The following is a 230686-nucleotide window of genomic DNA, read 5'->3' as shown; positions in this document are numbered from 1 at the left end:
ATTTATGCACTTAAGACTGCGATTCATACAGAAGATGCAATAAATGTAGATCCGCTTCCAAGTGCTGAAAATCCAGATTTGGAAGATAAAAAATAGCCCGGCGCTTTGCGCGCGGGCTATTTTTTTATTATTTTAAAAGATTTAGCGATTCACGTGTAAATGCAGGCAGATCATCAGGTGTGCGGCTTGTTACAAGCTGATTGCCGCATACAACAACCTCTTTATCATGGAAGTTTGCACCGGCGTTCTTTAAATCAACGGCAATGGATTTAAATCCTGTAACATCTCTGCCCTTAAGGGTCTCCGCTGTAATGAGCAGCTGCGGCCCGTGACAAATCGCGAATACAGGTTTGTTATCATCCATAAATTTCTTTGTGAATGTGACAAACTTATCATCACCGCGCAGGATATCCGGAGAAAACCCTCCCGGAATAAACAGCGCATCAAAGTCATCTGCATTTACTTCATCAATCGATGCATCTACCTTGATGGACTCTTGTCCTTGTTTGCCTTTTACGGTCTTTCCTTTTTCATTTTCAATAACAGTCAATTGGTGACCTGCTTCTTTATACGCTTTTGCAGGCTCCGTATATTCAGAGTCCTCAAAATGATCCGTTACAACGACAGCAATTTTTTTACTCATATCCTAGAACCTCCTCAAATTGTTAACACTATTTAAATTACCCTTTGGAACACATATAAAACATGTATTAGCATATTATGGCGCAAATTGCTGAAACACGGTTCTTCCCTGATCTTTAAAATGCTCTCTGTTTAAAATGGAATTAATAATCTGCTGATTTCGGTAGACAGATAATCCAAGGTTTGTTGCTCCTGTTCCATGAGAATGCTCAAGGTTTGTCAGGACAAAAATGTTCTGCTCTCTTTGATCCTTAAAAACAAGGCTGAAATCAGCTTCAACCTTATACCTTTTTTCATCCTCCCAGACAATGTCATCCCTCATTTCCTCAATCCAGTCAGGAAGATTCGGCTTATATCCAGTTGCAAAAATAACGGCTTCTGTCTGATGCAGAAAGGATTCTTCTTTTTGCCACTGATGGCATTTCAGCGTAAATCCTCTTTCAACCTCTTTCAAGTCCTTCACCTCGGTGAGAGGCATAATTTTCACACGCGCATCCTTGCCGTGAATGGAACGGTGATAAAGCAGATCATAAATAGATACAAGCGTTTTTTTGTCAATGCCGTTCCTCAGGTGCTCTAACTCAGGAAGCGCCTTCTTTCTTTGTTCAAAGCTTAGCTCCTGAAAATAGTTAACAAAATCCGGGGAAAAAACCTCCTGCCCAAGCTTCGCAGACTCAAGCTGCATAAAACCTGCCGAACGGGTGAACCAGCTCAGTTCGTAGTTAAAATGATCCTCCGACTGCAGCAGATCAAGGAAGATTTCAGCTGCACTTTGTCCAGATCCTACAACTGTTATGGCGTTTTTCTTCTTTATGTTTTCCTGTTTATATAAGTAGTCGCTTGAATGGATCACACAGTCTCCTGTATCTGTTTCAATCGGAATGAGCGGGATGCTCCCTGTCCCCAGTGATACATGTTTTGTTCTATAGACAGCAGCTTCCCCGTCATGTTCAACATGTACTTCATAATGATCTTTTTTATATTCTACATGAGTGACGCATGAACTGAATGTGCAGCTATCAAGCTCTGAAGCGGCCCATGCTGCATATTCGCTGTACTCTCTCCGGGGAATATCAAATCGATTAAAAAAGAAGAATGGATATAATCTGTTATGAGTATGTAAATAGTTTAGAAATGTATATTTGCTTCTCGGGTTGCAGAATGTAACCAAGTCTGCCAGGAAGGGAACTTGAAGGTCAGAGCCTTCAATAAGCATACCCGGATGCCATACAAATTCCTCACTTTTGTCAAAAAAAACAGCGTTTATCTCAGGAATGTCCTCAATTAATGCTGCCAGTCCAAGATTAAACGGTCCAATGCCAATTCCTATTACGTCATACATCCTGTCACCTGCTTGTCTTTTCATTTGGCTGTTTTCGCAAAGATTGTTGTTTTTCATTACAATTGATGCCCGTTCCTTTCCGCTCCACTGTAGTCTAAAAACAACAAAGTTTACGAAACAAAAGAGCCTTTCTTAATAGAATATCTTTACCCTTACCGGATATAGGATAACCAAAAGAGAGCACATCTGCAGGATCTCACATTTCTGCTGCACTCTCTTTATAGCTTTCGATCAATGAAATAAATTCCAGTACCTTTCTTTCATAGCCTTTCGGGTCAGTTAAGAAGGCCTGCGCGTGACCTGCTTTTGGGACTAAATAAAGCTGTTTTATCCCTTTTTTCAAATGATACATATCCAGCGTCATTTTCATTGGGATAAAATGATCTTCTTTTCCATGAATAAAAAGAATCGGCGTTTTCGTATGCTCAAGGTCCCTGACAGGCTTGATTTCTTCAAACCCCCACCCATAACGGAGTTTCGTCACAATACTGGTCCAGGAGATCAGCGGGTAAAACTTAATTTTGAAATCAATTCTTAGTCTCGTTTTCAGCAATTCTGTCAAATCGCTGAATGCACAATCGGCAATGCAAAACGCAACCCTTGGATCTTTTTTTACATATTGAAGAGCAGAAGCTGCTCCAAGTGATTCACCGAGAATTCCTACAAAAGCATCTTCACCCAGTTTTTCATGAAGAAAGTCCACCCATGCATTTAAGTCATCGCTCTCGTAAAAGCCGAAAGAGGTGTGGTCACCGCCGCTCAGACCATGAAAACGATGATCACATAAAAGCACGTTAAATCCCTTTTTTTGAAACATACCCACATATTTGAAACTCCCGAACAGTGACCAGGTAATGCCATGTGCGATGATAATTGCTTTTTTGCTTTCTGAAACAGGAAACCACATTCCGTGAATTTGATAGCCGTGAAAAGAGTCGATAAACCATTCTTCTTTTTGAGCGCTTTCAAATATATCCGTATTGATCTCTCCACTCTCTACTCCAAGCAAATACGTTTTTTCATATGCCACTTTTCTTGGTACGGTAATCAGGCTGCTGAAAAAATAGGACACAGCGAGGATCGTTAAAAAAACGGCAAGGATAGAACAAATAACAATCCACATGAAATCACCTTCACTTCCCTTTTTTCCATCATATTATTTCCTTCCATCATAGGTGAAAAATGTAAAGCTGTTGTTTTAAGTTCTGTAAAAGTTTTTTTAATTATGCAGAGCATATTGAAACTTGGGTGTCTGTGAATGCTAACAGTACAATGACAGAAATCAGGTTGAATGAGGTGTGGATAATGACGCATAAGGTTGTCGTGATTGGAGGCGGAATCGGAGGGCTGACAGCTGCTGCATTGCTTGCTGATAATCAGATCGATGTGACAGTGCTTGAAGCTTCTAATGAATGGGGCGGATGTGCAGGAAAGTTTCAGCGCGGTCAGTACTTATTTCCTGTCGGAGCAACACTTGGTATGGGTTTTGAAACAGGCGGCGTTCACCAAAAAATCTTTGAAGAGCTTCATCTTCCTTTTAAAGAACATTCCCTGCTTAATACCATCATGGACATCCATTTGCCGGGAAGAACGGTGAGCTACTGCCGTGACCGCATTGCTTACATCACTGAACTGAAAAGCCACTTTCCGCATTTAAGCAATAAAATCGATTCATTTTACACGGAAATATGGCACATGGGAGCAGAGGTAAAAAAACTGATTGATCCGCTTCCTGTTCTTCCTCCAAAAACAGCTTCGGAATGGGGTAAATTGCTGCAGTCATTACAGCCGTCTACCTTAACGCTCCTTCCCTATTTCAAAAAAACATTGAGCGCACTCCTGGAAAAGCACAGATTAAACGATGAGCGTGAATTTGTTCATATCATCGATGCACAGCTGATTGATTCCATGCAGACAGCAAGCAGCGATTGCTCGGCCATACTCGGTGCATACGCACTGACTGTCTACCACGAGGGTGCTTTTTACTTAAATGGAGGCCTATATCAAATTGCGGAGCGTCTGGCAGAATCAGTTGAAACTGGTGGAGGGACATTGCGCAAGCGCTCCTGGGTTCAGCAAATCCACAGGGAAAAGAACGGCTATATGGTGACAGATCAAAGAGAACGGACCTATTACGCTGATTACGTCATATGCAATCTTCCCTTGCCAAGCTTCACAAAGATCTTGTCACCAGAGCTGCGAGCATTCTCTAAGCAAATCCTATGCCAAGAAAGAGACTCAATCCCAATGGGGAACGATGACTCTTTACATGACGGTGAAAGAAGAACTGATACCGGAAAACTTCCCGCTTTTTCATCAAGTCATAGATAATCATTCAGGCAAATTGGCAGAAGGTCACCATATCTTCCTTTCCATCTCGAAGAAAGATGACATACTGCGTGCACCAGCCGGTTTCCGCACTATGACATCAAGCACCCACACAGAGCTTGGAAATTGGGACACGAAAGAAAAATACGATCATTACAAAGAGGTTCTCGCTGAAAAGATGCTGAAATCCATTGAAATGGCTCTGCCCAGTCTTCGGGAAAACTTAATAGACATGATGACAGGGGCCCCAAAAGCATGGGAACGGTTCACAAAGCGGCCATCGGGTATGGTTGGCGGCTATCCTCAGACACTTGATCACGCCTTATTCAAAAGTCTTTCACATCGGACTGGAATTAAGGGGATTTACTTATGCGGGGACAGCGTCTTTCCTGGAGCGGGCACAATTGGCGTATCGGTAAGCGGATATCATGCTTATCAGTCGGTTTTGGCTGATATTCGGAAAGCGGAGCGGGAATGATTGGGACAGGAAAGTGCGGGTTTTTCAAACTATCAGTATCTAATTCTCAATAAAAAAGCTGCCGGGACAAAACTTGTTTTTTCAATTTCCAACGTTTCTCAGGACACTATTTAATCCTGAAAATACAGGTAAGGATTCGAAGAATTGGCAGCACTTTGTGAGGTAGCTCCATATTGAAAAAGTGGCACCACTCTGGGGGAATGCCGCCACAACTGAGGAGCGTTCACATGAAAAGTGGCACCTCTCTGGGGAATGCCGCCTCAACTGAGGAGCGTTCACCTGAAAAGTGGCAGCACCTGGGGAGTGGCGCCTCAACTGAGGAGCGTTCACATGAAAAGTGGCACCTCTCTGGGGAATGCCGCCACAACTGAGAAGCAATCACCTGAAAAGTGGCACCACTCTGGGGAATGCCGCCACAACTGAGGAGCGTTCACATGAAAAGTGGCAGCACTCTGGGGAGTGGCGCCTCAACTGAGGAGCGTTCACATGAAAAGTGGCAGCACTCTGGGGAATGCCGCCACAACTGAGAAGCGTTCACCTGAAAAGTGGCACCACTCTGGGGAATACCGCCACAACTGAGTATGGGACATAAAATGTCCAACAAAAAAACTTTGGCTTTAGAAGCCTTTTATACAGAAAAAATCCGAACTATTAACTCCCAGTTCGGATTTTTCTTTGGCTATCTGACTTTTGTCCAAGCCTCTTTATTAATGTCCTCTTCTCGCAAAATCAACAAATCTGAATTTATCAAGTCTGTGGCGTGATTCTGTGTACTGAAACAGGCTTGTGTCTTCAAGATATACGTGATTTTTTACAACGACGATATGCTGGAAGTTTTTTAAATCCAAGTAGTTGAAATCTTCCTCTGTGCACTCTTCTACAACAATTTCTTTTTTCGCAAAGCTGATTTTTAATTTTAATTCTTCTTCAATGTAGCGGTAGATCGAGTCCTCGCAGATTTCCTTTGTTAAAAAAGGAATGTGCTTTCGATTGAGATAATCCTTATCAAGGATGATGTTCTCGCCGTCAATTTTTCTTGACCTGACAACCTCCCAGACCTCGTCATGCGCACCCAGGTTCAGCTGCTGCATAATAAAATCGTCTGGTTTGATGAGGCCGAATTTCTCCACTGCTGTTTGAGAAGTTCTTCCTAAGTTCTGCGAAAGCTCTTTGAAACTGACGAGACCCGAAACGGGAAAGCTCATTTTGGTGACATCGAGAACAATTGACCCTTTCCCTTTAACCTTTTGAATGTACCCATTTTGGGCAAGAAGGTTAAGGGCCTTGCGGATTGTTTCCCTTGAAGTTTCATATTGCACGGCGAGCTCGTTTTCAGAGGGCAGAGTTTCATTCACTTTGACAACTCCCTGTTTAATCCCTTCTGATAACTCCTGATAAATCGCCAAATATTTATTGTTTGTTTTCATCTTTAACCACCACCATTAGTTTACCATTACTTCTTAAGATGATAAACGATGGACTCAAACGGGCGCAATGTTGCGTCTTTAAATGATTGTGCAGAATCAGGGTAGTTGGAGATAAGAATTTCGCTGTTATATCCGTCTGCATCAACATGATCCGGCAATGTAAAGACGGTTTCCTGTTCATAGAAGTTATTGATGACCAGCAGCTTCTCTCCATCTCCATTTCGCACGTATGCAAACAGCTGATCGTGATCTTCAAGAATCAGTTCATAATCCCCGTAAGTGATTAAATCAATGTCTTTTCTAAGCTGAATCAAGTTTTGATAGTGATAAAAAACAGAGTTTTCATCTTGAAGGGCATTCTCTGCATTGATTTCGGGATAATTGCTTGCTGGCTTGATCCAAGGTGTTCCTGCTGTAAAGCCGGCATGCTTGGAATCATTCCATTGAACAGGTGTGCGTGAGTTATCTCTTGATTTACTTTTTAAAATCTCGATAATCTCTTCTTCTGACTTCCCCGCATTTTTCAAAATTTCGAATGTATTCAGGGTTTCAACATCACGATAATCGTTGATGCTTTCGAATTTAGGATTCGTCATTCCAAACTCTTCTCCCTGGTAAATGTAAGGAGTTCCCTGCATCATGTGAATCGTTGTCGCAAGCATTTTAGCTGATTCGATGCGGTATTCCCCGTCATTTCCATATCTTGAAACAATCCGCGGCTGGTCATGGTTGCACCAGAACAAGGCGTTCCAGCCTCCGCCTTTATGCATCTCAACCTGCCATGTTGAAAGAATTTGCTTTAATGCACCAAAATCAAAATCAGCCAATGCCCATTTTTCCCCATTCGGGTAATCCACTTTCAAATGGTGGAAATTGAATGTCATGCTTAGTTCTTTTGATTCCGGATTTGAATACTCAATGCAATTTTCAATCGTCGTTGAAGACATTTCTCCAACCGTCATGCTGTCATATTTCGAAAAAACTTCCTTGTTCATTTCTTTCATATATTCATGCACGAGCGGACCGTCTGTGTAAAACTTGCGGCCGTCGCCAGGAGCTGTGCTTCCATCATCATCCGGGAAATCCTGATTTTTTGAAATCAGGTTAATGACATCAAGTCTAAAGCCGTCTACTCCTTTTTCAAACCAAAACTGCATCATTTCATAGACTTTTCTGCGGACTTCTTCATTCTCCCAATTCAAGTCAGCTTGTGTCACGTCAAACAGATGCAGATAATATTCGCCTGTTTTTTCATCTAGCTTCCATGCCGAGCCGCCGAATTTTGAAATCCAGTTCGTCGGTTCAGAGCCGTCTTCTTTTCCTTCTTTCCAAATATAGAAATCACGGTAAGGATTCTCTTTTGATGATTGTGCTTCCTTAAACCATGCGTGCTCAGTAGAAGTATGGTTGACCACAATATCCATGATGATTTTAATCCCGCGATCGTGAGCCTCTTGTAAAAGAGATTCAAAATCCTCCATTGTTCCATATTCTTCATGAATGGAATAATAGTCGCTGATGTCATATCCATTGTCTTTTTGAGGAGATTCATAAATCGGCGTCAGCCATACAACATCAATGCCGAGCTCTTTTAAATAATCCAGTTTTTCTATGATGCCCTGAATATCGCCTACTCCGTTTCCATTCGTATCGTTAAAGCTTTTCGGATAAATTTGATAAACCGCTGATTTTTTCCACCAAGGCTGTTTCATTTAACATGCACCACCATCTTTTAGATTTAAACGGCAAAAAGGACAATGGCTTGTCCTTTTTGTTTTTATTTTTTCTTCCAATTAAAATTGGCAAATACGTAAGTCAGTACGAATGGCACAACAATTGCGATGGCCATTCCGATAAAGAATGCCGTCCAGTATTCGGATTGAATGGACAAGAATCCAGGAATTCCTCCAACACCGATGGAGAAAGCTTTAACATGATTAATTGTTATAAAGATACCTGCGATTGCTGAACCGATCATCGCCGCGATGAATGGATAGCGGTATCTAAGATTCACACCAAACATAGCAGGCTCTGTAATACCAAGGTAAGCTGAAATTCCTGAAGTCAGCGCTAAACCTTTTTGTTTTTCATCTTTCACCATGCGCATCATGGCAAAAGCTGCTGAACCCTGTGCAATGTTTGATAAAGCAAGCATCGGCCATAAGAATGTGCCGCCAGCACTTGCTACAAGCTGCAGGTCAACTGCAAGGAACGTATGATGCATGCCCGTTACAACAAGCAGTGAATATAATCCTCCGTAGAGCAAGCCGCCAAGAGCTGCAAAGTTATCAAAAATGGCAATGACACCGTCTGTAATAAAGTTTCCAGCTGCAAATGTAATTGGTCCAATGACGATAAAAGCTGCAAACCCAGTAACCAATAATGTAATTGGGGCAACTACTAATAGCTTGATTGAATCAGGTACTCTTTTATTTAAAAACACTTCAATTTTAGCGAGTAAATAAGAAGCAAACAAAACCGGAAGAACTTGTCCCTGATAGCCGATCTTTTCAACCTCAAGCCCGAATAAGTTCCACACAGGAACCTCGCCTTTGGCCTGAGCCTCACCGTATGACCATGCATTCAGAAGATCCGGATGCACGAGGATTAACCCAAGAACAATCCCAAGCAGCGGACTTCCTCCAAAGCGTTTCACTGCTGACCAGCCGATTAAGGCAGGGAGGAAAGTAAACGCCGTATTCGCAATCAAGTTAATAATGCCTGATAAATCAGCCCATTGCGGGTAAACGTCAATAAGAGATTTATCATCAAAGAAAATTCCGGCACCGCTCAGGATGTTGTTAATTCCCATCAGTAAACCAGCTGTTACGATCGCCGGCAAAATAGGAATGAAAATATCAGCCAGCATTTTCACCGCTTTTTGGATAGGATTCAATTTGCTTGAAGCTGCATCTTTTACGTCTTCTTTTGAAGATTCACCCATTCCTGTTTGTTCTGCCATTTCCTTGTAAACTTTATCAACAAGACCTTGTCCAATCACAACCTGGAACTGTCCATTTGTCGAAAATGAACCTTTCACCATATCAATCTGATCGAGTTTTTCTTTATCCACTTTGCTTTCGTCTTTCAAAGCGAAGCGCAAACGAGTGACACAGTGTGTAGCTGCCGCAATATTATCCTTGCCGCCGACAGCATCAACGATATCGCGGACTTCCTGTTTGTTCACACTCATCTATTTCAACCTCCCGTAATCGTTTTCATTAATAGCCTAGTATTGCCTAAAAAAGGCTTCCATTTATCTCATTTCACATTCCTGTATATACAAGTTACAAACATATTGTATTCCTGTATATACATGTTGTCAACAAAAAAGAGTAATCGTTTTCACGGTTTAAGCTAATTCCCCTATTAATCAGGCTATTGCCAAATCCATCCAGCTTTTTGGCACTCTGAATCTTATGACTACTCTTCATAAAAAAAGAGCGCTTTTGAAAAATTCCGTCCGAAGACCGAATTATTATGTACATATGCTGCAGCCCATCCTTCACCCACCTTTCTATCATTATTCCGAATCATTTATCCATACCCTCTATCTTCTGCAAAATAGCACTCTTTGCACTTTTTTGTCTAAGGCTGCAGAAGATTAAAAACCATTTAATAGCCGCTTGCCCGTTTTTTCAATCGCCTGCAGCAGGTTTGTGCCCGCTCACGCTGTTTTCCGGCCATTCATCCAGATACATCCAATTCCGAGAACAAAAAGAGGCCACGCTCTTTTAAGCGTGGCCGAATAATCAGCAGCAAAAATCAAACGGGTGAAATGGAGGGGATGCAGGCACATTCAACTTGGGAGTATGAACAGGATCTCCCCAGTGCCATGCGGCAAGGACAGCTGCACATGCGTCCAGCCCATGATTTGTATCAGCTGCATCAGCAGTTATTCCCTCCAGCCCCCATTCCTTAAAATAAGGAATGAGATGAAGCCTTGATTCTTCATTCTTTTTATAAGTAAGAGCAAGGTGGCGGTCTTCTTCCTTCAGCCTGAGCCCCAAAGCAGCTCCAGGATGAACTTCAACAATGGATGCCGTCAGGTTCTGCAGAGATCTGCTTAGTCCGATTCCTCTCATAGTCAGATACACCATTCGATGAAAGGTTGGCGCCATGATGGAGCCATGATACAATCCAGCCGCTTTAATTGCATTTCTTATCTCTTTATCTGAGGGACGATCTCCGCCTCCGTCCTGATAGGATAATGGAGCATCGATTCCTACTATGACCTCTTCTCCGCAAGAAGAAAGAGCTGCAATTGTTTCAATGATCTTTCTGTCACTATTATTAAAGGCAAGATTCTGAAGGCTAAGGACATTCCCTTCCCTCTTAAAAATCGCCATTGCTGTATCCCGATGATTTGCGGGTCCGGCTAAATCTATTCCTACTACGTGCAAAAGAAATCTCCTTTCACAAATCAAATTTCAATTGTTCATGGTCCGATGCCTTTACAGAACGTGCGGCCATGCCAGACTTGGATTTTCTTGCTGCCTGATTCGCTTTCTTCACATCCACGGCCGGTGCCTGATAGTCTAAGTGGAAAAAACCCGGATAATGCCAAGGCTCATGGATATGTTTAGCAGGTACATTTGAAAGACTCGGCAAGTATCTCTTGATAAAAATACCGTCTGTATCTTCTTTTTTCCCTATTTTCACGGGATCCTGAACTTTCTGCGACATCTTTTGAATTTGATGAACATGAATGATAGGCTCATAGTCCAGAAAAAGGGAAGCTAGTGCATCCGCGCACATTTGCACGTTCAGTGAAAGCGTATTAACGGCAAATGAAACAAGCATGCCTCGATATTTCGATGGAATCCAGCCCGTTTTATGAAGACAATTCATTGCTGCATCTATCATGGGAATCCCGGTTTCTCCATTAAACCATCTCAAAAACAAATCATCTTTTTCAAATGGAATATGCTCAGATTCAAGAACATTTCCCTGCTCAATCAGCTTCCACCGTTCCTTAAGACGCTCCTGAAAAGATGTTAATTGTTTCACAAGAAACAAATTATCACAATTTTCTATCTTTATCGACGTTTTTTGGACGACTGTCCGAAACGAAATGTTTCCCCATGCCAAATATGGCGAAAGTCTGCTTGAAGATACCGTTGACTGAAGAAGGTTGGACCCATTCTCTTCATAGGATTGACACCGCTCCTGCAAAAAGGTTTCAAGCGTTTCAACTGCCTGCTGTTCGCCGCCCTGCTGACCAAATCTGATTGGATCGCCTGAAACAGAAAATGATCCCAGTTTATTAGCACCCATGTTAAAGCTTGCCGGAAAATCTTCTGGTGCCCGAATTTGTTCAGGACTTCTGACAGGTTCACTCTGGCGAAGTTCATTCCATCTTTCCTGAAATTTTCTCCCGCTGTTTTTTTCATTAACGGGATACTCCAAAAACCTGAGGCCTCTCTCATTCATCCATTCTCTCACTCTGGCATTCCTCTCAAGTGCTGCACTCCCCGCCTTTTCTTCATGAGCATACAAAGTGAATTTGCCGTATGTTTTAAAGATTGCAGAAAGTGCCTCTTCCATTTCTCCAATATAAGTGAATAAGCTGCCTCCTCTATCTTCCAACGCATTCTGCAGGTCGTCCAAGCTTTCGCGCACGAACTGAAAGTGCCTTGCAGAATAGTCTTCTCCTGACCATATAGACGGTTCGGCTGCATACATCGGGAGCACTTCCCCATATAAAGCGGCATCAGCAAACGGCTTATGATCAGCTATTCTTAAATCACGTTTAAACCAGACGACGTTCATGAAATCACTCCATCATCGATGTCTATTAGGACCATTTCGAGTAAATTTTATCCTTATAAAAAGCAGAGGCTCTTGAACTGAAAGTATTTCGCTTCTTCAATATTTTATCAAGCTGAAAGGCTTTCTCGTTCAGCTGCACCTGCAGCTTCTCTTTCTCCATTTCATCCGGACATTGGGCAAGAAGCTGTTCTAGTGTATGAATCGCTTTTTTCAGCTCGATGTCTTCGTCCATCATATTCGCGTTTTTCATCATTTTATAGGACATCCGGAGCTCAGGCGGGATATGGGACAAATCTTCAAGCTCGGCAGCGGCTTTCCCATGCCGGGAAGCTGTTTAAATTCGCCATCTTTTATCGCTTGTTTTATTTTATCTTCCGACAGAATCGTGAAAAGATCCATTCTTAACCCTCCCTAACATCTTTTGCTGTGTTCGCAAAGATTGTTTGCAATTACAAATGTTGTCCGTTCCTTTCCGCTCCAGGAACTTGCTTTCCGCGGGGAGGGTGGGAGCCTCCTCGGCATGCCTGCGGGGTCTCCCATTTCCCTCTATTTCCCGCAGGAGTCAAGTTCCTTCCGCTGCAATCCACTAAAGGTTTTAAACATCTATTCTAAAAGCAACAAAGGTTACGAAAAGAGCCAAATCCTTCTTTAAATTAGGTTACACAATCAGCTTCATTATTCCTTCTTAAAATATAGATGTTTCATGACAAAGAATCAAACAAACGTTCTACAGCCAGGCTGTGCAGGCATACAATTTAGAATCACAAGTAAAATGGAGGCATCCAAATGAGCGATTCAAAAACATTTCAGATTCCTGAAGAAATGGTTGCACGTTATGCTTCGTTAAATGAGAAGGCGAAGAAAATAGATGAGGAACTTGCAGAGATGAAAAAAATCTTCAATTCCTTTTTCGATCATACGCACGGAAAGCTCTGCAAAGGCGAAGAGAGAATCGGTGATTACAAGATTCAAAGGCAAATCCGGCACTCAGAGCAATATCACCCCGAGAAAACAGTCAAGGTATTAGAAGATTTAAACTTAACGGACTGTATTATTTCAGTAAAACAACCTGATAAGCAAAAAATTGATGCTGCTCTTACACTTGGCATGCTTTCTCCTGATGAATTAAAAGACTGTCTGATCAGAAAAAGCTCTCAGGCAATTGTGGTTAAGCCAATTAAATAAGCTCTAAGTAAAAAGTCTGATTTAATAAAATAGTCAGACTTTTTATTCGTCCGTTTTTCCCATCTTCTATTATTTTAGGTTTATGTTTTAAAAAATAAGGTTATTTAATGGTTAGTCATTTATTCTAGAAAACTATTATTTTATATTTTAGGAGGAAAACATATATGGGAGGAATTTGGTTTACGCTCTTATCCTGTGCATTTTTCATGGGTCTTGTTGCTTGGATTTCCTATTTGAAAACGAAAGGCGGAAACGAAGATTCACAAGGCTATTTTCTTGCAGGAAGAGGATTAACCGGAGGCTTTATTGCCGGGTCGCTGCTGCTGACAAATTTATCTGCTGAACAGCTTGTCGGTTTAAATGGACAAGCCTACCGGACGAACCTGTCGAATATGGCATGGGAAGTTACGTCTGCTTTTGCCATTGTTGTCATGGCTCTCTATCTGCTTCCAAAGTACCTTGGAGGAAGCTTTACAACGCTTCCGGAATTTTTAAGCAAGCGGTTTGACGAAGGCGTGAGAAGATATACCGTTATTTTATTTATGCTTGGCTACATACTGGTAACGATTCCATCTATGCTCTACTCAGGGGCGTTAGCGGTTCTGCAAATGTTTGATGTGCCTGATCTTTTTGGCATCTCCTATATTCAGTCGATCTGGCTTGTCATTTGGATCATCGGCATAATCGGTGCTGTTTATGCTATTTTCGGCGGATTAAAAGCTGTTGCTGTATCCGACACATTAAATGGGATCGGGCTGCTTATCATCGGTATTTTAGTTCCTGTTTTAGGATTTATAACTCTTGGAAATGGGAATATGCTTGATGGCATGAAAGAAATCACGACATCCAATCCCGAGAAGCTCAACGCCATCGGCTCTAAAGAAGACTCTGTCCCCTTCGGAACGATCTTCACAGGCATGATTTTCGCAAACTTGTTTTACTGGGCTTCCAATCAATACGTCATTCAGCGCACCCTTGGCGCCAAAAATCTTGCTGAAGGACAAAAAGGGGTTATCTTATCAGGATTTTATAAACTTTTAATTCCTGTTTTTATGATGCTTCCAGGAGTTATTGTCTTTCATCAGTACGGTGACAGCCTGAAATCCGTTGATCTTGCATATCCTACATTGATTGCAGATGTATTGCCGGCTTACTTATCAGGCTTTTTCCTCGCAGTATTGCTCGGTGCGGTTTTCAGTTCATTTAATTCGTTATTGAATAGTGCTGCCACGATGTTTGCCCTTGATATTTATAAAGTGCAATTCAATCCGAAGGCTGATGATAAAAAACTCATCAGTGTCAGCAAATTGTTCGGTACACTGCTTGCAGTTGTTGCGTTATTTGTTTCTCCTCTTCTCATGTACGCACCGGATGGATTATGGGATTTAATCCGAAAGTTCACTGGCTTTTTCAATATCCCGATTATTACAATTGTCCTTGTCGGCCTTTTATCCAAATTTGTTCCTGCTGCTGCAGCTAAAGCCGTGATTATTTTTCACGTCATCACTTACTACATGCTTGTGTGGGGCACGAACCACCTCTTTGGATTTACGGTAGATATTCACTTCATTCACATCTATGCGATACTTTTCTTTATCGAAGTGTTTATGATGCTTATTATCGGAATGATTAAACCAAGAGAAGAAGCTTATATTTATAAAACCGAAGCTTCAGTTAATATGATGCCATGGAAATATACGATTCCAACATCTATTATTCTATTATCTCTAGTTTGCGCAACTTACATTGTCTTTTCGCCTATAGGCCTCGCTTATGCGGAGGGAATTGTATCACCCGCATTCTTGCCTGCTGTAGTTGGACTTTTCATTGTAACAGCTATTCTTGTGGCTGCTTCACTCAAACACTGGAACCGGAAATATGAAGAGTACCTGACTAAAGAACATAAAAGAAAAACATTTAAATTAAGGCGTCCAAATCGTCTATCTAATAAGCTGAATCCTGTCTATATTAAATACAAACTTAAGACTTTATCTCCAAAACTGAACAAAGATCAACAATTGTACGAATAAACAAAAGATCCGCCTCCTAATTAGGAAGCGGATCTTTTATTTATACATGGCGCCGAAAATCTGATAGTAGGATTTAAAAACCGGCGGATTAAACTCTACCAGGTATGGTCCTTCGCCTTTTTTCTCCAGCATTTGCTTTACGATGCCTGCTCCGGATGCTTCTGTAAAGATGAGCTGAAAGGATTCAAGCTTGATGGCATAGCTTCTCGATCTCCACTCATCATTTACCGTTTCCTCTCCCCTTGGAAGATCAAAATATTTTCTCCATTTAGTAACGGCGGAATTTAAATCTTTTACGATATAGTGCACTTTTGAAATGGACACGTCCAGGTTCAGGTCCGACAATGCCCCGTTCTTATGTAAATCCTGTTTCCGTTCATCATCTGTCTGATTCCATTGAATAAAAAAAGGCAGCGGACAGTCTTCATCGCTTTGCTGAATAAAAAGCATTTTCCATTCTAATAGGCTGCCGTCTTCTCTTTTTCTGCTGGCTTCAATGACTTCACCTGTTTCAAGCCCTTTTTCATTAAGTTCTTCTCTTACTGCCTCAATTCGGTCTGTCCGAATCGCTATCTGGCCTAATCCCTCAGCAGGCTGCTTTAACAGGCGGTGAATCAGCGGATTCTTTGTGCCGTTAGCTTTTTTACGGTCTTCGACAGCAAGAAACTCCAAATAAGCCAGATCACTGAAATAACATAAGCTGTTGTGAGATCCCCAGTTTTCATGACGCCCCCCCATAACAGCCTGTAAGTCTTGTTTGATAAACATGTTTGCTGCTTCTAGAGGATGTCTGTCTATAAAATGTACGATATGATCAAGTTTGAATTCCATAGATTCACTCCTTTTCTTCACGATATCACTATGATTCTATAAAATGTGCAAAACGGTCTTTCATTAAAAACTATCATCTCTCCCATGTATTCACAAGCATGAATACGTTGCTCTTCTATTCAGCTGAGAGGTATCATAGAGAAGGTGTGATTTTGAAAAAGCGAGGATAACAGCATGAGACTCAGGGATTGGGACCGAAATTTAAAAATACGCTTATTTGGCGAAGCGCTGATGAATATTACATATTGGATGTTTTTCCCGTTTTTGACGATTTATTTTGCGGAGGAATTCGGGAAAGAACAGGCAGGATTCTTGCTTGTATTTTCACAGATTTTTTCAGTTATGGCTAATTTAATGGGAGGCTACTGCGCGGATCGTTTCGGAAGAAAAAAAATGATGGTGCTGTCTGCTGTTGGACAGGGTCTGTCGTTTCTTACGTTTGCTCTATCCGTTTCGCCTTGGTTTGAAGCTCCATTGCTTGGTTTTATCTGCTTTGCGTTTGCAGGAGTTTTCGGGTCCTTTTACTGGCCGGCCAGCCAGGCCATGATTGCAGATGTCGTAGAAGAAAAAGACCGCAGCAATGTGTTTGCCGTTTTCTACACATCCATTAATCTCGCAGTTGTTATTGGCCCGATTTTAGGTGCCATTTTCTATGTGAATTATTTCTTTGAATTATTAGTGTTCGCAGGATTCGTTTGTTTCTTGCTTGCAGGGCTGTTATTTCTGTGGACTCGGGAAACCGCGCCTACAACTGGCAGCAAGCTTGCCATCGGTTCTAAGTGGTATGAATTTCTGCTTCATCAAATACGGGAGTACAAGATTATTTTCAGGGATAAAGCTTTTCTGCTTTATATCGGTGCAGGCGTGCTTGCAGCTCAAACCTTTATGCAGCTTGATATGCTGATTCCTGTGTATACAAAAGAAACCGTGCAAAACGCGCAGTTGTTCTCTCTTGGAGATTGGTCCGTCTCTCTTGGCGGTGAGCAGGCTTTCGGGTTTCTGCTGTCAGAAAACGGCTTGCTTGTAGCCATTCTGACAATATCCGTGACAAAGTGGATGACAGCTTATAACGAAAGGAACGTTTTCATCCTGTCCTCTGTCTTATATGGAGTCTCGATTTTCCTTTTTGGCCAGTTCGGCTTTATCTGGGGTCTTATTTTCGCTATGGCGCTCTTTACATTTGCGGAATTGATGACAGCAGGATTGCAGCAAAGCTTCGTCTCAAAGCTTGCACCTGAACACATGCGCGGACAATACTTTGCGGCAGCCAGTCTCAGGTATACCATAGGGCGGACGATTGCCCCGCTTTCCATCCCGATGACGGTCTGGTTTGGTTTTCAATGGACCTTTGCCATACTGGGGATTCTAGCATTGGCAAGTGCGCTTCTCTATTGGATGATGTTTTCAGTTTATGAGAAAAAAAGTACGGCTGGCACACGGTCTTAAGTCCGTGTGCTTTTTCCTGTTCTCTACAGCCTTTTTTCAAACGAAGATCTCCAGCTGTCTGACAATGCTTTTACTTCTAGGATTCTCTTTATTGCCTCTGTATTTTGTTTATCGTGGTATTTTATTTGATTGGCAGCCGTAATGGAAACACCGTTTGCTTGTGATTCTATCAGCTCTAACCCATCTTCTTTGCTGACTCTGCCTTCTTTCAAAACACGGAAATAAAAACCGGTGAACTTCGTATTCTGAATTTGGACAGGCAGATCTTTCACCTGATGCTTCATCGCAAGCTTAAAACACGGCTGGCGCGGCTGGCTTACTTCTACTATTGCTTCTCCAAATTGAAAGACATCGCCAAGAAAGACATTTTCTTCGGTCAGTCCCCTGATTGTGAGATTTTCTCCGAAAGCTCCCGGCTCTAATTGTACACCCAGGGCATCTTCCCAATAAGAATAATGATCAAATGAATACACGCAAACGGCTTTGTCCTCTCCTCCATGATGCACGAGATCTGCCTGGCCGTCTCCTTCTAAATTCGTTTTTGACAGAAAAAGCGGATGCTCCACAGGCTCCTTATAGATTCCTGTTTGAATTTCCCTTCCGTTATATAAAACCTTTTTTGGCTGGCCAACGTTCAGTGATTCCAATAAATATTTTTTATTTTTCATATTGTCCCTCCTGTCTTTCATTATTTTCCCATAAAAAACGTTTGAACACATTTAAAAGTTTTAGATCCTTTACCCAACGGGAATATTACGTGAGTACACAGATAGGAGGAACAAAAATGAACAACTATACAAAACAATTTATCAACGGTGAGTGGATCAATGGATCCAGCGATAAAACAATTAAAAATATAAATCCGTATAATGGTGATTTGATCAATGAATTTAATTCTGCAGATGAAGGAGACCTTGACCGCGCTTATCTGGCAGCAGAGCAGTCTCAAAAAGAGTGGGATGCCACGCTGCCGCAGGAAAAACAGGTGATTCTGGACAAGGTTGCTCAGGCTTTAACAGAACGAAAAGAAGAAATAATCGATCTGCTCGTTCATGAGTCCGGCAGCACTAAAGTGAAGGCTGAAGTTGAATGGGCTGCAACACTTCGCATCGTTAAAGAAGCAAGCACTTTCCCTTACCGCATGGAAGGAAAAATTTTGCCTTCTAATATCCCAGGAAAAGAAAATAGAGTCTACCGGACAGCCAAAGGAGTCATCGGAGTCATCGGACCATGGAACTTCCCTCTGCACCTGGCAATGCGCTCAGTTGCACCCGCTCTTGCTGCCGGGAATACGGTTGTGATTAAGCCTGCTTCCGAAGCACCGATCACATCCGGATTTTTAATCGGCGAGCTTTTTGAAAAGGCCGGTGCGCCTAAAGGTACGGTAAATGTAGTGGCAGGCAGAGGCTCTGAGATTGGCGATGCTTTCATTGAGCATCGTGTTCCTAAACTAATCTCATTTACCGGCTCAACAGAGGTAGGCCGCCATATCGGCGAGCTTGCAGGAAAGCATTTGAAGGATACAGCTTTAGAGCTTGGGGGAAACAATGTCATGGTTGTCCTCACAGATGCCGACCTTGAGAAAGCGGCGGAATCTGCAGCTTTCGGCAAGTTCCTCCATCAGGGTCAAATATGTATGGCGCTTAACCGCATCATTGTGGAAGAAAGTGTTCATGATGAATTCGTCGAACTTTTCAAAGAAAAAGTCAGCATGCTGCAAGCAGGAGATCCAGCCGATTCAAAAACTGTCGTCGGACCGCTGATTAATCATGATCAAATTGAGAGAATCCAAAAAGATCTTGAAGAGAGTCTTGAAGCTGGTGCTGAAAAGATTTTCGGAGGAGAAATTGACGGCAATGTAATGCATCCGGTCATCCTGACAAACGTGAAAAACGACATGCCTATTGCCAAAAATGAAATCTTTGGTCCTGTCGCTCCTATTCTTAAAGCAAAAAATGAAGCAGAAGCAATTGAGCTTGCGAATGCGTCTCCATATGGTCTGAGCGGCTCCGTTTTCACAAAGGATCTTCACCATGGTGTCTCTGTCGCAAAACAAATTGAAACAGGGATGATTCACATCAATGATCAATCAGTGAACGATGAAGCACACGTTGCCTTCGGCGGAGAAAAAGACTCAGGCCTCGGCCGTTTCGGCGGCGAATGGGCGCTTGATAAATTTACAACGGTCAAATGGATCGGTGTACAGGAAAAAGACAGAAGCTACCCTTTCTTTAATTAAAAAACACCTTCATCCTAATTTATGGTACATTCAAAGTATCAATGAATGCAGGTGATGAAATGAACAACTCTTCAAAAATTGGATTATTCTTTATTGCTGTGGCAGCTTTTCTTTATGCAGCGAAGCATCTCACAGCAGCTGTTATGATTTCAAACATTAACTCGGTGAACACCAATTACTTTGGCGGCGGATATGATTCGATTGAAACAGGAATCACTATTTGGACAGCAGCTGCGCTGATTGTCGGAGTTATTTGTTTGGCACTGGGTCAATGGGATTCAGTTAGTAGGAAGATTTTATATAAGAAGAGAGATCAGGAGATTTAAAAGGATACACAGGAAAACGGATACTAAAAACTCACAGCGGTTTAGTATCCGTTATTTATTGGTAATTGTATTTCTTATGAGTTGGCGGCTTTTTGGCAATTTGTTAGTACCTAAAATCCGGGTATCATAGACACTATAAGATTACCTAAAAACCATGAAAAGTGGCTGTCCGATAAGTCCCTAAAATAAAGCATGCAGGAAAAACAATGTTATTTCCTGCATGCTTTTTCTGTAGGCTCTTTTCGTAAACTTTGTTGTTTTTAGACTCCATGTTAAAAACATTAAGTGGATTGCAGCGGAAAGGAACGGACAAAATTTATAATGGAAAACAGACTTTCTGGACAGCCCTTAGGCTACTTATCATTTCACCCCCGCAGGCACAACCTTTTGACTAATGGTATAAATCAATTCAGGCGGCATCGGGAAAGATACAGCTGCCGGATCAAGCGCAACAGCCGGAATGACTTTCTCTAAATCCTCTTCTGAAATGCTGTAGTCTGAAAAGTCAGCAGGAAGTCCCGCTTTATGCTGAAGCAGCTTGATTTTATCAATGACTTTATTTAATACTACCGGTGCGTCTTCGTTCTTCGCTTCTACATTCAGTGCTTCAGCCAGCTGATGTATTTTTGGCAGGTACAACGATGGGATTCCCTCCATAACAGCAGGCAAAAAGACGGCATTTGCAAGGCCATGCGGGATGCGGAACATCGCGCCATAGGCATGTGCGAAATTATGAACGGGTATTGCATTCAGGGCAAAGCTGAACGCTGTAATTCCCATTAAACTTGCATGAAGCATGTCCATTCTCGCTCGAAGGTTCTCGCCGTCTGCAACAACAGTCAGCAGATTCTTTTCAATTAGCCGAACGGCGTGCAGGGCATAAGCATCTGTCAGCGCAGTTGCATTTGGCGATGCGAATGCCTCAATTGCATGTGTGAGAGCATCAAAACCTGTAAACGCTGTAATAGTTGAAGGCAATCCAACTGTCAGGTCAGGATCAAGGACTGCGATATCCGCACTGATAAATGGATTGATGATGTTTGTCTTCAGTTTCAATTCTTCGTTGTAGATTACCGCAATCGGAGAGACTTCAGATCCCGTGCCTGCTGTCGTCGGTATAGCAATATGCGGAATCGGAATGTGGGCTGCTTCAGGAAAAGATTCCATTAAAAAGCCGCCGGGGATGGCGTCATTAATATTCGTCAGCCCTTTATGCAGACAGTACTTTACGCCTTTAACTGTATCCAGGACACTTCCGCCGCCAACTGCAAGCAATGCATCTGCACCAACCTCCCTTGCATAGCGGACAGCATCGTTTACACAGCTGCTTTCTGCATCCTGCTTAATATCGAGATAGATACCTGCAAGTTCAGGCCCATTACCATGTGTGGTTAATTCAAAGATTTGTGCCGTCTTTTCGACAACTCCCGCTTTTTCAAGACCGCGATCACTGAAAAGAACCACTCTTTTTGCACCAAGACCTCTGAACAGATCAGGCACCATTGCCCTTGTATTCGATCCGCTGTAGATGCCGGAGCGCAGCATGAACTGTGAAAAAGTTGTTGTCAGCATCAGTCTTCACCTCTATCCGTTTGATTTTTTTCAGAAAACAAAATACCGTACCAGTTTCGCTTATGAAGATCAGATACCATTGATGTGTGAACATGTTTTACTTGTGTATAAGCATCAAGGGAATGCTTGCCCATTTCACGGCCGATTCCGCTTTGCTTGTAGCCTCCAAAAGGCGCATCATTGCGGAGCATGTGCCAGTCATTGATCCAGACAACTCCTGCCTGAAGCTTTCTTGCAGCAGCATACGCTTTGTTGACATCCCTTGTCCAGACACCTGCTGCCAATCCATAGATTGTGTCATTTGCGAGTCTGATTGCTTCTTCTTCATCCGAATATTTGATAATAGATAAAACAGGTCCAAAGATTTCTTCTTGAGCAATTTTCATTTCATTGGTCACGTTTGTGAAAATGGTCGGTTCAATGAATGATCCTCCCTCACATCCAGGGACAGTTACTTCTTTTCCTCCGCATACGAGTGTGGCTCCTTCTTCTAAACCAGACTGAATGTAGGCAAGAATCGAATCTTTTTGCTTTTTAGAAATAATAGGACCCACATCTGTTGATGCTTCAAGCGGGTTTCCAAGCTGCAATTTCTTTGTCAGTGCAAGCAGCCCTTCCACAATTTCATCATGCATGCTCTCAGGCACAAACAAGCGGGTTCCTGATTCGCACAGCTGCCCGGAGTGCAGGAAAACTCCGAATAAACTTCCTGGTAAAGCAAGTGAAAGATCGGCATCTTCAAAAATAATATTCGGCGATTTCCCTCCAAGCTCAAGTGTTGTGTTTTTAACCGTTTCAGCGGCAAGCTTCATGATACTGCGGCCAACTTCAGTTGATCCGGTAAACGCCACTTTATCGACTTTGGGATGACAGACAAGTGCTTCACCAGTCTCTGCTCCAGGCCCAGATACGACATTGATGACTCCAGGCGGAACAACTTTCGAAATAATTTCTGCAAGTTTTAATGTAGATAAAGGCGTATAGCTTGCTGGCTTAATGACCAAGGTATTTCCCATTGCAAGTGCAGGGGCTATTTTCCATGCGGCAATCAGCATCGGCATATTCCATGGTGTAATCGCCGCACAAACTCCGATTGGCTCTCTCCAGATGAAATTGTGAGCAGGGCCCGGAAACGGCGGATTTGGCAGCGTTTCAGAGTATGGATAATCCAGCACAAATTTGCCGAACGTCTGAAATAGGTCGGCCATTTGCAGAATATCATTTGACGTAATGCGCCTGATTGTTCCTCCAGAACTAATGCACTCTAAAAACGCGAGCTCTTCCGCATGCTGAATGATCTGATATGCTATCGCATTCAGCACCTTTAAACGTTCTTTCGGCTTCATGCTTTTCCATTCAGTATGATCAAATGCGTGCCTTGCTGCAAGCACCGCTTTGTCCACATCCTCTTTCGTTCCCTTTGCTGCCTTTGCAGCGAGTTCTCCTGTTGCAGGATTGAAAATATCAAACGTTTCTCCAGAAACCGACTCTTCCCACTTCCCATTAATAAACAGCGGCAGGGTTAGGACATCTACATTTACACTCATGATTCTTCCTCCTCTAAAAGTCGATTAAACAACGCCAACCTCGTATTCTGTCATTCGGTAAATCTCTTCCATCCTCTTTCCTCGCGCCCTTGCAAGAATATCCATGCGGACAGAGAGCTGTCTCATTGTGAAGGCCATCGTTTCATCAATGGTATGGCCGAAGGCATTTTGCTCACCTTCTATGCCTTCCTTATTCAGTTTGATTGCATATGGAGTCAGCTGCTTCATTTTTTCTGAAACGAGATCAAAAATATGCTCATGCTCGCTGATCAGGCGCTGCAGCAGGAAGGTGCCGTAGCCGATATGCCTTGATTCATCCTTTTTCAAAAGCCCTACTCCTTGTAACAATCCCGGCATAATGCCTGCTTCCTCAAGCGACCTGTAAAAAGAGAAATAACCTGTTTCAGCGAGAACACCTTCCACAAACATGTTGTAGACAGTGGATGCTTCAGCTATCGCTTCAGGGGATTGATCATGGATGAGACGATCCATCGTCTGCGGCAGCAGCTCATAAAAAATCGTTTTATAAGTGTCTGTGTGGTAGATTGAGAGATCACCTGTTTCGCCAATGGCATTGAGAGCCAAACGGAAAAACTCGGTATGCTTTGCTTCTTCAAACAGAAACGTTGTCAAATACATTTCTTCTTCAAGACGCCCTTCTTTTGCAATGGCCATCATAAGCGGCAGCAAATCAAGCGTTACTGCTTCCTCTCCTGCCTGAAATTGCGAGATGAGCCGAAGAACTTCGTTTCTCTGCGCGTCGCTTAGACTCTTCCAATCTTTTGTATCTTGTGTAAAATCAATATCTGACGGATTCCAAATCCCAAATCGCTTCGCCTTCTGAAAGAGCCGGTACGGCAGTAACTCTTCATTAATACCTCTGCTGCTTGTCGTAATGATTTCGCGTTTGTTCATCGTTCCCTCCTGATTTGAATTATTTTTAAATGCGATGCCCTTATATTTGTAAGTGCTTACATATTTATTTTACAATGAGAGATGAAGGTGAAATAGTACTGAAAAGGTAGGGGAGGAAATTGTCGAATGCTAGATGCTAGAGTAAGAGAATATATTCGTGAAGCTTCCCAAATTCACGATTTTACGAAAAGGACCGAGAGGATGGTCCTCGGCTGTGTTCAGTTTTTCCCTTTCAAGCGCGCTGCAATTTTTACATACTCATCCTTCAGTTATGTAGGAGAAGGCTTAATTCAGGCAGACAAAGAAAAAATCACATCCATGCACTGGATAAAAGAAGACGTCCGCTACATCCCGCCAGTATACAATGCCCTTAAGAATAATCAGCTTCAGCTCATTGACCTCACACAAAGCAACGTTCCTTTTCCAGAAAAGTACATCAATCAATTTAAGCTGTCCACCCTTGCCATCATTCCGATCAGCAGCTCGAATAACGTGATAGGCTGCGTTCTTGCCGACCAGTATACAGGCAGGAGGCAATCTATTAGAAGTCATGTAGAGCAGCTGTCTTACTACTTCCAGGAATTTATCTCGCACAATTCTAATCGTATTCTAAGCAAACGGGAAACCGAAGTCCTTCAGCATCTGGCAAATGGCTATTGCATGAAAGAAATGGCTGAACACATGAAAATCAGCGAATTTACTGTGCGTGATTATTTAAGTGCGGTGATCCGGAAATTAGGGGTGAAGCACCGCGCCGAGGCTGTTGCGGTAGGACTCAGGAAAGGCATTATCCACTAAAAAGCCCGCTGCCTTTTATTTGCGCGGGCGCATGTACTAGAGTTTGTCCTTCGATGACAAGCGCAGTTGCCTAACTCCAACAGACAATTCCGCTTTTCTTAGATTAGCGGTCTTCTCATGCATTCTTCTGTTTCAAAGCCAAACTGTCTGTAAAGATCATGAGCATCCTTGGTGGCAAGGCCCATTTTCGTCTTTTTAATCGCGGGATGGCTGATGATGCATTCCACTAGGAACTTCCCAAGCCCCCGTCCTCTGTATTCCTGGTCAATGATGACATCCATGATCCATGAAAAGACTGCCTGATCTGTTATGACTCTGGCAAAACCGATTTGTCTGCCATCCTGACCGTACAATCCGAAGCACAGAGAGTGCTGAATGCTCTCTTCTATTACTTTTCTAGAGCGGCCCTTTGCCCAGTATGACTCACTGATCCAACCCTCTATCTTTTCAATTTGCAGCAAGGTTTGATCGTTTGACACAAGATATTCGTTTTTCTGCCATTCCATCTGCAGCAGCTCCTCTCTCTTTTTATTTGATTATAATAGGTAAACAACGGGAAATGAGACGTTAGGAGGCGATTTTTATGATAAAAACCTTAAATATGATTGCAGCTGGCCGGGTACAGGGAGTCGGCTTCCGTTTTCACACCCAGAAACTTGCCGCTTCACATGAACTGACAGGCTGGGTTAAAAATAGAGACGACGGAACGGTTGAAATTATGGTTCAGGGAGAGGACAAGCAATTAGAAGATTTCCTGAAGGATTTGAAGGAAGGCAACCGTTATGCTGAGGTAGACGACATTTCAGTAAAAGGGAAACTTCAGTCAGAGACGTTTTCTGAGTTTAAGATTGTGCATTGAATTTGAATTTTCAGCTTGAACAAATTAAGCGGACTCTAATTAAAAACGACCATGAGAATGGTCGTTTTCTATGTGCACTTGGCAAATACAGCAGGAATTCTTCAACCTGTTTTCAGATAAAAGAGAGTTTACTTTCCAAAACGGCTCAAATACTTTCTTAAATGCCCATTTTACATGCAGAAATCAATTAAATACTTTCCAAAACGCCTCAAAAACTTTATTTTTTCCAACAATCTCCTAATTTCTATAAAAAAAACAAACCCCCGCAAGAGCTTGTCCTAATAAGCACGATCCTGATAAAAATAGTTCGGCTTAATGATTTTATTTTCATACTGCTTATGAAAAATATGAGTTGTCGCCGGGGACACTGGAGGAATCAGCCAAGTCCAGTCTCCAGTCACGTCCCGTCCTTCTGACATTTCATTATGTTCAAACCGCTTAAATTGCTGGGCAGCTGTATGATGATCGACGATGCTGGCACCGGCTTCTTTAAAAGAATGCAAAACGGCAACGTTCAGTTCAACAAGCGTTTTGTCTTTCCAAAGTGTCGCATTGGAGGAGATATCCAGCCCCAATAGCGAAGCTACTTTTGGAAGCATGTTATACCTGCCCTCATCCGCCAGATTCCTTGCGCCAATTTCTGTTCCCATATACCAGCCATTGAACGGAGCTGCAGGAAATGTCATCCCGCCTATTTCAAGGCTCATGTCAGAAATAATCGGAACGGCATACCATTTAGCATTCAGCTCACTGAACTCCGGGTATTGAGGATGCGAGATTGGAACCTCCAGCACAATTTCAGAGGGGATCTCAAACCAAACCGGCTCCCGATTTTCTGCCTGAATGACAAGAGGAAGCAAATCATAGTCCGTCCCTTCACCCTTCCATCCAAGTTCTTCGCATTTCTTTGTAAATACGATGGATCCCGGATCGCCGACAATTCCAGAATCTGTTTCGTAGCCTGCATATCTAAGCAGCTGATGATTCCAGATCCGCACTGGCGCAGTTCCATTCTCCCCTGGCTTAAAAATCGTAATCAGCGGACGAATTCGGCCGTTATTTGTTGCATATTCTATATGTGAAAACAGCGCGTCCCTGATTTCTTCTTCCGCAGCAAGCTCTCTTGCATCCACTACTCTAAGCGTGTTCCAAAATAAACGGCCAATGCACTTATTGCTGTTTCTCCAAGCCATCTTAGCCCCATGCTCAAGTTCTTCAAACGTTAAATGATACTGACCCTCTTGACCGAGCAGAGATTTAATTTGCAATAGACGGGAAACGGTTTCTTCTTCCGTTTTGCCGAGCTCATGATAACATTGCCTGATGAATTGCTCTGCTTCAATCATATATTCAAGTTGAGTAGCCACGATAACCTCCTAAATAACCAAGCTTATAAGAAAAGCGGAATCGCCCGGTTAGCTCCGACAGACAGATAAGGATCCGACAGAAAAGGCGCTTTTTGCCTTTACTGGCGGAGCCGTTCTGGCCGAGGAGTTGGGCGATGGAGCTAGACATCAAAGCGCAAAATAAATACTTTCTTATCTCTTAAAGTAAGAACTACGTAAATTTTTCGAAAAAAGATCATATCCGATATCATTAAAGTATAGCATCTCTATTGAAGCATACTTTTACTACAAGCAAAACTTTCATGAACTTTTCTATACGAAAAAAATATATATGAAAGGATTCATGACTAATTCATATGTATCAAGAGATTCTAACACTGCAAAAAAGATATTCTATAAAAATATGAAAAACTTATCATTTTTTTGTTGCAATATGAAAGCCCTTTATTTAAAATAGGTTTATGCAAGCGATTGCACATAGTTGCACTCATAGTTGCACGAATCTATTTATTAAAAATTAGTAAGCAATTCTGCCTAGTAATGAATTCGTTTACAAAAATTATATTTATTAAGGGAAAGAAGGGCAAAAGATGAAGAACTTATTATCGTTTGATTTCTGGCAAAAATTCGGTAAAGCCTTAATGGTTGTTGTAGCAGTTATGCCAGCAGCCGGTATTATGATCTCACTCGGCAAGTTAATCGCCATGTCAGGCGGAGACATCACATTGGTGCAAACGATTGCACGAGTAATGGAAGACATCGGTTGGGGCATCATTACCAATCTTCACATCCTGTTTGCAGTAGCCATCGGGGGTTCCTGGGCTAAGGAACGCGCTGGCGGAGCATTCGCTGCATTAATCGCATTCGTACTAATTAACCGTATTACAGGAGCAATCTTCGGCGTTAACTCTGCTATGCTTGCAGATCCGGAAGCTACTGTAAACTCTTTATTCGGACAAGAATTAATTGTTAAAGATTACTTCACATCTGTTTTAGGTGCTCCTGCATTAAACATGGGAGTATTTGTAGGTATTATTGCAGGTTTCCTTGGTGCAAACCTGTTCAACAAATATTACAACTACAACAAACTGCCGGAATCACTTTCGTTCTTTAACGGCAAACGCTTTGTGCCTTTCGCAGTTATCGGCGGATCTGTTGTAACCGCTGTCGTTTTATCTCTAGTTTGGCCATTTATTCAAGGTCTATTAAATGACTTCGGTCAATGGATTGCAACTTCACGCAACACAGCTCCAGTTGTTGCACCATTTATCTTCGGTGCGCTTGAGCGTCTGCTTCTTCCGTTCGGTCTGCATCACATGCTGACAGTGCCGATGAACTATACGTCTCTTGGCGGAACTTACGAAATCTTAACTGGCGGAAGCGCCGGTTCAACAGTTGCAGGTCAGGATCCTTTATGGCTTGCATGGATTGCCGACTTAAATAACTTCCTAGCTGCAGGAGATACTGCAAGCTATAACCAATTGTTAAACGATGTTACTCCAGCACGCTTTAAAGTTGGACAAATGATTCTTTCTACAGCTTCACTTATCGGTATTGCTTATGCTATGTACCGCAATGTTGACAAAGACAAACGCACGAAATATAAATCAATGTTCTTATCTGCAGGTCTTGCAGTATTTTTAACAGGTGTAACTGAGCCTATCGAATTCATGTTCATGTTTGCTGCTCCACTTCTATATATTGTGTACGCTATTACAACAGGTCTTGCTTTTGCGATTGTCGATATTATCGACATCCGTGTACACTCATTTGGTTTCATTGAGCTCTTAACCCGTACTCCAATGATCATCAAAGCTGGTTTATGGATGGATATTGTGAACTTTGTTCTCGCATGTTTAGTATTCTTCGGTCTAAACTTTGGAATCGCTAACTTCATGATCAAACGATTCAACTTCCCTACTCCGGGACGCAACGGAAACTACATCGATTCTGAAGAGCCTGCTGCTAAAGGCACTGCTGCAGTAAACAGCGATTCACAAGCATCTGCTATCATTACTTTGCTTGGCGGATCTGCTAATATTGAAGATGTAGATGCATGTATGACACGCCTTCGTGTTACAGTAAAAGATTCAGGCAAAGTTGCAGGCGAAGCGAAATGGAAAGAAAATGGCGCTCTTGGCTTGATCATTAAAGACAAAGGTGTACAAGCAATCTACGGACCGAAAGCAGATGTTTTAAAATCTGATATTCAAGATACGTTAGGAGCTTAACCATGAACTTATTAACGCTTAATTGTCACTCTTGGCAAGAAGAAAACCAGATGGAGAAAATCAAAACGCTGGCTAAAACGATCCAGGAAAAATCATTTGATGTGATTGCCCTTCAGGAGGTCAGTCAGCTTGAAAATGAAGCCATCGTCTATGATCAGGTTAAAAAGAACAATTACGCGTTAGTTCTTCTCGATGAATTAAAACAGCTTGGGGTAACCGATTATGAGCTCGTTTGGGGTTTTGCCCATATCGGATACCCTGGGTATGAAGAGGGTCTTGCGATCCTGACTAAACATCCTATCGTGGATTCAGAGGTCTTCTGCGTGACAAAAGGACAAGATACCTCATACTGGAAAACACGCTCGATCGTTCGTGCGACCATCAAATACAATGATAAACTGGTCTCCTTCTACTCATGTCATCTTGGCTGGTGGCATGACGAAGAAGAACCGTGCAAATTCCAGCTTGATTCTCTTCTTCAAAAGCTCGACCGATCTCATCCGTTCTTCTTAATGGGTGACTTCAATAACAGCGCTGAAATAAGAGATGAAGGATATGATTATCTTCTATCAAACGGTTTATATGATACGTATACACTCGCTGAAGATAAGGATTCAGGCATAACCGTTAAAGGCAAAATTGCCGGATGGGATGAAAATAAACAAGATTTGCGCATTGATTTGATTCTATCAAGTGATGAGGTTAAAGTGCTGTCATCAAAGGTTATTTTCAACGGTGACCATAAACCTGTCGTTTCAGATCATTATGGCGTGGAGACAGAGATTAGCATGTAAATGAGGGCTGCTTCTTTTAAAGAGGTAGCTTTTTTTTGCATTTTGTCATCTTTTCTTTTTCTTTTTACGTTTATCCAATATATCTCACGGGGAAATTAAAAAGGTTATAGGGAGGTCGACTATGAAAGATTTGCTAAGAAGAATTCACCAGCACGAATTAAACGACTTATCAGCAGTTATTGCCTATTATTTTTTACTGTCCCTTTTTCCGCTGCTAATTTTTTTAATCGCCATGTTCCCTTATTTTTCGCTCGATGTCACACCACTATTAACGTGGATTAATCACTACGTGCCTTCTGAAACGGCTGAGCTGCTTACAGAACAGATTAGAAGTCTGTTTGGGGAAACAAACAGCTACATACTTGCATTCGGTGTAATAGCGGCGCTCTGGTCTGCAAGCAATGCAACGCATATTTTAATTCGGGCTTTCAACCGGGCGCTTGAGATTAAAGAAACCCGTGCTTACATCAAAGTCCGCATAGATGCTCTGCTTTTGGCAGCAGGACTTATTATTACGATTACAATCGCCCTGCTCCTTCCAGTATTCGGAAAAGTCATCATTGACACCCTGACCCGCTACGCACCTTTTCTTGAAAATATAAATCCGCTGTTGAATCAGGCAAGGTGGATCATTTCATTTTTTATGATTAATTTGGTTTTGCTCGCTCTTTATTATTTTGCGCCAAATGAAAAGCTCGGGTTTTTTGATATCTATTTCGGATCACTTTTAGCAACATCACTCTGGAGCATCAGTTCTTATGGATTTTCTTTTTACGTTGATAATTTCAAAGCCTTTAACGCTGCTTATGGAAGTTTGGGAGGCATTATTATTTTGCTTATATGGCTTTATTTCACTGCCTTCTCCATTCTGCTTGGAGGTGAAATAAATGCCATGCGCGTCTGCCGCAGAAAGAAAAAGTTCTGTCCGGATTGATTTTCTCCTTAATGTACCAGTTTGATATTTATGGAAGCGGGTATTTTCAGAGTAAGAAGACGAAAGAGAGGAGAAAAGAGATCTCATGTTGGATTTCATCATAAATCTGCTGCGGGAGTTTGGAATATGGGGTCTTATGGCGGGTCTTGCAATTGAAGCCTCATCCCTGCCTTTTCCAGGTTCACTTATAACCCTTGCGTATGGCTATTTACTGGATTTATCGATTCTCCAATTAATCTGGATTGCCTTTTTAGGCAGTGCGGTTTACACGGTATTCAGTTTTATTCCTTATTGGATTGGATATAAATTAGAGCATAAAATGAAAAAGAAGCTGACCAAAAAGAAAAAAACCTTCGAGAAAACACAACGCTGGTTCAAAAAATGCGGTCTTTGGAGCATTGCAATTGCACGTCCTTTAGGAATCGGCAACTATATTTCTTACGTTTCGGGGCTGTCAAAAGTGAAGGCTTTGCCATTTGCCGGACTTACATTTTTAGGGGTATTCCCACTGAATATTACGATGCTCTGGCTTGGACAGATCGGCAATCTAAAATCGATTTCTGCTTTCATGTCAGATATGCAGACTTATATTATGATTGCTGTCGGATTAGCGATTATCCTATTCCTTCTATACCGTTTTGTTTACAAGAAGAAGGATTGTCCTGATCCAGCCAGTTCCTCCAGTCAAAAAGTATAATAAAAATAATCCAGGGGCCCCCTGGATTATTTTTTTGCACCAAACAGATAAATCAGTGTCAAAATGATACATATAGACAGAGTGATTATCGTACCGATTGGCGGAGAAGTTATTAATATCCCCACCAGAATGGCAAGTAACGCGATTAATGAAAACCATGATGTATATGGATAGCTTTTCACGAAAAATCCTTTTAGAGCTACACCTGGTTTTCTGCTTTTCAAATGAGCAATTGTAAGTAAAATCCAAATGGTTAAAATCGCGTATCCGGGTACGACCATTAGATAGCCAAATGTTTCACCTTCAGCAAATACAGCAACAATCACTCCTATATATAAGAATGAAGTACTCGCAAGCAGCGCTCTGACAGGCACACGTTTAGAAGATAACTTCGAGAAAAACTTCGGTGCGTTTCCGTCCAAAGCCTGTGTGTACAGAAGACGTGATGCAGCATACATCCCGGTGTTTGCCGCGGATATCACGGCAGTCAGCAGGACGAAATTCATAAATCCTCCGATATATGGAATACCCAGCGTATCAAATACCGTGACAAACGGGCTTTGTTTACCAACCTCATTCCATGGCATCAGACTGACAATGACAAGAATCGGAAGGACGTAAAAGACTAAAATACGTATAATAACGCTGCGTGCTGCTTTTGGAATAACCTTTTCCGGGTTTTCTGTTTCACCAAGCGTCATCCCGATCATTTCGGTGCCGCCGAATGAAAACATGACAACAAGCATGGAAGCAGCAATACCTGATATCCCAAATGGAAGAAATCCGCCGTGCTCAGTAAGGTTTCCAAATCCTGCAGCACTTTCTCCATTAAAACCTGCAAAAATCAAAACTCCTCCAAGTAATATAAACAGGGTTAACACGGATACCTTTAAAGCAGAAAGCCAGTACTCTGTCTCTCCAAATATATTAACTGCAAACAAATTAATAACAGTAATTAAGATAGAAACAATCAATGACAGCAGCCATAGCGGCGTATCTGTAAACCAATATTTCAAAAAACCAGCCGCAGCTGCCATTTCTGCCGCCATAACCAGCATCCAGCTGATGAAATAAATCCATCCTGCAAAAAATCCTGCATATGGACCTAGAACCGTTTGAATCAAATCTCTCAATGTTTTCGCTTTAGGCTGCTGAACAGCCATTTCAGCCATTGCCTGCATGACAAAATATAAAATAATACCCGCTATTAAATAAGATAAAATGACACCGGGTCCCGCAAGCTCAATGGATGAACTGCTTCCCTGAAAGATGCCGGCCCCAATCGCACCACCAAGGGCGATCATGGTGACATGCCTTGATTTCAGTCCTCTTGCTAATTCGTCTTTATTCGAACTCATGCTCGTCTCTCCTTACTAATCTTCTATGCTCTTTTGCAGTACATGTTATCTTAACAAAAAAGCAGAAACGTGAAAACTGCCTGAAATTTAGGTATTTTTCGTCAGCTCCCAAATCTCTTTTAAAACCGGCATCTCTCCTTTTTCCTCTTCCGTCACCTTATCCCAGTGAATCCCGTCCGGTTTGCTGTATGGTGTGTTCGTTTCCATCACACCGAGCTCTGTAACGATATAATCAACAGGTAAATCATATGTATCCACTTCAAACTCTTCCTCTGTCACTTGAATACTGTGAATCGTTGATATAACCGGAACATGAGGATTTCCAAGCTCCCTCATGATGGCATACTCGCGATCTGAATACCCTTCACCTTTGCCGATTCTTCTTCCGTCTTTATGAACAGCGACAGATCCGGCCACAATTAAGTCAACCCTCGGCAGCTCTGATAACGGAACTTCTTTCCCATATTGTTTAATATTCTTTAAGCTGACAGCTCTGCGCTCTTCCCCATCAGGGACCCATTCTCTTTTCAGCATAATAAAGCCTGCTTTTAACCTCGGAGTCGGCACGAGGAGTGTTTTTCCGTCTTTTATGACACGGGCACGAAGAGGAAGCTGCGGCGCATCAGGATTTATTTTTATGACTTCCGCTTTCTTATATACTTCAAGCTGCGCGGCATATTCTGCCGCAGCGCTGCCCCTTTAAAATTCGGAATTCTATTTTTCAAAGGAAACGGAAATCCCCCAAGTTTCTCTTTTTCAAGCCTGTCCCATTTATCCAGGCGAATTTCGTCCTTCGTTTTCATGAAATGTCCTCCTTTCGCATCAAATCTAAATAATGTGTTGAGTTTTCAAATCGATCATCTTCTATAAATCCCGCCTGCTTGTAAAACAGGGACGCTTCCTGAGTATCGGTTCTTAGTACAGCAACATCGAAAAATTCTTCAGCTCCCTTTAAAAGAGCTCTTAATATAAGTTCGCCGGCACCTTGTCTTCTATGTTCTTTTGAAACATAAAATCTTCTTATGCGCCCAGCCTTTTCATTTTGTGAATATGGATCCTGATTTATGCCTCCGATGCCAATCAGTGTTTCATTAATAAAAGCACCCAGCAGCATCTCACCTGGCTTTTGAAACGTATTATCACCTGATTGATAATCAGCAGCGAGTCTTTCCAGAAAACGAAATCCCTCCCGTTTACTTTCCTCTAAAAGTTTTGATATTTCTTCAGTCTTTATAGAATCCAATCGTTTTATTGTAATCATGTTATTCCCTCTTTCTTCTTCATAAGAACATTTTAAAAGGCTCTTTCTTTGCCTTGTACGCTGCAAGGTGATACGTTAATAAAAACGATATCAGGAGGATGAAAAAATGACGTATTCACAAAAACAAATACTGCTTGCAGATCGTCCATCAGGAAAACCAACAGCTGAGACGTTTCAATATGCAGAAGTGCCTGTGCCTACACCCGAGGAAGGACAAGTCCTCATCCGCACTCTGTATTTATCAGTTGATCCATATATGAGAGGCCGGATGAATGAAGGCAAATCCTATGTGGCGCCTTTTCAGCTGAATGAACCGATTTCAGGCGGAGTTGTTGGCGAGGTTGTCGATTCAAAAGGCAGCAAATTAAAACAGGGGGATATCGTCATCGGCAATCTTCCTTGGCAGGAATACTCTGTGGCAGGGGAAAAAGAGGTCCGTCAAATTGACCCTTCCATCGCACCCATTTCAGCCTATCTTGGCATCCTAGGCATGCCTGGATTAACAGCGTATTTCGGTCTGCTTGATATTGGCAAACCTAAAGAAGGCGAAACAGTCGTTGTTTCAGGTGCGGCAGGAGCAGTTGGTTCTGCAGTTGGCCAAATTGCAAAAATTAAAGGTGCACGAGTTGTGGGCATTGCGGGTTCAGATGAAAAAATCAAGTATTTAATTGATGAACTTGGATTTGATGCTGCTATTAATTATAAAACAGAAGATGTAGGAAAAGCACTTAGAGAAGCATGCCCAAATGGCGTGGATGTCTATTATGACAACGTAGGCGGAGAAATTTCCGAAGCTGTTCATAAACTGCTGAATAAATTTGCGCGAATTCCAGTGTGCGGTGCGATTTCAACTTATAATTCAGACGGCGCTGACTTAGGTCCCCGCATTGAAACAACCCTGATCAAATCAAGTGTCCTCATGCAGGGATTCGTAGTCGGCGATTTCTCTTCCCGCTTCAGCGAAGGCGCAAGAGAACTTGCAGGCTGGCTGCAGGAAGGCAAGCTGAAATATGAAGAGACCATCGTGTACGGCTTTGAGAAGATCCCGCAGGCATTCCTTGGCTTGTTTGAAGGAACGAATTTAGGTAAGCAGCTTGTTAAAATTGCTGAGCAGTCAAAATAATAATAATAAAAAAGTCGACCAAATCCGGTCGACTTTTTTTAACATTGAATCCAATCGCAAGGAACATCCCATTCATTCGGCTGATTATCATTTGAGATAATTTTGTCCACTTTTTCAAGAGGAACCATTTTATAGTTGGCGCGTTCATCAATTTTAGAGTTGTCAGCTAAAACGTAAACTTCCTTTGCATTTTGAATGAGTATTTTTGACAAAACCGATTTCTCGAGATCAAAGCAGGTAATTCCATCCTCAGCTGAGATGCCGTCTATTGAAATGAACGCTTTATTTACGTAAAATTCTTTCGCCATTTGCTCCGCCAACGCTCCAGAGGAACGGTAATGCTTGCTTCTCACACTTCCGCCGATAAAAATGACCTCTCCATCAAACAGTTTCTTATTGGCGTATGATATCAAGAGCGACGCAACTGGAAAGGAGTTTGTAATGACAGTTACATTTGAACAGTCACATAAAGGCCTGACCATCTGCAAGGTTGTACTTCCCTCGTCGATAAAAATTACGTCATTTTTATTAATGAAAGATACTGCTTTGTTTGCAATGCACTGCTTTTCTTCAATTCTTATGATTTCCCGTTCAAAAAGTGCTGGTTCTTCCTTTGCTTCAGAAATTTTTACGGCGCCTCCATACACTTTCTTCAGTTTTTTTTCAGTTTCAAGCTCTTCTAAGTAACGCCTGATGGTTTCAGTTGATACGTCAAAATCCTTTGCAAGATCATTGACTTTCACTTTTCCTTGTTTTTCTATTAGCTCCGCAATGACTCGTTTTCTTTCCTCTGCTAATAAAGACATTCCTCAGACTCCTATATTAACGATTATTTTCTTCCAATTTAATGATCTCTTCATGGATAAATATACCACGCTTTTCTAATTGATTAAATATTTTCACTGGATCAGCAAATGCATCCTCTGGAATCACAATTCCTTTTTTCTTAACCTCACCTTTTGCTATCAATTCGGCGGCAATGGCAAATGGAATGGCTACGTTGCGGGTATAGGCTCTTAAACCTTCCCAGCCTTGGACAGTGCCATCTGAAGAAGGATGCGTATGAGTTAAGATGTGCTCCACTCTTTCGCCATCTTTCGTGCCAATGACCTGGATATGAAGAGCATAGCCATAGAGTTCGGTTTCTGAGCCTTCTTTTGATTGATATAAGTATTCAGAGATACAATCCATAATTCCTGCTTCTGTACCGTTCATGATGAATTCATCATTCCGCAAAATACCATAATCATATAATGCCCGCACTAGCTGCATATTTTGCTGCGGCCACGTTCCTCGAACTTCGATTAACTGAACGTCTTTATGCTTTAAAGCTTGAGCAAGTGTTTTCGTTTCTGAGTGAGGAATAATATACTGCACACCTTTTCCATATGGCTGCGGAAGCTCAATCTCCATTGGTCTCGCAAACGGAGGCACTTGGATGAACTCACCATTCTCAAAAACGACTCGTGATGGAAGATTAGGATCATATTCATAGGACGTTGTTTCTGCAATTGAGCGAGAAAACGCAATCGGGCGGAAAGAACCGTGGCTGACTCTTACAGACTCTATTGCATCAAGCTGATTTGCAGCATGCATGGCCATCATTTGAGTCAGGCCGGGTGTCATTCCAAAACCGGGAAGACACGTTTTTTCATTGCTCTGAAATAATTCGTGCATTGAATCCTCTTCGCCAAAACCGTTTAAATTTATGCCATGGCAGCCAGCTTCTGCGATACAAGCTGTTGATTTTCCGTTCAGCGTTATCGTGGTGCCGTCCATTACAATATCATATCCCCGCATTTTGGAGACTGTATCATCATGATCAAACACGTTCACTTTTACAAAATCGACTCGCGGATCATTCAGCCACTCAACAACCTTCATGCCTTCTTCTTCATTGAAATCTGCTACTGTAATTTTTTCAAATTCGGAATGCTCCACTAAATCTAAAATCGCTTCTCTGCAAATTTTTCCAGCTCCGCCTAAACAAAATACTTTCACAGTTTCACAGCCCCTTCTGATGATGTCTCTTTAATTGCCGTTAATAATCGATCTATATCTTCGGGGAAGACCTCGCCGATGTTTCCGATTCTGAAGGTGTCCAGTTTAGAAATTTTCCCAGGATAAATGACAAATCCTTTTTGCTTTAATGCTTCATAGAATCCTTCAAATGTAAACGAAGCGCCTTTAGGATACAAAAATGCCGTAATGATCGGGGACTGGTTTTCTTGATTCAGCAATGGAGCAAAGCCCATACTCTGCATTCCCTCAACAAGTCGGTGCTGATTTTCCTTATAGCGCTCATATCTTGCCAAAACACCGCCCTCTTCTTCAAGCTCAACTAGTGCCTGAAAAAAAGCTCTCACAACATGTGTCGGTGACGTAAATCGCCATTTTCCATTATGTTTTTCCATCGTTTCAAATTGATCATATAAATCAAGAGAGAGAGATCTGGCATTTCCCCTGCATTTGGCAAGCTCTTCTTTTTTCGCAATAATAAATCCAAAACCAGGAACACCTTGAATGCATTTATTAGCGCTGCTGATCAAATAATCGATTTTTAAGGCGGAGACATCAATCGGAATTCCGCCAAAGCTGCTCATTGCATCAACTATCGTGATTAGTCCATGCTCCTTTGCGAGACGGCATATATCTTCAATCGGATTCAGCATTCCTGTTGTCGTTTCACAGTGTACAACAGCAAGATGTGTAAGATCTTTATTCGTTTCAAGCAATTCTTGTATGGATTCGATATCGAGAACGGTTTCCTCATCTGATCTATAAATGATCGTAGGGATCCCCAGGATATCCGCCATTTCAGCGATTCGTTCGCCATATGCTCCGTTGCATGCAACGAGGAGCTTCCCATTTTCTTTCGGGATTACGCTTGAAATGACAGATTCAACGGAAAACGTTCCGCTTCCCTGCATAAGAACAGCCCTGTATTCTTCTGAACCGGGTGCTGCAAGAGCTGTTAATCTCATTCTAATATCCTGAACGATTGCGTTATAATCTTTATCCCACGTGCACCAATCCTTTAGCATAGACTCACGGACGGTTTTTGAAGTGGATAAAGGTCCTGGTGTTAACAGCAAGTATGGATTATTCATGTTCTGTCTGCCCCTTTTCTATTTTTTCCAGTAAAGGAATCAGTTCTGCAAATTCATTCAGCACATAATGAGCACCAGCTCGATAGAAACGGTCCCTGACTTCATCCATCTTTTCCTTTAACTCGTCCTGGTCAAGCCTTCTCACTTCATCTTCCGTCAGTCCAAGCTCATTGCTTCCAAGAATCACTCCTACTGCCCACATGCCAGCGTTGATGCCTTCTTTAATGTCTGAAACGGTATCACCGACTTTTACGAGCTTGTTCATTGGATAAATGCCCATCTCGATTGCATTCATGTAGGTCATCCATGGATATGGGCGGCCCGCTTTTACATCATCAGGAGTAAAAAGATAATCGGGAAAATATCCTTTTTCCTTTGCGTAAGGCGCCACAATTTTCATCATTTCTTTTGTGTAGCCAGTGGTAGAGCCAATTTTTAAACCTTGTTCACGCAGCTTTTGTATCGTTTGAACCACACCTGGAAGAGGGGTTGTAAATTGAGGAAGAATATCAAATAAAATCTTTTCAAACTCTTCGTACATAGACTCAACATCCTGTTCAGCCGGTTCCTGACCATGAACAGTTACCCACTCTTCTTTAATGCGCGGCAATTCGCATAGTGCCCGTATATGATCAATTTTTAATAATCCCATCGGTTTGCGCGCTTCCTCTGCTGTAATGCTCACTTCCCGATTCAGAAAAACTTCTATAAACACCTGAAGCGGAGCAAAGCATCCATAATCAACCGTTGTTCCTGCCCAATCCAAAATGACTCCTTCTATTTTCCCCATTTAAATTTCCTCCTTCAGTGATTTACGATTTTTCATCCATTTTACAATCAGTTCATAGGTAACCCTGACAAGAATATTAGTTGCAACAATTAATATACTCATAGCAGCGGCTGAGGCTAGATTTCCGGCATCATCCATATTGACAATCGATACTGCTGCAAGCTTAAAATCTGCTGTATATAGAAATATGACCGCTGAAACTGTCACCATTGCGTTCACAAAATAATACATTGCTACTTCAAGAATGGCCGGCAGACACATAGGAACCGTCACCTTCATGAAGGTTTTATAAAACGGAACGCCCATAGACTCTGATACGAGCTCAAATTCTTTGTCCAGTTTTTTCAATGCTGTTGTTGCGGTAATAAACGAAACAGAATAAAAGTGAACAATATTTGCTATGACAATAATGGCAATGGTTCCGTACAGAAAATGAAATGGATTTGCTATCGTATATCCAAAGATTGATAGATTTTGCTTGCTGAAAAAAAAGATGTACCCAAGTCCAATAACAAGACCAGGAACTGCAAGAGGAATAAGAGATAAAAAAGTGCTCAATTTCCGGAGTCCAATCATTCCTCTGAATTTTTCAATCATATAAGCAAAAATGAACGTAAAGATCGTTCCAAAGATCGCTGTCAGGACAGCTGCAAGCAAACTATTTTTATAAGCTGTTAAGCCATCGCCCGTAAAGCTGTCAAAGGCAAAATGTTCTAACGTAAATGTCATGTTATATGGCCATATTTTCACGCTGGCAGCAATGAAAACAGCTAAAAACAGGACGCAAACGGCTAATGAAATGCCAGAGCAATAGAGAAATGCTAAACGGTCTCTTAGAGGATTTCGTTTTATTTGATAAGGAACTGCTTTTGAACTCCCAGCAACTTGTTGTTTCCGCTGCGTGAGCTGGTCAACGGCAAAAGCGAGTAACGCCGGAAGCATGAGAATCATGCCTACTGTGGCACCCATCCCCATGTTTTGCTGGCCGATGACCTGCTTATAGACATCTGTGGCAAGAACGTTATATTGCCCGCCTACTATTTTAGGAGCCCCGTAATCTGTAAAACAGAGCGTAAACACGACAAAAATAGAACTAATTAATCCGTACTTCGCTGATGGAAGTGTAATGGTAAAAAACTTTTTCAGCCCGCTTGCGCCCATTGAGTCAGCCGCTTCATATAGCCGCTGATCGGCACCTGATAATGCAACCATTAAAATCAGAAATGCTTGTGGAAAGGTATAAATGGTTTCAGCCATAATGATCCCGATTGGACCATATAAATCGATCTTAAAACCAGGAATCGTATCGAAAAAACCATTTGTAATCAATCCTTGATTGCCAAATAGATACATCAAGGCAATTCCGTGCATCATCGTTGGTGCAAATAACGGAAGCAAAGCAGAATAACGAAAGATTGCTTTTCCATATACATTTGTCCGGGTGATTGCAAATGCATAGACAAATGCCAGACTTACTGCAAGAATTGTCGTGATGCTTGAAACAAAGACTGTATTTTTCAGAGATTGAACTAATATTTCCGATTGAAAGTAGCTGACAAAATTCTGCAGTCCAGTAAAGATTCCATCACTGTCAATAAATGCTTGTACAAACAACATCAGTAATGGGAGCACCAATACAGCAGCAATAGCTAAAAGCGAGAAGATCAACAGCAAACGCTGCAGCCATTCATTTAATCCTGCTTTTTGCCGTTTACGTTTATTCGTTGAAAGCTTTGAATGAGCATTGGCCATTCGCATCTCCATTTAGACAACCACCTGTTCTTTGTAGGCTAACAATCGATGATCTGGCAGCGAAATCTTCAAAGATTTCCCCTTCGAAAGATCCATGCGATGCGCCATATGAGCCGATAAATCAACAAGCAGATTCTGATTGAACAGCTTCGAGTCTTTTTCAGTAATTTTCACTTTCACCCGATAGACTGGACCTTTGAATTCAACTGACTCAATTACTGCAATTGCTCCGTCATCATTTGTAACCTGGACATGCTCTGGGCGAATCGCCATCATTTGGTTTGTGTCTGAATTCAAGAAATTCATAGAGCCGATAAAGTTCGCTACAAATGGCTGATTCGGCTGATGGTACACTTCTTGTGGAGTACCCGCCTGCATGATTTGAGCATGATTCATGACGACAATCCGATCTGCCATTGTTAATGCTTCCTCCTGATCATGCGTAACCATAATCGTTGTGATCCCAATCTTTTCTTGAATGGCGCGAATTTCATAGCGCAGTTTTTCACGCACTTTTGCATCAAGCGCTGATAAAGGTTCATCCAGCAGCAGAAAGTCCGGCTCAAGCGCAATCGCTCTGGCAAGCGAAACCCGCTGTTGCATACCGCCTGAGAGCTGAGCAGGAAATTTGTCTTTAACATGCAGAAGATCTACTAGATTCAAAGCCTCCAGTGCTTTCTCTTTCACCGCTTTTTTCGGATACTTGCGCGTTTTTAGTCCAAATTCAATATTTTGAAGAGCAGTTAGATTTGGAAATAACGCATAGGATTGAAACACGATTCCGAAGTTTCGCTTAGCTGGCGGCAATTCTGTCACATCTTTTCCATTCACATAAACACGACCTGCATTTGGTTCTTCAAGCCCTGCAATGATGCGCAGCAGGGTTGTTTTTCCACATCCGCTCGGACCGAGCAGACAAACAAATTCGTTTTTCCTTATGTCAAAAGATACATTGTTAAGAGCTGTAAACTGATTGAAGTTTTTACTTATTCCTTCAACCTTCAGATAGGAATTCGGCATCTTTACCCCAGCCTTTCTAATGGATTTGGCGAAAACTAAGTTCCCGCCCTATCCTCATTTTTTACTCTTTTGGTTCTGCTTTTTCACCAAATTCTGCTTCCCACTTTTTAAGGATAATATCGCGGTTTTCCGCAGCCCAATTCAGGTCATTGTCCTTGTACATTTTGTCTTCTACACCCTCAGGGAATGCTTCAGTCTTTTCAAACTTGTTTTCCATTGTTGAAAATCCATTTGCATCGTAATATTTCTTCATGACATCTTCTGTAATGGCCCAATCTAAGAAAGCTTTTGCAGCTTCTTCATTTTTCATCTCATTTTTAGCAATAAGACCATTTGCTTCAACATCCCATCCCAAACCTTCTTTAGGGAGGATCACATCTACGGGAGCACCATCTTGTTTTTGAGTAACGCCGCTGTAAACTAATGAAATTCCAATTGGATACTCGCCTGCTGCAGATAACTTAGCAGGCTTTGACCCTGAATGGGTGTAAGTACCGATGTTTTCATGCAGCTTTTCCATATATTCATAGCCTTTTTCCTCGCCCATCATCTGCAGCCATGCATTGACTGTTAAGTATCCTGTTCCTGATGATGCAGGGTGTGGCATAACGATTAACCCTTTGTACTCAGGCTTTATTAAATCTTCATACGTTTTTGGGATGGGCAGGTTTTTCTTTTCAAGCTCCACTTCGTTTACGACGATCCCGGTCATAAATGCTGTGTTTCCAACCCATTTTTCAGGCTGATTTGAATCTTTATATTCCGGAAGAATTTTATCTGAGCCCTTTGGAGTATAGCCTTCAAGCATTTCCTTTCCATCCAGCGCAAGCAGACTCGAGGCAGCAAGGCCCCAAACAACATCAGCTTCAGTATCTTTTCCTTCTGCTAAAAGCTTAGCGGTAATAACTCCGGTTGAATCCCGAACAATATTTAAATCAATATTCGGGTATTTCTCTTCAAAGGATTTTAAGTATTCTGGAATCAGTTCTTCTTCAATAGCTGTGTATACCGTAAGTTTACCTTCTGCCTCTACCTTTCCATTTCCGTTAGAAGCATTCGATCCGCAAGCAGTTAACAAAGTGATTGACATAAGTAAAACGAAAAGCTTAAGAATATGGTTTTTCATTGTTTTTTCTCCCCGTTTCGTGATTTACCTTACAAATACAATATAAAACCACAATGTTAAGCGCATATTAACGTGGAGTTAAGAATTTGTTTTGTGTGATTTGTTGTTGTTTTTATTTGTTTTCAACTAATAAAGAGTATGCTGACTTATTGAACAGCCCTTCTTTTGGGACATTGCTCAATCAAAAGTGGCAGCTCTACCGGAACTGACGCCACTACTTATTTTCATAGAAAAGAGACTGGCACGTAACGATAATCTCCTGAATGAAAGCCGAACATTGAATAGTGCGAAAACCATTAAAAGAATGGGCTATTTTCGCATAAATTGTTGTTTTTCATGATAAATAATGTCCGTTCCTTTCCGCTCCAGGAACTTCCTTTCCGCGGGGAGCATGGGAGCCTCCTCGGCGTTGCCTGTGGGGTCTCCCACTTTGCTCTATTTCCCGCAGGAGTCAAGTTCCTTCCGCTGCAATCCACTTAAGGTTTCTATCATTTAGTCCTGTAGCAACAAGATTTATGAAAAGAGCCAAAGAAAAAAATCCGAACTAAAACGAAATTCAAGTTGGAATTTCACATATTAGTTCGGATTTTTCTTTAGCTGAAAACCTTTTGTCCCAGCCTCTTTATTTTAGGGACTTATCGAACAGCCACTTTTCGTTTTTAAACAAACAAAAAGACCTGCATATAAAAATGCAGGCTTCCAAAATTACATCTTACTTTCCGCTTTTTGAAGAAGAACATTTGCCAGGTTCGACAGGCTCTCTGTTGTTTTATTGATTTCCTGAATGGAATCAACAATAGCGTCCAGATCGACTGTGTTTCTGCTGAACATCTCCATGTAATTCTCCATCTCCATCTTTACTGTGACAAGACCGCTCCGTACTTGCTGGATTTGGGATTGAGACGTTTGAGTGGACTCATTCATTGAGCTCATGATGGTGACGATTGTATCCATATGCTTATTGCTGTTAGAGATTAAAGAGTTGATTTCATTGCTTGTTCTTTTGGAATCCTCTGCAAGCTTTCTGACTTCGCTTGCTACAACGGCGAATCCTTTTCCGTGATCGCCTGCGCGTGCCGCTTCGATGGAAGCATTTAATGCCAGCAGGTTTGTCTGGTCAGCAATTCCTTCAATTTCTTTTGTCATTCTTGTTATTTTGTCCGAAATGCCTTTGAGGTCTCCAATTCCCTCAAGTGAGCTTTCCACTTTTGCAATAACCTCTCCAAACGCCGAAACCATTTCGTCCATTTGCTCTTCGTTTTTGTTCGTCAAATTCAGAAGGTTTTTGCTGCTTTTTTGAGTGGATTGAATTTCTTCCCTGATTTGTTCAGCCTTTGAGCTTGTCTCGTTCATAGTAGAATCCGTAAGCTGAACAGATGCTGCCATCTCCTGGCTGATAGAAGAAAGCTCCCTTTGCAGGTCTACATTTTCTTCATTCAGCTCATTCAGCTCATTCATTCTTTTTTGCATATATTGATCCACAACAAGCTGTGAATCGAGATTTATAGCATGAGTGATTGCAAGCAGTGCCACAGAGAGTTTTTGCGGCTCAGTTTGAAGCACTTGAACGACCTTTGGAATCAGCAGAGTACTGATTGCTGAATAGGTTGCCAAAAACCATGTAACAGGTAAATGCGCTCTATTATGCGTGCCTCCGATGCGGTTTCTCATCTCAAAGAACCGTTCATCCATTTCACCGCTCAGCAGGCTTTTAAAATAATCAACAAACACAGCTTTTAAACGCGCTCTTGTGGAGTGATCCCCCGCAATCCTGCTTAGCACAGGCTGCCTGTATAGGTGATTCAGCACTGTTTCAAGGAGTTCATCGAGGAGAGGCATGACAACAGGCTTCAGTTCCTTTAATGTTTCGAGCTGTTCATTGGTATAACCCATGTAAGCAAGCCTTGAAGTCAATTCTTTATCTTCAACAACTACCATATGTTTATCTTCAGGAAATCCCATGACAGGATTGAATGTTTCTGCCGGTTGTTTTTTTGAGAAAAGTGTCAGCATCTGAGTACCCCTTATTTTCAATTAGTGAAATAACGTTCCATTTATAAAAACGGCATTCTATTCCTACTATCGGCAGAAAAAAATAAAACTAAAGTCCCGAAAACAATAAAAAAAGCGCAAATCTTCTGCGATCTGCACTTTGTTCTCATCTTATGTACCCCTGCAACCTTTATTGAACAAGGGAATGTTTAAATGCATAAATGACTGCTTGTGTGCGGTCCTGCACGTCAAGCTTGCTTAAGATATTGCTGACATGTGTTTTCACTGTTTTTAATGCGATAAATAATTCATCGGCAATTTCCTGATTTGTTTTTCCTTCTGCAACGAGGAGCAAAATTTCCATTTCCCGTGCCGTCAGTTCGTCATGAGGGTGGTGAACAGGTTTTTGACGCATTTTCATCATCATTTTCCCGGTGACCTCCGGTTCAAGAACAGATTGCCCGTGGAATGTATTCCGGACTGCATTTGCGATCTCGCTTGCTTTGGATGTTTTCAGCATATAGCTTGTTGCACCTGCTTCAAGTGCAGGATACACTTTTTCATCATCCAGAAAGCTTGTGACAATAATGATTTTCGCTTCAGGCCATTTCTCAATGATTTGTCTCGTTGCTTCAATCCCGTCCATTCCTTCCATGACAAGATCCATTAAGATAATATCAGGACGAAGCCGGAGAGCAAGTTCGATTGCTTTAAAACCGTTATCGGCTTCACCCACTACTTCAATGTCACTTTGAGCGGCTAAATAGGAGGAAACACCGATCCGCACCATTTCATGATCATCTACAAATAAAACTTTAATCATTATTCTCACCCCTTACAACTGGTATTTTCACTTCAAGCTTCGTTCCTTTTCCGGGGAAACTCACAATTTTCATCGTGCCTCCAAGGAGGGCTGCTCTCTCGTGCATATTCTGCAGGCCATAGCTTCCTGTTTTGGCAGCATCTACTTTAAATCCTGCGCCGTCATCCATCACTCTAAGCAAAATCAAATCATCCCGTTCAATAAAAAGCACTTCAAGTGTGTCTGCTTTTGAGTGGCGAAGTGTATTTGAAACACATTCCTGCAGGATGCGGAAAAGGTGATCTTCTATTCCTTTATCAAGCTTCATTTCTTCCATTTTCCATGAAATCTCCATAGGAACCTTCTGCTGCAGCTCTTCTAAGAGTTCCCGCATTCCTTCATTGAGCGTTTTCCCCTTGAGGGCTGCCGGTCTGAGATGCAGGAGCAGAGCCCTCATTTCAAGCTGAGATTGATGAATCATCTGCTCAACCATACTTAATTGTTTATTCTCAGCCTCGCTGCGATGATCTGCTGTTTCATTAACGGCTGACATCATCATAGAGGCGGCAAAAAGCTGCTGACTGACTGAATCATGAAGCTCCCTTGCAAGCCGGTTGCGCTCTTCGGAAACAATTTTCTGTATGCGCTTCTCCTGTTCTTCTGCTTTTTCATTTGCGAGCTGTTGAGAAAGCTTTGTTTGCTCTGTCATATGCTTTTGAAGATTGCGCAGATGCTGCCAGAGCTTTTCAAATTCTCCTGACTTTCGGTTAAAAGCGGCATCTGTGAACTTTCCCTGCTCCAGCTGTGAAAGTCCATCTGACAGCTGAACAATATCGCTTCGCAAAAATATACCTGAGAGCAGTCCAAGAAACATGCCTATCAGCAGACTGACTGCAGGAACGAAATAGATAAAAGGAAGATCAAACATTTCGCTTTGCCATAAGATGCTCCAGTCATTCAGCGGAAACAAGGCAAAAAAACTGACAGATAAGAAGACGAGAACAGAAAAAGAAATGGCTGCACCTAAAGCCATTTGGCGAAAAATGCTGCTCATATCCTTTTCACCTCTAAATCACCGACAATCGAAGATGTCACCACTTTTACCTTTTGCACGGCATCCTCGTAGCCTTTTGTCTGATACGAAACCACTTGATTAAAGACCTTTGGCTCTCGGTATCCGAAGATGGATACAGCTCCGGCCCATGAAGAATGCTGAACCGCTGCATCAAGCTCATATGGAAGAAGGATTTTCACATTTCCGATAACATTCCGGATCACAATGATGCATTCTTCCTTCGGCAAAACGGTATTGCTGAGATCAATAATGGTGTCTCCGATTCCGCTTTGGATATTAATATCGTTCCATTCATAGATTTCTTCAGCAGAAGTCTGCTGACCAAAAACATTGTTGCTGAATAATGGCTTCTTATAAAGGACATCTTCCTTTTTCAGTAAAATCGACTCTTTTATTTCAGGTGTAATAACCGCAGGTGTTTTCTTAGATTGACGGTATTGAAACAATAAATAAATGGCGATTGCGAAAATCAGAAATTTGACTGCCCATAAATTCATGACTGTGATAACCAAACTGATTAAGCCAAACCAAAAGAGAAGTTTTCCCGTTTTTCTGGCAAGGCGTTTTTTCCCAAGATAGATGCAGATCGATGAGAAAATCAGAAAAAAGATAAGCCCACCATGATCAAACAGGACTTCAAGCATTAACAGAACGATTCCAATGAGCAATATATACGTCATCATATCAGCGTTCGCTTTTTTGAGCATATGGGCTTACCTCCTTGCGTTCTGAATTTGTTTTAAAAAGGCGCAGAAATCTACGCCTTCTTTAGAATACCATGTTTTTATTGTGCAATAGAATCTTCTTTTTTAAGTTCTTTTTCAAGCTGTGCAATTCTTCCATCAATTGTATTGCGGTGATAGCCTGTGTTGACCTGGTGCTCTAAGCGGTCAAGATAGTTTTCCATCTCGTCAAAGCGTCCATAGGAACCGGCTGAATAGCTGCTGCTGTCTAATACTTTGTTCATGCGGTGAGAGGCCCGGGCTGTATTTTCACGGCCCATCAGTTCCATGCGCTTGATATACATGTCCTTTAGTTTATGCTTCATTTCTTCATACTTGCGTTCAAGATCTTCTAATTGACGGGTTACTTCTTTGAGGGACTCGTTCAGTCTTACTGTCCGCTCCTGATATTGGTCATGTTCTCTCACTGCAAATTCGTGCAGTTCTGTTTCGCCGGCCTGTGCTGCAATTTCTGCCTGGCGCTTGCGTTTTTCAGTAAGGTGCTCTGCCTCCTTATATTCGCGGGTGAATTCTTCTTTTAATAAATACTGTCTTTCCACTAGCTTGCGGACCTTATCTGTTTCCTGCTCACATTCTCTTAAGTACTGATTCAGCATAGCGATTGGATTCTTCTGTTCTTTTTGATCCAGTATTTCGTGAAAATCTGCAGTGATTGTTTCCTTGATTCTTGTAAATAGATTACTCATTTATTTCCTCTCCTCTTTCTGTTATTGGTTTTTTTTCATTTCTGCCCATTGTCTTTCAAAATTAGTGAATGGGTCGTTTGATTCTTTAAACGATGACTTTTCTTTGTTGTTCCACTTTTTATAGACAACATATAGGATGTAAGCTGCGACTGCGCCAAGTACGGCTGGAAGATTCGATGCCGATGCACATAAGGCAATGATGCCGGCGATTGCCCAGAAAACTTTCATTCCAGTTGAATCCGTCTTCATGAATCCTTTATACGAGTAATAGAGGATAACAAGACTGATGGCCAGCGCAAGCATTGGGGCCAAATTTGCAAGCAGGACTATGGCTGCAATACCCCCTGCGATCAATAAACCGAATTTTTTCATTTTCTGTTCCTCCTTTCTATATCTCTATCCTACCTTCCCTGCCATTTTCCCATAACGAGCCTGAGCTTTATTTTGAACTAAGACCTGAGGCGTAGCAGGCCATGAGACCACAATTATCCTTACTATCTCGTCTAATATATTAAATTTTTACATAATTTTAAAAATTCCCTCTTGTCCAATACTTATTTCCTTGTTATCATAATGAACATTCAACTATGAAATTACAGGAGGCATTTTTGTGAAAAAACAATATTTGATTGGAATCCTTATTTTTATCCCATTTTTACAGATTATCTTGCTTCCTTTTGTAAACAGGATTGATCCGATCATACTCGGGCTGCCGTTCCTGCACTTCTGGCTTTTCCTGTGGATCGCCCTGACTCCTTTATGCACGTGGGGAATCTTTAGAATTCAAAAGAAACAGGGAGGTCTTGAATAATGCAGCAAGGAAATGTTACAGCACTCAGTATTACAATTTTCATCATTTTAACGGTAGTTTTAATCGGTTTTTTAGCCGGACGTGATAAAGCTTCAAGAAGCTCTGTTGAAGAGTGGTCGGTTGGCGGCAGAAAATTTGGAGGACTGCTCGTCTGGTTTTTAGTAGGTGCCGATCTATACACCGCTTATACATTTCTAGGTTTAACCAGTACAGCATTTCAGGCCGGAAGCATTGCCTTTTTCGCTATTCCTTATTCTGTTCTGGCATACTTTATCGCTTATTTTTTTCTTCCAAAGCTTTGGAAGGTGGCAAAAGAATTTCAGCTGACAACACTTGCCGATTATGCACGCGAGCGCTTTGACAGCAAGCTTCTTTCATCGTTAATTGCCATCGTCGGCGTACTTATGCTGATTCCTTATATTGATTTACAGCTAAGCGGCATTATGGATACTTTACGTGTTGCAGGAACTGGTTATATCAATGTAACAGTGGTTGTGATTACCTCTTTTTTCTTAGTTGCACTGTACACATTTTTCAGCGGGATCAAAGGTCCAACATACACAGCCATTATTAAAGATGTTCTTGTATGGGCGATCATGCTTTTCATGGTTGCATCTCTTCCTATCATTCACTTCGGGGGATGGACACCGATGATTGATAAAGTCGTGACAGAGGCGCCTCAGCTTTTAACGATTCCTGAATCAGGACCAAAAGGATTAATGTGGTTCTCAAGTGCGGCGATTGTTTCTTCTCTTGCCCTGTTCATGTGGGCTCATGCTGCTACAGGTGTATTTACAGCAAAAAGTGCAGATGCCATTCGCAAGAATTCAATCTTTTTGCCTTTATATAATGTTGTTTTAATCCTTGTCATCTTCTTGGGATTCATTGCATTCCTTGTTCTTCCCGGAGATACGGATCCGCGTTTTGCACTGCTGACGCTGATTCAGACATCCTATGGCGGGATTGCGCAGGGCCTTGCCTATTCAACCATTGCCCTTGCTTCTCTCATTCCGTGTTCCATTATGGCTATTGGCGCATCGAATTTATTCGCTAATAATATCTATAGAGATTTAATCAATCCTAATGTAAAGCCTGCAAAACTTACACTAATTACAAGAAGTATGGTATTTTTGGTCATCGGTTTAGCCTTAATCTTCGGATTATTATTTCCGACAGCTCTTGTATCACTGCAGCTGCTTGGTGTTTCCGGGATGGTTCAGATCTTCCCTGCAATCGTACTCAGCCTCTTCTGGCAAAAGCAGACGAAGGAAGCAACCATTATCGGTCTGCTTGTTGGATTAGCAGTAACATTCACAGTATATGGTACAGGCCTATCGTTTGGAGTTTATGAAGGCTTCTGGGGATTATCAGCCAACTTCCTGACACTATTCATCTTAAATCCAATTTTTTCAGCAAAAACAAACCATGTTTTCAACTACCTTTTTCTTAAGAAAAATGATCATGAAGCTATAAGAAAAGGCGCTTAACAGAAAGGGATTGTCCAATAAGTCACTAAAATGAAGCAGGCAGGAAATAGAAATGTTATTTCCTTCCTGTTTTTTCTGTATGCTCTTTTTATAAACTTTTTTGTTATTAGACTCCATGTTACAAACTTTAAGTGGATTGCAGCGGAAGGAACTTGACTCCTGCGGGAATTAGAGGGAAATGGGAGACCCCGCAGGCAGGCCGAGGAGGCTCCCACCCTCCCCGCGGAAAGCAAGTTCCTGGAGCGGAAAGGAACGGGCAACTTTTATAATCGAAAACAATATTTATGCGAAAATAGACTTTCTGGAGAGCCCCTTTCTTTAAAGCTTATTTCTTCTTTTAAAGTAGTGGTTTCCTTCTTTTCCAATAAGGGGATAATAAGATAAAAGTGCACTATTTTCTTACTACCACTAAAATTAGGAGGCTGTCCCCACTATGAATCTATCTGGAAAAGTTGCAATAGTTACCGGCGCAAGCTCCGGCATTGGAGAAGCTGCCGCAATAAAACTTGCTGAACAGGGAGCAAAAATCGCTCTTTTAGACATAAAAGAAGAGAATGCCAAAAAAGTGAAATCGGCAATCGAAGCCAAAAACGGCGAAGCCATCATAATTGAATGCGATGTCTCCGACGCAGAACGAATGGAAAGCAGCTATAAAAAAGTCTTCAGCACTTGGGGACAAATCGATATTGTGTTTGCTAACGCGGGGATCAACGGCAGATGGACCCCTATTGAGGACCTTTCTCCCGAGGACTGGGATCAAACAATCAACACGAATTTAAGAAGCACCTTTTTGAGTGTCAAATATGCGATTCCCTATATGAAGGAAAAGGGCGGAAGCATCATCATCACAAGTTCTATTAATGGCAACCGCTTATACCGCGGATTTGGCCGCTCAGCCTACAGCACGTCAAAAGTAGGGCAGGTCGGATTCGGAAAAATGGCAGCCCTTGAGCTTGCAGGATATAAAATCCGGGTCAATATGATCTGTCCTGGAGCCATTGAAACGAACATCGACAGCAATACCTTTGCTGAAGAAGAAAACATCGAAAAGGTTGAGATTCCGGTCGAGTTTCCAGAGGGTGAACAGCCTTTAGAAAAGAAAGCCGGCTCTCCTGAGCAAGTAGCCGATCTCGTTTATTTCCTTGCCTCCGATTTATCAAGTCATATCACTGGAACAGAAGTCTATATTGATGGAGCAGAATCATTGCTTTAACCTGCAGCACCTTCTATTAAGAAGGTGTTTTTTTTCGGATAAAATAGCCTCATTTGGCGGAAAATAAACCTCTAATCTGTACAAAAGGAGGGTTTGTCTTGACTAACAAAAACGATAATCGCGAATCCAAAAACAAATACCCAAACAACAAGAAGCAGGATGCTGAATTCTCTAAAGAGATCAACATCCGAAGTGAAGAAACGAAAAAAGATATGAAATAAGAAAAGCGGAACCGACTGCTTAGCTCCGACAGACAGATAAGGCTCCGACAGAAAAGGCGCTTTTTGCCTTTGCTGGCGGAGCCGTTCTGGCCGAGGAGTTAGGAGGTGGAGCTAGACACCATGAAAAGCGGAACCGACTGCTTAGCGCAGGCAGACAGATAAGGCTCCGACAGACAGATAAGGATCAGCCAGTGAAGGCGCTTTTTGCCAATGCTTGCTGATCCGTTCCGGCCGAGGAGTTGGTCGGTGGAGCTAGACACCACGAAAAGCGGAACCGACTGGTCAGAACCAATGAGCAAAACTTTACACTTTCAGATCTCTCAAGAAAGCAAACAGCCCGGAAAGAAATTCTTTCCGGGCTGTTTAAATCCACTTATTGCTGCTTAGCATTTTCTATTTCTTCAACCATGAGCGAAAGTTCTTCCCAGCGCTCCATTGTTGCTTCAAGCTCAGCATCTATTGCCTGCTGCTGCTCCATGAGCTGCTGAATTTTGCCGTAATCACTGCCGCTTGAAGCGATTTGACCTTCAAGCTCTTCTCTTTTTTCTTCCAGTTCTGCAATCTTATCTTCAATAACATCCCATTCCTGCTGCTCTTTAAAGGAGAGTTTTTTTCTCTGTTTTGGAGCTGAAGCTACCTCATGAAGTTTAGGAGCAGGGGCCGCACTTTCAGCCTCTTTCATTATTTTCTTTGCATCCATAAAGTCAGAGTAGCTGCCTTGAAAACGGCTGACTGCTCCGCTGCCTTCAAACACAAGAAGATGATCCACTACACGGTCAAGAAAATAGCGGTCATGGGATACGGTGACGACAACACCCGGAAATTGATCAAGATAATCTTCAAGGACGCTTAGGGTTTGTGTGTCTAAGTCATTTGTAGGCTCATCCAGGAACAGAACGTTTGGCTCTTGCATTAGTACCTTAAGCAAATACAATCGGCGGCGTTCACCGCCTGATAGCTTGCGGATATATGTCCACTGCATCGATCTCGGGAACATGAAGCGTTCAAGCATTTGCTCGGCTGTGATCGTTTGATGATCGACTGTCTGCACAACCTCCGCGACTTCTTTGATATATTCGACAACACGCAAATCTTCATCCATCGCTTCATGATCCTGAGTATAATAGCCGATTTTAACGGTTTCTCCAATTTCAACGTTTCCGCTGTCAGGCTGAATGCGTCCCGCTATAATATTCAATAACGTCGACTTCCCGCTTCCATTAGGTCCGATAATTCCAAGTCTCTCTCCCGGAACAACGAGATAATTTACATTTGTCATTAAAGTGCGGTCCTGAAAAGCTTTTGAAACATTTTCAAGTTCAATGACTTTTTTCCCTAGTCTTGTTGACCCGATGGCAAAATCCACGCTCTGTTTTGCTGCCGGTCCTTCCTGATCCTGAAGGTCTTCCACACGTCCGATGCGTGCTTTTTGTTTCGTTGTACGGGCCTTAGCACCCCTTCTAAGCCAGGCAAGCTCTCTTCGCAGCAGATTTTGGCGTTTGCTTTCAGACTGCTCGGCATTAAACTCGCGCTCTGCCTTTTTCTCCAAAAATACTTCGTAGTTCCCCTCATACACATACAGCTTGCCATACTCTAATTCGAAAATTTGGTTTGTTACCCGGTTAAGAAAATAACGGTCATGTGTCACCAGCAATATGGAGCCTTTATATTGCGCTAAAAAAGATTCCAGCCATTCGATTGTTTCATTATCCAGATGGTTTGTAGGCTCATCCAGAATCAGCAGATCTGCCGGCTGAATCAAAGCTTTTGCAATGGCCACCCGTTTCTTTTGGCCCCCGGATAAAAGCCTGACTGGTTTTGAAAAATCGGAAATACCGAGACGGGTCAGAACCGTTTTCGCAACCGTACTTGCTTCCCACGCATCATTTTCGTCCATTTTTTGCTGCATAGAAAGAAGCTTGGACTGTTTTTTTTCATTAGCCGGATCTGCTTCCAACTCAGAAAGGGCAAGCTCATAATCCCGCATTGCCCTCATGATGAGCGAGTCTCCGTAATAGATTTGCTCAAGGACAGTCAATTCTTCCTCAAGCTCTGGCTGCTGAGGAAGGTATTCAATATGAAACGAATTCGCATGAATCATTTTACCTTCTTCAACTGTCTCAAGCCCTGAAAGATATTTCAAAAGGGTTGATTTCCCTGTTCCGTTTGTCCCGATTAAGCCAATTCTCTGCCTTTCAGCAATTGAAAAGGAAATATGGTCAAACAGTGTTTTTTCACCGTATGTTTTATATAAATTCTCTACAGAAAGAATGCTCATTTACTTATCCGCCCTTATACAATATTTCATTATATTGTACAGCAGTTAGATGCAGAAAAACTAGCATAACATCTTTTTCCTTAATTTATGATAACTGGGAGCCAGAAATAAACGCCTAACACAATAATAAGGATGCAGACAATGTTCATCCAGAAACCGGCACGCACCATGTCAGAGATCTTCAGGACATCTGCACCAAATACCGCTGCATTGGGCGGTGTTGAGATAGGCAGCATAAATGCACATGAAGACGCCAGTGCAGCTACAGCCATTAAACCGTAAGGCTGAACACCGATTGCAAGGCCAAGACCGACTGTGATCGGAATAATCATGTTGGAAACCGCTGTATTAGACATGATTTCCGTCATAAATAAGATTGCTGCTGTTAAGATAATGATAATCAGCAAATATGGAAAAGCTTCAAGAAGATTTAATTTGCTTCCAATCCATTCTGTCAGCTTGGATGCAGAAAAACCTTCCGCAAGCGACAGCCCTCCGCCAAATAATAAGAGCAATCCCCAAGGCAGCTGCTTCATGTCATTCCACTCAAGGAGCCTTTCTCCTTTTTTGCTAGGAATCAAGAAAAGAAGCAGTGCTCCAAAAATGGCAATTGCAGTATCCGAGACAGCGAACGGCAAAATAAACTTAAACATCCATAAGAAAGCGGTTACTAAAAATACCATTCCTACCCACTTCTCCTCTGTACTCATGGAGCCAAGCGCCTTTAAGTCCTTTTTAATAAAATCTGTTTCCTTGCCGTTTTCAAATTCCACTTTAAATTGCATCTTAGTCAGATAGAAATAAAGAATCACAAGCAAAATGACCGTGATTGGAAATCCAAATAAGAACCACTCAAAAAACATAATTTCCCGGTCGAGCATTTCCCGCGACATGGCAGCAAAGACTGCATTGGGAACAGATCCCACAAGTGTCGCAAGCCCTCCTATAGAAGCGGCATACGCAACAGATAATAGAATGGATTTACTGAATTGGTGAAAGGATTCTCCTTTTAATATTTCCTTTGCTTTTACTTCTTTTATCAAGGCAAGCGCAACAGGAAGCATCATTAAGGCAGTTGCTGCGTTTGAGATCCACATGGAAAGAAAGGATGTTGCTAAAATCATCCCAAGAACGATTCTATGACTCTCTGTCCCAATGATTTTTAAGATATAAAGAGCAATCCGCTTATGTAAGTTCCATTTTTCAATTGCTATGGCGATAATAAATCCGCCCATGTACATAAAGACAGTTGGATTCCCGTAGGCTTTTGCAGCCGAATCAATATCAAGCCCGCCCATGATAGGCAAAAGAATCAGCGGCATTAACGATGCAGCCGGAATCGGGATTGCTTCGGTAATCCACCAGATGGCAATCCATGCAGTAACAGCGAGAACAGCTCGCGGAGCATGTGAAAGCTCTGCTTCAGGTATTAGGAAAAATAAGAGTAAAAAACTGATCGGCCCAAGAAACAAACCTATTAACTTGGGTGTTGTATACACTTTTGCTTTCATCATTTCTTCTCCACCTCCACCATCCAATTTCTACAGGAACCTACAAATACCTTTATTTATTTCCAAGGAAATGTCGAATTGAGGGGAGACTAACGCACAAGCTGGACCAATCTCCTAAATAAAAAAAGAGAGGACATAAACTCCCTCTCTCAGTCTTACTTTTGTTCTACATTCAGCTCAATTAAATTTCCGTCCGGGTCATTGAAGTATATTTGATCAAAACCGCTCACTCCGTTTACATCTTCACGATATTCTATATGATGCTCAATAAGCCACTCTAAAGCTTCTTTATAATTACCGATCCTGAGGGCAAGATGACCTTCTCTGGAATTCAAGGTATGCTGCTTTCTCAGCGTTTGCGAATCTTCATCCACAATAAGATGAATCTGCTGTGAGCCGATTTCGTACCAGGCACCGTCAGAATCAAAAGGAGGTCTTTCCATTTCTTTTAAACATAATATATTTTCATAAAAATGCTTTGCCATCTCAAGATTGGTTACAGAAAGACTTACATGCTGAATAGATTGATTAAGAATCATCACACACACTCCAATAGTTTATAGTGTATTTCCTGCAGCAGGAATTGGATGCTCGGCAAGCAGCCTCGCCAAATGGACTAAATTTAAGCTCATCGTTCTCGTATTCTTGATCGTAAACGCGTTTTCTTTTCCCGCTTCCATGTAGGAAGGACCTGGACCTGCTTCTCCAACCCAATAGACATCTGCATTAGGCGGGATAAGAAATCCGATGTGCTGCATTCCGTATAAAATCGAACGGGCTGCTTCCTTCGCGCCATCTTCGTTGCCTGTTACAGCCACGCCTCCTACCTTATTATAATAAATAGACTGTCCTTTTGCATTCGTTTCACTGCTTGATGCATAAAGCCTTTCCATAACAAGAGAAGCAATGCTGCTCTTTTCTCCAAGCCAAAGCGGAGTGCCAATCACAACGATATCAGCTTCGGCTATTTTCTTCATAATCAGCGGCCAGTCATCCCCTCGTCCCATATCTTCTGCCATTCCAAATGCAATATTGTAGTCCGATATGCGCAATTCTTCCGTTTGGACATGTTCATTTACCATGTGTTTTTGAGATTGTCTCATTAAGGATTCTGTGTTGGAAGGTTCGTTTCCCTTTTTTAATGAACAATTTAAGTAGAGAGCTTTCAGCATGATCCAGTCTCCTTTTCGATTCATTTATAGTAATCTATTTGCCTTTTTCTTATTCCATCAAACATTAAAAGCCTCCCGCTGCTGCTTGGGAGGCTTGAAGGTATTTCTCAGTTCCAGATGGCATCCGCCCATTCAGGATGATCAATGAATGGATTCCGGTTATATTGATAGTCTTTGTAGATGATGTCGTTTCTTCTTCTTTCCCGTACATCAACCGGATCTTGTCTGTGCCATTCTAGCAAAACAGACATTTTCCCATGCAGCGGGGCTGTTCCGTTATTCACATTATTGTTCAGTTCTAGATCCACCTCGCCGCTGTCTCCTTCATAACGGACAGCCATGTAAAATAACATCCTGGCCACATCGCCTTTAACCGCATCTCTCGGCTCCCAGGAATCAGAGTCATAGTGGTTTCCTAAAGCTTCGGAGTGCTGTGATCCTCCGTTATCAAAATCAAGATTGCCTCTTGAACTGTTTACTGAAACATCCGTCGGTCTTAAATGATGAATATCGGTTCCCGGACCGGCACTTGTTCCAAAGTCGCCATGTGATTTTGCCCAAACGTGCTCTCTATTCCAATCATTCACATTTCCTCCGTTTGTAAGCTCGCTTTGTGATCTTCCAGTATATAGCAGGATGACGTTATTCGGATTGTTTGGGTCTTCATCTGTATTTCTGAGTGCTTCCCAGACATTGTCATAAGAAAGCTCTCTATGATCGTCTATAATATTATGAAGTTCTGTCTTTAAAGCTTCCCCTGTTTTTCCAATCGCAGACTGATAGTAGGTGTCATCATAAGGAGATGGCTCTGGATCTGTTGGATCTGTAGGTTCCGTAGGATCAGTGGTTCCAGTTTGTTTTTCCATAGCTGCCGTACCCGTTATTCCTGTGTGAGAAAAATAGGCTGCAAGTTTTCCAGTTACTTTTATTTCCGTGCCTTTTAGAGAAGGGTTCGTTTTTAATCCAAATTGTGTTCTGAAAGAGGATGGAATTTGAACATAAATCATTTTAGATGTACTTGTTTCTGATGGTGAATCCGCGAGAGCAAGTGCATAATCATTTGGATAATTGGCTGTCACAACCGTGTTCGTGGCAGTCGGCTGTCCAACAACGTACCCTTTAACCGTTTTAACAGAACCATTTTGATCAGCATTCGCCTGAGCGACTGAATACGGAGCTGTCCAGGTCCCGTCCCCGGTAGAAGCTTGGGACGGGGAGACTTGAAACATTGGAATAAAAAAACTAAGCATAAGTGCCAGTTTTACGAATAGTGCAGCATGTTTGTTTTTAAGCAAAACGGTATTCCTCCTCATTTTTCTGATTGATTACGAAAATAGAATACTATGGAAACATTAACTATTTATGATGATTTTGTAAATTTACGTCAATTTCCTGCTTTTTTGCGAAAGATGAGAGAATGAGACTAGTGCGCCCTGTATCAATAAGCACAAAAAAATACACCTCTGTCTGAAGTGCATCTTTTCCGCCTATTAGTGATTTTGATCTTTCATATGCCCAGCCTTGCGTTTGTTCTTCCGTCTTACGCCAATGACGACAAAAACCAAAACGATAAACAGCAAGGTTATTCCTACATTTAAAAATCCGCCAATAAAAAGAAAGAAGTCTTTAAAAAACTCACTCATTTATAATCACCTCTTCTCCCTTTTTACCCTCTCTGCAAATTGATAACCCCTGTACAGAGAGTTCGAAGGAACTTAATCCAAGATGACAAAGTTCTTCCATTCATACGGCAGAAGCGACTGGTACTTATCAGCTAAGAAACGGTCATCAACAAGCACAATGGTTCCGGTATCTTTTTCAGAACGGATCAGTCTGCCGCCCGCCTGAAGAACTTTGTTCATCCCCGGAAAAACATAGGCATAGTCAAATCCATTTTTACCTGACTGCTGAAAATAGGCTTTCATAATGTTTCTTTCAAACCCTATCTGAGGAAGGCCTACTCCAACAACGATGACCCCGTTTAACCGGTTGCCTATCAGGTCAACACCTTCAGAAAAGATTCCGCCCATTACGGCAAATGCTATCATTGCCGTGCTGCTGTTTTCTTGAAATGCATCTAAAAAAGCTTCTCTCTCTGCTTCCGTCATCTGAGGCTGCTGAATCATCATTTCAAAAGGCGGATTCATCTCTGTCAAAGACTCATATACTTCCTTCATATAAACGTAAGAAGGAAAAAAGATAAGGTAGTTTCCGCTTCGTTCTTCAAGCAGCTGTATAACCACTTGAGAGATTGGCTCCCTGCTTTTCTCCCTGTCATGATACCTGGTGGAAATCGGTTTAATAAAGACACCCAGGTTTTCTCTGGCAAATGGAGAGGGAATTTTCACTTGATAATCATCAGAAGTTCCTCCAAGCATGTCCATGTAAAAATGGATGGGAGAAAGTGTAGCTGAAAAATGGATACTTGAGCGAAATGGTTTTTTTATCTGTCCAAGAAGAAATGACGGATCCAGACATAGCAGTTTCATCACCGTCTCTTTTCTATCTGCTTCTGCTGTCGTCACATATCTCTCATCATAGAGCTTCGACATTTTCATGAATGTCTGAGCCTGAAAGTAGCAATCCAGAAGAAGCTGCGACGGATTCCCCATTAAAAGCTCTTTCTCCGCTTCTTTTACAAAAGGATCCAGAAGTTCCAAAAGCTCATGAGGCAAATCCTTCATCAGCATCGGCTGATTTTCAACTTGTTTCTTAAGGGCAATAAAATAATCATTTATGTTCTTCCCATGTTTAAAAATACCGCCTCGTTTAAATTCTCTTTTCAGCTGAAGAAAATCCGATTTCCTCAAGTCTGCAGAAAACATCGTTCTTCCGCGGTCAACCAGATTATGCGCTTCGTCAATCAGTAAGACCGATTTTTTCTTTTGTTCATCAAAAAAGCGTTTTAAGGAGACTCGCGGATCAAACACATAATTGTAATCACAAATCATTCCGTCTGAAGCAGATGTGAGATCTAAGGAAAATTCGAAGGGGCAAACGGTATGCTTTAAAGAATATTCCTTAATAACATCAGATGTTAAAAGGGTTTCATTTGAGAGGATATCAAGCACCGCTCCGTTAATCCTGTCATAGTAACCATTAGCAAATTCGCAGTAATCCTTTTGGCAGCGGGTCTCATCCTTTAAACAAACTTTGTCTTTTGCTGTAATTGTAACCGTATTAAAGCACAATCCCTTTGTTTCCATGTAAGAAAAGGTATCCTCTGCTGCTTTTCTTGTGATCGTCTTGGCCGTTAAGTAAAAGAGTCTGTCTAATTTGCCTTCTCCCATAGCTTTCAAAGCCGGAAAGACGGTCGAAATGGTTTTGCCGATTCCGGTTGAAGCTTGAGCAAACAAGTCCGTTTTATCGCTGATTGCTTTGTAGACAGTTCCTGCAAGCTTCCTTTGGCCCTCTCTATATCTTTCAAAAGGAAAAGACAACTCTTCAATACTTTTATCCCGTTTCTTTTGATGCCCGGCTCTTAATTCAGCATAAGGAGAATAGATTTTTACCAATTCCTTCATGAAAGAATCAAGATCTGCAGACGAAAACGTGTTCCTGAACCTGACTTGTTCACCAGACTGTACACTCACATAAGTCAGCTGCACCCCGATTTGATCAAGTTCTCTTTCTTTTAAAACAACATATGCGTAGCATTTCGCCTGAGCCCAGTGAACGGGATGTGAATCCTCTTTTAATAAAGAAAGATCACCGGCAGTTGATTTTATTTCATCAATATATGGCATATCTTCAGATAACAGCAGACCGTCACATCTCCCATCAATTAGAAAAGAAAGATGATTATGCAAGATGACAGTCTGTAAAAAGACTTCTTTTTGATCCGCTTCCCCGTAGGTTTTCTGAATCGCCTGATGTGCTTTTGTTCCTTCTTGCATCGTTGCTGAAGTCCTGAATCTTGAATCTATGCTTCCAGCTCTGAAAACATATTCTACTAGTGCTCTGACTGATATATGCACTTCGTTCATTCCGCATCACCTATTATTAGTTTATCAGTAAGCCTATGAGATAAAAAGAAATCGCCCACCAAAAGATGAGCGATTTCTAATAATTAACAGCAGCGCGAAACCTTGCCGCCTTTTGCGTTGTAGCGTGCTTCCTGTGCCTCGCAGAAAAATTCCTTTCTGCTTTGGACCGGCTGATCTGGGTGATGGATCATCATATGCTCCACATATTTTTCATAGCTTGGAACACCCGCAAGCAAACTGATAAACTGTTTTCTGAACTTAAGGATGGATGACAGTTTCTTATACATGGTGGCTTATGCCTCCTTCAGATCTCGCAATATACGGCGCCTCGTGCAAAGTAGTCTCCTTGTTCGTCAATACCTTTATCCATATGCGAATGGCCGAAATCAAGACAGCTATTACTACAATCATAAAGATGGCGCAAAGGGCCGCATCCACGTAGTCATTTATCAATACCTGCTTCATCTGGTCGGCATTCGCAGCAGGTGCAAGCACCTCTCCTTTATCAAGCGCCCCTTTAAACAGATTTGCATGTGACAGGAATCCGATCTTCGGATTTTCATGGAAAAGCTTTTGCCATCCGGCTGTCATAGTCACGATTAAAATCCAAGTCGTCGGAACGAGAGTGATCCAAACGTAAGCTTTTTTGCCCATTTTGAAAAGAATGGTCGTACCAAGCAGCAAGGCAATTCCTGCCAGCATCTGATTGGCGATGCCGAACAGCGGCCAGAGTGTGTTTATTCCTCCTAAAGGATCGATTACTCCCTGATAGAGGAAATATCCCCAGCCGAGAACACATAGGGCAGTTGCAAGAATATTGGCCGGAAGATATTCTGTTCTGGCCAAAGGTTTATATATATGACCCAATAAATCCTGAATCATAAAGCGCCCAACCCTTGTTCCCGCATCAATGGTTGTCAGAATAAATAAGGCTTCAAACAGGATGGCGAAATGGTACCAGAAAGCCATAAGAGCTTTACCACCGATGACTTCAGAAAAGATATAAGCCATTCCGATGGCAAGAGTCGGAGCCCCTCCAGTTCTTGAGAGAACCGTCTCTTCTCCAACATCATCTGCAAGCGCTGTCAAATCATCCGGTGTTATTGTAAAACCCCAGCTCGAAACGGTTGCTGCGGCTTGGACAGCTTCCGTGCCAATAAGGGCAGGCGGACTATTAATAGCAAAATAGATGCCTGGCGTAAGCACACATGCAGCAATCATCGCCATGACAGCAACAAAGGATTCTGTCAGCATGGCGCCGTATCCGATCGGCCGCGCATGTGATTCTCTTTCGATCATTTTCGGCGTCGTACCGGAAGATACTAGAGCATGGAAGCCGGAAACAGCACCGCATGCGATTGTGATAAATAAAAACGGGAACATATTTCCTGCAAACACAGGGCCTGTTCCATCTATGAATGGTGTGACGGACGGCATCTGCAAGTCTGGAGCTACGACGATAATTCCAAGTGCAAGACCGACTATCGTTCCGACTTTCAGGAATGTACTCAGATAGTCCCTTGGCGCAAGCAGCAGCCAAACCGGCAGAACAGAAGCAATAAAACCGTATACAATCATTAAAATAGCAATCGTTTCACCTTTATATGTAAACAGCTTGGCAAGTTCCGGAGTTTCGGCAACATGCTGTCCGAGGAAGATCGATAAAAGAAGAAGAACGACCCCTATTATAGAACCCTCTCCAACTCTTCCTGGCCGAATATATCTCATATATATGCCCATGAATACAGCAATCGGAATCGTAGCTGCAATCGTAAACATCCCCCACGGACTTCCTACAAGCGCTTTCACAACAACGAGAGCGAGTACAGCTAATAAAATAATCATAATTCCAAGTATACCGACCATGGCAATGATTCCCGTTATCGGACCAATTTCCTCTTTAATCATTTCCCCTAATGATTTGCCTTTTCGGCGCATAGAACCAAATAAAATAATGAAATCCTGTACCGCACCTGCAAGGATAACCCCGACAATAATCCAGATCGTACCCGGCAAATAGCCCATTTGTGCAGCGAGTATAGGTCCTACCAGCGGTCCAGCTCCGGCGATGGCTGCAAAGTGATGACCAAACAATACCCATTTGTTTGTCGGCACATAATCCTTGCCGTCATTGTGTGTTTCTGCAGGCGTTTCCCGCTTGTCATCAAGCTCAAATACTTTATTAGCAATAAAACGGCTGTAAAAACGGTAAGCAACCGCATACGAACAAACAGCTGCTGTCAGCAGCCAAATGGCGTTAATGCTCTCCCCCTGATTGAGAGCGATGACTGCAAATCCTGCTGCTCCCAGTGCGGAGACTAACCCCCAAATAATAATCGATCTTAAAGCCTTCATCTGCCATCATCCCTTCTGTAACATACAAACTTATTATACGTTTGATGTCTGAATTTTTAAATAATTATTTAGTAGGTTAATAGTAGGATTTTAGATGGGGTTTAAGACAATAAAAAACCACAGTATGATTCTACTGTGGAGCACCTCGCTTATTTTTGTTTTTAATCGGAAGAATCATGGTTACCTCAGTGCCGGAACCAAGCTCGCTCTTATAAGCTACTCTTCCTTTCATCGTTTCAATAATGCGCAGAGACACGGTTGTTCCAAGACCGGTACCTTTATCCTTGGTAGAATAAAAAACAGTTCCGATTTTGGTAAGCTGATCCGCTGTCATGCCTTTGCCTGTATCTGAAATGACGGTATGCGCATGTCCATTTTTAAAAAAGAGCTGCACCCTAACTATTCCCCCTTCTGGAGTCGCTTCAATGGCATTTTTAATCAGATTGACAAGCGCCTGTTTAAGCTGGCTTCGATCGGTTTCAATATAAAGGCCCGGCTGCAGCTGGCAGGATAACTTAACTCCCTGCTTTACTGCAAGCGCATTCAATAAATAGACAACACTATGTATTACTTCTGAAAGCTGAAATTCTTCTATTTTTTTCAGCTTCGGCTTAGCAAAATTCAAATAATCATTCAAAATGGACTCTGCTCGGCCAATCTCACTCAAAATTAAACGCATATATTGCTCATCATTCTTCTTTTCTTTTTCCATCAGCTGCAAAAAACCTTTTACAACGGTCAGCGGATTGCGGACCTCGTGCGCTATGGATGCGGCCAGCTCTCCGATCGTATTAAGCTTTTCCGTACGGATAATCTCCTGTTTCATCATCTTCCGCTCAATGCCTGCTTCAAGCAGTTTAGCAGCGATCCCAATGGAAATAACTTGTAAAATCCCGAAGATGAACACATAAAATAATAGTTTCTTAATGCTGGTGAAAGTGTAATTGGATGTGATTAAAAAAGAAAGCAGAATGCAAAGCTGGACCACAGCAGGCCAAAATCCAATAATAATTGAAAGCTGAATCCTTTTTTTAGGTTTGTACTTTCTGAAGCGCTTTGAAAACAGGAAAGGTCCAATCAGTGCGAGAAAAGCGCTTATATATCCAAACAAGATTGCTTCCCCGCCTACGTATGTTCTTGCGAGCAGAATGAAAATGAAGACAATCAAGCCGGCAGCAGGACCTCCATACAGCAATGCAAGGACCATTGGGACATACCTTAAATCCCAATAAAGGCCGTAATCATAAAACGAGAAGATCATGCACAAAAAAGAAGCGATTCCGTATATAATTCCGGAGAAGTAAGGTGATGCCGTAATGCGCTTGTTTTCAAGAATAACCGTATAAATCAAGACAGGAACCAAAACGATCAAAACGTGTAATGTTAACTTCTCTGCAAGCATCGTAATTTCCCCAATTATATTTGTGTTTTGAGTTCTTATTCGACAAAAACCGCATAATTCCTCTTTGTTTTTCGAATTAACACACTTTTTAAACAAACGTTTAATTGATGTTTCAAACCTCAGTAAATCAGGTATCTGTACAAACATGGAGGTGTTTTTGACATGACCGATAAAAAGAATAAGCAAAAACAGGATAACCCTGAGCAAATTCCAGGCCGTGACGGAAAAACATTGATCGAACGGGAAAATGAAATGACCGTTGATGCGATTCCAACCGAAGAAGTGAAAATTGGACTTCAAGATGAGAAAAAGAAACATAAAACAAAAAATCAATCTTCAAGTGAATAATCTTTCAGCCCAGATAGGAAAAATCTTTCATACCTGCCTTATATAAAAATCCTCCCGCTTCTAAGCGCAGGAGGATTTTTTACGACTCATTTCATTCCAGTATTAGCCTTCACAAGAATCTCATCAAATTTCTTCGCATCTTCTTTTTTGCTTGAAACGATCGTTCCGATGTAAGCGCCAAGGAATCCAAGCGGAATCGAAACTATCCCCGGATTAGACAGGCTAAACAAAGGATCTCCGACGAAAATCGCTGCTCCGGCCTCTGGTGACCATACATTAGGACTAAGGGCTACAAGAATAAGAGAACTGAACAAGCCCGTGAGCATTCCTGTAACTGCTCCTGCTGTATTAAACCGTTTCCAGAAAATCGTCAGCAAGAGAATCGGAAGGTTTGCGCTTGCTGCAACAGCAAAGGCCAGTGCAACTAAAAATGCTACGTTCATGTTCTGTGCAAACAATGCGAGAAGAATTGAAAGAACAGCCACACCGATGGATGCCCATCTGGCTGCCACAACCTGCTCCTTCTCCGTTGCTTCTCCCCGGCGAAGAATATGACTGTAAAAGTCATGGGCAAATGCAGAAGCAGCTGACAGCACGAGTCCCGCTACAACAGCGAGTATAGTTGCGAATGCTACTGCTGAAACAAAGGCAAATAAGAAATCTCCGCCAATTGCTTCTGCAAGCAATGGCGCTGCCATGTTCCCGGCTGAATTGGCCGCTACGATATTGTCATAGCCGACAAACGTCTGCAGCTCCAAAACCTAAAAAGACCGTCATGACATAAAATGCACCGATAATCCATGTTGCATAAACAACCGATTTCCGAGCTGTAATAGCATCCTTAACCGTAAAAAAACGGATCAGGATATGAGGAAGACCGGCTGTTCCTAGCACAAGCGCCAGATTAAGCGAAATGGTATCCAGCGGATTTTTAAACTTGTTCCCCGGATTCAAAAAGCTCTCACCAAGCGGTGTCGCCGTCTGCATCTCAGAGAACATTTTCATAATGCTGAAATCGAATTTAGCAAACACAATCACCGAAATAATAAATGTACCAATCATAAGAAGTACAGCTTTTACAATCTGCACCCAGCTCGTTGCAGTCATTCCTCCGAATACAACATAGATGGTCATCAGCGTTCCGACAATTAAAACAGAATACACATAATCAATACCAAGCAGCAGATGAATAAGCCCTCCTGCACCTACCAGCTGTGCGATCATATAAAAGATCGAAATAGAGATCGTATTCAGCGCCGCAACGCCGCGCACCTTACTATTATTAAACCTTGCCGCTATCATGTCAGCCATTGTGTATTTCCCCAAATTTCTAAGAGGTTCAGCCACTATGTATAACACCACAAGATACGCAACTAAAAATCCTATGCTGTAAAAGAATCCGTCAAATCCAGAAAGCGCTATCATTCCTGCGATCCCTAGAAAAGAGGCAGCTGACATGTAGTCACCAGCAATGGCAAGGCCATTTTGAAAGCCGGTTAAACTGCTGTCTGCGGTGTAAAAATCACTGGTAGTCTTTGTCCGCTTTGAGGCAAAATAAGTGATAAATAATGTCATGATTACGATTCCTAAAAAGAGAGAAAATGCCAGCATGTTCATTTGTAAGTGTCCTCCTTTACCTTTTTGCCTCGGCTTTAATTTCTTCTACAATCTGATCAAACTTCTTTGCCCGGCTGGAATAAAGCATACAGAACGTCCAAGTCATAATAAATTGGGCAAAAGCGAAGACCCATGCCCAGCTGATCGGGCCGACTGCATACTCATTCAGTACTGTTGAATAAGCCGTTAACACCGGCAATGTAAAATAAAAGGCTAAGAAAAATAAAGACATTGGCAAGATAAAACTTCTTTTTGCCTGAAGCAGTTTTTGAAAGGATTCTGACTGAACAATTTTGGTGTAATCGACTGAGGACTGCGCGGACTTTAATTGCTGCTTTTCATTACTCACTACCTGTTCCCCCTTTAGTTAAAAGTTTTATAAACCCGATCCTCCTTAATTCCATATTTTCACACTCTCATTATATATTTATCTGAAAAATATGTAAATTTAGATAACTTATTTTTAAAAATAACCTCCTTTAGACTCATCCAAAGATAGATATAATTCAGAAGGTAGACTAAAATAAGAAAGATTACTGCATTCTATTATCGGTGAAAGCTGTTAAGGAGGATACGATGGAGAAAAAGAATACACTTCCAACCCGCAAGCTGCTTGGGATTGCAGGACTTGGCTGGCTGTTTGATGCCATGGATGTTGGAATGCTCTCATTTATTATAGCCGCGCTTCAATCGGAATGGAGTTTAAGCGTGAAACAAATGGCCTGGATCGGCAGCATGAATTCAATCGGGATGGCTGTTGGCGCCCTCGTCTTCGGATTATTATCTGACCGGATCGGACGAAAACATGTTTTTATTATTACCTTGCTTCTTTTTTCAATCGGAAGCGGACTGTCTGCTTTTACAACGACATTAACCGCCTTCCTCATATTAAGGTTTTTTGTTGGAATGGGCCTTGGAGGAGAACTTCCTGTTGCATCAACACTAGTATCTGAAAGTGTAGCACCTGAAAAGCGGGGACGAATTGTTGTCCTGCTTGAAAGCTTCTGGGCCGCAGGCTGGCTTATTGCCGCACTTATCTCATATTTCGTTATTCCAAGCTATGGATGGCAAACAGCTCTGCTTCTAAGTGCTCTGCCTGCATTTTATGCACTGTACTTACGGATCAAGCTTCCAGACTCACCGCAGTTTCTAGCGATCAAGAAAGAACAGAAGCCTTCCATAATGGACAACATCAAAACGGTTTGGTCCAAGGATTACATCCGTCAGACGACCATGCTTTGGATACTTTGGTTCTGTGTCGTCTTTTCTTACTACGGCATGTTTTTATGGCTGCCAAGTGTCATGGTTCTGAAAGGCTTCAGTTTAATTAAGAGCTTCCAGTATGTACTTATTATGACTCTTGCTCAATTACCGGGCTATTTTACAGCAGCATGGTTCATTGAGAAATTCGGAAGGAAATTTGTTTTAACGACTTATTTAGTCGGTACAGCAATCAGTGCTTATTTCTTTGGAACGGCAGAATCTCTCACCCTGCTGCTTGCATCAGGAATATTCCTTTCATTCTTTAACTTAGGAGCTTGGGGCGCGCTTTACGCCTATACCCCAGAGCAATATCCGACAGCCGTCAGGGGAACCGGCGCCGGCATGGCAGCCTCTTTCGGCCGCATCGGCGGAATTTTAGGACCGCTGCTTGTTGGATACCTTGTTGCGGCAGAATCATCCATTACATCGATTTTCTCGATTTTCTGCGTATCCATACTAGTCGGGGTGCTTGCTGTCCTGATTCTTGGAAAAGAAACGAAGGCAAAAGTGCTGGATTAAAAGAAAAGGTTGAACATAGACGCTCTGAGACTACATCAATTTTCATACTATGAATAAAACCTTCCGGAGCATCCGGAAGGTTTTTGGCTTCTTATTCTTTTTCAGCAAGTACATCCGCAAATGCTTTCACATAAGGAGGCAAATCTGGCGGTCTTCTGCTTGATACGATGTGTCCATCTACAATAACAGCTTCGTCATGCCACGCTGCACCTGCATTCTCCATATCGTCTTTGATGCCTGGTGTACTTGTTACATTTCTGCCTTCAAGGATTTTGGCTGAGATCAAGACCCAGCCTGCATGACAGATCTGTCCAATCGGCTTTTCTTTTTCGTGCATGTCCTTCACCATTTGAAGAACCTCTGGATATCTTCTTAATTTATCAGGCGCCCATCCTCCGGGAACCAAAATGGCGTCATAGTCTTCGGAACGGATATCGCCGAATGCATAATCCGATGTTGCCGGAACGCCATACTTTCCAATATAGGTTTCACCTGCTTTTTCACCTACTAAGTGGACTTCAGCCCCTTCTTCCTGTAAACGAAGCACAGGGTACCATAATTCAAGATCTTCAAAATCGGCGCTGACCAGCGCAATGACTTTTTTATTTGATAAACGCATTGTCCCACCTCCAGTTTCAGTATAGCATGACCGATTCTCTAATTAAAAACTGAGGTTTTATATAACCTCGTCTTTCAGCTGACTTTGATAGAGTCCGTAATAAAATCCTTTTTCTTGAAGAAGAGACTCATGGCTTCCTCTTTCAATCAGTGTTCCATTCTCAAGCACAAGAATCTGGTCCGCTTTTTGAATGGTATTCAGCCTGTGCGCGATCACAAAACTTGTTCTGCCTTTCATCAATCTCTGAAGGGCTTCCTGGATTTTGAGCTCTGTAATCGTATCAATGCTGCTTGTCGCTTCATCTAATACAAGGATAACAGGACTTGAAAGAATCGCTCTTGCGATGGACAGCAGCTGTTTTTGCCCCTGGCTGATCCCGCTTCCATCCTGTGTGAGAACCGTTTTATATTGATTTCTTGTTTTCATTATAAAAGAATGGGCATTTGCTTCTTTTGCAGCACGGATCACTTCTTCATCCGTGGCATCCAAACGGCCGTACCGAATGTTTTCCATAATGGTTCCTTTAAACAAGAAGGGATCCTGGAGAACAAACGCCATGTGCTCTCTCAGACTGCTCCGCCTGATTTTCGTGCTTTCCGTTCCATCAATCAGAATCTTTCCATCATCAGGATCGTAAAAACGGGATAACAGGTTGATCATCGTTGTTTTTCCTGCACCGGTAGGTCCGACGATGGCCACCGTTTCACCGGGAGATGCTCTAAAGCTCAAGTTTTGAACCGTCTGCTGTTCTTCTTCATAAGAGAAAGAGACCCGGTCAAAGATCACTTCTCCTTTCACATCCTGAAGGCTTGAAGCATCTTTCTCATCCTTCATTTCTGCTTCTTCATCCAGAATTTCAAATACTCTCTCAGCACCTGCTACGGCAGACAGAATCGTATTGAACTGATTCGCAAGCTCATTCAAAGGTCTTGTGAACTGTCTGGAGTATTCAGTAAAAATCACGATGACCCCGATTGTGACTAGACCATTCAGAGCGAGAATGCCCCCCACTCCTGCTATCACCGCAAAACTTAAATTGTTCAGGACGTTCATCAGCTTCGGAATAAAGCCAGATATCGTCTGAGCCCAGAACCCTGCTCCTTTAAGCCGCTGACTCTTTTCCAGGAACTCCGAAATCACTTTTTGCTCCTGTGAAAACGTCTTGACGATGCGCTGGCCTGAAATGGTTTCTTCAATATAGCCATTAAGATTTCCCAAGTTCCGCTGCTGTGCTTTGAATAATTTTCCTGTTCTATTTGTAATCCACCTCATCCCTAAGAACATGATTGGGATAATGCTAAGAGTAATCAGCGTAAGCAGCGGACTCAGCCAGAGCATGACTGCTATTGTTCCTGCAAGAGTCAGGATACTTGAGAAAATTTGAATAACAGAACTGTTCAAGGTCGAACTGACATTTTCAATATCATTTGTTATCCTGCTCATCAGTTCCCCGTGCTGCCGTTTATCAAAGTACGAAATCGGCAGACTATGCAGATGACGGAAAAGCTGTGTTCTCATCGTAAAAACCGTATTTTGCGCGATGCCGATCATCCAGATGTTCTGCAGCAGCAGAGAGATGGACTGAACGATATAAATACCAACTAGGGCAATCAGCAATTTCACAAATCCGCTGCTTTCTTTTGTCACGATAAAATCATCAATGACTGTCCCTATTAAATAAGGACCAAGCAGCGCCAAAGCGGAACTGAGCACCACCATCAGGAGAACCAGGCTTAGCAGGCCTTTATTCAAAGATAGATACGACCAGACTCTTGTAATCGTCGCAAACCAGTTTTTGGGTTTCACCGTTTTTTTCTGGACAGGTTCGTCCTGTTTTACTTTTGGATACTTGAATGGCTTACTTAGCTCTTTGAACATCCTGGAGGGCCTCCTCTCCAAACTGGGATTCATAGATGCGCTGATACAGCGGTGACTCTTCCATTAATTCATGATGAGAGCCCTGGGCGAGAATTTCCCCGTCATCCAGCAGGAGGATCTGGCTCGCTTCCATAGCCGTGCTGATTTTTTGTGTAATGATAAAAATCGTGCATTCATATGCTTTTATCGCCTTTAAAAGCTTTTCCTCTGTTGCTAAATCAAGAGCGCTTGTGCTGTCATCAAGCAGAAGAATTTTAGGCTTGCGGACAAGTGCTCTTGCTATCGAAAGTCTTTGTTTTTGACCTCCGGAAAGATTGACTCCTTTTTGACCGACTCTTGTATCGTAGCCGTCAGGGAGTCTTTCAATGGTCTCATGAATCTGTGCATTGATGGCCGCTTCCTTTATTTCTTCAAGTAATGCTCCTTCTTTTCCCCATGCAATATTCTCTCTGATCGATCCTGTGAATAAAAGAGACTCCTGCGGAACAAAACCAATTTGCCCCCTCAGACTTTCAAGCTTCATATCCAGGAGGTTCTTACCATCAATGGAAATCTCCCCGCCAGACACATCATAAAGCCTTGGAATCAGATTAAAAATGGACGATTTCCCTGATCCCGTTGCACCAAGCAGGGCAATCGTCTCACCTGCATTCACAGTAAAGGAAAGGTTATTCAGAACAGCTGTGTCCGTTCCCGGATAAGTAAAAGAAACGGATTTAAATTCAATTTCTCCTTTTTCAACCACACTTGTTTCTTCTGCGTCAAGCGAATCAGTCAAATCAGCTTCTGTATCTAAAACCTCATTAATGCGTCCTGCTGATGCTTTTGCACGTGAAAATGCCATGATGATAAACGAAAAAATAGATAATACCGAAGAAATCCGCAGCGCATAGTTTACAATTGCCACGACCTCCCCAACCTTTGCATCCCCTGTGCTGACATTGATGCTGCCAAACCAGAGAATGGCGAGGATGCTGATATTCATGACTAATAATAAGACAGGCATGGCAATTTCCATCAGCCTGAGTGCTGAAACGGTCCCGCTTTTCAACTCTTCATTTGCTTGCGTAAATCTTGAGACTTCATAGTTTCTTCTCAAAAAAGCCTTAATAATCCGCATTCCAGTCAGGTTCTCCTGCATGACACCGTTAACTGAATCAAGCCGGTCCTGAACGGCTTTGAACAGGCCGCTTCCTTTCTTCATCATCCATACTAGAAATCCTATTAAAAGGGGAATCGAAATTAAGAGAATAAGGGCAAGCTTAAAATTGACGATTAAAGCCATGATCGTCCCCCCTACTATTAAAAGGGGCGCACGGAGCATGATCCGCAGGCTCATAAAGATTGTATTCTGAAGCTGAGTCACGTCATTTGTCATCCTCGTAATCAGAGATGAAGAAGGAAACAGGCTGAAATTTGCAAAAGAAAAGGACTGAACCTTCTCAAATAAATCTTTTCGTACATCATATCCGAAGCTCTGACTGACATGAGCCGCATAAAAGGAATTTGTCACACCAGCAGCAAATGCCGCAATAGAAATCAAGGCCATGACGCTTCCCCAATAGATGACAACAGATAAGTCATTTTTCAAGATGCCATCATCAATTATTTTCGCCATTAACAGCGGATGCAGCAGCTCTACCCCAAGCTCAATCAGCATCAGGGTCAGGGCCACACCCATCGCAAGACGGTAAGGCTTTAGCAAAGAAAACACTTTCGACATACGGCTGCCTCCAAACATTGCATCATTCTATGTACATATTTAGCCAGACTAATATCTTGAATTTCATTTATTCTATCATACTCTTTATTGGTTAAAATTTGAATATTTAGATTTCCATTCATGTTTTTAACCTCATCTAAAAAAGATACGCTGAGATGAGCGTATCCATTAGTAGGCAAGACCTGCTGATGTATGAATAAAACCTTTTTGAATCCATGCCTTCACTAAGAAATGAGCAACATCGGCTCTGGCTATTTTCCTTCCCCCTTCAGGAATCCCCTCCTGCGCGACCCGATAGTTTTTTGTCAGGGGTCCATCAATAAGCTGCATTGGCCTTGCAACCGTCCAGTCAAACTCGCTTTCCCGAATTTTACTTACAGCGTCTGCATGATCTCTTAACACATTTTTCAAAATGACTTTCTGTGTCAGAAAGCCTGTAATGCCCGGAATCTCTTGATGGATGCCTGCAGAAGCAACATATAATATCCGGTTAACAGAATGTTTTTTCATCCCGGATAAAATGTTTTCTGTCATCTCTGTCAATACGGACGACTTTCCAAGACCTTCTCCGCCAAGACAAGAGGCAACGGCATCATGCCCGTTAATTGCAACTTCTGTTTCTTCCTTATTCAGCGCGTTTCCTTTCACAACAGCAAGACGCTCATGTTCCAGACTGTATGCTTCAGGAGATCGTACAAAAGCAGTGACTTCATGTCCCGCAGCAAGTGTCTGGGCAACCATGTGTCTTCCGGTCTTTCCGCTTGCACCAAATATGATCAGTTTCATCATGATCCCACCTGTCTCAGATTCTTACTATCTATTAATCATTTTTATGACCAGACTGTCAATATTAAGTACTTCACATCACAGGCCCGCAATCTCTTAATCAACATGAAAAGACCTCTTGCCCTAAACAAGAGGTCCATCCATTTAAGAATTCAAAGTCCGGTCTTTTTTATCAAGCACAGAGCCTGTGTCCGGGTCTTCATACTTGTATTCATGCTCCCAGAAATCTGCATTTTTAATGCCAAGCTTTACTGGATCAAACACTGGATCAAGACCTTGCTTCTTTTGAGCTTCATAGTCTTTTAGAGCAATAAGCGCCGGTTTGGCCAGGATCAGGATAGCAATCAGATTCAGCCAAACCATGATTCCAAGACCAACGTCCCCGAGAGCCCATGCTAATGATGCTGTTTTAACAGATCCATAGAATGTCGCTCCAAGGAGTACGACTTTTACGAGGAACATCGGGATTTTATTGCTTTTCCCCCTCGTTAAGTAAGCAATGTTTGTCTCAGCGATATAGTAATACGCCATGATTGTTGTAAAAGCGAAGAAAAGCAGGGAAATCGCAACAAATCCTGAACCAAATCCCGGAATTGGAATAACCGATTCTACTGCAGCCTGTGTAAAGACTGGCCCAGGCTCAACTTCAGCTCCAAGTCCGTCTGCAATGAACGTTCCATCAGGAGCCTGTGTATTGTACATGCCGGTGAATAAAATCATAAATGCTGTAGCTGAACATACGAAAAGAGTATCAATATAAACAGAGAAAGCTTGAACTAAGCCTTGCTTTGCAGGATGCGAAACTTCAGCTGCAGCAGCTGGGTGAGGTCCTGTACCCTGACCCGCTTCATTTGAATAGATGCCGCGCTTAACTCCCCAAGCAATCGCCATCCCAACGATTCCGCCAAATGCAGAATCCAGTGCAAATGCACTTTTAAAAATAAGGGCAATTACTGCAGGAAGCTCCGTAATATTAAAAGCAATAATAACAAGAGCAACCAGGATGTAACCAAGCGCCATAAATGGCACAACTACCTGAGCTACACTCGCAATTCTCTTAACTCCGCCAAAGATAATAAGTGCTAATAGAATAATAAGTCCTAAACCAGTAATAATCGGGCTTACGCCAAATGCATTATCAAGGCCAAGCGCAATGGAGTTCGCCTGAACACCAGGCATCAGCAAGCTCATCGCAAGCAAAGCAGCGAATGCAAAAATAATGCCGTACCATTTCCAGCCTGTTCCTTTTTCAATATAGTAAGCCGGACCCCCGCGGTATTGTCCGTCCTGTTTTACCTTATAAATCTGAGCCAATGTTGATTCAATATAAGCACTTGATGCTCCAATAAAGGCAATGGCCCACATCCAAAATACTGCTCCTGGTCCGCCGAAGCCGATCGCAGTGGCAACACCAGCGATATTTCCTGTACCTACACGTCCTGATAACGCAATGGATAATGCCTGAAAAGAAGAAACTCCTGCTTCAGAGCTTTTCCCCTGAAACATCAGCAGCACCATATCTTTGATATGACGCACTTGCATAAATCGGGTCAAGATGGAGAAAAGCAAACCTACAGCCAAACAAATGTAAATAACGGGCGTGCTCCAGAGAACACTGTTTAAGCTATTAACAAACGCCTCCAATAAAAATCCCCCTCATAATACTGAATTTTCTTTCTTTTTAGATTATAAGGGATAAGTCATAACTGCACAATCACTATTTTGATAGAATATGTGCCATTGGTCGTGTTAAAAAAGGTTGAAAACGCAAACAACCCATATATACAGCGGTTCTTTTTTCTTACATTTCGTGTTAAAAAAAGTGACATAAAGAAAGAATGCACCTAAAAAGGCACACTCTTATTCTCTAAAAATAACCCAGGGTAGTCAGTAATAATTGCGGAAACACCCGAGCTTGTCAAAGTCTCCAGTTTTTCAGGCTGATTTACGGTAAAAACTCTGAGCGGATACCCTGCCTCAATTGTTCTCTTTCCAGCAGCTGAGACGGCAAATGATGCTTCAGAGTGAAGAGCATTAACCCGCACCTTCCTGGCTTCCCCAAGAATATTAGATGGGATTCCTTCGAATAAAAGGGCCGTTTGAATGCTGCTGTCCAGTTCTCGTATTTTCCCCATGCTTTTAAATTGAAAGGATGAAAGAATGACTGATTCCGCCATTCCAGATTGGTGAACACAGTGCAGCACTTTTTCCTCGAGCGCCTCATACGGAAAAACGTCATTTTTCAGTTCGATATTTACTTTCATTTGCGGACGTTTCTTTTTGACAAAGTCCAGAACATCCTGTAAAGACGGAATAGTTTCCCGTGAATACCGGGAATGAAACCAGCTGCCCGCATCAAACAGCTTTAATTGTTTGTACTTGAAGTCTTTAACAAATCCAATTCCATTCGTTGTCCGGTCAATCCGTTCATCATGAATGACAACAACTTCTCCGTCCTTTGTCATCTGCACATCAAGCTCAATACCATCCGCTCCTATTTCACACGCTGCTTCAAATGCCGCCATTGTGTTCTCCGGATACTCTCCGCTGCATCCCCTGTGTGCATATATTTCAACTCGCTTACTCAAGGCTTTATACTCCTTTCTATGATGTCATTCTAAGATTCTTTCAATATAGAAACTGACGAATCTCAAAAAGACTGATTCGTCAGCTCCCTGTATTATTTCCCTTGTTTCTTTCCTGCTGTTTCAAGAGCGCGATCTGTTTCTTCCGCTGCCTGATCTAATGCTTTTTGAGGATCCATTCCCTGATAAAGACTTTCCATTCCTGATACAATTTTTTGTCTCGATTCAGGGAATACAGAGATTAATGCTCCCTGCGTAGCCGCACTTGCTTTCGTGTCATGAAGCTGATCAACCGTCACTTTTAATTGAGGGTATTTCTCCCATTGTTCTTTTACAATGTCCTGCTCATATGCTTCCGGATTAATGGCAAAGTAACCTGTTTCAACGTGCCATTTAGCCTGTACTTCAGGAGTTGATAAATACTTCATGAATTCCCATGCACCTTTTTGCTTTTCTTCGCTGATATCTTTTGACATCCATAGAGATGCGCCTCCGATGATGACTCCTTCACGTTCCGCTTCATCAGGAACTGGAAGGTAAGCTACGCCCACTTCAAACGGAGCATTGTCTACAAGCGCTTTAATTCCTGCAGATGAATCTAAGAACATAGCCATTTTTCCTGATTGGAAGGCAGCTCTCATATCATCCCAGTTCTGTCCTGCATTATAGAACGTGCCGTCTTTGTACATATCATTGATAAGGTTAAATACATTTAAACCTTTTTCATCATTGAAGACTGCTTTTGCTGCATCTCCTTTTCTGCCGTTTTCATTATCCACGTATTCTCCGCCCTGTGCTGCAAGCAATTCTTCAAAGAACCATCCGTAGTTTAAGATTGAGAAACCATATTGAGAAGTGTTCGAACCTTCTTTTACTGTCAGTTTTTCAGCTGCTTCTTTTAACTCGCTGTATGTCATTGGCGCTTTTTCAGGATCAAGACCTGCTTTTTTGAATGCATCCTTGTTGTAAACAAGCACAGGTGTTGATGAGTTAAATGGCATGGAATATTGCTTTCCGTCAACCGTGTAGTAGTTGGAGATGTTTTTTTCCCATTGTGCTGTATCGAAGTTTTCTTCATCGATAAATTTTTGGACAGGCTGGATTTTCCCGCTGTCGATCATGTATTTCGTGCCTACTTCAAATGTCTGCATAATAGAAGGAGCATCTGCTGTTCCTGCAACTGTATTGAATTTCGTTAATGCTTCTTCATAAGTGCCTTGAAAAACAGGTTTTACTTCGACTTCATCCTGTGATTCGTTAAAGTCCTTTGCAAGGTCATTTAACACTGTTTCAAGCTCCCCGCTCATCGCATGCCAAAAGATGACTTCCGTTTTCCCTGATGAACCTTCGGCAGAAGCTTCTCCGCCCTCATCAGTGCCTGCTGAATTTGAGCATGCACCTAAGATAATTAAAAGTAAAGACGATAAAACAAGCAGTAGTTTCTTCATTTGATTCGCTCCTTTTATTTGATCGCACCTTGAGTTAACCCTTTTTGGAAATGCTTTTGCCCTATGAATAAAATCAATAATGTCGGAAGTACTACAACAACTGCTGCTGCCATCACCACCCCCCATTGTGAAGAAATTTCCTGAGACTGCATTTGCTTCAGTCCAATCTGAACCGTCCGCACCTTCTCATTGTTCGTAACAAGCAGGGGCCACAAATACATATTCCAAGTTGTTAAAAAGCTATAAATGCCCAGTGTAATTAAACTTGTTTTTGACACCGGCAGAACAACCTTCCAAAAGAAACGGAACCGGCTGATTCCAGCGACCTGCGAAGCCTCATAAAGCTCCAGAGGAATCGTTTTGAACTGCTGCCTCAGCAAAAAAGTGCCAAAAGCAAGCGCGAAAAACGGAATCGTTAAACTCGTATACTCATTAATCCAGCCAAGCTTTTGTACAGTCAGGAAGTTTGGCACCATGGTCGCTTCCCACGGAATCATCATGGTGGAAATAAAAAGCATAAAGATGGCATTTCTCCCCTTGAAGGAAATAAACACAAAAGCAAAGGCGGCTAAGCTTGATACAATGAGCTGCCCAAGCATAACGGCTATTGAGACAAAAAAGCTGTTCCATAAAAAGTGGATCAGAGGGACTTTTTCGAAGGCCGCTTTATAATTATCAAAAGTGAATGTTTCAGGGATGAGATTCCCCTGCAGCACTTCTCCGCCTTTCATGAAGCTGATTGAAAAAGCATAAATAATCGGAAACATCATCAGGAGGGCAGAGATGATGAGCAATGCATAAACGACGATTTTCTTCGCTGTACTCACCTGTAATGCACCTTCCTTTCGCCTATCTTGAATTGAAGGACCGTCATAACCAAAATGCCTAAAAAGAGAATGACAGCCTGCGCACTGGCTGAACCGATGTTGTAATTAATAAAGGCATCTTTATAGATGGAATACACAATGACATTTGTCGATTCCATCGGTCCGCCCTTTGTTAAAATGTCAATTTGGCCAAACGTCTGAAAGGCATTAATAAACGAAACGGTGATGACGAAAAACAGCGTTGGGGAGAGCATGGGAATCGTAATTTTTCTAAGCTGATAAAAATAGCCCGCACCTGATATTCTTGCACTCTCATACAGCTGTTCATCAATATTCTGAAGGCCTCCGAGCAAAATGAGAAAAGAGAAGCCGGCATTCATCCAAATCGTAGAAACAGAAACTGCCAAAAGAGCATATTTGGGATCCAGAAGCCACTGAATTTCAGTCAGCCCCAGGCCTCCGACAACCTTGTTGATGACGCCGATTGCCGGGTTGTACATAAACATCCAAATGACAGACGAAGCGGCGACACTCATTCCCATCGTCGATGAAAAAACGGTTCTGAAAAAACCGATTCCCCGCAGTTTTTCATTGGCGATTAATGCTAAAAATAATGCAAGAATAACTCCTGCGGGAACTGTATATACCACAAAAAGCAGGGTGGCCTTCATACTATTTTGAAAAGAAGGAGACTGAAACAAATATGTAAAATTCTCAAGACCCGTAAAACTCAAAGGAACACCTTGTCCGTCTGTTAAAAAAAAGCTCAGATAGATTGTGCGAATCATAGGATAGAAAAGAAAAACAGAGAATAGAAGAATAGATGGCAGTAAATAGAGCATACCGGCTCCAAAAGAACGCAGCTCTCTTTTACTTTCATGGTTCACTTTTTGCTCTGCAAACGCTGCAGGAGCCTCATTTACACCGTTCATACTGATGCCTCCTGCTGATTCAGGACGCGTCCTGACTGCTTAGGCTGTGAATAAATGCAATCTCCTGATTGAGGGTCGAAAAGAAAAAGATCACGTTCATCAATATAAAACTCTGCTTGATCTCCAATCTTCACATCCCATTGTCCGTTCCATTTCGCAAGCCATTGCTCGTTTTCATCGATATAGAATGAAATGAGTGTTTCTGTGCCAAGGATCTCGACATTTGCGACCTCCGCTGTCATCGTCGCTTTACCATATGCGGCGGGCTGGATGCTTTCAGGTCTGATGCCGATGACCGCTTCCATTCGATCAGGAAATCCATTCCCTTTAAAAGAAATCGTTTTCTGTCCATCTATCTGAATAGAGCTGCCGCTTATTATTGCCGTTTTTAGATTCATTGGGGGCGCTCCAATGAAAGAAGCTACAAACGTATTCTCCGGCTGATTATAAATTTCCAGGGGTTTTCCGATCTGCTGAATATCCCCATTGTTTAAAATCATCATCCGATCAGCCATGGTCATGGCTTCTGTCTGATCATGCGTCACATAGATCATTGTGATGCCAAGATCCCGCTGAATCTGGCGGATTTCAGAACGCATTTTTGCTCTGAGCTTTGCATCTAAATTGGAAAGCGGCTCATCCATCAAACAGATGGGAGCATGCGTTACAATTGCCCGTGCAAGCGCAACCCTCTGCCTTTGTCCTCCTGAGAGCTGCCTAGGCTTGCGCTTCAGTAAATCAGATAACCCGAGCATTTCAGCCGCTTCTGAACATCTTTGCTTTTGTTCTGCTTTTTTAATTTTTTTCGTGTGAAGACCAAAGGTTATGTTCTCCTCTACTGTTAAATGAGGGTAAAGAGCATAATTTTGAAAGACCATTGAAAGATCACGCTTGCTTGGAGGAAGAAAATTCGCTTTTTTGCCTCCGATGACCAAATCTCCGCCAGAAAGCTCCTCAAGGCCTGCAATCATTCGCAGCATCGTGCTTTTGCCGCATCCCGACGGACCGACTAATACGAAAAACTCTCCAGGCTCTATCACAACGTTTATATCTTTTATGACGTTATTTTTGGCGTCATATGATTTAGAAACATTCTTCAATTCTACTTTTTTCATGATCTTCAATCCTCCCGGTTAATTCCTCGCTCCCGTATTTCTTCCAAAGCCAGGATCTCCCTGTTGATGCCGCAACAGCACCGCTTAATAAAGCCTCTTCGATATGCCTCGCATTTTGAATCAAGCCGCCTGTAATAATAGGAAGATCTGTTTCTTTCTTTATTTTTTTAATCATTTCAGGAATAAGTCCAGGCATCACTTCCAGTGCGTGCGGCTGGATTTCATTTACGGTTTTCAATCCATTTGCAACAGCATCCGTATCGATGAGAAAGAGCCGCTGGATGGCAAGCAGGCCTTCATTTTTGGCAAATTGAATCAGAGAGCTCTTTGTTGTGACGATTCCAGTCGGCTTAATAAATTTTGCGATGAACTTCAAGCCTTCACGGTCATAGCTGATGCCCGGAATTTTCTCCAAGTGCAAGAAAACTTGTCGGTCATGTTTTTTCAGAAGATCAACGTACCGTTTAATCACACTAATATTGCCCATAAGCAAAAAAGCGGACTGAATATCCGTTTCCATAAACCGGTCAAAGCTTTTCGGATCCTTAATCGCTGCAATCAGTCTGTCTTCATGCAACCGCTTAATGAATTCCTGATGCGTATCCATCGCTCTTTCAGCCCCTTCTATAAAAATAAAAACCATAAAAAAACTTGGGCTTTATCTATCACCTATGTTTTTTTATGGTTTCTCAATATCTCAACCTGGTTATATTCACTTGTCCTTCACGAGTTTCATCATACCTCTCCAAGGTAAACCCAGTATGAAGATAATGTAGATTAATATGAAGGAAATGTTAGGGATTTGTAAAAAATAGAAATCGTTTAGCAGAAACTACCTTTGGGAAGTGGTGGATTATTTTGGGTCAATGCGGGTGCAGGATTCTCTTGCAAGACAGCTATATTGTTTAAGGCACTTATAGGTTGCCTGTGATTCCCCCTTCAGCACATCCTAATGATCATTAGGCAGCATTGTTCACGGTTAAGTACCAAACAGCAAGTCTCCAAGTTTTTTCTATGAACCGCAAAAAATGATCCCTTTTTTCAAAAACACAAAAAAGGATACTAATTGCTCGCAATTAGTATCCTTCCTTCTGCTGAACTATTTCAACGCACACTCTTTAGATACGCTGTCAATCTCATCTAAGTGCTTCTGACTGAGCTTAAAAGCGAGCGCGATTATCCTTTCTTCGGGATGGTGATTTTTTTGAAGCTCATGTCAATCCCCCCGTTTACTTAACCTTTGTTCGAAGCTGTGATCTTCTAATGACTTGATTAATCACTTCAGAAAAAACAAGTCCGATCGCGATGGAACCTGAAATCATAAATGCTTTTGCAGCTAATGTAATCGCGGTATTATAGTCATTCTCAACGAAATTCCTCATTGCGTTATACGCCATTCCCCCAGGAACCAATGGAATAATGCCGGCTACGCTGAAAATAATAATCGGAGTTTTATAGATTTTTGCAAAAACCTGACTTGTAACGGCTACAAATACAGCAGCAACTACAGTAGCTGGAACGGCGTCTAGTCCATAGCCAACCAATGATATGTAAATCAGCCACCCGCACATCCCCACCAGTCCGCATTTTATAAGGGAAGGCTTTGGGGCCTGAAAGATAATACCGAATGCAGCTGTAGATATAAAGCTTGTCACCAGCTGTCCAAGTATCCACATGACTCAATCTCTCCTGTCTTAAAATAGTAAAAAAACAACGGCGATCCCAGAGCCGATGGCAAATGCAGTTAAGAATGCTTCCGCTCCTTTTGAAAGTCCCGATATTAAATGACCCGCCATTAAATCCCTGACTGCATTTGTAAGAAGAAGACCCGGTACTAAAGGCATGACAGACCCAATAATGACTTTATCCATCTCTGTCCCTATGCCGGTCCTTACAAATAAGTAAGCAAGAAGACCAATAACAAAGGATGCCAGAAATTCCGAGAAAAATTTGATCGGCACCAGGCGATGAAAATAGATAACAGCCATAAAACCGAACCCGCCTGCAAAAACAGCGGGGAAAAAATCAGACCACTGTCCCTGAAACATAATCAGAAAGCAGCCGCTTGCAATTGCTGCTGCTATCACCTGTAAAGCAAGAGAGTATGTAGACTTTGCATCCTCAATCTCTTTTAACAGATCATAAGCTTCATCAACATTTAATTCGCCATTGCTTATTTTTCTTGAAATGGCATTTACATTCGTCACCTTATCTAAATCCGTTGTCCGTTCCATAATCCGAATTAACTTCGTCTTTGTAGGCTGATCAGACTCTATCGAAAAAATAATGCCTGTCGGCGTTACGTAACTATGCGAATCTTTCACACCGTAAGATGCAGCAATCCGCATCATCGTATCTTCGACCCGGTACGTTTCAGCTCCGCTGATCAGCATGATTTTTCCGGCAAGCAGACAAACCTCCATGATCTCATATGAATAATTTTGCTGAATCTTCATCTGTCTGTTCTCTCCAATAGCTTGATATTCCCCTTCAAGTTTGTGGTTTGTTTCAGTTTATCTGAGTTTTGGGGGATTATCAATTTTTGCACAAAACGAAGGGCCCTCTCATTTAAAGGGCCCTTTTTGTTTATTGATTTTTAATATACGTATTTTCCTCATTCGCCTTCACCATAAATTCATATTGAAGGAGTCTTACTTCGAAAAGGCGCAATGGATCGTAATAGATTTCAGGACTTGCTTTCATTTTTTCAAGGGTTGCTTTTGAACTTGCAATTTCATTTTCTGATTCTTTAATGGTCTGTTCCACATACAGAATCGGATTTTGGAAGAACATGATAATGTCCGCTTTTAAAGCTTTTTCAAATAAGTCGAATTCGAGGAAGAATTTTTTTGAAATTTCTTCTGCTGTGTCCTCGTAGTTTTTGCTTTCAACATATTTTTTATATTGGTTGTACAGCATTGATTTATTTTGAGGCATCGCAGCGAACAGTTTCCCTGCGCTTTTCAGCAGGAATTCAGTCGGCTTGAATCTGAGAAGGATATTCTGCTCGTCAACATCCGCTCTGCTTGTCATACGGTTTAAATCCCGGCGCCAGTCTTCAATGACTTTAAAATCGCAGAGAAGCTTCATTTTTTCTTCGCCGTATAAACCGTTGAAAGATAGACTCATTTCATCAAGATATGCCTGACTTTCATTTAGCTCTTCATTTGATTGGGTAAGCCATTCACGGAGAGCTGTCTGGAACTTTGGAATCAGGTTCTGATGAACATACGCGTCAATTTCTTCATTCATTTTTTTGTTTAATGTGATATGAATCTGGCTGAAATCACTGTTTTCGCTGATATGAGCTGAACAGCTCCGCAATATTTTCGGCAGCTGCACAGCCATGTCTCTTTTCATCTCGGCAGTAACTTCACGATAGGAAGCTGAGATGGATTTTGCTTTTTCCTGCTCCACGTCTCTTAAATGATTCATGAAACCGTTCAGCCTTACTAAGATATCCTCGTTCCATTTAACCGACTCTACTAATCGATTCTCCATCTGAACCCGTTTGTTCAAAAGATCCGTGAGAGTCTTGCGAATGAAATAAAGCAGTTTTGCTGTGCGTTTCTCCTCAAGCTTTGCATCCGATCTGCTGAAAACAGTATTTAAAAATTCTCTCAATCCAGCAAGATGATCAGGTGAAAAAGCAAAAACCTGTGACTGCGGGAAGAACTGGTTGATGGTTCCCTGCAGCTCTTCTGCCAATTTCCACTGTTCAGATGAGTGATTCAGGATAAAGTGAAACGGTGTATCAAGAGCATATTCCTGAAGCTTCATCAGCAGTTCAAGCTCGTGCTCGTTAAAAGGCGTATTTTTATCTAGGATGAACAGCATTCCGTCTGATACCGGAAGAAATTCAGCTGTTTGTTCTACATCTCCAAGACGCTCAAGTTCAGGCGTATGCAAGAACACCGTCTTGTTTTCTTCTAATAGAGCAGATGGCCACTTCACTTCAATCCACGTATTTTCTGATTCCTGATACTCGGGATTATCAGATATCCTTTTGATGCCGGCATCAGTAATTTCATTCATCTCCGCCAAATCACCTTCTGATCGTACAAATACAGGTGAACCTGTGCGGCTGACCAGATTTTCGTGAAGGATATGATTAATAAAATCAGATTTGCCGCTTTCAGCAGTGCCGCTGATTAAAAGATGGGATGTCTTTAAATCAGCAAGCCCGGAAACAAGCCATTTCTTTTTATAGCCCACTTCGATATGGTTATTTTCAGCCCAAGCTACAAGAGACTTAAATAAATCCAGGCTGTATTCAAGACTGATGCTGTCATGTTCAGAATCAAAGATCAGCTTTTCCGCTGTCTTAAGACTCTCCGCATCCATGGATGACGGGAAAATTTCATTCCAGGCAAGCACAGCAGTTGCCGCAAATAACGCTTTTGACTGATTTGCAAGCTTTTGCCAGTTCGATAATAGGACAGGAACGATATCCTCTAAATCCTTTACCAAATAAGTTCCATTAATCACACTTAAGTAAGTGTCCTGATGAATATCAGACATCTTCGTCCAGGATTCAAACGGCTGCACCTCAACATTAAGGAATATGGTATTAACGGTTTTCAGCCATGATAAGTAAGAGTCTTCATGGCGGTAGCTTTCCCACAAGGAAGCCGTAACCTTCTGAAATAATTTTTGATTGATTCGGAACAGCGAAATAAGCGGCTGATAAAAATATTCCGGATCAAACGATTTCGTATATCCTGCTTGAATATACTCATCCAACAGCTCAAACCATTGCAGCGATTCCGTCCGCATGCCCTCATTTACAGCAAGCTCAACCGCATTCTTCCAGTCCTGCTGATCCTCATAGAAAGATCGGGCAAGATCAGTTACATTCGGATAGTCAGAATTTATATCCAGTGCCTTTTTAATGACTTTATATGCAAGTTCAATCTTGTCTCTTACTAGATAGAGTGAAAATAATTCAAGTGACACTTCCATCTTCAAAGTCTTCGAATCACTTTGAATAGATGTATAAATATCCTCTGCAGCTGAAAGAAGACCAAGCGCATAATAAGAATCCGCAATATTTTTCTTAGCCCATGGCTCTAATTCATTGCTGATATTTTCCCACTTGAAAATAGCTGTCTCATAATCTTTGTTGTGAAAATAGACCTCGCCCTGCGCGAAACGAATAAAGGAAAGATCATATACTTCCTTTGCCTGCTCCTCGAAATAAAGTTCGCCAAGCACCTGTACCGGCTGAGCGGAAGCACTGTCTTCCATAAACCTTTCAAAATATGCTTTATGAATCAACTGTTTATCGTTTGTCATTTTATCCTCCACCTAACGTACACTAGAAACTTATCTATAATAGTCTATTCTATCAAAAGATGCGTTTAGAATGCTTTATTTGTGTATACCCGATTTGCCGGTTTTTACACTACAAAGGATCTAGTCGGAATAGACATTGCCATCACACTGGGCTTTAAGTTGGAATTTGGATGTATGATTATCCGAATTTCATTGAAATAATGGAAAACACCGGTAATTAAAAGGAGAATAATTCCTTATATAGTGGTCGAGTGATTCTAAAGACTTATTTTACAGGTAAAATAAGCTAATTTGTTAAAAATCTGAAACTTTCTGTTGAAATTTGTAAAGGTTGTTTTCGCATAGATTGTTGTTTTTCATGATAAATGATGTCCGTTCCTTTCCGCTCCAGGAACTTGCTTTCCGCGGGGAGCATGGGAGCCTCCTCGGCGTTGCCTGTGGGGTCTCCCACTTTGCTCTATATCCCGCAGGAGTCAAGTTCCTTCCGCTGCAATCCACTATAGTTTTTTATGTTTAGTGATCGACAGACTCCAGAGACTGGTTAGATATAGTGAATGATTTCGTCATCAGTTCAAAACGTATTACAGGTGTTTATATTAGTAATTTCACTTGATTGTTCCTTGCTTGAATAATACAGTATTCTTTTCCTCAATACACCGCATACTTCCCTTTTTTAATCATGTAGCATCCGCCCCTATTTAAAAGAACAAAAAAGAGAGGATTAACCTCCTCCCTAATTCCCAAATATCATTACCATGCCAACTCTTCTCTAAAACTCAGCCTTTAAAAAAGTTCTGTTTCTTCCTCATCATATCCAGCTCTTGCGGAATAAGCAGCTTTGATAACGGGGTGTCCGGATTTAATATGATCCCTGTTTGTCCATCTATCTGGTTAAGCACTTCTTGAAAGGATACAGCAATGGCTGTACTGTTTTTGAACATTTTCTCAATTGGAAATTTTGAAGAAAAGACGGGCAATAGCTTCCGGTTTTTCTTCTCCATTATCTGAACCTGCTTCAGCGAAAATTCATCTTGTCCATCGGCATTTAGTTCACTTGTTTGCTTTTTAATCAGCCAAATCGTACTTTTCCCCAGTATTTCGTAAAAATCAGCTATTTTATCGCTGTGACTCATGGCATCAATCAAAGCTTTTTCTAAGGTGTTGAATGGATTGCTCATTTTTCTCCGAATCCTAAAATCGGGCTCTTTTTCTCTGAGATGTTTACTTCTGCAAAATCAACGGTTTTTATATACTCATATTTTCCGAGTGATGAAAATCCAAGTTCATCCACTGTATTCGGATCAATGGATTTCAAGATGACTGTTTGAGCTGCCTCATTGACGCCTTCTACAATAAATTCCCGGCCTTTATAAATGGCATAAGGTTTATACTCATAGGCATTCTCTAATTCAGATTGAGCAATTTCTTTAATGAAAATGTTCTTCTTCAATCCTGCTGCCTGAAATCCCGCTCCTTGAGCTGCTTTGTCACGCGTTCGCAAAGTGACCTTTCCGCTTCCTTCAGGGATGATTGAATACTCTTTCCCTCTATAGATGCCGTATTCTCCTTTTTTAATCATGACTGTTTAACTCCTCTATACTGTAAAATCTTTGATCATATTTATCATAGATTCCAACCAGTTCTTCTGCGCCGTCTTTGACAACGTAGATTTCACCGGCGCTTGGTCTCGCGTTATTTCCATAAACCGTTTCAAACTCAGGGACAATCTTACCATTTTCAGCCGCTGTAAATCCATGCCCTGTTTGAGGATAGCTGATATATTCATTAGGCTTTGCTGCATGAGGGCTGTTAAGCTCTTCTGCATATGGAATCTTTAGACGTTCGCTTTGTTCTGTTGTAAATCGGATCACAGCGTATTCTTTGTCAGGTGAAAACGGTGTGTTCGGATAGTCCATCCGCAAAGAATTGTACATATCTGCAGACGATGTAATGTCGCTGACATCATCCATCTTCGCTATGCATCCGCCGACGTCTGTAAGTTGACCAGATAAATACAGCTCCAGCTTATCCTGGTCAATGACCTTCTGCAAAACGGTTGAACCATTGACAGCCGGTACAGCTTCCCGGACTTGATGCATTTGGTCTAACTCCTCAGGCGTTAAATCCTTGTAATATTGGGCTTGAAGGGTTAAGAATTCGTCCTTTGAAAGCCCTGCTTCATCAAGCACCGAATCAATCTCCGCTGCAAACCCTTTCCCCTGTGAAAGCTTTGCATAATCAAAACTCGTATCCATCCCGTGAGTCACGGTCGCAACTTTCGGCTTAGAGGATGTTCCATCTGGAACTTTTGTCAGCTTCGCAGCTTTTCCAAGCTTATCAATTCCCTTGCCTCCGAGAAGACCAAGTCCAATAGAGACGACACCATATGTAAAGAATTCCGTCCGGCTGTATACATCACCATTTATTACTTTTGTTTCCCAGGCTTCTGAGAGCGTGTTCCACATGGACTCAAGGGTTTCAAGGGGGTGAATGATGGCATCCCACATAGCTTCATAAGTTTCCCATTCTGTAAGGGATACGAGCCCGTCCCAGGCATCTGTAAGCCCATTTTTAGCACCATCCCACAGACCGGAGAAAAAACCGCCCCAGCCCGAAGAAGCAGACGATTTGGCGGCCTCATCTGCTTCTCTCATGCCATTTGCGGTGTTTTCAATTAATGTTTTTGCATCTTGCGTCAGTGTATGAAACCGATTAACCAGATGACGGATTTCTTCCTGAAGATCAAGAGCCCTGTCTACACGTGCAACAGAGGTAAAGCGCAGTCTGGCAGATTCCCAGTTTAACAGATCAAGTGCATCTCCCGTATAAGAACGGGATTGCTCAATGCGCTGTGCGAAATCTTCAAGTTCTTCCGGTCTAATTTTAATTTCCATTTGCGGTCTACCTCTCCTTTTTCCCTTTAAACCATTTGCAGCGCTGTATCAGGCGAGGCCAGCAGCCAGCTCTCTAAGCCTTCCGATTTCATTTCTGAGTTCCTGAAAAAGCTCATCCTTCATTTCGTATATATGATGATAAGTGACACGAATGTCATTTCTAATACTTTCATAGGCTAATTTTGTCTGGCCGGTCCATTCATCTGCATACTGCTGATGAAGATGATGAAAATGATAAACGCCGTCATCAAACGTACCCATTGCATTCTTAATAGCAGCAAGGTACGCTTCGAGTTCATCTGCATCCCGGTTGTATTCGGCCTGCTTTCTCTTTCTCTCCAAGTCTTCAAAGAAGTCTTCGATCGTATCCAACAAGTTCTTTCCACGTCCTTCTTCCTGATTTAGAAGCATCTTATAGTTATGTTAAAATATGGGGATGAATCCGGCAACTATCTATTAAACTATTTTTACACATAGGCGAATATGACTAGAAAAGAAATTATCCTTTCCTACTATTAGAATATATTGAAAACTTCACGTCTAAAATGACCTTATTTTAGGACATAAACGCGTTCAGGTCTTCCAATTGTTCCATAGGATAAATCAGCAGCAATCTTCTCCTCGGAGATGAGATGTTCAAGGTATCTCCTTGCAGTTGTCCGGCTCACGCCGATTTGCTTTGCCACGGTTTCAGCTGTTAATCCCTTTCCTGCATCCAGCACTTCCATGACTTTAATCAGCGTCAGTTTATCGATTCCCTTTGGAAGCATGGGTTTTTCATAAATGTCCTGCTGCTTATACAGAAGCTTGTCCACTTCTTCCTGACCCATCATTTTGTTTTCCGATCTGATTGCTTCAAGCTTGCGGTAGTGGTCTTCGTATCTTTTTAAGGACTGCTTGAACCGTTCAAAAACAACAGGCTTGATAATAAAATCAAACACTCCGATTGTAATGGCTTCCTGAACGGTTTCAATTTCCCGGGCAGCTGTTATCATAATGACATCTGTTTGCTTATCAAGCTGCTTGATTTCTTTCAATAAATCGCATCCGTTCATATCCGGAAAATACACATCAAGCAGGATTAAATCAGGTTTTAAAATATCAATCAAGCTTTTTGCTTCAGCATAATCAGCAGCAATTCCGATGGTCTGAAATCCCTTAATCTGCTCAAGAAATCTTCTTTGAATCTCAGCAATCCTTAAATCATCTTCAATGATCAGCACCTCAATGGCTTGATTCATGATCATACCCCCTGCTTTTTGGAATGGCTACAGTAAATGCTGTTCCTTCTTCTTTCTTCGATGAAAACGTGATCGTTCCTCCCGTTTTTTTTAAAGCCTGCTGCACAAGACTCAGTCCGATGCCTGCATTTTTGTCCCTGCTCTTTGTAGAGAAACCTTGCCGGAATATGCGCTCGAAATGTTTCTCCTCAATACCTGGTCCATTGTCTTCAACTTCAATAATCAATTCTTTGCCCAGATCTGTTAAAAAGAGCGATACCTTTTTATCACCATCTTCTTTTTCTCTGACAGCGTCAAACGCATTATTCAGCAGATTGCCCAAAATGGTGATTAACGCATCACGATTCAGCGAGTCGGGAACATCCTGAAAGCTGCTTCCTTCATCTATGGAAAACTGTATTTTTAATTCTCTTGCCAGACTGATTTTCCCTAAAATAAATCCCGCGAGAATAGGATCGGGAATTTCCCTCATGATAAAGCCAATAAATCCCTGTGTGACATTTACTTCTTTTGAAATAAACTCAATCGCCTCTTTGTAAGAACCCAATTGGATAAGTCCAAGTAGGGTATACAGCTTGTTTGAATATTCATGCGTCTGCGCTCTTAAACCCTCCGCATATGCTTTTACGTGGGACAGTTCCTTCAGCACCTGTGACAGCTCGGATTTATTCCGGAAGCTAGCTACAGCGCCTATAACTTCCCCTCTTTTATCAAAAATAGGAATGCGGTTTACAACGAAAACGTCCTCAAGAATGATAAATTCCTGATCGTACTCAGCTTGACCGGAATCAACCACCTGCAGCAGATGAGTATCTTTAATAATCTCTTCAATCCGCTTTCCTCTTAACAGAATCTCATTTGGAATCTGCAGGATTTTGTGGGCATTTTCATTTACAACCGTGATTTTCCCATCGGTATCAATTGCAATGATTCCTTCATGAATGGACTCTAAAATAGCATGCTTTTCCTGATACATCCATGCAATCTCACGCGGCTCAAGACCGAATATGGCTTTTTTTATATTTAAAGAGATTAATAATGCCGAAATAATTCCGCCTATTAAAATGATGATCGTAAAAAATAAGATTTTGTTTTCAAGATTTGTCAGCTCTTTTTCAATATCTTCCTGAAGAAACCCAACAGAAACGACTCCAATCACTTGATTGTTCAGATCGAATATGGGTGCTTTTCCTCTAAGCGATGGCCCAAGGGTTCCGATGGATTCAGAGATGACGTTTCTTCCTTTAAATACATCTTCGTTATCTCCGCCAACCATTTTTTCGCCCAATCGATCCTCATCAGGATGTGAATACCTGATTTCATCAAGGTTTCCTACGACGATAAATTCCGCCCCCACCTCTTTGCGGATTTTCTCTGCGACCGGCTGAATGATTTCAGACGGATTTTCCGCAGAGAAGGCTTCCCCGATCTCAGGCATATAAGCGATCGTCTCGGCAACAGACAGCGCCTGCATTCCTTTATCCTTTTTCAAATTGGTCTCCATGATGGATTTAAACGTTAATTCAAATATCCCTGCCATCAGGACCACTACCAGGCAAATCCCTATCATCAGCTTAGTATGTAATCGCATTCATTCACCTCTGCTTAATCATAGTAAAAAAACTCCTTATTAAAAAGGAGTTTTTTAGCCCTCTGCGTTTATGATGACTTCCTTTCCCCGTTTTTTCATCAAAACAGGAATCAGCAGCCAAAGCGCCGTAAGAATCAAAAAGGATATGGAAAGAGGGCGCGAGAAGAAAATGCTGTAGTCTCCATTTGAAATAGTAAGCGCCCTTCTCATATTGTTTTCAATCATTGGACCTAAAACCAAGCCTAACACCAGAGGAGCAATCGGATAATCATTCTTTGTCAAAAAGTAGCCGAGAACACCGCATGCAAGGAGAAGGAGTAAGTCATAGACTGAGACCTGCACCGCGTATACACCAAAAATGGAAATGGCGACAATAATGGGAATCAAGTACTTTTTCGGTGTTTGAATGATTTTCGCAAACACCTTAACAAGCGGCATATTTAATGCGAGAAGCATAACGTTTCCAATAAACATGCTTGCTATTAAGCCCCATGCAACTTGAGGATGGTCTTCAAAAAGAAGCGGTCCCGGCTGAATGTTGTACATCATCAGGGCACCCATCAAAATCGCAGTTGTCCCAGATCCTGGAATACCAAGCGTTAATAAGGGAATCATCGCGCCGCCAGATGCAGCGTTATTCGCAGATTCAGGTGCAGCCACACCAGCAATCGCACCCTTGCCGAACTTCGATGGATTCTTGCTGATTTTCTTTTCCATGATATACGAAAAAAATGAAGCCAATGTAGCACCGGCGCCCGGCAGTATCCCGATGAAAAACCCTAAAAATGAACCTCTTGCAATCGGACCTGCTGATTCCTTCAATTCATCTTTAGAAGGAAAAATGTTATTGATTTTGGCAATTTCGGCATCTTCCTCTTCTTTTTCAAGGATCGTCTTGAAAACCTCGCCTAATGCAAATAAGCCAACAGCTATCGTTAAAAATTCAATGCCCTGATAAAGCCATGGGAAATCGAATGTAAATCTGGCAACTCCTGATACATTATCCACTCCAATCGTTGCGAGCAATAAACCTGTGATCGTCATGATGAGAGCCTTTGTCACCGATTTTCCTGCCAGACCGCTGACTGCTGCGATGCCAAGCAGCATCAGCGAAAAATATTCTGCCGGCCCAAACTTAATGGCTACGCTTGATAAAGGCTTTGCCAATAAGATAAGGGCAATAAGCGTGACAATTCCGGCAAAAAAGGATCCGATTGCAGCGATGGAAAGAGCACTTCCCGCCCTGCCGTTCTTTGCCATTTGATAGCCATCAAGTGTGGTGACAACAGAGGATGATTCCCCAGGTGTATTTAAAAGAATAGACGTTGTGGAGCCTCCGTACATGGCTCCGTAATAAACCCCTGCAAGCAGAATGATGGCGCTTGTTGCCGCTTGTTCCGGCGGCAGCCCCCCAGTCATAGAAGCTGTGACCGGTATTAAAAGGGCTACGCCGCTCATCGGCCCGATTCCAGGCAGAACGCCCACCGCTGTCCCTATCAGGACCCCTGCAAAAGCAAAAAGGATGTTATACCAAATGAAGGCTGACTGAAAGCCCTGCATCAGATAATCAAGAGTTCCCATCGTGCATTTCCTCCTTTCATTTCCTTAAAACCATACCGGAAAGCTCGGCAGGGTTCCTTTAAGAACAACTACAAATAAATAATAGATTCCCGCAGAAAAACAAGCAGATATCACGATTGATTTCACCCATTGCCCCCGTTCCATTGCTTGAAAACATATGAACAGGAAGACAAATGTCGTGATGACGTAACCGATTGTTTCCAGCAGCGCAATATAAAGCAAGGCTGCAGCGAAAATAATCATGAATGCTTTGATCTGCAAAGGTTCCTTTTTTCCGTATTTCTTTTGATAATGAAGGGTTTCATAAAATAAACGCAGACTTAGCAGAAAAAGGATCGCACCGAGAAAGAACGGAAAAATATTAGGCCCGACAACACTTCCATATGAAGATTCTGCGATCTGCATACTGCCGTACATAAAGAGCGCACCGACCGTTAAAAACAAAACGGCTGCTGCTCTGTCAAACTTAATTGACATTTGAATCATCCTTTCTAATAAAAAAGCGGAAGCGCCTTATTCAGACCGAGGATCTAGGCGCTGCAGCTAGACATAAAAACGCGGAATTTTATTCTTTCTTAAAACTTGAAGCAAGAAGAAGCTTGTATCATTTCGCCATTCCAACAGCCTCGAGCAGGGTCTGCACTTGTTTTTCCTGCTCTCCTAAAAACGTTTTAAAGTCCCCGCCATTCTTATATTCCATTTCCCATCCCTGTGTTTCGACTTCCTTTTTCCATTCCTCTGACTGGACTAATTTTTTCATTGTTTTCTCCCAGTATTTATAGGCTTCATCAGACATTTTCTCTGGACCAAATACACCGCGCCAAATGGTGAATTCTGCGTCAATACCCTGCTCCGCGGCAGTTGGAAGATCTTTAAGCTCGCCTTGAAGCCGTTCGGGTGCTGTTGTTGCCAGAACTCTTACCTTGCCTGCCTTTAAGAATTCTTTTACGCTTGATACATCTGTTCCGATTACATCAGCATTGTTCCCGAGAAGAGCTGTAATGGCCTCGCCTCCCCCATCATAAGAAACATATTTTAACTTTGTCGGATCCACTCCATCTGCATAAGCAGGAAGAATCGAAATCAGGTGGTCCATCGAACCTGGTGCAGATCCTCCTGCAAAAGTAAGCTTGCCCGGATCTTTTTTCACGTCATCCAATAAGGATTTAAGATCTTTGTATTTTGAATCTTCTTTAACTACAATTGCCCCGTAATCCTTCGTCAATTGAGCAAGCGGTGTTGTATTTTTGTACCCGTAAGGACTGTTCCCTTCTTTTTTCAGGTTATTGATAATAACAGGAGGCGAATTGACAAATAGCCGGTCATTATTTTGAACATCTTGTGTGGCATATTCGGCCATGAATACTGCTCCGCCTCCTCCTGGTTTGTTTTCAACTGTGAGCGGCTGATCTACAAGCTTGGTTTCACTCAAGACCTTCACGAATGACCTCGCCGTTAAATCCCAGCCCCCTCCGGCACCTGATGGCGCGACAACCGTTAAAGCCTTTGTTGGATAGCCTGTACTGCCAGAAGCAGCTTTCTCACCGCTGCTGCAAGCACCTAAGCTTAATGCAAGAGCACCTGCACAAATGATCATAGATACTTTTTTTAATCCAAACATATAAATCCTCCTTTTGTAAGCGTTTTCTTAATTTTACAGAGGATTCTGAAAAAATATAGTTTATACAAGTAAAGAGCATAAAAACCTTTAGTTCCTTTTTGTCCTTTTTGTTCACGGGTGAAATAACAGCTGAATTCATTTGAATAAATGGCTCGGGAAACATATAATTGTAAAATGAACTGATGATTTATGGATATAATGAAGTTTACATAGAAGAAAGGACGATAAATATTGGAAAATAACTCGTCAAACTTTATCAAAAGCATCATTAAAGAGGACTTGGACAGCGGAAAGCATTCAACGGTCATCACCCGCTTCCCGCCTGAGCCGAATGGATACCTTCATATCGGCCATGCAAAATCAATCTTAATCAACTTCGAACTTGCCGATGACTTTGGCGGCAGAACCAATTTGCGTTTTGATGACACGAACCCTTTAAAAGAGGATCAGGAGTATGTAGACTCCATTAAAGAAGATGTGAAATGGCTCGGATACGTTTGGGATGAGCTTCATTTTGCATCAAACTACTTTGAGGAAATGTACAGCCGCGCTGTACTTTTAATCAAAAAAGGCAAAGCATACGTAGATGATCTGACTGCTGATGAAATCCGCGAATACCGCGGCACATTGACTCAGCCCGGAAAAGAAAGCCCGTACCGCAATCGTTCCGCTGAAGAAAACCTTGAGCTGTTCGATAAAATGCGCAAAGGCGAATTTGAAACAGGAAGCAAGGTGCTGCGGGCTAAAATCGACATGACGTCACCAAACCTGAATCTTCGCGATCCTGTTATTTACCGCGTATCACACGCGACTCATCATAATACTGGAGATACTTGGTGCATTTACCCGATGTATGATTTCGCCCATCCGATAGAAGATGCGATTGAAGGCGTGACTCATTCCATCTGTACAACAGAATTTGAGGATCATCGTCCTTTATACAACTGGGTTGTCGAAGAATGTGAAATGGAAAGCAAGCCTCAGCAAATTGAATTTGGCCGCTTAAATATCACGAACACCGTTATGAGCAAGCGCAAGCTGAAGCAGCTCGTTGACGAAGGCTTTGTAGACGGCTGGGATGACCCGCGCATGCCAACGGTATCAGGTCTTAGAAGAAAAGGATACACATCAGATGCCATCCGGAATTTTGTAAGAGAAACTGGTGTGTCTAAAGGATACGGAGCTGTTGACGAAGCCATGCTCGAGCACTTCGCAAGAGAAGATCTTAAGCTGAAAGCTCCTCGTACAATGGGTGTCCTTAAGCCGCTTAAAGTTGTGATTACGAACTATCCTGAAGGCGAATCAGAAATGCTTGATGCAGAGATCAATCCTGAAGTGCCTGAAATGGGCTCACGCCAAATCCCGTTCGGAAGAGAAATCTACATCGAACAGGACGATTTCATGGAAGATCCTCCGAAAAAATATTTCCGTCTCTTCCCTGGCAACGAGGTGCGCCTGAAGCATGCTTATTTCATTAAATGTGAAGAAGTCATCAAAGATGAAAACGGAAATGTCGTTGAATTGCACTGCACATACGACCCTGAAACGAAAAGCGGGTCAGGCTTTACAGGCCGCAAAGTAAAAGGCACCATTCACTGGGTTGATGCTGCAAATGCCGTTCCTGCAGAATTCCGTCTCTATCAGCCGCTTATTCTTGACGCAGACCTGGAAGCGGAGAAAAGCGAAGAGGAAGCAGAAGAAAAAACATTCCTTGATTACGTAAATGAACAATCCTTAGAAGTCGTTCAAGGTTTTGTAGAACCAAACATGAAGGACGTAAAAGGCCAGGACAAATTCCAATTCTTCAGACACGGGTATTTCAACGTGAATACGAAGAATTCAACACCTGAAAAAGCTGTTTACAACCGGATTGTTTCTCTAAAAAGCTCGTTCAAATTATAACAAACATAAAAAAGGCCTAAATTTCTTCGAAATTTAGGTCTTTTTTTAATGAAATATTCTCCAGCATTCGATTGACAATGATAAAAAGCTTGTCCAATACAGATGAATGACGTCGTCTGAACCGCTCTTTTTACAAATCCAGTCAAAGTCCAACCCGAACATTGCAGAGATTTGGATGGTTTTAATCTTATTTTTCCGCGGTATAAACGTACTAACAAAGAAAAATTAAGGATAAACAAAATAAATACTAAGCTGAAAGGAGGACGAAGAATCATGAAAATCAAGGCAGGCAGCTGGAGAATGCTGAGTGTACAGGAAAAACTATTTATTTTGCAGGCAGTGAGCTACAAAATGAAAAAATAAAAAAGTGTGGAGTCCCGGAACCCTTTATCAGCCAAATTCCGCAAACTTGCAGCCGATCATTCGAATTTTACAGCCGAAATCGAAAAACATTTCAAGAGGAATCAAACGGACGCTTTGATTCTACCAATTTGGTTTTGGCAGAGGAAAGTGGAATCTAACGCACCCTTTGTTTCCACCAATTTGAGTTTGGCAGAGGAAAGTGGAATCTAACGCACCCTTTGTTTCCACCAATTTGGGTTTGGCAGAGAAAAGTGGAATCTAACTCACCCTTTGTTTCCACCAATTTGGTTTTGGCGGAGGAAAGTGGAATCTAACTCACCCTTTGTTTCCACCAATTTGGGTTTGGCGGAGGAAAGTGGAATCTAACTCACGCTTTGTTTCCACCAATTTGGGTTTGGCAGAGGAAAGTGGAATCTAACGCACCCTTTGTTTCCACCAATTTGGGTTCGGCGGAGGAAAGTGGAATCTAACGCACGCTATGCTTCCACAATCCTCAATCATAGACAAATGTAAAAAGCAGCCGCAAAAATGACGGCTGCTTTCCTTATTTATTTCCACCATCCATCAAACTTGCTCGCAGGCAATTGGCGTTTATGCTCAGTCATTAAGTAGCGCTTTTCCACTTTAGAAGCGACTTCTTCTGACACTGATTTTCCTTCTAAGTAATCATCAAGCTCATCATAAGTAATACCCAGCTCGGTCTCATCAGCCTGCTGTGGTTTATCGTCAAGCAAGTCAGCAGTCGGAACCTTCAAGTATAATCTTTCTTCTGCTCCAAGCTCTTTCAGCACGCTTCTGCCCTGGCGCTTAGTCAGGCCAGCTAAAGGAAGCAGATCTGCTCCTCCGTCCCCATACTTCGTAAAGAACCCTGTGACAGCTTCTGCAGCATGATCTGTGCCGATGACAAGCAGTCCAGCCTGTCCTGCAATCGCATATTGTGTAATCATGCGTGTTCTTGCTTTCACATTCCCTTTGTTAAAATCGCTCAGCTCATCCTGAACGGCATCTGCATACTGCTTTTCAAAGGAATCAACCGTCGTTTTAATATCAAACGTGATCGATCGATCCGGCTTGATGAATTTCAGCGCCAGCTGCGCATCATCTTCATCATGCTGAACACCGTGAGGGAGGCGGACCGCAATGAACTTCGCATCGCTTTTGCCTTCACTGCGCAACTCTTCAACAGCAAGCTGTGCAAGACGGCCTGCCAATGTAGAATCCTGGCCGCCGCTGATGCCAAGAACAAATCCTTTTGCACCTGTTTTTTTCACATAGTCTTTTAAGAACTCAATGCGTTCTCTTATCTCAGCCTTCGGATCAATTTCAGGTTTAACATTTAAATCACTCATAATCTTCTCTTGCAAGCTCATCAAAAATTCCTCCTATTGATATAAAGAATGTTTTTTAATGTATTCATAACAAGCATCAGGCAGAAGGTAGCGCGGCTCCCCACCTTTTGAAAACTCGTCGCGGATGTATGTAGAGCTGATTTCCATCGCAAGCCCTTTATCAATCAAGTGAAAAGTTGAGCCGTCATCATGATTCCGTAAAATTGGGGACCGGGAAATCGTCCGAAGCATATCGATGCCTTCTCTGGCCATCACAATAAACTTATTGCTTGAAATCAGTTCCTGATCATATTTCCACTTGCCCTCTGCGATATCAACAAGCAGATCAGCACCCATAATAAAATAAATTTCATCATTCGGGTATTTCTTTTTAAAATGCTCCAGCGTGTAATACGTATAAACATTCCAGGCTTCCTGCTTAATTTCATGATCATCTGCCAGAAACTTATCATTCCCCTTAAGAGCAAGCTCAAGCATATTCCAGCGGTGCAGATCAGATGTCTTCATCAGTTTATCTTTCCGTTTGTTTGAACAAGGCAGAAAGATAATTTTATCCAGCCTGCAGCGATGTGCAACGGTGCTTGCCGTCCATAAATGAACATTTGTTATCGGATCAAACGACGAACCATAAATCCCTATCTTCCCCACTTGAACTTCTCTCCCATCGTCCCTCTTTTAGTTGTTTCCCTGTTCGATCATGTCTTTAACCTTTGATTTCACATCTTCGATATTTCGCATCTTGTTCTCCCAGCAGCGCTCGCTTAAATCGACCGGGTACTCTTCAGGGTGCATCGTCCGCTTATATTCATCCCATAGGACATTCATATTTTGAGCCGCATAGTCCTGGATCTCCTGGAGCTCAGGAAGGTTATAAACTAATTTTCCATCCACAAAAATATCACGGTGCAGTTCCTTCGCTTCAAAATTCGTTACAAACTTGCTGACGAACGTATGAACCGGATGGAACATTTTTAAACGCTCCTCTGCCTGCGGATTTTCATCCTCAAGCGCAATATAATCGCCCTCTGATTTTTTATTGACGGAATTAATGATGCGGTATACCTTTTTAATCCCCGGCGTCGTCACTTTTTCAGGATTTCCGCTGATTTTAATCGTATCCTTCATTTCCCCGTTTTCATTTTCAATGGATACTAATTTATAGACAGCACCAAGAGCAGCCTGATCATATGCAGTAATCAGCTTCGTACCGATTCCCCATGAATCAATTTGCGCACCCTGTGATTTTAAGTTGATAATCGTATTTTCGTCCAAATCGTTCGAAGCAATAATCTGCGTCTCAGTAAATCCGGCTTCATCCAGCATCTTTCTTGCTTTCTTTGACAGATAAGCAAGATCCCCGCTATCAAGGCGAATTCCTTTGAAGTTAATCTTGTCGCCAAGTTCTTTTGCCACTTTAATCGCTATCGGCACCCCTGATTTTAACGTATCATACGTATCGACAAGGAAAACACAATCTTTATGGCGTCGCGCGTACTTATGAAACGCAGTATATTCATCACGATAAGCCTGAACCAATGCATGAGCATGTGTGCCTGCAACAGGAATGCCGAACATTTTGCCTGCGCGGACGTTTGATGTAGCATCAAACCCGCCGATGTAAGCAGCTCTGGTTCCCCAAATTGCCGCATCCATTTCATGTGCTCTGCGTGTTCCGAACTCCATCGCACTCTGATTGCCTACTACATGCTTGATGCGTGACGCTTTCGTCGCAATCAATGTTTGATAGTTCACAATGTTAAGCAAAGCAGTTTCTATCAGCTGAGCTTCTGCCAGAGGCGCCTCGATGCGCAGGATCGGTTCATTTGCAAAAACAAGTTCTCCTTCAACCATTGAACGCACGTTTCCAGTAAAGCGAACCTCTTTTAAATACTCCAAATAATCTTCTCTATATCCTAATTCATCTCTTAAATACTCAATATCACTTTCTGTAAAGGAAAAACTCTGCAAGTACTCGACAATGCGTTCAAGACCGGCGAAAACCCCATAGCCATTGCTGAACGGCAGTTTTCTGAAAAAGACTTCAAACACTGCTTTCCGGTTGTGCATGTTATCTTCCCAGTACGTTTCTGCCATATTAATTTGGTAAAGATCCGTATGAAGCATTAAACTGTCGTCTGTGTATTTCATCAAAGGAACCTCCATCTGTCTATTCAACCCGTGCATTCAAGCTATTTTTAAAATGAGAAAGCGCCCATGCGTGGCCTTCAGGATTAAAACTTGCCACTGCTTTTTCATGAACAACCATTTTAAAGCCTTTATTAAAACCGTCAACTGCCGTATGCAGCACACAAATATCCGTACAAACCCCAACAAGATGGATTTCTGTAATGCCCCGTGCGCGGAGCTTCATTTCAAGATCTGTACCCGCAAACGCACTGTATCTTGTTTTATCCATCCATTGTACATGATTTTTCTCTTTATTCTGCTCATAAACATCTTCAAGCTTCCCAAAAAGTCTGCGGCCGGCTGTTCCTTCAATATTATGAGGCGGGAACAAAGCACTTTCAGGATGAAACTTATCGTTCTCGTAATGCATATCGATCGCAAAAACCACATAATCTCCTGCATCAATAAAAGCCTCCGTCAGCTGTACAATCTCATCCTCAATCGATTGCCCCGGCTTTCCGCAAGTAAGGGCTCCATCATCCGCTACAAAATCCACCGTATAGTCAATGTTAATTAACGCTCTTTTCATCAATGTCCACTCCCCTATAGTATTTAACACTTAATGAATTGTTAATTATCAAATCTAATAACGTGCCGTATAAATCGGTTTGACTACATCCATCTCGACAAACGTATAAAGCTGCGTCGGTTTTTTTGACGTCCTTGATGTCTTTCCCTCTGCCTCCTTGATAAATGGCAGCGTCTTAATTTTCCTTGAAAAAGACTGATCACTAGCAATGGCAGGATCATCTGTTACCGTCTTCAGCACCGCCTGCAGCTCCGAATAAGTAAAGAATTCAGGAAGAAAATTCTTTGCCACAGTCGTCTGCAAAAGGTCATTCGTAATCATTTTAATAGCATCTACAATGATGTCCCTGTGATCAAACGCAAGATCAAGCTTCAAAACATCGTTGATCGAGAAAAGCTCTACCTCTGCAGCATCATCCTGAGCTTTTCTAAGGGACAGCGAATGCTCAGGAACAATCGCATAGTGCGCATTCGAGATAATCCAGCCCCGCGGATCGCGTCCCGGCTTATCATACACGCCAAAGTGCTTCACATGAACACCGGAAACACTCGTCTCCTCTTCCAATTCCCGCTTAGCCGCCTCAAAAGCCGACTCATCATCCTGAACAAATCCGCCCGGAACCGCCCACTTGCTTGCCTCAATATTTGGATTCCCTTCAGCATCAAGCGCAGCACGCTGAATCAGCATCAGCTTCAAATCCATCAGCGGCGGCTTATACTCGCCATCGCTTTCAGACACAATCGTAAACACACAAATATCTGACGTGTACCCATCAGGAGTCCTGTATTTCTTAATATCGTATTTCTTAAGAGCTTCATCGTTTGACATGAATAACTGGCTCCTCAATTCGTTTTTAATTAACAAGTTGTTAATTGTTAATTTATTTATACCTTATTTTTTGAAGGGTGTCAATGAATTATGTGGGGAATTTTTGAAATGGTCTTTATTATATTTACGAAAAAAACCTTGAAAGGCATATGGCATTTCAAGGTTTTCAATCTAAAATTTTGTATTATGATCTAGAAACCGTATTCAATGAATTGAATCAAGAGTTCTCAGATACATATTTGTCTATTATCTTTTTAGGCCTATTTCCTTCTGTTATTAAACCCATGTTTTTATATTCCCAAATTATTTGCTGTTCATAAGAATCCGCTTCTGATAAATCATCATAGTTGTAATCAATATCGAATTCACCCGTATGCTCAAGTTTAAATGTCAGATTGGTCCATTTTTCTTGGTTTTGTTCTCCGAATTCTTCCCATAAATATGTGAAACAATCATATAATTCATCTTCTAAATCCTCATACTTCTGTTCTTCTACGTCAAATTTTTTCACGATATCTAGATTATAAACAGGCACATCTTCCTCGATAGGGAAGTAATAATAATAAACTTGTCTTGAATCTTCACTTACTTCTGCATATAAATATATTTTCTTCCAAGGTTCTGGAATCATTTCATTTAGTATATTTGCAGCTTTCAGGTATATTTCTTCCATACCTTTAGTTTCCATTTTATTTACCTCCTCATGGGTTGCTTAATCGTATCCTTATTTCTTTACCATCTACTGTATATTTTACTACGAATTCTCTTGGCCTTAAAGAATCTCCTCTATATTTTGGAGTAATATCAACGTAAACTTCCTGACCTTCCCTTAAAGCATTTCTCCACTCTATTTCTAGTTTTTTATAGGAACCTTGATTTACTAATTTCCCGTTCATAGGAACGATGTTATCAACTAATCCTGATCCACCAAAAATATGAGCAATCAAATGACCGCCATGATCATTTTGTTTACGGTCTTTACCTCCGCTTTTTACCTGGTGAGTACTATTTCTTTTTCCTTCACCTAATTGTAATTTTCCTTTTGCATTATTAATTCTTCCTACACTATCTGTTGAATAATCATACCCATTAGATATATATTTTATATTAGGCTTTAACTTGTATTCACTTTTAATAATATGGTCCTGTTCTAACGTTTTTTGACTTATATCCTTACCTTCCAATCTACCAGAACTACTCATCTGCATAACATCCCGAACTGACTTCGTCTCCACATGAACCTGCTTCACACCAAACCCTGTGTTCGTTCTCATTTCTTGAACAGTGACCTTGACAGGTACTGGTAAATCACCAATTCTACTTCCAATAGTTTTTAGCGTGTGCTGCGCAACTGCAAGTTTTTCCTGTACATACTTATTGCTGTATGGAGGCTTAGTAGTTGGAACTTTTCTCGCAGCCAACCGATCAATTCCATAGCCTGCTCCCGCAACTCCCAAGATAGCAAAAGCATTAAACAGACTCTGGTTGCGCTGTTCTTCTGTCAGCTGATTCCCAAACATATCTTTACCGGTCACAGCCTCACCCAGCCCATTAGCCGACACCAGCCCATAAATCCCCATCTCCGTCTTCTGCAGCGTGCTAAATGATTTAGAGGTTTTATATGCATCAAGCGCATGGTCTGCCGCATTATAGGCTTTAATCGTTTTATAGATCGCGCTTCCGCCTTTGGCAGCCCGGCCTGCCCAGCCGACGACCGGGATGAAGCCGGCTGCTGCCATGGCTCCGGCTGCGATGCGCTGGGCATCCGTGAGCTTTTCTCCTGTGACGGGGTCGACGCCTTCTGTGGCTCGTTTGTAGTCATAGTAGCCGGATACTTCGCCGGTGAAGGTTTTGGTGGTGTCCCATAGTTTTTCGTACCATGGGCGGTTTTCGAGTTCCTCGGCAATTTTTGCTTGTTTTCTTGCTTCTGTTTGATCGTTCTTGAAGGATAGATATTCTTTGGAGCTGTTTTCGATGTCCTTTTTCATTTTGTAGATTTCGCTGTTTTGATAGGCTTTTGCATCGAAGTTGATGGGTATGATGGTGCTGCCCTGTCTTGAGGACTCGAGCAGCTGACCGAACAGGCCGACCAGGTAGCTTTGATCGTTTTCTGAGATGGCGTATTCTTCTGTCAGCGCCTGATCTAGCTGATTAACGGCGTCTATCGTTTGGGTGCGTTCTTTTTCAGCTTTTGCCATGTGGTCTTCGAATGTGTCGGTTGAAAAAACATGCAGCGGGACAAGATCATCTATACTGCGAAAGATGGACTGCAGAGCATCCTGCTGGCTGTGGACCATTTCCTTCGCACGATTTTGAGCACGCGGCACATTTTCTTCTATAAAGGACATTTGGACAAAGGTATCGCCTGAGAGCTTCGCATCTTCCGCATCACCGGGAATTCCTTTGAAAAAAGCGATGTTTTTATCAATGAGTCTCATCCAGGCTTCCACGACATCAACTTGTGCAGAATAAAAGCCTTTTATTGCTTCTGCCCCTTTTCCCTGGAATTCATCACCAGAGTTGACGATATCTAAAAACTGTTTTTTCAGCTGATTCAGCTGTTCCTTCAGCTCTTCGTATTGCTTAGCTCTCTTTTCCATTGCCGACACTAGCGTTTTTGCTTCGTAAACTTTAATCGCTGCCACCTCCCTTTTGTCCTATCTGTGGACAATCGCTTCATCTTGTTCTTTCAATGAATCCACATTTGCACGCGTATCTTCTACATTTTTCTGAACAATCGTTACGTACTGCGAGACAAATTGATGAATCATTTCCTCCCGCTCCTGCCATTTCTCTGTGAAGTCAAGCTTGTTTTGGCCGGCATCTTCTGGTCCGTCTAAAACTAAGGCATCCAATGCCCGTTTAATTTCATCCAGCTGCTTCATCATCTCGGCATGATTCAGTTTAATTTGGGTCATTTAAAACAACCGCCTTTTTAAATCGTCTATTCTGTTTCCAAGCTCTTCAAATGCATCCTCACCAACGGCCAGCAGTTTGTCTGCTTCATGTGCAAGCCCGCTTACTGCATTTAAAAACGTTCTGTCGATTTCAAGAGAGTTAATTTTCCACTGAATTCTCTGCTTATAAGCATCATAATCTTCATCTGCAATAATACGCATCACTTTATAAGCTTCATTGCGATCATCATGAAAGTTATCCGCTCTTGACCCTTTCCATAAATGATCAAGCTCGGGATCAAGAATCTTGCGCATCTCATTCATGCATTCCGTCTGTTCATGTTCAATCTGCTGTTTAGCACGCTGAAGTCTATTAATCTGGTCGTTCAATTCAGAAGATTGATAGGATATCGCACCATGAATCTGATTCAGCATTTCCGAAAAACCCATTTTGATCACCTCTGACCTAATTTAATTTCCATATTTTATAGTATAAGGTAGATAGTAGCACGATTGAATAGGACCATTGGCTTCAATTTGACAGCAGTCCCCTTTTTTCTTACAAAAAAGAAGTGCAGAGTGTGCACTTCTTTAATCTTCATCTTTGATGTCAATGTCTTCCGGGATCGGTTTGCTCAGCCACTCTTCCAGCTGTTCTTTGTATTTTTCCATCTGTTCCAAATGTGTCGTAAACTGCTCTTTGTTGATCAAATACTGCTCTCCGTCATGAACTGCTCTGATTTGCTTCTGCAAAATCAGATTTTCAATATACGCTTCCGGCATGGACAAATGCTCGGCTGTTTCTTTAACTGTAAGATACATGTTCGATTCTCGCTTTCCCTGCATAATTGGTATCCATTATTATAGTTGTATTATGCAATAAAGGAAAGCCGCATTCATTTAGCACGGCAAATTCGGTTTAATGCTCCGCTCTCGTGATCGACAGAAAAATAAAAATCCGGCCAGGACTCTGATTGATGATTTTCCATCCCGCAAACAACTGCTACATCAGCGTTGAGATGCGATGACAAGTAGAGGAAGGAATAGCCATTTGGACATCTTACATGAAATAACTGATTGCCTTCCACGTCATAGCCAATCAGAAACTGCGGGTTATTCTCGTGATCACCCGCTAAAGCCAGAACCCTGCTGACACTTGGATAAAAACGCTCTTGGAGTATCTTCATTGTTTTGAAAATCACCTCATTATCTATTAGTTCGGTCCGAAACTAGGAAATTTTCCCTCCTAACTCTTTACCCAATTTTCAAGCGGAAAAACTATATTTTTTTAAAAATCAGACAGAAAGAAATGTATATAGTCCCCTTAAAAACTTCCCATGCATAGCCAAACCGAATTTTCTGATAATATTAACTTCATACGAACATTACTGGGAGGATTAATCATGACTAAAAGAAAACTTGTCATCACACAGGACCTTACTCAAAAACACATCAATGAAATGACATCTATTATCCCTGACTGGGAGGTAGTAGCAGGAAGAGACAAATCCGTCTGGCAGGATCACCTTAAGGATGCCGAAGTGATTGCCGGGTGGAAAAAAGGGATGGAAGAAGATTGCCTTGCAGCGGACTCAAAGATTAAATGGGTCCAGTCCTGGAGTGCTGGAGTCAATAATATGCCACTCCAAGCTCTTAAAGAGAAAGAGATTCTCTTAACCAGCGCAAACGGTGTGCACGCTTTCCCAATCTCAGAAACGATTTTCGCCCTCATGCTCGGGCTGACTCGAAAAATACATACGTATGTTAAAAACCAGGCCGAACGGAAGTGGCATCATGCTGATATGAAGCTCGAGATTCATGAAAAAACGATTGGCATTATTGGAGTAGGAGCGATTGGTCAGGAAACAGCTAAGATCGCTAAAGCGTTTGGCATGAACGTGATTGGTGTGCGCCATTCGGGCAAGCCTGCAGAGTTTGTGGATAAAATGTATACAAGTGACAAGCTGGATCATGTCCTTCCTCAGTGTGATTATGTCGTCGTAACATTGCCGCTTACAAAAGATACTCATCATCTTTTCAAATACGAGCAGTTTAAAAAAATGAAGTCCTCTGCCTTCTTTATTAATATTGGCAGAGGCGAGACTGTGGCTGAGGAAGATCTCATACTAGCGCTTCAGGAAAAAGAAATTGCAGGAGCAGGCCTTGATGTGTTTGAACAGGAGCCTCTTGGGGAAAAGAGTCTCTTGTGGGAGTTTGAAAATGTAATTATTACCCCGCATACATCCGGTTCAACAGAATACTATAACGAGCGCCTTGCAGAAACCATTCTGATTCCTAATCTGAAGCAGTATCTAACGGGAGACACCCCTTCCATCAACTTAGTCGATTATAAAAAAGGATACTGATTGTTATAAAATTTTAGTATAGGAAGAGCGCTTGTATTGGAAAATATAAAGACTAATACAAATCCAGAATTATAAATGAGGAACACGAATGATTATACAATTTGATCAACTAGAAAATCTTACTCTTCAGCATATTTTCGGACAAGCCTCTCAAAACATAACAAGCCTTGCTTTTCATTCAAAACAGGTCAAGCCCGGCGCCCTTTTTTTCAGCATGAAAGGCGAGGAGCATGACGGTCATCAGTATATTGATGAAGCACTGGCGAACGGAGCTGCTGCCGTTATTGGAACGAGCTTTGAAAAGCTCGGGCAGCTGAGCCGCGACTATCCTGATCATACTTTCATTCTTGCAGAAGACGTTAGAGAAACAATGGCTCTTTTTGCAAAGAGGTTTCATAATCATTCTGATGAAAAACTTAAAACCATAGGGGTCACAGGGACCAATGGAAAAACGACTGTTGCGGCGTATGTGCGCTCTCTTTTGACGCTGTTAGATCTTCCAGCCGGTTCAATCGGAACAACTGGAATTTGGGCGTCTACACATAAGCTTTCATATAAAAAGAGTACACCGACAACTCCTGAATCCACCGATCTTCATCAAATCTTTCATGATTTGGCGGAGCTTGGCGATCAAGCAGCTGTGATGGAGGTTTCCTCCATCGCAACAGACCAAAAACGAGTGCACGGCATCGAATTTGATGCAGCCATTCTTACTAACTTTTCTGAAGAACACCTTGAATATCATAAAACGATTGATCATTATAAAAAATGCAAACTTGCTCTCTTTGACCAGGCAAAATCTGCTGTTATTAATCTTGATGACATGGATATGGGGCTAGAGCTTGCACAAACATACAGCGGCAAAAAAATTACCTATAGCTTGTCTCCGGTAAGCGGGGCTGATATCAGTGCTGATAACATTCAATTTTCTGATATAGGAACTACTTTTGATCTTTCTTATAATGGGAAGATTCATAAGGCAACAGCACCTATTTTTGGAACCTATAATATTGCCAACACGCTTGCTGCAATTGGAACTGCCCTTTTATTCAATTACAGAATGGAAGATATTCTGCGCGTCCTGCCGATGCTTGAGAGCCCAGAAGGACGATTCCAGGTTATTACCGGGCCGGACAACAAGAAAATCATTCTGGATTATGCCCACACACCTGTTGCTCTTACCCGTCTGGTGGAAGAAGTCAAAAAAATGGAATACAACCGTCTGATTGTCATGATTGCAGGAATCGGCATCCGCGACTTTAATAAAATGCCAAAGATGGCCGCAGCCATTGAAGGACATGCAGACGAAGTCATTGTAACGGTAGACCATCCGGGACATCATGATCCTCAAATCATCATTGATCAAGTGATGAAAGGATTTTCGCAGCCGAAAGCGCCAAACATCAAAGCAGCCCTCACTCGTAAAGAAGGAGTCATCGCTTCTCTGGCAGCAGGTGAACCAGATGACATCATCCTCCTTACTAGCGGCTGCATAAATGGAGCGCAAATTGTAAAAGGCAAAGAAATTCCTCATTCAGACGAGGAAATTATCGAATCTCATTACCAATCCTATTATCATGACTGCCATGAGCTTGAAGCATAAAGCTCATGGCTTTTTGCTGCTTCCAGAAATATTTTTAGGCTGTCTATAGGCATCTGCCCTGCCACTCCTCATCTTGTTACATAGGCTATTTAAGTAACATGACACAAAGGAGTGAAGCCCACATGAACCCATATCAGTTTTATCAAGGTTATGTCCCTCAGCAAACAGACTATTATATGAATTATCAATACAACCCTTATCAGCCGCAGCAAGTGCAGGACCAATTCGATCCAGATCGTCAGCCGCAACAATTTCAGTCGCTTGAAAGAAGAATCAATGCTTTAGAAAGACAAAACGAGCAGCAATCACGTGAGATTAATCGACAAAACCAGGAAATCAGAAATCTTAGAAGAGAGCTTAACCAGACAAATCAAGAAGTGACTCGTCTTAATCAGGTCGTCGAGCGTCACACAAGACGTCTGAACCGCTTAAACCAGCGCCTTCGTGCAGTCGAAAACAGACTAAACATTCCGTTTACAGCTGAAGACGGGTTTTAACATCCAAAGCAGCCTTTTCGCTGCTTTTTTGTGTGCCAAAAACCCTCTGCTTTGTAAAAAGCCGGCATTCCATTAGAATAAGAACATATTCTTTTATCCAAAAAGGAGCAGATGTATGTTTGAACTGCTGATTACAATGCTCGAACGGCTCAGTATTATTGTAACGATCGCATTTATTCTGACGAGATTCCGCTTTTTCAGAAGCATGATCTATCAGGACCAGTTAAACCGCAGCCAGCAGTATACAGCCATTCTTTTCTTTGGCTTTTTCGGAATCATCGGCACATATTCTGGCTTATCACTGAGCACAGAAACACTCGAGTTTAACCGGTGGGCTTCAGGGCTTGCCTCTGATGAAGCCATTGCTAATTCGAGAGTCATCGGTGTCGTGCTTGCCGGGCTTTTAGGCGGCTATAAGGTCGGCATAGGAGCAGGGCTGATTGCAGGGATCCATCGCTTTACCCTTGGAGGATTTACCGCGCTTTCTTGTGGACTTGCTTCTATTATTGCTGGAGTTTTGGCAGGGGCTTTCTTTAAAAAGAATGCTCAGGTTAAGCTTTCTTCCGCTTTTCTTATAGGGGCTTTAGCTGAAACTATTCAAATGGCGGTCATTCTGCTCGTATCACGGCCGTTTGAAAAAGCACTCGTGCTTGTCGAAATGATAGGCCTGCCAATGATTCTTGCAAACGGCCTCGGTTCTGCTCTATTTCTGCTCATCATAAAAAATGTAGTGAATGAAGAAGAAAAAGCCGGTGCCCTGCAGGCTCAAAAAACACTGCGAATCGCCGATCAAACACTCGCCTATCTTCGGGGCGGCATGAATACGCAATCGGCTCAGGCAGTTTGCCAAATTCTGCATAAGGAAATTAAGACAAGCGCTGTTGCGATGACAAGTAAAACCGAAATTCTGGCTCATGTCGGGCTCGGAAATGATCATCACCGTGTGAACAGCCCAATTCAAACTCAAATTACAAAAGATGTGATTCGCAACGGTGATCTGATTATTGCCAGTGACAGAACCATTCATTGCAGAGAAGCATCGTGTCCCCTAGGTGCTGCAGTAATCGCACCGCTTAAGCAGCGAGGGAAAACGATTGGCACGATGAAATTTTATTTTGAATCAAAAAAAGAAATTACGGATATTGTCATGGAGCTGATTACCGGCCTCAGCAGCCTGCTCAGCAATCAGCTTGAAATCGCTGAAGCGGATAAAGCCTATCAGCTTGCTAAAGAAGCTGAAATCAAGGCACTTCAAGCCCAAATCAGTCCTCACTTTCTTTTTAATTCATTAAACACGATTGTCTCTTTGATCCGGATAGATCCTGCAAAAGCAAGAAAGCTTCTTGTCTCTCTGTCACATTTTTTAAGATCCAACCTTAACGCTACCACCAGTGACATGACCACACTTGAGCAGGAGCTAAAGCATATAAAAGCTTACCTTGCGATTGAGGAAACGCGTTTTGTTGACAAGCTGTCGGTTCATTATGAAATCGATGATGATGCACTCTTTGTAAGAATCCCGCCTTTGAGCCTGCAGCCCATTGTGGAAAATGCGGTCAAGCATGGCATTAAGGATAAGGAAGAAAACTGTGTGATTACCATTTCCGTTCATAGAAAAGATGGAAAAACCTGCGTAAACGTAAAAGATAATGGACATGGAATGAATACAGAACGGGCCAGACAGATTGGGAAAGAAACCGTGCAATCTGCAAATGGATCAGGTCTTGGACTGTATAACGTCAACCGCAGATTAACCATGATGTTCGGCAGCAATTCTTCCGTTCAAGTGAAAAGTGTGTCAGGTCATGGGACTGAAATTTTTTTTACAATTCCGAATACGGAGGAAAAAACGAATGGAGACAATTAAAATCGTCATTGCGGATGATGAACGGTACAGCCGCGATGAATTAAAACATTTATTAAGTGAATTTTCATCGATCCAAATCATTGGAGAAGCAGATACAGGTGAAGCTGCCGTCATGAAAACACTTCAGCTTCAGCCTGACGTCGTTTTTTTAGACGTTGAAATGCCCAAAATGAACGGCATGGAAGCGGCGAAATCACTGATGGAATTAAAGAAAGTCCCACTGATCGTGTTTGCAACAGCCTATCCTCAATTTGCGGCAGAAGCCTTCAGATACGAAGCAATCGATTATCTGCTGAAACCCTATGATGAAGAGCAGCTAAAGCAAACTGTGCAGAGAATGGAAAAATTGCTGATTCAGGCCAAGAGTTCAGAGAAAAGTATAATACCCGGGAAGCTTGCCGTAGAGGTTGAAGGAGAAATCATCTACCTGGAACCAAAGGATATTTTATATATGTACCGTGATGATAAAGTTACTAAAATCATCACAAGGACAAAAAGCTTCGATACAAAAACACCATTAAAAGACTTAGAATCCCGTTTAGGCCCATACTGTTTCTTTCGAATCCACAAAAGCTACCTTGTCAATTTGGATTATGTGGCAAAGCTCACTCCGTGGTTCAATGGGGCCTATCAGCTTGAACTGGAAGGAACCGAGGAGATGCTTTCTGTCAGCAGGAATTATGTGAAGTCGCTGCGGGAGCGGCTGGAGATATAATGGTTTTTGAGAAAGCATGGAAAACGCCTGCTTTCTTTTTTTGCATTTAAATCCTTCTTTTCGGCATCTTACCCCTCTATTTCTACATCTTGTACACAAAACGTCCATAACTTCCTGTAGTCCTTTATACTTATGTAAACGCATACATTATTAATTATTCAAGGAGGGTTCCTATGTATACATTTCTGGCCGGTGTTGTCCTTTTAATTGTTGGTTATTTTACGTACGGTAAATTTGTTGAAAAAGTGTTCGGTGTAAACGAGGGCAGAACGACTCCTGCTTTTACTCATCAGGACGGTGTTGATTACCTGCCGATGAACACGAAAAAAAATTCATTGATTCAGCTGCTGAATATTGCTGGTGTCGGTCCGATCTTTGGCCCAATTATGGGAGCGCTTTATGGACCGGTTGCCTTCCTTTGGATTGTGCTCGGCTGTATTTTTGCAGGAGCCGTGCATGACTATTTAACAGGTATGATTTCCATCCGTAACCGCGGCGCTCATTTACCTGAGCTTGCGGGAAAATTTTTAGGAAAAGTGATGAAGCATGTTGTAAACGCATTCGCGATTCTTTTGCTTTTATTAGTAGGAACCGTATTTGTTACAGCACCAGCCGGGCTGCTTTACAGCTTAATGAACGGCTGGGCAACAATGGGACTTATCCTTGCAGCTATCTTTATTTACTATATCTTGGCAACATTGCTTCCTATCGATAAAATCATCGGAAGATTCTATCCGATCTTCGGCGCATTGCTTTTAATCAGCGCGATTGGTGTTGGCGGAGGTTTGGTCATTACAGGTGCTCCAATTCCAGAGCTTACGCTTGCTAATCTTCACCCTGATAATGTTCCAATCTTTCCATTGCTGTTCTTGACGATTTCCTGCGGGGCGCTGTCTGGATTCCATGCTACGCAAACGCCGATTATCTCAAGAACTACTCAAAATGAAAAACAGGGACGCAAGATTTTCTACGGCATGATGATTGCTGAAGGTGTCATTGCGATGATTTGGGCTGCTGCAGCAATGAGCTTATTTGACGGCGGCACAGGCTTAAACGCGCTGCTTGCAGAAGGCGGACCTGGCGCAGTAGTAAGTGAAGCTTCTACTCTTATGCTTGGAGCAATCGGAGGAACCCTTGCCGTTCTAGGCGTTATTATCCTGCCGATTACATCAGGAGACACGGCTTTCCGAAGTGCACGTATGATTATTGCTGATTACTTCAATATTTCTCAAAAGAAAATGTCAAGCCGTTTATGGATTGCACTTCCATTGTTCGTCATCTCTTTTGCTCTGACAAAAATTGATTTCACGATTCTATGGAGATACTTCTCATGGGCAAACCAATCGACAGCCGTTATTGCACTTTGGGTTGGCACCATGTACCTTTTCATCGCCAAGAAGAACTACTGGATTGCCATGATTCCGGGAATCTTCATGACGATGGTAACGGTGACTTACATCTTGAATGCACCAATCGGATTCGGATTATCAATGACAACTTCCTACATTGGAGCAGCTATTGCTACGATTGCGGTAATCGTTACTTTCTATATCGCAGCTAAGAAAGCAAGAGCCAATAACCTTCCACTTGAAGATGACGTTTCAGGCTGGAAGCAGGTATCATAATGGGCTGCTGCAGTCCGAATTACCGGCAAACAGTTAATGAGGAAGAAGAAAAGGTGAATCGTAAGGGAACAGATCGTGCTCCTTTGCTCTTAAAAATTGCAGGAAGTTTAGTAATCGCAGGGGGCATCATTACTGTGATTCTGACGTAAAAAAGCAGGGACCGATGACGGTTCCTGCTTTTTTCAAGAGATAAGAAAGGATAAAATTTTGCGCTTCGATGGCGAGCGGAATCGCTCAGGCTCCTCGGCCAGAACGAATCCTAAAGTATTGGCAAAAAGCGTCTTTTCTGGCGGATCCTTATCTGTCATGCCTGCGCTAAACGGGCGCTTGCGCTTTTCTTATGCCTGAAGCTTCTGCTTTAGTTCGCTTTCTCTGGCCATGATCTCGGCCTCTGTTTCCTCGCGTTTGCTTTTTCCGTCCACATGGATTCTCATCGTTTCCTGTATGGAAGCCTGAAGGTTTTCTTGTATTTCTTTTAGCGTATCTAAATCAAACATGCCGCGCTTCACTCCGCCAATAACCGCGGCCTGCTTTTGATAGAGTTCATTTGATGGCTCAGAAATCTTCCTTCCAGCATCTGCAGCGCTCTTTTGTCTGATCAAAGTCAGTGCAATGGACACCTGATTCTTCCAAAGCGGAATGGCTGTTACGAGGGAGGCTTGAATTTTTTCAGCCAGCTTTTGATTTGTTTTTTGAATCATGCGAATTTGAGGTGCACTTTGAATCGTTATTTCCCTGCTGATTTTTAAGTCATACAGCCTCTGATCCAATTGATCTGCAAATTGAAGAAGATCCTCCATTTCCTGCTGCTTCATGGGATCACTCGAACCTGCATTTTCTCTTTTAAGCTCAGGAATGGTTTTGTTGTGCAGTTCCTCGAGCTTCATTTCTCCTGCTGCAATGTACACATTCAATGAGTGAAAATAGTCTTTGTTATTGTCATAAAGTCTATTTAGCATCACAATATCAGATAAAAGCATATTTTTGCTGCGCTCTAGTCTTACGCTGATTCTGTCAATCTGTGCCCCTGTTTTATGAAATCTGGAGAGGACTTCCTGAATGGATTTCTTTCGTTTCCCAAACAGACGCGCTAAAAATGAGGTTTCTTCCTGCTGTAAATCGTCAGGACGGACCTCATTCAGGTTTTTCATGAATTCGTCGAGGATTTCGCCAACCTGCCCGATATCCTTTCGCTGCACCTGCTCAAGCATGACATTTGAGAATGCCAGCAGCTTGGATTGCGCAGGCAGCCCGAATGATACCAATAGTGCATGGTTTTTGGGGTTAATCTGTTTGGCCAGCTCGTATGCCCTGATTTTTTCATCTTCAGAAAGTACATCAATTAGCCGGGCTGTGTTTATTTGCTGAAATAAATCAATCTCATTCATTTAAATTTCTGGCTTTCATCAAGATGTTTCGTGTCTTGATTCGTTTTAATGGAATGTTTGGCTACATCGATTTCAAGATTAAGCTCATCGACATCATCCTGTACCATTGAGTACAAATCCTGTTCAATCAAACGTGTCAAATCGTTTAATGTTTTTCTCGTTTCATTTAATGATTTCTCAAGCTCCCAGTTCCTCTTAGGCTGGGAGGACAGGAAAACGTATTTCTCAGCGAGCAGCACAGCCGAATCCAAATGAGAAAAGAAAAATTTCTCGGCTTTGTAAAAACGTCTCGGCTCTCTTATTGTTAAGCTGAAAATTCTTCTGGCAACACGAACAAGCTCGATTCGCTCTTTTAAAGAAGGAAGATGGCGAATGGTTAAAAGCGTCTTTTGCAGGCGGGCCATCTTAGGCTTCGCTTCCTCAAGCTGTTTTTTAATGTATTTATAATCTTTGCGGGTAAGAGAATTTTTCTTTAAAAACCTGGAGTTCATACTCACTGAAGCAATTGAATATGCAGAGGCTCCTCCTGCGAGCGAATAAGCAGCTGCCGCTAATAAAGGCTGATCAAAACCGATTAAACTCACAGTCCCGACTGTCCCTGCAGCCGGAATGGCCGCAAGCATCCGGACACTGAATGCCATAAAGGGATTCATCATCAATCGACTCCTAACATAAAGTCTCTATTTTAATACGTATGTATATAGTAAGGGGTTTCAGTCCTCGCAGCATAAAAATGGAAAATAATCCTTTATCTTTAATATACAGCATTACCGCCGATTTTTCTATTGGTCGGCAATAGTAGGAGATGTAGGGCTTGAGGCGTAGAGAAGCGGGAGAATAATTCAATGTACGCTCTGACATCTACCTCCTAATCTCACGAGGTGATCACTTCAAACCATAGTTTTTCTCCATAAAAAAACAGCCGGGCAAATGACTCCCGGCTGTTTGTATTTATTCTGATTTCTTGCTTGCTGGTCTCGCATCTGAAATTTTCCCGAGGAAAAATCCATTGATTTCGCTTAATTTACCTCTCCAGAGGATTTGTCCTTTGGAAGGGGTGGATTTACTGTCGCCGATATACACTTTCGTGTTTTTCAAATGAATGAAATGGGCTTCAGCATCTCCGTTTGATTCAACAGATTCGCTTGCAAGGGATAATTGTTCGCTTAATTTCTGTGCGACTTCACTGCCGTCTTCAAACGTTTCGCTCAGTACATCAAAGTATTCCTTAGCGGAAACCATTGTGCCTGAAATAACGGCACCGTTCACGTTTAACGTGATGTCCAGCGCAAAGCCGTGTTTATTTGAAGCCTGAACAAAGAATTCAAGTACACTATCTTTTGATGAGGCTGTTGCTGTACCCATCTCCATGTCTCCTCCTTTCACTCTCAGTTAAGATGATGTGTCATCGTCGCTGCTTAGAGAAGTATCTTCTGTTTCTTCTTCATTTTTTTCATCTTTTTCATTTTTTTCATCTTTTGCTTTTGCAGATTTTGAAGCCTTAGGCTTTCTTCCGCGTGCTGATTTTTTTTGTGGCTTTTTTACTTCGTCTTTGCCATCGTACATCATTTCTTCTTCTTCTTCGTCTTCTTCAATTTCATCATCACTATCATCGTCTTCGTCTTCATCTGACTCTTCAGATTCAGCCTTTGATTTGCTTGTTTTTTTCTTGCTTGGTGTTTCTTCTTCCTCTTCGTTGTCGTCCTCTTCATCATCTTCTTCTGTGCTGTTTTGGCCGCTTAATTGGTTCATTTTTTCCTCAAGCTGCTGCAGACGTTCTTGAAGAGTCTCGTTTTCTTGCTTTAATGCTTCGAAATCTTCATTTGAATTTGATGATGAAGTTTCTTCTTCTGATGAATGATTCACTGCTTCTTCTTGATCATCATCTTCTGACTTCGTTTTGTCTTTTTTAAATAGATTAGTAGCTGATGATTTTAAGCTTGAAGCACCTTGGAATGATTTTTCTTTTGCTGCTTTTCCAAAGTCTGCTGCTTTGCTTTTTAATTCATCTGTATCAATACGGGCAAGCAGCTTCTTTCCGTTTTCTGGTGTAGCCAGATATCCAACTGTTGCTCCAAGAATACTTCCTGCAACTGTACGTTTGATTGGTGCGCTTTTTCTTGAAGATTTTTCTTGAGTTGATTGCTCTTTATTTGAGTTCTCTTTGTTCGAGTTCTCTGCTTTCGTATTTTCCTTTTGATTTTCCACCTGTGTGTTGTCTAATTTTGTTTGTTCTGCCATTGTAAATCCCTCCATTATTTTAGTTGGTTAGCTGTATTTAAACGATTTGAGCCTAGCTGATTTTCAAGCAGCTCTAATCGTTCATTCAATTTCTTGTTTTCTTCTTCCAAAGCCTTAGTATTGTTATTCTCCGCTTTGGAGCTTAGATAAGGATCATTCTCCCACCAGTCCATGCCGATTTCTTTTGCTTTATCAACAGAAGCGACAATGAGGCGGATTTTAATTGTCAGCAGTTCGACATCGGCAATTCCGACGGTAATATCGCCGGCGATGACGACCCCTTTATCCAAAATCTTTTCAAGTACATCTACAATTGAGCTCGATTGCCCAGTAGTTTGGACTGCCATTTCATGTCCCTCCAAGTGGCCGCGTTAGGTTATAACAAGCTGCCTAAAGGACCGAGATCTATATTCAAATCTTCAGCGTCAAGGCCAAAGACCTCTTTCAATTCTTCCATTTTGTCTTCCAGGTTCATCAGGGCAACACCCAGATTTTCAATTTGCTCTTCCGTCAGCGTTCCACCCTCCACCCGCCGCATCGCATGACGTTCGACAATTTGCCTGAGAAGCTCAATGACGGTCATAACAAGCTGCGCAAGTCCATGTTCGGCATTGTCAGGATCAAGCTGGATTCTACCATTTGTTTGGCTGGCCTGTTGCATCGACTAACTCCTCCCTCTGCTTATCGAATTGATCAGATGTGACGGGCTTTCGGTTGCCTGCTTTCGATTGAACAAGTGTTTCAACTGAAGCAATTAAAACCCTTAGATCGAGATACACTAAATCCACACCTGCGATCGAAATAATTAAATCACCTTTGATGGCCACACCTTTGTCGAGAATGACATCTAGAATATCAATAAGTGCTATATCCTTGTTTTCTACTGATTCTCTAAGAGACATCTGTCAGACCCCTCACTTCTATGAAAAACTGGAGAAATGGTACGCCGGCCATGGGCCTGTAGCTTCTAATCTCCAGCCAGTGCCGCCAAGTTCCTGTTCAAACTGCTTCATTTCTTCCAGGAAGCTTTCCACATTGGAAATCGGAAGAAGAAACACGCTGTTCCAGGCCATGTTTTCTTTCAGACCTGTAACATCTTTGCTCCAATTTTTCTTAATAGCTGCGTGAAGCGAATGCTCCTTCAGCTTTTCATGCACGTGTTCACAAACTCGATTCTTTTCATTTTCAAGCTCATCCTCGATCAGCTTATCAATTTTTTTCTTTTCGAAAAATTGTCTTCCACGGGGAAGCTCACTTATTTCCTGCTTCTTCGCTTCAATCGCTGCATTGTTTTCACTTACCTGCTTTTTCAGCTCATGATCATCTGAATAAATTTTCACATTCCACTCTTCATTTCCCTGAAGCTTAGAAAGGGTTTCTTCAATTCTTGATTGATTGGATTGAATGGTTTGCTGCAGACTTTCTTCATTTTTATAAATCGTGCAAAACTTCAGCGGAATGATCGTAAAGCTCTTATAAAGGGCAGCAACCGTTTCATGATGATGGAACGCTTTTTCCTGCAGCCAATCCATATCACTGTCGATCTTGTCTTTAATGGCTTCTTCTGAATAATGATCAGAATCCAGTTTGCAAACAACTGCGGTGACATTGTCAATCGGAATGGTGTACAGCTTGCGTTCACCATCAAAGCCTGTGAAAGATGGAAACGATTGATGTGCTGCCGCTTCTTCAGTTGGAATCAATCCATATAAATAAATCAAATCGCCCATCTGCTTATCCCTCGTCTCTTGGTTTCGTCAGTTTATCCCACTCTTCCATTTCCCTGCGCTTGGCGATTTCATATCTCATCAAAAGCTCATCTTCTTTTTCCTGAAAAGCTTTCTCTGGAATCTCGCCGAGCTCAAACATCATTTGGAGCTGGATCAATTTTTGCTGAATGGTTGGAAGATCATATAACTCTTTCTCAGCTTCTTCCTGAACCTTTTGCCCGATTTTAACTACGAGATTCATTGGCGCGGTTACCAACTTATGAATCATGTCAGTTTTCCTCTACTTTTAACCTAATGTTCACAAAGTTGTATGCAGGCCATGGACCGCTGTAGTTAAAATCGACTTTATCTTTCCAGTTTTCATGTGCTTCATTAACCTTCTGATCAAAAAGCTCTTCAGAATCACGGTCAATTAAGAATGCTGCGTTTAAAAGCATGGTTTCACCAGTTGGTTCATTTGCTTTAGCCGCTTCAGCTGCTTCTTCAAGCGGTGTGAATACCTCAGCTTTTACTTCGTTCTGCAGCTCAGCGAATAATTTCTGAGCAATGCCGCCAAGCTGAATGCGTTCATAATAACCGGCCGCTTCAGACTTGCCTTTCACAGAAGCGGACATTTTCCCTACCTCTGGATGCTCATTTACTTTTTTCTCAAGCCAATCTTTTTTGCCGATCACTTTTAAGCCGACTTCAATCTTGCCTTTAATCGCCGGGAAAAGCTTTTCAAACTGAGGATACAGATTTTCCAAAAGAACCTTTACATCTTCCTTGGATTTAAAAACATTCCCGAAACTGATTGGAATGACTGTATCATTTTTGCTCATAATTTCGGCAACTGCATGCTGATGCATCATTAAATTTTGACGATTCGGATTATAAATTTTCATTGGAACCTCGGCCGCAACCATCGCTGCATCTTTATAGCGAATCGTAAAGGTTTCCCTCTCTTCGCCTTCGATTTCGACCTTTCCAAAATCGCCATCTTCTGTCGTTTGAATTCCGCTGAAAATATAAATTCCCATTTCTTGTTCACTCATTATCAAACACTCCTCTAATCCAAGACGTCCATTTTGCTGCATTCATCTATAATTAATTTCTCTGCATCTGCTTTGGCTTTATCCGAATCAAGACATCTGCTGATTGGATGACACAAAATATCGATGCATAAGCTTTGAAAATCCTCGTCTTCGCCATCTATTGGAATATCCTGTTCTGATGCAAGCTTCGCAATCATAATCGAAGCTCTTAAACTAGGACCATTATTCTTATCGTTTGAGCAGGCTTCCCGCAAATTCGTAACGAGAGTTGTAATCGCTCTTGCTTCGTTTTCTTCTACATCTGTTTTTTCAGCTACGATCATCGTCTCGCGTTCAACATCCTTATAATCGATGAACATTGTGATCAAGCGATCAAGCAGGGCATCCTGCGTATCGTAAACACCTGCATATTCAGCAGGATTGCTGGTGAAAATAACAGCGAAATCGGGATGAACCCGGACAAATGGGTCAGTTAATTTAGAGCCGTATAATGGGAGAACACCTTCTTCTAAAATCGATAAGAAAATATTATTAGTAGTAGGGCGTGATCTGGTGAACTCATCATAAATTAGCGTATATCCGTTTTTAACTGCTTCAAGCAGCCGTCCGTCTTTCCACATTTCACTGACACTTTCATCTTTTTTATAAACAGATCTGACATACTGATCGACGACCTTTTTACTCGTATACCCTGTAAAATCTCCGATTAAATCTTTGTTATTTAATTCGTGATTTCCGTGCATGAGCATGACCGGCCGTTTTCTTTTTTTGGCAAGAGCAAGCGCAAGGGAGGTTTTTCCTGCACCTGAGGGGCCTGTAAAATGAACAGAATATCCGGATTTCAAGTATTGCAGCGAACGTTTGAGAATATCCTTCGTCTCATCGTCCTGTATCAATGCTCTTGCATCTTTTTTTACTTTTTCTTTTAAGACTGTCATCTTTTCTTGCCTCCTGCCCGCTCATCCCTTACTGTTCCACGCCGATTGCGCTTCGGTACCGAATGTCCAGACGCTTAAACGAAATCACTTCTTCGTCTTTATTTAACTGACAATCATAGGTTCCGAGCATTTCATCTTTTGCGTATTTCTTCATATATTCTTTTTCTTCGATTACTTCAACCGTAACTCTCCAGCCCTCTTCCATCGCTTCAACAGAAGTGATTTTATGCGGCGGTGCTACATGTTCGCTGAAAAAGTCGTTTACGTTTTTTAAAATATCTTTTATAGCCATATAGTGTCGCCTCCGATTGTTCCTTCAGCCGTTTCAAGTTAAGAAGCAGGAGCCATTATAAGAACGGCTCCATGCCATTTGTTTTACTTAAATACTAAACTGTGAACTTCTTTCATTCGATTGAGCAGGGAGGCCTTTTTCTTCTACTTCATCACGAAGAAGACCTACCGCTTCTGCATAACGCAACCATGTATCAACACTGGCAATAACGACACGCGCTTCAATCGTTAAAATCTCAATTCCTACAACTGAGACTCTTGCAAATGCGTCAATTACGATCCCTTTATCTAAAATCCGGTCAATAACCTCTGCTAAACTCGAACTGTTGTTGCTCTTTTGAATCGACATTTCTTTTTTCTCCTCTCAGTTAAGATCCAATGGTTTTAATATCTGTTGAAGATTTAATGTTATTGGAACTTTTGATCTTCGTAGAGCTTTTTATATCTGTGGAGCTTTTAATCTGATTGACGCCTTTGATGCCTTTATAGCCTTTAACTTTTTTCTTATCGTCTTTAGAAGAAATCTTCTCTTGAAAATCTTCTCCTGCTTCTTTCACATTGCCAAGCTTGTCTCTTACAGACAGCAGGACATCCTGCACTTTCTCTTTTGCTTCTTCCGCTTTGCCATGGACTTTATCTGCGTTCTCGTCTTTAGCATGGCCGAGCTTTTCAGCAGCTGTATTGACTTTTTCCTGCAGCTTTTCTTCTGTTTTCTCGACGAATTTTTCCTTCGCCTTTTCTTTCACCTTATCCTCAACCTTTTCTTTAATAGGTTCAGGCGTATGTTTTATGATTTCTTTACCGGCTTTTAAAGCGGCTTTTTTCATTTTATCCATCTAATCACCCCTTCCAGGGCAGATCAATTTATTTCTTTGCTTCAATCAGCTGATTCAGCATTTCTTCAATCCGCTGAAGCTGGTCATTCATGTTTTTGTTTTCTTCTTTCAGCTCATCATACTGTGAAGAGTCTAATTCCTTTTCTTCACTTTTTTCATTTTCCGGAGCAGCTTCTTTTTTCTTTTTCGGAGCAAGCAGGCTGCTTAAGTTTCCTTTATCAAGATAGCCTGTTGCTGTCTGTCTGAGTGCAACCATTGCCTGCTCAGTAATGATTTCCTGTGCCGTTCTTCTTAATTCCTTGCCTGCAACTCTTACTACTTCTGATTGACCAAGACTGTTAAACACTTTTTTGCTTGTCTCAGGACTTGAAAGCAATCCGATACCGGCTCCAACGACTCCGCCTAAAATGGCATAATTTAAGGAGTTGTGCTGCTTCTCATCTTGATTCTGTTCTTCCTGCTGATTCGATTCTTCCTGATTTTCCATTTTTTCTTTCTTATCTTTGCTCGCCATGATTTGTCCCCATTTCTATATATAGTAGTGATTCAATTATTTAAAAGTTAAAAGCTGATTGTGTGTCCCGTTCATTCTTTTGACGATTTGCAAGACCTTCCTCCTGCACCTCATCACGCAGCAAACCGACAGCCTCTGCATATCGCAGCCATGTGTCGACGCTGGCAATCACAACCCGTGCTTCAATCGTTAAAATTTCAATTCCTACAAGCGACACTCTGGCAAATGCATCAATTACAATTCCTTTATCAAGAATCCGGTCAATAACTTCCGCTAAACTCGAACTGTCATTACTTTTTTGAATACTCATTTCTTTATTAGCTCCTTTCATTGACGATGTAAATTTGGGCAAGCCCCTAATCGCTTTGTTACTTGGGATATACCTTTTAAAACACGGGTTAAAACATGAGTTGGATAATAGATGAAATTGCTTTCCATCATTTTCTATTATTTGCTGTCCACATTTCGAAAATGTCTTCAAAAAATGCTGAACTGACGCCATTTTCAGAAGATTTTAAAGAGATTTAAGACAAAAAAGTCAATTTTGTTACAAGGTGATTACAAAGTGATCCAGAGGGGATTTTTCTTCGTTATGGGGGTGAAAAAAACCCGTATTCGGTTGGAATACGGGGTGTCCAGAAAGTCTGTTATCATAAAAATTGTAGTTTTCGATTATAAATGTTGTCCGTTCCTTTCCGCTCCACTACAAAGTTTACGAAAAGAGCTTACAGAAAAAAGCAGGAAGAAAAAACATTCGTTTTTCCTGCCTGCTTCATTTTAGGGACTTATCGGACAGCCCCTCATTCTGATAAAGACTAAACGTCTGTCTTTCGCTCATATCTTGCATCTTCAAACAATTCACTTAAGTTCACGTGACGGTCCCATACTTCCTTTGCATCTTCTCTCATATTCGGGTAAATCAATTGATCTACCAAAATGGCAAAGTCTGTGTCGTCAATTAAGTTGTAAGTCCGGATTTTGCTTACCTCATCCTGAAACGTTTCGATGACGATATCATTTATCAGGTTAAGCGGATTTCTTTCAAAACGGATGCTCCGTATATTTGAAAAGAGAATTTTGTTTTTCTTGGCCATAATGAAGCCGCTTGAGCCTTCTGTCAGAACAAGCAGCGTTTTTCCCGGCACAAACCCCGGAAGTGACCACAGTGTAAGATATAGAAAGATTGGAAAAAGCAAAAAGCCTCCTCCAAGGTAAAAAAACGAGTACTTTGAATCGAATTTAAAACCATTTATGATGAGAAAGAAACAAGCTGCAAGCCCTCCAAAGGTAGCAAGAAGCATCCACACATACATAAACTTGGAGCCTTTTATTTTGACGCTGTTGTTTTCTTTTTGCAGGTTTAACAAAAAGAATCACTCTCCTTGCTAAGTAAAGTGATATTTCTATGTAATGAAGGAAGTTCCAGCTAAGAACCTCTCCTCTTTGTTCTATTATGAAGAATTAAGTTCTTAATTGGCTCTCATTATTAAATAATTGGCCAGCTGTTATACTGGCCGATTATTTTGTTTATTATTATTTTTCTAAAAGACAATTGATACACACTCATTACCCCTTAATACCGGTTTCTCTCACATACTGTACTTCCTTATATAACTTTTCTAGGTTTAATTTGCGGTCCCATACCGCCTTTGCCTCACTATTCATATGGGAAAAATATATTTATCTACAATGACAGCATAATCGACTTCATCAACCAAATCGTAAGTAGGTATTTTATATACTTTTCGATCAAAGGTTTCAATAACGATGCTTATTCCACATTATGATTTTTTCTCTCATAATTCATACTTTTAAGGAATTGATCATCTGTGATTTTTCTATTCCAAACTATTTTTGCTTCCTCTGTCATATGCGGAAAGATATGTTCATCCACAACATCGTAAAAGTTTACCTCATGGAGTAAGTTATATGTTTTGAACTTAACTGTCCTATTATCGTATGTCTTTACGAAAACCTCATTAAATAAATTTAAAGGGTTTCTCTTAAAATCAATATTTCTGATATTTTTGAACTGAACAGCATTATTCTTAGAGACGATGCTGCCATTCTCTCCCTGATGTATTCTAAATAAAACCTTCCCTGGAACAAATCCTGGAATTGCCCAAAGTGCTTCGTAAATAAAAAAAGGAGATAAAATTAGGCCGCCTCCCAAATATATTAAGGAATAATCTGATTCAAACTTCAATCCATAGGTGATTAAAATATAGCAAGCTAATAAACCGCCGAAAACAAAAAGTCCCATCCATATATACATTAATAGTGGACCTCTAACTTTTATAATGCTGGTATCTCCAGGTGCATTGAACAAGTTTTTCAGCTCCTTTAAAGGGTTATAACTTTATTTTTAAAAATAAATTGACTTAATGTGTTTTCATTACATTTTTCAAAGTAGTATTCATCATTTTGATTTCTTGTTACTAACCATGATTGAACTTTACCTGGAATTACAAAACATACGTCTAATAGATCAGGGGTATTTTCCTCGTCGTACTCCATGTAAAGCAAGCTATCCATCCTTGCTTTTCTATAGATTAAATCATTTATTAATTCTTTAATAATTTCATTTCGAGTGAAACCTTCAATTAAAGACTGAGAAGGTAATCCTTGGCTAACTGATTCTAAAAGTTCCTCGAACTCTGTCCTCTTCATCGAGAAAAGAATTTCATTATGATCCATTGTTAAATCTTTAAAACTGAAGAACTCTTTAACTATATCCATTGTGTCTTCTTTGCTGGAAATCTTACTAATTTGATGGATCTGATTATCATATAAAAGTTTATGAAGATAAACTTCATCCCCACTCATATGAACTGAAATAGTTTCTTCATTTTTTAAGTCTGTACTGAACTTAGATGCTTTGACAGTTCTTTCTGCATGATTCATTATTTTTATAAAGCTAATATAATCTTCCTTAACTTTATATCGATTATTTACTTCTTTCACCAAATCTTTTGCTAAAAGCGAACGAGATGCAAATTCCAGCAAAATTTTAAGTTCTTCATCTTTCATTTCAGGAAAATACATCTCTTTGATTGACATTCCTTGTTCAAAAAAACCCTCGCTATAAAATGAGAAAATTAATTCTTCAATACTTAATTTGATCGTTTCCATAATTCCTCCTTATGAGAATGATATTTTTTTACCAAGAAATTTTTTTGCCAATTAAACCTTTGGCTCCGTCAATCAGCGAATCTGCCGTATCTTTTGCCTTAGATAGTCCTTCACCAATATCCTTAACTTTACCAATAGGATCAACAATAGCTTCTTTTATTTGTTCATTAGCTGCATCTTTTACTTTATTAAATCCTTCAACTGCTTTTCCAGCTTGTTCAAAACCGCCTCTGACAAAATCTATAGTACCTTGAATTGGTGTTTCAAGAGCAATCGCTGCTTTCTCAGCAAAACCTGCCGTGAATTTCCCGAATTGTTCTCCAACTAATCCGCCCACAAAGGAGCCTGCTGCAGCTCCTACCACTGTTCCCACTGGACCTATAGCACTTCCAATCGCTCCGCCAATTACAGCACCGCCTATTGATCCCGCAGAAATTGCAACTGTATTATTAACAGCTTTACCTACCGCTTTAGCATTTTCCCGTTTAAGAACATCAGGCATGTCTCCATACTTAGCATAATTCTCAGATATCTTAAGCCCCATTCCAACAGTTTCCATAGCACCTGTTACAACTAATGCGCTAGCAGCATTGGTTTTACCAAATTTCAATGCATTCTTCCCAAGATCTTTCCACATAGTCGATGTTACATTATTTTTAATCATTCCACCCCATACTCCCCTTGTGCTTGAGGTAAAGTCCACAACATCACCGGGTAAATATTTTGAATACTTTTTATGTACAAGATCTGCAAATGGAGTATCTTTATATTTTCCTGAAAGAAAGGTCAAGCTGACTATTCCTTTAGCCGCTCTTTTATACTTTGAGCCATCTACGACTTCTGAAAATTTACTGAGTGCACTCATATGACGGAATGAATAGATCTCATCTGCGTTTTTAGCAAATTGAGTGAAACCCAAACCATAATAAGCAAGCTGTCTGGATACCAAACCACCCATAGCAACCATTGTGCCGTATTTTTCATGTATATTAAAAAGTCGCCCAAGCAGATCATCTCTTTCAGCAAACTTGTTGGCAGTCATTCTGACATCCTGTTCCAACTCACTTAATCTATTTGCCAGAGCATGACCTGTTCCCCATGAATCTCCGATAGAATAAAAGCAATGACTGTATTCCGGGGGAGCACTCATAATCAAATTTGCAAGTTCAAGATGCAGACGCTTAGATTCTTCCTCGATGTCATTTAATTTAGAAACGAATTGGTTGGCGAGTTCATCTAGACTATTCGGATCGACGGATATTTTACCGCTCATTAGTTTTTCAACCTCATTTCTTGAGTGAAAATTTCAGTTTAAATCATATTGATAAATTGGTACCCCAAGATACCTACTTGCAAAGGAATAATAAAAAAATCTATACATCCCGGCAACATACAGCCGCCCCTTGCAGCATCATCAGCTTCTTCTTTACTTCTTTTCTTGTTCTTATCATAATTGCTCATTCTGCACCTCAATACTGAAATTTATTTAAACAATTTGAATCAACTGATAGGCAACAATGCCAAGCTGTATGGGAATTATAAAAAAGTCCACGCATCCAGGAACACAGCCGTCATTCATTCCTTGGCGTTCGTCTACCTCTTTCTTTTTCTTTTTCCGATTAAAGTTCGGGTCATGGTCATAACGATGGTTCATGCTGTACCCCGACCTTCCTACTGCACATCTAATTTCTTCAAACGGAGAATTCTCTCAAGCCGCTCTAATTCCTCTTGTCTTTCAATCTCTTCCCTCACCCGGTCAACTGAGTCGGCGGCGGCTTCGAGCTCGCGGCTGATGTCGTAGAGGTTGTCGGAGTGTCGTTGGAACAGGATCTGGGCTTCATCCATGGCCGAATCAAATTTGTTTCTGCTTTTACCGCTCCATGTAGCTGCATGATTGTTAATGTCTTGAAGCAATTTTGCTTCCTGGTCTTTCACGGAATCTGAAGCTTCCTGAAACACCCTTGCAAGGGCTCTGACGTGTTCGGAATTCATAGTTTCACCTCTTCATTTCTTGCGTTTTTCTATGTATATCCTTCATATTTCTACATAATGATTCCTTTTTTGCACATATAAGAAAATGTTACTAGATTCAATTTCCAATTTCCATAAGTCTCCAGTAACATTTTCTAAGGCTGATTGTTCAGGCATTCATGCGAGAAAAGTACTGGTATTAGACAGATAATAGTCCTTACCGAGAAATCATTAGGACTTAGTAATGATGAATAAGAAGAAAAATATCCCAATTATCTATTACCACACGCTCATATAGAGATAAACCTGTTTTTATAAAAATTTCCATTTTCATTAAATTTTAAAAAGCAGAATCTCACCACCTGAGATTCTGCTTCATTATTTATTGCTTAACTTTTAGTACCACATTATCAATTTCTATTGCATGAGCTCCAAGTGGAGAACCTGCCGTTTTTCCTAACAAAAACTTCATCGCGGCAATGTCATCCGATGGCATCGTGAATTCGAAAGAATATGTCTGCATTTCATCGGTTAAGGAAAGCTTTTCACTTAGAAACCTTGTATATTGCACATTTTCAACCGTAAGCTCTGCCTCGCGCGGCTTAGTCGAACGTGCGTCAAAGGATACTTCGTAAACTGCCCCTTTAGCAAGCTTCATATTTTCCTGCTGCAAGATGACGCTCCACGGTTCATTGCCTTCATTTGTAATGGCAATCTCAGCTTTTCCGCTGTCAGCAGCAATCATAGCCGCTGCATCGTAGTGAATATAGGAACCCCATGAGGTTAAGCCGTTACTGAAATCTCCATTTTTCAATGGAAACAAATCGATATTTCCATAGTCGATTTTATCTGTCGTTTTAAGGAGGACAATGTCGTCAAGGGAGACATCTCCTTTAGCTCCTCCCAAGTTGAAAATCAGCTGGCCTTCGAGATCGCTGAGCTCATCCGTCATCGTAAACTCAACCGTTTTTTCTTCCATTTTTGAGGAAAGCTTAACGATTTTAGGTTCTGAATAACTGACAGTGCCGTCTTTGCTCCGGACATCCAGTTGAATGTCTCTTGGTTTCGTTGCCCGTGCTTTAAAAATCGCCTTATATTCATTTCCCTTGATCAATTGAACCCCTTTTTGTAAAACCTGAACAGACTCAGATCTCTTGCCCGATTTTTTAATGTCCACTTTCAGTTCTCTTGAGCTCTCGTCAACGCTTGCTTCTGCTTTAGCAGCATCTGTTTTTACATTCCAGAAAATCATCCGGTCCATGCGTCCCTGATCAAATGTTCCGTTGTAGATATAGTTGCCGTCTGGAAGCGGCTGCTTTGAGGCGTTCTCATCCTGTGCCTCACCGGTTACATCCTCCACTCTGACATTTCCGATCCACACAGGATTTGTCCCATTTCTGCCTAAGTTAAATTCGAGCCGTGCCTCAATGTCTGTTTCATTCAGCATGTCAAACGTAAATTCATAGGACTGAAGCTGATCAGACAGGTTGAAGGACTCTTCATTCGAGTATTTGACCCAGCCTCTGTCAGGACCCGCACCAGCTTTTACCATCAAGCTGCGGGGAGCAGTTGATTTTGCATCAAAGCTGACTTTATATTTCCCACCTTGTCCAAGAGAAAGGTTTTGAATCATCTGAAGCGAGTACAGCTGACTTCCCGGATTAGAAATCGAGGTTTTCGCAAAATTCATACCTGAAAGCTGTTCAACCGAAACCGCCCCTGCTCCTCCAAAGTCCGGGAGATGAACGAAGTTCCAATATTCCTTGTTCAAAGGAACTTCTCCTGCAGCAATGTCTGTAATTGGCTGTTCGTAAGCTGAATCGTAAATGAAGTTTCCGTCTGCTAATGGCTGCTTCGCATCAGCCGGCAGCTCGACAGGTTCAACCTTAGGCTCAACAGGGTCGGCATAGTCTCCATTTTTCAAGTCAAACACGCGGACATAATCGACTTCCATTTGCTGAGGAAAAGTTGTTGACGCATCCGGATCTCCGTCAAACCATCCTCCGACTGCAAGATTCATGATTAAATAGAAATTCTGGTCAAAAGGTGCCGGATAGGCATAATTCGCCGCATTGTCTTTTCCTTTTGAGTACCACTTGTTTTGAGTTTGATAAAGCTCACCGTCGACATACCACCGAAGCTCGCCAGGCTCCCATTCAAGGGCGTACGTATGCCAGTCGGTGACTGTGCTGTTATCTTTAAAATGATATTCCTTTCCCGTGTATTTGTTGTTCGGCCATCCTTCCCCATAATGAATGGTTCCGGCTACAAGGTTAGGTTTGCTTCCCCAGGACTCCATAATGTCAATTTCTCCAGAAGCAGCCCATGAACCATACTTATCTTCTTCGGGAAGCATCCAGATCGCCGGCCATAGTCCCTTTCCAGTAGGAAGCTTCGCCTTGATTTCATAGCGTCCGTATTTGTGGCTGAACTGTCCCTTTGTTTTCACCTTAGCCGACGTATAGTCATACGTGCCAAATTGATCGGATGTTTGTTCCTTCTTTGCTTTAATAATCAACTTTCCATCTTTTGTGTAAGCGTTTTCTATTGAGTCCGTATAAAATTCCTTCTCGTTATTTCCCCAGCCTGATGCAATTCCATTCCCGTCAGCATCAACAATCCAGTTGCCCAAGTCAAAGTTCCATTTGCTTCTGTCAATCTCGGTTCCGCTGAATTCATCTGACCACACAAGAGACCACCGTTTTTTCTTCATCGCTTCTCCTTTTTTCTCTTCCGTTCCTCCTGCCTGAGCATAAATGCTGCCTGAAAGCATGAGAAGACCACACATCATGATCGCCATTCCTTTTTTCAAATTCTTTTCCCTCCCCTAAAAAATGATGAACCTACACTTAGTTTAGCGTGACTTTTCATCATTCTTCAGACATGAAATTTTGTATAAGGGCGCAATATTTTAGAAATGAAAAAAAGGAGCTGCGCGGGCACCTCACTTTTACTGCTGCTGAATAAAGCCATCCGCAATCCGGACTGCTTTTTCATACTGTTCTGTTTCTGTGTAATGGGTATAAAGCTGTTTTCCGAATTTATCAATCATTGTTTTTTGATTGTTCGTTTTAAAAAAAGGCAGACCGCTCTCTTCAATATATAAATAATACTCTTCAAACGCATTCTTTATCTTGTAGCTAAGGAGCGTAAAGAGAATTTTATACAGGATGCTGTTCATTTTCTTCGCTGAGTCAAGCCCGTCTTCAGCCATTTTAAGCAAAGATTTTTGAGGAATGAGCTTGCCTTCCATGCAGTTGTCTGCATAATTGTAGAGCCGGTTCAGATAGATAACCTTGTTTTTATCCGCCATTTTAAGAGCACTTTTATAAAATGGATGCGCAGAAGCATATTCTTTTCTTTTAAAGCATTCAAGTCCGGCATTATGGAGCAGCATCGCTTTGATTTCATCAGCTGAAATCGCATCGCAATCCTCAATTAATTGATAATAGCGAGCTATTTTAAGATCTAATTCAGTTTTGGTCGCACTTTCTTTTTGCAAAAGCATAACAGCTTCAGATTGAATTGCACGGAAAAAATTATTTGTTTCTTTAAAAAAATGAAGGGCTTTTTCAGCATGCACGTACGCCATCGTTTTAGATTCAACCCAGTGATACGCGACTGCCAAATGATAGTGGTATTCTCGGTTTGGATATTCCTCGGGGGAGATGGCCTTCATCGCTTCGATTGCTTTATTCCGGTTTTCACTGCTGAAATTGTTGTACTTTTCCAGATAGCACAGCCCAATCACGTGCTGAAGAAGATTTCTCTCGTAGGGTGAAGACTGGGGATTTTCCTTGTGAATATGCTGAACGATGGTACATGCTTTTTCCCCTTCTTTGTTCAAAATGTAATATCTTGCAAGCAGCAATTGATAGAAGATGCCATGATTTGAGGAGCTGATAAAGGGCAGCCGTTCGAGTTCTGTTTTGATTTTGTCCGCTTCTTTCTTTCTCAGCATAATGATGGACGAATGCCATTGGTGGAGCTTTTTCTCTATATTTTGGAGGTTTTCGATTTCTTTTTTAATATCAATATGTAAGCGGGCAGAAAATAAGTCAATGATTTCCTCTGAATACTGAGTATGCCCCCTCTCAATTTTACTTACATGTGTAGCAGTGCAGATATCTTTACCCAATTGTTCTTGTGTGAGTCCTGCTCTTTTTCGGTAAAATTTAATAATTTCTCCTTCTAGCATGAACATCTCTCCCTATCCCCATCTGTAAAAAATATCTATATAAATGTAACCATTTTACGACGTTTTTCCTGCTTGAGGGATGAGGATTTAGACACATCTTTGAAAACTTCTGAACGTGACCATCACACTATGAAATTGCCAGAATTTATTCAAAGAAAAACCATAGACAGAAGTCCATGGTTTTTTCAGAGATTATTCAGCCGGAACTCCAACAGAATCATACGCTGCAATGACAGCTTTTGTTTCAGCAGATGGCTGGCCACTGCGGTCTGGATAAAGATCTCTTGCTGACTGAATCGCAGCCTGGCGCATTTCTTTAAAGCCTGATGATGGAGTGAGATATTTCGTTAAAGCACGGTAGTAGATTTTTTCTGTTTTTTGGCGAGTGATGCCTGTTACAGTAATTCCGTAGTGCTCGCCGCCTTCAGAGATGAGGTAGGCTGCTTTGTTGTTGATGCTGCTGTTAATATGGACTCCGCCTTTGTCTAAAGTGCCTAAGTAGCGGTCATTGTAATGATCAGGATAATGACCTGAAGGCAGATAGGCTGTGCTCAGCTTTGTTTTCGTAGGATCGCTTAGTGAGCGCAGGCCACCGTCACCAGGTTTATTTGGTGTGAAGATATCCTCACCCATCTCCCATTCAGGTGCGCTTGCGGAACCACTTGCATGCATTTCTGCCAATGCCCCGAAAATATCTGCAATTGATTCATTGATGGCGCCGGATTCATCCTGATACGTCATGTTGGCTGTATTAGATATCACACCATGTGTCATTTCATGCCCTGCCACATCAAGTCCTCCTGCAAGCGAGCTGAACTGAACGCCGTCACCGTCTCCGTAAAGCATTTGCTTTCCGTTCCAAGCAGCATTGTTCCATTTCTCCCCAATATGAACAGTGCTGACAAGCTTCATGCCATTGCCATCTAAGCTGTTGCGCTTATGCATGGTTTGATAGTAATTATTTACTTTAATCGAATTGACATGTGCAGATACAGCCGCTGGATCTGCAAAGAAGCTGGTCTTCGTTGTGACCTCTTGGCCTGTATATCCTAAAAGAGCAGAGAGGAGTATAAACGGAGTTTCCCCCATTCTCTTCGCGTTGAAAGTGTGAACGTCAACCACATTCCCTCCAGAAGCAGCAGCCCCATGCAAGTAGCTTGTCCCACTTGCCAGATCCTTCACAGCAATGAACGACTGCATCGTACCAGTTACATCCAAGCCTCTTGAATTCACCGGAGAAACAGACGGCAAATCCGCTTCATGAACAGCATTAAAGCTCTCCACTACCTCTCCAGTTAAAGCATCAACGAAGTAATGGAAATAACCAGGATCAGGGATGGAAGTAGAAGCTTTGACCAAGTACGTTAAATAGTATTTTCCTTCATGCTTGTAGATCGTTAATTCGGAATCAATGCCGTCATAACCCTTAACTTCTCCTATTTCCGATACGATGCCATCTTTAGCAATCTCCACTGCTTCCTCTTTTGATAAGACAGGCTCAGTCGGTATGATTGCACGGGATAATTTTTGCGTAACATCTCCAAACGAAGCATATACGTTGTTTTCTGCATCAAGGGCAACACTTTGGCCAGATCCATAGATAGGAATGCCGTTGTATTGCTCAACCGTACGCACGTGATATGTATTTGTCGCCGGATCTGCCTCTTCGCTGATAATCTTGAATTGCTCGCCGGATGTTGTTGCTGAACGAGCCCCGGAATCCGCTACTTTAGACTGAAGAAATGCTTTGACCACCGCTTGTTTACTTAACCCTTCCGCTTCAAACAGAACCGTTGTTTCAGCGGCGTGTGCATTTGCTGTCGGCAGTGCGATCCCGCCCAGCACAACGGATAAAGCTAATACTGCTGGTATCACGGCTTTTTTCCCTTTGTTTTTCCTTTTCAAATCTTTCACCCCTTATTCGAATTGTGCTGCTGTAACAATTTGAATTATTGGGAATATTCTCACTTAAGTCAATTGGGTTATTTTCATACCTTGTTTTTGCGCTATTTCCCAAGAAATGATGAAAAACGACAAAATCCTATGTTCTTTTCCTGTAAAAATAACCCCATAACAATTTTCGGATCATTCAGTAATAATTAAGGCAGATGCACAACGCTTGTCCTGGAGGTTTCGGAAATGAAAAGAATACTGCCTAAACTACTTTCGCTGCCGTGCCTGTGCTGTATCGGATTTTATGCAGGCACACAGCTAATCGGCGAAACAGAAGCTGTTTTCAGCAGCCAGACTTCACCCGCCCCGCTAACCTTCTCAGCAGCCGTTCTTTTTCCAGAGGGCGTTCAGTTAATGGAAAATCAAGCCCGGCAAACAGGAGAGAAGATGATTCAATCATACAATCGGATCCCTGAACAGTCAGAAGGCGGCACTCTGGAAGAATTACACGGAACGCTTACCGAGCTTGAAGCCATTGAAGAGGAGCTAGCTGCCGGACAGGAAGAACTGGACAGCCTCTATATAGAATTGCTCTCCTATCAGCAGCAGTCCGCTTCAGAAAACGGCAAACCATTGGACTACGTGGCAAAAGGGGTAAAAGCCGTCGGCAAAATGATAAAAGAAGCAGAAAAGTTCATTGATTATCAGCGGATAGAAGATTTTCAAACTTCTCTTGTTAAACAGATAAAAGAGATGGAAAATCAGGCATTCGTCCAAAAGGAGGCAGCTGAAAGTGATAATGAAACTAGTGAAAAATAGTCTGAGCGGGTTATTCATCCTGATCATCTGCTCTTTAGCGTTCATCGTTCTTTCTTCCCGCTTGACCGGCGGAGAGCCCGCAGTTATGGGTCATCAATTGAAAGCTGTCTTATCAGGATCGATGGAGCCTGTGTTCCAAACAGGGTCTGTCATCTCCATCAAACTTGGAAAAGATCCGTCCACTTATAAAAAAGGCGATATTATTACCTTTCAAATGGACGAGAAGCTGATTACCCACAGAGTCATCAAAGTTATCGATCAAAATGGGCAAGCTGCGTATCAAACAAAGGGTGATAATAATAACGGCCCTGATATGTGGACTGTGCAGCCTGGACAAATCATTGGGGAATACAGCGGATTTACAATTCCTTTTGCGGGATATGCCATGAATTATGCAAACACAAAAGCGGGATCAGCTCTTCTATTAATCGTTCCAGGCGCCCTGCTGATACTCTCTGCATTACGCACGATTTTCACCGCAGTAAAGGAAATGGAACTGACAAAAGCCGGTTAGATCTCCTATGTATCACAATACATATGAGTTTAATAAATTTTGCTTACATAACAATAAAGGGGATGAAGAAATGAGTTTTGTTAAGAAAATAAGCAGCGGGGTTATGACGGCAGCACTTGGACTATCTTTAGTCAGCGGAGGAACCTTTGCGTACTTCAGTGACACAGTAGAAACGAAAAATACTTTTGCAGCAGGAACATTGGATCTTGGGGTGAACCCGAACCTTGTCGTCAACGTAAACAACATTAAACCAGGAGATGAAGTGTACCGTGAATTCACACTTGAAAACAATGGGACATTAGACATCCATAAAGTCCTATTAAATACTCAGTATTCTGTAGAGGACTGGAAAGGCGACAACACAGATGATCTCGCCAAACACATTAAAGTTACGATTATGTACAACACGAGCAGCGCAACAAATGCAGTCGTGGAAACAACTCTTGCCGATCTTAAAAATCAGACACCAGACTTAACTCAAATTGATACGTTCGTCGGCAGCACAACAAAACCTGACGGCATACCTGCTGGCGGCAAAGAAAAAATCTTCGTTCTGTTTGAGTTTGTGGACAACGGACAGGATCAAAATCAATTCCAGGGCGACAAGCTTCAAGTTAACTGGAACTTCAATGCACAGCAGGGCGCAGGAACTTATTATGATGATACGGATGAGAGCAATAACTAAATAAATGTAATTTAGAGGTAAATTCAAAGTGGAAATGAAAAAGGATACCATATTGAGTAACTATTGGTATCCTTTTTCATATTTTAACATATGTTGCTCAAAAACCCGGCAGAGACCGGTTAGCGGCAAGTAAAAACGCCCAATTATAAATCGGGCGTTTTTTAGTGTTATTCTATATTCACCTAACTTGTCCATTCCCCGTCATCATATATTTTATCGTTGTCAGCGCCGGCAAGCCCATCGGCCCGCGTGCATGGAGTTTTTGAGTGGAGATGCCGATTTCTGCGCCGAATCCAAGCGCGCTGCCATCTGTAAATCTAGTTGAAGCATTATGGTAAAGCGCTGCGGCATCGACTAAGTGCATGAAGCGCTTAGCAGTTTCCGCATTTTCTGTGATGATTGCTTCTGAATGCTTCGTGCCGTACTGATCGATATGATCAATAGCTTCATCAAGATTGATTACTGTTTTTATCGCAAGATCCAGGCTTAAATATTCATTCGCCCAGTCATCTTCATTTGCTGCAATTACATTCGGAAGAGCATCGGCTGCTTCTTTGTCGCCATGAACAGTTATGCCATGCTTCTTCATCGCTTCTGCAAGGACTTCTTTATTTTCATGCAGCCAGTCAAGATGAACGATCAGGGTTTCCGCTGCATTGCATACGGCCGGACGGTCTGTTTTGGCATTGATTAGAATGTTCAGCGCCTTATCCGTGTCAGCTTCTTTATCAAAATAAATATGGCAGTTTCCTACTCCAGTCTCTAAAACAGGTACTGTTGCATTTTCAACAACCGCCTTGATTAATGAAGCGCCGCCTCTTGGAATCAGAACGTCAATATGCTCCTTCATTGTGAAAAGCTGCTGTGTTGCCGCGCGATCCGTTGAAGCGATAAACTGAACGGCTTCTTTCGGAATTTTCGTTTTCTCAAGTGCACGGTGCATCACTTCCACAATCTTTTGGTTAGATGATAGAGCAGACGAGCCGCCTTTCAGGACAATCGCATTACCTGATTTAAGCGCAAGTCCTGCCGCATCTGCCGTTACATTTGGGCGTGCCTCGTAAATCATGCCGATGACGCCGAGAGAAACGCGGACTTCTTCTACCTTCAAGCCGTTTTCAAGCGTCCAGTTTGATAAAACATCCCAAGTTGGATCAGGAAGATCAGCTACCTGACGCAGCCCCTCTGCAATATCGCCGATACGATCTTGATTAAGAGCCAAACGATCCATGTAGGCCTCATCAAACCCTTTTTCTCTTCCCTTATCCAAGTCTTCTTTATTGGCATTCAAAATCACTTGGTATTCTTTTTCTAATTCATTTGCCACAGTTCGAAGAGCTTCATTTTTTTCCTCTGTCGTTAACAAGCTTAATGCTTTCTGTGCTTTTTTCGCTGTGATTGCCTGTTCTTCCACCGTCATTGGTTTAAGAGCTGCAATACTCATCAAAACGCCTCCAGTTCATTTTTAGCTTGGCACCTTTATTGAAAAATCGAGAGAGCAAACAAATGTCTCCTGATCAATCACTGCCGTTCTTTCATTTTTACTATCTCTTTTTAAATTTTCCGTTGAAAAGTTGATTCTTCCAAGACCGAATTCTTCTCCGTCTTCATCAAGGATTGTCACGACCGCGCCATCATTAAAGCGTCCGTTCACTTCCTGTATATCGATCGGATAAATGTTTCGCTGTTTATCGATAATGGCTGTTTTCGCTTTATTCGAAATCATAATCTTTCCTTCAGGACCGGAATGGAAGGCGATCCATTGTTTTTTCTTATCAAGATTGAACGCATTCGGCTTCGGCTCAAAATACGTGCCTTTTGCTGTTCCATTTACAGCATCCATCAAGATATCTCTTGTGCTTGATTTCCCTAAGAAAGATTGAATGCCTGATGCCATCGCAATCTTAAAGGCTGCGATTTTAGATTTCATGCCGCCTGTTCCGACTGCGCTTCCCGATCCGCCGGCTGCCGCTTCAATATCCGGTGTGATGGCATCCACTTTTTCGAGGAGTTTGGCATCCGGATTGCTGTTTGGATTATCATTATAAAGACCATCGATATCGGATAAAATAATCAGCAGATCTGCACCAATTAAAGCGGCAACCTTAGCAGAAAGCGTATCATTATCTCCAAACTTCAAACGGTCGACTGTTACCGTATCATTTTCATTAACGATTGGAATAATGCCGCGTTCAAGCAGCACATTCATCGTATTTTTCATATTGCCGTAGCGTGTTTCATCGGAAAAATCGCTTCTTGTAATCAAAAGCTGTGAAGCGACGTATCCGTGAGATAAAAAGAGTTCTGAATAAGATTCCATTAACAGACCCTGTCCGATGGAAGCGGCTGCCTGCTTTTCAGGCAGCGCTGACGGCCGCTGAATGCATCCAAGCTTGCGGTAGCCCGCTGCAACGGCTCCTGAAGAAACTACAACCGTTTCATAGCCGGCATCCTTGAGTTCGACAATCTGATCTGCCAGCTTCTCAAGCTTTCTGCGGCTTACCTCGCCATGCATACTTGTCAGCGAGCTGCTTCCGATCTTAATAACAACTCTTTTTATCTGTTTCTCTTCCTTCAACATCCTATCCCTCCTGAGAATATGTGTCTAACCTTATCTAGTACATTCGGGTTAAGACGTCACCAATGCTCCTGCTATTTCTTCATTCAGCTCTTTCGAACGTTTTGCCGCATGATGAATCGCCTGTGAAATGGCTTTTCCGCCATTATTTTTCCGCAATGCCTCAAGTCCTGATGCTGTCGTTCCATTTGGTGAAGTGACTTTTTTTCTTAAACTTGCCGGTGCTTCGTCGTTCGCCATAATCATTTTGGCTGCGCCAAGAATGGTTTGAGCAACAATCTCGCGGACCATCTCTTCGTCCATTCCTTTTTCAACGCCCGCCTGCTCCATATGCTCCATTAAATAATAGAAGTAAGCCGGACCGCTTCCTGCAATCCCAGTGAAAATATCCATCTGCTCTTCTTCTATTAAGAAAACCTTTCCCATACAGCTGAGCAGTTCTTTGACCGCAAGCACGTTATCCATAGCGGTATGTCTTCCAGTGCTTAGCGCTGTAGCGGATTCCTGGATCATGCTGGACGTATTCGGCATCACGCGCACAACCTGCTGATTCAGGTTTAAATGATCTTCCATAAACTCTGTAGAAATACCAGCTAAAACAGAAATCACAACCTGATCCGCTCTTACTTTATCCTTCAGTGCCCGAAGTGCATCTGCTGCACCCTGCGGCTTCATCGCCAGGATAAACAAATCGATTTCTTCATATGGCAGTGCATCCTGCTGTACCGCGTTCACCCCATAAACATGATGCATTTCTTCAAGACGCAATTGATTGCTTCTATTAGTTACATAAATATTTTCTGCAGGGATGCTTCCGACTTGTACAATCCCTGAAATCATTGATTCTGCCATCGAACCTGCACCTAAAAACGCAACTGTTTTTTCTTTTAACATAATGAGCCCCCTCAAGAATCTCTGTTCGTGTCCGTTCGTTTTTTTCAACGGTTACTATCGTAACATGCTGAGAGAGAGATTCAAGGGAATACAGGACATTCATAAGGAATAGGCCGAGATAGTGAAAGGAAGCGTTATCATTGATGGGTTACCTATCAGCGAATCGTTTTAAACGGGAATAATCGGCTGTAATCGGGATATTTGCGGATATTTGGATTTCGGTTTTAAGAGATTACGGCCGTGCTGGGCTAGGAGACGCTTGGAAAAAAGAAAGTATTTTAGCCATTTCGGCAAGTAAGGGGCTGATTAGGGCAAGTAAATCTGGTGAAAAAGAAAGGATTCGGCCGGAAATGGAAAGGATTCAAAAAAGAGTGTCCCCATTCTTATGACGGGACACTCTTTATCAACTTTTCTATTATTGCGGGATTACTCAAACCTCTTCCAAACCTCAGGAAGCAGCTCCGTTAACTCATGGGCAAGCATCGTATGTGCCGACCTCTCTTCAGACCATTTATCTGCGCATGCTCCGTGAAGGTAAACAGCATTTAAGACGGCATGCTTCCAGTCCTTATGGCAGCACAGCATTCCAAGCATCATTCCTGTTAAAGTGTCGCCTGTGCCGCCTTTTGCAAGCGCGCTGTTCCCTGTCGGATTTGCCCAGACTTCCCCATTCGGAAAAGCGCAAATCGTTTCGTTACCTTTTAGAACAATTGTCACACCAAGCTTCTTCGCCCAAACAGAGGCAAGGTGCGGGCGGTTTTGCTGCAGCTCTTTTACATCAACACCTGTGATTTTTGAAAACTCTCCTGGATGCGGAGTCAGAATAACAGGTGATTTTCTTTTCTTATACGTTCTATCAGACAGCGCCCCAGCATCCAGCACGACAGGGCAATCCAGTTTCAGCAGCTGCCTAATGGCCTTTTCCGTTTCTTCAACAGGCTCTATACCAGGTCCTGCTGCAATGGCTTTGTACTTAGACAAATCAACTTTATCATCAGCCAGCTTCTTCAATCCATTTTTTAAATAAGTCGCTTCCGGCAAAATCGGGACAACATTCGGAATGACTTCTTCAACTGTGCCAATCTCAAGCTTCCCGATCCCGCTGCGCATCGCACCAAGACCTGAAAGCAGCGCAGCCCCAGGCATGTCCTCACTTCCCGCTAAGAGAAGACCCGTTCCATAGGTGCCCTTGTGACCTGAAGTTTCTCTTTTAGGAAGAGTCGATTTGACGTTTTCTTCCGTCCAAAAGGAAGTCATGCAGATTACCTCATTTCTAATTTAAGGATAGCTCCCCGATACGAGGACGCGCTGCCCTGTACCATTGAAGGCAGAGGATAAAAATAAGCACAATATCAATCATATCTCCGCCGTAGTACATCAGCATTCCTCCAGCTTCAGCCTGATCTGCCGGCACTCCATTAGGCGGATGTGCATAGATGTATTTAGACAAGATTCCGTGGCCTCCGAGAGCAAGCACCAGGACAACCGCCCGATAAACAAAGCTCGTCCTATGAGGCGCCGGATCAATGTAGATCATAGATACTGTAAATAAATAACCTGCAAAAAAAACATGAAAATGGATGACGGCATGGAGCAGGATATTCTGATGCATGGCTGCGTATAGATCCGTTGTATAAAGGACCCAAAGACCTCCCACATTCAATAAAGCAGCCGTAACCGGGTTACTTAGTATGCGGACTGGACCGCTTTTTAACAAACCCGTAAGCCGTCTTGCCTGATTCACTTTTAAGGCTCGTAAAAAGAGTGTCATCGGTGCGGCAAGAGCCATAAGCAGCGGCGCCAGCATGCCGAGAAGCAAGTGGCCGAGCATGTGCGCGGTGAAATCCATGTGGGCACGATTAGCTAGAGGCCCGCTCACAGCAGCAACTGCGCAAAAAATCCCAATAAACCAGAAAACAGTTCGGTAAACAGGCCACTTTCTGCGGCTGCGATTAGAGATCAAGACAGCCGCGGCATACAAAACCAAAGCCACGATATATGGCAGGGCCATAAGCAATTGAGGGCCGATTCCGATTGCATGATGGGAATGATGCATTCTAGTCAGCCTTCCGCTTTTTTGTCTGGATGATGAGAATGATGCCGGCAATCAGCATCAAGGCCGCAATGATATTCCAGATCCAATCATATATGTACACATTGTCCACATAGCGAATCTGGTGAAGCCCCATCAGCTTATGCTGAACAGTGCCATCATACATTTGAAATGCTCCTGCTCCGAATAAGACGCCGCCCAACCATCTCTTTAGCCAGAAGCCATTCCGGCGTCTGAGGTCCGCAAACAAAAATAACCCTCCGATTGTCGCCAGCCAGCTGAACGCATGAAACAGACCATCCGAAACCAAGCCAATATCCGTTGTCGATTTATCATAAAAATGATGCCAGTGAAGAAGCTGATGAAAGATGGTTTCATCAATAAAAGCGACAAGACCAAGACCAAATAAAAGACCGGACCATACATTCCGCGATAAATATTTATAGCGATTTGAACCTTCAGTATCCATAAGAGCCTCCTTCTAAATAAGATCATATCTCAAAAATTCCCTTTCCTTTCCTCCTGTAAACGCTATAAATGATAATCCTTCTTTTGACACGCAGTATGGTTCTTGATATAGAAAAAATCTAAGCCTTTCATTTCATTGACAGCATATTAAAAACCTGACTTTTTTAAGTCAGGTTTTCCTTTTATCAGCTCACCCTCGCCTGCCTGCTTACTTTGCAGACGAGCCTCATCAGGGCTTTATGGGCTGAAGGCATAAGTAAAAAGAAGAAATCCATGGTTTTTCTTAGAGGCATCGGACAGATGATCGGCTGATTTTTATGAACTAAAATCATTAATTTTTAACAACAAAAGGTAAATAAAGAACCTTGGATTGTCATTTTTACAAAAAGAAAACCTCCACTGCTTAATGCAATAGAGGTGATCGGATCTATTCAGGAATACCCGCTTCATCTAACGGAAAAAAACGCAGTTTCACTTCGCCAATCATTTCCTTTTCAGAAATTGGGCCTATCTCGCGGCTGTCCCGGCTTTGGCGTCGGTTATCTCCCATCACATAGTAGGCGCCTTTGGGAACGATAACCTGAAAGTCTTCCGTCAGCTGTTCACTATACGGGAGGTTCTTTTTAGATGCAACCAAATAAGGCTCATCGTATTTCTTTCCGTTAATGTACAAAGTATCCTGTCTCATTTCAACTGTGTCACCAGGAAGTCCGATGACACGCTTGATATAATCCTTTCCTGGCTCTGGCGAGTGAAAAACGACCATATCAAAACGCTGAATGCCGCTTGTCTTAGAGATAATCAGCCGGTTTTGATCCTGAAACGTCGGCTGCATCGACTTTCCTTCCACCACAACAGGCGCAAACAGAAATTCTCTGCAGATCAATGCAATCACTACTGCAAATACGATTGATTTGATCCAGCTCCATACTTCTTTTCTTGTATTATCTTTCATTACTGTCCCTCCAACTGGCTTCTCTTAAAAAGAGGCAATCTGCATCAAAAAAATTAAGCTTAAACTGGTTCAAGCCTTCATATAATTTCACGCTGCGATTTATTTTTTTGAAGACCCGAATGCGATTCCAAAAACAATCCCGATGGCAATTCCCATTCCAATATTATCAAGCGCAATTCCAATACCTGCACCAAGTGCAATGCCAAGGGCCAAACCCGTTTGATTCTTTTTTTCAGCACTCATTTTCATCCGCTCCTTATATGACTATCTACGAAAGTTCAAAGCGGAAAGTTTCAAAATTCAGGGAATATATCTATATCATGCCATAGATATGGAGTGATGTCCTTTATGAAACATATTGCATCAGCCATCTATTTTTCATTCGGCTTTTTAGCGGAAAGTAAAAGAAAGCGGACCTTTTAATAAGGCCCGCTACTGCTGATTACTGATCCGGATACGTTTCCTTTAAAAAAGTGATGGACTGCCGAATCAGCTTTCTCAGTACATCCACATTAATATCAGCTATCTTATTTATGTAGACACAAGCCTTACCTGTCGTATGCTTGCCAAATTCCTTTAAAAGCTCATCGCGTTTCGTTTCACCTGGTGCAAAGTAAAGGCTGATTTTTGCTTTGCGCGGTGAAAAGCCGACAAGCGGTGCATCCCCTTCATGACCTGTCGCATATTTGTAATGATACGAACCGAAGCCGATAATGCTTGGTCCCCACATTTTAGCCTCATACCCTGTCGTTTCTGTGAAAATGTCCAGCAGCTCGTAAGCATCCTCACGCTTCTTAGCAGAATCAACCGCCTCAATAAACTCAAGTACGCTATTGTCGGTTTCTTTCGTTTTCAGCTCATACGCCACAGACTTCGCTCCTTTACAGGTCCTTTTTCAAATAGTGGTGCTTAAAGTCTCTTCCAACTCCATCAAGCGTGCCGTACACTTCGTACCCGTGCTTTTTGTAAAAATCCACGGCCTGAAAGCTGAGGGTGTCGACTTTTACAAAGTCGCATTTTTTAAGTTTAGCCAGGTTTTCGGCTTCTGCAAGAAGCTTTGATCCGTGGCCTGAATGACGCAGGTCCTCATCAATCATCAGAGTATGAACCTCAAGCCAGTTCCAGCAGATTTCCCCTAAAATCCCTCCGCGGACCATATCATTTTCATCTTTGAGATACAAGTTAACTTCCTCATACCTGCCGTTTAAATCCTCCGGAAAGTGCAGGGAATTATACTCATAGAGTTTTTGATTGACGATGTTTTTGCTGTACGGACTATCTTCTTTTAAAATGTAGTAAGTCATATGCTGTCTCCCTGTCTATTTAATATGTTTCTTAATAATTCTTTTTAAAGATACCAAGTTCCTGTTTCTTTTTGTATTTTTTCTCCGAAAAAAACAAAAAAGCCAAAGAAACTTTGACTCTTTGTTTTGCTGATCGATTAAGGTGTATTTCCGTATACCTTGCCGGTTGAAGAACTGATTGTGCCGTTATTGACGTTCAACGTATAAGACAGGCCGCCTGCCCCCGTCCATGTTGAGAGATTGAACGTGTTTCCATCCGTCAGCTTGTAAATGGAAATATTATTATATGTAAGCGAGCTTCCGCTTACACATCGCGTTGGCGCCTGATTGGATTTTGCCATGTAGACAGCCGCATTCACTGCTCCAGGCTGAGTAACCACTTTGGCTGTTCCGTCTTTTTCAACTAGGAGCGCCGATTTTTCATTCAGACCGATGCCTTTTGCAGATGTACCGGTTTCTTCCCCGTCCTGTATGTTGCGAGCCATGAAAGTGAGCAATCTTCCCATACGGTCTCTTTGCTCAAAATGCGTGTCTGTTTGGATGTTGTTATTGTGCGGAGTCTGAATCAGATAGTCTGTAAAGGAAATGAGAGAGCTGTAAGGGTTAGTAAGTGCAGTAACAGAGTCAAGCGTTCTTGAGCCTGCAGAGATTGCATCATAAATATGATCTCCCTGTATCATGGCACCAGCACTCGTGCCGCCAAACGGAACAGTTTGAATTCGGTTGTTCAAGGCGGTTAAAGCTTGAGAGCCTTCAAGGAACTCCACATAATCCGCCTGATTTCCACCTGCGAAAAATATAGCTTCTGCTTTGTTAATTCTGTTGATGAGCGAGGAATCCGAGCCTGCCTGTGTTAAATTGTCTACCACGACAGTATTAACCGAGTTAAGAGGCTTTCCAATGGACTTAGCCAGATCATATACATACTGATTGTAGCCGTCAGTACCTGTCGCTCGGAGAATAAGGAAATCTCCCCCGTTTGCCTTTTGAATCATCCATTCAAATGCTTTGTCGACATCTGTGCTTCCTCCCATGTAAACCTGACCAAATGAAGTAGTTGTTACTTTATCCGCCGTGCTTCCAGTGGTGTAGAGAGTATACGGTGAGGCAGCAGCGTCCGCTGAACCCTGCGGTGCTGAAACCGTAAATCCTCCTATTAATGCAGCACAAATCAATAGCTTCTTCCCGGCCACTCGCAAATCCTTTACTCGTTTCATTTCATTCCTCCTAATATCTTTTTTGAAAATTCAAACAAATAATATGCAAGATATGTGCCAAGAAGAAAACAAGCAGGATTATCAAGAAGTTCGCTACTAGAGACATTCTTTTTGGATGATTTTGGTTGTTGGAAAAAGCTAAATAAGAACCTAAACAACCAATTATTTTTATTCTTTTGACAAAAAAAGAAGCTGCCATTGTTCAGCAGCTTTACCCTTTTTATTTGACAATCCCAAGCACAAATCCGTCGTACCCTTTGCTTCCGACCGTCTGAATAGCCGTCGCCTCAATTCCAGGCTCCTCTGAAAGCAATTCCATCAGTGTTCGGACACCGTTCACACTCTCGTCCCCGCTGTTTTCATCGATAACCTTTCCGCCGCGGACCACATTGTCTCCCAAAATAACGGTTCCTGGTTTAGAAAGCTTCATTGCCAATTCAAAATAGCCTGGATAATTTACTTTATCGGCATCAATAAAGATAAAATCAAACGGCTCCTGATCCTGAAGTGTCGGCAGCGTATCAAGCGCTGCTCCAACAATAATTTCAATTTTTTGATCAAGACCGGCTTTTTTCATATTTTCCATGGCAACATTCGCATGCTTCTTTTCATATTCAAGCGTGATAAGCTTTCCTTCTTCAGGCAGCGCACGCGCGAGCCAAATACTGCTGTAGCCGCCGAGCGTTCCTATTTCAAGAATCCTATTCGCACCCTTCATCTTCGCTAGCAAATAAAGCTGCTTGCCCTGGTTAGGCGCCACATCAATCTCAGGCAGCCCAGCATCTTCGTTTGCCTTAAGGATGTAGGACATATCCGGATCAGCAGAATGAAGTTTAGAAATAATATAATCGTCTGCTTTTTTCCAAGTTTCTGGTGTCGTCATATAATCGGCTCCTTTATCTTTTGTTCTGGTTCTTATTCCCACTTAAACGTAAAGCTCGCTACGATAAATGCTCCCACAACCCAGCATCCCAAAATCAACGTTTCAGTTCCAAGTGCCAAAAAGGATGCTCCCACGTTCATAACTTCCCTTAATGCATGGCTCAAATGGGAAATTGGAAGGACATAGACAATCGGCTGCAGAAAATCGGGCATATTTTTAATCGGGAAAAAGACACCTCCTAAGAAAAGCATTGGGAACGAAAGGAATCCTGCGATCGGTGCTGCGCTTTCCGGTGTTTTTGCAATTCCGGCAATGATGAATCCGATCGCCATAAAGGCAAGCGTACCCAAAATAACAAAAGCGATCAGTGTCAGCCAAGATCCGCGCACAGCCACTCCGAAAATGAGCTGCGCTATTACAAGTACAAGCAGTGCCTGCAAACCATTCAGCATAAGGCGCGCCGTGATCTGAGCTGCAATGAAGGTCGATGCCTTAAGTGTCGTTCCTTGCATTCTTCTTAAAATCCCCCGTTCTCTCCACGCTGCGATCTGCCCGGCCACCCCGTTCATGTTGTTGCTCATAATCATCATCGCCACAATTCCCGGTACAAGAAAGTCGATATACTGCAGATTCAGCGTCTCAATTCCTTTCGCCTCGGTGACGACGACAGGCTTGTAATCTGCTTTTTCTTTGCTGATCTGATCAACCGCTCCATTTACAAGCTGCAGTCCAAGCTGCGAGACAGCGGTATTTGTTTCGTCATAATAGACTGGGAGTTTGAAAGGAGACTCTTGATCAAGCTCTTCACCATAACCTTTTGGAATCACAATCAAGATTTGCAGATTTCCCTTTTTCACCTCGCTGAAGGCTTTATCCTCCTTCGACTCCATTTCGAGCTCCATCGCTTTATTTTTCTTTAATGAGGTTACAAATGCCTTCGATTCACTGGATTGATCGTGATCGACAACTCCAACCGTCACCGACATGCTATTCCCGCCCCCCAGAAACGATCCGAGCATAACCATAAGAAAAATCGGAAACAAAAGCGTCCAGAATAAGACCTGGCGGTTGCGGAGAAAAATACGCAGCTGGGTTAACGTTAACTGCCAATATGCCCTCATGCTTCCCTCAGCCTCCTTCCCGTCATATGAATAAAGACGTCCTCAAGCGTTGCCGTCCGAATCTGTAAGTCTGCCAATTTCAAACCTTTGTCTGCAGCCGCTTGAATGAGGCTCGTTAAGGTCGCCTGAAGATTATCCGTATAGAGAATGGTTGCATCCTTCTGCCTCCCAACCTGCTTGACGCCCTCAATTTGAGTGAGATCCATCTCTGCTGCTTCTTCCTCAAAACGAAATTCCACCGCATTTTCAGAGTGAAGGCTGCGGACAAGCTCGGCCGGTGTATCGAGTGCAATCAGATTCCCCTGATCCATAATGGCGATCCGGTCGCAAAGCACATGGGCTTCATCCATGTAATGCGTTGTCAAAACAACCGTAACTCCCTTTTCCTTCAGATTAAAAATAATATCCCACAGTGTTCTTCTAGCCTGCGGATCAAGTCCCGTCGTCGGCTCATCCAGGAAAATAATCAACGGGTCATGGACAAGAGCGAGCGCAATCGCAAGCCTCTGCTTCTGACCGCCTGACAGGCTTTTAATCCGGCTCTTCGTTTTATCCGCAAGCAGCATATCCTCAATCAGCGGATGAATCGGAATCTGTTTTTTATAAAAACTCGCATACAAATGAAGAATCTCTTCCACCGTTAAAAGCTCAAATAGCGTCGTCGACTGCAGCTGGACACCAATCACTTCCTTCACCTTCTTCAAATCCCTCACCACATCAAACCCGCCAATATCAGCCGAACCGCCATCCGGCTTCCTCAGTCCGACCATCATCTCCAAAGTCGTCGTCTTCCCTGCACCATTTGGGCCAAGCACTCCAAACACTTCGCCTTTATACACGTCAAACGCAATACCATTGACCGCAGTAAAATCGCCGTACTTTTTCACCAGGCCATTCACGGTTATAATCCGTTCCTGATCACTCATTTTTTCACACTCCAAAATGAGACAGTTTTGCTGCTGCCTCAGATTTGTTTATATAGGTATGTATTCTTTGCGGGAGGGCTTTATCCCTTTCTTTCACTATACAATGCATCGTACTCTGTTATGTGCTGAATTTAAAAAAGAGCCAAAACAAAATTCGGCTCTTAAATAGTTATTTTCGTCCCATCAAATCTTGTAAAGGTAAAGCCTTTAAACGTTTCATTATAGGTTTTCCTATAGCTTTGTAGAATGCCAATGGCCACTGATTCACCTAATTTCAGACCTTCGACTCCGTCAGATCGAAAGTGTACGCCCGCTGTATCGCGTCCATGTGCGATATTAGAGGCAAGTTTATTTAATTCTCCTCCTATTGTTAATGTTGGACCGGCATAAGGGATGAGGGCTGTACCATCAGAATTAGCCGCCACTGGATTTGGAATGGCGAAGGATTCATTAAAGAAAGCTTTGAGGATTGTAACGCAAGCTCCGGCAATACTTGCATGTCCGGCAGGGTATGAAGGATGGGTCGGACAGCCTTCCGGGTAGGCTATTGGCAGCAAGTACGTACCAAAGTTGCTTTTTATATGTTTTATAGCATTAGAATCCAGCAATTCTTGATCAATAGGATAGCACGACGCACCAGTTAGATGATTATGAACAAAGCCTCCAAACTCCTCTGGCCGAAGTTTGCGATGGACTAACCATTTATGAAACCATGCAGCTTCTAACGCATTTCTAGCCGCTTTTGTGATGAAATCCAGCATATGCACGGACCCAAAGGTTATAAAGCCCCCCTGAGTTTTTGAATGGAAATAAGGATTGTCTTGATCAAGAGCTCCTTGTCCATAAGTGATCAATAGTAAGCAAGCGTTAAGAAAAGCCTGGAAAGAATAGTCTTGATGCACCCATTCTCCAAGGTCTCTGCCATTCCGGATATACCTTGGGACAGAATCAAGTTGATTAGGTGAAGATGGGAGATGGCCATTCTGAATAGCTGCCCATTCGTTATACGATGTCAGGTAGTCGTCACCTGGCACTGGAGTATAGTATTGCTGTGTTACAGTTTTAACCCCTTGCCGAATATCCTTCCAAAGGAATTGAGAAATCAATGGCCCTGTCTGCTCTCCAAGTGTATTCCCCCTGAACAAGGTTCCACTCGTAACCGCTCCATTCTCTTTTGGCCCCCTAAAATCAGACAGCTTTGAAAGCTCAGCAGCCGCTTCCAATATCAGTGGATTCTGATCATAATCTGAAAAAGGGACATCTCTGGTGAGTGCTCTCCAGTAAAGCTCAACCATTTCACCTCCTTGCCACGCACTGCTGAATCGGGGAGGAACAGCTAAGCTTAACTGATGACTATCAGGACCCACCAGATCAAATGAATAAGCAGCCTGAGGATTAGCAAGCTTTACAACATTCCCCATAAGGATCGAATCAAAATCTTCGGGTTTTCCTGATGTCAGTGCCTTTTTCAAGGTTTTATATGCTTTTTTGTCAACTTCCCCAAGCAGATTATGGGGCAATGATTTAGAAAAATTTCCAATTTTATTAGGATAAAGCTCCTCATCTCCGTTACATCGATGAGCACGGTAATGTCTATCAAAATACTTTGCTTGCTTCATACGCAACTTCAGTACTTCATCACGCCGTTTCTTTTGTGAAAATCCGATTTCACATGTATTCTTTTTGGAATGCGACTTACTGTCCCTTTCACTTAACCTTTTCGGTTCTTCCATTACATCATACCTCTCAAAGTAGGTTCCTTATAATTTTCAAGACAGCTTAAAACTCACAAGAATCCTGTTATAACTTCAAGTTATGTAAAGGTATTTAAAATGTATAGTCTTTTGGATTAGGGGATTTATATCATTTTGAAAGAATGGTTAACTTTTAACTGAAAAGCCAGGAATTATTGACATGATTGGTTCTAAGCTCGTAATTGGAAACTGACCCTTAGCACAAACGAAAAAATAAATTATGATATGATAAGAGAAAAACGTTATCAAGCAACAGGGGGATATCAATGAAACTCGGAGGATTGCCGCAGCAGCTCTACACCATAACCGAATGGATCACCAGAATCTTTACAGCAAACATTATCTGGGTTTTCTTCAACCTGCCTATCGTCTACTTAACTTTCAATCTATTTGCAATTAAAGAACCAGCCGGCTTAATAGTCAACGGTCTGACCATTGCGTTCTTCGCTCCGTTCATACTGTTCCCTGCCACAACTGCACTCTTCGGCATCGTGCGCAAATGGGTGACCACGGACAGCCAAGTTCCGCTGATCCGTTCCTATTGGCGTTTCTACAAAGAAAACTACGTCCGCAGCATGACCGGGGGCCTGCTTATTGTTCCACTTTGGATTATCCTAGTCATCGACTACTTTTACTTTGCCAACGCCAACTCGCCGCTCTACTATCTTTTCCTTGCAGCAGGTATGTTCATGTTTGTCTTTACTCTGCACTTCTTTTCGAACACGGTGCACTTTCATCTGAAGTTGTTCCAATCGCTTAAGAACTCCATGCTGCTCTCGCTTGGAAAGCCTATACATACAGTTGGTATTGCGGCGGGAGTTGGAATTCTGTTTTACATAAGCACAAGCCTGTTCCCTCTTCTGGTCCTGCTTGGATTGGGGAGTTTGGGGGCAATGGTAGCGTTTTTTGTTTTTAGTAAAGCTGTTGAAAGTTAAGAATGAAAGCCTGCTTTCTTTTGAAAGCAGGCTTTTTGATATATAGTATTTAAGATTAAGTCATATTAAGTTTATTTACTCTAATACATAATTTATACAATCAGGCGTTATGCTTTGTAAATAAGGAATAATAACCTGGGAGGTAAAACGGTTGAGAAAAGGACTCCAACGCATTTTATTCGCAGCAATAGTTCTGTTCATGACAAACAGTTTGGTTACTGCGGCGCAAAGTGTTTCAGCAGAGAAACAGTCGCGAGAGATTGATTTGAGGATCATGACTTATAACTTAAGATATTTAAACAACATCGACCAATCTCCTCATACATGGGCGGAAAGAGTCCCCGCTATCACGAAGCTGATTGAAATGGAAAATCCGGATATCATCGGGACCCAGGAGGCTCTCTATCAGCAAATTCAAGATCTTACGCCCGAACTCCCGGAATACAATTATGTAGGTTTAGGCCGCGAAGGCGGAAGCAAGGGCGAATACTCTGCGATTTTCTATAGAAAAGACCGTTTTACTCCGCTTGAATATGATCACTACTGGTTATCCGATACGCCAAATGTGATTGGCTCAAAGACTTGGGGGAACCAGATTTCCCGCATGGTCACGTGGGCAAAGTTCCTCGATAAAAGGAGCAATCAGAAATTCTACGCAGTAAATGCCCATTTTGATCACCAGTCACCAAATGCCAGGAAAAAAAGCGCAGCTTTGATATTAGAAAAAATAAAAGAATTCGATCCGACTTTACCTGTCATCCTAACAGGAGATTTCAATGCTGGTCCCACTAGTCTTCCTCATCAGATTCTGACACAAGACGGGGCGTTTATTGATCTTTGGGATGCAGCCCAAACTCGCGTGAACGAAAATCTTGGAACATTTAATGCATTTAAGGATACTGCCGGTCAGGGACCGAAAAGACGCATCGACTGGATTCTTGGAAAAGGAAACATCTTGGCAAAAACCATTGAAATTATTGATTATCAAAAGAATGGACAGTTTCCAAGTGATCATTATCCTGTTGTGGCTGATTTGATGATGAGATATCACTTAAATTGGCCAACCGCTTATTTAGCAGGGCCGTAAGTTTGAATCATGGATTTTTTCACATATTTTAGGGAGTTAAGAAATAAGAAACGGCGCATCGTATATGCCCCGTTTCTTATTTCTACTTATATATATAAAGGCTCTATTCGTAAATATTGTTGCTATTGAACAAAATGTTAAAAACCTTAAGTGTATTGCAGCGGAAGGAACTTGACTCCTGCGGGAAATAGAGCAAAATGGGAGACCCCACAGGCAAAGCCGAGGAGGCTCCCATGCTCCCCGCGGAAAGCAAGTTCCTGGAGCGGAAAGGAACGAACAACATTTATAATAAAAAACAACAATCTATGCGAAAACAGCCTATATAAAATGACTATTCGCCTGAATAAAGAACTGGGAATTTTCGTAGTTGTACGTGATTTTGGAAAAGTCGAATGGCTGGCCGTTAGTTAAGTGAAAAATACTCTCACAGTAAAATTTTGGTGATCCGTTCGGCAATCCTAAATACTTCGCCTCATCCTCATTAAGGATTCCTGCATTAAGATAGACATCTGAGAAGCCGACCTTTAATCCCAATCCTTCCATGATATAGCTGAATATGGATTCAGAGACGATCTCTCTGTTCAAATACGTAACGATCGATTTGTTAAAATACGATTCTTCCAAGCATAACGTTTGTCCGTTCACATACCGGACCCTTTTTGTATAATAAACATCGTCATCAAGTTCAATATTTAAATTATAAGCCACTTCTTCTGTTGGTTTCCTCACGTCTAATTCAATTACTTTTGAAGTGAGGGTAAAATTCTCAAGATCTTTTTTGAATCCTTGATTCGAAAGCAGACTAATATATCCTTTTCTCTTATGTCTTCTAACAAAAATTCCGCTGCCTCTGACTTGATAAATGACCCCTTTTTTCTCTAAAAGATCCAAAGATTTCGTGATCGTACTCTTGCTCACTTCAAATTGAGTCATTAATGCCTCTAGTACAGGCAGTTTATCTCCCTGCTGAAGCTCATGCTCTTCAATATACTTTTCTATTTCTGCTGCGATTTGCTGGTACTTTAACATATACATTCCTCATTTATTGATCATTTCCAATACCAAAATTATAGCATACCCTTCTAAAGCGCACATTTAATATTATTATACCCAATAAAATAAATTGTTTATGTATTGATAAATTGTACCGGTACAATTATACTGTAAGCGTATACTACAATTTTCATTCAAGGGGGAGTTAAATTGTCGGGTAAAGTGAGAAACTATCCAAAGCTCGCGAAAGACATCTTAGAAGCGGTCGGCGGAGAAGAAAATGTGGTTGGGGTTACGCGATGCGCAACAAGGCTCCGGTTAGTCCTTAAGCGGTCAAATCCGAAAGCGAAAGAAATTGTAGGATCCATGCCCGGCGTCATTACGGTAGTAGAAAACAGCGGACAATTCCAAGTCGTAATCGGACAGCATGTAGGAGAAGTCTATGAAGAGTTTTCTAGTCTAGTAAACGTTGAAGCAATGGATGAAAAAAGCGAAAACAAAGGAACGATCTTAAACCGGATCATTGCAACGATGTCAGCCGTTTTTGCTCCTTTTGTTTACATATTGGCAGCAGCCGGTATTTTGCAGGGTTCGCTAATCATCATCAATTTATTTTTTACTGGCTTTGCAGAAACTGGTACTTATCAGGTATTAAGTTTTATATCATGGGCACCATTTACGTTTTTGCCTATTTTCATCGCCATAACCGCATCCAAGCATTTTAAAACAAACACCTTTATAGCCGTAGCATGCAGTGCGGCATTGGTTAGTCCAACTTGGGCAGATATGGCGGCAAAAATTGCAGAAGGAGACAGCATTACGTTCCTGGGGCTTGCCTTATCAGAAACGGTGTATACATCTTCCGTCCTGCCTCCGCTATTCTTAGTGTGGATCTTGTCTTACCTGGAAAGATTTTTAAATAAAAACATCCATGAAGTGATTCGGCCTTTATTTGTTCCATTTTTTTGCATGATCCTCATGGTCCCATTAACCATTCTATTAATTGGCCCTGTTACAACAATGGGAGCAAATGGGATTGCGAACGGATATAACTTCCTGGCGGAAAACGCACCTGCTTTAGCCGGAGCCATTATCGGCGGCTTATGGCAGATCGTCGTTATTTTCGGTGTCCATTGGGGAGTCACACCAATGGTGCTGGCGAATTTTGAACAGTATGGCCGCGATTCCTTCCAGGCTTACCAGACCATTGCCGTGATTGCGCAGGTCGGAGCTGTCCTTGGAGTCATTTTGAAAGCTAGAAATCAGGAAACACGAAAAGTCGGGATTTCAGCAGGGATCACCGGAATCTTCGGGATCACCGAGCCGGCCATTTACGGGGTGACTTTAAGATTTAAAAAACCGTTCATTTTCGGATGCATTTCCGGGGCAGCCGGAGCTGTTGCAGCGAGCTTCTTCAGTCCTTACTACTTTGTATACGCCGGGCTGCCGGGACCGCTGACGATTGTTAATGGAATCAATGCCGAATTCCCTACGTCCATTTGGGGGATTCTTATCGGTTCGGCAATTGCCATCATCCTTCCGGTCATTCTCATTCAGCTCTTCGGATATGGAGAGGATACAGCTAAAGAAGCAAATAGTGAAAAAGCAGATCAAAGCAAAGTTGATATACACTCACCTCAAAACAATGAAGAAACAGTGGATGCTCCATTAAGCGGAAAGGTCATCCCCCTTTCAGCGGTGCCAGATGAAGTCTTCAGCTCCGGTGCGATGGGAAAAGGATTAGCCATTCATCCAGCAGACAACAAATTATACAGTCCTTTTGACGGCAAAGTAGTCATGGTGGCCCCTACAAAGCATGCCATTGGCCTTCGTTCAGAATCCGGGATTGAAATGCTCGTGCATATCGGGCTGGATACGGTTACTTTAGACGGAAAACCTTTTGCAATGAAAGTAAAAGACGGAGACCGATTGAAAAAAGGCGATTTGCTCGTCGAATTTGATAAAGAAAGCATTCTGAATAAAGGGTTAAAGACTGTTACACCAGTCATCATAACGAATTCAGCCGCTTATGAAAAAATTATCATTGAAGATCTTGAAGAAACTTCTTTACATCAAAAATTATTAACAGTCGTGAAATAGGAGGAATGAATTATGAAGAAAATGCCAAAAGATTTTTTATGGGGCGGCGCTTTAGCTGCACATCAATTTGAAGGCGGATGGAATCAAGGCGGAAAAGGACCAAGTGTTGTCGATGTCATGACAGCAGGAGCACATGGCGTACCGAGAAAAATCACCGAAACGATCGAAGAGAATGAATTCTACCCAAACCACGAAGCCATTGACTTCTACCATAACTATAAAAGCGATATCGCTCTATTCAGCGAAATGGGATTAAAATGCTTAAGGACTTCAATCGGATGGAGCAGAATTTTCCCTAAAGGCGATGAAGCGGAACCTAACGAAGAAGGCTTAGCATTTTATGATGATGTATTTGATGAACTGCTGAAGCATGGGATCGAACCAGTCATTACCTTATCCCACTTTGAAATGCCGCTGCATTTAGCAAGAGAATATGGCGGATTCAGAAACAGAAAAATGGTCGATTTCTTTGTAAAATTTGCGGAAGTCTGCTTTAAACGTTATAAAAACAAAGTGAAATACTGGATGACCTTTAACGAAATCAACAACAAAATGGATGTTAACAACCCGCTGTTTTTATGGACAAACTCAGGGGTTCAGGTTGAAAAAAATGAAAACGCGAAAGAAATCATGTACATTGCGGGACACCATGAACTGCTTGCCAGTGCATTGGCTGTATCGATTGGAAAAGAGATTAACCCGGAATTCCAAATCGGCGCCATGGTTTCCCATGTACCGATCTACCCTTACTCATCAAACCCGGAAGACGTCATGCTGGCAGAAGAAACAATGAGGCAGCGCTACTTTTTCCCTGATGTACATGTCCGCGGCTACTACCCTAGCTATGCTCTAAAAGAGTTCGAACGAGAGGGATTCAACATCCCAATCGAAGAAGGCGACGACGAAATCCTGAGAAACGGAAAGGTGGACTACTTAGGCTTCAGCTACTACATGTCCACTACCGTCAAAAGCGGTGTAGTCAATGACAACACGGGAGATATCGTCAACGGCGGATTGCCAAACGGAGTAGAGAACCCCTATATTAAATCCAGCGACTGGGGCTGGGCGATCGATCCAACCGGTTTACGATACACCCTAAATCGTTTCTACGACCGCTACCAAATTCCATTGTTCATCGTGGAAAATGGCTTCGGTGCCATTGACACAGTAGAAGAGGACGGCTCCATCCATGACACTCAAAGAATCGAATATTTGAAATCCCATATCGAAGCTTTGGAAAAAGCCGTAACATACGATGGCGTTGATCTAATGGGCTATACACCATGGGGCATTATAGACATTGTGTCATTCACTACTGGGGAAATGAAAAAACGGTATGGGATGATTTATGTGGATCGTGATAATGAAGGAAATGGATCTATGAAGCGGTATAAGAAAGAATCGTTTGATTGGTATAAAAACGTGATTGAGACGAATGGTGCAGAATTATAATATAAGAGAAATTACTAAAATAAGCATGGACCTTGTGGATAAAACCTAAAATGCTTAAAAACATTTGAATTCACAGGTTAACTTACACATTTAATAGCATCCAAAAAAGCTCAGATTTTATTGCTCTGAGCTTTTTTTGGAGGGCTACTTAATCAAAGCAGTACGTTAGCACACTAAAATCAGTAAGTATTTTAGTCAATATATATCATACTTTTTAAGAAATCTATTTTTCTAATATCTTTATTATTATTTTTATCTGCTCGATAACTATCCTTAGATGAAGACTCGTAAACACTTAAATATTGCTGAGGATTCAGTAAATAATACTTTATGTCTCCATTTTGATGTATTTCTAAATCCTCTAATTGTACTCCTGCGAAATTCGGTAAAGTGTCCAAAATACCAAACTCAACTGATAACCCCTCTTTAGAGAACTCATGTTCATGCAAATCAATTAGCCTATATTCCATTGAATTCATGATGTTCATAATATCATTCCAGTTATGTATAGATAATTCAGGCGGAACTTCCCACCCTCTTTTATCACCAGGTACATGAACATCTAAGTCTTGGGCATCCCAACTCTTTCCTGTAACGACTTCTAAACCAACTGAACCCATTAACAATGGAATAATTTCAATATCATTTAGTTTTTTTGCAATTTTAATAAACTCATCAAACTTGTGATTATCCATTTGCCCCTCACTTATTGCTTAATTTCCCCAAATTATGTTCAACAAACCTGACCGTTAACTGCACAAGATCTATATGGCTTCTATTTTATATAACATAAATTTCCTATCCCTTTTGTTTATTCTTTAACACCTCAAAAGACAACCTTACCCCAAATTACGAAGTGACAATAACTGTTGTCATCCTGATAATTCGTATGATGTTTTCCTTATTAATTCGATAACGAAATCATGCAGAATCTTTACATTTCAATAAAAAATCGAGTATAAAACCTTTGCGATTTCATATTCAATTTCTAATGCGAGTTCTATTGTTTCTCCACGTTATCTGATTGGTTCCTGCTTTTTTAAAAACGATTTGAGCTAAACAAGGAACATATCTAAATTTTCTGGATCACTTCAGACAATGATTACTTTTATCGATTTTTAAATAACTCATCTATCCCTCTTAAAAAATCGCCCAACTCTTCCTCAGACTGAAACTTAAATGAACTTCCATAATGGATATACGTCTTCCCCTCATTCTTCCTTCTTGGAAACATACGCAGCGCTGTGTTATGTACATATCCATCACTTCTACCTGTCAGGTGCAGGCACTCTGCCGTATTCGGATGCAGGACAATCCCTATTCCCTTAGTGGCCAATGCATAGATGACGTCTTTACTTATAATATGTTCGAACTCTATTGCTTTGGTTGTTTCTTTAGTTAGTTTGAAGTTATATTTTGTGAAAATCTCGTTCATGTGTCTCTCCTCTACTTTCATGCTTCAGCATCTGAAGTCAAACTATTACCTATTCCCTAATAATCCTGCATGTTCCTGCAGAAAAGAACAAGATTTTTATGTGAATCCTCCTGTTTTTCTCCTAAGATTCTTCTAAATCCAACATGAAATTACAAATCTTTTACAATGATACAGAAAAATAGTCATTGAAATCTTACCTCTTTGTCATGTTTTGTCACTTTCTTTCCGTTTAACAAATTTTTCTAATAGTTGATAATTTATGCGTATCCAATTTATTGATTGAGGGGGAGTTAGATGTATAAAAAAACAATGGCGGGCTTGTTAGCTGCCGGAGTAGCATTCAGTTTTCATGGAGTTATGGCACAAGGTCCGGTTCAAGCACCCAACGCGCAATCCAGTTCTGCTTTTGACAACAAGATCATCAAGAAAATCAGCTCTGATAATATGTATAACACTGTTGCCAAGCTATCGCAGCAACCTCGTGAGGCTGGTACAGAAGGGGAATTGGCGGGCGTTCAGTACATAAAAAGTCAATTTGAGAAGTATGGCTACGAGACTGAATTGCAGCCGTTTCCTATTTATGAAGCAGTAACGGAAAACGTATCCGGCTCTCTTGTCATAAATGGACAATCGTTGAATCCACATGTATTCAGCGGTTCTTACAGTGCTGACGTAACTGGCCAAGTGATTCACGTCGGCAAAGCTCTTGCTGGCACCGTACCGAATGAGATAAAAGGAAAAATTGCACTCATTGAGCGCGGAGACATCCCTTTCGTGGAAAAAATACAAAACGTTCTCAACAAAGGGGCCATTGGGGTCATCATGTACAACAATAACGATGGTTCAAACGCTTTCGGACAGGCTTCCTACGGACAAAATATCCCTGCGGTAGCGATTACTAGGGCTGATGGACTCGCTTTAGCTGAGCAATTAAAGACAGAGTCACTTACGTCCACGATTAAAGTTTCTGGTTCAGGCTATGTTGAAAAAACGTCTTACAACGTCATCGCCAAATTGAAACCGCACAAAAACAAAGATAACGGCCAGGTTGTCATGGTTGGAGCACATCACGATTCTGTCCACGGCGGACCTGGAGCAAACGATGATGCATCCGGTGTATCCGCAGTTCTTGAGCTTGCCCGCGTCATGGCAAACATGCCAACGGATACGGAGCTTCGTTTTGTTACATTCGGTGCGGAAGAAAAAGGGCTGCTCGGCTCCTATCATTATGCCAGCACTCTAAGTGATCAAGAAGCTGATCGAATTGTCTCCCATTTCCAAATGGATATGATCGGCAGCAAGGATGCTGGAGGAGATAATCCTGCAGGCGGCCTAATCATGTACACCATTGACGGCAAAAAGAACCTTGTCACCGACCTCGGTGCATCTGCCGGCGCCAGAACAGCAGCAGCTGAAGTCATTCCGTACGGCAAGCTTGGACGAAGCGACCACCAGCCGTTCCATGAACTTGGCATTCCAGCTGCCCTGTTCATCCACTCACCAATTGAAGAATGGTACCACTCACCAGCAGACACAATTGATAAAATTGACAAAAACAAACTGCAGGAAACCGCCGAAATCGTTGGGGCATCTGTTTACCAGATTGCAAGACCGGATACTCCGGCTTTGGAACATGCAAGAGTTGCTCCAGGTCCGGTAGATTATGATTTTGAGGATCGTCCAGTCTAATAAATAGATAGAAAATGGCTGCAAGGCCCTTCAAAGTCTTGCGGCTATTTTAGTTTCTCAGTTCAGATTCGCATGCTTTTTAAGTTAAGAACAAAACAAGCATTTTTAAATAAGACAAGCCTGACCTTCAGAGGGTCAGGCTTTTTTATGCTAGGTATCTGTTACGCATTCTCCGCCCCATCATGGATGAAGGCAAATGAAAAAAAGCCATCACGCCGATTAAAAAATTATATTCCGTTAAATTGCCGTAACATAATAAAAATTCTGTAAATTTTTCTGGGAAATAAATCTCTCACCTCTATAAAACTAATCTCCTAAATTCAACAGTCAAACCCTTGTTTTTTCAAGAGTCTTCATAACTCGTATTCTCTTTACAAACATTATTCCCTCTAAAACATAATTTTTACAAACAGACGTTATGCTTGTTAGGTAAGTATACATACTAGGAGGGAAAACAGTTGAAAAAAGGATTAAAACCTATTTTATTTGCGGCAATGGTACTCGCCATGGTAAGCAGTTTGTTTTCAGGAATGCAAAATGTTTCAGCTGCAGAAAAATCCAAGCAATCATCCGAGGTAGACTTAAGGGTAATGACTTACAATTTAAGATATTTAAACAGCAATGATCCTTCCCCGCATACTTGGTCGGAGCGGGTTCCTACCATCAAGAAGCTTATTCAAAAGGAACAGCCGGATATCATTGGAACTCAGGAAGCTGTCTATCAGCAAATTCAAGATTTAAAAGACACACTACCTGAATACAATTGGATTGGCTTAGGTCGTGAAGGCGGAAGCAAAGGCGAATACTCGGCTATTTTCTACAATGAAAATAAGTATACTCCACTTGAATATGACCACTACTGGTTGTCAGATACTCCAAATGTTATAGGGTCTAAGTCTTGGGGTAACCAAATTCCCCGCATGGTTACGTGGGCAAAGTTCCTTGATAAAAGGAGCAACCAGCAATTTTACGTAGTAAATACTCATTTTGATCACCAATCACCAGAGGCCCGAGAAAAAAGCGCAGCATTAATCATAGAAAAAACCAAAGAGTTCAATCCGGATCTACCTGTCATCTTAACAGGTGATTTCAATGCTGGCCCTGCTAGTCTTCCACATCAGACCCTGACAAAAGACGGGGAGTTCAGTGATCTTTGGGATACAGCTCAAACTCGCGTGAACGACGATCTAGGAACGTTTAATGGTTTTAATGATCCTACTGGCCAGGGCCCTGAAAGGCGTATTGATTGGATTCTTGCAAAAGGAAACATCTTAGCAAAAACAATTGAAATAATAAACTACCAAAAGAATGGACAATTCCCAAGCGATCATTATCCTGTTATGACGGATTTAACAATGAACTATAAATAAACAAAAAGACTAAAAGAAAAACGATCAGGGCTGATCGTTTTTCTTTTTTATTATCGCTTTTCAAATAAATTATCTAAACATTTTAAGAAAACTTCCAATTCTTTTTCTCCCTGGCTATTTATACTAAACCGTCATCTTCCAACTAGAAACAGCCAGCCAATGCTCCTGCTCCTTATAACCGGGCATAATCTTCCCAACCAGACGCCAAAAAGACCGGTCGTGATTCAGATGGACCATGTGGCACATTTCGTGGACGACGACATAGTCGATCACCTTCTGAGGTGCCATGGCAAGCTTCCAGTTAAAGGTCAGCTGCTGGTTGGCATCGCAGGTTCCCCAGTTCTTTTTGCTGTCCACGATGCGAACCGAACGCGGCTTCGTTTTGAAATTGGGCTGATAGGATTTGATGCTCTTCTCAACGATCGTTTTACATTGGTGATAATAGAATCGTTTCAGCGCCTGTTTGATTTTTTCATCCTCATGCTGCTTTACATAGATCTGCAGCTCGTCTCGATCAAACACGGCATGATCCTGCTGGATGGTTTCATCATGAACAATCTGGATCGGATAGTCCCTCCCCAAGTAAAGAAACCTCTCCCCATGTTCATAGACTTTCTCCTTCGGTCCGAGCATCCGTTCCTGCATTTCCTTGGCTTTTGCCTGTATGAGATCCCAGTTTTCCTCTAGAGCCTGAAGCACACGTTCATCGGATGTTCCTTTCGGAGCCAGGACTTCTACATTCCCATATTGGTCCATACGGAGGCCGATGGACGTCCGTTTTTTGTACGTAACTTCAAATTGGATGGTTTCGCCTAAGTATGTATGAATCATACTTGCTTAAGCTCCTCTGAATTTAACAGCCAATCCTTTTAAGAAGTTTCTAGCGAATTTATCTCCGCACTCTTTGTAATTCTTATGGCCTTCTTTTCGCAATAACGCGCCTAATTCCCCTTTTGTCACATGAATACCAGCTTTGTCGAAGACATCAAGCATGTCCTCACTTGTCATCGCCAGGGCAATTTTCACTTTTTTCAAAAGAAGATTGTTCACATTCGCACTTCGCCCCAAAGTCAGTTCCGGTGTTTCAGTCTGACCCGGCTTTGGCTCCTGCTTGCCTCTATTAAATGTAACGAAGCCATTTAAAAAGGACTCAAACATCACATTGTCGCATTTGATGTTCTCTTCATCCTCATCAATCTCATCATCATAGCTGTCTTTTGATTTTGTAAGGATCTTGGGCAAATCCTGCCTGTCCACTTCAATCCCGCCAAGCTTAAAAATCTCAACCATTTCTGTATTTTTCAGATCAAGTGCATATCTTAATCGAATTAAAATATCGTTATTATCCATCGATAAACCTCCTATATCATTGCCTATAGCATGAAACCTGTCACTACATTTTAAACCACAACTATAGTGAATGCTACTTCCCTTTCCTCTTCATGTTGTTTCTGTACAAAAAAAGACCACTTAATGTGGTCCTTAATGCATATTAAACTAGCGTACCGAGCACCTAAAACTTTGTTTTTTGGCATCACAGGTAATTTTACTGGGGAAATCCAGCATGAACTTATCCGTTATAAACATTATCACATGTCCCTGCTTTGGGCTCATAAAAGCAATGTTTTTTAAATTGACCAGAAAAAGGCTGATCATACCATGTTGGAGGACATGGAGCATAAGGATTGAAATACCATAGAGCAAATTTTGCAGGATGCTCTCTCCAAAAGTCCAAATTCTTTTTTGCTAATCTTTTTTCAACAGATCTCGCTCTATTATAAAATACATTTCCTTTTTGAACCGCTTCAAAAGAGTAATTCCCTCCCTGCACTTGATAAATGACTTGTGGAATGGTCCTTAAGTTTTTAAAGTCTATACAATTTCCTTTAAGGCGATTCACAATGACATTTCCAACATATAACATTCCTTGTTTCCCTTCACCTTCGGCTTCTGCTCTCATCATCCTGGCCATTAAGGCAACGTCTGAATCTGTGTATTGTACTCTTGGCATTTTTTCACCCCAAAAATATAGTATGAAAAATACCCAATATTAATGTCTTTGATTATGAAAAAGCCGCCTGAACCGAGCCAATACATTAAACCTGATTAAAAACGAATAATTATAAAGAGAATCTGAGCACTTCATTCTTTTTTCTTACTCAAGGCCGACCCAAACCTCCATCGCCTCATCAAGCTGCTTGCTCATCTTCACTTTCCGCTCATACATCCGGCTAAGTTCTTCATACTCCAACTCGCCTGCCATAGCTGCCTCAAGCTCGCTAAGCTCCTTTTCAAAACGTTCAATCTCGGCCAAAGCCATAGCCTTCAAGTCCACATCAGTTACAGCTTCCACTCTGTGTTTCTTGCTTTTCACGATTTGCGGTGCAGCAATCTTCTTCGCTTTCTCCCGTTTATACTCATCGTAATTTCCAATGTAGCTTTTAAACGAACAGTCCTCAAGCGCAACGATCCGCTGGCTGATTTTATTGATAAAATACCGGTCATGCGAGATGAAGAAAATCGTCCCTGCGAACTCTTCCAGCGCTTCTTCAAGGGTCTCAATCGAATCAATATCCAGGTGATTCGTCGGCTCATCCAGGATCAATAAATTAACATCCTGGAAAAGCAGCACCCCAAGCTTGAGCCTGATTCGCTCTCCCCCGGACAGGTGCTTCACCTTCTTGAAGACCGTATTTTTGTAAAACATGAATTTGGCCAGATACTCCCGTGCCTTGCCCTCTGGAATTGAGATATCCTCCCTGAAGCATTCCAGCACCGTGTGATCTTCGTTGTTAAACGTAATTTTCTGCGGCAAATAGGCGGCCATGACGTTGGCACCTGCTTCAACCGTTCCGGCATCCGGCTGTTCTTCTCCCAACAGCATTTTTAAAAAGGTTGTTTTCCCGCTGCCGTTCCCGCCGATCAGCCCGACTCGCTCCCCGTAGCGAATCATTAACTCAGCGTCCTTAAACAGCACTTTATCCGCATAACTTTTCGAGAGGCCGGCCGCTTTGATCGTTTCATTTCCGGAACGTTCGGCCTGTTTGAAGTTCAGCCTCATATTCCGCCTTTCAAAGACCGGTTTATCAATCCGTTCCATCTTTGCAAGCTTTTTCTGAATGCTCGCAGCCCGTTTGAAAAACTTGTTGTTATCAGCCCGCATCGCCCAGTCTCTGAGGTCCTTTACGGTACTTTCCATGGAGTTGATTTTCTTTTGCTGCTCCCGGAAATGCTCAAATTGAATCCGCATGTTTTCTTCTTTTTGACTCACAAACGAGGAATAGTTCCCCTTATACGTGATGGATTCCATGTCCTCAATCTCCACGATTTTTGTCACAACATGGTCCAGAAAATAACGGTCATGGGAGACGATGATAACAATACCCTTGTAGCTCTTCAGATAGCCTTCAAGCCATTCAAGCGCATCCATATCCAAATGATTCGTCGGTTCATCCAGCAGCAAAATGTCTGGATCATGGACCAGCAGCTTCCCAAGCATGACCGTCGTCTTCTCCCCGCCGCTCAGCAAATCAAAATCCTGATTCAAGAAGGCTTCATTGAACTTCAGCCCTGTGCAAACCTTCCCTAATTTCTCTTGAATTTCATATCCGCCCTTCCCTTCATACAATTGAACAAGATCACTGTATTTAATCAGGGCCTTCTCAAGAGCAGCATCCTCCAGCGTCTTCATCCGATCTTCTAAGTCGCGCATCTGTTTCTCAATCTCCTGAACATTCTCAAATGCCATGTTCAGCACATCGATCACCTTAAGCCCCTGAGGAAACGAAGGCATCTGCTCAAGATATGCAATCGTCGCACCCCTCGGCCTGTGGATCAGCCCCTCATCATACCCGGGACTCGATGTCTGCGGATAACCCGGATAATAATGCATCTTCTCAATTCCGGCAATCAGCTTCAAAACCGTACTCTTTCCACTTCCATTGGCCCCAACAATACCAACTTTATCTCCTGCATACACCTCAAAACTGATATCTCTAAGCACAAGCGTAGCATCCATATATTTCTTAACACCCTGCAACGTCAACTCAAACACAAAATCCCCTTCTTTCATGATTATGTGAGTTACGCCGTCTATGGACAGGGCAAAGAAGACAGTTACTATTCATTTTTTATATGCAAAAAGGCCGCAAGAAGACATCTCTTCCTACAGCCTAAAATCGTCCGTGATTATGATTCCGGTCAGCTCAAATAAGCAGGCGTCTGCATAAATGCACAGAACTTGCCTGTATAAGCGTCACTGTAAAAACAAACAGCCGACCTGCATCATCTCAATTTTAGAAAAGTAAGCGATCCTCTATATTGCCAACATTCCATAAAGAGCATAACCAAATAAACCTACTAACCTAGGCAAATTTATACTCGTTATAAAATTCGTATGAATTTTATCTGGAAATGAATTAGCAATAAGATGGCATCATATAGTTACTTTCCTCCTTTGAGATTTGTTTTATTGTCTCATTTTTACATATATATGTAAATAATTTTTTGGCAAATGATTTTAAAACATTAAAAAAATCCTAAATAAAAGGCTGTTAATGCTAATTTTAGAACTGCTATACACTCCACATGGCTTGATTAAGACTTGTCTGTATAAATGATCTTCTGATAAATCCAACTAATTATCCTTTTTGTGGTTTGCCTTTCTTTTGTTCATTTGCAAAATAGTTTCTGCTTTCTATCCCGCTCAAACCTGCATTCTTTCGTTCGCTGGTAAAATAAACTCTTTCCTTTCCCCGCGCTTTTTTCATTTTCGAAAAAAACCTTTTCCACTTGAATAAACCACTTCTTGCCCGCTAAAATGATTTTTATTCTAAATCCCCAATTTCCTCTGTTTCATCCTTGGCAGAGGAATCTTTTATGTGGTACTATAAATGCGAATATTTGTTCTGTATTTGGCAATAATAAATGAATATGGACGGAAAGCAGTTTCCCAACGTTGATGCAGCAATCTGTTAGGTATGCATTTTGAAAACGAAAGGAGAAAGACGTTGAAAAATCAAAACGAATCGGCTCAAAACGCAGGGACATTCGGGAGCAAAGAAAACTTTTTACTGGTCATAATTATGATTCTGGGTGTGTTTGTAGCCATTTTAAATGAAACGCTGCTTAATGTTGCCTTAACCAAAATTATGGATGACTTCGGAATTGAGCCGAGCACGGCGCAATGGCTGACTACTGGTTATCTCCTTGTTATCGGTGTCCTTATCCCGGTCACCGCTTATTTGATTCAGCGGTTCACCACAAGAACCCTGTTCCTTGGAGCTATGGGGTTGTTTACGGTTGGGACATTTGTAGCGGCTATCTCACCAGAAATAGAAATGCTTTTATTCGGAAGGCTGCTTCAGGCAGCGGGTACCGGACTGCTCTTTCCCTTACTAACTAATGTGGTATTCTCAATCGTTCCTATAGAAAAAAGGGGTTCGGCAATGGGGACCATTGGAATTGTCATTACGTTTGCTCCCGCGATTGGACCCACGCTATCAGGAATCATTGTACAGCATTTCAGCTGGCGGGTTCTTTTTTACGGGGTTCTGCCGATCGCACTGTTAGTGATTATCTTTGCATTTATGAAGCTTAAAAACGTGACGGAGACAAGTAAACCAAAGATCGATCCGCTTTCGCTTCTCCTTTCAACCTTAGGATTCGGCGGGATTGTGTACGGATTCAGCAGTTCCGGTGAAGGACAGGGTGGCTGGTCGAGCTATGAAGTTCTTATTCCACTAATAATCGGCGTTGTTGCTTTAGCCATGTTTACTTGGAGGCAATTGACGATTACACAGCCGCTGCTGGATTTACGGACATTTAAATACACCATTTTCAGGATGTCAACGGTCATTATGATGATTATCATGATGGCAATGTTTTCCGCGATGATGCTGCTGCCGATTTTTCTCCAGAATGCGTTAGGCTACAGTCCGTTGAAGGCAGGCTTGGTCATGCTGCCGGGCGGAATTGTCATGGGAATCATGTCACCCATTACCGGCCGGTTATTTGATAAATTTGGTGCTAAGTGGCTTGCGCTTATAGGACTTGGGCTGGTCGCGAATACGTTGTGGCAATTTGCCTTCATCACAGTGTCAACCTCCTACAGCACGATTATGATTTTTAATACGCTGTTAATGCTTGGGATTTCAATGGTCATGATGCCGATTATGACCAACGCTTTAAACGAACTGCCGCCTCCCTTATATCCGCATGGCACGGCCATTATCAGTACGCTCCAACAGGTTGCCGGCGCAGTCGGGACAGCATTGCTTGTCTCTATCATGACCAATGGTTCTGCTCGTTTTATGGAAAGTACGCTGATTAAGGAAGACGCGGCTACCTTACAAATTCTAGCGATGATTTCCGGCATGAAAAGTGCATTCTTGTTTGCATTCGGACTAGTTGCCATCGCATGGATCGTTTCATTATTTATCAAACGGGCTGTGCCTGAAGAACAGAGTTTGAAAATGAAGCAAGGTACTGCGAACTGACAAAGAGGTAACTTATTATCAGGGCAGGTAATCTATGGTTTTATTCCCTGGCAAAACAACCAGGGTTTGGCCCTTTTTATACGATCCTTAAATAAAAAGGCCTTTCATATTGACCTGAGAAATCTGCAAGAGAATGACATGAACAAAACAAGGCGGACAAAGTTAATCCTTTGCCCGCCTTGTTTTAATATGTATTAGTAAAAAACCGTCAATTTCATTGTTAAAGTATACATTGATAAAAATGGGAAGCTGTGATATATTACTATAGAAACACATTTTTTAATATATAATAATATAAAGTTATCCCTATTTTAATCTTACAACGAAACCACTCTTCAGTCAACCCTTATTTTTCAATTTTTTTTAAAGGAGTGCTTTTAATGAACAATGATCTTCGGCAGGAGCAGGAACGATTGGATCAGGTGACCGGGACAATTTCGGAGCAGATCGGCAAGCTTGCAGATGAAGCCAGCCGGCGCCGGAGTGAAGTGGTCCATATTCAAAGGCACTTTTGGGATGAGGTCAAGGTAAACACAGATACGTTTGACGACTATCTTGAGACAATCATCGGCTTAAGGCAGCAGGCGCAGGCCCTGACTGTAAGCCAGAGCACCCACAGGCATGCAAAAAGCCGGCTGTCTGTCCTGCAGCGCATGCAAAAAACGCCTTATTTTGGACGTATTGATTTTATCGAAGAAGGAACCCAGGAATCCGAAAAAGTCTATATCGGCATCTCAACGCTCACGGATTCAAGCGGTGAGGATTTCCTGATTTACGACTGGCGTGCTCCGGTCTCGAGTGTCTACTACGATTATCCGCCCGGCCCTGCTGAATACACGACTCCCGGCGGCGTGATCAAAGGTAAACTGGAGAAAAAGTGGCAATATATCATCCGCGGAGGCGTTGTCGAATCGATGTTCGATACGAGTCTTACCATTGGAGACGAGATTTTAAAGCAGGTGCTTGGCAAAGGAACAGACAAACATATGCACAGCATCGTGGCCACCATTCAGCAGGAGCAAAACCGGATTATCCGGCATGTAACGGGCAGACTGCTGATTGTCCAGGGAGCTGCAGGCAGCGGCAAGACATCGGCTGCTATGCAGAGGATTGCTTACTTGCTCTATAAGTACCGGGATCGTCTGAAGGCTGATCAGATCATTCTCTTCTCTCCTAACTCGATGTTTAACAGCTACGTATCCAACGTCCTGCCTGAGCTTGGCGAAGAGAACATGCAGCAGGTTACGTTCCAGGAATATTTGTACCACCGGCTGAGCGGCTCCTTTAAAGTCGAGGATCCTTATGAGCAGCTGGAATATGTGCTGACTGCTGCAGATGAACCTGCCCACCGCACAAGAACTGCAAGTATCCGGTTCAAGGCGTCCACTTCCTTTTTCGAGACGATAAAAGCTTATAGCCACTCCCTAGAAGAATCCGGAATGGTGTTTAAAGGGATAAAATTCAGAGGAAAACCATTCGTCTCCTCCAAGCAGATGGAAGAAAGATTTTACGGCACGGATACGTCTATCCGCTTTTCCAACAGAATTGAGAAGCTGCAGGAATGGCTGAATGCAAAAATCGATGAAACGGAGAAAGCCGAGCTGAACAAACCGTGGGTACAGGAAGAAATTGAGCTCCTCAGCAAAGATGAGTATCAAAAGGCTTTTGCCTACTTAGAGAAAAAACAGGCTTCCGAAGTCGAACTTGATGATTACGAAAAAGAGATCAAGGTGCTCGGCAGGATGGTTGTCCGCAAGAAGCTGAAGCCGCTCCGGAAATGGGTGAAGGCGCTTCGTTTCGTCGACTTTACAGCCATCTATAGGCAGCTTTTTTCAAACCCGGCGAGCATCAACAGGTGGATTGAGGGGAAAACACCTGAGGAGTGGGAGGATATTTGTCAGATGACCATGAACATGCTTGATGAGGGCAGGCTGTTTTACGAAGATGCTCCTCCGTTTTTATTTTTGAAAGAGCAGATTCAGGGGTTCCAGACAAACACCTCTATTAAGCACGTGCTTGTAGACGAGGCACAAGATTATTCGCCTTTTCAATTCGAGTTTTTGAAACGTCTGTTTCCTTCGGCAAAGATGACCGTGCTCGGGGACTTTAACCAGGCCATCTTCGTTCATGCAAGCGAAATGTCCGATTTCCACCCGCTTACCGGCTTATACGGACCCGATGAAACAGAAGCGATTCTCTTAAACCGAAGCTACAGATCCACAAAACCGATTACCGAATTCACACGAAGACTCGTTCCTGGCGGCGAACAAATTGCCGCTTTTGAACGCGACGGCGAGATGCCTGTGCTGACACAGGTATCCGACCGTGCCGAACTGCACCGCCGCATCGCTTCCAAAGTCGCAGACTTTCAGAAGCGAGGGTATCATTCGATTGCAATCATATGCAAATCCGCTGCCGAAAGCAGTGAGGCCTTCAATGCATTAGGAAACATCGAAGACATTAAGCTTGTAAAAAGCGGCTCGGTTGAATACGAGCAAGGCATTGTTGTCATCCCTGCGTATTTGGCCAAAGGCATCGAATTCGACGCCGTCATCATTTATGACGCATCCTCGCAAGTATACTTTGATGAGAGCCTTCGCAGATTGTTCTACACCGCCTGCACCCGGGCGTTGCATCACTTGCAGCTGTACAGTGTTGGTGAACCGTGTGCATTTTTGCAGGAGGCACCGAGGGAGAGTTTGATTCAGAGTTCGACTTGAAGGAATAATAAAAAAGGAAGGAAAGGCATACATTCTGCCTTTCCTTCCTTTTTTAGTCCTATTTCGCATTTGCATCAGGCTGATGAATGCCAAAAATATTGCCTTCCGTATCATGATAGTACCCTTGCCACGCCATTCCAGGAAGCGCATATTTCGGCAATGCCACCTTGCCGCCATGCTCGATAATTTTTGCTTCCGTTACATCGTAGTTTTCCACTCCCATTGTACAGGAAAACCCGTTTAACGGCTGGTTTGGTTCTGGAGAAGGACCTTGTCTCTGCATCAAAGCACCATTGATTCCGGGTTCATTCTCGTCGCCGGTCACTGCTCCAAAGTAAGGAAGCCCGGCATAATCACTCCAGTCCTGAAATGTCCAGCCGAATACCTCTCCATAAAACTTCTTTGCGCGTTCCATGTCGTTTACGTGAATTTCAAAGTGAATTAATCTGCCCATGAGTACCTCCCATATCCCTAATAATTTATGATAATTTTCATAATACTTCTTTATAGTAAATCAATCTCTTACCCAAGTTCAATGATTTATCCCATTTTCTTACAGAAGTCTTGCGTTTTTTTATTTAAGGCTCCTGTTATACGTAACACATAAGTATCGTTCGTATCATCAAAAAGATAAAAACACCTGCTGCCTAAAGGGTAATCAACCTTTAAATCCTACATTTAATCTCAATGAAAAAAAGCAGGAACCTTTTAATGGTCTCTGCTTCATAATTTAAAACGAGCTTTGTCACACATTCCGCATGTGTCGACTTCTGGTCACTACTTCAATTGACCATATAAGGGTTAGAAAAACGGTAATGGTAAGATCCTTGTTTTCCTTCAAATAATTTTAATGAATAAAGTTATGTAGTAACTCCGGCGTTATATCATTTATATTTATAAGCTTCTTCAGCTAGTTGGTGACAGAGTGGTGGCATAAAGAAACATACTGCCACCAATTCTATCTGTTTAAATCAGAATAAGGATAAACAAAAGCCTATTTATCAACGTTTTCAATCTTAATCTGATATAATCAGATTCGCTTTACAACGTATGATCCACAACACTCTTCTATAACTAATGGTCAGCCTGATTTCCGCTTGACCATTTTTATCCAGTTCATTATTTTTTCCAATACGCTTTTGCTTCTTCCTCAAGCACTTTCAACCTACTATAATAATCAGGAAATTCACTGAGATGAGCTAGTGCAATTTTTCCAGTAGTGATAGGTTCATCCGCAGTAACATTAGTCTGATTGTATTTTCTTCCATGTTCAAGTTCGGTATTTACTCCCATCCAAAACTCATTTAAATCAAATTTACTATTGGTAAAATCAATACCTAAAAGTAAAGCTATTGCTGCTGCTTCCTCTTTAGAAAAGCTAGTTTTAGAGGTGTTAGAATTTGTTGTATCAATATTTTCGGGTCTAAACATATTTGAATTTTTTATAATTATATTTTTGTCATTACGATAACCATAAGCATCTTCCGTAGCTACTGCATCTGATTTGGTAACATGAATAGTACCAAATGGATGGTTAGGAGGAGCATATATCGAATAAAGTTTTAGCGGAATATTTCCTGTATTGGTTAGATTATGCCATGTTCCAGCGGGTATCATTATTGCAAAATCGTCATAGACATTTCTTTCAAAGTCAAAATTATCTTTACTCTTGCCCATTTGAACAATTCCCTGTCCTTGTTCAATACGTAAGAACTGATCAACGTCAGGATGCATTTCCAAACCGATATCTTCGCCAACATTGAGACTCATTAAAGTAACTTGCAAACGATCCCCTGTCCATAAAGCGGTACGATAGGTTTTGTTTCGCTTCGTAGCCTCATTGATATTAACTACAAATGGTTCTGATCCATAATCTTTAAAACCATATTGGTTAGTACCATTAGGAATATTCCTGTAAACAGACTGTCTTTCACTCATTGGTGCATTAACATAATAATGATATTGATTTTGATATGGATAAATACTAGGGACATTGTACATTTTCTTCATTCCCTTCACAGATATACAAAAACATCATATGCCTATCCTTAGGGAATGTTCTTCTATTTATTTATACTTATAATCTTAAGATCTATATAACACACACAATTCTTAGCAATCAAGCTATCGATGGTCTGTGATACATCTTGCAAAAACGTTTTCCATTTTTCTCCTAAAGATTTGATTAATCCAATATGGAACCTGATCTCATAAGGTTCCACTCCTATAAGATACCCCTTTTAAGATTCTTTCTGTTGTTACAATGATTGAAACAAGTGAAAGTTATGCGCTGAGATATCTAAAGTTTGATATTCATGTAAATTGGCAAGTGGATAAACGGTAAGCTACTGATAAAAAAGGCGGATATGATTTTGTAAAAACTCACATCGATGAAAGATGTCTCGTAATTATTTTCCTTGTTCAATGTTTAAATCATCTTCTAAAGCACGGAATGAAGCCATTGAGTGGGCTGAGAGCAAATGCCGCTAATCCGCGCCAATGGATTAATCACAATTCTCTTACTCATCCTTCACCACCCCTGTCGTGTCATAGCTAATGAACAGCGCCATGGCATCTGGAGAACCAAAATGAGCATAAAAGAGTCCAATTGAACAGTTGTTTTTCAGTCTTTTTTCATATCGAGAAACATATACTCAGTAAGAATGACTTCAGAATAGGAGGATCTAAATGACAAACAACAACCTGTTAAGCTTTTATGATCCCTATGTTTATCAGACATTAACAACCATTGTTGGTAAAATGGTTACTGTTCAAACCATAAGAGGCAGCGTTCGTGGCTCCTTGAAAAATGTAATGCCAGATCACATTGTTGTCGAATCTAACGAAACTCCCTTTTTTATTCGTACCCAGCAAATTATTTGGGTTTTTCCTGGTTAACAAAAAGGAAGTGGAGGGGAAAAAATGTTTAAAAGAATAAATAAATTGGCAATTGAACTTCCTATACCCGCACACGGCGATATGAATGCAGCAGCAGCAGTGCAAGAGCTCTTGGGCGGCAAGTTTGGGGAGATGTCTACCTTAAATAACTATATGTTTCAGTCTTTTAACTTCAGAAATAAAAAAAAGCTAAAACCATTCTATGAGTTAGTGGCAAGCATTACAGCAGAAGAATTTGGTCATGTAGAACTTGTTTCTAATACGATTAATTTGTTATCGGTAGGGAATACTTTTCCAGGGGATCCAGATATTACTCCACTTCAAAATGGGAAGGATGCGAGAAACACCCACCATTTTATTTCTACAGCTCAAACGGCTATACCAGGTGATTCAATGGGAAGACCTTGGACTGGTGATAATGTTTTTAATAGCGGAAATCTGGTTTTAGATTTAACACATAACTTTTTTCTAGAAATTGGTGCACGTACACATAAAATGAGAGTTTATGAGATGACTGATCACCCAGTTGCCAGAACCATGATTGGGTATTTGCTTGTTCGTGGAGGAACACATATCCTCGCCTATGCGAAAGCAATCGAAATTGCTACAGGGGTAGACTTGACGAAAATGCTTCCAATTCCAAATCTTGATAACTCAAAATTTGATTATGCCAAACCGTTCATAGAAAAAGGCTTAAGCAATGTGCTATTCACATGGAGCGAAACAGAATACAGGGATATCGGAATGATTTGGAAAGGAACAAATCCGGAAAATGGGCAACCGCTTGAAGTGAAAATTGGTACTCCTGAAGGCGGACCAATTCCAGACTTAGAGGATTTACCTGAAGAATTTGCTCCTGGTATTACTAGGGACGATTATGAATTAATCAAAAAACGTCTAATGGAAAATTTATAATGGATTTTTTGCAGGGAAAATATTAATTAAATTTGGATTTGTTTAGCGAACGGCAACAGCCACTGTTCGCTATTTTCATTCATCCTTCAACAATCCAAGTTGACACTTAAATAGAATCAGTTTGTTTCCTTGTTTTTTTATTATTCTCGGAAACTTAACTCACTAGAAAACGATAGAAAATTTCACTTTCCACGCTGTCAGCAAAGATGTCAGTTATGTTATCTATGTATGACAATAAATAAGAGCCTCCCCACTCAGGAAAGGCCCTCTACTCACTGTTACATCTTTATTTATCTTTACTTACAAGTAGCGAACAGCACTCCACATGCCTTAAGTGTTTGCAGCAATACTGGCGGTATGCTGTGAGTTTATTTTTCTTCCTGTTCAATAAAATTGTTTTCCGTTCCACTGTACAGCTCTGCCTTAATATTCTCCTTTGATGACAAAAAACGAGCCCCTGATGGTTCCAGCGAGTTTAGACTTCTGTCTGGCAAACTTAAACTTGCCTTCTAACTCCTTTGGTATCTCCATTCCCTCAGAAAGCTTAAAGCCCACTGCCCGCTTCTTCTGATCATCAACGGTATACATGACGTTGACCGCGAGACCATCCTCGTAAAAGACGTAGGCAAATTTAATATTTGCCACTTGAAACCTGGACGTTTCCAATGGTTTGGCCGCAAACTCGATATCACGTTCTTCCTTTAAAATCCGGTTCACATAATCGAGTGTCTCCTGGCTTTCGCTCGCTGGTACAACCGCAAATTCGTGTTTGTATTTGTTCATAAAGTAACGGGATTCATTTGCCCGTAAACCAGCAAGCGCTTCTGCTGCAGGCGAAGACTCTAAACCAGCCGCAGACACATTTTTAAAATCAACGATACAGGACATTGCCATCCCTCCTTTTGATTATTTCCTGACAACAGGAATCCACATTTCACCATAAATCATGCCGTTTCGGTGCTCCATCTCAACACTAGCATTTGGTCCGCCAACATAGGCAACATCCTTTGCTTCTGGAAGGACTTGACCAAAGGCAACAGCAGCAAGCTTGTTATTCAAATCATCCGCTGTCTTTCCTTCCCCTTTAACCACTACGTATTCTCCTTTAGGAAATTGGATGACTCTCGCTTCTTCTGGGGCCGGTTCCTCTGTCATGACACCAGCATAATGCATCATCTTGTTATTTACCGCTTCATTCACAGCAAATACATAGTCATTGGAGGACATGGATTTTAAAGTATCCAGCCTTCCATCTTGGCTGATGGCTTGCCAAAATTCGAACTTTTCCCTGTGTATGCCTGCATAGTCTGTGTAATCGCTTTTCAGCTCAGTTCCAAGACCGATTACGGTAAAGCCTTCTTTTTCTTCCAGTGTATAATTTGCCATTTCCCATACCTCTTTTCTGCATTTTTCAATGATTTGTATTATTGTCTTGCTAGGTTTATCATAGTCTTAAATCATGTCAAAAAACGATACTGTTTAGGAGCCCCTCATGAAAAAAGTTGAACGGATCAATATCATCATGCGGTATATTAATAACCGTGCCCGCTTTACCATTTCTGAAATCATGCAGGAGTTTAACATTTCACGCTCGACAGCCATTAGAGATATTAGAGAAATTGAGGCCATGGGGATGCCGCTTGTGGCTGAGGTTGGAAGAGATGGGGGTTATTTTGTCATGCACAACTCCGTCTTGCCGGATGTACGCTTTACCAACAATGAGGTCAAAGCACTGTTTATTGCCTTTATGGCCACAAGAAACCAGCAGCTTCCCTACCTGAAGAGCCGTCAGTCTTTAGCTGAAAAATTACTTGGCCTCCTATCCAAAAACCAGCAGGATGATCTTGTTCTTCTAAATCAAATCCTGCTTTTTGAAGGGACCAATCCCCACAACCCCGACCTGCTTGATCTGTCTGACCTCCCACATCCCATGTTAGAAACACTCATCCAAACCCTACTTACAGACAGCTATTTTTTTATTTCCATTAAAGAAGAGAAGGAAACAATGTCATATCCTATTTATATCCTGCACCTTTATCGTGAAAAAAGCGCATGGCTGATTGAAGGCTTTGACTTAAAAGAAGAAAAAAAGAAGATCATTCCTGTCGACCATCTCACAGATGTCAAACCCTGCCCGGCGAAAAAAAGAGTCAGCAAGAAAAAGATCTTAGAAAAACTAAGTAAGCAGGAGCAAGCATACAACCTTGTTCTTGAGCTTGGCCCAAGCGCAATTGCCCAGTTCAAAAAATACCATCCTTTTAAGATTTCACTCTCCTATACGAATCCATACCAAATCACAGCCATTCTAAAGGCTTTTATCAATGTGAATAAGGCTGAAGAACTGACCGAAATAACCAATTGGCTGCTTTTTCTAGGTTCAGATGTCAAGGTCAGGGAGATGCCAGAGGAAGTCTTCGAGGTTTTACATGTGAGATTACGCATGTATCGATCATAGGAGTGCTTTAGGCTAACGGAGAATCGTAAAAAGGCAACGTCTCATAAGAGATAGTTGCCTTTTTTCAAGATCATCTGTGCCACACACCAAATATCTGGTGTGCTGGCGGGTATATTACATTCTTAAGAACTTGTTCACTTGATAAAAAAAGGTGCCGGCTGCAAGGGAACTTTATGCTGAATAAAATAAGTACACATGAGTTGATGTGTTCTCTAACTTTTTGAGAATGACATCATTTCACTGTCCCCGTCTCATCAACTTTCTTTTACAAAGTTATCAAGCAATGCACGCACTTCATCTGTTGATTTCGTGTTCATCAATTGATTTCGTAATTCAGCAGCTCCAGGGAATCCTTTGACATAGATCTTGAAGAAGCGGTGAAGCCCTGGTACTGAACGCGGTACTTCTTCCGCATATTGATCCTGAAGATCAAGCTGCAGTCTCAGGAGGTCGAGGTATTCTTTGCTGCTGTGTTCTCTTGGTTCTTTTTCAAAGGCAAACGGATTTTTGAAAATACCCCTGCCGATCATGACGCCGTCAATTCCGTATTGTTCAGCAAGCTGAAGCCCGGTTTGGCGGTCAGGAATGTCGCCATTGATGGTCAGCATCGTATTTGGTGCAATGCGGTCACGCAGTTTTTTGATTTCCGGGATGAGCTCCCAATGCGCATCGACTTGGCTCATTTCGTCTCTTGTGCGCAAGTGAATGGAAAGGTTCGCAATGTCCTGTTTCAGGATATGCCCAAGCCAATTCTCCCACTCGTCTACCTTCTTAAAGCCGAGTCTTGTTTTCACGCTGACAGGCAGTCCGCCTGCTTTCGCTGCTTGAATGAGTTCTGCCGCAACGTCCGGACGGAGAATCAGGCCGCTGCCTTTTCCTCTTGATGCCACGTTCGGGACAGGACAGCCCATATTAATATCGATTCCTTTAAAGCCCATTTCCGCCATACCAATGCTCATTTGACGGAAATAGTCGGGATTATCTCCCCATATATGTGCCACCATTGGGTGTTCATCTTCTGTAAACGTCAATCGGCCGCGCACACTTTTCAGGCCCTCGGGATGACAATAGCTGTCCGAATTTGTAAACTCGGTGAAAAATACATCCGGCCGGCCGGCTGCACTGACTACGTGACGGAAAACAACATCTGTCACATCCTCCATTGGGGCAAGTACGAAAAATGGCTTCGGCAGATCACGCCAAAAATTATTGATCATGTCAAACTCAAATCCTCTCACTGTCAAACTTCCGGTAAAAAATATTCTTTTACACTTATATCATGTTTCCTGGCTGTTTATCAATCTCTGCTTATTTATAAATTATTGGAAAAACATCTGATCTTTTCACAAAGAAAAAAGCAGATGGCATAGAATGTTTCTATCTCAGCTGCTTTTTCTATTATACCAATTTTAAACACGCGACCGCTTCACAATGAGTCGTATGCGGAAACATATCCACCGGCTGCACTTCCACCGTTGCATAACCGCCATCCTCCAGCACTTTCAAATCACGTGCAAGAGTCGCCGGATTACAGCTCACATACACAACCTTCTTCGGTTTCATATCCAAAATCGTTTGCAGCAAGGCTTCATCGCACCCTTTACGAGGCGGGTCGACCACAATTACATCAGCTGCATTCCCTTCTTCATACCACTTGGGAATGACAACTTCAGCTTCACCGACTGCAAACTCAGCATTTTCAATACCGTTCAGTACTGCATTGCGTTTGGCATCTTCAATAGCTTCAGGAACGATCTCCACACCGAAAACTTTCTTAGCCTTCTGCGCTAAGAACAAAGAGATTGTCCCAATGCCACAGTACGCATCGATAACTGATTCCTCACCGCTCAAGTCTGCATACTCCAGCGCTTTATCATAAAGAACCTTCGTCTGCTCAGGGTTTACCTGATAGAAAGATCTGGCCGATATCGCGAACTTGATGTCCCCGATGTAGTCGTAGATGTATTCTTCTCCCCAGAGCACGGTTGTTTGATCGCCGAAGATGACGTTTGTGCGTTTTGGATTGATGTTTTGGACGATGGACTTGATGGCTGGGAATTGGGATGTGATGTCGTCGATGATGGCTTTTTTGTTTGGGAAATCGGGTGTTCGGGTGATGAAGACGACCATCATTTCCTTTGTGACGATGCCGTAGCGGACCATGATGTGGCGGAGCCAGCCTTTGTTTTTCTTTTCATCATAGGCTCGGATACCGTGACGGTTTGCGATTGTCTTGATGGCTGCGACGACTTCATCGTTTTCGCTTTGCTGGATTAAGCATTGCTCCATGTCGATGATTTCGTGGGAGCGCTGCTGGTAGAAGCCGGCTACTAGTCCGCCTTCGCGTTCTCCGACTGGCACCTGTGCCTTGTTGCGGTAGTTCCATGGGTCTTCCATGCCAAGTGTCGGGTGTACGGTGACGTTGTCTAAGTTCAGCTTGCCGATTCTTGTTAGTACTTCTTTGACTTGTTTCTGTTTAAAATCAAGCTGGCCTTGGTAGCTTAAGTGCTGCAGCTGGCAGCCGCCGCATTGTTTATAGATCGGGCATGGGGCATCGGTTCGCTGCGAGCTTTCTTCGTGCAGCTCGACTAGGCGTCCGAATGCGTAGCCTTTATTTAATTTTGTGACTTTGATTTGACCTTTTTCGTTTGGTAAGGCGTTTGGTACGAAGATTGGGTAGCCTTCGATCTTCGCAACGCCTGATCCGTCATGTGTCAGGTCTTCAAAGGTAACATCGTAGTATTCATTTTTTTGTACAGGCGCTATTGCCTTTGTCATGATAATCTTCCTTTGTTTTTACTGATTATATAGAAAAGCGGAAGCGCCTGTTTAGCTCCGACAGGCAGAAAAGGATCCGACGGAAAAGTCCGGTTTTGACTTTTTTGGCGGAGCCGTTCTGACCGAGGAGTTAGGCGCTGGAGCTAGACATTGATAACTTGATTCAAACCATTACCCACATTTTATCACACTCCAGACATAAGAAAAACTTGGCGCAGGGCCAAGTTTCTATTCGTCCATGGACTGGGCTTTTGCAAGCGGCATGAGGACGTCGATGTGTCGGTACATGTTGACGAATTCGCCTGGCAGATCGCCGCCGTATTCACCGTCTAGATTTAACTGCATTTTTTGAGCTGATGTTACCTTTACTCGGTTTGCAGTTGTGTAGATGATGTTGCTGTCGCTGATATGCTCACCGCGGAGGGCAAGGCTTGCGACCCGGATAAAGTCGGCAAGGTTTGCTTTTTTCAAGATCAGCAGGTCGAACATGCCGTCGTTCAGCTTGCTGTCTGGCGCAAGCTTTTCAAAGCCGCCGACAGAGTTTGTGAGCGAAACGAGGAACAGCATGATTTCGCCTTTGAACAGCTTTCCGTCGTATTCAATTTCTACTTCAGCCGGACGGATGGAAGGCAGCATTTCGATGCCTTTCAGGTAGTACGCGAGCTGGCCAAGGACGGTTTTCAGCTTGCTTGGGACTTCGTATGTGAGTTCAGTGAGACGTCCGCCGCCTGCGATGTTAACGAAGTAGTGGCCGTTGACGCGTCCGATGTCGATCGCTCTTGCTTCGCCTGCAAGGATAGAGTCTACTGCTGTTAAGATATTGTCGCGCGGGATTCCGATTGCACGCGCAAAGTCGTTTGTTGTTCCAACGGGAATTACGCCAAGCTGAGGTCTTTCTTCAAGATCAGCAAGTCCGTTTATAACTTCATTTACGGTGCCGTCTCCGCCTGCAGCAATGACAAGGTCAAAGCCGCGTTCGCCCGCGGCTCTAGCTGCCTGGATGGCGTCGCCTTCGCAGGTTGTCGCGTGGCATGACGTTTCGTAGCCGGCTATTTCAAATTTCTGAAGAACTTCAGGTAATTGTTTTTTAAAGGCTTCGCGCCCTGATGTTGGATTATAGATTATTCTTGCTCTTTTCATTTTCCCCATCATCCTAAGTTAGAATGTATTTCCATGATTTGTTGTATCTAACAAACCATCAATTATACTACACCTTTTTTGTTAGATACGCAAACCCTAGAACTAGTATAGCCAAAGCCGGATAAAAACAACGGCGCCATTCATGATGTTCACTCGCGGCGCCGTCTCTTGGTTTTATCGTTTCTGAATTTCCTCTAGTAAAAGCTTGTTGACCATCGGCGGGTTCGCCTGGCCTTTTGTTGCTTTCATGATTTGACCGACCAGGAAGCCGATCGCTTTTTGTTTGCCGCTTTTGAAGTCCTCGATGGATTGCGGATTCGCATCCAGTGATTCGTTCACGATTTTACGGAGCGTGCCTTCGTCAGAGATTTGGACAAGCCCTTGATCCTTGACGATTTGCTCGGCATTGCCGCCTTTTTCGATCAGCTCTTTGAACACTTTTTTCGCGATTTTCGTTGAAATTGTGCCGTTTTCGATGAGCTTAATCATGCCTGCAAGTCCTTCTGGTGTAAGGGCTACATCCTGAAGCTCTTTGCCTTCAGCATTCAAGTAGCCGCTCACTTCACCCATTAACCAGTTCGAAGCCTGCTTAGCATCTGCTTCTTTTGCCACCGTTGCTTCAAAGAAATCGGACATTTCTTTTGTCAGAGTAAGGACCTGTGCATCATACGATGGCAGGCCGAGCTCTTCGACGTAGCGCTTTTGTCGCTGGTCCGGAAGCTCAGGAATCGTTGAACGAATGCGCTCTTTCCACTCGTCATCAATGTAGAGGGACACAAGGTCCGGCTCCGGGAAGTAGCGGTAGTCGTCAGAACCTTCTTTTACGCGCATCAAGAGTGTTTTTCCCGTTGCTTCATCAAAGCGGCGTGTTTCCTGCTCGATGATGCCGCCTGATAAAAGAACTTCCTCCTGGCGCTTCACTTCATGCTCAAGGCCTCTGCGGACAAAGTTAAAGGAGTTCAGGTTTTTCAGTTCAGCCTTTGTTCCGAATTTCTCTTGGCCGACCGGGCGAAGGGAGATGTTGGCGTCACAGCGGAGTGAGCCTTCTTCCATCTTACAGTCAGAAACACCTGTGTATTGAATGATTGCTTTCAGCTTTTCAAGGTAAGCATAAGCCTCATCAGGTGTGCGGATGTCAGGTTCTGATACGATCTCGATCAGCGGTGTGCCCTGGCGGTTGTAATCACAAAGAGAATAACCGTCGCCTGTATGTGTCAGCTTGCCAGCGTCTTCTTCTAAATGAAGGCGTGTAATGCCGATTCGTTTCTTGTAGCCATTCACTTCAATATCAATCCAGCCGTGCTCGCCGATTGGCTTGTCAAACTGGGAAATCTGGTAAGCCTTCGGGTTGTCCGGATAAAAATAGTTCTTGCGGTCGAACTTCGTATCTGTCGCAACTTCACAGTTCAAAGCCATTGCAGCTTTCATGGCGAAATCAACAGCTTCTTTGTTCAGTACCGGCAGAACGCCAGGATAGCCAAGCTCGATCACGCTTGTGTTTGTATTTGGATCTGCGCCGAAATGGTTCGGTGCGCTTGAGAAAATTTTCGATTCTGTTTTTAATTCAACGTGGACTTCAAGTCCAATGACCGTTTCAAAGTTCATGATTTCACCCCTTACAATTCAGGTTTTGCTTTATGATGGTCGGTTGCCTGCTCAAATGCATGTGCAACACGGTAAACTGTGCTTTCGTCGAAATGCTTTCCGATAATTTGCAGTCCAAGCGGCAGTCCGTTTGAGAATCCGCAAGGTACGGAGATTCCAGGTACGCCTGCAAGGTTCACCGGGATTGTCAAAATATCGTTCGCATACATCGTCATCGGGTCATCTGTTTTTTCGCCTACTTTAAAGGCTGGAGTAGGAGTTGTCGGTCCAACGATGACATCGTATTTTTCAAACACATCTTCAAAGTCTTTTTTGATGAGTGTGCGGACTTGCTGTGCTTTTTTGTAGTAAGCATCATAGTAGCCTGAGCTGAGGGCGAATGTTCCAAGCATGATGCGGCGTTTGACTTCGTCGCCGAAGCCCTCTGAACGGGACTGCTTGTACAATTCAATCAGGTTCTTCGCATTGTCTGAACGGTAGCCGTAGCGGACGCCGTCAAAGCGTGCAAGGTTTGCTGATGCTTCTGATGAAGACAGCAAGTAGTAAGTAGCGAGCGCGTATTTTGAATGAGGCAGAGATACCTCTTCCCATGTAGCACCCTGTGCTTCTAATACTTTTAACGCATCAAGGACAGACTGCTTTACTTCTTCGCTGACACCTTCTCCCAGGTATTCCTTCGGCACGGCGATTTTGAGGCCTTTTACATCGCCAGTCAATGCAGATAAAAAGTCAGGCACTTCAACGTTTGCTGACGTTGAATCCATTTTATCGACGCCTGAAATGGCCTGAAGCAGGAAGGCATTGTCTTCAACATTTGTTGTCAATGGTCCAATTTGATCAAGAGATGATGCAAATGCGATCAGTCCAAAGCGCGAAACGCGACCATATGTAGGTTTTAGTCCAACGACACCTGTGAAGGCTGCCGGCTGGCGAATCGATCCGCCTGTATCTGATCCAAGGGCAAACGGTACTTCGCGAGCTGCAACTGCTGCAGCCGAGCCGCCGCTTGATCCGCCTGGAACGGTTTCAAGATTCCATGGATTTTTTGTGACTTTGTAGCCTGAGTTCTCTGTTGAAGAGCCCATTGCGAATTCGTCCATGTTTAATTTTCCAATTGTGACAGCTTCAGCTTTCTTCAGATGCTGAACAACGGTTGCGTCATAGATCGGGTCGAAGTTTTCAAGGATTTTACTTGCCGCAGTTGTACGCAGGTTTTTCGTGACGATGTTGTCTTTTACGCCGATCGGCATTCCAAACATAAGACCGAATTCATCGCGCGTTCCGATCGCTTCGTCCAGTTCCTTTGCATATGAACGTGCTTTTTCTTCATCTAATGTAAGGAAGGCATTCACTTGATCGTCGACGGCATGAATTCGTTTGTACGATTCGTCAACAAGGTCTGTTACGGTGATTTCTTTTTTATGTAAAAGTGTTTTTAACTCTGACAGTTTGTGGTCAAATAATGACATAATGGCTGCTCCCTCCTTATTCTAAAATGGACGGCACGCGAATGTATCCGTCTTTATGGTCAGGAGCGTTTTTCACGACATCCTCTACTGGCAATCCTTTTTCTGCTTTGTCTTCGCGCAGAATGTTCTTCATTTCTAATACGTGTGTTGTCGGCTCAACGCCTGTTGTATCAAGCTCATTCAATTGCTCGGCGAATGTGATGATCGCGTCCAATTGATTTGTGAACATTTCTGTTTCTTCTTCAGTTATAGCCAAGCGTGCTAAATTCGCAACGTGCTTCACTTCTTCTTTTGAAATGCGTGACATGTGCTCCACCTCCGTTAAATCTCGTGCAAACAATACTCTGATGATATCAAAAGTCAGTGCATTAAAGCAACAAAAGACGGTAATTATTGCACCTCTCCGTATTCCTGATCCAGCACTTTTTTCACAATGTTCGGATGATCCGTCATGATCCCGTCCGCGCCGATTTCAACCAGCTTCCGCACACTGTCTTCATCGTTGATCGTCCAGTATTGTACAGCGATGTTGCGGTTGTGCAGTGATTTGATGATTCTCTCTGTAGTCAGATCAAGACCGCTTGCCCTCATTGGGATTTGCACTGCCGTGTATTTGTTCATGGGAATCAGGCGGTCAACGAATAGCTTATGGGCAAGGACAAAGTTGCGTGTTGCTTCAGATGGCGAGCTGACAGGCACTTTGCCGTCGGATGCTTTGATGAAGTAGTTCAGTGCTTCATCATAGAATGAAGCGATGATGACTTTGTCGGTCATGTTGTGTTTTTTGATCAGATTGGCCATTTTGTCTGCCAATAACGGGTCGTCGATTTTCAGCTCGATTGTCATATGGTAGCCTGGGAAAGTGGTGAAAATCTCATCCATGGTTGGGATGGTGACACCTTTATTCCGGTAAGGATGGGTTCCGTCAGGTCCAACGAAGTGATAGCCGGCATCCAGCTGTTTCAATTGTTGGAGCGTCATGTCTTTTACTGAGCCGGTTCCGTTTGTTGTGCGGTCGACTGTCTCATCATGAATGACAACCACTTCTCCATCTTTTGAAAGATGAACGTCCATTTCGAGCATGTCTACCTCTAGCTTTTCAGATAGCGAGAAGGCTGCCATCGTGTTGCCGGGAGCCATGCCGTCTCCGCCTTGATGCGCAATAATGAGCGGACGCTTGCCTTTTTTGAGGAAAGCTTGTTTTTCTGCAGGTTGAACAGGAATGAATTGAAGGATGGCGATGAACAGGATCAGCGTGATGAGAAGCGCAGAGGTGAGTTTGAGTTTGGTTCTCTTCTTTCGGACGGGCTGCGGCACGATTTCCATGGTTTGGTCCCCTTTTTTAGGTGGTTAGTTTCTTTATATCATGGATGTGGAATTTGGTATGTCGAATTTTCTAGAAAAGGGGGTATTATCTTTGGGCTGGAAAAAGACCATTCCTTGTCACCATGTTTCCAGCAGCCCCATCACTTTACTTGCCGATCCCCTCTAAATACTTTCGCATTTCCCCATTTACTTTCCAAAACCCCATAAACACTTTCTTTTTTCCAACCATCTCCAAAAAACAAAAAACACCAGCATCCATGCGGTGTTCTTCGTTTAAACAAACGTTTAATTAAGTCGCTTATTTACTGCTTTGACGCAGTTTAAGCTTCGTTGCAATCATTACCTGCTTCGCAATTTTCCGCTCGGTAATCCGTTCAACAAGCAGATCAACGGCAGTCTCACCCATGACTTCTGTGTACACCTTAACCGTGCTGAGCGCCGGGAAAATGTATTTTGAGACGCTGATGTCATTTACCCCGATGATGCTGACCTGCTCCGGTACGCGGATGCCGTGCTCATGCAGGGCCTGGAGGCTGCCGATCGCGATGGAATCATTACCTGCAAAGAAGGCACTAGGCAGGGAATCGCCGAGCTCTGCAATAGCTTGGGACATCATGCGGTGGCCGTCCTTTACTGTGAAGGAGCCGATGAACATGGCGTCCTCGCGCAGCATCCCTCTTCCAGACAAGTACTTGATGAATGTTTGCTCGCGCTGATCGTCAAGTGTTGCGCTGTGCTCGCGGTAGGTTTCGCGTCCGCCGATGTAGCCGATTTGCGTGTGTCCTTTTGCGATGAAATGGTCGAGGACGCGCTCTGTTGCCCGTTCGAAATCGACGATAACGGAATCGAATTTTTCCGGATCCGGACTTGAGTCGACGAAAACTACGTTTCGCGCGGCTTTCTTGAATTCCTCTGCCTGCTGCTTGCTGAATTTGCCTACCGCGACGATGCCCTGAAGCTGATCCTGATTGATCGCGTCAAAATCGTCGTAGAAATAGGTAGCAAGCTGAAGGTTGTGGCTCTTTGCCCGCTCCTCGATGCCGAGTCTGATCGACATGTAGTAAAGATCGTTCAGCTCCTCCTGCTCTGTGTACCAGTGCACGATGGCGATCTTCGGAACGAGGCTTTTCTTTGTTTTGCGTTTTTGATAAGACAGCTCCTCGGCCACTTCGAAAATTCGCTTTTTCGTTTCGTCTCCAACGGATAGCGTTTCGTCAAAGTTCAGGACCCGCGAAACCGTCGCAATGGATACACCCGCTTTTTCAGCTATATCTTTTATCGTAGCCGCCATATACCGTAACCCCTTTGTTATAGATAAGAAAAATTATATTAGTCCAAATGTAAATGATGTCCGAGAACGATATGCTTCATGTGCCGCAAGCCTATGTGTCGGCAAGCCTGGGATCAGAAGCGATTCCGGGATGCGCTGTGTCTCAATGCAGATGGCCGCATATGGCCCGGTTGCCTGACCCGGCTTTAATGGATGATCGGTGTCCATCTTATTCGCCATGTAAATGACGGCTGCGGGATCTGTTGTCTGCACAACCATCTTCCGGCCGCTTTCCTGCTCCTCTACTGACACTTGGTTGAGCTCACTTTGTTCAAATAGAAAAAGGTGGTCAAAACCGTTTCCGACCTTGATGATCTGCTCGTGGTCAGACTCTGCTGCATCTCTTAATAGTTTACCAGTTTTCAGGTCAAACGGGGTTTCTTTTGCACGAATCCATTTGCCTGTCGGAATCGAATCGTCATCGAATTCGGCGATGGCATCACTTTTCATTGTAAGAGAGTGATTCAGCACGTTCCTTCCGCTGTCTGCTGATAAATTAAAATAAGCGTGGTTTGTCAGGTTAAGCCATGTATCTTTGTCCGAGCGCGCTTCGTAATCAATGGTGAATGTGTTGTCGCAGTCAAGACGGTATGTGACCTGTACATCCAGATTCCCCGGATAGCCGCCTTCACCGTCCCTGCTGAAATGGGTAAGGATGACTTCTGCTGCATCCTCATGCTCCACGGTTTTTACGTTCCAGAAAACCTGATGAAAGCCATGCGGGCCTCCGTGCAAATGATGCTCGCCTTCGTTTGCCTCAAGTCTGTACGGACCAAGCTCTGCATTTGGCACCCGTCCTGCGACGCGGCCGATGAGTGCTCCCAAATAATATGGATTTTCGATATACTGCTCAGCATGGTCATAGGCTAAAACAACATTCTCAAAGTTTCCGTTTTTATCCGGTGCCATGATCGAAGTGATCGTTCCGCCAAGGTTTAAGAAGCTGACCGAGAAGCCCTGGTCGTTTTCAAGCGTATATTTCTCAATATTTTGCTGTGGGTGCGTGAGTATCGTTTCGTGAAGGATTTTCATTTTTATCGTTCCTCTCTCTTTTTAAACTCTGGATAAAATGACTAAAATGATTATTCCCTTCATTTGTTCTTTTAAAAACTCCCGCATCCTCTAATACTCTGCTAAATTTTAATCCTACTTCTTTTTTAAGGATCCCATCAGCCGTTGTTTTTTCAAACGATTGATAGTTTGACAGCAAGTGCTGAACCCATTCCTCATGGTGCTCCGGGACTTCAGCCTCTTCCCCAAGGAGGAACGCTTCTATTTGCTGAAGCTCATGTTTCAGACGCTCTGGAAGAACAGCCAGACCCATAACTTCAATCAGTCCGATGTTTTCTTTTTTAATATGGTGCAGATCTGCATGCGGATGGAAAATCCCCATCGGATGCTCTTCGCTCGTTCTGTTATTGCGAAGGACGAGGTCCAGCTCATAGCTGCCGTCTCTCATTCTTGCAATCGGCGTCACCGTTTGATGGGATTCGTCTCCTGTAAAAGCAATAATCTCTGCTTCTTCATTGGAATAGGATTTCCAAGTATTCAGTACGTGCTCTGCTGCAGAAACGAGCGCCGCTTTATCTGATGATCGCAGTCTCAGAACCGACATTGGCCATTTCACCTTTGAGAAGGCTACCTCAGGAAAGCTTGCAATCTCGAATGTTTCATCGTCAGGTGCTTCCGCCATCGCAAACGTGTACTTGCCCGCCTGATAGTGATCATGAGAGAGGATCGATCCGCCGACAATCGGAAGGTCCGCATTCGAGCCGATAAAATAGTGCGGAAACTGCTCAACGAAAGCAAGCAATCTACGGAAGGCGTCTCCATTGATTTTCATGTCTCTGTGCTCGCCGGATAGCACAATGGAATGTTCATTGTAATAAATGTACGGAGAGTATTGAAAATACCACTGCTCATTCTCAAGGTTCAGCTCAATCACACGGTGATTGGATCGTGCAGGGTGTCCGATGCGGCCTTTATAGCCTTCGTTTTCAGCGCAAAGCAGGCACTTCGGATACTTGCTTGCTGATTTGACTGCACGTTCCCTTGCGATATCCCGCGGATCTTTTTCAGGTTTTGAAAGGTTGATTGTAATATCAATCTCTCCGTATTCAGTCGGCGTTTTATAATGGATGTTTTTCGCGATTCGTTTTGTCTGGATGTAATTGCTGTTTTGGCTCAGTTTATAAAAATAATCTGTCGCGATTTCAGGTGACAGGCTGTAATACTCTTCAAACGTTTGCTGAATTGCAGACGGCTTATCAAGAAACACATTCATCAGATTGGCAGACAGCTTTTCTTTTTCATCAAATGTTCCTTCAATGATGCCCCGTTCTGCTGCCTGCAGGACGATGATTTCAAGCAGATCGGGTATGGGAAGCAGCGTTTCCGGCAGGTCACAATCTTCATAGGCATCAATCCCAAGCAGACCGAGAATCTGGTTTCGGGCATACATCCGGTCTCTGTCTGTGATGAATTTTTTTTGGATGGCTTGCTCAACTAATTGATTGACGAATGAAGAATTGTTCATCTGGAATCCTCTCCATATCCGTTAGGTTTTGTTTGGTGCCAGTTCCATGCGTCCTGCAGGATCGTTTTGATATTCGTGCGGGATGGCTCCCAGCCGAGAATCGCTCTTGCTTTTTCGGATGAAGCGACAAGTGTGCTCGGATCGCCTGCACGTCTAGGTGCTGCCTTTGCAGGAATCGGATGTCCTGTTACTTCTCTTGCTTCCTTAATCATTTCATTAACCGAGAAGCCCTGGCTGCTGCCGAGGTTCAAAATGATGCTTTCGCCTTGTCTGCTTAAATAGTTCAGAGCAAGCAGATGGGCGTCAATCAAATCTTCCACGTGGACGTAATCACGGATGCATGTGCCATCAGGCGTTGCATAGTCATCTCCGAATACAGAGATGTGCTCTCTTTGTCCTAATGCTACCTGCAGAATAAGCGGAACCAAGTGTGTTTCTGGTGTATGATCCTCGCCGATTTCAGCTGTGGCTCTTGCTCCCGCAACATTGAAATAGCGCAGGGATACATAGCGGATGCCGTATGCTTCCTCGCACCAGCCCATCATTTTTTCCATCATCAGCTTGGATTCGCCATAAGGATTTGTCGGGTTTGTACGTTCCTTTTCTGTAATCGGAATATACTTCGGTTCGCCGTATACAGCTGCGGTTGATGAAAAGACGATTTCTTTCACATCGTGCTTCTGCATGACTTCAAGCAGAACTTGCAGTCCGTAGACATTGTTGTGAAAATACTTGAGCGGCTGCAGGACAGACTCTCCTACTAACGAATTGGCTGCAAAGTGGAGCACCTGGGTGATGTCTTCTTTTTCAAACACGCTGTTTAAAAATGCCTGATCTCTCAGGTCGCCTTCGTAAAAACCAGCTTTCGGATGGATTGCTTCTTTGTGGCCGGTCTGGAGGTTATCGATCACGACAACGTCCAATCCCTGATCTGCTAATTGATAGACTGCATGGGAGCCGATGTAGCCGGCTCCTCCAAGAACTAAAACGCTCATATATGAACCCCCAATTCAATTTCGCATGCGCCGTCCCCGATATCTGCAATGTAGAAGGATGCCTCGTAGCCGACTGCCTTTAGGTAAGATTGGCCGACTTCATCAAGGAAATCGCCGACACTTTCGCGCTCAACAATCGCAATCGCGCATCCGCCAAAACCTGCGCCTGTCATGCGGGCACCGATGACACCGTTCTGCTTCCAGGCAGCCTCGACAAGTGCATCGAGCTCTGTACCTGTTACTTCATAATCTTCCCGCAAAGAGCGGTGGGAATCATTCATCAATTCGCCAAATGTATAGAGGTCGTTCTTTTCAAGAGCTTCAAGCGCGTAAATGGTCCGTTCGTTTTCACTGACAGCGTGACGCGCGCGCTTTCTCACGGTTTCATCCGCAATGGAATCTGCGTATTGATTGAATGTTTCCATCGAGAGTTCACCCAACGACTGCACGGGTACCTTTTCCTGCAGGATTTTTAAAGCATCTTCACATTCCTGCCGGCGTTCGTTGTATTTTGAAGCGGCAAGCTCTCTGCGTTTGTTCGTGTTCATGATCACGATAACGTGATGCTCTAAATGAATCGGAGCATAGCGGTATTGGAGCGTATTGCAATCCAGCAGCATGCCGCACGCTTTTTTCCCCATGCCGATGGCGAATTGATCCATGATCCCGCTGTTGACGCCGATGTATTGATTTTCAACGACCTGACCGAGCTTGACGAGCTCAATCCGGTCTATTTTCAGATTAAAGAGAGAATCAAGCATGACGCCTGTAACCAATTCAATGGAGGCGGACGATGATAAGCCTGCGCCGTTTGGAATGTTTCCATAGATTAAGAGATCAAGTCCCTCTTCAATGAGAAAACCGCGCTGCTTTAAAGCTGCAATCATCCCTTTAGGGTAGTTCGCCCAATCGTGTTCTGTCTGATAGCTCAAGTCATCAAGCGAGCACTCAACAATCCCCTTATCAGGAAAATTCACCGAGTACATGCGCAGCATCCGGTCTGAACGCTTTGACGCAAGCGCGTAGGTTCCGTACGTAATCGCACATGGGAAGACGTGCCCGCCGTTGTAATCTGTGTGTTCCCCGATCAGGTTAATGCGTCCCGGTGCAAAGAAACTTCGATAGTCTCCGCTTCCGAACTTTTCCCTGAATAAGCCTTCTAATTCCCCCGCATTCATGATGAGTGTCCCCCTCGCTCCATGATTTTTGTTTCAAACGGCTGCAGCACTTCTCCTTCAAAAGCTGCTTCCTCGTGGTTGTGGTTCATGACAATCACATGACCGCCGCGAACGACAACTTCTACACCTGGCTCGCTCTCGATGCAGGAGATGCCTGATTCGTTTAAGACAGTTAAAGCTAACTTAGAAAGGACGCCTGCTTCAGCACCTGTTCCGACATAATATGCTTTTCCGTTTCCATACTCATTGACTGTTAAGGCCGCATAGTTTTTATAAAAACGGTCGCTGTAGGAATAAAGAGCATCTGCAGACGTTGTCCGGATAAGATCTCTCCACACCTGAGCCTGCGCTTCTTTCTTGCCGTCTTTTGAAAGGATGGAAACGTGCTGGCCCGCATGAAGCGATTCCGCTTCATCGATTTCAATGCCGAGCAGTTCTTTTAATTGATAAGGCGATTTGTCGCCGAATGGAATGTTGTTGTCTTTGTTTTTCATGCCGGCACGGAATGAGAAGATTACAGTGCCGCCGCTTTCTGTGAAGGCTTTTAATCTTGCAGCAAGCTCTTCATCTACAAGTGTAAGAACTGGTACCAGCACGACTTTATAATTTGAGAAATCATGGTCGTATTTGAGAACGTCCACGGATACATTCACATCATGAAAAGGCTGGTACAGGCGCATTAATTCGTTTGTAAACTCCAGCTGTGAGCTCTGCTGCTGAATGCGCATCGACCAGATGTTATCAAAGTCATAAAGCACGGCTACATCTGATTGGATTGGTGACTCGAACACGTCTTCATGCTTGCGGATTTCTTTAAACACTTCCTGAACTTCGTAAAACTTTCGTGAACGGGTATTATCGGCGTCAATAATGCCAAGGCAATACTGCTCTGCCCCTCTGTTCATGCCTCTGAAGCGGAAGTACAGCATGTTGCTGCATCCGTGTGCAAATGCGTGGTACGACCATAATTGCGCCTGGCCTGGTCTTGGAAGATACCCGATAATGTCATGACCCTGTGCTCCCATGAGCTGTTCAACAATCCAGAAGTTCTCGCGTTTGATGCCGCGGACAAATCCGAGCGTGAATGATAAGAAGGCCGGTGTGACTGGCTCTGTCAGCCCGCCCCAAACCGGGTAATTGTCATAAGACACAAAATCTAAGTCTCTTGAAAACTCGTTGTGGTCGAACCATTTTCCGAAGAAACCGCCCGGGAGATTGGTTGTAACCTCTTGATGAGCTCCCTTTAACTTTTTCACTAGATTCAGATGCATCTTCGCGAATTCACTTAAAGACTCGCTTCTGAATCTTGCCCAGTCGAGCATCATCGCCGGGTTATGAACCGTGATCGTCGGCTTTGGAACCGGAATTTCCTCAAACGCGTTATACGTCTGTCCCCAGAAAATCGTTCCCCAGCGCTTGTTCAGTTCATCAACCGAGTCATATTTTTTTGCAAGGAATGTGTGAAAAGCTTCTCTGCACTGATCGCAGTAGCACATATCGCTGCCTTCATGGCCCAGTTCGTTATCAATCTGCCAGGACACGATGCCGCTCTCATTTTGATAGTGAGTGACCAGCTTTTCGACGATTGCTAAAGAATACGTTTGATAGTTTTTAGAGTTATAGCAGTACTGTCTTCTGCCGCCGAACGATTTCGGATGGCCGTTTTCGTCTTCGAGCAGAATATCCGGATGTTTTTTTACGAGCCAGGCCGGGAACGTTGCGGTCGGTGTTCCGAACATGACCGCGATGCCTTCTTTCTTAAACCGGTTTATGACTGCGTCAAAAAAAGAGAAGTCATACTGACCTTCTGAAGGCTCCATTAAGTGCCAGGCAAATTCGCCGATGCGCACCATGTTGACGCCCATTTCCTTCATCTTTTCAATATCTTCGCCGAACAGGGATGGATCCCAATGCTCTGGATAGTAATCAACGCCTAAATACATGTCTCATCCCCCATTTTTCGTTAAGTGGAATACGCTTGATTGGAAATCTCCGCCGCGCTCTGCATGATTCTTGTTCACACCGTTGTACTCAACCGGAAGCGGCAGTCCTCTTTGCATCAATTCATCTCCGCCATACGCCTGATCTGACCCGTTCACGCGGTATGTGCTGTTTGCATCAAGGCCCGCAAGCTTCAGTGTCTGGATTTTCTTCGGATTTGGAGTGGCCAGTCCTTGATACCAGCCGATGAATGCTTCTGTCTGATCCTTGGAGACGATCATCCACGCTGTTTCATTCGATTCAAACGGGCTGATCAATCTGTAAAAATCGCCGTTTCTGATCAATGTGCGGTGTGATTTATATGTTTCAATCTGATCTTTTACTTCTGCTTTTTCTTCATCGGTCATTTTGTTCGGATCCAGCTCATAGCCGAACGTTCCGAAGTATGCGGCATCACCTCGCGCCTTTAAGGAAGTTCTGCGCAGCGTCTGATGATTTGGAATATCGGAAACGTGCGAACCGATGCTGTAGATCGGATAGATAAAGGAAGATCCATATTGAATTTTCAACCGCTCCACCGCATCCGTATCATCGCTTGCCCAGGCTTGAGGTGCATAATAAAGCATTCCTGCATCAAAGCGGCCGCCGCCTCCTGCACATGATTCAAACAGCACGTCAGGGTATTTCGAAGTCAGTCTTTCATACAGATCGTAAACCCCAAGAATGTATCGGTGGAAAAATTCTCCCTGGCGATCCTGTCCGAGTGCTGCAGAATACGCTTCGGTGATGTTGCGGTTCATATCCCATTTGATATAGCTGAGCTTTGCTGATTGGATAATGGAGGAGATTCTCTCAAAGAGATAATCCACCACTTCTTCTCTTGTGTAGTCAAGCACCCACTGATTGCGCCCGTATGAAATCTGCCGCTCGGGATCATGAATGACCCAGTCCGGATGCTTTGAAAATAGATCGCTTTCCTCTGAAATCATTTCAGGCTCAAACCATAGACCGAACTTCAGCCCTTCTTTTCGGACCGACTGTGACAAGGCGTCGATTCCGTCCGGTAATTTGTTTTTGTCCACAAACCAGTCACCGAGTGATGTCGTATCATCGTTCCGCTTGCCAAACCAGCCATCATCCAAGACGAATAATTCAACGCCGAGTTCTTTGGCCTGCTTGGCAATTGCGACGATTTTGTCTGCATTAAAGTCAAAGTACGTGGCTTCCCAGTTGTTGATCAGCACAGGACGCTCTCTTTTTTGCCAGACAGGTGCAATGAGATGCTCTCTGAAAAGGTTGTGAATGGACTGAGTAAGACCGTTCATCCCTTGACCTGAGTACGTCATGACAGCCTCTGGCGTATGGAACGATTCGCCCGGGTTCAGGCGCCAGTTAAACTGGAACGGATGAATGCCCATTTGAATGCGAGCTGTATCATAATGATCGACCTCAGCCTGCGCTAAAAAATTGCCGCTGTATACGAAGTGAAAGCTGTAGGCCTCCCCGCTTGTTTCAGTTGTATGCGGACGTTTCAGCGCCATAAACGGGTTATGATGATGCGAGCTTGCTCCGCGAATGCTTGAGATCGACTGAATGCCGGTTTGCAGCTTTCGTTCTTTCACATGTCTCTCTCTTGACCATGTTCCGGCAAGATGGACCATTGTAAAATCATGATCGGCAAGATCGAGTGACAAGCTCATCATTCTTTCGATATCGACCGGCTGCTCTCCCTCGTTTTCAAGGCTTGCATGTCGTGTGATCGAAGAGCTGTTTTCAAAGATTGTATAGGAGAGTTTAAGTTTCAAATCTCTCACTTTATCAAGCAAGGTAATGATTAGCGTGCGCGCTTCGCCTGCATTGGCAAACGTAGCCGGCATGCCGGGGATGCGCTCTTTTCCATCAATCACTTCACAGGATGAATACTCAAACTTGCTGACAGAGCTTCCATTTGGATGCCGCAGGGAAATCGCCGGCTCTCTGAAATCGCTCGTTCCATAAAGCGGGTATTCCTGACACACTGTCTCAAGTGAAAAGGCAGGATCATTCTTTTCAGGATGACAGCTTGCCGCAGTCGGAATATGATAAGCGGCAAAATGAGAGAAGTCAGGCTGATGGTTCAATTTTTTTCCGTAGTACAGCTGGCCAAGCTCCCCGTTTTTCATGACATGAAAGATATAGCTGACCGTTTTGTTTGTAAGGTGGAATTGGTTGCGTTCTTCATTTATGAATATAGGCATCGCAGCGTGCTCCTTTAGCCAAGATTTGGTTCATTCGTAAGAGTGATGGAATGTGCATTGGTTCCTTCCAGCTCGATAAGTAAAATCTCATTTGTTCCTTTTTTCAAAATAGGACCCGGCACGTACAGGCTTTTTTGAGGTCCTTCTGCGACCCAGTAGCGGCCAAGGTTAAAGCCGTTCACCCACACATTTCCTTTCGTCCAGCCTTCTAAATCAATAAAGGTATCCGCAGCTTCTTCAATCGAAAGTTCACCTTTGTAAAAACGCGGAAAGCGTTCATCTTTTCCCTCAATGAATGAAATGGCTTCTTCATCAGGATTAAGAGAATAGACGTCCCAATGGAACCAGTACTGATTGCCGATCCAGAGGTTGTCGATGATGCCCTTTTTATCCTTTAAGTGCTTGCCGTAATTGACGCGTCCCATGTTTTCAACAAAGATTTCAAGGATGTTTTCCTTTTCGCTGAATGGCAGCTTTATAGTTTTTTCTGCATCATTCCGGTACACAGTGCGCTCAAGCTTTCCGTTAATGTAAATAAACGCTCTGTCGCGGATTGGCGTGATATCCATTTCGAGCTCGCCTTGCTTTGTAATCGTTGTTTTGTAAAGGATATAGCCGTAGTTCTGATCCAGTTCCTCCATTGATTTTGGAGCAATAAGCGTTTCCGGTGCTTTTTGCTTCAGAAAATCGAACACACTCATTTGCTGTGTCAGCTGAACGGTTCCATAGTGTTTCTTTTCAGATGGAACCGGGTTTTCATTAGGAACATCCGTGTATTTAGACAGCACCTGCTTAACAGCACGGTATTTCTCCGTCGGGTCTCCCCATTCTGTCAAAAGTGCGTCATAATCATAGCTCGTAATGGTCGGAGTGTAGAATTCGTAATGATTTGCCCCGTTCATGTACCCGAAGTTCGTTCCGCCGTGGAACATATAGAAATTAACGGAAGCACCCTGTGATACCATTTTTTCGTATTCGGCAGCTACATCAGCAGCCTCCCGCGTATGATGCTTGCCGCCCCAATGATCGAACCAGCCGATCCAGAATTCGGCGCACATTTTCGGAGAATTCGCTCGAAACGTTTCGAGCGCGGCAAAGGCTTCCTCAGAGCGGGAGCCGAAGTTCAAGGTTGTCACAGCGTCCTGCATGGAGCCGTGCTGGATGAACTCTGGTCCGTCTGAGGTGAATAATAGAACATCAATTCCAGCCTCTTTAAAAAGCTCTGCTGAAGCATTCAAATACTCCAGGTCATTCCCGTAAGCGCCATATTCATTCTCTACTTGAACGGCGATAACCGGTCCGCCGTTTGACGTTAAATGCGGCACGATTTTCGGAAGCAGGACGTTAAAATAGGAGCGCAGATGCTCAAAGAAGACAGGATCTGAACTGCGGAGCGCCATGCCATGCTCTTTCAGCAGCCACCCTGGAAATCCTCCGAACTCCCACTCTGCACAGATATAGGGAGCCGGTCTGAGGATGACGTACAGATTCAATTCTTCTGCTTTTTTTATAAAACGTTCAAGGTCCGCTAACCCTTCAAAGTAAAACTCGCCTTTTTTAGGTTCATGGATATTCCAAGGAATATAGGTTTCAACCGTATTCATGCCGAGCTGCTTCAATTTGAGCAGCCGGTCCTCCCAGTACTCCGGAACGACCCGGAAGTAATGGATGCTGCCGGATAAAATCTGAAACGGCTCATCATTTAAATAAAACTGGTTCCCCTTTGTTGTCAGCATCTAAATTCCCCCTATTTCACAGCACTGCCGAGCATGCCTGAGATAAATTGCTTTTGCAATACTAAGAAGAAGATAATGATTGGAATCGTTGCGATCGAGACACCCATCATGACTTGACCGTAATCAATGTATGAAAGACCCATTAAGCTTGAAAGCGCAACCGGGAACGTGTACATGCTTGCATCGTTTAACACAACAAGCGGCCACATGAAGCTGTTCCACTGTGTCATGAACAAGAAGATCGATGCTGCCGCAAGCGCCGGACGCATAGATGGTGCTACAACTTTAAAGAAGATTTTCAGTTCTCCTGCTCCGTCTAATCTCGCTGCTTCAATCAGCTCTGTCGGGAACGCAAGGAAGTTCTGTCTTAATAAGAAAATCGCGAATGGGTAGCAAAGCTGCGGTGCAATGACCGCAAAGTACGTATTCAGCAAATTCAGCTCAGACATCATGCGGAATAGCGGAATCAATGTTGCCTGATACGGAATCATCATTGACAGTAAAAACGCAGTAAAGATAAAGTTTCTGCCTTTGAATTCAAATTTTGCAAGAGCATATGCTGCAAGCGAACATACGGCGAGCGCTGCGACTACATATAAAAGTGATACAAACAGAGAGTTGAACATAACCTGCGGAATATTAATGGATGCATTCAGGTTTTGGAAGTTCGTCATCAGCTGATCGCCGGGCGTCAGTGTCGGCGGATTCGTAAACATCTTTCCTGAATCATTTGTTGCGCCGATAAACATCCAGTAAAACGGGAAAATCGAGATAATCAGGAAAAGCATTAATAAACTGTACATGCCAAGCTTCTGCGGCAATTTTTTGCTGCGCTTCTTCTTTGTTTCGGTTAGGAAATTCGTCTGGATTGTATTGCTCGTTTCTGCATTCATTATCTATCACCTGCCACTTTAAATTGAATGAACGTTAGGATGCCTACTAACACAACCACAATGTATGCAATGGCTGATGCGTAGCCGAACTGGAAGAATTCGAATCCGTTTTGATAGATGTATAAGCCCAGTGTCATCGTTGAATCAGCCGGTCCGCCTTTTGTTAAGTTGAATGGCTCATCGAATAGCTGCAGCGTTCCGATTGTCGATAATGTTCCTGCGAACAAAATGACCGGCTTCAGCTGCGGAATGGTAATGTAGAAAAACTGTCTGATCTTTCCTGCACCGTCTAAAGAAGCAGCCTCGTACATATCGTTTGGAATGTTTTGCAGAGCTGCAAGGAAGATAACCATGTTGTATCCCGTCCATCTCCATGTCATCGCAAGAATGATGGATGCTTTTGCCCAAAAGCTGTCTGACAGCCATGGAATCGCTTCCATACCTAAAAATCCAATCACCGTATTAATGATTCCTTCCTCCTGAAGCATGATCGAGAAAAGGATGGAATATGCCACAAGTGATGTTACGGCTGGAAGGAAAAACGATACTCTGAAAAATCCTTTTAATCTAAGAAGTCCGCTGTTCAGCACACTTGAAAGCACAAGTGCCAGAATCAGCATGATCGGGACCTGAACGATAAAGATGATAAATGTATTCATTAAGGCTTTATGGAAAATTTCATCCTTGAATAACGTGACGTAATTATCGAATCCGGTAAAGATATATTCCCCTGCCTCAAAGGTTTGAAAGCTTAACAAAAGAGATGAAAATATCGGATATACTGTAAAAATAATAAAGAGTATAACTGCAGGGGCGATAAACATATAAGGAAATAAACGTGTTTGACTCATGCAAGATCCCACCTTAAATTAGGAAAGGGCTGAATTAGATTCGGCCCTTTCTTTTTCATTTTTCAATGTATTATTTAATTCTGTTGTCCAGGCGTTTCTGTGCTGCCTCGTATGCTTTTTCAATAGACACCTTGCCGCTGACTGATTCAGACTGGGCTTTGATTGATTCATCCATTGCCAGTGAATAGTTGCCTGTGTAGTTAACAGATGGAATGCTGTCCATTTGCTCTGTGAACGTGCTCCAGATCGGCTGGTTCGAGAAGAACTCCTGCTCTTCAGTGAAGATCGGCTCATCATAGACTGTGTTAAGCGTCGGGAATAAGCCGCCTTTCATTGCTTCAAGCTGTGTTTCTTCATCTGTTGAGAAGTATTCCATGAAGTCATATGCTTCTTGTTTTTTATCCGTAGATTGCATGATGACGTAGTTGCTTCCGCCTAAGTTAGAAGCACGGTTTCCGCCTTCTTCAAATGCAGGAAGAGGAATAACGCCCCACTTGCCTGATGTATCTTTGCCTTGTCCTGTGATGGAGCCTGAAAGCCAAGCACCTGATGGAGCTGTTGCTACTTCACCGCTTACCATCGCACTGATCCACGCATCCCAGCCGACTGTATTTTTCACTAAGCCTTCATCTTTAAGCTGCTTGATCACTTTTGCAGCATTCATTGATTCTTCTGATGTTAAAGCAAGCTCTCCTTTATCATCAAAGTAAAGTGAACCCTGCTGATTCATCATCATGCGGTAAAGGCCGTCGTCACCGTTTAAATCAAGTCCAAGCATTGGTTTGCCTGTTTTCTCTTTAATGACTTTACCCGCTTCAACAAATTGCTCCCATGTTTGAATATCTTCTGCTTTTACGCCAGCTTCTTCAAAGATATCTGTGCGGTAAAAGACGCCTGTCGGACCGCCGTCAAACGGGAAGCCGACGATTTTATCATCAACCGTTAAAAGGTCTGTCTTGCTTGAAGGAAATTTATCAGCCTGCTTATCAAAGCCGTACTCTTTTAAATCTAAAAATGCTTTAGGATAAGATTCTGCATATCCTTGAATGCGGTCATCTTCAACAAGAACAATGTCAGGAAGGCCTTGTCCGCCCGCCTGCAGACCTGTTGTTAATTTTGAATAAACATCTTCTCTCCCGATTTCTACAATCTCAAGTTCAAAATCAGGATTTTCTTTCTTATAGCGTTCGGCTGCTGCTTCAAGTACAGGAACGTTGATGTTCCAAGCCCAAGCCGTCAATTTTTTGTCGTCTTTGCTTGTCTTTTCAGAAGATCCTCCTGAACAAGCAGAGAGCATGCCGATGATTAGAACCAGACTAATCAAACCTATTACCTTTTTCATGTTTTACCCCCTATTAATCTTAATCAAAAGATACTGACCGCAAAAATGAAATCGTTTACAAGACTAATAATAGAATAATAGTCGGAAAATTTCAAGTAAAATTTAACTAAAAGTTTTTACTATTTTACCTTTTATTTTACTTAAATAATTCTCACCCACAGAAAAAGGCGCCGGAATATCCATCCGCGCCTTTTTATTATTGTATTCTTCACTTTTTTCATCTTAAAAATTGAACTATATCACCATATTCTTTTTACTTAAAATTCTGTTATTATCTGATGCATGTTTTACTTCAGTCAATCTCGATTTTAGTTGATGCCTTCTTTGGAATCGTGATTTTCAAAACACCATTCCGGTAGTTCGCCTTTAAATTTCTTTTCACAGCTGAAGGGGGAATAGGAATTGATTCTTTGCCGTTTTTCTTCTCATTTTTGGCTGATTTTACTGTGATGATCAGATCTTCTCCGAGAATTTCAAGTTTAATATCCTCTTTTTCAATTCCGGGCAATTCTGATTTCACAATAAATGCTGCATCCGTTTCCTCCGTCATCACCTGAAATCCTTTTGGAGCGAATGATTGTTTGAAGTAATCGTCTATGCTTCCGAGAAGGGTATTCTTCGGCCGCGAGACAAAAAAATCATTGATCAATTTCATCGGATCTTTACCGTTTGAATCCATGTTCAATCCTCCTGACATCGTTCATTTATATCTCATTATCATATGTAAATACGCGCCTGTTTGCCTATCCGTAAAAAAGTTGTTTTGTTTTAAATCTGACTGCACATAATACGTAATATTGAAAGTAAAAATATTACATCAGAAAATTCTAAATAGTTTTACTTTAATTCTTTTAAGAAAGCGCTTACGTATACAAGCCCCATAGGTCACAAGCACCAAAACCCGCGCCATTCCTGTTTCAAATCCTTGAAACAAGGGAAATAGTTTGTTAGGTTAAGTAACCGTAGGGCTGAACGGATTGCAATTTTTGGTTCTTATTACATGATCACTTTAGTCAAAGGAGAGATTTGGTGGAAATTGGAACATTGGTATCACTCGGAATTTATTTTGTCGGCATGCTTCTTATTGGATTCTATGCCTACAAGAAGTCAACAGACGATGTGTCCGGCTACATGCTTGGGGGACGCGGACTCGGACCCGCAGTAACGGCACTATCGGCAGGGGCTTCAGACATGAGCGGCTGGATGCTCATGGGGCTTCCAGGAGCTATGTATACAACTGGATTATCAAGCATGTGGATAGCTGTTGGACTTACAGTTGGAGCTTACTTGAATTACATTTTAGTTGCACCGCGTCTCAGAACCTATACAGAGGTTGCAGACGACTCCATTACGATCCCGGATTACTTTGAAAATCGCTTTAAAGACAAAACGCGTATTCTTCGCTTCGTTTCAGCGATTGTCATCCTTATTTTCTTCACGCTTTACACTTCAGCAGGATTAGTTTCAGGAGGATTGTTATTTGAATCTTCATTTAAGCTTGATTACATGACAGGTATGCTTTTAACCGCAGGTGTAGTTGTAGCTTATACTCTATTTGGAGGATTTTTGGCCGTAAGCTTAACTGACTTTGTACAGGGAATTATTATGTTCCTTGCACTCGTTCTTGTACCAATCGTAGCATTCACAAACTTAGGCGGAGTTGGGCCAACATTTGATACAATCCGCGCAATTGATCCAACTTATTTGGACATCTTTAAAGGAACATCCGTTATCGGTATTATTGGATTTTTAGCATGGGGCTTAGGTTATTTCGGACAGCCTCATATCATCGTCCGTTTTATGGCGATTTCTTCTATTAAAGAATTAAAACCTGCACGAAGAATCGGCATGGGCTGGATGATTATTTCTGTCTTTGGCGCAATGCTTACAGGTCTTGTAGGGATCGCTTATGTCGATCAGACGGCGACAACTCTGGCAGATCCTGAGACCATTTTTATTAAGTTTGCACAGGTACTCTTTCACCCATTAATCACAGGGTTCTTGCTTGCAGCGATTTTAGCTGCGATAATGAGTACCATTTCATCGCAGCTGCTTGTTACTTCAAGTGCACTGACAGAGGACTTTTATAAAACGTTCTTCAGACGTGAGGCAAAAGATAAAGAGCTTGTCTTAGTTGGACGGCTTTCCGTACTGCTGGTAGCCATTATCGGCGTGCTGCTGTCACTTACTCCAAGTGATACTATCCTTTCATTAGTAGGATACGCATGGGCAGGATTCGGTTCTGCATTCGGACCGGCCGTGCTGCTCAGCTTATACTGGAAACGCATGACGAAGTGGGGCGCTCTTGCCGGTATGATCGTTGGGGCTGTCACAGTTCTGATTTGGGTAAACGTCCCTGCACTGAAAGAATTTATGTACGAAATGATTCCCGGCTTCTTCTTAAGTTTACTTGCTGTTTACGTAGTCAGCTTGATCACAAGCAGACCTTCTAAACGGGTTCAAAATACGTTTAACGAAATGGAAGAAGTTTTAGAGGAAGAAACAAAGTAAGAAATGATAAAACGCTTAGGAGGCTGAATCTTCCTAAGCGTTTTTCTTTTGTGCTTTTTTTCTTTGATTTCTGAAATAGAGATGTATCGTAATCGCTATCAAAAAACCGATGGAAAACACGATATCCTTTATTAAATCATCGATGGGGAAAACCATGGATAACATACTGAATACAAACAAGATGCCGGATAAAAATAATAACGCATTTAACCTCTTCTCAGCCACTTGAAATCACCTCACAAGAAAAGCGCAAGCGCCCGTTTAGCGCAGGCATGACAGATAAGGATCCGCCAGTAAAGGCGCTTTTTGCTTTACTGGCGGATCCGTTCTGGCCGAGGAGTTGGGCGTTGGAGCTAGACATCGTATAGCAAAATTTTATACTTTCTTATCTCACAAAAAGAGCTTAAACAAACGTTTGTTTAAGCTCTTTTCTCCTTCTATTACAGCGTTTCTGATGTTGTTTTTGCCTGAAGGTGAAGCAATAAATAATCCGGGCCGCCCGCTTTTGAATCTGTACCGGACATGTTGAAGCCGCCGAATGGCTGATAGCCAACGATCGCACCTGTACAGCCGCGGTTGAAATACAGATTTCCAACGTGGAAGTCTTCGCGCGCTTTTTCGATGTGTTCACGGTTGTTTGTAAGGACTGCCCCTGTTAAACCGTAGTCCGTGTTGTTGGCAATTTCAATCGCATGATCAAAATCTTTTGCTTTCGTAAAGCCGACAACCGGACCGAAGATTTCTTCCTGCATCAAGCGTGCTTTCGGATCAAGATCCGCAATGATTGTCGGCTGAATGAAGTAGCCTTTAGAGCTGTCTCCTTCTCCTCCTGCAACGAGTTTCCCTTCTTCTTTGCCGATTTCTACATAACTCATAATTTTATCAAATGCAGCCTGATCGATGACAGGACCCATGAAATAAGATTGGTCTGCTGTATCGCCGACTGTTAATTCTTTTGTTAGTTCAACTGCGCGATTCAGGACCTGATCATACACATCCTCAACGATGACTGCACGGGAACAAGCAGAACATTTTTGTCCTGAGAATCCAAATGCTGATTTCACGATTGATTGTGCAGCTAATTCCAAATCTGCGTCTTTATCAACGACAATCGTATCCTTGCCGCCCATTTCCGCAATAACGCGCTTCAGCCAGATCTGACCTTCATTCACTTTAGAAGCACGCTCATAGATGCGTGTGCCTACGTCACGTGAACCTGTGAAGCTGATAAAACGGGTGCGCGGGTGATCAACTAAATAGTCGCCAACCTCAGCGCCGCTTCCAGGCACGAAGTTCAATACGCCTTTAGGAAGTCCGGCTTCCTCCATCACTTCAACAAACTTTGCCGCAACGACCGGAGTAGTCGAAGCCGGTTTTAACAAGACTGTGTTGCCTGTTACGATAGCTGCGATTGTCGTTCCTGCCATAATCGCAAACGGGAAATTCCACGGGGAAATAATAATCCCTACACCTAAAGGAATGTAGCTGTAACGGTTGTACTCACCCGGACGGCTTTCAACCGGCATGCCATCCTTTAATTTCAGCATTTGGCGGGCATAATACTCAATGAAATCAATCGCTTCTGCTGTATCCGCATCCGCTTCATTCCAGGGCTTGCCTGCTTCTTTCGTTAAAAGCGCAGAAAACTCATGCTTGCGGCGGCGAATGATCGCTGCAGCACGGAAAAGAATGTCCGCACGAACTTCCGGCTTCACTTTACGCCACGTGTTAAATGTCTCATCTGCCACTTGCATAGCTTTCTCGGCTAACTCCCGGTTCGCCTTCGAAACGCGGCCAATCACCTCTTCTTTATTTGAAGGATTCACAGAAACAATTTTATACTCTGTGGAAATACATTCTCCGCCAATGACCAAGTGATAATCCTGCCCTAAATATGACTCAACAAGCTTCAAGCCTTCAAGATAGGCTTTCTTATTCTCTTCTGCTGAAAAATCAGTAAATGGTTCGTGTTTGTACGGTATCATGATTTAAATTCGCCTCCCTGCAAGTATGAAACGTTTACACCCCCATTCTAACGAAAGAGATGGAAACTTTCAAACTATGGTAAATTGTCACAATATTAAGTTTATTATGTTTAGAGAGTAGGAGAATAGCTAGATTGAAGTGGAAGGCTTGGTTTGATGCCCCGGATAGTCAGGGCTTCGTTTCTGCTAGGTACACTGAATGTGAATTCCCGCTTAAGCAATTCACTTAGAAAAATGGCCATCTCTAGTTCCACCTATCGAAAAAAGCCACCTCACAATGTGAGATGGCTAATCAATTATTGATAAATATGAACGGTCGGCTTTTCCTGTCCCGGTTTGCGGACGATCAATGCCTCTTGGCCGCTAGTTGAATTGATGTTTACTTCAACTGAAACATAGTCAGGGAAATAGTCTACGACTTTCCCAGTGACAAACTGGGTAAAGGCAATGACTTCTGATTTTCCGTAGAACTGCATCGGTATATCAATCTTCAATTCTTGCATTTCTTCCCCTTTGTAAAAGGCTTTGCCGATGACGCCTGTGTAGTTAGGGAAAAATTCGTCGATATCCTGCTTGAATCGTTCAAAGAGGTTGGCATCCTCGCGGTAGTCTTCCATTCCTTGAGGCGAAGGGAAAAAGACATATTCCTCATCAATGCTGTCCCATTTGCCGATTTGATTGCTGCCGCCGTCTACTACTGTGCTTGCAATAAAGCTTCCCGGTACAATGGAAGACTTCGGTGCTTGTTTATATAAGGCAATGACAACAGGGATATTTTCAAGGCCTTTTTGGCTGCGGACACGCTTAATGACTTCTTCCGCCATCTTTTTGCCTTCCGCTTCAAGCTTCTGCGGATCGATGACATATTCACGCTGCGGCTCACCGACCGCTTCCCGGTAGTAATGAACCGAATTTAACGCAAGCCCAATAACAACGCCGCCGAGCTCGACTGTGTTTTCGCCTTTGCGGACTAAGTAATTGTGTTCAAGCATGTGTGCTAGGTAGATTGGGCTTTTTTCGTTCTTTTGAATGTAGTCGCCTTCTGTGGCTTCAGGCGGGTTCAGCCCTGTATTTTGAAAAGGTTCTTTTTTCGTACCGTTTGAATTTTTCCCTTTACTCTCTTCAATTGCTGCCTCAAGCTTCTCGCCTTCAAGCTTTCGGCTCAGCCATTTTCTTACCGTCTTCTCATCAAGATATTGTCCCTCTTGATATAGATGATCTTCCGGAGAAAATTCTTCCTGTGCCACTCTCATCAATCCCGTTTCGAATTCATCTATGTCTAGACGGGTATTGATATTTTCAGCAACGAGTCCTCTTGCTTTTCCCTCTTTAAAAGGGAGGATCATTTTATAGTAGGAATCTGAAATGTTGTATTTAGGAATGATCGCTTTTTCGGTTGATTCATCTTCCGTTTCCCTCACGATTTCCTCTTGATCGCCAAAGCTGGGTGCGCAGGCTGAAAGGAATAAACAGCCTGCAAGCAGCATTACCATTACTTTTTTCAAGTCGGAATACACCTCTTATTTTCTTAGTTCCTCAAGCAGTTTCGTCTCATCCCAAATGTCGATGTTTAACTCTTGAGCTTTTGAAAGCTTGCTTCCCGCATCTTCCCCGGCAACGACTAAATCTGTTTTTTTGCTGACGCTTCCGGCTACCTTGCCGCCCAGCGCTTCGATTTGGTCTTTTGCTTCGTTTCGCGAAAGCTCTACTAGTTTCCCGGTTAAAACGACCGTTTTGCCTGCAAAGAAGGAATCTGATTCCTCTGCTTTTACTAGCTTTGGCCCTAAGTAAGCCATATTGACTCCGCATGATTTCAGCTCGGAAATCAGCTCATTCATCTCAGGCTGTTCAAAATAAGTCACGACGGCATCCGCCATCTTATCGCCAATTTCATTGACCGCAATAATCTCATCTCTTGAGGCTGTTTGCAATCGTTCCATTGTCTCAAAATGCTGCGCAAGCGTCTTTGCTGCCTTTGCGCCGATAAAACGGATGCCAAGACCGAACAGCAATCTCTCAAGTGAGCTTTCTTTTGAGTTTTCAATCGCCTGAAGCAGGTTGTCCACTGATTTCTCACCCATCCGTTCAAGCTCGAGCAGCTGCTCACGGGTCAATTTGTAAAGATCGGCAACATCCTTAATCAGGTTTTCTTTGAAAAGCTGGGCAATAACCCGCTCACCAAGACCATCGATGTTCATCGCATTTCTAGATACAAAATGAATTAATCCCTCGCGAATCTGCGCCGGGCACTTAGGATTGATGCATCTAAGTGCAACTTCGCCTTCAATCCGGACAAGCTCGCTTTCACATTCAGGACAATGCGTCGGCATTTTGAACTCTTGCTCGTCGCCTGTGCGGTGCTCGAGTAAAACATTTACAACCTCAGGAATAATATCCCCAGCTTTTTTGATGACAACGTAGTCTCCAAGACGAATGTCTTTTTCACGAATGAGATCTTCATTATGAAGAGAAGCGCGTTTTACTGTTGTACCAGCAACACGGACAGGCTCAAGTAGTGCAGTTGGTGTAATGACACCAGTGCGTCCAACCGTTAATTCGATATCAAGCAGCTTCGTCATCACTTCTTCTGCAGGAAACTTATAGGCAACTGCCCAGCGCGGGCTTTTGGCTGTAAAACCAAGTTCCTCCTGCTGTTCAATCGAATCTACTTTGATCACGATGCCGTCAATTTCATATGGCAGATTAGCTCTTTTTTCCTGAAGGGATTCAATCAGCGTAATTACTTCGTCAATTGAATCACATCTGCGGCGCTCTGTATTCGTTTTAAACCCAAGCTCCTCGAGAGCATCAAGTCCTGCACTTTGAGTGGCCGCTCCAGTTTCTTCACCAAGGTCTGCAATACTATAGACGAAAATATTCAGATTTCGTTTCGCCGCAATTTTAGGATCAAGCTGGCGAAGGGAGCCTGCAGCCGCGTTGCGGGGGTTGGCAAACGGCTCTTCTTCGAGCTGAATTCTTGTTTCGTTTAATTTTTCAAAAGATGATTTTGGCATGTAGGCTTCGCCGCGCACTTCAATTGAAAGGTTTTTCTTTAATTTAAGCGGAATGGACCGGATTGTTTTTAAGTTTTCGGTGATATCTTCGCCTGTTGTGCCGTCCCCGCGCGTTGCACCTCGGACGAATGCACCGTTTTCGTAAGTGAGAGACACGGCAAGTCCATCAATTTTCAGTTCAACCATATACTGAACATCATCGCCGACTGCCTGTCTCACGCGGCGGTCAAAATCTCTGATATCCTGCTCATTGAAGGCATTTCCAAGGCTTAGCATCGGTTTCTTATGCTGCACCTTTTTAAATCCTTCAAGGATATTGCCGCCGACACGCTGCGTTGGGGAATCTGGTGTCTTCAGCTCAGGATACGTTTCTTCAATCTCAATCAATTCATGAAGAAGCTGATCATACTCAGAGTCAGGCACAGTCGGTTTATCAAGAACATGATATTCATAGTTGTATTTATTTAATAAGTCATGCAGAGTTTCTGCGCGTTGTTTGGCTGCATTCATATCCATCCAGGGTCCATTCCTTTCCTTTAACGATCTACACTTTTTGAATCGGAGCAAACTTGGCAAGCAGGCGTTTAATGCCGACAGGGCTTGGGAACGCAATATCAAGCTCTTTGCCTTCTCCTTCGCCTTTCACACTGACAACTGTGCCAATCCCCCACTTTTTATGCTCTGCTTTATTGCCGACAGACCAGGCAATTTCGTCTCCGCCTGTTGAAGCCGCCATCGGTCTGTTAACCTGAGGGCGTCTTTCCGGCCGGGATTTCGCAGCAAATGGAGATGTGCTCTTTTTCACTTCATTTAGATTCTCCAGCAGTTCAGACGGAATCTCTGAGATAAAACGGGATTCAGGATTCATGTTTGTACGTCCGAAAAGAGTTCTCATTTTAGCATTCGTAATGTACAGTTCTTTTTCGGCGCGGGTAATGCCGACATAAGCAAGACGGCGCTCTTCTTCCATCTCCGCTTCTTCCATAAGAGAACGGCTGTGAGGGAATACGCCTTCCTCGACACCCATCAAGAAAACAACCGGGAACTCCAGTCCTTTCGCAGAGTGGAGAGTCATCAGCACAACGGCTTCTTTAGAGGCTTCCTCATCTTCATCTAATTTATCAATATCAGCAACTAAAGCCAAATCAGTTAAAAAGGCTACTAAGCTTTTATCTTCACTGTTTTTCTCGAAGTTTTGCGTAACAGATAAAAACTCATCAATGTTCTCAAGACGGCTTTGTGCTTCGATCGTTTTTTCCGTTTTCAGCATGTCGCGGTAGCCTGTCTTTTCAATGACTTCCTCTGCAAGCTCAGTGACAGACAGGTAATCCTGCATGTTTGTCAGATTGCGCACAAGCTCGCGGAAATCAACCATCGCACTGACAACACGCGCACTTACGCCTGTAAATTCGATTTGTTCGATCGCACCGAACAGAGATAAATCATTGTCGAGCGCATACTGGGCTATTTTATCGACTGAGGTGGCGCCTACACCGCGCTTTGGTGTATTAATAACACGCGCTAAGCTGATATCATCGTCAGGATTGGCAATTAATCTTAAGTATGCCAGGATATCTTTAATTTCTTTTCTGTCGTAGAACTTAATCCCGCCGACAATGGTGTAATTGATGTTTGATTTGAGGAGGATTTCCTCGATTACACGGGACTGGGCATTCGTGCGGTAGAGAATCGCAAAATCAGACAGCTTTCTTCCTTCTGAAGAGACAAGCTGATTGATTTTCCCCGCTACGAACTGTCCCTCGGCTGATTCACTGTCAGCGCGGTAATAGTTGATCTTCTGGCCCTCATCATTTTGAGTCCAAAGATTTTTCGCTTTGCGGTTCATGTTGTTTTTAATAACTCCGTTTGCCGCTTCAAGGATACGCTGTGTGGAACGGTAATTCTGCTCAAGCAAAATCACGCTCGCAGTCGGGTAGTCTTTTTCAAAAGAAAGAATGTTCGCGATATCCGCACCGCGCCAGCGATAAATCGACTGATCGGAATCACCGACAACACATAGATTCTGAAAACGTGATGCAAGCATTTTAACCAATAGGTATTGCGCCTTATTCGTATCCTGGTACTCATCCACATGGATAAACTGAAATTTGCGCTGGTAGAATTCAAGCACTTCAGGAACACGCTGAAACAGCTGAATCGTTGTCATGATTAAATCATCAAAATCAAGCGACTGGTTTTTCAGCAGCTTTTTGATAATCCTTGTAAACATCGCTTGCAACCTGTTCATACATGCCGCCCGCTGTTTTTTCAAACTCTTCAGGTGTGATCAGTTCATTTTTCGCTCCGCTGATGCTTCCTAAAATACTGCGGGGATCAAACTTCTTTGGATCGATATTGCGATCTTTGAGAATCGATTTAATGACAGAAAGCTGGTCAGTCGTATCGAGAATCGAGAAGTTTCTGCTGATTCCAATCCGGTCGATATCTCTTCTTAAAATACGGACACACATGGAGTGAAACGTCGAAATCCAAATATCATCCGCACCTGGTCCGAGCAGCTTTCCGATTCTTTCTTTCATCTCGCGTGCCGCTTTATTTGTAAAAGTAATGGCTAGAATATTCCAAGGCGCTACGCCCTTTTCCACCATTAAATAGGCAATTCTTCTTGTGAGCACACTTGTCTTGCCGCTTCCTGCTCCGGCCATTATTAAGAGCGGTCCATCTGTTGCCTTGACCGCTTCTTTTTGCATATCGTTTAAACCATTCAATAATTGATCTGTTAAAAATTGCACGTTCCGGACACCACCTTGTATCAAACATATGTTCTTATTTTATCTCATGTACTGAGTAATTTGCAATTAAGGTTTTACTGCTTTTACTGTTTTCAAAGCTGATCCAAAATCATCGTAGATGACATTGCCGATAACCACAACATCCGCATATTCAGCCATTTCAGCTGCCTGTTCAGGCGTTTCAATGCCTCCGCCGTAAAAGAGTTTGGTAGAGGATAAGACAGAGCTTGCAGCCTGTACCACATTTACGTCTCCGTAAGTTCCGCTGTATTCTAAATAAAAGATCGGCATATGAAACATGTTTTCAGCCATTCGGGCATACGCCATGACATCATCTGCTGTCAGCTCCGCATTCGCTTCTGTAAGTTTCGCCGCTTTGCAGTCACCGTTTAAAATACAATAGCCTTCTACAATCAGCTCATCCCAGCTCATGATCTCGCCATATTCTTTTACAGCTTCATGATGCAGTCCCATTACCCATTTCGTGTTCGTGCTGTTCATAACCGACGGGATAAAATACAAATCAAATCCCGGTATAATCGACTCAATTTCAGACACCTCAAGCACACAAGGTACAAGGTATCTTCTGATTCGGGACATTAAGTTTAACACATTATCCATCGTCACATTATCGCTTCCGCCGACGATGATCGCATCTGTTCCGGATTCACATATTATTTCTAGATTTTCATCGCTTATCTCTTTATCTGGATCGAGTTTGAAAACATGTTTCCACTCGGTAACGTCGTACATGGTCTTTCCTCCTAACAATCGGGTTCCACCTGAAACATTATATCAAATTAACGCCCTGCAAAAAACGGACAGGTGCTATGAAGGTTTTGACAATCTGTTCACGGAATCGGGGTTTGGGGTGTTTTAAGGCATTATACATTTTTTCGGCAGCAAGATTTTCCTTGTTTCAGGGTGTCATAGCCTCTGTAACGCGCCAATAGAAATCCTCATTATTCAAATTCACAATGTAGATACTACTCCTATGGAGGGATCGCATTGAATTTTAAGAATCCAATTTGTTCGTCTGAGCTTGGTACATTGTGGCTTACATATCAGGAAAAAACAATGATTTTAAGAATATTAGAGTATTTCATGGAAAAATCAGAAGATCAGCAGGCAAAAAACATTATGGGAGGCTTGTGGCAGGAGCTCAATCATTTTGTCATCAAAATAGAAGGCATTTTTGAAGGTGAGGGAGTCGTTATACCAAGAGGTTTTACAAAAGAGGATGTAAACCCGGAGGCTCCGAAGCTTTTTGATAATGGCTTTGACATCATGCTGCTCCGCATTTTAAAAGAGGTGAGCATGGGGATGTATACACTCAATATGAATATGGCTTACCGTGAAGATGTTATGTCCATCTATGAAGGACTGACAACGGTGACTCATAAGGTGTATAAGCTATCTACTCATTATCTCCTGGATAAAGGCATCCTAACGCTTCCTCCGATCGTTGAAAAGCCAAAGACCACTGAGTTTATTGAAGATAAAAACTACCTGAGCGGTTTCTCTTTTTTTAAAAATAACCGCGCCTTAAATGATATTGAAATTGGTTATCTTCATCATGGCATTGAAACAAACAACATCGGCATGCAGCTGATATCAGGTTTTGCGCAGTGTTCAACGGACAAAGCGGTTAAGAGGTATTTTTCAAAAGGAAAAAAGCTTGCCAAAAAACAGATTGAACTGTTTGAAGAACTTCTTATGGACAGTGATGTGCAATTCTCTGCAGGTTCAGGAGGGACCGTCACTTCTTCCACAGTCGCCCCGTTCTCTCATAAGCTGATGATGTTTTGCATCTATCTGTTAAACGGCTTTGGTCTTGTAGGGAGCAGCTTCGGATCGATTTTCAGTTTACGAAGCGATATATCTCTGAAAACTGCTTTAATCGCCAAGGATATTTACTTCTATGCAAATGACGGGATTAAACTGATGATTGAAAATGGATGGTTTGAAGAGCCGCCACAAATGAATGTTTCGAATAAAAACAAAGAGGCTGGGACGTAACGATTATCTCCTGAATGAAAGCCGAACATTGAATAGTGCGAAAACCTTTAAAAGATAGGGCTATTTTCGCATAGATTGTTGTTTTTCATGATAAATGTGTCCGTTCCTTGCAGCGAGAGGAACTTGCTTTCCGCGGGGAGCATGGGAGCCTCCTCGGCGTTGCCTGTGGGGTCTCCCATTTTGCTCTATGTCCCGCAGGAGTCAAGTTCCTTCCGCTGCAATCCACTTAAGGTTTCTAACATTTAGTCCTGCAGCAACAATATTTATGAAAAGAGCCAAAAAAAAATCCGAACTATAAAACGAAATTCAAGTTGGAATTTCACTTAATAGTTCGGATTTTTCTTTGGCTGAAAACCTTTTGTCCCAGCCTCTTGTATTAAGATTCCTTTGTTTCCTGTGTTTGAATGCGTTCAAGCGCCATTGTATAGGCATCGTTGCCATAGTTCAGGCAGCGCTTTACGCGTGAGATGGTTGCTGTGCTTGCACCTGTTTCGGTTTCGATCTTATGATATGTGAAACCTTCGCGCAGCATGCGTGCTACTTCAAGGCGCTGTGCAAGTGATTGGATTTCGTTCACTGTGCAAAGGTCATCAAAGAATCGATAGCATTCTTCCAGGTTTTTTAATGATAAAACAGATTCAAATAATTGGTCGAGTTCTTTTCCCCGTAATTTTTCAATTTGCATCTTCATTCTCCTTTTATGAAAATTAGTGGAGTGAAACGTGATTTTCTAGAGCAGGCACTATATTAATCCATGTTTTACCCGGTACAAATCCGACTGGTTCTCCGTTTAAATAAGGCAGGATTCGTCCGTCGATATTGCGCCATTCCACTTGGCGGCTGACGCCTTTTTGCAGCAGGATCCCTTTGCCTCCGGATGTTAAATCAATCGCTCTTCTTCCATAGTCGTCAATCGTTTGATGCTTCATTTCTGCGATAAATAAATTATCGACAGCAATAGCTTCTCCTGTTTCCAGGTCTTTCGTTTGTTCATTGTTGCTATATCGTAAGTACTTCTCTGTTTGTTTGTCGTATTTATAGTCTGAATTCCACACATCTGACTGGTCGTAGCGGACAATGGCTTCTAAACCGGAATCACCTTTAGGCGCTGCTTTTGCACCAGTAAACGGCAGCGGTTTTGGCTGCTTCGACAGGTTCATTCCGTTCAGATCTGCGCCTTCTTCTATATTTTCAGCAGAGATATAAGAATTGTGCGGCGGTTTTCTGAATGCGGCTCTCCAAAAGAGCGTGCCATCATAAAACAAGCCATTCAAGTAATCATGTTTTCCCTTTTCAAGCGTCTCTTTAGCCTGCGGACTCCAGCCGTGGCTAATAAAAACTGCATCATAGCCGGTGCTCAAGTCTACATAATATTCTCTTGCGCTTCTGACAGGACCGATTACTGCAGGCTGATTGCTCTGGTAAACAGCAAGGAATCTGGTGATATTTCCTTCTGATAAAACCTCATATACAAGATCAGCCTGATGAAGTCCAGACTGTGGACGCGCTGCCGGATGATTATTGATCATCACTGCAAAGGCACGCTGTTCCACTTTCTCATCAGAGGGCAAACCTGTTAATGGATAGATGTTTTTCTCCACAATAGGCGCAGATGTTTCGTCCTCTTTTACAGCATCTGCTTTTGGATGGCTGTTTTCTTCTTGCTTACAAGCCGTACACATGGCGAACAGGAGCAATGCCATGAACAGCCGCTGCATTTTCATCATGTTGTTTTTCACGATTGACACCTTCTGCTTACTTTTATATTTTAACGCATTATCGATGGAAAGAGTATTATTTTTTTAAGCACATCATAGATGCCCACAGGAGTGATCCTGATATACGGCAAATGAGTCGACGACAGGAAAAAGAGGGAATAAACCGCATCGCCAAAGTTATATCCTCTATCTTTCAGGAGCTGCTTAAACCTTTCCTCTTTTTGAACAACTGCACTAAACTCTTCAGCAGACGCTCCTCCGCAAATCTCCAGGGGTATTTCATGGAGAACCTCCCCTTTTTCTGCAAGGACAATGCCGCCTCCGAGCTCCTTCATCCTATTAAATGCTGTGATCATATCATGCTTGCTTTTCCCGATTAAAATGATATCGCCTGTTGTTGAATAAGAACTGGCAAGACCTCCGAGTGATGAAGCAAATCCTTTCAGCATGGTGTTGATCCGCCATTTTCCTTTCTTATCAATTAATGCAAGAAAGGACTCATCGTGATGGCTGCCGAGTTCGTCAAATGAATTGTCGATGGTAATGCTGTAAGGTTCCATGATGACATCATTCTTCATTTTAAGGCCCAGCGGCATTGAAAACTGCAGGTCATCATAAGACAAGGACCATTCGATCTTCATTTTTCCGTATCCGGATTTAGTCCAATTAAAATCTCCGAAGCCTTCAGCCGGCAATCCGTCTTTTCTCAGCCACTTACCTTTTGACAGCACAGCAGCTGGAGTTGGATTATCGGGTGATTCCAAAATATTCAGATTCGCCAAACGCCCTGGGGCTACTGCACCTGTTACATCTTCCATCCGGTAATACCTGGCCGGATTAAAGCTAGCCATATGATAAGCATCTATTACCGGGATATCGTGCTCAATGGCCATTTTTATCATCGAATCCATCATGCCGTCTTTATAAAAATGCGGTGTTGCTCCGTCAGTAGTGAAAAAGAAATGATCATAGTGGCGAATTTCTTTTTCACGAATGCCATTAAGCAGCTGCGGTAAATCAGGCCGGATCGAGGAATGTCTGAGTGAAACAGTATAGCCGAGTTTTAACCGCTCTAACACATCATCTCCTGTCATCGCTTCGTGATCGCAGTCGGCCCCGAATAATTTCATTTTGTTCAGTGTGTTTGCTGAAGCACCGGGAAAATGTCCTTCTATTCGCTTTCCCTTTCCTTTCATCTCGACCATCCATGACAGCATCAAATCATCATCTGAGAGCAGCTTTGGCCACCCCGTTAATTCTCCGCCTTGAATAACATATTCATGTTCCATCCATTTTTTCATAAAATCGAGAGATAAATATTCGTGCTCATTAGCGACCTCAGTCTGAAGATCGAAACGGCTCCACCACAAATACTGCAAAGGAAGCTCGTTTAATTCGCGAATTAAAGTAAGCGCTTTCTTTTTATCGGACTGAAAAAGCAAAAATAAGTTGTCGCATATAAGTGTCGTTGTACCGAACTGTGACACATACTTCCCGAAAGAATGGGGATTATAAAGTTGAAATGGGTGAGCATGAGGCTCAATATATCCAGGTACAATAAAACGATCTTCGCAATCGATGATCTCAGGTTGTCCTTCGGCAGGAAGCTTATCGCCAATATAAACAATCCGGTCACCTGAGATCCAGATGTTGGCTTTGATCCATTGCTTCAGATAAGAGTTCAAGTACATCCCATTTTTCAAAACAAGAGCTGGAGGCTTATGGCCTGATGCCGCTTGTATGTGATTTCTGATTTGCCGGACTTTCCATTGTGCCTGTGACTGGGGCATTTCAGACCCTCCCTAAATTTCTTATCTTATATGTTAACATATGTAACCGTTTAACGCAGTAAAGATTTACTGTATTTTCAAAAAGAGGAGGAACTTATTATGAAACCGAACATCGGCATTGTAAACGGACTGATCCGGATTACAATCGGACTGTTTTTACTATCGTGGGCATCAGCAAAATATTCGAAAAAACCTTGGAAGGATTCTCTGCTGCTCATGATGCTGCTTGGTGCGATGAAAGTTGGAGAAGGCATCCTCAGATTCTGCCCGATGGTGTTTATGTATCAGGAATACCGGAAAGAGGATTTGGAGTTTGAGGATAAGACTTATAATCCTTCATAGAAGTGCGGAATCGCCCGGTTAGCTCCGACAGGCAGAAAAGGCTTCGACAGAAAAGGCGCTTTTTGCCTTTACTGGCGAAGCCGTTCTGACCGAGGAGTTGGGCGATGGAGCCGGACAATACAGAAATGCGGAATCGCTCGTTTAGCGCAGGCTGGTCAGTACCAATCTTCATAAAAAACAAGACTCTCCTGCCATCAGGAGAGTCTGCTAAGAGGTGAACATCATGATCATGGAGTATTTAACCGATATGACATTCGTGCTTGCTTTGCTTATCGGCAGTATTGTTGCCTTAATGTTTGTCTATGTTAAGAAAAAACGTGTTTAGTTGCCTTTGCACCGATGTCCTTGCGGTAGAACAAGGCAGGACAAGCTACTTCAGAAACGTACTCATATACTTGAGTCTGCGCTTCAAGTAAATCACTGCCGTAGGCAATCACAGCTAAAACCCGTCCGCCATCTGCAACAAATTCATTGCCGTTTTTCTTTGTCCCCGCGTGGAAAAGCGCACCTTGCTCAAAGCTTGTACGAAGCGTGCCGATTGCTTCGCCTTTTTTGTATTCATTCGGATAGCCGTTTGAAGCAAGAACAACTCCAATTACCGCTTCTTTGCGCCATTTTAGATCTGCTTCTTTTCCATCTAAAATAGCAAGCAGAATTTCAATCAAGTCTGATTCTAAGCGCGGCAGTACAACCTGTGTTTCCGGGTCGCCAAAGCGCGCGTTAAATTCAATGACCTTTGGGCCTTCCTTCGTTAAAATCAATCCTGCATATAAAATCCCCGTAAATGGAGTGCCATTCGCAATCATGCCAACAGACGCCGGTTTTAACACTGTTTCAACAGCTTCCTGCACAACAGCATCTGAAATTTGGGGTACTGGGGAGTAAGCGCCCATTCCGCCTGTATTCGGGCCTTCATCATGATCGTATGCACGTTTATGATCCTGAGCGATCACCATTGGATAAACAGCCTCGCCGTGGACAAAAGCCATTAAGGAAAATTCCTCGCCATCTAAGAATTCTTCGATGACAACGGAGCTGCTTGCCTCCCCGAATTTAGCATCCTCAAGAAAATCACGCAGACAGTCGATTGCTTCTTCTACTGTCATCGCGACGGTTACCCCTTTTCCGGCAGCCAGTCCATCTGCTTTGATGACGATAGGAGCTCCTTGTTCCAGCACGTATTGCTTCGCTTCTTCAAAAGAAGTAAACGATTGATACGCTCCAGTCGGAATGTTATTTTTCATCATTAATTCCTTGGCGAACTTCTTGCTGCCTTCAATGAGGGCAGCTTCCTTTGTTGGACCGAAAACCCTCAGTCCCGCTTCTTGAAACGCATTGACGACGCCATTCAGGAGCGGAACCTCAGGACCTACGATTGTAAGCCCAACCTCGTTTTCTTTTGCAAAAGCAACGAGCTCCTCTGTATTTTGCTCATCGATTGCTATAAGCTCGGCAACGCTGCTCATTCCATCGTTCCCTGGAGCAACAAACACTTTCCGGGCAAGCTTACTCTGTGATGCCTTCCAGGCGATTGCATGTTCACGGCCTCCGCGGCCAATGATTAGAATGTTCATCGTTACCAGCACCTCACTAGATTAATGTTTAAAGTGTCTAACTCCTGTAAATACCATCGTAATGCCGTATTCATCTGCTTTTTGGATGGAATCTTCATCCTTAATCGATCCGCCAGGCTGAATGATTGCTGTTACGCCCGCTTTTGCAGCTGCTTCAACTGTATCGTTCATTGGGAAAAATGCATCAGACCCCATTGCGCTTCCTTCAGCAAGTGCACCTGCCTGTTCAATCGCAATTTTCGCCGCACCGACACGGTTCATCTGACCCGCTCCAACGCCGACTGTCATCTGATTTTTCGTTAGCACGATTGCGTTTGATTTCACATGTTTCACGACTTTCCATGCAAGCTTTAAGTCTTCCCACTCCTGTTCAGTTGGTTCGCGCTTTGTAGGGATCGTAATTTTTGCATCGTCAAAAGAAAGCGTGTCCTCATCCTGTACAAGCAGACCACCATGAATCGAAGTGATTTGCTGATCCTGTTTTTCTGCACCCAACACATCTAATGTAAGAAGTCTTAAGTTTTTCTTAGATGTTAAAATAGCTAAAGCTTCTTCATCAAAAGAAGGAGCAATGACAATCTCAAGGAAGATTTCATGTAATTTATGAGCAGTTTCTTTGTCCACTTCATGATTTAAAGCGATAATACCGCCGAAAATCGAAGTCGGATCTGCTTCATATGCGCGCGTGAACGCTTCGAAAATCGTTTCGCCTGTTCCGACGCCGCATGGATTCATATGTTTGACAGCAACAGCTGCCGGCTGCTTGAATTCTCTTACGATTTGAAGAGCAGCATCTGCATCTTTAATATTGTTGTATGAAAGTTCTTTGCCGTGAACCTGTACAGCTTCAGCAATCGAAACATTGCTTGCCAAAGGCTTTTTATAAAAAGTAGCATTTTGGTGAGGATTTTCACCATAGCGCAGTGATTGTTTTTTCTCGAACGTATACGTCACTGTCTCAGGGTCTTCCTCGCCAACAGCATTCGTTAAATATTCTGCGATGAGCGCGTCATAAGAAGCGGTATGGCGGAATACTTTTGCAGCAAGTTTTTGCTTTGTTGCAAGGGTAACTTCCTTCTCGCTCTTGATCTGCTCAAGTACTTCAGCATAGTCAGCAGGATCTACAACTACGGCAACATCCTGATGATTTTTTGCTGCTGAACGAAGCATCGTCGGACCGCCGATATCGATATTTTCGATCGCATCTTCAAATGTCACGTCCTGCTTGGAGATCGTTTCTTTAAATGGATAAAGATTCACGACTACTAGATCAATCGGCAAAATACTGTTTTCTTCAAGCTGCTTCATGTGATCAGGGTTGCTGCGGACAGCGAGCAAGCCGCCGTGGATATTTGGATGGAGTGTTTTGACGCGGCCGTCCATGATTTCAGGGAAACCCGTTACCTCTGAGATTCCTGTTACTTTGACGCCGTTTTGCTGAAGCAGGCTGCTCGTTCCGCCTGTTGAAATGACTTCAATTCCTTGTTCCACTAGCTCTTTAACAAAAGGAATGATGCCTTCTTTATTTGAAACACTGACAAGTGCGCGTTTGATTGTCATTCTTTACACCTCTAACTCTCTTTTTTGGAAAAGGGTATTTAGTACGTGCGGATAGTATGCGTGCTCAAGCTTGTGGATCTTAGCAGATAAGGACTCAAGCGTGTCGGACTCTTCTACTTCGAGTGCTTTCTGAGCAATTATAGGGCCCGTATCCATGCCTGCATCTACAAAGTGAATCGTAATTCCTGTTACTTTCACTCCTGCATGAAAGGCCTGGCCGATGGCATCCTTGCCTGGAAAGGACGGCAGCAAGGATGGATGCAGATTGATGATATTCTTTGGATAAGCGGTAAGCAGCGTTTCTCCAATGAGTCTCATATATCCCGCAAGCACCACATAGGAAACGTTATACTGCTTCAATTGATTCAGGATAATCGTTTCGAATGCTTCCTTGTTTTTAAATTCCTTCGGTGAAAACTCGAAGACAGGGATGTTTGTTTTCTCAGCGCGTTCGACGACTTTTGCTCCCGGCCGGTCGCAAACAAGAAGCGCAATTTCCGCTGCCAGTCCTCCGCTCTTCACTTCATCCAGTATAGCCTGAAAATTAGAGCCCGTTCCAGAAGCAAATACTGCGATCTTCATCATGAGAGAGAGCCTCCGCCAAATGTGACGCCCTGGCCTTCCTTCACACGTCCGATGATATAAGCCTTCTCTCCGTGCTTTTCGATTTCATTGATGACATTGTGCATCTGCTTGTATTCAACCGCTAAAACAAAGCCGACGCCCATGTTAAAGATGTTAAACATTTCTTCTTGGCTGAGCGCCCCTTTTTCCTGCAGCAAATCAAAGACAGGAGGAATCGGCCATGAGCCATAATCGATTTCTGCCCCTAAGCCTTCAGGCAGCATTCTCGGAATGTTTTCAATAAATCCGCCGCCCGTAATGTGGGCCATGCCATCTACCTTATACTTCTTCAATACTTCTAATACCGGCTTCACATAAATCTTAGTCGGACGCAGCAATTCCTCACCAAGTGAGTGCTGAAGAGGTGCAACTTGCTCTTTTAATGAAAGTCCGTGATCTTCAAGCAAAATCTTGCGTACTAATGAAAAACCGTTGCTGTGCAGTCCGCTTGAGGAAAGTCCGATTAAGACGTGACCTGCACGGATATTCTCGCCTGTAACAATCTCTTCTTTTTCGACAGCGCCAACCGCAAAGCCTGCGATATCATATTCGTCCCCGTCATATAGACCGGGCATTTCAGCTGTTTCTCCGCCTACCAAAGCACAGCCTGACTGCTCACAGCCGTCTGCTACTCCTTTGACGATCTGCTCGATTTTGACAGGCTCTGCTTTTCCAAGCGCCAAATAATCAAGGAAGAACAATGGCTCTGCGCCCTGTGCAAGAATATCATTCACACACATCGCGACTGCATCTACACCAATCGTATCATGCTGATCCATAAGGAAGGCAAGCTTGAGCTTTGTGCCTACTCCATCTGTGCCCGATACGAGGACCGGCTGTTTGTAATTCAGCTCTGAAAGATCGAACATGCCGCCAAATCCGCCGAGGCTTCCCATAACGCCTTTTCTCATTGTTTTAGCTACATGCTTTTTCATTCGCGAAACGGCTTCATAGCCAGCTTCTATATCAACGCCTGCCTGCTTGTATGCGTTTGACATCACACATTCCCCCGCTCTTATTTCGTCATTACTTCTTCCTTTTCATGAGGCAATTCTGTATCTGGATAAATTTCAGTCGGATATTTTCCTGTAAAACAAGCTAAACATTGACCGCGGCGTTCTCCTTCATAAGGGCGTCCAATTCCTTCAAGCAGCCCTTCTACACTTAGGAAAGTCAGCGTGTCAGCACCAATTATTTCGCGGATCTCTTCCACTGAGTGGCTCGCTGCAATCAATTCTTCCGTTGATGATGTATCAATTCCGTAGAAGCATGGATTGTTGATAGGCGGTGACGTAATGCAGACATGCACTTCCGTTGCTCCCGCTTCTCTCAGCATGTTAACGATTCTGCGGCTAGTTGTTCCGCGCACAATGGAATCATCCACCATGACAACCCGCTTGCCTTCAACAACGCCCCGTACGGCAGACAGCTTCATTTTCACGCCCTGCTCTCTCAGAGACTGTGAAGGCTGGATAAACGTTCTGCCGACATAACGGTTTTTGATCAATCCAAGCTCATACGGAATACCGGATGCTTCTGCATAGCCAATCGCTGCTGAAATACTTGAATCCGGCACACCTGTGACAACATCTGCTTCAAACGGAGCTTCAACTGCCATGCGTTTCCCAAGGTTTTTGCGCGCTGTATGAACATTAATGCCGTCGATGTTGCTGTCAGGTCTTGAAAAATAAATATATTCCATGCTGCAGATCGCGCGGTTGACGTTCATGGAGAAGCGCTCTGAATGCAAGCCGTCATCGTTAATGATTAACAGCTCTCCAGGTTCAACCTCACGAAGATATTCAGCACCGATAATGTCAAAAGCACACGTTTCAGATGCGACAACATAAGAGTCGCCAAGCATGCCGATTGATAATGGGCGAAGACCGTTCGGATCCAGCGCAACCATCATTTCCGTTTCCGTCATGATTAAGAAAGCATACGCTCCTTTGATCATCGTCAGCGCATTTTTAATTTTATCCTTCATTGAGAAGTATCCGCTTCTCTTAATTAAGTGAGCAAGCACTTCTGTGTCTGATGTTGATTGAAAAATACTTCCCTGATTTTCAAGCTGATGTTTCAGCCCGTTTGCATTCACTAAGTTCCCGTTATGGGCAAGAGCCAGGCCGCCGCTTTCAGAACGGAAAAGAAGCGGCTGAACATTTTCAAAACCGCCTCCTCCAGCCGTCGCATAGCGAACGTGGCCGATGGCTCCTTTTCCTTTAATATCATTCAGACGGCCGCCGCTGAATACTTCTGTGATCAGGCCCTGCCCTTTTACACAAGTCAGCTTCTTCCCGTCCGTTGAAACAATCCCCGCACCTTCTTGCCCGCGGTGCTGAAGACTATGCAAGCCGTAATATGTGACTTGCGGTGCCTCAGAGTGTCCCCAAATTCCGAACACTCCGCACTCTTCGTTTAATCCTCTGATTTCAGCAAGCATGGAATCGCCCCTCTCCAAGCTGTTTCAAGCGCGCTTACCTTAGATTGAATGATGATTTCGCCTGTTTCATTCTTCACAGTGAAGGCTGCATCTTCTGTGACACTTCCGATTAATGCAGCATCTGTCATTTCTTCAAAAGCTGTCTGGTGTTCAGGCTTAACTGTCACGATAAAGCGGGACTGTGTTTCACTGAACAGCGCCGCAACTGCTTCGCCATTTACTGTAATGCTTGCACCAAGTCCGTTCGTGCCGAATGTGCTTTCTGCAGCTGCTACTGCCAAGCCGCCTTCTGCAACGTCATGGGCAGAGGCTACTACTCCTGCGCGAATGGCTGCAGATAATTGCGCCTGGCGCTCTGCTTCAACTCTTAGATCCATTTCAGGTGCTTTGCCGAAAATCTTGCCGTGAACCATTTTTTGCAGCTCGCTGCCGCCAAATTCAGCTTTCGTCTCTCCGATCAAGTAGATCAGGTCGCCTGCTGCTTTGAAGGACTGTGTTGTAATGTATTTTGTATCTTCAATAAGTCCAACCATCCCGATAACAGGTGTCGGATAAACAGCTGTTCCGTTTGTTTCATTATAAAGCGATACGTTTCCTCCAATTACCGGTGAATTCAGCACGCGGCACGCTTCACTCATGCCATCAGCTGCTTTTTCGATTTGCCAGAAGATCTCAGGCTTTTCAGGATTCCCAAAGTTCAGACAGTCTGTCACTGCAAGAGGTCTTCCGCCTGAGCAGACGATATTGCGTGCTGCTTCAGCAACGGCAATCATTCCGCCAACCTCAGGATCGAGGTAAAGATATCTTGAGTTGCAGTCTGTTGTCATCGCAAGTGCTTTATTTGTATCGCGAATACGGAGAACCGCTGCATCAGAGCCAGGCGCTACAACCGTATTTGTGCGGACCATGTAGTCATATTGATCATAAACCCATTCTTTGCTCGCAATTGTCGGCTGTTTTAAGAGGTTCATCAGTGTTTCTTTCAAGTCGCCCACTTCAGGCGTGATTGCTTCCATCTCCTGAAACTCTTTGTAATAAGCCGGCTCAGCAGATGGCTTGTGATAGACGGGTGCTTCTTCTGCCAATGCATCAACCGGAATTTCTACAACAACCTCGCCTTTATGGAGAAGACGCAGCATTTTATCATCTGTTACAACCCCGATTGCTTTTGCTTCAAGCTCATATTTGTCAAAAATGTCGGTGATTTCTTTTTCACGGCCCCGTTCAACGACTAATACCATCCGCTCCTGTGATTCTGAGAGCATCATTTCATAAGGTGTCATTCCTGCTTCACGCTGCGGTACTAAATCTAAATTCATCTCGATGCCTGAACCTGCTTTGCTCGCCATTTCAGCAGTCGAGCTTGTAAGTCCGGCTGCTCCCATGTCCTGAATGCCAACAAGAGCATCGCATTTTATAACCTCTAGACAAGCTTCAAGCAAAAGCTTTTCCATAAACGGATCGCCTACTTGAACAGCAGGGCGTTTTTCATCTGATGCATCTGTCAGTTCTTCTGATGCAAATGTAGCGCCGTGAATGCCGTCGCGGCCTGTTTTAGCGCCCACATACATCACGGTATTGCCGATTCCTTTTGCTACACCTTTTTTAATATCTTCATGGTTGATTAAGCCGACGCACATCGCATTTACAAGCGGATTTCCATCATAAGAAGGATCAAACTGAATTTCTCCTCCGACTGTAGGAATACCGATGCAGTTTCCGTAGCCTGCAATCCCTGCTACAACTTCTTCAAACAAATAACGAACGCGAGGGGATGTTAATTCCCCGAAGCGCAGAGAGTTTAATAGAGCAATAGGACGCGCACCCATTGAAAAGACATCACGGATGATTCCGCCTACGCCTGTTGCTGCCCCTTGATAAGGTTCAATCGCGGAAGGGTGATTATGGCTTTCGATTTTAAACACAACTGCCTGCTCGTCTCCAATATCAACGATCCCGGCACCTTCGCCAGGTCCTTGAAGAACATGCTCGCCTGTAGTTGGGAACTTCTTTAAAACGGGCTTGGAATTTTTGTAGCTGCAGTGCTCTGACCACATGACAGAGAAAATGCCGAGCTCTGTATAATTCGGCAGGCGTCCCATAATCGTTTCAATCATTGAAAACTCATCATCACTAACGCCCATTTGACGGTAGATTTTCTCTTCTTTAATCATTTGCTGTGTTGGTTCAAGCAGTAGTGACATGAGATTCCCTCCAGTTTTTCACGATCGATTTAAATAGGTTCAGTCCGTCCGCGCTTCCTAGCAGTGCATCAACTGCACGTTCCGGATGCGGCATCATTCCAAGAACATTACCGCGCTCATTGACGATTCCCGCGATATCTTCCAAACTTCCATTTGGATTGTTTTCATATGTGAAGACAATTTGATTGTTTTCTCTTAATCTTTCTAAAGTCAGCTCATCACAATAGTAGTTTCCTTCACCATGTGCGATTGGAACAGAGATGGCCTGCTCTTTTTCATAGGCAGAGGTAAACATTGTTTTTTCATTTTGAACGATAAGCTTTGTCGGACGGCACATGAATTTCAAGTTTTCATTCCGTTTCATCGCACCAGGCAATAGACCTGCTTCAAGTAAAATCTGAAATCCGTTGCAGACGCCAAGAACCGGCTTGCCCGCTTCAGCAGCTTTAACAACTTCCTTCATGACATTTGCAAAACGTGCAATCGCGCCGGAACGGAGGTAATCTCCGTATGAGAATCCCCCTGGAAGTAGAATGCCGTCAAAACGGCTTAGATCTGTTTCATCATGCCAAACGTACTCTGCTTCTTCTCCAAGCTCATCTTTGACAGCGTGGAACATATCGATATCACAGTTTGATCCCGGAAAAACGATGACGGCGAATTTCACTGTGCGACAACCTCCTCCACCTCATAGCGGTAGTCTTCAATGACTGTATTTGCAAGCAGCTTTTCGCACATTTCACGAACCGTTGCGTCCAGGTCACGCTCAGTCTTTTCAATCGTAAGCTCCATGTACTTTCCGATCCGAACATCGTTAACCTCTTTGTAATTCATGCTGTGCAATGCGTGCTGTACCGCGCTTCCCTGTGGATCAAGAACGCTTTCTCTGAGTGTAACGAATACCTTTACTTTGTACATGCTGTTTCTCCTCCTAAACGATTTAAAATTTCTGAGTATGCATCTGTTAAGCTGCCGATATCACGGCGGAAAACATCTTTATCAAACTTTTCATTCGTTTTTTCGTCCCATAACCGGCACGTATCAGGCGAAATCTCATCTGCTAAAAGCAGCGTGCCATCCTTTGTTAAACCAAATTCTAATTTGAAGTCCACCAGGCGGATGCCGCAGTCTTTGAAATGGCTGATCAAAACCTGATTCACTTTTAATGCCGCTTCCTTCAGCTCCTGTACTTGCTCTTTCGTTGCAGCTTCAAGAAGTTCAATGTGATCTTCCGTGATAAGAGGGTCACCCAGATCATCATTTTTATAATAGAATTCTACAATTGGAGTTTTAAGCGGTGTTCCTTCCTCAATTCCAAGTCGCTTTGAGAGGCTTCCTGCCATGATGTTGCGGACTACGACCTCAAGCGGTACAATCGAAACCTCTTTGACAAGCTGCTCCGTTTGGGAAAGCCTTTTGATGAAATGACTTTCAATGCCGTTCTCAGCCAGCTTTTCAAACAGCAGCGTCGAGATTTCATTATTCAAACGGCCTTTTCCTTCGATTTCAGCTTTCTTCTCACCATTGAAGGCTGTTGCAGAGTTTTTATATGAAACTAGTAAAACAGCATCTTCATTTGTGCGGTAAATTTGCTTCGCCTTGCCTTCATAAAGCAGGTTCAACTTTTCAATAGTCATGAAAATCCTCCTGTTAACGACAGAATATTGGGAAATATCGAAGTGCGGAATCGCCCGGTTAGCTCCGACAGACAGATAAGGATCCGACAGGAAAGGCGCTTTTTGCCTTTTCTGGCGGAGCCGTTCTGGCCGAGGAGTTGGGCGATGAAGCCGGACACCGCAGTGTTTCTTTAAAAAAGAGGCAAATAAAATATTTACCTCATTGTTTTTTTGATTCAGCTTATAGACCTAAACGGTCAAAAATCGTATCTACACCTTTTAAGTGGTAGTTGTAATCAAAGCAGTCATCAATCAGTTCACTTGATAGACGGTCCGTGATTGTTCCATCCGCTTCTACCAGGCTGCGGAATGGCACTTGTTTTTCCCATGCTTCCATCGCTTTTGGCTGCACGATATCGTAAGCCTGCTCACGTGTCATACCGGAATCAATCAAGGCAAGAAGAACGCGCTGTGAGTAGATAAGGCCAAGCGTGCGGTCCATATTGCGCTTCATGTTTTCAGGGAAAACCGTCAAGTTCTTCACGATGTTGCCGAAACGGTTCAGCATGTAGTTTAATGCAATGGTTGCATCCGGCAGAATGATTCGCTCTGCAGATGAGTGTGAGATGTCGCGCTCATGCCATAGAGGCACATTTTCGTAAGCTGTCATCATATATCCGCGGATGACTCTTGCAAGACCTGTCATGTTTTCAGAACCGATCGGGTTGCGTTTGTGAGGCATTGCTGATGATCCTTTTTGACCTTTTGCAAAGAATTCCTCAACCTCGCGTGTTTCACTCTTTTGAAGACCGCGAACCTCTGTTGCGAATTTCTCAATCGACGTTGCGATTAATGCAAGTGTGCTCATATAATCTGCGTGACGGTCGCGCTGCAATGTCTGAGTGGAGATTGGAGCTGCCTGCAAGCCTAATTTTTCACACACATATGCTTCAACAAATGGATCGATGTTTGCATATGTACCAACTGCGCCGGACATTTTTCCGAATTCAATGCCTTCTGCTGAACGCTTGAAGCGCTCTAAGTTGCGTTTCATTTCCTCGTACCACAGGCCAAGCTTAAGGCCAAACGTCGTCGGCTCAGCGTGTACTCCATGTGTACGGCCCATCATGACTGTGTATTTGTGTTCAATCGCTTTGTTTTTTAAGATCTCAACAAAGTTTTCAATGTCTTTTAAGAGAATATCGTTAGCCTGTTTTAAAAGATAAGAAAGAGCTGTATCAACTACGTCTGTAGAAGTTAAGCCGTAATGCACCCATTTTCTTTCGTCTCCAAGCGTTTCAGAAACCGCTCTTGTAAAAGCAACCACGTCGTGGCGTGTTTCTTCTTCGATCTCTTTGATGCGGTTAATATCAAATGAAGCGTTTTGACGAAGCAGCTTTACGTCTTCCTTTGGGATGTGCCCAAGCTCAGCCCATGCCTCACATGCAAGTATTTCAACCTCAAGCCAAGCTTTAAAACGGTTTTCTTCCGTCCAAATTGCACCCATTTCAGGTCTTGTGTAGCGTTCAATCATTGATAAATCCTCCGTTCTATTGTTGAGCCCATAGTTTGTTGATCTCTGTTTCTGTCTGATCAATTGTCTCTGTTAAAAAAGTGACGTGCCCCATTTTCCGTCTGTGCTTCGCCTCTTTTTTACCGTACAAGTATATCTTACCTTCGCGGAATAACGAAAGATTATTTAAAACAAGCGGCATATGTTCGCCTAAAACGTTGACCATCAGCCCAGGATGCAGAAGTGCCGGCTTTCCAAGCGGCAAATTGCATACAGCTCTTATGTGCTGCTCAAATTGGTCCGTCTCGCAAAGATCAATCGTGTAATGACCGGAATTGTGGGGCCTAGGAGCAAGCTCGTTTATAAATACTTCACCGTCTTCTGTCACAAACATTTCAACAGCAAGCGTCCCGACCAGGCTAAACGCCTTTGCAAGCAGGTCTGCCTGTTTTCTTGCTTCTTCGGCAACCTCTTCCTGTATTCTTGCAGGCACTATGCTTTGATGAAGGATATTGTTTACATGGATATTTTCTGCAATTGGAAAGGAGCTGATCTCTCCATCAGAGTTTCTGGCAACAATCACCGAGATTTCTTTTTCAAAAGATACCCACTTTTCCAAAATACATGTACCGCTGTTTAAAAGCTTTGCAGCTTCAGGTATATCGCTTTCCTGCCTGATTACAGCCTGCCCTTTACCATCGTAGCCACCTCTGCATGTTTTCAAAACACACGGATACCGAAGTTCTTGCACAGCAGCGGAAAGTTCTTCTGCCGTTTTGACAATCCTGTAGTCTGCAACTTTGCAGCCTGCGTCTGTAATCGCCTTTTTCTCTGTCTCGCGATCTTGAGTTAAAGCGAGAAGGACAGAACCTTGAGGCAGGTGTGCATTCTCTTCAATCCATTTTAAAGCCTCGTAATCTATGTTTTCAAACTCGTAAGTTATCACATCACTAAGTTCAGCAAGCTTCTTTATTGCTGATAAATCATTGTATGAAGCTGTAATTTCATAGTCTGCAAGCTGTCCGCACGGTGAGTTCGGGGTCGGATCTAAAACAGCCACATCATATCCCATGCTTTTGGCAGCCGCCGTCATCATTCTGCCAAGCTGTCCGCCGCCGATAATTCCAATTGTAGAACCTGGCAAGATCGTTTTGTTAGACAAGCTCATCACTGCTTTCCAGCACGTTTTTTTTCGTTCGTTCACGTCTTGTTTCCAGTGCTTCTGCAATCTCACCATTTGTAATCGATAAGATTTGTGCAGCAAGCAGCCCCGCGTTTACCGCTCCGGCTTTTCCAATCGCAACCGTTGCAACCGGAACACCTCCGGGCATTTGAACAATTGACAACAGGGAGTCCATGCCATTCAGCGCTTTTGACTGAACAGGCACTCCGATAACAGGAAGCGTTGTCTTCGCTGCAACCATGCCAGGCAAATGCGCTGCACCGCCTGCACCTGCAATAATAACCTTTAACCCTCTATTTCTAGCATCTTCTGCGTATTCAAACATATAATCAGGTGTACGATGCGCCGAAACGACTTTTTTCTCGTAAGGCACCTGCAGCTCATCTAAAATCTCGCACGCGTGCTTCATCGTTTCCCAGTCAGACGTGCTTCCCATAATAATCCCAACCGCTGCTTCCATTCTATATCCCACCTTTTTTATCCATAAAAAAAGCCCAGCATGCATCGCTTCTCTATAAGAGAAAGCAACACAAACCGGGCATCAGAACATTTTTAAAGAAAGCCGTTCCATGACAGGCTGAAAATTACTTTCCCTCATAGTCCAATAATTTACGGTTATCGGGTAGAAACTTTCGGGCCATATTCCCGACTTTATATGAGGTAAAATACATTCGTTTTCATATCCATGTTTATCATAACAGCACACTTGAGAAGTTGTCAACGCAAAATCGAACAATAATGTTTATCGGGACAAAAATGTTCGTATTTAGATCAGTTTTCCTTCAAAAACAATCTTTTTACCATAAGGTACCACTTCAATAGCACCATTTACCTTCTCTTCTTTAAAGATGGGCTCTTCCATTCTTCTTACAGGCATGTATCCTTCTTTTTGCATGCGGGAAAGACAGCTGTCAATCGTCTCGCCCTCAAGCACTTCAAACTTTCGCTTTTTAGGTTTATCCGTCATACCTCAATCTTGCTCCTTCTTACAGCCTTCACCCAGAAACCGCCGTGTATGGTTTTTGGTTCAAAAGCAATAATAAACGCCTTCGGATCAAGCTCTTTAATCGCAGCATATAAATTCAGCTCATACCTGCGCGGCGTCAGAATCTGCATCGCTAATCGATCGCCCTCGCGCCCGTTCGCCATCCAGTCTGTCACACCATATCCGCGGTCTCTTAAAATCGCCGGTAAATCCTTGTCACTCTCTGTTGAAATCACATTAACTGTAATATACCCGAGAGCAAGCTTCTCTTCAATCTTCATCCCTACAACAACACCAATGCCATAACCAACAGCATAAGCAATCAAGTTCTGAATCTCATTTAAATTATCGAGCACCAGCCCAAGGCCAATAACATAAATAACAACCTCAATCGTACTGATAAAAGCCGCTAAATACCGCTGACCCTTTAACGTCAAAATCATGCGTATCGTAAAAAATGATACATAAACAATATTGATGAGCAAGATGATTAACACCATCGTTACACTATTTGAAAGCAATCGACTTCCTCCTAACCTTGTTCTACCTCCTAATGAAGGTAACAGGTCATATCTTACTAAAGTTTCTGGAAAGACACAATGGGGGAATGGCGCGCGCGGATAGTAAAATGCCGATTCTGGAGAGTTAGAGCTCTCGATCGGATAGTGAAACACATTTTGCGGAGAGTATGCTCGTGCAGCTCATTGAAATGAGCGTTTGAAATGCTATTTATTAGACCAAATTTGCAAGGGAGCTAGAAAAAGGCTATTTTCAGAGTTATTACATATAGGTTGTGTCTTTTTTTAAAATTCTGCCTTGGTTTGGAGCTTCTGCTCAATCATGCACTGAATGACAGCGACATTTATGCCACTGAAATTTATGCTCGTCTAAGCTCTTTTTCTGCTCGCTAAGTAAGATTTATGGCCGTTCAGCCAATTTATTTCAAACGCCGGCAGCATTTGAAATAAGTTCTCTCTTTTTCCATACA

The 230686-nt window shown here is 42.7% G+C and carries 219 protein-coding genes, 4 pseudogenes and 1 riboswitch (1 of these 224 only partly in view); of the genes and pseudogenes, 48 read left to right on the top strand and 175 right to left on the bottom strand.

Features of this window, described 5'->3' with window-relative positions; translation table 11 throughout:
* A protein-coding gene (locus tag AC3ISE_RS02905) for a hypothetical protein (protein ID WP_154318919.1) crosses the window boundary here: on the top strand, nucleotides 1–96 show its 3' portion. It extends 69 nt beyond the left edge of the window; only the last 96 of its 165 coding nucleotides appear in the window; its start codon lies beyond the left edge, outside the window; its stop codon occupies nucleotides 94–96.
* 31 nt (nucleotides 97–127) lie between these two features.
* Here the strand turns inward: AC3ISE_RS02905 and AC3ISE_RS02900 are convergent, their stop codons facing one another.
* The 3 genes from AC3ISE_RS02900 to AC3ISE_RS02890 all read right to left on the bottom strand — a co-directional run bounded on the left by AC3ISE_RS02900 (nucleotide 128) and on the right by AC3ISE_RS02890 (nucleotide 3107).
* On the bottom strand, nucleotides 128–643 hold the full coding sequence (locus AC3ISE_RS02900) for a type 1 glutamine amidotransferase domain-containing protein (RefSeq protein ID WP_070879686.1): 516 nt from the start codon (nucleotides 641–643) through the stop codon (nucleotides 128–130).
* A 75-nt stretch (nucleotides 644–718) separates the two neighbouring features.
* Nucleotides 719–1984: a lysine N(6)-hydroxylase/L-ornithine N(5)-oxygenase family protein gene (locus AC3ISE_RS02895; RefSeq protein WP_489222983.1), complete on the bottom strand. Its 1266-nt coding sequence runs from the start codon at nucleotides 1982–1984 to the stop codon at nucleotides 719–721.
* 196 nt (nucleotides 1985–2180) lie between these two features.
* A complete protein-coding gene (locus AC3ISE_RS02890) occupies nucleotides 2181–3107 on the bottom strand; it encodes an alpha/beta hydrolase (RefSeq protein ID WP_489222982.1) in 927 nt (308 codons plus the stop codon).
* Between the two features lie 182 nt (nucleotides 3108–3289).
* Here AC3ISE_RS02890 and AC3ISE_RS02885 point away from each other — a divergent pair, with 182 nt between their 5' ends.
* Both AC3ISE_RS02885 and AC3ISE_RS02880 read left to right on the top strand, forming a co-directional pair.
* The gene (locus AC3ISE_RS02885; protein ID WP_489222981.1) at nucleotides 3290–4315 is read left to right on the top strand and encodes a phytoene desaturase family protein; all 1026 of its coding nucleotides are present in this window, start codon (nucleotides 3290–3292) and stop codon (nucleotides 4313–4315) included.
* Nucleotides 4242–4790 carry a phytoene desaturase family protein gene (locus AC3ISE_RS02880; RefSeq protein WP_489222980.1) on the top strand — a complete coding sequence of 183 codons (549 nt, stop codon included), beginning with the start codon at nucleotides 4242–4244 and terminating at the stop codon, nucleotides 4788–4790. The genes AC3ISE_RS02885 and AC3ISE_RS02880 overlap by 74 nt, the downstream gene beginning before the upstream one ends.
* A gap of 707 nt (nucleotides 4791–5497) precedes the next feature.
* Here AC3ISE_RS02880 and treR read toward each other — a convergent pair.
* The 6 genes and pseudogenes from treR to AC3ISE_RS02850 all read right to left on the bottom strand — a co-directional run bounded on the left by treR (nucleotide 5498) and on the right by AC3ISE_RS02850 (nucleotide 12388).
* Nucleotides 5498–6217, bottom strand: a complete 720-nt coding sequence (gene treR / locus AC3ISE_RS02875) for a trehalose operon repressor (protein WP_489222979.1) — start codon at nucleotides 6215–6217, stop codon at nucleotides 5498–5500.
* Nucleotides 6218–6243: 26 nt separating this feature from the next.
* The gene (treC, locus tag AC3ISE_RS02870) at nucleotides 6244–7929 is read right to left on the bottom strand and encodes an alpha,alpha-phosphotrehalase (RefSeq protein ID WP_489222978.1); all 1686 of its coding nucleotides are present in this window, start codon (nucleotides 7927–7929) and stop codon (nucleotides 6244–6246) included.
* A gap of 65 nt (nucleotides 7930–7994) precedes the next feature.
* Nucleotides 7995–9410: a PTS system trehalose-specific EIIBC component gene (treP, locus tag AC3ISE_RS02865; protein WP_489222977.1), complete on the bottom strand. Its 1416-nt coding sequence runs from the start codon at nucleotides 9408–9410 to the stop codon at nucleotides 7995–7997.
* Nucleotides 9411–9969: 559 nt separating this feature from the next.
* Nucleotides 9970–10620 (bottom strand): DUF429 domain-containing protein, encoded by a 651-nt coding sequence (locus tag AC3ISE_RS02860; RefSeq protein WP_489222976.1) that lies wholly within the window; start codon nucleotides 10618–10620, stop codon nucleotides 9970–9972.
* A 13-nt stretch (nucleotides 10621–10633) separates the two neighbouring features.
* On the bottom strand, nucleotides 10634–11989 hold the full coding sequence (locus AC3ISE_RS02855; protein WP_489222975.1) for an FAD-binding domain-containing protein: 1356 nt from the start codon (nucleotides 11987–11989) through the stop codon (nucleotides 10634–10636).
* Nucleotides 11990–12014: 25 nt separating this feature from the next.
* Nucleotides 12015–12388: pseudogene (locus tag AC3ISE_RS02850) on the bottom strand (DnaJ family domain-containing protein).
* A gap of 387 nt (nucleotides 12389–12775) precedes the next feature.
* Between AC3ISE_RS02850 and AC3ISE_RS02845 the strand changes: the two are divergent.
* Together AC3ISE_RS02845 and AC3ISE_RS02840 are read left to right on the top strand one after the other, a co-directional pair.
* Complete coding sequence (locus tag AC3ISE_RS02845; RefSeq protein WP_489222974.1) at nucleotides 12776–13174, top strand: hypothetical protein; 399 nt, start codon at nucleotides 12776–12778, stop codon at nucleotides 13172–13174.
* A 164-nt stretch (nucleotides 13175–13338) separates the two neighbouring features.
* Nucleotides 13339–15204: a solute:sodium symporter family transporter gene (locus tag AC3ISE_RS02840; protein ID WP_489222973.1), complete on the top strand. Its 1866-nt coding sequence runs from the start codon at nucleotides 13339–13341 to the stop codon at nucleotides 15202–15204.
* 36 nt (nucleotides 15205–15240) lie between these two features.
* Here the strand turns inward: AC3ISE_RS02840 and AC3ISE_RS02835 are convergent, their stop codons facing one another.
* Complete coding sequence (locus tag AC3ISE_RS02835) at nucleotides 15241–16035, bottom strand: VOC family protein (protein WP_489222972.1); 795 nt, start codon at nucleotides 16033–16035, stop codon at nucleotides 15241–15243.
* 174 nt (nucleotides 16036–16209) lie between these two features.
* On the opposite strand from AC3ISE_RS02835, the gene AC3ISE_RS02830 reads away from it, so the two are divergent.
* A complete protein-coding gene (locus AC3ISE_RS02830) occupies nucleotides 16210–17481 on the top strand; it encodes an MDR family MFS transporter (RefSeq protein ID WP_489222971.1) in 1272 nt (423 codons plus the stop codon).
* Between the two features lie 23 nt (nucleotides 17482–17504).
* Here the strand turns inward: AC3ISE_RS02830 and AC3ISE_RS02825 are convergent, their stop codons facing one another.
* Nucleotides 17505–18149, bottom strand: coding sequence for an MOSC domain-containing protein (locus AC3ISE_RS02825; protein ID WP_489222970.1), 645 nt, complete (start codon nucleotides 18147–18149; stop codon nucleotides 17505–17507).
* 116 nt (nucleotides 18150–18265) lie between these two features.
* On the opposite strand from AC3ISE_RS02825, the gene AC3ISE_RS02820 reads away from it, so the two are divergent.
* Together AC3ISE_RS02820 and AC3ISE_RS02815 are read left to right on the top strand one after the other, a co-directional pair.
* The gene (locus tag AC3ISE_RS02820; RefSeq protein WP_489222969.1) at nucleotides 18266–19720 is read left to right on the top strand and encodes an aldehyde dehydrogenase family protein; all 1455 of its coding nucleotides are present in this window, start codon (nucleotides 18266–18268) and stop codon (nucleotides 19718–19720) included.
* Between the two features lie 59 nt (nucleotides 19721–19779).
* On the top strand, nucleotides 19780–20046 hold the full coding sequence (locus AC3ISE_RS02815) for a hypothetical protein (protein WP_489222968.1): 267 nt from the start codon (nucleotides 19780–19782) through the stop codon (nucleotides 20044–20046).
* A 360-nt stretch (nucleotides 20047–20406) separates the two neighbouring features.
* Here AC3ISE_RS02815 and AC3ISE_RS02810 read toward each other — a convergent pair whose 3' ends face one another.
* The 3 genes from AC3ISE_RS02810 to AC3ISE_RS02800 are packed head-to-tail and all read right to left on the bottom strand — an operon-like array spanning nucleotide 20407 to nucleotide 24116.
* Entirely contained in the window at nucleotides 20407–21618 is a 1212-nt protein-coding gene (locus AC3ISE_RS02810; RefSeq protein ID WP_489222967.1) for an iron-containing alcohol dehydrogenase, read from the bottom strand.
* Nucleotides 21618–23165 (bottom strand): aldehyde dehydrogenase family protein, encoded by a 1548-nt coding sequence (locus AC3ISE_RS02805; RefSeq protein ID WP_489222966.1) that lies wholly within the window; start codon nucleotides 23163–23165, stop codon nucleotides 21618–21620. Before AC3ISE_RS02805 ends, AC3ISE_RS02810 begins: the two co-directional genes overlap by 1 nt.
* Nucleotides 23166–23189: 24 nt before the next feature.
* Nucleotides 23190–24116 (bottom strand): R2-like ligand-binding oxidase, encoded by a 927-nt coding sequence (locus AC3ISE_RS02800; protein WP_489224247.1) that lies wholly within the window; start codon nucleotides 24114–24116, stop codon nucleotides 23190–23192.
* A gap of 90 nt (nucleotides 24117–24206) precedes the next feature.
* Here AC3ISE_RS02800 and AC3ISE_RS02795 point away from each other — a divergent pair, with 90 nt between their 5' ends.
* Entirely contained in the window at nucleotides 24207–24878 is a 672-nt protein-coding gene (locus AC3ISE_RS02795; RefSeq protein ID WP_489222965.1) for a response regulator transcription factor, read from the top strand.
* A 98-nt stretch (nucleotides 24879–24976) separates the two neighbouring features.
* Here AC3ISE_RS02795 and AC3ISE_RS02790 read toward each other — a convergent pair whose 3' ends face one another.
* Nucleotides 24977–25384, bottom strand: coding sequence for a GNAT family N-acetyltransferase (locus AC3ISE_RS02790; RefSeq protein ID WP_489222964.1), 408 nt, complete (start codon nucleotides 25382–25384; stop codon nucleotides 24977–24979).
* Nucleotides 25385–25461: 77 nt separating this feature from the next.
* Between AC3ISE_RS02790 and AC3ISE_RS02785 the strand changes: the two genes are divergently transcribed.
* Entirely contained in the window at nucleotides 25462–25737 is a 276-nt protein-coding gene (locus AC3ISE_RS02785) for an acylphosphatase (protein WP_489222963.1), read from the top strand.
* 278 nt (nucleotides 25738–26015) lie between these two features.
* Here AC3ISE_RS02785 and AC3ISE_RS02780 read toward each other — a convergent pair whose 3' ends face one another.
* Nucleotides 26016–27083, bottom strand: a complete 1068-nt coding sequence (locus AC3ISE_RS02780; protein WP_489224246.1) for a nitric oxide synthase oxygenase — start codon at nucleotides 27081–27083, stop codon at nucleotides 26016–26018.
* 590 nt (nucleotides 27084–27673) lie between these two features.
* Between AC3ISE_RS02780 and AC3ISE_RS02775 the strand changes: the two genes are divergently transcribed.
* The 4 genes from AC3ISE_RS02775 (at nucleotide 27674) to AC3ISE_RS02760 (ending at nucleotide 31739) form a co-directional block, all read left to right on the top strand.
* Nucleotides 27674–29314 carry a PTS transporter subunit IIBC gene (locus AC3ISE_RS02775; protein ID WP_489222962.1) on the top strand — a complete coding sequence of 547 codons (1641 nt, stop codon included), beginning with the start codon at nucleotides 27674–27676 and terminating at the stop codon, nucleotides 29312–29314.
* Nucleotides 29315–29316: 2 nt separating this feature from the next.
* A complete protein-coding gene (locus tag AC3ISE_RS02770) occupies nucleotides 29317–30108 on the top strand; it encodes an endonuclease/exonuclease/phosphatase family protein (RefSeq protein WP_489222961.1) in 792 nt (263 codons plus the stop codon).
* 121 nt (nucleotides 30109–30229) lie between these two features.
* Entirely contained in the window at nucleotides 30230–31042 is an 813-nt protein-coding gene (locus AC3ISE_RS02765) for a YihY/virulence factor BrkB family protein (protein ID WP_489222960.1), read from the top strand.
* A gap of 85 nt (nucleotides 31043–31127) precedes the next feature.
* The gene (locus tag AC3ISE_RS02760; protein ID WP_489222959.1) at nucleotides 31128–31739 is read left to right on the top strand and encodes a DedA family protein; all 612 of its coding nucleotides are present in this window, start codon (nucleotides 31128–31130) and stop codon (nucleotides 31737–31739) included.
* 26 nt (nucleotides 31740–31765) lie between these two features.
* On the opposite strand, the gene AC3ISE_RS02755 is transcribed toward AC3ISE_RS02760, so the two are convergent.
* The 4 genes from AC3ISE_RS02755 to AC3ISE_RS02740 all read right to left on the bottom strand — a co-directional run bounded on the left by AC3ISE_RS02755 (nucleotide 31766) and on the right by AC3ISE_RS02740 (nucleotide 34358).
* Entirely contained in the window at nucleotides 31766–33097 is a 1332-nt protein-coding gene (locus AC3ISE_RS02755; RefSeq protein WP_489222958.1) for an amino acid permease, read from the bottom strand.
* A gap of 87 nt (nucleotides 33098–33184) precedes the next feature.
* Nucleotides 33185–33730, bottom strand: a complete 546-nt coding sequence (locus tag AC3ISE_RS02750; RefSeq protein WP_489224245.1) for a 5-formyltetrahydrofolate cyclo-ligase — start codon at nucleotides 33728–33730, stop codon at nucleotides 33185–33187.
* Nucleotides 33731–33732: 2 nt separating this feature from the next.
* On the bottom strand, nucleotides 33733–33900 hold the full coding sequence (locus tag AC3ISE_RS02745; protein ID WP_489222957.1) for a hypothetical protein: 168 nt from the start codon (nucleotides 33898–33900) through the stop codon (nucleotides 33733–33735).
* On the bottom strand, nucleotides 33897–34358 hold the full coding sequence (locus tag AC3ISE_RS02740; RefSeq protein WP_489222956.1) for a GNAT family N-acetyltransferase: 462 nt from the start codon (nucleotides 34356–34358) through the stop codon (nucleotides 33897–33899). Before AC3ISE_RS02740 ends, AC3ISE_RS02745 begins: the two co-directional genes overlap by 4 nt.
* A 106-nt stretch (nucleotides 34359–34464) precedes the next feature.
* On the opposite strand from AC3ISE_RS02740, the gene AC3ISE_RS02735 reads away from it, so the two are divergent.
* Nucleotides 34465–35481 (top strand): NADP-dependent oxidoreductase, encoded by a 1017-nt coding sequence (locus tag AC3ISE_RS02735; protein ID WP_489222955.1) that lies wholly within the window; start codon nucleotides 34465–34467, stop codon nucleotides 35479–35481.
* Nucleotides 35482–35519: 38 nt separating this feature from the next.
* Here the strand turns inward: AC3ISE_RS02735 and AC3ISE_RS02730 are convergent, their stop codons facing one another.
* The 13 genes from AC3ISE_RS02730 to AC3ISE_RS02670 all read right to left on the bottom strand — a co-directional run bounded on the left by AC3ISE_RS02730 (nucleotide 35520) and on the right by AC3ISE_RS02670 (nucleotide 48949).
* The gene (locus AC3ISE_RS02730; protein ID WP_489222954.1) at nucleotides 35520–36287 is read right to left on the bottom strand and encodes a DeoR/GlpR family DNA-binding transcription regulator; all 768 of its coding nucleotides are present in this window, start codon (nucleotides 36285–36287) and stop codon (nucleotides 35520–35522) included.
* Nucleotides 36288–36303: 16 nt separating this feature from the next.
* Nucleotides 36304–37482 (bottom strand): saccharopine dehydrogenase family protein, encoded by a 1179-nt coding sequence (locus AC3ISE_RS02725; RefSeq protein ID WP_489222953.1) that lies wholly within the window; start codon nucleotides 37480–37482, stop codon nucleotides 36304–36306.
* Nucleotides 37479–38591 (bottom strand): 2-aminoethylphosphonate--pyruvate transaminase, encoded by a 1113-nt coding sequence (phnW, locus tag AC3ISE_RS02720; protein WP_489222952.1) that lies wholly within the window; start codon nucleotides 38589–38591, stop codon nucleotides 37479–37481. Before phnW ends, AC3ISE_RS02725 begins: the two co-directional genes overlap by 4 nt.
* Nucleotides 38584–39381, bottom strand: a complete 798-nt coding sequence (phnX, locus tag AC3ISE_RS02715) for a phosphonoacetaldehyde hydrolase (protein WP_489222951.1) — start codon at nucleotides 39379–39381, stop codon at nucleotides 38584–38586. Before phnX ends, phnW begins: the two co-directional genes overlap by 8 nt.
* On the bottom strand, nucleotides 39382–41139 hold the full coding sequence (locus AC3ISE_RS02710; RefSeq protein WP_489224244.1) for a putative 2-aminoethylphosphonate ABC transporter permease subunit: 1758 nt from the start codon (nucleotides 41137–41139) through the stop codon (nucleotides 39382–39384).
* A 6-nt stretch (nucleotides 41140–41145) separates the two neighbouring features.
* Nucleotides 41146–42153 carry an ATP-binding cassette domain-containing protein gene (locus AC3ISE_RS02705; RefSeq protein WP_489222950.1) on the bottom strand — a complete coding sequence of 336 codons (1008 nt, stop codon included), beginning with the start codon at nucleotides 42151–42153 and terminating at the stop codon, nucleotides 41146–41148.
* A 61-nt stretch (nucleotides 42154–42214) separates the two neighbouring features.
* Nucleotides 42215–43279, bottom strand: a complete 1065-nt coding sequence (locus tag AC3ISE_RS02700) for a putative 2-aminoethylphosphonate ABC transporter substrate-binding protein (RefSeq protein WP_489222949.1) — start codon at nucleotides 43277–43279, stop codon at nucleotides 42215–42217.
* A gap of 705 nt (nucleotides 43280–43984) precedes the next feature.
* Nucleotides 43985–45292, bottom strand: a complete 1308-nt coding sequence (locus AC3ISE_RS02695; protein ID WP_489222948.1) for a protoglobin domain-containing protein — start codon at nucleotides 45290–45292, stop codon at nucleotides 43985–43987.
* A 169-nt stretch (nucleotides 45293–45461) separates the two neighbouring features.
* The gene (locus AC3ISE_RS02690) at nucleotides 45462–46094 is read right to left on the bottom strand and encodes a response regulator transcription factor (protein ID WP_191556551.1); all 633 of its coding nucleotides are present in this window, start codon (nucleotides 46092–46094) and stop codon (nucleotides 45462–45464) included.
* Entirely contained in the window at nucleotides 46087–47127 is a 1041-nt protein-coding gene (locus AC3ISE_RS02685) for a sensor histidine kinase (RefSeq protein WP_489222947.1), read from the bottom strand. The genes AC3ISE_RS02690 and AC3ISE_RS02685 overlap by 8 nt, the downstream gene beginning before the upstream one ends.
* Complete coding sequence (gene liaF, locus AC3ISE_RS02680) at nucleotides 47124–47855, bottom strand: cell wall-active antibiotics response protein LiaF (RefSeq protein WP_489222946.1); 732 nt, start codon at nucleotides 47853–47855, stop codon at nucleotides 47124–47126. Before liaF ends, AC3ISE_RS02685 begins: the two co-directional genes overlap by 4 nt.
* Nucleotides 47856–47932: 77 nt before the next feature.
* Nucleotides 47933–48577 (bottom strand): PspA/IM30 family protein, encoded by a 645-nt coding sequence (locus tag AC3ISE_RS02675; RefSeq protein WP_309193784.1) that lies wholly within the window; start codon nucleotides 48575–48577, stop codon nucleotides 47933–47935.
* Between the two features lie 21 nt (nucleotides 48578–48598).
* The gene (locus AC3ISE_RS02670) at nucleotides 48599–48949 is read right to left on the bottom strand and encodes a lmo0954 family membrane protein (protein ID WP_489222945.1); all 351 of its coding nucleotides are present in this window, start codon (nucleotides 48947–48949) and stop codon (nucleotides 48599–48601) included.
* 238 nt (nucleotides 48950–49187) lie between these two features.
* Here AC3ISE_RS02670 and AC3ISE_RS02665 point away from each other — a divergent pair, with 238 nt between their 5' ends.
* The 4 genes from AC3ISE_RS02665 (at nucleotide 49188) to AC3ISE_RS02650 (ending at nucleotide 52309) form a co-directional block, all read left to right on the top strand.
* A complete protein-coding gene (locus tag AC3ISE_RS02665; RefSeq protein WP_070879644.1) occupies nucleotides 49188–49388 on the top strand; it encodes a DUF3311 domain-containing protein in 201 nt (66 codons plus the stop codon).
* Nucleotides 49388–50875, top strand: a complete 1488-nt coding sequence (locus tag AC3ISE_RS02660) for a sodium:solute symporter family protein (protein WP_489222944.1) — start codon at nucleotides 49388–49390, stop codon at nucleotides 50873–50875. The genes AC3ISE_RS02665 and AC3ISE_RS02660 overlap by 1 nt, the downstream gene beginning before the upstream one ends.
* Nucleotides 50876–51308: 433 nt before the next feature.
* Nucleotides 51309–52088: an SDR family oxidoreductase gene (locus AC3ISE_RS02655; RefSeq protein ID WP_489222943.1), complete on the top strand. Its 780-nt coding sequence runs from the start codon at nucleotides 51309–51311 to the stop codon at nucleotides 52086–52088.
* A gap of 98 nt (nucleotides 52089–52186) precedes the next feature.
* Entirely contained in the window at nucleotides 52187–52309 is a 123-nt protein-coding gene (locus tag AC3ISE_RS02650) for a hypothetical protein (RefSeq protein ID WP_489222942.1), read from the top strand.
* Between the two features lie 373 nt (nucleotides 52310–52682).
* Here AC3ISE_RS02650 and AC3ISE_RS02645 read toward each other — a convergent pair whose 3' ends face one another.
* The 10 genes from AC3ISE_RS02645 to AC3ISE_RS02600 form a co-directional block, all read right to left on the bottom strand.
* Nucleotides 52683–54587 carry an ABC-F family ATP-binding cassette domain-containing protein gene (locus tag AC3ISE_RS02645; RefSeq protein ID WP_489222941.1) on the bottom strand — a complete coding sequence of 635 codons (1905 nt, stop codon included), beginning with the start codon at nucleotides 54585–54587 and terminating at the stop codon, nucleotides 52683–52685.
* Between the two features lie 80 nt (nucleotides 54588–54667).
* A complete protein-coding gene (locus AC3ISE_RS02640; RefSeq protein WP_489224243.1) occupies nucleotides 54668–56098 on the bottom strand; it encodes an SLC13 family permease in 1431 nt (476 codons plus the stop codon).
* A 155-nt stretch (nucleotides 56099–56253) separates the two neighbouring features.
* On the bottom strand, nucleotides 56254–56637 hold the full coding sequence (locus AC3ISE_RS02635) for a VOC family protein (protein ID WP_489222940.1): 384 nt from the start codon (nucleotides 56635–56637) through the stop codon (nucleotides 56254–56256).
* Between the two features lie 18 nt (nucleotides 56638–56655).
* Entirely contained in the window at nucleotides 56656–57270 is a 615-nt protein-coding gene (locus AC3ISE_RS02630; RefSeq protein WP_489222939.1) for a flavodoxin family protein, read from the bottom strand.
* Between the two features lie 107 nt (nucleotides 57271–57377).
* Nucleotides 57378–58520: an endonuclease gene (locus tag AC3ISE_RS02625; protein ID WP_489224242.1), complete on the bottom strand. Its 1143-nt coding sequence runs from the start codon at nucleotides 58518–58520 to the stop codon at nucleotides 57378–57380.
* 240 nt (nucleotides 58521–58760) lie between these two features.
* Nucleotides 58761–58913, bottom strand: a complete 153-nt coding sequence (locus tag AC3ISE_RS02620) for a hypothetical protein (protein ID WP_489222938.1) — start codon at nucleotides 58911–58913, stop codon at nucleotides 58761–58763.
* Between the two features lie 72 nt (nucleotides 58914–58985).
* On the bottom strand, nucleotides 58986–61256 hold the full coding sequence (locus AC3ISE_RS02615) for an ATP-dependent DNA helicase (RefSeq protein ID WP_489222937.1): 2271 nt from the start codon (nucleotides 61254–61256) through the stop codon (nucleotides 58986–58988).
* Nucleotides 61257–61339: 83 nt separating this feature from the next.
* Nucleotides 61340–61543: a YbdD/YjiX family protein gene (locus tag AC3ISE_RS02610; RefSeq protein WP_133313222.1), complete on the bottom strand. Its 204-nt coding sequence runs from the start codon at nucleotides 61541–61543 to the stop codon at nucleotides 61340–61342.
* On the bottom strand, nucleotides 61536–63611 hold the full coding sequence (locus AC3ISE_RS02605; protein WP_309193776.1) for a carbon starvation CstA family protein: 2076 nt from the start codon (nucleotides 63609–63611) through the stop codon (nucleotides 61536–61538). Before AC3ISE_RS02605 ends, AC3ISE_RS02610 begins: the two co-directional genes overlap by 8 nt.
* A 130-nt stretch (nucleotides 63612–63741) precedes the next feature.
* Nucleotides 63742–65013, bottom strand: a complete 1272-nt coding sequence (locus AC3ISE_RS02600) for an ATP-binding protein (protein WP_489222936.1) — start codon at nucleotides 65011–65013, stop codon at nucleotides 63742–63744.
* 162 nt (nucleotides 65014–65175) lie between these two features.
* On the opposite strand from AC3ISE_RS02600, the gene AC3ISE_RS02595 reads away from it, so the two are divergent.
* Nucleotides 65176–65361 (top strand): hypothetical protein, encoded by a 186-nt coding sequence (locus AC3ISE_RS02595; RefSeq protein ID WP_489222935.1) that lies wholly within the window; start codon nucleotides 65176–65178, stop codon nucleotides 65359–65361.
* A gap of 86 nt (nucleotides 65362–65447) precedes the next feature.
* Here the strand turns inward: AC3ISE_RS02595 and AC3ISE_RS02590 are convergent.
* Nucleotides 65448–66978 (bottom strand): annotated as a pseudogene (locus tag AC3ISE_RS02590) (solute symporter family protein).
* Nucleotides 66979–66994: 16 nt separating this feature from the next.
* Nucleotides 66995–67327, bottom strand: a complete 333-nt coding sequence (locus tag AC3ISE_RS02585) for a DUF485 domain-containing protein (protein ID WP_070879630.1) — start codon at nucleotides 67325–67327, stop codon at nucleotides 66995–66997.
* A 227-nt stretch (nucleotides 67328–67554) separates the two neighbouring features.
* On the opposite strand from AC3ISE_RS02585, the gene AC3ISE_RS02580 reads away from it, so the two are divergent.
* A complete protein-coding gene (locus tag AC3ISE_RS02580; protein WP_489222934.1) occupies nucleotides 67555–68760 on the top strand; it encodes an MFS transporter in 1206 nt (401 codons plus the stop codon).
* Nucleotides 68761–68851: 91 nt separating this feature from the next.
* On the opposite strand, the gene AC3ISE_RS02575 is transcribed toward AC3ISE_RS02580, so the two are convergent.
* The 23 genes from AC3ISE_RS02575 to AC3ISE_RS02465 all read right to left on the bottom strand — a co-directional run bounded on the left by AC3ISE_RS02575 (nucleotide 68852) and on the right by AC3ISE_RS02465 (nucleotide 94896).
* On the bottom strand, nucleotides 68852–69379 hold the full coding sequence (locus tag AC3ISE_RS02575) for a type 1 glutamine amidotransferase domain-containing protein (protein ID WP_489222933.1): 528 nt from the start codon (nucleotides 69377–69379) through the stop codon (nucleotides 68852–68854).
* A gap of 57 nt (nucleotides 69380–69436) precedes the next feature.
* The gene (locus AC3ISE_RS02570; RefSeq protein WP_489222932.1) at nucleotides 69437–71257 is read right to left on the bottom strand and encodes an ABC transporter ATP-binding protein; all 1821 of its coding nucleotides are present in this window, start codon (nucleotides 71255–71257) and stop codon (nucleotides 69437–69439) included.
* Nucleotides 71238–72980, bottom strand: a complete 1743-nt coding sequence (locus AC3ISE_RS02565) for an ABC transporter ATP-binding protein (protein ID WP_489222931.1) — start codon at nucleotides 72978–72980, stop codon at nucleotides 71238–71240. Before AC3ISE_RS02565 ends, AC3ISE_RS02570 begins: the two co-directional genes overlap by 20 nt.
* A 168-nt stretch (nucleotides 72981–73148) precedes the next feature.
* Entirely contained in the window at nucleotides 73149–73769 is a 621-nt protein-coding gene (locus AC3ISE_RS02560; RefSeq protein WP_489222930.1) for an NAD(P)-dependent oxidoreductase, read from the bottom strand.
* 141 nt (nucleotides 73770–73910) lie between these two features.
* Complete coding sequence (locus AC3ISE_RS02555) at nucleotides 73911–75410, bottom strand: alanine/glycine:cation symporter family protein (RefSeq protein WP_489222929.1); 1500 nt, start codon at nucleotides 75408–75410, stop codon at nucleotides 73911–73913.
* Between the two features lie 200 nt (nucleotides 75411–75610).
* Nucleotides 75611–76354 (bottom strand): glycerophosphodiester phosphodiesterase, encoded by a 744-nt coding sequence (locus AC3ISE_RS02550; RefSeq protein ID WP_489222928.1) that lies wholly within the window; start codon nucleotides 76352–76354, stop codon nucleotides 75611–75613.
* Between the two features lie 92 nt (nucleotides 76355–76446).
* Nucleotides 76447–77799, bottom strand: coding sequence for an ABC transporter substrate-binding protein (locus tag AC3ISE_RS02545; protein WP_489222927.1), 1353 nt, complete (start codon nucleotides 77797–77799; stop codon nucleotides 76447–76449).
* Between the two features lie 14 nt (nucleotides 77800–77813).
* Entirely contained in the window at nucleotides 77814–78569 is a 756-nt protein-coding gene (locus AC3ISE_RS02540; RefSeq protein WP_489224241.1) for a carbohydrate ABC transporter permease, read from the bottom strand.
* 53 nt (nucleotides 78570–78622) lie between these two features.
* Complete coding sequence (locus tag AC3ISE_RS02535; RefSeq protein WP_489222926.1) at nucleotides 78623–79558, bottom strand: carbohydrate ABC transporter permease; 936 nt, start codon at nucleotides 79556–79558, stop codon at nucleotides 78623–78625.
* On the bottom strand, nucleotides 79555–80673 hold the full coding sequence (locus AC3ISE_RS02530) for an ABC transporter ATP-binding protein (RefSeq protein WP_489222925.1): 1119 nt from the start codon (nucleotides 80671–80673) through the stop codon (nucleotides 79555–79557). The genes AC3ISE_RS02535 and AC3ISE_RS02530 overlap by 4 nt, the downstream gene beginning before the upstream one ends.
* Nucleotides 80642–81280 carry a glycerol-3-phosphate responsive antiterminator gene (locus AC3ISE_RS02525; RefSeq protein WP_489222924.1) on the bottom strand — a complete coding sequence of 213 codons (639 nt, stop codon included), beginning with the start codon at nucleotides 81278–81280 and terminating at the stop codon, nucleotides 80642–80644. The genes AC3ISE_RS02530 and AC3ISE_RS02525 overlap by 32 nt, the downstream gene beginning before the upstream one ends.
* Before the next feature lie 622 nt (nucleotides 81281–81902).
* Nucleotides 81903–82349: a threonine/serine exporter family protein gene (locus AC3ISE_RS02520; RefSeq protein ID WP_489222923.1), complete on the bottom strand. Its 447-nt coding sequence runs from the start codon at nucleotides 82347–82349 to the stop codon at nucleotides 81903–81905.
* Nucleotides 82350–82367: 18 nt separating this feature from the next.
* The gene (locus tag AC3ISE_RS02515; RefSeq protein ID WP_489222922.1) at nucleotides 82368–83129 is read right to left on the bottom strand and encodes a threonine/serine exporter family protein; all 762 of its coding nucleotides are present in this window, start codon (nucleotides 83127–83129) and stop codon (nucleotides 82368–82370) included.
* A gap of 130 nt (nucleotides 83130–83259) precedes the next feature.
* Entirely contained in the window at nucleotides 83260–85968 is a 2709-nt protein-coding gene (locus AC3ISE_RS02510) for a tetratricopeptide repeat protein (protein ID WP_489222921.1), read from the bottom strand.
* Between the two features lie 776 nt (nucleotides 85969–86744).
* A complete protein-coding gene (locus AC3ISE_RS02505) occupies nucleotides 86745–87146 on the bottom strand; it encodes an SseB family protein (protein WP_489222920.1) in 402 nt (133 codons plus the stop codon).
* Nucleotides 87143–87547, bottom strand: coding sequence for a hypothetical protein (locus AC3ISE_RS02500; RefSeq protein WP_489222919.1), 405 nt, complete (start codon nucleotides 87545–87547; stop codon nucleotides 87143–87145). The genes AC3ISE_RS02505 and AC3ISE_RS02500 overlap by 4 nt, the downstream gene beginning before the upstream one ends.
* Nucleotides 87540–88862, bottom strand: a complete 1323-nt coding sequence (locus AC3ISE_RS02495; protein WP_489222918.1) for a WXG100 family type VII secretion target — start codon at nucleotides 88860–88862, stop codon at nucleotides 87540–87542. Before AC3ISE_RS02495 ends, AC3ISE_RS02500 begins: the two co-directional genes overlap by 8 nt.
* Nucleotides 88863–88910: 48 nt before the next feature.
* On the bottom strand, nucleotides 88911–89237 hold the full coding sequence (locus AC3ISE_RS02490; RefSeq protein WP_489222917.1) for a hypothetical protein: 327 nt from the start codon (nucleotides 89235–89237) through the stop codon (nucleotides 88911–88913).
* A 176-nt stretch (nucleotides 89238–89413) separates the two neighbouring features.
* Nucleotides 89414–90103, bottom strand: a complete 690-nt coding sequence (locus AC3ISE_RS02485) for a response regulator (protein WP_489222916.1) — start codon at nucleotides 90101–90103, stop codon at nucleotides 89414–89416.
* Nucleotides 90087–91694, bottom strand: coding sequence for an ATP-binding protein (locus AC3ISE_RS02480; protein ID WP_489222915.1), 1608 nt, complete (start codon nucleotides 91692–91694; stop codon nucleotides 90087–90089). The genes AC3ISE_RS02485 and AC3ISE_RS02480 overlap by 17 nt, the downstream gene beginning before the upstream one ends.
* 54 nt (nucleotides 91695–91748) lie before the next feature.
* Nucleotides 91749–93275, bottom strand: coding sequence for a tripartite tricarboxylate transporter permease (locus AC3ISE_RS02475; protein WP_489222914.1), 1527 nt, complete (start codon nucleotides 93273–93275; stop codon nucleotides 91749–91751).
* Nucleotides 93276–93299: 24 nt separating this feature from the next.
* Nucleotides 93300–93752 carry a tripartite tricarboxylate transporter TctB family protein gene (locus AC3ISE_RS02470; protein WP_489222913.1) on the bottom strand — a complete coding sequence of 151 codons (453 nt, stop codon included), beginning with the start codon at nucleotides 93750–93752 and terminating at the stop codon, nucleotides 93300–93302.
* A gap of 127 nt (nucleotides 93753–93879) precedes the next feature.
* Complete coding sequence (locus tag AC3ISE_RS02465; protein WP_489222912.1) at nucleotides 93880–94896, bottom strand: Bug family tripartite tricarboxylate transporter substrate binding protein; 1017 nt, start codon at nucleotides 94894–94896, stop codon at nucleotides 93880–93882.
* A gap of 231 nt (nucleotides 94897–95127) precedes the next feature.
* On the opposite strand from AC3ISE_RS02465, the gene AC3ISE_RS02460 reads away from it, so the two are divergent.
* A complete protein-coding gene (locus AC3ISE_RS02460; protein ID WP_489222911.1) occupies nucleotides 95128–96798 on the top strand; it encodes a glutamine--tRNA ligase/YqeY domain fusion protein in 1671 nt (556 codons plus the stop codon).
* Nucleotides 96799–97709: 911 nt separating this feature from the next.
* Here AC3ISE_RS02460 and nadE read toward each other — a convergent pair.
* The 11 genes from nadE to AC3ISE_RS02405 all read right to left on the bottom strand — a co-directional run bounded on the left by nadE (nucleotide 97710) and on the right by AC3ISE_RS02405 (nucleotide 106138).
* Entirely contained in the window at nucleotides 97710–98531 is an 822-nt protein-coding gene (gene nadE / locus AC3ISE_RS02455) for an NAD(+) synthase (protein WP_489222910.1), read from the bottom strand.
* 12 nt (nucleotides 98532–98543) lie between these two features.
* Nucleotides 98544–99158 carry a nicotinate (nicotinamide) nucleotide adenylyltransferase gene (nadD, locus tag AC3ISE_RS02450; protein WP_133313267.1) on the bottom strand — a complete coding sequence of 205 codons (615 nt, stop codon included), beginning with the start codon at nucleotides 99156–99158 and terminating at the stop codon, nucleotides 98544–98546.
* 27 nt (nucleotides 99159–99185) lie between these two features.
* Nucleotides 99186–100658 (bottom strand): nicotinate phosphoribosyltransferase, encoded by a 1473-nt coding sequence (locus AC3ISE_RS02445; protein ID WP_489222909.1) that lies wholly within the window; start codon nucleotides 100656–100658, stop codon nucleotides 99186–99188.
* Nucleotides 100659–100677: 19 nt separating this feature from the next.
* Nucleotides 100678–101226: a cysteine hydrolase family protein gene (locus tag AC3ISE_RS02440; protein WP_489222908.1), complete on the bottom strand. Its 549-nt coding sequence runs from the start codon at nucleotides 101224–101226 to the stop codon at nucleotides 100678–100680.
* 54 nt (nucleotides 101227–101280) lie between these two features.
* Nucleotides 101281–102054 (bottom strand): NUDIX hydrolase, encoded by a 774-nt coding sequence (locus AC3ISE_RS02435; protein WP_489222907.1) that lies wholly within the window; start codon nucleotides 102052–102054, stop codon nucleotides 101281–101283.
* Nucleotides 102055–102271: 217 nt separating this feature from the next.
* A complete protein-coding gene (locus AC3ISE_RS02430; RefSeq protein ID WP_489222906.1) occupies nucleotides 102272–102742 on the bottom strand; it encodes an immunity protein YezG family protein in 471 nt (156 codons plus the stop codon).
* A 13-nt stretch (nucleotides 102743–102755) separates the two neighbouring features.
* Nucleotides 102756–104699: a T7SS effector LXG polymorphic toxin gene (locus AC3ISE_RS02425; protein ID WP_489222905.1), complete on the bottom strand. Its 1944-nt coding sequence runs from the start codon at nucleotides 104697–104699 to the stop codon at nucleotides 102756–102758.
* 12 nt (nucleotides 104700–104711) lie between these two features.
* Nucleotides 104712–104972, bottom strand: coding sequence for a YwqI/YxiC family protein (locus tag AC3ISE_RS02420; protein WP_309193723.1), 261 nt, complete (start codon nucleotides 104970–104972; stop codon nucleotides 104712–104714).
* A complete protein-coding gene (locus tag AC3ISE_RS02415) occupies nucleotides 104973–105401 on the bottom strand; it encodes a YwqH-like family protein (protein WP_489222904.1) in 429 nt (142 codons plus the stop codon).
* Between the two features lie 141 nt (nucleotides 105402–105542).
* The gene (locus AC3ISE_RS02410; RefSeq protein ID WP_070879744.1) at nucleotides 105543–105773 is read right to left on the bottom strand and encodes an excisionase family DNA-binding protein; all 231 of its coding nucleotides are present in this window, start codon (nucleotides 105771–105773) and stop codon (nucleotides 105543–105545) included.
* Nucleotides 105774–105847: 74 nt separating this feature from the next.
* Nucleotides 105848–106138, bottom strand: a complete 291-nt coding sequence (locus AC3ISE_RS02405; protein ID WP_070879577.1) for a hypothetical protein — start codon at nucleotides 106136–106138, stop codon at nucleotides 105848–105850.
* 216 nt (nucleotides 106139–106354) lie between these two features.
* Here AC3ISE_RS02405 and AC3ISE_RS02400 point away from each other — a divergent pair, with 216 nt between their 5' ends.
* The 7 genes from AC3ISE_RS02400 (at nucleotide 106355) to AC3ISE_RS02370 (ending at nucleotide 113773) form a co-directional block, all read left to right on the top strand.
* Entirely contained in the window at nucleotides 106355–107317 is a 963-nt protein-coding gene (locus AC3ISE_RS02400) for a D-2-hydroxyacid dehydrogenase (protein ID WP_489222903.1), read from the top strand.
* Nucleotides 107318–107405: 88 nt separating this feature from the next.
* Nucleotides 107406–108920, top strand: a complete 1515-nt coding sequence (locus AC3ISE_RS02395) for a UDP-N-acetylmuramoyl-L-alanyl-D-glutamate--2,6-diaminopimelate ligase (RefSeq protein ID WP_489222902.1) — start codon at nucleotides 107406–107408, stop codon at nucleotides 108918–108920.
* Between the two features lie 122 nt (nucleotides 108921–109042).
* Nucleotides 109043–109417 (top strand): hypothetical protein, encoded by a 375-nt coding sequence (locus AC3ISE_RS02390; RefSeq protein ID WP_191556524.1) that lies wholly within the window; start codon nucleotides 109043–109045, stop codon nucleotides 109415–109417.
* A 115-nt stretch (nucleotides 109418–109532) separates the two neighbouring features.
* Nucleotides 109533–111284 carry a LytS/YhcK type 5TM receptor domain-containing protein gene (locus tag AC3ISE_RS02385; protein ID WP_489222901.1) on the top strand — a complete coding sequence of 584 codons (1752 nt, stop codon included), beginning with the start codon at nucleotides 109533–109535 and terminating at the stop codon, nucleotides 111282–111284.
* Nucleotides 111271–111999 (top strand): LytR/AlgR family response regulator transcription factor, encoded by a 729-nt coding sequence (locus tag AC3ISE_RS02380; RefSeq protein WP_489222900.1) that lies wholly within the window; start codon nucleotides 111271–111273, stop codon nucleotides 111997–111999. The genes AC3ISE_RS02385 and AC3ISE_RS02380 overlap by 14 nt, the downstream gene beginning before the upstream one ends.
* A 173-nt stretch (nucleotides 112000–112172) precedes the next feature.
* On the top strand, nucleotides 112173–113624 hold the full coding sequence (locus AC3ISE_RS02375) for a carbon starvation CstA family protein (RefSeq protein WP_489222899.1): 1452 nt from the start codon (nucleotides 112173–112175) through the stop codon (nucleotides 113622–113624).
* Nucleotides 113624–113773 carry a hypothetical protein gene (locus AC3ISE_RS02370; RefSeq protein ID WP_489222898.1) on the top strand — a complete coding sequence of 50 codons (150 nt, stop codon included), beginning with the start codon at nucleotides 113624–113626 and terminating at the stop codon, nucleotides 113771–113773. The genes AC3ISE_RS02375 and AC3ISE_RS02370 overlap by 1 nt, the downstream gene beginning before the upstream one ends.
* Nucleotides 113774–113962: 189 nt before the next feature.
* On the opposite strand, the gene AC3ISE_RS02365 is transcribed toward AC3ISE_RS02370, so the two are convergent.
* The 16 genes from AC3ISE_RS02365 to gvpA form a co-directional block, all read right to left on the bottom strand.
* Complete coding sequence (locus AC3ISE_RS02365) at nucleotides 113963–115012, bottom strand: toxic anion resistance protein (protein ID WP_489222897.1); 1050 nt, start codon at nucleotides 115010–115012, stop codon at nucleotides 113963–113965.
* On the bottom strand, nucleotides 115009–115668 hold the full coding sequence (locus AC3ISE_RS02360; protein ID WP_489222896.1) for a 5-bromo-4-chloroindolyl phosphate hydrolysis family protein: 660 nt from the start codon (nucleotides 115666–115668) through the stop codon (nucleotides 115009–115011). Before AC3ISE_RS02360 ends, AC3ISE_RS02365 begins: the two co-directional genes overlap by 4 nt.
* Before the next feature lie 295 nt (nucleotides 115669–115963).
* Entirely contained in the window at nucleotides 115964–116377 is a 414-nt protein-coding gene (gvpU, locus tag AC3ISE_RS02355; RefSeq protein WP_489222895.1) for a gas vesicle accessory protein GvpU, read from the bottom strand.
* Nucleotides 116378–116404: 27 nt separating this feature from the next.
* On the bottom strand, nucleotides 116405–117253 hold the full coding sequence (gene gvpT, locus AC3ISE_RS02350; RefSeq protein ID WP_489222894.1) for a GvpT/GvpP family gas vesicle accessory protein: 849 nt from the start codon (nucleotides 117251–117253) through the stop codon (nucleotides 116405–116407).
* 14 nt (nucleotides 117254–117267) lie between these two features.
* Entirely contained in the window at nucleotides 117268–117600 is a 333-nt protein-coding gene (locus AC3ISE_RS02345; protein ID WP_070879567.1) for a gas vesicle protein, read from the bottom strand.
* A 29-nt stretch (nucleotides 117601–117629) separates the two neighbouring features.
* Nucleotides 117630–117914, bottom strand: a complete 285-nt coding sequence (locus tag AC3ISE_RS02340) for a gas vesicle protein K (protein WP_101568589.1) — start codon at nucleotides 117912–117914, stop codon at nucleotides 117630–117632.
* A complete protein-coding gene (locus tag AC3ISE_RS02335) occupies nucleotides 117886–118155 on the bottom strand; it encodes a gas vesicle protein (protein ID WP_101568588.1) in 270 nt (89 codons plus the stop codon). The genes AC3ISE_RS02340 and AC3ISE_RS02335 overlap by 29 nt, the downstream gene beginning before the upstream one ends.
* A gap of 18 nt (nucleotides 118156–118173) precedes the next feature.
* Nucleotides 118174–118983, bottom strand: a complete 810-nt coding sequence (locus AC3ISE_RS02330) for a GvpL/GvpF family gas vesicle protein (RefSeq protein WP_489222893.1) — start codon at nucleotides 118981–118983, stop codon at nucleotides 118174–118176.
* A gap of 4 nt (nucleotides 118984–118987) precedes the next feature.
* Nucleotides 118988–119251 (bottom strand): gas vesicle protein GvpG, encoded by a 264-nt coding sequence (locus AC3ISE_RS02325; RefSeq protein WP_133313286.1) that lies wholly within the window; start codon nucleotides 119249–119251, stop codon nucleotides 118988–118990.
* Nucleotide 119252: 1 nt separating this feature from the next.
* Nucleotides 119253–120017: a GvpL/GvpF family gas vesicle protein gene (locus tag AC3ISE_RS02320; protein WP_489222892.1), complete on the bottom strand. Its 765-nt coding sequence runs from the start codon at nucleotides 120015–120017 to the stop codon at nucleotides 119253–119255.
* 14 nt (nucleotides 120018–120031) lie between these two features.
* Nucleotides 120032–120955 (bottom strand): gas vesicle protein GvpN, encoded by a 924-nt coding sequence (gvpN, locus tag AC3ISE_RS02315; RefSeq protein ID WP_489222891.1) that lies wholly within the window; start codon nucleotides 120953–120955, stop codon nucleotides 120032–120034.
* Between the two features lie 28 nt (nucleotides 120956–120983).
* Entirely contained in the window at nucleotides 120984–121247 is a 264-nt protein-coding gene (gvpO, locus tag AC3ISE_RS02310; RefSeq protein WP_309193706.1) for a gas vesicle protein GvpO, read from the bottom strand.
* 87 nt (nucleotides 121248–121334) lie between these two features.
* The gene (gene gvpJ, locus AC3ISE_RS02305; protein ID WP_070879559.1) at nucleotides 121335–121595 is read right to left on the bottom strand and encodes a gas vesicle protein GvpJ; all 261 of its coding nucleotides are present in this window, start codon (nucleotides 121593–121595) and stop codon (nucleotides 121335–121337) included.
* Nucleotides 121596–121614: 19 nt separating this feature from the next.
* Nucleotides 121615–122082, bottom strand: a complete 468-nt coding sequence (gvpQ, locus tag AC3ISE_RS02300; RefSeq protein WP_489222890.1) for a gas vesicle protein GvpQ — start codon at nucleotides 122080–122082, stop codon at nucleotides 121615–121617.
* A 28-nt stretch (nucleotides 122083–122110) separates the two neighbouring features.
* Nucleotides 122111–122596, bottom strand: a complete 486-nt coding sequence (gene gvpT, locus AC3ISE_RS02295) for a GvpT/GvpP family gas vesicle accessory protein (protein ID WP_224771432.1) — start codon at nucleotides 122594–122596, stop codon at nucleotides 122111–122113.
* A gap of 40 nt (nucleotides 122597–122636) precedes the next feature.
* Nucleotides 122637–122906, bottom strand: a complete 270-nt coding sequence (gvpA, locus tag AC3ISE_RS02290; protein WP_154318992.1) for a gas vesicle structural protein GvpA — start codon at nucleotides 122904–122906, stop codon at nucleotides 122637–122639.
* A gap of 95 nt (nucleotides 122907–123001) precedes the next feature.
* On the opposite strand from gvpA, the gene AC3ISE_RS02285 reads away from it, so the two are divergent.
* Nucleotides 123002–123124: a hypothetical protein gene (locus AC3ISE_RS02285; protein ID WP_489222889.1), complete on the top strand. Its 123-nt coding sequence runs from the start codon at nucleotides 123002–123004 to the stop codon at nucleotides 123122–123124.
* Between the two features lie 287 nt (nucleotides 123125–123411).
* Here AC3ISE_RS02285 and AC3ISE_RS02280 read toward each other — a convergent pair whose 3' ends face one another.
* The 11 genes from AC3ISE_RS02280 to AC3ISE_RS02230 form a co-directional block, all read right to left on the bottom strand.
* A complete protein-coding gene (locus tag AC3ISE_RS02280) occupies nucleotides 123412–123963 on the bottom strand; it encodes a DUF5381 family protein (RefSeq protein ID WP_489222888.1) in 552 nt (183 codons plus the stop codon).
* 294 nt (nucleotides 123964–124257) lie between these two features.
* The gene (locus AC3ISE_RS02275; protein WP_489224240.1) at nucleotides 124258–124359 is read right to left on the bottom strand and encodes a DUF5381 family protein; all 102 of its coding nucleotides are present in this window, start codon (nucleotides 124357–124359) and stop codon (nucleotides 124258–124260) included.
* Between the two features lie 8 nt (nucleotides 124360–124367).
* Nucleotides 124368–124925, bottom strand: a complete 558-nt coding sequence (locus AC3ISE_RS02270) for a DUF5381 family protein (protein ID WP_489222887.1) — start codon at nucleotides 124923–124925, stop codon at nucleotides 124368–124370.
* A gap of 14 nt (nucleotides 124926–124939) precedes the next feature.
* The gene (locus AC3ISE_RS02265) at nucleotides 124940–125728 is read right to left on the bottom strand and encodes a hypothetical protein (RefSeq protein ID WP_489222886.1); all 789 of its coding nucleotides are present in this window, start codon (nucleotides 125726–125728) and stop codon (nucleotides 124940–124942) included.
* Between the two features lie 28 nt (nucleotides 125729–125756).
* Nucleotides 125757–127001, bottom strand: a complete 1245-nt coding sequence (locus AC3ISE_RS02260) for a glycine zipper domain-containing protein (RefSeq protein WP_489222885.1) — start codon at nucleotides 126999–127001, stop codon at nucleotides 125757–125759.
* Nucleotides 127002–127039: 38 nt separating this feature from the next.
* On the bottom strand, nucleotides 127040–127189 hold the full coding sequence (locus tag AC3ISE_RS02255) for a hypothetical protein (RefSeq protein ID WP_223439330.1): 150 nt from the start codon (nucleotides 127187–127189) through the stop codon (nucleotides 127040–127042).
* A 25-nt stretch (nucleotides 127190–127214) separates the two neighbouring features.
* A complete protein-coding gene (locus tag AC3ISE_RS02250) occupies nucleotides 127215–127382 on the bottom strand; it encodes a hypothetical protein (protein WP_489222884.1) in 168 nt (55 codons plus the stop codon).
* Between the two features lie 17 nt (nucleotides 127383–127399).
* Nucleotides 127400–127720 (bottom strand): WXG100 family type VII secretion target, encoded by a 321-nt coding sequence (locus AC3ISE_RS02245; RefSeq protein ID WP_489222883.1) that lies wholly within the window; start codon nucleotides 127718–127720, stop codon nucleotides 127400–127402.
* 361 nt (nucleotides 127721–128081) lie between these two features.
* Nucleotides 128082–130511, bottom strand: coding sequence for a carbohydrate binding domain-containing protein (locus AC3ISE_RS02240; protein ID WP_489222882.1), 2430 nt, complete (start codon nucleotides 130509–130511; stop codon nucleotides 128082–128084).
* A 138-nt stretch (nucleotides 130512–130649) separates the two neighbouring features.
* Nucleotides 130650–131897 carry a helix-turn-helix domain-containing protein gene (locus tag AC3ISE_RS02235; RefSeq protein WP_489222881.1) on the bottom strand — a complete coding sequence of 416 codons (1248 nt, stop codon included), beginning with the start codon at nucleotides 131895–131897 and terminating at the stop codon, nucleotides 130650–130652.
* A gap of 192 nt (nucleotides 131898–132089) precedes the next feature.
* Nucleotides 132090–133802, bottom strand: coding sequence for a M4 family metallopeptidase (locus AC3ISE_RS02230; protein ID WP_489222880.1), 1713 nt, complete (start codon nucleotides 133800–133802; stop codon nucleotides 132090–132092).
* A gap of 234 nt (nucleotides 133803–134036) precedes the next feature.
* Between AC3ISE_RS02230 and AC3ISE_RS02225 the strand changes: the two genes are divergently transcribed.
* The 3 genes from AC3ISE_RS02225 (at nucleotide 134037) to AC3ISE_RS02215 (ending at nucleotide 135808) form a co-directional block, all read left to right on the top strand.
* Complete coding sequence (locus AC3ISE_RS02225) at nucleotides 134037–134609, top strand: hypothetical protein (protein ID WP_489222879.1); 573 nt, start codon at nucleotides 134037–134039, stop codon at nucleotides 134607–134609.
* Complete coding sequence (gene sipW, locus AC3ISE_RS02220; RefSeq protein ID WP_489224239.1) at nucleotides 134578–135123, top strand: signal peptidase I SipW; 546 nt, start codon at nucleotides 134578–134580, stop codon at nucleotides 135121–135123. The genes AC3ISE_RS02225 and sipW overlap by 32 nt, the downstream gene beginning before the upstream one ends.
* A gap of 70 nt (nucleotides 135124–135193) precedes the next feature.
* Entirely contained in the window at nucleotides 135194–135808 is a 615-nt protein-coding gene (locus AC3ISE_RS02215; RefSeq protein ID WP_489222878.1) for a TasA family protein, read from the top strand.
* 178 nt (nucleotides 135809–135986) lie between these two features.
* On the opposite strand, the gene AC3ISE_RS02210 is transcribed toward AC3ISE_RS02215, so the two are convergent.
* From AC3ISE_RS02210 to AC3ISE_RS02140, 15 genes are all read right to left on the bottom strand, one after another.
* Complete coding sequence (locus AC3ISE_RS02210) at nucleotides 135987–137255, bottom strand: glutamate-5-semialdehyde dehydrogenase (protein ID WP_489222877.1); 1269 nt, start codon at nucleotides 137253–137255, stop codon at nucleotides 135987–135989.
* A gap of 18 nt (nucleotides 137256–137273) precedes the next feature.
* Complete coding sequence (proB, locus tag AC3ISE_RS02205; protein WP_489222876.1) at nucleotides 137274–138389, bottom strand: glutamate 5-kinase; 1116 nt, start codon at nucleotides 138387–138389, stop codon at nucleotides 137274–137276.
* Nucleotides 138390–138437: 48 nt separating this feature from the next.
* Nucleotides 138438–139280 (bottom strand): pyrroline-5-carboxylate reductase, encoded by an 843-nt coding sequence (gene proC, locus AC3ISE_RS02200; protein ID WP_489222875.1) that lies wholly within the window; start codon nucleotides 139278–139280, stop codon nucleotides 138438–138440.
* Between the two features lie 426 nt (nucleotides 139281–139706).
* Entirely contained in the window at nucleotides 139707–140537 is an 831-nt protein-coding gene (locus tag AC3ISE_RS02195) for an NAD(P)H-hydrate dehydratase (RefSeq protein WP_489222874.1), read from the bottom strand.
* Nucleotides 140538–140553: 16 nt separating this feature from the next.
* The gene (locus tag AC3ISE_RS02190; RefSeq protein ID WP_489222873.1) at nucleotides 140554–141336 is read right to left on the bottom strand and encodes a cytochrome c oxidase assembly protein; all 783 of its coding nucleotides are present in this window, start codon (nucleotides 141334–141336) and stop codon (nucleotides 140554–140556) included.
* Nucleotide 141337: 1 nt separating this feature from the next.
* Nucleotides 141338–141802, bottom strand: a complete 465-nt coding sequence (locus AC3ISE_RS02185) for a DUF2243 domain-containing protein (protein ID WP_489222872.1) — start codon at nucleotides 141800–141802, stop codon at nucleotides 141338–141340.
* A gap of 426 nt (nucleotides 141803–142228) precedes the next feature.
* Nucleotides 142229–142756, bottom strand: coding sequence for a signal peptidase I (lepB, locus tag AC3ISE_RS02180; RefSeq protein WP_489222871.1), 528 nt, complete (start codon nucleotides 142754–142756; stop codon nucleotides 142229–142231).
* A 99-nt stretch (nucleotides 142757–142855) separates the two neighbouring features.
* Nucleotides 142856–142999, bottom strand: a complete 144-nt coding sequence (locus AC3ISE_RS02175) for a glycine zipper domain-containing protein (protein WP_489222870.1) — start codon at nucleotides 142997–142999, stop codon at nucleotides 142856–142858.
* Between the two features lie 199 nt (nucleotides 143000–143198).
* Nucleotides 143199–143624, bottom strand: a complete 426-nt coding sequence (locus tag AC3ISE_RS02170; RefSeq protein ID WP_489222869.1) for a DUF1801 domain-containing protein — start codon at nucleotides 143622–143624, stop codon at nucleotides 143199–143201.
* A 13-nt stretch (nucleotides 143625–143637) separates the two neighbouring features.
* Nucleotides 143638–144060, bottom strand: coding sequence for a GNAT family N-acetyltransferase (locus tag AC3ISE_RS02165; RefSeq protein WP_489222868.1), 423 nt, complete (start codon nucleotides 144058–144060; stop codon nucleotides 143638–143640).
* A 137-nt stretch (nucleotides 144061–144197) separates the two neighbouring features.
* Nucleotides 144198–145277, bottom strand: coding sequence for a cyanophycinase (locus tag AC3ISE_RS02160; RefSeq protein ID WP_489222867.1), 1080 nt, complete (start codon nucleotides 145275–145277; stop codon nucleotides 144198–144200).
* Between the two features lie 220 nt (nucleotides 145278–145497).
* Nucleotides 145498–146160, bottom strand: coding sequence for an O-methyltransferase (locus AC3ISE_RS02155; protein ID WP_489222866.1), 663 nt, complete (start codon nucleotides 146158–146160; stop codon nucleotides 145498–145500).
* A gap of 32 nt (nucleotides 146161–146192) precedes the next feature.
* Complete coding sequence (locus AC3ISE_RS02150; protein WP_489222865.1) at nucleotides 146193–147281, bottom strand: ABC transporter permease; 1089 nt, start codon at nucleotides 147279–147281, stop codon at nucleotides 146193–146195.
* Nucleotides 147278–148207, bottom strand: coding sequence for an ABC transporter ATP-binding protein (locus AC3ISE_RS02145; protein WP_489222864.1), 930 nt, complete (start codon nucleotides 148205–148207; stop codon nucleotides 147278–147280). Before AC3ISE_RS02145 ends, AC3ISE_RS02150 begins: the two co-directional genes overlap by 4 nt.
* A gap of 161 nt (nucleotides 148208–148368) precedes the next feature.
* Nucleotides 148369–149940: a vanadium-dependent haloperoxidase gene (locus AC3ISE_RS02140; protein WP_489222863.1), complete on the bottom strand. Its 1572-nt coding sequence runs from the start codon at nucleotides 149938–149940 to the stop codon at nucleotides 148369–148371.
* A 287-nt stretch (nucleotides 149941–150227) separates the two neighbouring features.
* On the opposite strand from AC3ISE_RS02140, the gene AC3ISE_RS02135 reads away from it, so the two are divergent.
* Both AC3ISE_RS02135 and AC3ISE_RS02130 read left to right on the top strand, forming a co-directional pair.
* Nucleotides 150228–150896 carry a YesL family protein gene (locus tag AC3ISE_RS02135; RefSeq protein ID WP_489222862.1) on the top strand — a complete coding sequence of 223 codons (669 nt, stop codon included), beginning with the start codon at nucleotides 150228–150230 and terminating at the stop codon, nucleotides 150894–150896.
* A 151-nt stretch (nucleotides 150897–151047) separates the two neighbouring features.
* On the top strand, nucleotides 151048–151983 hold the full coding sequence (locus tag AC3ISE_RS02130; RefSeq protein ID WP_489222861.1) for an endonuclease/exonuclease/phosphatase family protein: 936 nt from the start codon (nucleotides 151048–151050) through the stop codon (nucleotides 151981–151983).
* 318 nt (nucleotides 151984–152301) lie between these two features.
* Here AC3ISE_RS02130 and AC3ISE_RS02125 read toward each other — a convergent pair whose 3' ends face one another.
* Nucleotides 152302–153012 carry a GntR family transcriptional regulator gene (locus AC3ISE_RS02125; protein ID WP_489222860.1) on the bottom strand — a complete coding sequence of 237 codons (711 nt, stop codon included), beginning with the start codon at nucleotides 153010–153012 and terminating at the stop codon, nucleotides 152302–152304.
* Between the two features lie 174 nt (nucleotides 153013–153186).
* On the opposite strand from AC3ISE_RS02125, the gene AC3ISE_RS02120 reads away from it, so the two are divergent.
* Nucleotides 153187–155076 carry a beta-glucoside-specific PTS transporter subunit IIABC gene (locus tag AC3ISE_RS02120; protein ID WP_489222859.1) on the top strand — a complete coding sequence of 630 codons (1890 nt, stop codon included), beginning with the start codon at nucleotides 153187–153189 and terminating at the stop codon, nucleotides 155074–155076.
* Between the two features lie 12 nt (nucleotides 155077–155088).
* Nucleotides 155089–156528, top strand: coding sequence for a 6-phospho-beta-glucosidase BglA (bglA, locus tag AC3ISE_RS02115; protein ID WP_489222858.1), 1440 nt, complete (start codon nucleotides 155089–155091; stop codon nucleotides 156526–156528).
* A 191-nt stretch (nucleotides 156529–156719) separates the two neighbouring features.
* Here the strand turns inward: bglA and AC3ISE_RS02110 are convergent, their stop codons facing one another.
* On the bottom strand, nucleotides 156720–157223 hold the full coding sequence (locus AC3ISE_RS02110) for a phosphoribosylanthranilate isomerase (RefSeq protein WP_489222857.1): 504 nt from the start codon (nucleotides 157221–157223) through the stop codon (nucleotides 156720–156722).
* A 413-nt stretch (nucleotides 157224–157636) separates the two neighbouring features.
* Nucleotides 157637–157963, bottom strand: coding sequence for a hypothetical protein (locus tag AC3ISE_RS02105; RefSeq protein ID WP_489222856.1), 327 nt, complete (start codon nucleotides 157961–157963; stop codon nucleotides 157637–157639).
* Nucleotides 157964–158257: 294 nt separating this feature from the next.
* Here AC3ISE_RS02105 and AC3ISE_RS02100 point away from each other — a divergent pair, with 294 nt between their 5' ends.
* Nucleotides 158258–159652, top strand: a complete 1395-nt coding sequence (locus AC3ISE_RS02100) for a M28 family peptidase (protein ID WP_489222855.1) — start codon at nucleotides 158258–158260, stop codon at nucleotides 159650–159652.
* A gap of 458 nt (nucleotides 159653–160110) precedes the next feature.
* A complete protein-coding gene (locus AC3ISE_RS02095; RefSeq protein WP_489222854.1) occupies nucleotides 160111–161022 on the top strand; it encodes an endonuclease/exonuclease/phosphatase family protein in 912 nt (303 codons plus the stop codon).
* A 123-nt stretch (nucleotides 161023–161145) separates the two neighbouring features.
* Here AC3ISE_RS02095 and AC3ISE_RS02090 read toward each other — a convergent pair whose 3' ends face one another.
* The 4 genes from AC3ISE_RS02090 to abc-f all read right to left on the bottom strand — a co-directional run bounded on the left by AC3ISE_RS02090 (nucleotide 161146) and on the right by abc-f (nucleotide 165076).
* Nucleotides 161146–161853, bottom strand: a complete 708-nt coding sequence (locus AC3ISE_RS02090) for a M48 family metallopeptidase (RefSeq protein ID WP_489222853.1) — start codon at nucleotides 161851–161853, stop codon at nucleotides 161146–161148.
* 6 nt (nucleotides 161854–161859) lie between these two features.
* Entirely contained in the window at nucleotides 161860–162372 is a 513-nt protein-coding gene (locus AC3ISE_RS02085) for a YehS family protein (RefSeq protein ID WP_489222852.1), read from the bottom strand.
* 220 nt (nucleotides 162373–162592) lie between these two features.
* Complete coding sequence (locus tag AC3ISE_RS02080) at nucleotides 162593–163033, bottom strand: cell wall hydrolase (RefSeq protein WP_489222851.1); 441 nt, start codon at nucleotides 163031–163033, stop codon at nucleotides 162593–162595.
* Between the two features lie 144 nt (nucleotides 163034–163177).
* Complete coding sequence (gene abc-f / locus AC3ISE_RS02075) at nucleotides 163178–165076, bottom strand: ribosomal protection-like ABC-F family protein (protein WP_489222850.1); 1899 nt, start codon at nucleotides 165074–165076, stop codon at nucleotides 163178–163180.
* A gap of 955 nt (nucleotides 165077–166031) precedes the next feature.
* On the opposite strand from abc-f, the gene AC3ISE_RS02070 reads away from it, so the two are divergent.
* Both AC3ISE_RS02070 and helD read left to right on the top strand, forming a co-directional pair.
* Complete coding sequence (locus tag AC3ISE_RS02070) at nucleotides 166032–167519, top strand: DHA2 family efflux MFS transporter permease subunit (RefSeq protein WP_489222849.1); 1488 nt, start codon at nucleotides 166032–166034, stop codon at nucleotides 167517–167519.
* Nucleotides 167520–167899: 380 nt separating this feature from the next.
* Nucleotides 167900–170239: an RNA polymerase recycling motor HelD gene (gene helD / locus AC3ISE_RS02065; protein WP_489222848.1), complete on the top strand. Its 2340-nt coding sequence runs from the start codon at nucleotides 167900–167902 to the stop codon at nucleotides 170237–170239.
* A gap of 58 nt (nucleotides 170240–170297) precedes the next feature.
* On the opposite strand, the gene AC3ISE_RS02060 is transcribed toward helD, so the two are convergent.
* The 3 genes and pseudogenes from AC3ISE_RS02060 to AC3ISE_RS02050 all read right to left on the bottom strand — a co-directional run.
* A complete protein-coding gene (locus AC3ISE_RS02060) occupies nucleotides 170298–170693 on the bottom strand; it encodes a VOC family protein (RefSeq protein WP_489222847.1) in 396 nt (131 codons plus the stop codon).
* Nucleotides 170694–171358: 665 nt separating this feature from the next.
* Nucleotides 171359–171670, bottom strand: a complete 312-nt coding sequence (locus AC3ISE_RS02055) for a DUF5661 family protein (protein ID WP_170292805.1) — start codon at nucleotides 171668–171670, stop codon at nucleotides 171359–171361.
* Nucleotides 171671–171688: 18 nt separating this feature from the next.
* Nucleotides 171689–172240: pseudogene (locus tag AC3ISE_RS02050) on the bottom strand (cupin domain-containing protein); the annotation flags it as partial.
* Nucleotides 172241–172927: 687 nt separating this feature from the next.
* On the opposite strand from AC3ISE_RS02050, the gene AC3ISE_RS02045 reads away from it, so the two are divergent.
* Together AC3ISE_RS02045 and AC3ISE_RS02040 are read left to right on the top strand one after the other, a co-directional pair.
* Nucleotides 172928–173137 (top strand): YuzF family protein, encoded by a 210-nt coding sequence (locus AC3ISE_RS02045; RefSeq protein ID WP_070879510.1) that lies wholly within the window; start codon nucleotides 172928–172930, stop codon nucleotides 173135–173137.
* Nucleotides 173138–173161: 24 nt separating this feature from the next.
* A complete protein-coding gene (locus AC3ISE_RS02040; protein ID WP_070879509.1) occupies nucleotides 173162–174052 on the top strand; it encodes a manganese catalase family protein in 891 nt (296 codons plus the stop codon).
* A 423-nt stretch (nucleotides 174053–174475) separates the two neighbouring features.
* On the opposite strand, the gene AC3ISE_RS02035 is transcribed toward AC3ISE_RS02040, so the two are convergent.
* A complete protein-coding gene (locus tag AC3ISE_RS02035) occupies nucleotides 174476–174940 on the bottom strand; it encodes a DUF8821 family protein (protein WP_489222846.1) in 465 nt (154 codons plus the stop codon).
* A gap of 18 nt (nucleotides 174941–174958) precedes the next feature.
* On the bottom strand, nucleotides 174959–175438 hold the full coding sequence (locus tag AC3ISE_RS02030; RefSeq protein ID WP_489222845.1) for a GyrI-like domain-containing protein: 480 nt from the start codon (nucleotides 175436–175438) through the stop codon (nucleotides 174959–174961).
* A 106-nt stretch (nucleotides 175439–175544) separates the two neighbouring features.
* Here AC3ISE_RS02030 and AC3ISE_RS02025 point away from each other — a divergent pair, with 106 nt between their 5' ends.
* Nucleotides 175545–176507, top strand: a complete 963-nt coding sequence (locus AC3ISE_RS02025) for a helix-turn-helix transcriptional regulator (protein ID WP_489222844.1) — start codon at nucleotides 175545–175547, stop codon at nucleotides 176505–176507.
* Between the two features lie 254 nt (nucleotides 176508–176761).
* On the opposite strand, the gene AC3ISE_RS02020 is transcribed toward AC3ISE_RS02025, so the two are convergent.
* From AC3ISE_RS02020 to AC3ISE_RS01930, 19 genes are all read right to left on the bottom strand, one after another.
* On the bottom strand, nucleotides 176762–177724 hold the full coding sequence (locus AC3ISE_RS02020; RefSeq protein WP_489222843.1) for a tRNA dihydrouridine synthase: 963 nt from the start codon (nucleotides 177722–177724) through the stop codon (nucleotides 176762–176764).
* A 181-nt stretch (nucleotides 177725–177905) separates the two neighbouring features.
* Nucleotides 177906–179285 carry a 23S rRNA (uracil(1939)-C(5))-methyltransferase RlmD gene (gene rlmD, locus AC3ISE_RS02015; RefSeq protein WP_489222842.1) on the bottom strand — a complete coding sequence of 460 codons (1380 nt, stop codon included), beginning with the start codon at nucleotides 179283–179285 and terminating at the stop codon, nucleotides 177906–177908.
* A 228-nt stretch (nucleotides 179286–179513) separates the two neighbouring features.
* Nucleotides 179514–180425 carry a diacylglycerol kinase gene (locus tag AC3ISE_RS02010; RefSeq protein ID WP_489222841.1) on the bottom strand — a complete coding sequence of 304 codons (912 nt, stop codon included), beginning with the start codon at nucleotides 180423–180425 and terminating at the stop codon, nucleotides 179514–179516.
* A gap of 174 nt (nucleotides 180426–180599) precedes the next feature.
* Nucleotides 180600–182030 (bottom strand): Asp-tRNA(Asn)/Glu-tRNA(Gln) amidotransferase subunit GatB, encoded by a 1431-nt coding sequence (gene gatB, locus AC3ISE_RS02005; protein ID WP_489222840.1) that lies wholly within the window; start codon nucleotides 182028–182030, stop codon nucleotides 180600–180602.
* Nucleotides 182031–182041: 11 nt separating this feature from the next.
* Entirely contained in the window at nucleotides 182042–183499 is a 1458-nt protein-coding gene (gene gatA / locus AC3ISE_RS02000; protein WP_489222839.1) for an Asp-tRNA(Asn)/Glu-tRNA(Gln) amidotransferase subunit GatA, read from the bottom strand.
* 16 nt (nucleotides 183500–183515) lie between these two features.
* On the bottom strand, nucleotides 183516–183806 hold the full coding sequence (gene gatC / locus AC3ISE_RS01995) for an Asp-tRNA(Asn)/Glu-tRNA(Gln) amidotransferase subunit GatC (protein WP_070879500.1): 291 nt from the start codon (nucleotides 183804–183806) through the stop codon (nucleotides 183516–183518).
* A gap of 83 nt (nucleotides 183807–183889) precedes the next feature.
* On the bottom strand, nucleotides 183890–184825 hold the full coding sequence (locus AC3ISE_RS01990; RefSeq protein ID WP_489222838.1) for a glycerophosphodiester phosphodiesterase family protein: 936 nt from the start codon (nucleotides 184823–184825) through the stop codon (nucleotides 183890–183892).
* Between the two features lie 298 nt (nucleotides 184826–185123).
* Nucleotides 185124–186116: a LacI family DNA-binding transcriptional regulator gene (locus AC3ISE_RS01985; RefSeq protein ID WP_489222837.1), complete on the bottom strand. Its 993-nt coding sequence runs from the start codon at nucleotides 186114–186116 to the stop codon at nucleotides 185124–185126.
* Between the two features lie 33 nt (nucleotides 186117–186149).
* Nucleotides 186150–187187: an aldose epimerase family protein gene (locus AC3ISE_RS01980; protein WP_489222836.1), complete on the bottom strand. Its 1038-nt coding sequence runs from the start codon at nucleotides 187185–187187 to the stop codon at nucleotides 186150–186152.
* Nucleotides 187138–188691 (bottom strand): UDP-glucose--hexose-1-phosphate uridylyltransferase, encoded by a 1554-nt coding sequence (galT, locus tag AC3ISE_RS01975; protein WP_489222835.1) that lies wholly within the window; start codon nucleotides 188689–188691, stop codon nucleotides 187138–187140. The genes AC3ISE_RS01980 and galT overlap by 50 nt, the downstream gene beginning before the upstream one ends.
* Nucleotides 188688–189686, bottom strand: coding sequence for a UDP-glucose 4-epimerase GalE (galE, locus tag AC3ISE_RS01970; protein WP_489222834.1), 999 nt, complete (start codon nucleotides 189684–189686; stop codon nucleotides 188688–188690). The genes galT and galE overlap by 4 nt, the downstream gene beginning before the upstream one ends.
* The gene (locus tag AC3ISE_RS01965; protein ID WP_489222833.1) at nucleotides 189683–190864 is read right to left on the bottom strand and encodes a galactokinase; all 1182 of its coding nucleotides are present in this window, start codon (nucleotides 190862–190864) and stop codon (nucleotides 189683–189685) included. The genes galE and AC3ISE_RS01965 overlap by 4 nt, the downstream gene beginning before the upstream one ends.
* Nucleotides 190861–192807 carry a beta-galactosidase gene (locus AC3ISE_RS01960; RefSeq protein ID WP_489222832.1) on the bottom strand — a complete coding sequence of 649 codons (1947 nt, stop codon included), beginning with the start codon at nucleotides 192805–192807 and terminating at the stop codon, nucleotides 190861–190863. The genes AC3ISE_RS01965 and AC3ISE_RS01960 overlap by 4 nt, the downstream gene beginning before the upstream one ends.
* Nucleotides 192808–192810: 3 nt before the next feature.
* Nucleotides 192811–195042, bottom strand: coding sequence for an alpha-galactosidase (locus AC3ISE_RS01955; RefSeq protein ID WP_489222831.1), 2232 nt, complete (start codon nucleotides 195040–195042; stop codon nucleotides 192811–192813).
* 14 nt (nucleotides 195043–195056) lie between these two features.
* A complete protein-coding gene (locus AC3ISE_RS01950) occupies nucleotides 195057–196778 on the bottom strand; it encodes a glycoside hydrolase family 35 protein (RefSeq protein WP_489222830.1) in 1722 nt (573 codons plus the stop codon).
* An 11-nt stretch (nucleotides 196779–196789) separates the two neighbouring features.
* Entirely contained in the window at nucleotides 196790–197581 is a 792-nt protein-coding gene (locus AC3ISE_RS01945) for a carbohydrate ABC transporter permease (RefSeq protein WP_223443076.1), read from the bottom strand.
* Nucleotides 197582–197670: 89 nt separating this feature from the next.
* Nucleotides 197671–198522 carry a carbohydrate ABC transporter permease gene (locus tag AC3ISE_RS01940; protein ID WP_489222829.1) on the bottom strand — a complete coding sequence of 284 codons (852 nt, stop codon included), beginning with the start codon at nucleotides 198520–198522 and terminating at the stop codon, nucleotides 197671–197673.
* Between the two features lie 70 nt (nucleotides 198523–198592).
* Nucleotides 198593–199864, bottom strand: coding sequence for an ABC transporter substrate-binding protein (locus AC3ISE_RS01935; RefSeq protein ID WP_489222828.1), 1272 nt, complete (start codon nucleotides 199862–199864; stop codon nucleotides 198593–198595).
* A 292-nt stretch (nucleotides 199865–200156) separates the two neighbouring features.
* On the bottom strand, nucleotides 200157–200543 hold the full coding sequence (locus AC3ISE_RS01930; protein WP_489222827.1) for an Hsp20/alpha crystallin family protein: 387 nt from the start codon (nucleotides 200541–200543) through the stop codon (nucleotides 200157–200159).
* Nucleotides 200544–200890: 347 nt separating this feature from the next.
* Between AC3ISE_RS01930 and putP the strand changes: the two genes are divergently transcribed.
* On the top strand, nucleotides 200891–202375 hold the full coding sequence (gene putP, locus AC3ISE_RS01925; protein WP_489222826.1) for a sodium/proline symporter PutP: 1485 nt from the start codon (nucleotides 200891–200893) through the stop codon (nucleotides 202373–202375).
* Between the two features lie 440 nt (nucleotides 202376–202815).
* On the opposite strand, the gene pruA is transcribed toward putP, so the two are convergent.
* From pruA to pcrB, 6 genes and pseudogenes are all read right to left on the bottom strand, one after another.
* Nucleotides 202816–204363 (bottom strand): L-glutamate gamma-semialdehyde dehydrogenase, encoded by a 1548-nt coding sequence (gene pruA, locus AC3ISE_RS01920; protein ID WP_489224238.1) that lies wholly within the window; start codon nucleotides 204361–204363, stop codon nucleotides 202816–202818.
* A gap of 293 nt (nucleotides 204364–204656) precedes the next feature.
* Complete coding sequence (locus AC3ISE_RS01915; protein ID WP_489222825.1) at nucleotides 204657–205865, bottom strand: CamS family sex pheromone protein; 1209 nt, start codon at nucleotides 205863–205865, stop codon at nucleotides 204657–204659.
* 15 nt (nucleotides 205866–205880) lie between these two features.
* Nucleotides 205881–207890, bottom strand: a complete 2010-nt coding sequence (ligA, locus tag AC3ISE_RS01910; RefSeq protein ID WP_489222824.1) for an NAD-dependent DNA ligase LigA — start codon at nucleotides 207888–207890, stop codon at nucleotides 205881–205883.
* Between the two features lie 28 nt (nucleotides 207891–207918).
* Nucleotides 207919–209295, bottom strand: coding sequence for a 3'-5' exonuclease (locus AC3ISE_RS01905; RefSeq protein WP_489224237.1), 1377 nt, complete (start codon nucleotides 209293–209295; stop codon nucleotides 207919–207921).
* Between the two features lie 69 nt (nucleotides 209296–209364).
* Nucleotides 209365–210040: pseudogene (locus AC3ISE_RS01900) on the bottom strand (UvrD-helicase domain-containing protein); the annotation flags it as partial.
* 153 nt (nucleotides 210041–210193) lie between these two features.
* A complete protein-coding gene (pcrB, locus tag AC3ISE_RS01895) occupies nucleotides 210194–210880 on the bottom strand; it encodes a heptaprenylglyceryl phosphate synthase (RefSeq protein WP_489222823.1) in 687 nt (228 codons plus the stop codon).
* A 255-nt stretch (nucleotides 210881–211135) separates the two neighbouring features.
* Between pcrB and AC3ISE_RS01890 the strand changes: the two genes are divergently transcribed.
* A complete protein-coding gene (locus AC3ISE_RS01890; protein ID WP_489222822.1) occupies nucleotides 211136–212146 on the top strand; it encodes a DUF3231 family protein in 1011 nt (336 codons plus the stop codon).
* Between the two features lie 376 nt (nucleotides 212147–212522).
* On the opposite strand, the gene AC3ISE_RS01885 is transcribed toward AC3ISE_RS01890, so the two are convergent.
* Genes AC3ISE_RS01885 through AC3ISE_RS01875 form a run of 3 tightly spaced genes read right to left on the bottom strand, consistent with a single transcriptional unit; the run spans nucleotide 212523 to nucleotide 215654 of the window.
* Nucleotides 212523–212831 (bottom strand): YerC/YecD family TrpR-related protein, encoded by a 309-nt coding sequence (locus AC3ISE_RS01885; RefSeq protein WP_070879478.1) that lies wholly within the window; start codon nucleotides 212829–212831, stop codon nucleotides 212523–212525.
* A 22-nt stretch (nucleotides 212832–212853) separates the two neighbouring features.
* Complete coding sequence (locus AC3ISE_RS01880) at nucleotides 212854–213873, bottom strand: DUF3048 domain-containing protein (RefSeq protein WP_489224236.1); 1020 nt, start codon at nucleotides 213871–213873, stop codon at nucleotides 212854–212856.
* Nucleotides 213874–213914: 41 nt separating this feature from the next.
* Nucleotides 213915–215654 carry an adenine deaminase C-terminal domain-containing protein gene (locus AC3ISE_RS01875; protein WP_489222821.1) on the bottom strand — a complete coding sequence of 580 codons (1740 nt, stop codon included), beginning with the start codon at nucleotides 215652–215654 and terminating at the stop codon, nucleotides 213915–213917.
* Between the two features lie 99 nt (nucleotides 215655–215753).
* Here AC3ISE_RS01875 and AC3ISE_RS01870 point away from each other — a divergent pair, with 99 nt between their 5' ends.
* Both AC3ISE_RS01870 and AC3ISE_RS01865 read left to right on the top strand, forming a co-directional pair.
* Nucleotides 215754–215996, top strand: a complete 243-nt coding sequence (locus AC3ISE_RS01870; protein WP_070879475.1) for a YgaP family membrane protein — start codon at nucleotides 215754–215756, stop codon at nucleotides 215994–215996.
* 223 nt (nucleotides 215997–216219) lie between these two features.
* On the top strand, nucleotides 216220–216321 hold the full coding sequence (locus AC3ISE_RS01865) for an EYxxD motif small membrane protein (RefSeq protein WP_346265498.1): 102 nt from the start codon (nucleotides 216220–216222) through the stop codon (nucleotides 216319–216321).
* On the opposite strand, the gene purD is transcribed toward AC3ISE_RS01865, so the two are convergent.
* The 14 genes from purD to AC3ISE_RS01795 form a co-directional block, all read right to left on the bottom strand.
* A complete protein-coding gene (purD, locus tag AC3ISE_RS01860) occupies nucleotides 216302–217570 on the bottom strand; it encodes a phosphoribosylamine--glycine ligase (protein WP_489222820.1) in 1269 nt (422 codons plus the stop codon). The genes AC3ISE_RS01865 and purD overlap by 20 nt on opposite strands.
* 21 nt (nucleotides 217571–217591) lie before the next feature.
* A complete protein-coding gene (gene purH, locus AC3ISE_RS01855) occupies nucleotides 217592–219130 on the bottom strand; it encodes a bifunctional phosphoribosylaminoimidazolecarboxamide formyltransferase/IMP cyclohydrolase (protein ID WP_489222819.1) in 1539 nt (512 codons plus the stop codon).
* Between the two features lie 3 nt (nucleotides 219131–219133).
* On the bottom strand, nucleotides 219134–219715 hold the full coding sequence (gene purN / locus AC3ISE_RS01850; protein ID WP_489222818.1) for a phosphoribosylglycinamide formyltransferase: 582 nt from the start codon (nucleotides 219713–219715) through the stop codon (nucleotides 219134–219136).
* Nucleotides 219712–220752: a phosphoribosylformylglycinamidine cyclo-ligase gene (gene purM, locus AC3ISE_RS01845; RefSeq protein ID WP_430008864.1), complete on the bottom strand. Its 1041-nt coding sequence runs from the start codon at nucleotides 220750–220752 to the stop codon at nucleotides 219712–219714. The genes purN and purM overlap by 4 nt, the downstream gene beginning before the upstream one ends.
* Before the next feature lie 17 nt (nucleotides 220753–220769).
* A complete protein-coding gene (gene purF / locus AC3ISE_RS01840) occupies nucleotides 220770–222197 on the bottom strand; it encodes an amidophosphoribosyltransferase (protein ID WP_489222817.1) in 1428 nt (475 codons plus the stop codon).
* On the bottom strand, nucleotides 222173–224401 hold the full coding sequence (gene purL / locus AC3ISE_RS01835; RefSeq protein WP_489222816.1) for a phosphoribosylformylglycinamidine synthase subunit PurL: 2229 nt from the start codon (nucleotides 224399–224401) through the stop codon (nucleotides 222173–222175). Before purL ends, purF begins: the two co-directional genes overlap by 25 nt.
* Entirely contained in the window at nucleotides 224385–225068 is a 684-nt protein-coding gene (gene purQ / locus AC3ISE_RS01830) for a phosphoribosylformylglycinamidine synthase subunit PurQ (protein ID WP_133313369.1), read from the bottom strand. The genes purL and purQ overlap by 17 nt, the downstream gene beginning before the upstream one ends.
* Entirely contained in the window at nucleotides 225065–225319 is a 255-nt protein-coding gene (purS, locus tag AC3ISE_RS01825) for a phosphoribosylformylglycinamidine synthase subunit PurS (protein WP_070875309.1), read from the bottom strand. Before purS ends, purQ begins: the two co-directional genes overlap by 4 nt.
* Nucleotides 225307–226032 carry a phosphoribosylaminoimidazolesuccinocarboxamide synthase gene (purC, locus tag AC3ISE_RS01820; protein WP_489224235.1) on the bottom strand — a complete coding sequence of 242 codons (726 nt, stop codon included), beginning with the start codon at nucleotides 226030–226032 and terminating at the stop codon, nucleotides 225307–225309. The genes purS and purC overlap by 13 nt, the downstream gene beginning before the upstream one ends.
* A 226-nt stretch (nucleotides 226033–226258) precedes the next feature.
* The gene (purB, locus tag AC3ISE_RS01815; protein WP_070875308.1) at nucleotides 226259–227551 is read right to left on the bottom strand and encodes an adenylosuccinate lyase; all 1293 of its coding nucleotides are present in this window, start codon (nucleotides 227549–227551) and stop codon (nucleotides 226259–226261) included.
* A gap of 16 nt (nucleotides 227552–227567) precedes the next feature.
* Nucleotides 227568–228767 (bottom strand): 5-(carboxyamino)imidazole ribonucleotide synthase, encoded by a 1200-nt coding sequence (gene purK, locus AC3ISE_RS01810; protein ID WP_489224234.1) that lies wholly within the window; start codon nucleotides 228765–228767, stop codon nucleotides 227568–227570.
* Nucleotides 228685–229173, bottom strand: a complete 489-nt coding sequence (purE, locus tag AC3ISE_RS01805; protein ID WP_489222815.1) for a 5-(carboxyamino)imidazole ribonucleotide mutase — start codon at nucleotides 229171–229173, stop codon at nucleotides 228685–228687. The genes purK and purE overlap by 83 nt, the downstream gene beginning before the upstream one ends.
* Nucleotides 229174–229290: 117 nt before the next feature.
* Nucleotides 229291–229392, bottom strand: a riboswitch (purine riboswitch).
* Between the two features lie 87 nt (nucleotides 229393–229479).
* Nucleotides 229480–229680: an NETI motif-containing protein gene (locus tag AC3ISE_RS01800; RefSeq protein ID WP_191556470.1), complete on the bottom strand. Its 201-nt coding sequence runs from the start codon at nucleotides 229678–229680 to the stop codon at nucleotides 229480–229482.
* Nucleotides 229677–230219 carry a DUF2179 domain-containing protein gene (locus AC3ISE_RS01795; protein ID WP_309193566.1) on the bottom strand — a complete coding sequence of 181 codons (543 nt, stop codon included), beginning with the start codon at nucleotides 230217–230219 and terminating at the stop codon, nucleotides 229677–229679. The genes AC3ISE_RS01800 and AC3ISE_RS01795 overlap by 4 nt, the downstream gene beginning before the upstream one ends.
* Nucleotides 230220–230686: the final 467 nt, after the last annotated feature.

The sequence above is a fragment of the Metabacillus sp. KH_069 genome (assembly GCF_057838075.1).
The sequence above is the reverse complement of the archived record's forward strand: the minus strand, read 5'-3'. Positions and strand labels throughout refer to the sequence as shown.

Bases quoted from the DNA above. Each gene is read 5' to 3' on its own strand.
- AC3ISE_RS02530 (WP_489222925.1), bottom strand. From the start codon at position 80,673: ATGAAAAAAGTAGAATTGAAGAATGTTTCTAAATCATATGACGCCAAA.
- galT (WP_489222835.1), bottom strand. From the start codon at position 188,691: ATGAACAATTCTTCATTCGTCAATCAATTAGTTGAGCAAGCCATCCAA.
- AC3ISE_RS02735 (WP_489222955.1), top strand. From the start codon at position 34,465: ATGACGTATTCACAAAAACAAATACTGCTTGCAGATCGTCCATCAGGA.
- AC3ISE_RS02135 (WP_489222862.1), top strand. From the start codon at position 150,228: ATGAAACTCGGAGGATTGCCGCAGCAGCTCTACACCATAACCGAATGG.
- purM (WP_430008864.1), bottom strand. From the start codon at position 220,752: ATGTCAAACGCATACAAGCAGGCAGGCGTTGATATAGAAGCTGGCTAT.
- AC3ISE_RS02515 (WP_489222922.1), bottom strand. From the start codon at position 83,129: ATGAAGATTCAGCAAAATTATTCATATGAGATCATGGAGGTTTGTCTG.
- AC3ISE_RS02630 (WP_489222939.1), bottom strand. From the start codon at position 57,270: ATGCTGAAAGCTCTCTACTTAAATTGTTCATTAAAAAAGGGAAACGAA.
- purB (WP_070875308.1), bottom strand. From the start codon at position 227,551: ATGATTGAACGCTACACAAGACCTGAAATGGGTGCAATTTGGACGGAA.
- AC3ISE_RS02745 (WP_489222957.1), bottom strand. From the start codon at position 33,900: ATGAAAACGAAGGACGAAATTCGCCTGGATAAATGGGACAGGCTTGAA.
- gvpN (WP_489222891.1), bottom strand. From the start codon at position 120,955: ATGACAGTCTTAAAAGAAAAAGTAAAAAAAGATGCAAGAGCATTGATA.
- AC3ISE_RS02375 (WP_489222899.1), top strand. From the start codon at position 112,173: ATGTATACATTTCTGGCCGGTGTTGTCCTTTTAATTGTTGGTTATTTT.
- AC3ISE_RS02670 (WP_489222945.1), bottom strand. From the start codon at position 48,949: ATGAAAAAATTCGGTTTATTGATCGCAGGGGGTATTGCAGCCATAGTC.
- AC3ISE_RS02415 (WP_489222904.1), bottom strand. From the start codon at position 105,401: ATGGGTTTTTCGGAAATGCTGAATCAGATTCATGGTGCGATATCCTAT.
- AC3ISE_RS02600 (WP_489222936.1), bottom strand. From the start codon at position 65,013: ATGCTTGCAGAGAAGTTAACATTACACGTTTTGATCGTTTTGGTTCCT.
- purH (WP_489222819.1), bottom strand. From the start codon at position 219,130: ATGACAATCAAACGCGCACTTGTCAGTGTTTCAAATAAAGAAGGCATC.
- AC3ISE_RS02810 (WP_489222967.1), bottom strand. From the start codon at position 21,618: ATGCTGACAACAACTTTTTCACAGTTCATGCTGCGCTCCGGCATCTAC.
- purK (WP_489224234.1), bottom strand. From the start codon at position 228,767: ATGGTGAGATTGCAGAAGCACTGGAAACAAGACGTGAACGAACGAAAA.
- AC3ISE_RS02545 (WP_489222927.1), bottom strand. From the start codon at position 77,799: ATGAAGAAACTACTGCTTGTTTTATCGTCTTTACTTTTAATTATCTTA.
- AC3ISE_RS02380 (WP_489222900.1), top strand. From the start codon at position 111,271: ATGGAGACAATTAAAATCGTCATTGCGGATGATGAACGGTACAGCCGC.
- AC3ISE_RS02100 (WP_489222855.1), top strand. From the start codon at position 158,258: ATGTATAAAAAAACAATGGCGGGCTTGTTAGCTGCCGGAGTAGCATTC.
- AC3ISE_RS02655 (WP_489222943.1), top strand. From the start codon at position 51,309: ATGAATCTATCTGGAAAAGTTGCAATAGTTACCGGCGCAAGCTCCGGC.
- gatC (WP_070879500.1), bottom strand. From the start codon at position 183,806: ATGTCACGCATTTCAAAAGAAGAAGTGAAGCACGTTGCGAATTTAGCA.
- AC3ISE_RS02765 (WP_489222960.1), top strand. From the start codon at position 30,230: ATGAAAGATTTGCTAAGAAGAATTCACCAGCACGAATTAAACGACTTA.
- AC3ISE_RS02360 (WP_489222896.1), bottom strand. From the start codon at position 115,668: ATGATGAATCCCTTTATGGCATTCAGTGTCCGGATGCTTGCGGCCATT.
- AC3ISE_RS02060 (WP_489222847.1), bottom strand. From the start codon at position 170,693: ATGGGCAGATTAATTCACTTTGAAATTCACGTAAACGACATGGAACGC.
- AC3ISE_RS02055 (WP_170292805.1), bottom strand. From the start codon at position 171,670: ATGTTTAGACCCGAAAATATTGATACAACAAATTCTAACACCTCTAAA.
- AC3ISE_RS02495 (WP_489222918.1), bottom strand. From the start codon at position 88,862: ATGGAAATTAAAATTAGACCGGAAGAACTTGAAGATTTCGCACAGCGC.
- AC3ISE_RS02340 (WP_101568589.1), bottom strand. From the start codon at position 117,914: ATGCAACAGGCCAGCCAAACAAATGGTAGAATCCAGCTTGATCCTGAC.
- AC3ISE_RS02605 (WP_309193776.1), bottom strand. From the start codon at position 63,611: ATGAAGGCTTTAAGATCGATTATTATTTGGGGGTTAGTCTCCGCACTG.
- AC3ISE_RS01960 (WP_489222832.1), bottom strand. From the start codon at position 192,807: ATGTATTTAGGCGTTGATTACTATCCAGAGCATTGGGATCCATCCCTG.
- AC3ISE_RS02320 (WP_489222892.1), bottom strand. From the start codon at position 120,017: ATGAGTGAACAAGAAATGGGAATTTATATTTTCAGCGGAATTCAAACG.
- AC3ISE_RS02695 (WP_489222948.1), bottom strand. From the start codon at position 45,292: ATGCTGACACTTTTCTCAAAAAAACAACCGGCAGAAACATTCAATCCT.
- AC3ISE_RS02410 (WP_070879744.1), bottom strand. From the start codon at position 105,773: ATGTATCTTACAGTTAAAGAAACAGCCGAGCATTTGTCCATGCCGGAA.
- AC3ISE_RS02700 (WP_489222949.1), bottom strand. From the start codon at position 43,279: ATGAAAAACCATATTCTTAAGCTTTTCGTTTTACTTATGTCAATCACT.
- lepB (WP_489222871.1), bottom strand. From the start codon at position 142,756: ATGAAAGATAATACAAGAAAAGAAGTATGGAGCTGGATCAAATCAATC.
- AC3ISE_RS02175 (WP_489222870.1), bottom strand. From the start codon at position 142,999: ATGAGTGCTGAAAAAAAGAATCAAACGGGTTTGGCCCTTGGCATTGCA.
- AC3ISE_RS02390 (WP_191556524.1), top strand. From the start codon at position 109,043: ATGAACCCATATCAGTTTTATCAAGGTTATGTCCCTCAGCAAACAGAC.
- AC3ISE_RS01945 (WP_223443076.1), bottom strand. From the start codon at position 197,581: ATGTACAGTTTATTAATGCTTTTCCTGATTATCTCGATTTTCCCGTTT.
- purE (WP_489222815.1), bottom strand. From the start codon at position 229,173: ATGGAAGCAGCGGTTGGGATTATTATGGGAAGCACGTCTGACTGGGAA.
- AC3ISE_RS02520 (WP_489222923.1), bottom strand. From the start codon at position 82,349: ATGTGGATACTTGGACAGCTGGTGACAAGCTTTATATCTACAGCTGCA.
- AC3ISE_RS02615 (WP_489222937.1), bottom strand. From the start codon at position 61,256: ATGAACGAAGTGCATATATCAGTCAGAGCACTAGTAGAATATGTTTTC.
- treP (WP_489222977.1), bottom strand. From the start codon at position 9,410: ATGAGTGTGAACAAACAGGAAGTCCGCGATATCGTTGATGCTGTCGGC.
- AC3ISE_RS01870 (WP_070879475.1), top strand. From the start codon at position 215,754: ATGAAACCGAACATCGGCATTGTAAACGGACTGATCCGGATTACAATC.
- AC3ISE_RS02895 (WP_489222983.1), bottom strand. From the start codon at position 1,984: ATGTATGACGTAATAGGAATTGGCATTGGACCGTTTAATCTTGGACTG.
- AC3ISE_RS02440 (WP_489222908.1), bottom strand. From the start codon at position 101,226: ATGAAAAGAGCGTTAATTAACATTGACTATACGGTGGATTTTGTAGCG.
- gvpT (WP_224771432.1), bottom strand. From the start codon at position 122,596: ATGGCGAGCAAAGATAAGAAAGAAAAAATGGAAAATCAGGAAGAATCG.
- AC3ISE_RS02370 (WP_489222898.1), top strand. From the start codon at position 113,624: ATGGGCTGCTGCAGTCCGAATTACCGGCAAACAGTTAATGAGGAAGAA.
- AC3ISE_RS02640 (WP_489224243.1), bottom strand. From the start codon at position 56,098: ATGAAAGCAAAAGTGTATACAACACCCAAGTTAATAGGTTTGTTTCTT.
- AC3ISE_RS02040 (WP_070879509.1), top strand. From the start codon at position 173,162: ATGTTTAAAAGAATAAATAAATTGGCAATTGAACTTCCTATACCCGCA.
- AC3ISE_RS02245 (WP_489222883.1), bottom strand. From the start codon at position 127,720: ATGAATTCCGAACACGTCAGAGCCCTTGCAAGGGTGTTTCAGGAAGCT.
- AC3ISE_RS01930 (WP_489222827.1), bottom strand. From the start codon at position 200,543: ATGGATTCAAACGGTAAAGATCCGATGAAATTGATCAATGATTTTTTT.
- AC3ISE_RS02465 (WP_489222912.1), bottom strand. From the start codon at position 94,896: ATGTTTGGATTAAAAAAAGTATCTATGATCATTTGTGCAGGTGCTCTT.
- AC3ISE_RS02445 (WP_489222909.1), bottom strand. From the start codon at position 100,658: ATGAAATACACAGACGACAGTTTAATGCTTCATACGGATCTTTACCAA.
- AC3ISE_RS02710 (WP_489224244.1), bottom strand. From the start codon at position 41,139: ATGCGAATGGCCAATGCTCATTCAAAGCTTTCAACGAATAAACGTAAA.
- galE (WP_489222834.1), bottom strand. From the start codon at position 189,686: ATGAGCGTTTTAGTTCTTGGAGGAGCCGGCTACATCGGCTCCCATGCA.
- AC3ISE_RS02705 (WP_489222950.1), bottom strand. From the start codon at position 42,153: ATGCCGAATTCCTATCTGAAGGTTGAAGGAATAAGTAAAAACTTCAAT.
- AC3ISE_RS02195 (WP_489222874.1), bottom strand. From the start codon at position 140,537: ATGACTTCCTTTTGGACGGAAGAAAACGTCAAATCGACTCTTCCTAAA.
- AC3ISE_RS02775 (WP_489222962.1), top strand. From the start codon at position 27,674: ATGAAGAACTTATTATCGTTTGATTTCTGGCAAAAATTCGGTAAAGCC.
- bglA (WP_489222858.1), top strand. From the start codon at position 155,089: ATGAAGAAAATGCCAAAAGATTTTTTATGGGGCGGCGCTTTAGCTGCA.
- AC3ISE_RS02345 (WP_070879567.1), bottom strand. From the start codon at position 117,600: ATGGCAGTCCAAACTACTGGGCAATCGAGCTCAATTGTAGATGTACTT.
- AC3ISE_RS02540 (WP_489224241.1), bottom strand. From the start codon at position 78,569: ATGATGTTTCCGATTATTTATGCTTTTTCAATCAGCTTCATGAAAGGC.
- AC3ISE_RS02525 (WP_489222924.1), bottom strand. From the start codon at position 81,280: ATGGATACGCATCAGGAATTCATTAAGCGGTTGCATGAAGACAGACTG.
- AC3ISE_RS02505 (WP_489222920.1), bottom strand. From the start codon at position 87,146: ATGAGCAATCCATTCAACACCTTAGAAAAAGCTTTGATTGATGCCATG.
- AC3ISE_RS02835 (WP_489222972.1), bottom strand. From the start codon at position 16,035: ATGGAATTCAAACTTGATCATATCGTACATTTTATAGACAGACATCCT.
- AC3ISE_RS02830 (WP_489222971.1), top strand. From the start codon at position 16,210: ATGAGACTCAGGGATTGGGACCGAAATTTAAAAATACGCTTATTTGGC.
- AC3ISE_RS02110 (WP_489222857.1), bottom strand. From the start codon at position 157,223: ATGGATAATCACAAGTTTGATGAGTTTATTAAAATTGCAAAAAAACTA.
- AC3ISE_RS02395 (WP_489222902.1), top strand. From the start codon at position 107,406: ATGATTATACAATTTGATCAACTAGAAAATCTTACTCTTCAGCATATT.
- pcrB (WP_489222823.1), bottom strand. From the start codon at position 210,880: ATGTACGACGTTACCGAGTGGAAACATGTTTTCAAACTCGATCCAGAT.
- AC3ISE_RS02820 (WP_489222969.1), top strand. From the start codon at position 18,266: ATGAACAACTATACAAAACAATTTATCAACGGTGAGTGGATCAATGGA.
- purS (WP_070875309.1), bottom strand. From the start codon at position 225,319: ATGTACAAAGTAAAGGTATTCGTTACACTCAGAGAAAGCGTTCTTGAT.
- nadE (WP_489222910.1), bottom strand. From the start codon at position 98,531: ATGAGCTTGCAAGAGAAGATTATGAGTGATTTAAATGTTAAACCTGAA.
- AC3ISE_RS02155 (WP_489222866.1), bottom strand. From the start codon at position 146,160: ATGACGACACCAGAAACTTGGAAAAAAGCAGACGATTATATTATTTCT.
- AC3ISE_RS01980 (WP_489222836.1), bottom strand. From the start codon at position 187,187: ATGAAAATCCTTCACGAAACGATACTCACGCACCCACAGCAAAATATT.
- AC3ISE_RS02215 (WP_489222878.1), top strand. From the start codon at position 135,194: ATGAGTTTTGTTAAGAAAATAAGCAGCGGGGTTATGACGGCAGCACTT.
- AC3ISE_RS02560 (WP_489222930.1), bottom strand. From the start codon at position 73,769: ATGATGAAACTGATCATATTTGGTGCAAGCGGAAAGACCGGAAGACAC.
- AC3ISE_RS01965 (WP_489222833.1), bottom strand. From the start codon at position 190,864: ATGAATGCGGGGGAATTAGAAGGCTTATTCAGGGAAAAGTTCGGAAGC.
- AC3ISE_RS02085 (WP_489222852.1), bottom strand. From the start codon at position 162,372: ATGGATAATAACGATATTTTAATTCGATTAAGATATGCACTTGATCTG.
- AC3ISE_RS02885 (WP_489222981.1), top strand. From the start codon at position 3,290: ATGACGCATAAGGTTGTCGTGATTGGAGGCGGAATCGGAGGGCTGACA.
- AC3ISE_RS02190 (WP_489222873.1), bottom strand. From the start codon at position 141,336: ATGCATCATTCCCATCATGCAATCGGAATCGGCCCTCAATTGCTTATG.
- AC3ISE_RS02575 (WP_489222933.1), bottom strand. From the start codon at position 69,379: ATGCGTTTATCAAATAAAAAAGTCATTGCGCTGGTCAGCGCCGATTTT.
- AC3ISE_RS02475 (WP_489222914.1), bottom strand. From the start codon at position 93,275: ATGGGAACTCTTGATTATCTGATGCAGGGCTTTCAGTCAGCCTTCATT.
- proC (WP_489222875.1), bottom strand. From the start codon at position 139,280: ATGTTAAAAGAAAAAACAGTTGCGTTTTTAGGTGCAGGTTCGATGGCA.
- rlmD (WP_489222842.1), bottom strand. From the start codon at position 179,285: ATGACAAAGGCAATAGCGCCTGTACAAAAAAATGAATACTACGATGTT.
- AC3ISE_RS02825 (WP_489222970.1), bottom strand. From the start codon at position 18,149: ATGAAAAATAAAAAATATTTATTGGAATCACTGAACGTTGGCCAGCCA.
- AC3ISE_RS02010 (WP_489222841.1), bottom strand. From the start codon at position 180,425: ATGAAAAGAGCAAGAATAATCTATAATCCAACATCAGGGCGCGAAGCC.
- AC3ISE_RS02105 (WP_489222856.1), bottom strand. From the start codon at position 157,963: ATGAACGAGATTTTCACAAAATATAACTTCAAACTAACTAAAGAAACA.
- AC3ISE_RS02635 (WP_489222940.1), bottom strand. From the start codon at position 56,637: ATGATTCTTAATCAATCTATTCAGCATGTAAGTCTTTCTGTAACCAAT.
- gvpJ (WP_070879559.1), bottom strand. From the start codon at position 121,595: ATGTCGATTCAAAAGAGCAACAACAGTTCGAGTTTAGCAGAGGTTATT.
- AC3ISE_RS02570 (WP_489222932.1), bottom strand. From the start codon at position 71,257: ATGTTCAAAGAGCTAAGTAAGCCATTCAAGTATCCAAAAGTAAAACAG.
- liaF (WP_489222946.1), bottom strand. From the start codon at position 47,855: ATGCTCAAAAAAGCGAACGCTGATATGATGACGTATATATTGCTCATT.
- AC3ISE_RS02690 (WP_191556551.1), bottom strand. From the start codon at position 46,094: ATGATTAAAGTTTTATTTGTAGATGATCATGAAATGGTGCGGATCGGT.
- AC3ISE_RS02325 (WP_133313286.1), bottom strand. From the start codon at position 119,251: ATGATTCATAAGTTGGTAACCGCGCCAATGAATCTCGTAGTTAAAATC.
- AC3ISE_RS02235 (WP_489222881.1), bottom strand. From the start codon at position 131,897: ATGCTAGAAGGAGAAATTATTAAATTTTACCGAAAAAGAGCAGGACTC.
- AC3ISE_RS01990 (WP_489222838.1), bottom strand. From the start codon at position 184,825: ATGGAAATCGTGCCGCAGCCCGTCCGAAAGAAGAGAACCAAACTCAAA.
- AC3ISE_RS02660 (WP_489222944.1), top strand. From the start codon at position 49,388: ATGCAGCAAGGAAATGTTACAGCACTCAGTATTACAATTTTCATCATT.
- proB (WP_489222876.1), bottom strand. From the start codon at position 138,389: ATGTTGAAGGAAGAGAAACAGATAAAAAGAGTTGTTATTAAGATCGGA.
- AC3ISE_RS02500 (WP_489222919.1), bottom strand. From the start codon at position 87,547: ATGATTAAAAAAGGAGAATACGGCATCTATAGAGGGAAAGAGTATTCA.
- AC3ISE_RS01985 (WP_489222837.1), bottom strand. From the start codon at position 186,116: ATGGCGGCTACGATAAAAGATATAGCTGAAAAAGCGGGTGTATCCATT.
- AC3ISE_RS01875 (WP_489222821.1), bottom strand. From the start codon at position 215,654: ATGCCCCAGTCACAGGCACAATGGAAAGTCCGGCAAATCAGAAATCAC.
- AC3ISE_RS02685 (WP_489222947.1), bottom strand. From the start codon at position 47,127: ATGAGCAGCATTTTTCGCCAAATGGCTTTAGGTGCAGCCATTTCTTTT.
- AC3ISE_RS01950 (WP_489222830.1), bottom strand. From the start codon at position 196,778: ATGCTGACAACAAAGGGGAACCAGTTTTATTTAAATGATGAGCCGTTT.
- AC3ISE_RS01955 (WP_489222831.1), bottom strand. From the start codon at position 195,042: ATGCCTATATTCATAAATGAAGAACGCAACCAATTCCACCTTACAAAC.
- AC3ISE_RS02625 (WP_489224242.1), bottom strand. From the start codon at position 58,520: ATGCTTAGTTTTTTTATTCCAATGTTTCAAGTCTCCCCGTCCCAAGCT.
- AC3ISE_RS02770 (WP_489222961.1), top strand. From the start codon at position 29,317: ATGAACTTATTAACGCTTAATTGTCACTCTTGGCAAGAAGAAAACCAG.
- gatA (WP_489222839.1), bottom strand. From the start codon at position 183,499: ATGTCATTATTTGACCACAAACTGTCAGAGTTAAAAACACTTTTACAT.
- AC3ISE_RS02480 (WP_489222915.1), bottom strand. From the start codon at position 91,694: ATGCGATTACATACTAAGCTGATGATAGGGATTTGCCTGGTAGTGGTC.
- AC3ISE_RS02595 (WP_489222935.1), top strand. From the start codon at position 65,176: ATGACCGATAAAAAGAATAAGCAAAAACAGGATAACCCTGAGCAAATT.
- purN (WP_489222818.1), bottom strand. From the start codon at position 219,715: ATGATGAAGATCGCAGTATTTGCTTCTGGAACGGGCTCTAATTTTCAG.
- AC3ISE_RS02150 (WP_489222865.1), bottom strand. From the start codon at position 147,281: ATGAGGGCATATTGGCAGTTAACGTTAACCCAGCTGCGTATTTTTCTC.
- AC3ISE_RS02645 (WP_489222941.1), bottom strand. From the start codon at position 54,587: ATGAGCATTCTTTCTGTAGAGAATTTATATAAAACATACGGTGAAAAA.
- AC3ISE_RS02900 (WP_070879686.1), bottom strand. From the start codon at position 643: ATGAGTAAAAAAATTGCTGTCGTTGTAACGGATCATTTTGAGGACTCT.
- AC3ISE_RS02265 (WP_489222886.1), bottom strand. From the start codon at position 125,728: ATGGAAACGATCAAATTAAGTATTGAAGAATTAATTTTCTCATTTTAT.
- AC3ISE_RS02080 (WP_489222851.1), bottom strand. From the start codon at position 163,033: ATGCCAAGAGTACAATACACAGATTCAGACGTTGCCTTAATGGCCAGG.
- ligA (WP_489222824.1), bottom strand. From the start codon at position 207,890: ATGGATATGAATGCAGCCAAACAACGCGCAGAAACTCTGCATGACTTA.
- gatB (WP_489222840.1), bottom strand. From the start codon at position 182,030: ATGAACTTTGAAACGGTCATTGGACTTGAAGTCCACGTTGAATTAAAA.
- AC3ISE_RS01880 (WP_489224236.1), bottom strand. From the start codon at position 213,873: ATGATGAAAATGCAGCGGCTGTTCATGGCATTGCTCCTGTTCGCCATG.
- purL (WP_489222816.1), bottom strand. From the start codon at position 224,401: ATGTCACTACTGCTTGAACCAACACAGCAAATGATTAAAGAAGAGAAA.
- helD (WP_489222848.1), top strand. From the start codon at position 167,900: ATGAACAATGATCTTCGGCAGGAGCAGGAACGATTGGATCAGGTGACC.
- AC3ISE_RS02030 (WP_489222845.1), bottom strand. From the start codon at position 175,438: ATGGCAAATTATACACTGGAAGAAAAAGAAGGCTTTACCGTAATCGGT.
- gvpU (WP_489222895.1), bottom strand. From the start codon at position 116,377: ATGGGTACAGCAACAGCCTCATCAAAAGATAGTGTACTTGAATTCTTT.
- AC3ISE_RS02580 (WP_489222934.1), top strand. From the start codon at position 67,555: ATGGAGAAAAAGAATACACTTCCAACCCGCAAGCTGCTTGGGATTGCA.
- AC3ISE_RS02025 (WP_489222844.1), top strand. From the start codon at position 175,545: ATGAAAAAAGTTGAACGGATCAATATCATCATGCGGTATATTAATAAC.
- AC3ISE_RS02285 (WP_489222889.1), top strand. From the start codon at position 123,002: ATGAGTTGGATAATAGATGAAATTGCTTTCCATCATTTTCTATTATTT.
- purD (WP_489222820.1), bottom strand. From the start codon at position 217,570: ATGAACATTCTAATCATTGGCCGCGGAGGCCGTGAACATGCAATCGCC.
- AC3ISE_RS02675 (WP_309193784.1), bottom strand. From the start codon at position 48,577: ATGAGTAATCTATTTACAAGAATCAAGGAAACAATCACTGCAGATTTT.
- AC3ISE_RS02020 (WP_489222843.1), bottom strand. From the start codon at position 177,724: ATGATCAATAATTTTTGGCGTGATCTGCCGAAGCCATTTTTCGTACTT.
- AC3ISE_RS02565 (WP_489222931.1), bottom strand. From the start codon at position 72,980: ATGTCGAAAGTGTTTTCTTTGCTAAAGCCTTACCGTCTTGCGATGGGT.
- AC3ISE_RS02805 (WP_489222966.1), bottom strand. From the start codon at position 23,165: ATGAGTGTAAATGTAGATGTCCTAACCCTGCCGCTGTTTATTAATGGG.
- purF (WP_489222817.1), bottom strand. From the start codon at position 222,197: ATGCTTGCTGAAATCAGAGGATTAAACGAAGAGTGCGGAGTGTTCGGA.
- phnX (WP_489222951.1), bottom strand. From the start codon at position 39,381: ATGGGGAAAATAGAAGGAGTCATTTTGGATTGGGCAGGAACAACGGTT.
- AC3ISE_RS02435 (WP_489222907.1), bottom strand. From the start codon at position 102,054: ATGTCAAACGATGAAGCTCTTAAGAAATACGATATTAAGAAATACAGG.
- AC3ISE_RS02160 (WP_489222867.1), bottom strand. From the start codon at position 145,277: ATGAAACGAGTAAAGGATTTGCGAGTGGCCGGGAAGAAGCTATTGATT.
- AC3ISE_RS02890 (WP_489222982.1), bottom strand. From the start codon at position 3,107: ATGTGGATTGTTATTTGTTCTATCCTTGCCGTTTTTTTAACGATCCTC.
- AC3ISE_RS02880 (WP_489222980.1), top strand. From the start codon at position 4,242: ATGACTCTTTACATGACGGTGAAAGAAGAACTGATACCGGAAAACTTC.
- AC3ISE_RS02420 (WP_309193723.1), bottom strand. From the start codon at position 104,972: ATGACCCAAATTAAACTGAATCATGCCGAGATGATGAAGCAGCTGGAT.
- treR (WP_489222979.1), bottom strand. From the start codon at position 6,217: ATGAAAACAAACAATAAATATTTGGCGATTTATCAGGAGTTATCAGAA.
- AC3ISE_RS01865 (WP_346265498.1), top strand. From the start codon at position 216,220: ATGATCATGGAGTATTTAACCGATATGACATTCGTGCTTGCTTTGCTT.
- AC3ISE_RS02795 (WP_489222965.1), top strand. From the start codon at position 24,207: ATGCTAGATGCTAGAGTAAGAGAATATATTCGTGAAGCTTCCCAAATT.
- AC3ISE_RS02470 (WP_489222913.1), bottom strand. From the start codon at position 93,752: ATGTCAATTAAGTTTGACAGAGCAGCAGCCGTTTTGTTTTTAACGGTC.
- AC3ISE_RS02385 (WP_489222901.1), top strand. From the start codon at position 109,533: ATGTTTGAACTGCTGATTACAATGCTCGAACGGCTCAGTATTATTGTA.
- AC3ISE_RS02260 (WP_489222885.1), bottom strand. From the start codon at position 127,001: ATGAGCGGTAAAATATCCGTCGATCCGAATAGTCTAGATGAACTCGCC.
- AC3ISE_RS02125 (WP_489222860.1), bottom strand. From the start codon at position 153,012: ATGTTAAAGTACCAGCAAATCGCAGCAGAAATAGAAAAGTATATTGAA.
- AC3ISE_RS02090 (WP_489222853.1), bottom strand. From the start codon at position 161,853: ATGATTCATACATACTTAGGCGAAACCATCCAATTTGAAGTTACGTAC.
- AC3ISE_RS02815 (WP_489222968.1), top strand. From the start codon at position 19,780: ATGAACAACTCTTCAAAAATTGGATTATTCTTTATTGCTGTGGCAGCT.
- AC3ISE_RS02145 (WP_489222864.1), bottom strand. From the start codon at position 148,207: ATGAGTGATCAGGAACGGATTATAACCGTGAATGGCCTGGTGAAAAAG.
- AC3ISE_RS02250 (WP_489222884.1), bottom strand. From the start codon at position 127,382: ATGAACCATCGTTATGACCATGACCCGAACTTTAATCGGAAAAAGAAA.
- AC3ISE_RS02840 (WP_489222973.1), top strand. From the start codon at position 13,339: ATGGGAGGAATTTGGTTTACGCTCTTATCCTGTGCATTTTTCATGGGT.
- treC (WP_489222978.1), bottom strand. From the start codon at position 7,929: ATGAAACAGCCTTGGTGGAAAAAATCAGCGGTTTATCAAATTTATCCG.
- AC3ISE_RS02330 (WP_489222893.1), bottom strand. From the start codon at position 118,983: ATGGGCGATTTGATTTATTTATATGGATTGATTCCAACTGAAGAAGCG.
- AC3ISE_RS02430 (WP_489222906.1), bottom strand. From the start codon at position 102,742: ATGGAAACTAAAGGTATGGAAGAAATATACCTGAAAGCTGCAAATATA.
- AC3ISE_RS02740 (WP_489222956.1), bottom strand. From the start codon at position 34,358: ATGATTACAATAAAACGATTGGATTCTATAAAGACTGAAGAAATATCA.
- AC3ISE_RS02730 (WP_489222954.1), bottom strand. From the start codon at position 36,287: ATGTCTTTATTAGCAGAGGAAAGAAAACGAGTCATTGCGGAGCTAATA.
- AC3ISE_RS02225 (WP_489222879.1), top strand. From the start codon at position 134,037: ATGAAAAGAATACTGCCTAAACTACTTTCGCTGCCGTGCCTGTGCTGT.
- AC3ISE_RS02535 (WP_489222926.1), bottom strand. From the start codon at position 79,558: ATGAACGGTGTAAATGAGGCTCCTGCAGCGTTTGCAGAGCAAAAAGTG.
- AC3ISE_RS01940 (WP_489222829.1), bottom strand. From the start codon at position 198,522: ATGAGTCAAACACGTTTATTTCCTTATATGTTTATCGCCCCTGCAGTT.
- AC3ISE_RS02185 (WP_489222872.1), bottom strand. From the start codon at position 141,802: ATGGATACTGAAGGTTCAAATCGCTATAAATATTTATCGCGGAATGTA.
- phnW (WP_489222952.1), bottom strand. From the start codon at position 38,591: ATGAATAATCCATACTTGCTGTTAACACCAGGACCTTTATCCACTTCA.
- AC3ISE_RS02755 (WP_489222958.1), bottom strand. From the start codon at position 33,097: ATGAGTTCGAATAAAGACGAATTAGCAAGAGGACTGAAATCAAGGCAT.
- AC3ISE_RS02760 (WP_489222959.1), top strand. From the start codon at position 31,128: ATGTTGGATTTCATCATAAATCTGCTGCGGGAGTTTGGAATATGGGGT.
- AC3ISE_RS02620 (WP_489222938.1), bottom strand. From the start codon at position 58,913: ATGAGTGAGTTTTTTAAAGACTTCTTTCTTTTTATTGGCGGATTTTTA.
- AC3ISE_RS02790 (WP_489222964.1), bottom strand. From the start codon at position 25,384: ATGGAATGGCAGAAAAACGAATATCTTGTGTCAAACGATCAAACCTTG.
- AC3ISE_RS02610 (WP_133313222.1), bottom strand. From the start codon at position 61,543: ATGTATAAGAAACTGTCATCCATCCTTAAGTTCAGAAAACAGTTTATC.
- AC3ISE_RS01885 (WP_070879478.1), bottom strand. From the start codon at position 212,831: ATGCAAATTGAAAAATTACGGGGAAAAGAACTCGACCAATTATTTGAA.
- AC3ISE_RS01800 (WP_191556470.1), bottom strand. From the start codon at position 229,680: ATGACGGATAAACCTAAAAAGCGAAAGTTTGAAGTGCTTGAGGGCGAG.
- AC3ISE_RS02845 (WP_489222974.1), top strand. From the start codon at position 12,776: ATGAGCGATTCAAAAACATTTCAGATTCCTGAAGAAATGGTTGCACGT.
- AC3ISE_RS02785 (WP_489222963.1), top strand. From the start codon at position 25,462: ATGATAAAAACCTTAAATATGATTGCAGCTGGCCGGGTACAGGGAGTC.
- AC3ISE_RS02400 (WP_489222903.1), top strand. From the start codon at position 106,355: ATGACTAAAAGAAAACTTGTCATCACACAGGACCTTACTCAAAAACAC.
- AC3ISE_RS02780 (WP_489224246.1), bottom strand. From the start codon at position 27,083: ATGATTGAAGCAGAGCAATTCATCAGGCAATGTTATCATGAGCTCGGC.
- AC3ISE_RS02405 (WP_070879577.1), bottom strand. From the start codon at position 106,138: ATGAAGATACTCCAAGAGCGTTTTTATCCAAGTGTCAGCAGGGTTCTG.
- gvpO (WP_309193706.1), bottom strand. From the start codon at position 121,247: ATGGCTATAAAAGATATTTTAAAAAACGTAAACGACTTTTTCAGCGAA.
- gvpA (WP_154318992.1), bottom strand. From the start codon at position 122,906: ATGAGTATTCAAAAAAGTAATGACAGTTCGAGTTTAGCGGAAGTTATT.
- AC3ISE_RS02035 (WP_489222846.1), bottom strand. From the start codon at position 174,940: ATGTCCTGTATCGTTGATTTTAAAAATGTGTCTGCGGCTGGTTTAGAG.
- gvpQ (WP_489222890.1), bottom strand. From the start codon at position 122,082: ATGGATAAAATGAAAAAAGCCGCTTTAAAAGCCGGTAAAGAAATCATA.
- AC3ISE_RS02510 (WP_489222921.1), bottom strand. From the start codon at position 85,968: ATGACAAACGATAAACAGTTGATTCATAAAGCATATTTTGAAAGGTTT.
- AC3ISE_RS01935 (WP_489222828.1), bottom strand. From the start codon at position 199,864: ATGAAAAAGGTAATAGGTTTGATTAGTCTGGTTCTAATCATCGGCATG.
- AC3ISE_RS02140 (WP_489222863.1), bottom strand. From the start codon at position 149,940: ATGGAAGAACCGAAAAGGTTAAGTGAAAGGGACAGTAAGTCGCATTCC.
- AC3ISE_RS02365 (WP_489222897.1), bottom strand. From the start codon at position 115,012: ATGAATGAGATTGATTTATTTCAGCAAATAAACACAGCCCGGCTAATT.
- AC3ISE_RS02165 (WP_489222868.1), bottom strand. From the start codon at position 144,060: ATGACTTACTACATTTTAAAAGAAGATAGTCCGTACAGCAAAAACATC.
- AC3ISE_RS02855 (WP_489222975.1), bottom strand. From the start codon at position 11,989: ATGAACGTCGTCTGGTTTAAACGTGATTTAAGAATAGCTGATCATAAG.
- gvpT (WP_489222894.1), bottom strand. From the start codon at position 117,253: ATGGCAGAACAAACAAAATTAGACAACACACAGGTGGAAAATCAAAAG.
- AC3ISE_RS02255 (WP_223439330.1), bottom strand. From the start codon at position 127,189: ATGAGCAATTATGATAAGAACAAGAAAAGAAGTAAAGAAGAAGCTGAT.
- AC3ISE_RS02485 (WP_489222916.1), bottom strand. From the start codon at position 90,103: ATGAATCAAGCCATTGAGGTGCTGATCATTGAAGATGATTTAAGGATT.
- AC3ISE_RS02045 (WP_070879510.1), top strand. From the start codon at position 172,928: ATGACAAACAACAACCTGTTAAGCTTTTATGATCCCTATGTTTATCAG.
- AC3ISE_RS02335 (WP_101568588.1), bottom strand. From the start codon at position 118,155: ATGTCTCTTAGAGAATCAGTAGAAAACAAGGATATAGCACTTATTGAT.